We start from the raw sequence: 229,224 nt of genomic DNA, 5'->3' as shown, positions 1-229,224 counted from the left end.
CACCGTCTACCGCGACGCCCGCCATGTCATGACCGCCCCGGTGGCCGACGTCACGAAGACGGAACTGGTGGCGGCCATGACAGGCGAGAAGACCATCGGTGCCACCGCCTGGCACGCGGCCGGCACCGCCACTCCACCCGATGCTTCGGCGGAGCCCGTCCTGCGTACCGAAGGGCTCACCCTGGAGGGCCGGTTCGAACCGCTGGACCTCCAGGTGCACCCCGGTGAGGTGCTCGGGCTCGCGGGCTCCGCGGCCAGCGGCAACACAGCGCTGGGCGAGGTGCTGGCGGGCATGCGCAAGGCGGGCGGCGGTACGGTCCGGGTGCGCGGACAGGCCGTCCGCTCGGGCAGCGTGCCGCACGCCCTGGCGGCCGGGGTCGGTTACATCCCCGAGGACCGGCACGACCAAGGGCTGGTCCTGGAGCGCAGCGTCGCCGAGAACGCCACGCTCACGGTCACCGACCAGCTCGGCCCGTGGGGAACCGTACTGCCCTCCCGTACGCGGGAGTTCGCCCGGGGCATGATCGAATCGCTGGACATCAAGACCCAGGGACCCGAGCAGCCCGTCTCCGGCCTCTCGGGCGGCAACCAGCAGAAGGTGGTGGTCGCCCGCGCGCTGGCCCGCAATCCCAGTGTGCTGGTGGCGGTCCGGCCCACCGCGGGCGTGGACGTCAAGTCCAAGGACTCCCTGCTCGGGGTCGTCCGGCGGGTCGCCGACGAGGGCAACGCCGCAGTCGTCGTCTCGGACGAGCTGGACGATCTGCGGGTCTGCGACCGGGTCCTCGCCCTGTTCCACGGCCGGGTCGTCGCAACGTTCGCAAGCGGGTGGTCCGACGGGGAACTCGTCGCCGCCATGGAAGGTGTGGGGGAAAGGGAATGACCGGCACGATACGGCCGTCGACGGCCGACGACATCAACGGGGCACTGAAGGGCGGTGCGGGCGAAGACAGCCCGCTGAGCCGGCTCAAGCTGATCCGGTGGAGCGACTTCTCCCTGGTGCCGGTGATCCTGGTGCTGATGCTGATCGGCTTCATCGTCTCGCCGGTCTTCCTCACCTCCGACAACCTGATCAGCGTCGTCCAGCAGTCCTCCGAGCTGAGCCTGCTGGTCCTGGGCCAGGCGCTGATCCTCATCTGCGGCCGGATGGACCTCTCGCTGGAGTCGACGATCGGCATCGCGCCCGTTGTCGCCATGTGGCTGGTGCTGGACTCCGAGGGCGGCCGCTTCGCCGGCCTCGGATTGTTTCCCAGTTGGTCGGCGATCCCGCTCTGTCTGCTGGTCGGACTTGTCATCGGAGCCATCAACGGCTTCCTGATGCTGAAACTGCGGGTCAACGGCTTCATCGCCACACTCGGCATGCTGACGATGCTGCGCGGCCTCCACATCGGCATCACCGAGGGCAAGTCCATCACCGATGTGCCGGAGTCCTTCCGCTACCTCGGGAAGGCCTCGTGGCTCGGTGCCCCGGCCGCCGTCTGGATCTGCCTGTTTCTCTTCGCGATCGGCGGCGCGGCCCTGGCCTGGCTCCGCCACGGACGCTCGCTGTATGCGATCGGCGGAAACCCGGAAGCGGCACGCTCCGCGGGCATCCGGGTCGACCGGATCACCTGGATCGTGCTCGCCATCGGCGGTCTGCTGGCAGCGTTCGCGGGCATCCTCTACACCGGCCACTACGGGGCGGTGGCCGCGACCCAGGGCAACGGCTGGATCTTCCAGGTGTTCGCCGCAGCCGTGATCGGCGGCATCAGCCTCAAGGGCGGCCGCGGCACGCTGTTCGGTGCGCTGACAGGCGTACTGACACTGCAGCTGGTGGTCAACGTGATGACGCTCGGCGGCGTCCCGGCGCTGTGGAACCAGTTCCTCAACGGCGCCATCATCATCGTCGCCCTGGTCATCTCCCGCTTCGCGAGCGGCGAGAAGCAGGACTGAACCTCTCGGCTCACTCACGCCGGACGGGCCACTCCAGCCCGTCCGGCGTTTGAGGACCGGGGGCCGGGGCGGAGCCCCGGCAGGCCCCGGCCCGGGGCTACAACGTCGACCGCAACCACTGCTCGACGCTGGCGACATGCACCGTCGCCCACGCCCGCGCAGCCTCCGCGTCGCGGTCCCGCAGCGCCGAGAGGATCGCCCGGTGCTCGTGGAGCGTGCGGCTCACCGCGTCCTCCTGGGTCAGACCGCGCCACACCCGCGCCCGGGTCGTCGGCCCCGAGAGCCCGTCGAGCAGCGAGCAGAGCACCGAGTTGCCGGACGACTGCACGATGCCGCGGTGGAACTCCAGGTCGCAGGCCACCAGCTCCTCGACCGAGGGGCGCTCGCCCAGCGCGTCCAGCTGGGCGCTCAGCACGTCCAGCTGCTCCTCACTGATCCGGGTCGCCGCCATGCCGGTCGCGGCCGGTTCCAGGATCCGGCGGACCGCCAGGAACTCCAGCACCGTGTCGTCGCGGTGGAAGTCCACCACGAAGCTCAGGGCCTCCAGCAGCAGCTGGGGGTCGAGACTGGTGACGTAGGTACCGTCGCCCTGCCGCACGTCGAGAATGCGGATGAGCGACAGGGCGCGCACCGCCTCCCGCAGCGAGTTGCGGGACAGGCCGAGCTCCGCGGCGAGTTCGCTCTCCTTGGGGAGACGATCGCCGGGCCGTAGCGCACCCGAGACGATCATTCCCTTGATCTTCTCGATGGCCTCGTCAGTGACAGCCATGGGCGACCTCCAGACATCCGATGTATCGACCCATTATGCGTCCCCGGGGAGGACCGGTGTACCCATCGGAGGAATCGGCGCACACGAACGGGGGCGGCGCCCCCCGGACGCCGCCCCCGTTCGACCGTTTCAGCTCTTCCGCTCGCCCAGCACCGACTCGACGCCGGCCCGGATCTCGTCCGTCGCCAGACCCCGGATCGTCAGCGTCGTCCGGCGCCGCAGCACGTCGTCCGCGGTCTCGGCCCACTCGTGGTCCCGCGCGTAGGCGACCTGCGCCCAGATCTCCGGTGCGTCGGGGTGGATGCGCTTCGCGAGCTCCGGGTTCTCGTTGGCCAGCCGGGCGATGTCGAAGGACAGCGAACCGTAGTGCGTGGCCAGGTGCCGTGCCGTGTCCGCGGACATCCGCGGACCGGGCGTACCGCCGTCGACCAGCAGCCGGTGCGCCACCGCGTTCGGGTTGGCGATGCCGGGCAGCGGGAGCTTCCTCGGCAGCCGCGAGACCGGCTCCATGTCCTCACCGAGCGGATGCCCGGGGAGCGCGGCCAGCTTGTTCATCACGGTGCGGCCGATGTGGCGGAACGTCGTCCACTTGCCGCCCGCCACCGACAGCATCCCGCCGCGGCCCTCGGTCACGACCGTCTCGCGCTTGGCCTTGGAGGTGTCACCGGGACCGCCCGGCAGCACCCGAAGCCCCGCGAAGGAGTAGGTGATCAGGTCGCGCGACAGCTGCTGGTCCCGGATCGAGAAGGCCGCCTCGTCCAGGATCTGCGCGGTGTCCTTCTCGGTCACCGCGACGTCCGCCGGATCGCCCTCGTACTCCTCGTCCGTCGTGCCGAGCAGCAGCATGTCCTCCCACGGCAGGGCGAACGTGATGCGGTACTTGTCGATCGGGGTGGCCAGCGCGGCCTTCCAGGGGCGGGTGCGCTTGAGGACCAGGTGCGCGCCCTTGGACAGACGTATCGAGGGTGCGGCGTCCGGGTCCTCCAGCTTCCGCAGGTGGTCGACCCACGGACCGGTGGCGTTCAGCACCAGCCGGGCGGTGACGCCGAACTCCGTGCCGTCCGTACGGTCCTCCAGGTCCGCGCCCGTCACCCGGCCCCTGGTGAACCGCAGCCCGGTCACCGCCGCGTGGTTGAGGACGGTCGCCCCCGCCTCGACGGCCGCGCGGACCGTCATCAGCGCCATCCGCGCGTCGTTCATCTGGTCGTCGCCGTACACCGCGACGGCCTTCAGATTGTCCGTACGCAGCTCCGGCACATCGCGCTGCGCCTTCGCCGGGCTGATCACATGGCCGACGCCGTCACCGAAGGCGGACAGCGCCGAGTACGCGAACACGCCCGCGCCGAGCTTCGCCGCGCCGTGCGGTCCGCCCTTGTACACGGGGAGGTAGAAGGTGAGCGGGTTGGCCAGGTGCGGTGCCACCTGACGCGATACCGCACGGCGCTCGAAGTGGTTCTCCGCGACCAGTTTCACCGCGCCGGTCTGCAGGTAGCGCAGACCGCCGTGGAGCAGCTTGGAGGAGGCGGAGGAGGTGGCGCCGGCGAAGTCGCCGGCGTCCACCAGGGCCACCCGCAGCCCGGACTGCGCGGCGTGCCAGGCGGTGGAGATGCCCAGAATGCCGCCACCGATCACCAGGAGGTCGTACGTCGCCTTGGAGAGCTGCTCCCGTGTCTCGGCGCGGCTCGGAAGGGAGCCGGAGGCCGGGTGCGTCCCGAGGGCGGGGACGCTCTGCAGGGTGGTCATGTTGTCTACTCCTCGTCGTCCAGCCAGCCCATGGTCCGTTCCACGGCCTTGAGCCAGCTCTTGTACTCGCGGTCGCGGGTGTCCGCGTCCATGCGGGGGGTCCACTCGGCGGCCCGGCGCCAGTTGGCGCGCAGCGCGTCGGTGTCGGGCCAGAAGCCGACGGCCAGGCCGGCGGCGTAGGCGGCGCCGAGACAGGTGGTCTCGGCGACCATGGGCCGCACCACGGGGGCGTCCAGGAAGTCGGCGAGCGTCTGCATCAGCAGGTTGTTGGAGGTCATTCCGCCGTCGACCTTGAGCGCGGTCAGCTCGACTCCGGAGTCCTTGGTCATGGCGTCGCTGATCTCGCGGGTCTGCCAGGCGGTCGCCTCCAGCACGGCACGGGCGATGTGCGCCTTGGTGACGTAGCGGGTGAGACCGGCGATGACACCGCGGGCGTCGGGGCGCCAGTACGGGGCGAACAGGCCGGAGAACGCCGGGACGAAGTACGCGCCGCCGTTGTCCTCGACCGACGAGGCCAGGGTCTCGATCTCGGCCGCGGACTGGATCAGGCCCATCTGGTCGCGCATCCACTGCACCAGCGAACCGGTGACGGCGATCGAGCCCTCCAGGGCGTAGACCGGCTTCTGGTCGCCGATCTGGTAGCCGACCGTGGTCAGCAGCCCGTTGTAGGAGTTGACGGGCGTCTCGCCGGTGTTCAGCAGCATGAAGGTGCCGGTGCCGTACGTGGACTTGGCCTCGCCCTCGGCGAAGCACGTCTGGCCGAAGAGCGCGGCCTGCTGGTCACCCAGCGCGGAGGCGACCGGCACGCCGTCGAGCACGCCGCCCTTGGCGTTGCCGTACACCTCGGCCGAGGACCGGATCTCGGGCAGCAGGGCCGCCGGGATGTCCATGGAGGCGAGGATCTTGTCGTCCCACTCCATGCGGTGCAGGTTCATCAGCAGCGTGCGCGAGGCGTTGGTGACGTCGGTGACGTGGACGCCGCCGTCGGTGCCGCCGGTCAGGTTCCAGATGACCCAGGAGTCCATGGTGCCGAAGAGGATGTCGCCGCGCTCGGCGCGCTCGCGCAGCCCCTCGACGTTGTCGAGCAGCCAGCGGACCTTGGGACCGGCGAAGTACGAGGCGAGCGGCAGGCCGGTCTCGCGGCGGAAGCGGTCCTGGCCCACGTTGCGGCCGAGCTCCTTGCAGAGCGCGTCGGTGCGGGTGTCCTGCCAGACCAGGGCGTTGTGGACGGGCTCACCGGTGTGCTTGTCCCAGAGCAGCGTGGTCTCGCGCTGGTTGGTGATGCCGATCGCCTTCACGTCGGCGGCGGTGATGCCGGCCTTGACGATGGCGCTCGCCACGACCTCCTGGACGTTCTCCCAGATCTCGGTCGCGTCGTGCTCGACCCAGCCCGGCTTCGGGAAGATCTGCTCGTGCTCCTTCTGGTCGACGGAGACGATCCGGCCGTCCTTGTCGAAGACGATGCAGCGGCTGGAGGTGGTGCCCTGGTCGATGGCCGCGATGAACGGCCCGGTTCCGTGGGTGCCGGTGGTGTGTGCGTCGGTCACGGTGTACTCCCGGAGGTCTGTGTGGTCGTGGGGGTGACGGCTGTGGGCCCTGTGGCTCACGCGAAGGCGAGGTTGTAGAGCCCGCCCGCGAGTGCGCCGCCGACGAGCGGTCCGACGACGGGGATCCAGGCGTAGCCCCAGTCGGATCCGCCCTTGTTCGGCAGCGGAAGCAGCGCGTGCACGATACGCGGACCGAGGTCGCGAACCGGGTTGATCGCGTAACCCGTCGGGCCGCCGAGCGAGAGACCGATGGAGACGACCACCAGGGCGGTGATCAGGGCGCCGAGCGTGCCGATCCCGTTGCCGTCGTTGTTGAGGCCCTGCGTGAGGATCGCCAGGACCAGCACGATCGTGGCGATGATCTCGGTGACGACGTTCTGCACGGCGTTACGGATCTCGGGGCCCGTGGAGAAGATGCCGAGCACCGGTCCGGCCTTGGGGGCCGCGGCCTTGTCGACCATGCCCTCCTCACCCGAATGGGCGCTCAGGACCTCCGGATCGGTGAGATGGGCCCGGAACTGTCCGTAGTAGACCAGCCAGACCAGCACCGCGCCGATCATCGCGCCGAACAGTTCGGAGACGAGATAGAGCGGTACGTCGCTCCACTTGGTGCCGCCCTCGATCGCCAGGCCGATGGTGACCGCCGGGTTGAGGTGCGCACCGGATACACCGCCGACCATGTAGGCGCCGGTCAGCACCGCGAAACCCCACCCGAAGGTGACGGCGAGCCAGCCGGCGTTCTGCGCCTTCGAGCGCTTGAGCGTGACGGCGGCACAGACACCGCCGCCGAGCAGGATGAGTACGGCGGTACCGATGGTCTCGCCGATGAAGATGTCGGAGCTGGACACCCGCGACTCCTTTGTCCTTCGTCCAGGGAAGCCGAACCCCGGGTCCCTCCGGTGGTCCGCGCCCTCATGTGAGGGCGTTGCCGGCCTTGGCTCTGCCACACCCTAACGCGTATTTCCGTTAGGCGTTCGACAATGCCGACCGGTGAACGGCAGTGTTTCCCCCAGGTGAATGAGGCGTCAAGGGTTGTGTGTTCTATAACTCGATCGTTACCGGTGCTCGCAATGGTCCCGCACGGAGCTCAGAAGCGCCTGGCGCCCAGATCCCGGGAGACCGCGCGGGCGCAGTCGCGTACGGCGGCCACCAGCTCCGGCCGCAGCTCGCCGTCCGTGCACACCCGCTCCACCGCGCCGGTCACGGCCACGGCTCCGACCGGCATCCGGCGCCGGTCGTGGATGGGTGCGGCCACCGCGGCCACGCCCTCCCAGGTCTCCTCCACGTCGGCCGCCCAGCCCCGCGCGCGGATCAGGTCGAGCATCGACTCGAACGCCTCCGGATCGGTGACCGTACGGGGCGTGAACGTCTGCCGCTCCGCCTCCAGGGCCTCCGTGTGGGCCACCGGGTCGTAGGCCGCCAGGACCTTGCCCAGGGCCGTGGAGTGCAGCGGCTGCATGGCCCCGACCTCCAGCACCTGACGGCTGTCGTCGGGCCGGAAGACGTGGTGGACGATCAGGACGCCCTGCTGGTGCAGCACGCCGAGGTGGGCGCTCTCGCCGCTGGAGCGGGCCAGGTCGTCCGTCCAGACCAGTGCGCGGGCCCGCAGTTCGTGGACGTCCAGATAGCTGTTGCCCAGGCGCAGCAGCTCGGCCCCCAGCTGGTAGCGCCCGGACGCCGCGTCCTGCTCGACGAAACCCTCGTGCTGGAGCGTGCGCAGGATTCCGTGTGCGGTGCCCTTGGCCAGGCCCAGGGAGGAGGCGATGTCGGACAGCCCCAGCCGCCGCTCGCCGCCCGCCAGCAGTCGCAGCATCGCCGCCGCCCGCTCCAGCGACTGGATGTTCTTGGCCATCGCGCCGTACTCCTCCACCTCGTTCGACAATGCTGAACACTATCGGTCGATGCCGACCGATGCTCGATCGCGCAGGAATTCTGCGGCACCCCGACACCCCGGAAGACCGCCTGAACAGCATGCAGTCCGATTCGTGGGACAGAGTGACGGCCCGGGACGCCGCCCGGCTACCCTGGCCGGGTGCGCCTTCCGCCGAAGCCGCAAAGCCGACAGCCGTCGCATCCCAGGGAGTACATCCATGGCCTCGTCGCCGACCCCTTCCGCCGACAGCCGGAACCGAGCCGCAGCCCTCCGTGAGGCGCTCGCCACCCGAGTCGTGGTGGCCGACGGTGCCATGGGCACCATGCTCCAGGCACAGGACCCCACGCTCGAGGACTTCGAGAACCTCGAAGGCTGCAACGAGATCCTCAACCTCACGCGCCCCGACATCGTGCGCTCGGTGCACGAGGAGTACTTCGCCGTCGGCGTGGACTGCGTGGAGACGAACACCTTCGGTGCGAACCTGGCAGCCCTCGGCGAGTACGACATCCCCGAGCGGGTGTACGAGCTCTCCGAGTCCGGGGCGCGTATCGCCCGTGAGGTCGCCGACGAGTTCACCGCGTCCACCGGACAGCAGCGCTGGGTGCTGGGCTCGATGGGCCCGGGCACGAAACTGCCGACCCTCGGCCACGCCCCGTACGACAAGCTCCGCGACGCCTACCAGCAGAACGCCGAGGGCATGATCGCCGGCGGCGCCGACGCCCTTCTGGTGGAGACGACGCAGGACCTGCTGCAGACCAAGGCGTCCGTCATCGGCGCCCGTCGTGCCCTGGAGGCCACCGGCGCCGATCTGCCGGTGATCTGCTCCGTCACCGTCGAGACGACCGGCACCATGCTGCTCGGCTCCGAGATCGGCGCCGCGCTCACCGCCCTGGAACCGCTCGGCGTCGACCTCATCGGCCTGAACTGCGCCACCGGCCCCGCCGAGATGAGCGAGCACCTGCGCTACCTCGCCCGCCACTCGCGCATCCCGATCTCCTGCATGCCCAACGCCGGTCTCCCCGTGCTCGGCAAGGACGGCGCGCACTACCCCTTGTCGCCCGAGGAGCTCGCCGACGCGCAGGAGACGTTCGTGCGCGAGTACGGCCTGTCGCTGGTCGGGGGGTGCTGCGGTACGACGCCCGAGCACCTGCGGCAGGTGGTCGAGCGTGTCCGCGGTGTCGCTCTCGCTCCGCGAGACCCGCGCCCCGAGCCCGGCGCCGCCTCGCTCTACCAGACCGTGCCGTTCCGCCAGGACACCTCGTACCTCGCGATCGGTGAGCGTACGAACGCCAACGGCTCGAAGAAGTTCCGCGAGGCCATGCTGGAGGCCCGCTGGGACGACTGTGTGGAGATGGCCCGCGACCAGATCCGCGAGGGCGCGCACATGCTCGACCTCTGCGTCGACTACGTCGGCCGCGACGGTGTCGCCGACATGAAGGAACTGGCCGGACGGTTCGCCACGGCCTCCACCCTGCCGATCGTGCTGGACTCCACGGAGCTGCCCGTACTGCGGGCCGGCCTGGAGAAGCTCGGCGGACGCGCGGTCCTGAACTCGGTGAACTACGAGGACGGCGACGGCCCCGAGTCGCGCTTCGTCCAGGTCACCCGGCTCGCCGCCGAGCACGGTGCCGCGCTCATCGCGCTGACCATCGACGAGGAGGGCCAGGCCCGCACCGCCGAGCACAAGGTCGCCATCGCGGAGCGGCTCATCGAGGACCTCACCGCCAACTGGGGCATCCACGAGTCGGACATCCTCATCGACTGCCTCACCTTCACCATCTGCACCGGGCAGGAGGAGTCCCGCAAGGACGGCATCGCCACCATCGAGGCCATTCGCGAGCTGAAGAAGCGCCACCCCGACGTCCAGACGACGCTGGGCCTGTCGAACATCTCCTTCGGCCTCAACCCGGCCGCCCGCGTCGTCCTGAACTCCGTCTTCCTCGACGAGTGCGTCAAGGCGGGTCTCGACTCCGCGATCGTGCACGCCTCGAAGATCCTTCCGATCGCCCGCCTGGACGAGGAGCAGGTCAAGGTCGCCCACGACCTGGTCTACGACCGCCGTTCCGAGGGTTACGACCCGCTGCAGCGGCTCATGGAGCTGTTCGAGGGCGTCAACATGAAGTCGATGAAGGAGGGCAAGGCCGAGGAACTCCTCGCCCTGCCGCTCGACGAGCGCCTCCAGCGCCGGATCATCGACGGCGAGAAGAAGGGACTGGAGGCCGACCTCGACGAGGCCCTGCAGACCCGGCCGGCTCTGGACATCGTCAACGACACCCTGCTGGCAGGCATGAAGGTCGTCGGCGAGCTCTTCGGCTCCGGCCAGATGCAGCTGCCGTTCGTGCTCCAGTCCGCCGAGGTCATGAAGACCGCGGTGGCCCACCTGGAACCGCACATGGAGAAGTCCGACGCCGAGGGCAAGGGCACCATCGTGCTGGCCACCGTCCGCGGCGACGTCCATGACATCGGCAAGAACCTCGTCGACATCATCCTGTCCAACAACGGCTACAACGTCGTCAACATCGGCATCAAGCAGCCCGTCTCCGCGATCCTGGAAGCCGCCGACGAGCACAAGGCCGACGTCATCGGCATGTCCGGTCTCCTGGTCAAGTCCACCGTGATCATGAAGGAGAACCTCCAGGAGCTCAACCAGCGCAAGCTGGCCGCGGACTACCCGGTCATCCTGGGCGGCGCCGCCCTGACCCGCGCCTACGTCGAGCAGGACCTCCACGAGATCTACGAGGGCGAGGTCCGCTACGCCCGCGACGCCTTCGAGGGCCTGCGCCTGATGGACGCCCTGATCGCGGTCAAGCGCGGCGTCCCCGGCGCGACTCTCCCCGAGCTCAAGCAGCGCCGTGTGCCCAAGCGCGACACGGCCGTGCTGGAGGTCGAGGAGCCGGAGGAGGGCGTGCGCTCCGACGTCGCCGTCGACAACCCCGTCCCCACCCCGCCGTTCTGGGGCAGCCGCGTCGTCAAGGGCATCCAGCTCAAGGAGTACGCCTCCTGGCTCGACGAGGGCGCGCTCTTCAAGGGCCAGTGGGGCCTCAAGCAGGCCAGGGCCGGTGACGGACCGACGTACGAGGAACTGGTCGAGACCGAGGGACGTCCGCACCTGCGCGGCTGGCTCGACAAGCTCCACACCGAGAACCTCCTCGAGGCCGCCGTCGTCTACGGCTACTACCCCTGCGTCTCCAAGGGCGACGACCTGATCCTGCTCCACGAGGACGGCTCCGAGCGCACCCGCTTCACCTTCCCGCGCCAGCGCCGCGGCCGCCGACTGTGCCTCGCGGACTTCTTCCGCCCCGAGGAGTCCGGCGAGACGGACGTCATCGGCCTCCAGGTCGTCACCGTCGGTTCGAAGATCGGCGGCGAGACCGCCAAGCTCTTCGAAGCCAACTCCTACCGCGACTACCTGGAGCTGCACGGCCTGTCCGTCCAGCTCGCGGAGGCCCTCGCCGAGTACTGGCACGCCCGGGTCCGCTCCGAGCTCGGCTTCGCGGGCGACGACCCGGCCGATGTCGAGGACATGTTCGCGCTCAAGTACCGCGGTGCGCGCTTCTCCCTCGGTTACGGTGCGTGCCCGGACCTGGAGGACCGGGCGAAGATCGCCGACCTGCTCCAGCCCGAGCGGATCGGGGTCCACCTGTCGGAGGAGTTCCAGCTCCACCCCGAGCAGTCCACCGACGCGATCGTCATCCACCACCCCGAAGCGAAGTACTTCAACGCGCGGTAAGGCTCCGTTCGACGCGCGGTAGCAGCACGAGTCGTACACTGGTCGGTCCAGTGCAGGCCGGTCGCCCTCCTCCGGGAAAGGCGGCCGGCCTTCTCGTCCCTCATGGAAGGTGTGCCGGATGACCAGTACGATCCCCGCGTCCCCGACCCGTACGGCCGAGGGCGCCGCCCTGCAGGCCGTCCTCCTCGACATGGACGGCACCCTGGTCGACACCGAGGGCTTCTGGTGGGACGCAGAGGTGTCGGTCTTCGCCGATCTGGGGTACCGGCTGGACGAGGCGTGGAAGGACGTCGTCGTCGGCGGTCCGATGACCCGCAGCGCCGGATACCTGATGGACGTCACGGGGGCGGACGTCACCCTCGACGAGCTGACCGTGCTGCTCAACGACCGCTTCGAGAAGCGCATCGCCGACGGTGTGCCGTTGATGCCGGGAGCGGCCCGGCTGCTTGCCGAGCTCGCGAGACACGAGGTGCCCACGGCGCTCGTCTCCGCCTCGCACCGCCGGATCATCGACCGGGTCCTGGACTCGGTGGGCCGTCACCACTTCGCGCTCACCGTCGCGGGTGATGAGGTCACCCGCACGAAGCCCCACCCGGAGCCCTACCTCACGGCCGCGAGCGGCTTCGGGGCCGACCCCCGGCTCTGCGCCGTCATCGAGGACACCGCGACCGGCGTGGCCGCCGCGGAGGCCGCGGGGTGCCGAGTGGTCGCCGTACCGTCCGTATCGCCGATCGCACCGGCCGCCGGCCGGGTCGTCGTCGGGTCGCTCGAAGAAGTCGATCTCGCGTTTCTCCGGGGACTGGTCACCGGAATGCGGTGATCCGCACACCGAGAGTATTTCTGTGAATGAATGGAAAATCTCTCGCGAAAAGGCGTGCGTTTTGTGTCGCACCATGGTGTCGACAAGGCGGGGACATGCCAAAGCGCAAGGAGGTCCATCGCGTGACGTTCGTCACTCTTCACGCGATCGAGGGATGGCGGAAATCTGTCCGGCCACCCGGGGCACGTACCCAAGTGTCCCGATTGGTGAATCCGTGTACGAATCATTCCGGGAGATTCCGGGAGCGGGAAATTTACTCGCCGTTGACTTCCCGGTCTTTCTGAATACCCGGGGCGCGGAACCGGTCCGGGCCCACCGGCGGCGGCTACTAATGTCGTTTTCTCCATGACCGCATGAGGGAGAACGTCCACGATGAACCGCAAGACTCTGGTGCTGCCGGCCGTCGTCGGCCTGCTCGCGCCCGTACTCGCCGCCTGCGGCGCATCGGGCGGCGGGAGCGATGGCAGTGGCGCCATCGTTGTCGGCACTACGGACCAGTTCGTCGCCTCCGAGGAGGCCCCGGCACCCCTCGACCCCGCCATCGGCTACGAGGCGGGCGTCTGGAACGTGCTGCGGCAGACGGTCCAGACCCTCATGCACGTCCCCCGGGGTGGCGGCCTGCCCGTGCCCGAGGCGGCCGAGAGCTGCACCTTCACGGACACGGCGAACGAGAGCTACCGCTGCAAACTGCGCGCGGGACTCGAATTCGCCGACGGCAGCGCGGTCACCGCCGAGGACGTCAAGTACTCCATCGACCGCGTCATCCGGATCAAGTCCACCAACGGACCGGTGTCCCTGCTCAACAACATCGACACCGTCGAGACCAAGGGCGATCGCGAAGTCATATTCCACCTCCGGACCTCGGACGCGACCTTCCCCTACAAGCTCTCCACGCCGCCCGCCGGAATTGTCCAGAAGGCCAAATATCCGGCGACCTCCGCGCGCAGCGGATTCCAGGTGGACGGTTCCGGCCCGTACACCATGAAGCCCGAAGTGAAGAACGACCAGGTCGTGAAAGTCGTCTTCACCAAGAACCCCCGTTACAAGGGGGACCTGAAGGTGATGAACGAAAAGGTCGAGCTCGATCTCTTCCCCGACGCCACTGCCATGGGCAAGGCGCTCGACGAGAAGAAGATCGACATGATGACCCGGACCATGTCGCCGGAGCAGGCCCAGCAGATGCTGGAAAAGCCCAGGGACGACGTCAAGCTCACCGAGATGCCCGGCCTCGCGATCAGTTACCTCGGCTTCGACACCGAGGACCCCGCCGTGAAGAACAAGGCGGTCCGCCAGGCCATGGCCCAGATCATCGACCGCGGTCAGATCGCGAGCGAGGTCTACGGGACGACGGCCGAGCCGCTCTACTCACTGATCCCGTCCAGCATCACCGGGCACACCAACTCGTTCTTCAACAAGTACGGCGAGCCCAGCGCCACCAAGGCCGCTGCCATCCTGAAGGCCGCCGGGATCCACACACCGGTGAAGTTCACCCTGCACTACACGACCGACCACTACGGCGAGGCCACCGCCGCAGAGTTCCGGACGCTGAAGAAGCAGTTCAACGACACCGGGCTGTTCGACATCTCCGTCGAAGGCACCCCCTGGGCGAAGTACCGCCCGGCCGAGGTACGCGGCGACTACGCCGCCTACGGCATGGGCTGGTTCCCCGACTTCCCGGACCCGGACAACTACACGGCGCCGTTCCTCGACAAGGACAACTTCCTCAACTCGCCCTACCGGTCGACCCTGGCTCAGGAGACCCTCATCCCGCAGTCCCGCCGCGAGGACGACCGCAGCGCCGCCACCAGGACCTTCCAGCAGCTCCAGGACATCGTCGCCGAGGACGTCCCCGTCCTCCCGGTCTGGCAGGGCAAGCAGTACGTCGCCTCCCGCGAGGGACTCACCGGCGTCGAATGGGCGGTCACCTCCTCCGCCGACCTCCAGCTGTGGGAGCTCGGCCGAAGCTGACACACGATGCCGCCCCGGCCCCGGCCCCCCCGAAGGGTCACTGGGCGCCGGGGCGCACCAGTCCGCTCTCGTACGCGTACACCGCGGCCTGCACCCGGTCGCGCAGGCCCAGTTTCGTCAGCACATGACCCACATGCGTCTTGACCGTGGTCTCACTGACGAACAGATCGGCGGCGATCTCCGCGTTCGACAGGCCGCGTGCCACCAGCTTCAGGACCTCCACCTCACGGTCCGTGAGCGTGTGCAGGGTGTCCGGGACCGGCTCCTCGCCGGACGGCAGGTGGTCCGCGTACTTGTCGAGCAGCCGGCGCGTGATGCTCGGCGCGAGCATCGCCTCGCCACCCGCGACCACCCGGATCGCCTGTACCAGCTCATTGGCCGGGGCGTCCTTCAGCAGGAAGCCGCTGGCGCCGGCGCGCAGCGCCTCCACCACGTACTCGTCGAGGTCGAACGTCGTCAGCACCAGCACCTTCGCCGGGCCGTCCCGGCCCGGGCCGGTGATCTGACGCGTCGCCTCGACGCCGTCCATCCGCGGCATCCGGATGTCCATCAGCACCACATCGGGCTGCAGTGCCCGCACCTGGTCGAGCGCCTGGAGACCGTCACCGGCCTCGCCCACCACCGCGAGGTCGCCCTCCGCCTCCAGAATCATCCGGAAGCCGGTGCGCAGCAGCGGTTGGTCGTCGACCAGTAGGACGCGGATTGCCACGGGATCTCCTCAATGTCCTTCAAGGGCACCGGGCAGGCCGGTCTCAGCCCGGACCGGGTCCATTCTGCCCTGGACATCCTGCGTCGATTCCGCCGGGCGCACCGACAGCGGATACACCGGGGGAGTCCCACCGAATTCGGGACAGAGCGCCTGATGATCGCACCAGCCGCACAGCTTCGTCGGCCGCGGCCGCCACTCACCGGTCTCCGTCGCCAGCGAGATCGCATCCCAGAGCGCCAGCAGCTTGCGCTCCACCCGCTCCAGGTCCGCGACCACCGGGTCGTACGTCATCACGTCGCCGCTGCCCAGATAGACCAGCTGGAGCCGGCGCGGCACCACGCCCTTGAGCCGCCAGATCACCAGCGCGTAGAACTTCATCTGGAAGAGCGCGCCCTCCGCGTACTCCGGACGCGGCGCCTTCCCCGTCTTGTAGTCCACGATCCGGACCTCGCCCGTCGGCGCCACGTCGATCCGGTCGATCACCCCGCGCAGCCGCAGACCCGACTCCAGCTCCGTCTCGACGAACATCTCCCGCTCGGCCGGCTCCAGGCGCGTCGGATCCTCCAGTGAGAACCAGCGCTCCACCAGCCGCTCCGCCTCCGACAGCCACCGCGCGAGCCGCTCGCCCTCCGGGTCCTCGGCGAACAGCTCCGCCAGCTCCGGCTTCGACTCCAGCAGCCGGTCCCACTGGGCCGGGATCAACGACGTGGCCCGGCCCGGTGTGCGCTCCGGCGCGGGATTGTCGAACAGCCGCTCCAGCACCGCATGCACCAGCGTGCCCCGGGTAGCCGCCTCACTGGGCTTCTGCGGCAGCTTGTCGATGACCCGGAACCGGTACAGCAGGGGGCACTGCATGAAATCGCTCGCCCGCGACGGCGAAAGGGACGAGGGCGGCTGGGGCGGCCGCGGTACTGAGGTCATGACGAAGACCCTACGACCCGCCACTGACATCAATCGGCATACCATCGACCACAGACCCTCGAACACTGCATGATCGTGCCGAAACGGCACCGACCGAAGGGACCTCGTGGACGAGAGCGGCAACAGCGGGCAGCCGCAGCCCGGCCCAGGGGGTACGGGCCCCGGCGACGGCCCCGACAAGGGCGCACCGGGACGCAAGGAGGATCCCGGAGGCGGCATCCTCATGGGCCGCCCCTTCGGCGTGCCCGTCTACGTCGCGCCCAGCTGGTTCGTCGTGGCAGCCCTGATCACCTGGGTCTTCGGCGGCCAGCTCGACCGTGTCCTGCCCGACCTCGGCGCGGCGCGCTACCTGGTCGCCCTCTTCTTCGCGATCGCCTTCTACGCCTCCGTGCTCGTCCACGAACTCGCCCACACGGTCGCCGCCCTGCGCTACAAGCTCCCGGTCCGCCGGATCCAGCTCCAGTTCTTCGGCGGTGTCTCCGAGATCGAGAAGGAGTCCGAGACCCCCGGCCGCGAATTCGTCCTCGCCTTCGTCGGCCCGCTGCTCTCCCTCGTCCTGGCAGGCGTCTTCTACGTCCCGATGAAGTTCGTCGAGGCCGGCACCGTGCCCGGCGTGCTGCTCGGCGGACTGATGATCTCCAACCTCATCGTCGCCGCGTTCAACCTCCTGCCCGGCCTCCCGCTCGACGGAGGCCGGATGCTCCGCGCCATCGTCTGGAAGATCACCGGCCGGCCGATGAGCGGCACCGTCGCCGCCGCGTGGGTCGGCCGCGCCCTCGCCGTCGTCACCCTCATCGGCCTGCCCCTCCTCACCCACACCGACGTCCTCGGGAGCGGCGACCGCGAGATCAGCGGCATGGACACCGTCACCGACGCCCTGCTCGCCGCGATCCTCGCCGCCATCATCTGGACCGGCGCGGGCAACAGCCTGCGCATGGCCCGGCTCCGCGAACACCTCCCCGACCTGCAGGCCCGCACCCTCACCCGGCGCGCCGTCCCCGTAGAGGCGAGCACCCCGCTCTCCGAGGCCCTGCGGCGGGCCAACGAGGCGGGCGCCCGCGCCCTCGTCGTCGTCGACGGGACCGGTGAGCCCCGGGCCGTCGTCCGGGAGGCCGCCATCGTCGCCGTCCCCGAACACCGCCGCCCCTGGGTCGCCGTCAGCGGCCTCGCCCAGGACCTCACCGACGGCATGAAGGTCTCCGCCGAACTGGCCGGCGAGGCCCTCCTGGACCGCCTCAAGGCCAGCCCCGCCACCGAGTACCTCGTCGTCGAGGACACTGGCGAGATCTACGGAGTGCTCTCCACCGCCGACGTCGAGCGTGCGTTCGTCGCCGCCATGGCCCGCCCCGCGGCCTGACGGCCGTAGCCCTGCCAGGGCGGGCGGTCGGAGGCCCCGGAAACACCGGTACGCTGGTCACATGTCTGAACCGACCGGTGCCGCCCGCCGACGTGGGCCCTTCAAGGTCGGGGACCAGGTCCAGCTCACGGATCCCAAGGGACGCCACTACACCTTCACGCTCGAAGCCGGAAAGAACTTCCACACCCACAAGGGTTCTTTCTCGCACGACGAGCTGATCGGTGCTCCCGAGGGCAGTGTTGTCCGTACCACGGGAAACGTCGTCTACCTGGCGCTGCGCCCCCTGCTCCCCGACTACGTCCTGTCCATGCCCCGCGGCGCCGCCGTGGTCTACCCCAAGGACGCGGGTCAGATCCTGGCCTTCGGCGACATCTTCCCCGGCGCCCGCGTCGTGGAAGCCGGCGTCGGATCCGGCGCACTGTCCACCTTCCTGCTCCGCGCCATCGGCGAGCAGGGCATGCTGCACTCCTACGAGCGCCGCGAGGACTTCGCCGAGATCGCCCAGCAGAACGTCGAGCGCTACTTCGGCAGCCCGCACCCCGCATGGCAGCTCACGGTCGGCGACCTCCAGGACAACCTGTCGGAGACCGACGTGGACCGCGTCGTCCTGGACATGCTCGCGCCCTGGGAGTGCCTGGACGTCGTCTCCAAGGCGCTCGTCCCCGGCGGCATCCTCTGCGCGTACGTAGCGACCACCACCCAGCTCTCGCGGACGGTCGAGTCCATCCGTGAGATCGGCTGCTTCGCCGAACCGCAGCCCTGGGAGTCGATGATCCGCAACTGGCACGTCGAGGGCCTCGCCGTGCGCCCGGACCACCGCATGATCGGCCACACCGGATTCCTGGTCACCGCCCGCCGGCTGGCCGACGGAGTCCAGCCGCCGCCGCGCCGCCGCCGCCCCTCCAAGGGCGCCTACGGCGAGGACTACACGGGCCCGGGCAGCCAGAGCGGCTCCGCAGCCCGCGACTGAGACCGCCCGCCGGCCTGAACCAGGGGTGCCGCCTTCGCCGCGCACCCCGACCTACCGGCGCCGCCGCCGAGTTCCCGGACCGACCCGGGAACTCGGCGGCGGCGCCTTTTCGTTGCCCATGAGTGCGCGGTGCACGCCGGGTGGGATCCGTAGCGACCCCACCGTTCCACTGCCGTGTGAGGTGTGGCACGATGCTGGCCACCCCCACCCCGCCGCCGACGTCCCGCCGACGGCACTGCCTTTCCGGCATTCCGCACCACAGGAACCACAGGAGACCTCCCGCGTGCAGACCTCCGCGCTCCCGGACCTCGCGCACACCGACACCACGCCGATGCACTGGCTCGCCACGGCGGCAGCCATGGCCGCCGTCGTGGCGGCAGCCGGTCTGCTCCAGCCCGACGAGAGCGCCTCGGCCTCCATCCCCCACCGGACCGTGGCACAGCACGGCGCGTCCCCTGCCGTCGCGCCCGACCCGGCCCGTGCGGACTTCCCCCTCGAATGCGGCGGAGCAGGCCACACCGTGGCCAAACAGGTCCCCGACGATCTCGACGGCGACGGCCGCCCGGAAACCGTCGCGGTGGTCCACTGCGCGGCCGGATCCGGCACCCCGCCCAGCGGCGTCTACGTCCTCACACAGGGGAACGGGGCCGCACCACGGATCGTCGCGACCCTGGTGGACCCCGTCCAGAAGATGAGCGTCGGTGACTTCGCGGTGCGGGACGGCGTCGTCTCCGCCACCCTCCTCGGCTACTCCTCGGCCTCGGTGCCCTCCTGCTGTCCGGACGAGCAGGAGCAGGTCACCTGGCAGTGGCGGAACGGTGCCTTCGTACGCGGCAGCGGACCGGAGAACCCCGCAGGCACCGGCGTCTGACCGCCACCCGGCGAGTTCGCCGTCCGGGCCCGCGGACGGGCGGCCGGCACCGCCCGGTCAGGCCGCCTCGGGACCGAAGACCTCGACCCTGTCCGAAACGCGCCGTACATGAATGCAGTCGCCCGGGCACTCCTTGGCCGAGTCGACCACGTCCTGGAGGATCGGCAGCGGAACCCGCGTGGTCGCGCCCTTGTCCTGGAGCAGCTCGTCCTGATCGCTCTTCACATACGCGAGCCCGTCGATGTCCAGCTCGAACACCTCCGGCGCGTACTGCACGCAGATGCCGTCCCCCGTGCAGAGGTCCTGGTCGATCCAGACCTCCAGATCCTGAGTCCCGCTACCGGTCGGAGCGTCCTGCTGCACGGTCATTTCTCCTGCCGTTCCTGCGTATTCGAACCAAAAAAAGCCAGCCCTGACGGGTGTTGAACACTTCGACGATACAACCGGCCGCTTTCGGAGGTTGAAGGGTGGGTATTCACCTGACACGAGGGAGAGGGCGCAAGGGTGAAGATCGGACACGCCCCACAGTCTTTGTGATCTAGGGGTTTCAATCATCACCCACCCAGGTAGGGTCAGGAAGCGTCCAGCTCCCCTTGGAGGAGGTGAGGACCGTGGCAGCCCACGACGACGACATCAACCGCGGCATCCGGCCCGGGCGGGGGTCCGATGACCCAGCCGGCCAGGTCGCCTATCTTGAGCAGGAAATCGCCGTCCTGCGACGTAAGCTCGCCGACTCTCCGCGTCATACGAGGATTCTCGAAGAGCGGATCGTCGAGTTGCAGACCAACCTCGCAGGCGTGTCCGCACAGAACGAGCGGCTCGCCGGCACACTCCGCGAGGCCCGCGACCAGATCGTGGCCCTCAAGGAAGAGGTCGACCGGCTCGCACAGCCGCCGGCCGGCTTCGGTGTGTTCCTGCATGCGAACGAGGACGGCACCTGCGACATCTTCACCGGGGGCCGCAAGCTCCGGGTGAACGTCAGTCCCAGCGTTGAGCTCGAAGACCTCCGGCGCGGCCAGGAAGTCATGCTCAACGAAGCGCTCAACGTGGTCGACGCCATGGAATTCGAGCGGGCCGGGGACATCGTCACCCTCAAGGAGATCCTTGAGGACGGCGAACGAGCCCTGGTGGTCGGGCACACCGACGAGGAACGGGTGGTGCGGCTCGCCGAGCCGTTGCTGGACATCACCATCCGCCCCGGCGACGCCCTGCTGCTCGAACCCAGGTCCGGCTACGTCTACGAAGTCGTCCCCAAGAGCGAGGTCGAAGAGCTCGTCCTCGAAGAAGTCCCGGACATCGACTACAACAAGATCGGTGGCCTGGGCGACCAGATCGAGCTGATCCGCGACGCGGTCGAGCTCCCCTACCTGCACCCCGACCTCTTCAAGGAACACGAGCTCCGGCCGCCGAAGGGCATCCTGCTCTACGGCCCGCCCGGCTGCGGCAAGACCCTCATTGCCAAGGCGGTCGCCAACTCCCTCGCCAAGAAGGTCGCCGAAGTCACCGGCCAGCCGGCCGGGAAGAGCTACTTCCTCAACATCAAGGGTCCGGAGCTCCTCAACAAGTACGTCGGCGAGACCGAGCGCCACATCCGCCTGGTCTTCCAGCGTGCCCGCGAGAAGGCGAGTGAGGGTACCCCCGTCATCGTCTTCTTCGACGAGATGGAGTCCCTCTTCCGCACCCGCGGATCCGGCGTCAGCTCGGACGTGGAGAACACCATCGTCCCCCAGCTGCTCGCCGAGATCGACGGCGTCGAGGGCCTGGAGAACGTCATCGTCATCGGCGCCTCCAACCGCGAGGACATGATCGACCCCGCGATCCTGCGTCCCGGCCGCCTCGATGTGAAGATCAAGATCGAGCGTCCCGACGCAGAGGCCGCGAAGGACATCTTCGCGAAGTACCTCACGCCCTCGCTGCCCCTGCACGCGGACGACCTGGCCGAGCACACGGGCTCCAAGGAGGCCGCGGCTCACGCGATGATCCAGTCGGTCGTCGAGCGGATGTACACCGAGTCCGAGGAGAACCGCTTCCTCGAGGTCACGTACGCCAACGGCGACAAGGAAGTCCTGTACTTCAAGGACTTCAACTCCGGCGCGATGATCCAGAACATCGTCGACCGGGCCAAGAAGATGGCCATCAAGGCATTCCTCGAGCAGGGCCAGAAGGGCCTGCGCGTCTCCCATCTCCTCCAGGCCTGCGTGGACGAGTTCAAGGAGAACGAGGACCTGCCGAACACCACCAACCCGGACGACTGGGCCAGGATCTCCGGCAAGAAGGGTGAGCGGATCGTCTTCATCCGCACACTCGTCACCGGAAAGCAGGGCGCGGACACCGGTCGCTCCATCGACACGGTGGCGAATACCGGGCAGTACCTCTAGAACGCAGACCGGCTGCGGATGCCCGGCCGGGCATCCGCAGCCGGTTGCTTTCCGGACAGCTCCCACGACACCGCAGTAATGACGTAATTGATCTCCCCACCGGCACAGAGGCGCTCTAGGCTCTGGCGTACCGCCCGGTCGCGCAGTGCGGGAACGGGCAAACCGCGCACGCACCGGAAAAGCAGCGGTACTTGAGCGCCGCCCCGGAAGGGAGCGTCGCCGGGCAAGGAGGGCCGCATGACCGTACGGCGAGTAATGGGCATCGAGACCGAGTACGGGATCTCCGTGCCAGGTCACCCCAACGCCAATGCCATGCTCACCTCGTCCCAGATCGTCAACGCCTACGCGGCGGCGATGCACCGGGCGCGCCGCGCCCGCTGGGACTTCGAGGAGGAGAACCCGCTGCGCGACGCGCGAGGCTTCGACCTCGCCCGCGAGACCGCCGACTCCAGCCAGCTCACCGATGAGGACATCGGCCTGGCCAACGTCATCCTCACCAACGGCGCACGGCTCTACGTCGACCACGCGCACCCCGAGTACAGCTCGCCGGAGATCACCAATCCCAGGGACGCGGTCCTGTGGGACAAGGCCGGCGAGCGGATCATGGCCGAGGCCGCCGAGCGTGCTGCCCAGCTCCCGGGCGCCCAGCCGATCCATCTGTACAAGAACAACACCGACAACAAGGGCGCCTCGTACGGCACCCACGAGAACTACCTGATGAAGCGCGAGACGCCGTTCTCCGACATCGTGCGCCATCTGACGCCGTTCTTCGTCTCGCGCCAGGTCGTCACCGGTGCGGGCCGGGTCGGAATCGGCCAGGACGGCCACGAGCACGGGTTCCAGATCAGTCAGCGCGCCGACTACTTCGAGGTCGAGGTCGGTCTGGAGACCACCCTCAAGCGGCCGATCATCAACACCCGCGACGAGCCCCACTCCGACGCCGAGAAGTACCGCAGGCTCCACGTGATCATCGGGGACGCGAACCTCTCGGAGATCTCCACCTACCTCAAGCTGGGCACCACCTCGCTGGTCCTCTCCATGATCGAGGACGGCTTCATCAATGTCGACCTGGCCGTCGACCAGCCCGTGCGCACCCTCCACCAGGTCTCCCACGACCCGGACCTCCAGCAGCTGATCACGCTGCGCAGCGGCCGGACACTCACCGCTGTCCAGCTCCAGATGGAGTACTTCGAGCTGGGCCGCAAGTACGTCGAGGAGCGGTACGGGGCGGACGCCGACGAGCAGACCAAGGACATCCTGATCCGCTGGGAGGACACGCTCAACCGGCTGGAGAACGATCCGATGAGCCTGTCCCGCGAGCTGGACTGGATCGCCAAGCGGGAGCTCATGGAGGGCTACCGCCGCCGCGACAGCCTGGACTGGGACGCGCCCCGCCTGCACCTGGTGGACCTGCAGTACGCCGACGTACGGCCCGAGAAGGGCCTCTACAACCGCCTGGTGGCCCGGGGCAGGATGAAACGCCTGCTGGACGAGAACGAGGTCGAGAAGGCCCGTACAGCGCCTCCGGAGGACACCAGGGCGTATTTCCGCGGTCGCTGCCTGGAGCAGTACGCGGACGACGTGGCCGCGGCCTCCTGGGACTCGGTCATCTTCGACCTGCCGGGCCATGACTCCCTGCAGCGGGTACCCACCATGGAGCCGCTGCGGGGCACCCGCGACCACGTCAAGGCGCTCCTGGACCGCTGCCGTACGGCGGAAGAGCTGGTCCGGGTGCTGCAGGGCGGCTGAAAGGGCCGCCGACGGGGAATCATTCCGATGACCTCCGGACGTTGAGACAAGTACCGGGCCAATGTCGGACCCCGTAGGTAGGGTCTGATCAAGTGCTTCGAACCGAGCGGGGTGAGCTATATGGCGACCAAGGACACCGGCGGCGGACAGCAGAAGGCGACGCGCTCCACCGAGGAGGTCGAGGAGCAGGCCCAGGAGGCGCAGGGCTCCGAGGACCTCAAGGAGCGACAGGAGAAGCTCAGCGACGACGTGGACGACGTCCTCGACGAGATCGACGACGTGCTCGAGGCCAATGCCGAGGACTTCGTTCGCTCGTTCGTCCAAAAGGGCGGGGAGTAACCGGCCCGGCGCCCTCACCGGTGACCGGCGTGCGGCACGGGCTTCGGCCTGTGCCGCACGGCCGCCGGCCTCATCCGCGGGCTCGGACCGCGATCGGTCCGAATGCCTCCGCCACACATGTGGATCACCGCCGTCGGACGGGTAGGGTCCGTGGCATACGGTGCTTCAACTGCAATTCGGCCGTAGGCAAGTTGGGAGATGATCCTGACACCTTGCGCAGGGCCATCGCTTACCTGGAGGGAAACGCGTGGAAGCCAACACTCGTAGCACCGGGCGTCTACCAGCTGCCTTCCTGACGCCCGGGTCCTCTTCGTTCATGGACTTCCTGTCCGACCAGTCGCCCGGGATGCTCCCGGGCAACCGGCAGCTGCCGCCCATGAAGGGGGCCATCGAGGCGCCGCACGGCACCACGATCGTCGCGGCCTCCTTCCCCGGCGGTGTCGTCCTGGCCGGTGACCGGCGGGCGACCATGGGCAACATGATCGCGCAGCGCGACATCGAGAAGGTCTTCCCGGCCGACGAGTACTCGGCGGTGGGTATCGCCGGCACGGCCGGTCTGGCCGTGGAGATGGTCAAGCTCTTCCAGCTGGAGCTGGAGCACTTCGAGAAGGTCGAGGGGGCCCAGCTCTCCCTGGAGGGCAAGGCGAACCGGCTCTCCACGATGATCCGGAGCAACCTCGCGATGGCCATGCAGGGCCTCGCCGTGGTGCCGCTCTTCGCCGGCTACGACGTCGACCGCGAGCGGGGCCGGATCTTCAGCTACGACGTCACCGGCGGCCGTTCCGAGGAGCACGGGTACGCGTCCACCGGATCCGGTTCGATCTTCGCCCGCAACTCGATGAAGAAGCTCTACCGCGAGGACCTGACGGAGGAGCAGACGCTCACGCTGGTCGTACAGGCGTTGTACGACGCGGCGGACGACGACTCGGCGACCGGTGGTCCGGACGTGGGCCGTCGTATCTATCCGATCCTCACCGTCATCACCGACGAGGGCTTCCGGAAGCTGACCGAGACGGAATCCTCCGAGATCGCCCGCTCGATTCTGGAACGCCGGCTGGAACAGCCCGACGGCCCGCGCGCCGCGCTGCTCTGACCGCCCGTTCCGAGGCTTCTTCGATGCTCCTGCCACTGACAGAAAGGGACGGATAGCCGGTGTCGACGCCGTTCTATGTCTCACCTCAGCAGGCCATGGCCGACCGGGCGGAATACGCCCGGAAGGGCATCGCCCGTGGTCGCAGCCTGGTTGTGCTGCAGTACGCCGACGGCATTGTGTTCGTCGGCGAGAACCCGTCCCGTGCGCTGCACAAGTTCAGCGAGATCTATGACCGGATCGGTTTCGCCGCCGCCGGCAAGTACAACGAGTACGAGAATCTCCGCATCGGCGGAGTGCGCTACGCCGATCTGCGCGGATACACCTATGACCGCGACGATGTGACGGCGCGTGGACTGGCGAACGTCTACGCGCAGACGCTCGGCACCATTTTCTCCAGTGCTGCCGAGAAACCGTACGAGGTGGAACTGGTGGTCGCCGAGGTCGGCGACGGGCCCGAGGGCGACCAGATCTACCGGCTGCCGCACGACGGATCGATCGTCGACGAGCACGGCTCGGTCGCGGTCGGCGGCAATGCGGAACAGATCAGCACCTTCCTCGACCAGCGCCACCGTGACGGGATGTCGCTCGCCGAGGCGCTGAAGCTGGCGGTGCAGGCGCTGTCCCGCGATCCCAACGGCAGCGAGCGGGAGATCCCCGCGGAACGGCTGGAGGTCGCGGTCCTGGACCGTACGAGGCCGCAGCAGCGCAAGTTCAAGCGGATCGTCGGCCGGCAGCTCGCGCGGCTGCTGGAGGCCGACGGCGCCGGTGCGACGCCGACGGACGCCCCTTCGGACACCGAGGAAGCCGACGGCGCGGACACCTCCGCCGCCACGACGGACGCGGGCAAGCCGGGCGGGAAGAAGGCAGCCCCGGACTCCTCCGGCGCCGGTGACTCCACCGACTCCGGCGGCGACGTCGAGTAGCCGGTTCCGTGTGATCCTCCTGTGCCCCGGTTCGCCTCTCCGGCGGGCCGGGGCACAGTCATGCGGTGGGGCCGGCGGGCGGCGGCGCGCTGGAGCCCCGTACGACGAGGTGTACGGGCAGGCTGCCGGGCTCGGCCTGCCGGCCTTCGAGCACGGCCAGGAGGGCGCTCATGCCGCGCTCACCGACCTGCTCGGCGGGCAGCCGCACCGTGGTGAGTTCCGGCTCGACCGCCGTGGCCAGGGCCAGGTCGTCGAAGCCGGTGACCGAGAGGTCGTCCGGAACACGCAGCCCGAGCCGGCGGGCGGCCTTGCAGGCACCCGCGGCCAGGATGTCGTCGTCGCAGACGACGGCGGTGGGGCGGGGCCCGGGGAGGACCAGCGCGCGTTCCGCCGCGTCGCGGCCGGCCCGTACGTCCAGCGCGGCGGGCACGGTCCGCACGTCGCTGCCGGGGACGCCGCTCAGGGCCTCGTGGAGGGCGCGGGCGCGGACCGCGAAGGTCCAGGAGTCGACGGCCGAGGCGAGGTGGAGGAAGCGGCGGTGGCCGAGGGAGAGCAGGTGACCGGCCACCTGACGCATCCCGTCGGCGATGTCGAGGTTGACCCTGGCCGCGGGGCCCGGCGCCGCGGGGTCGCTGTCGAGCATGACCAGGGGGAGTCCGGCGCCGCGCAGGGCGCCCAGGGCGTCGGCGGCCATCGAGGAGGCGATCACCCCGTCCAGGGCCGCGCGTGCCGAGGCGAAGGGGTCCCGGGCCGGTCCCGTGCCGTCGGGTGACGGGTACAGGACGACGCCGAAGCCGTGCTCCGCGGCGACCGCGGCGGCGCCGGTGTAGACCCGGGCGAAGAACTCGTTGGTCAGGGCGGGGACGACCAGCAGTGCGGTCCTGGTGTGGCCGAGGCGCAGGTTGCGGGCGGCCAGGTTGGGCCGGTAGCCGAGGTCGCGGGCGGCGTCGCGCACCCGGCCGGCGGTGCTCTCGGAGACCCGGCCGCGCCATTTGTCACCGAGGACCAGGGAGACGGTGGCCTGGGAGACGCCTGCGGCCCGTGCCACGTCGCGGCTGGTGGGCCGGGGCGGGCCGGGTGGTGCGGGTCTGGTCACGCGGGCCTCCGGGCCGATCGGGCAGGCGCGACGATGTGGACCTGCGGACTGCGCTCATGGTACGTATGAGCTTGGAAGTTATACGTAAAACCTCGGGTGGCCGCAACGGCGCTCCAACGAGAGGGGCGGGACATGGCCGCGGGATATCTGGACATCCTCCGGGCGCGGCATGCCGCCCGGCTGCTGACGGGCACCCTGGTGGGGCGACTGCCGAACGGCACCGCGCACATCGCGATCGTGCTGTTCACCCGCGCGGAGGGCGGCAGCTACACCCTCGCCGGCGCGCTCGCCGCCGTGTACGGGCTTGCCACGGCGGTCGGACAGCCGCTGCTGGGCCGCGCGGTCGACCTCTACGGCCAGCCCCGGGTCCAGCTCCCCGCCTCCGTCCTCTCGGCCCTCGGCATGGCCCTGCTCGCCGTGGCGGGTTTCGGTTCCCTGCCGTTGGCCTACGCGGCGGTGGTCGTGGCCGGAGTGTTCACACCGCCCCTGGAGGGCGGCCTGCGGGCCCTGTGGCCGAGCGTGCTCGGGAGTGAGGACCGGGTGCACCGGGCCTATGCCATGGATGCGGTGGCCCAGGAGGTCATGTTCACGATCGGACCGCTGCTGGTGACCCTGCTGGTGTCCCTCTGGTCGCCGGCCGCCGCGTTGCTCGTCATCAACGCGATCGGGGTCCTGGGGGCGCTCTCCGTCGTCCTGTCCGAGCCGTCCAGGACCTGGCGCTCCGCCCCGCGCGAGGCGCACTGGCTGGGTGCGCTGCGCTCGCGCGGGCTGCTGGCGCTGCTCGGCTCGTTCTTCTTCGTCGGGATGGCGCTGGGCTCCATCACCGTGGCCGGTGTGGCGTACGCCGACGACCACGGCCGGGAGTCCGTCTACGGCTGGCTGATGGCGGCCCTGGGCCTGGGCGCGCTGATCGGCGGAGCGGTGTACGGGGCCCGGCAGTGGTCCGGGCCGCCCGAGCGCAGGCTCCGGGTGATCGTGGCGCTGCTGGCCCTCGGGTATCTGCCGCTGATGCTGACGCCGGGTGTGGTGGCCATGACCGTGCTGGCAGCCGTCGCCGGGGTGTTCCTGGCCCCGGCCATCGCCTGCTCGTTCATCGTCGTCGACCGGCACGCCCCGCGGGGCACGGTGACGGAGGCGTTCTCCTGGCTGGTGACGACGTTCGGTGTGGGCGCCGCGGTGGGAACGGCGGTGGCGGGCCCGGCCGTGGAGCTCGGCGGGACGGCGTGGAGCTTCGCCGTGGCGGGGGCCGGCGGCGTGGCCGCGCTGATCGTGCTGCTGTCCACCGGAAGGGTCCTCGCGGTCCCCGGGCACAGCGCCGTCGCGGTCCGCGGTCCGGGAGGCGACCGGACGGGCGCCGTCGAAACCGGCTTGAGCCAGGGCCCCCAGGCGTGACGGGGGTCCGGCCCCGCCGCGACCTGGCGTCGCGACGACGCACCCGCGAGGGCCGCTGGAGTGGTGGCGCCACCTGCCTCGCGGGCCACCGGAAAGGTCCTCGCAGCTCCCGGGCGTAGTGCTGTTGTGGTGCGAGGATCGGAAAATGATCGAAACGGTGCCGTCGAACCCGGTTTCAGCTCGGTCCATCAGGCGTAATGTTCAGTCATGGACCGCCGCATTTTCGGGCTGGAGAACGAGTACGGCGTCACGTGCACGTTCAGGGGACAGCGCCGACTGTCTCCTGATGAAGTGGCGCGCTACCTCTTCCGCCGTGTTGTGTCATGGGGCCGCAGCAGCAATGTCTTTCTGCGGAACGGCGCCCGCCTCTACCTCGACGTGGGATCGCATCCGGAATATGCAACCCCCGAATGCGACAACCTGACCGAACTGGTCACCCACGACAAGGCCGGCGAGCGCATTCTCGAAGGCCTGCTTGTCGACGCCGAACGCCGCCTGCACGAGGAGGGAATCGCAGGCGACGTCTATCTCTTCAAGAACAACACCGACTCGGCGGGAAACTCCTACGGATGTCATGAGAACTACCTCGTGGCCCGGCACGGAGAATTCTCCCGGCTCGCGGACATCCTCATTCCCTTCCTCGTCACGAGGCAGCTGATCTGCGGCGCCGGCAAGGTGCTGCAGACCCCGCGGGGCGCCGTCTACTGCGTCAGCCAGCGTGCCGAGCACATCTGGGAGGGCGTCAGCTCCGCGACGACGCGTTCCCGGCCGATCATCAACACCCGCGACGAACCGCACGCGGACGCGGAGCGCTACCGGCGCCTCCACGTCATCGTCGGTGACTCCAACATGTCCGAGACGACGATGCTCCTCAAGGTCGGCGCGACCGACCTGGTGCTCCGCATGATCGAGGCGGGCACGGTGATGCGGGATCTGACGCTGGAGAACCCGATCCGGGCGATCCGTGAGGTCAGCCACGACATCACGGGACAGCGCAAGGTACGACTCGCCAGCGGCCGCGAGGCATCCGCCATAGAGGTGCAGCGCGAGTACTACGAGAAGGCCGTGGACTTCGTGGACCGCCGCGGGATCCGTACGGGCAACGTCGCGAAGGTCCTCGAACTGTGGGGCCGTACCCTCGACGCGATCGAGGCCGAGGACCTCGACCGGATCGGCACCGAGATCGACTGGGTCATGAAGTACAAGCTCATCGAGCGGTACCGGGCCAAGCACAACATGACCATGTCGAATCCGCGGGTCGCCCAGATAGACCTCGCCTACCACGACATCCACCGCCGCCGGGGCCTGTACTACCTGCTGGAACGCAAGGGGCAGGCCGCCCGTATCTGCAACGACCTGAAGATCTTCGAGGGCAAGTCGGTGCCTCCGCAGACGACCAGGGCGCGGCTGCGGGGCGACTTCATCCGGCGGGCCCAGGAACAGCGGCGGGACTTCACCGTCGACTGGGTCCATCTCAAGCTCAACGACCAGGCGCAGCGCACGGTGTTGTGCAAGGACCCGTTCCGATCCGTCGACGACCGAGTGGAGAAGCTGATCGCGGGTATGTGAGCCGGCGCAGGACACGCCTCGGCTCTTGTGCGACTCGGGCCCCGTACGTTCCTCGTACGGGGCCCTGCGCACGCCCTAGAGTGTCGGGGACCCCCTGGGCTGTGCCCAACACATGTGTCGTCTGAGATCTGAGGAACCAGTGCGCCGAATTGCCGGCCTTCTCGTCGTCCCCCTGCTGCTGGTGTCAGCGGCCTGCGGCAGCGACGACAAGGGCTCCGACTCCGCTTCCGCCTCCGCGTCCGCGTCCACCCCCACGAAGGGCGGGTTCCCCGCCATCACCGCGGGCGCGAAGTTCGGCGAGAAGCCCACCCTGGCCAAGGGCACGGGAACGCCGCCCAAGGAGCTGAAGACCAAGGTCGTCAGTGAGGGCGACGGCGCGACGCTCAAGAACGGCGACGCGATCCAGGTCAACTACCTGGGGCAGGCCTGGGACTCCGACAAGCCGTTCGACAACAGTTTCGACCGCAAGCAGCCGTTCGATCTCACGCTCGGCGCCGGCATGGTCATCCAGGGCTGGGACAAGGGCCTGGTCGGGCAGAAGGTCGGCAGCAGGGTCGAACTCGTCATCCCGCCGGACCTCGGATACGGCGCGAACGGCCAGGGCGACATCAAGCCGAACGCCACCCTCGTCTTCGTCGTCGACGTCCTGAAGGCGAAGCAGATCCCGGCGTCGGCCAAGGGCACCCCGGTCGCCCAGGACAACACCGACCTGCCGAAGGTGGGCACGAACACCGACGGCAAGGCACCGACCCTCACGATCCCCAGCAAGGTCGCCCCGCCCAAGAAGCTGGTCTCCAACTACGTGCTGGAGTCCAAGGGCGAGGTCGTGAAGGAGACCGACACGGTCGTCGTGAACTACGTGGCCAAGCTGTGGAAGGACGGCAAGGAGTTCGACAACACGTACAAAACGGGCAAGACGGCCTCCTTCCCGCTCGCCCAGGTCACCCTCAAGGGCCTCAAGGACGGCATGATCGGCAAGAAGATCGGCAGCCGCGTGCTGCTGGTCATCCCGCCGGACCAGGGCCTCGGTGACAAGGCGCAGCAGTCCATCCCCGCGAACTCCACGCTCGTCTTCGCCGTGGACATCCTCGCAAAGATGTAAGACTGTCCCGGTTGCCCAGTTCATCATTTAGAGGAGCAAGTCAGTGAGCATCGAGAAGCCCGAGATCGACTTCCCGGGTGGCGAGCCGCCGGCCGACCTGGAGATCAAGGAGATCTGGGAAGGCGAAGGTGCCGAGGCCAAGGCCGGCCAGACCGTCTCCGTCCACTACGTGGGCGTGTCCTTCTCCACCGGCGAGGAGTTCGACGCCTCCTGGAACCGCGGTACGCCGCTCCAGTTCCAGCTCGGTGCCGGCCAGGTCATCAAGGGCTGGGACCAGGGCGTGCAGGGCATGAAGGTCGGCGGCCGTCGCCAGCTGACCATCCCCGCGCACCTCGCGTACGGTGACCGCGGCGCCGGCGGCAAGATCGCCCCGGGCGAGACGCTGATCTTCGTCTGCGACCTGGTCGCCGTCTGATCCGGCGCCCCCCGCGCTCCGAGGGCCCGTGCCGCAAGGCACGGGCCCTCGCTTTTGTCCGGACACCCCGGAGCGGTACGGTCGAGGGTCGTAGAGCTAAACAGAAAGGGCGTCGATGGCGATTGCCAAGGCCGAGCGGCTGATGAACCTGGCACTGTGTCTGCTGGGGACCCGGCGCCCGCTCAGCAAGCGCGAACTGCGCGGTTCCATCGAGGCCTACCTCGAAGCGGGATCCGACGACGCCTTCAACCGGATGTTCGAGCGCGACAAGGACGATCTGCGCGAGCTCGGTCTGGTCATCGAGACCGTGGAGAACCTGGACGGCGACACGGGCTACCTCGCCCGCCGTGACAGCAACCGGCTGCCCCCCATCACGCTGGACGCCGAGGAGGCCGCTGCCCTCGGGCTGGCCGCCAAGGTCTGGCAGCAGGCCCGGCTGGCCGGTGCGGCCAGCGGAGCCCTGCAGAAGCTGCGGGCCGCGGGCATGCCGGAGGCGGAGGACGCCTACGAGGTGCACAGTGCCCTCGAACCCCGTATCCCCGTCCACGAGGCCGCGTTCGAGCCGCTGATGCTGGCGTGCCGCGACCGCCGGCCGGTGACCTTCGACTACCGCAAGGCCAACGCCGCCCGTCCCGAGCAGCGCCAGGTCGAGCCGTGGACGCTGGAGTGCTGGCGCGGGCACTGGTACCTGGCCGGCTGGGACCGGGAGCGAGGTGCGGAGCGGGTGTTCCGGCTCTCCCGGATCACGGGCAAGGTGCGCTCGCGCGCCGGTGCCTTCACCGCCGAGGTCCCTGATGTGGTCACCGTCCGCGAGACCGTCGAGAGCTGGGCGGGGGAGACGGCGACCCGTACAGCGCTGATCAGGCTGAGGGCCGACTCCGGCTACCCGCTCCGGGCCCGGGCGATATCGGTCCGGGAACTCGGGGACGGGTGGGAGGAGTTGGAGATTCCGTACGGACACGGCCTGGACGCCTGGCTCGTCGAGTTCGGCCCGGACGTCGTCGTGACCGAACCTGCGGATCTGCGGGCCGGCGTGGTGGACCGGCTGCGCGCCGTGGCCAAGGACTGAGGGGACCGTATTCATGGCCACGAACGCCATCGACCAGACCCGCCGGATGCTCTCCCTGGTGACGTATCTGCGTGAGCGCCCCGGCGCCCACGTACAGGACGTCGCGCGGGCCTTCGGGATCACCGAGGACGAGCTGATCTCGGACCTCGACGTCCTGCCCATGTGCGGGACGAGCTTCCGCGGCGGGGATCTGCTCGACATCGACACCGACGGCGACCGCATCTGGTGGCACAACCCGGACGACGTCGCGGAGCCGCTGCGGCTCGCGGCCGACGAGGCGACGGCCCTGCTCGTCGCCGCCCGCGCTGTCGCGACGCTGCCCGGCCTGCGCGAGAGCGACCGTCAGGCCCTGCTGCGGGCCACCGCCAAGCTGGAGGCAGCCGCCGGTGAGGTGGGGGCAGCCAGCTCCCGGCTCTCGGTCACCTTCGAGTCCGAGGGCGGCGTCTTCGCCGATGTGGACCGGGCGATCTCCGAGCGCCGCCGCCTCTGGCTGCGCTACTACTCGCCCGCGCGCGACGAGCTCACCGAGCGCGAGGTGGACCCGATCCGGCTGTTCGCCGTCGGGCACACCTATATGGAGGCCTGGTGCCGGTCCTCCGAGGACAGGCGTACCTTCCGCCTCGACAGGGTCGCCGAGATCCGGCTGCTCGACGAACCGGCCGCGCCGCCGGAGCTGGAGCTCCGGGACCTGTCGGAGGGCCTGGTCCAGCCCGCCGCGGAGGACCCCGAGGTCGTGGTCGAGGTCGGTCCCGGCGGACGCTGGGTCGCCGAGTACTACCCGCACGACAGCGCCGAGGAACTGCCCGACGGCGGCCTGCGGATCACCCTGCGCACACCGGACCCGGCATCGCTCCGAAGGCTGGCGCTCCGGCTCGGCGGGGAGGGCCGCATCGTCTCGCCGCCGGAACTGGCGCGCAGCGCACGGACTGCGGCCCGTGCGGCGCTCGCCGCGTACGACGGCCTGGCCTGAGGGGATACCTGAGGAGATATGGGCAATATTTCTGTGGTGTCCGGTGTTTCCGATGTGCCGACCGTTGTCGTTCCCGATTCGGTGCGGTTCAAGGTCGCCTGTCCGGACTGCCGTGCGCGGTTCGAACTGGCGGCGGCGGAGTTCCGGCTGGCGATCGGCGCGAGCAGCCGGACCACGTTCTACTCGTTCACCTGCCCCGCGTGCAGCGTGTCCGTCCGCCGGCCGGCGGGGGAGCGGATAGTGGAACTCCTCACCGGCGGCGGCGTGCGGACGCTCCGCCTGCACACCGGCGCCTGAGGCGTCACTCCGGACATTCGGGACCGTCGGAACCTTCGGACACGAGAAACATCGAGGCACTGCGCATGTTCTGGCCCATGCTCGCCATCGCCCTGGGATTCCTCGGGATCGCCGTCCTGGGCGTGCTGGCCGTCAAGGTCTTCATCGAGGCCCAGCGTCTCGGTCACCAGGTGACAAGCACCACTCAACGCATCAACCGGGCAGCCGAGGACCTGGAGCGGGCGGCCACGAATCTCGCGGCCACCGGTGAAACCCTGCGCTAGGGCCGCCGTTTGATCCGTAGGCGCGGCCTCCTCTTTCACAGGCCCGGGGGGTACGCTGCTGGTGACGGCCCTGGCAGGAGGTGCGGGCCGCAGCGAAAGTATGCATAGGCATTGCCTCGCGTTTACTCCCGCGGGTTACGATCGCTCCCAGCGAAATGGTCGGACGTGTGTCCGGTCCAAGGGCAGCGGTCCCACCTCCAGCCGCCTCAGCGAGAAGGAAGCACATCATGGGCAATCTGAAGCCTCTCGAGATCGTTCTGATCATCGCTGTCATCCTGCTGTTGTTCGGTGCCAAGAAGCTTCCCGACATGGCGCGTTCGCTCGGCAAGTCGGCCCGCATCCTCAAGAGCGAGGCCAAGGCCATGAAGAAGGACGACGAGCCCGCGGCCACGACGGACACGGTCGCCGACCAGGCTCCCCAGCAGCCCGCCGCCGCGCGCACGATCCAGGCCGCTCCCGGTGACGTGACGAGCTCCCGCCCGGTGAACGAAGCGAAGCCCACCACCCAGAGCTGACAGCTGACGGATCTCACCGACAGCTGCCGCACGAGACGAGGGAAGTGGGTTGCTCAAGTCTGCCCGCAAGCAGGAGAAGGACGGCGAGGGGCGGATGCCTCTCGCTGATCACCTGCGCGAGTTGCGTAACCGACTGCTGATCGCGGTCGTGGCGGTCATCGTGATCACGTCGATCACGGCCTTCTTCTACCAGGATCTGATCGACTTCCTGATCCGCCCGATCCTGGAGTCGGTCGGGTGCACCGACGGCCAGAAGAAGCAGGCGAACGGCCGTCCCTGCGCCGAGATGACGGTGAACGGTCTGGTCGCACCGTTCTCCATCGCCCTCAAGGTCTCCCTCATGGCGGGCGTGCTGTTCTCCACTCCCGTCTGGCTCTACCAGCTCTGGGCGTTCCTGGCCCCGGGTCTCCACAGGAACGAGAAGAAGTACGCGCTGAGCTTCGTCGGCGCCGGAGTGCCGCTGTTCTGCGTGGGTGCCGCTCTCGCGTACATCCTGATGCCCCAGACCGCGGCGGTGCTGCTCGACTTCACACCGGACAACACGACGAACCTGCTGCCCGTCGACGACTACCTCGACATCGTCACGCGCATGGTGATCGTGTTCGGCCTCGCCTTCGAGCTGCCGCTCCTGCTCGTCCTGCTGAACTTCACCGGTGTCCTCACGGCCAAGCGGCTCGGGTCCTGGTGGCGCGCGATGATCATGGGCATCACGGTCTTCGCCGCCGTCGCCACCCCCACCGGTGACCCGCTGACCATGGTGGTACTGGCCGCGCCGATCGTGCTGCTCTACTTCCTCGCGCTCGGCATCTGCCTCGTCAACGACCGGCGGAGGCGTCGCGAGAACCCCGACGCCGACCTCGACGACGACGAGGCCTCGGACCTGGACCTCACGCCCCAGGACATCGGCGAGATGGAGAACGTGTCGGCTTCGCTGCCCGCGCAGGCGGACGGGGAACATGACGGCGGACGATCGTCCGGGCGAGACGGTTACGACGACATCACCTGACCTTGTAAGGTCCCCCGGGTGACCAGCGAGATCACCCTTTTCGTCAATCCCACCGCAGGACGCGGCCGGGGCGCGCACGCCGCGCAGCCGGCCGCTTCCGCGTTGCGGGACGCCGGATTCTCCGTCCGTACGGTGCTCGGCGAGGACGCCGATGACGCGTTGCGGCGGGCCCGCGAGGCGGTCGCCGGGGGAACGGGCGCGCTCATAGCCGTCGGCGGCGACGGGATGATGTCCCTCGCCCTCCAGGCGGTCGCCGGAACCCTGACCCCGCTCGGTGTCGTCGCCGTCGGCACGGGCAACGACTTCGCCCGCGCCCTCGGTATGCCGATACGGGATCCGGCCGCGGCGGGACGGCTGGCCGCCGAGGCGCTCAAGGGCGGCGCTGTCCGCGAGATCGACCTCGGCCGGGTCGGTGAGCGCTGGTTCGGATCCGTGCTCGCCTCCGGCTTCGACTCCCGCGTCAACGACCGCGGCAACCGGATGCGCTGGGGCGGCCGGTTCAAGTACGACCTGGCGATCCTCGCCGAACTCGCGGCCTTCGAGCCCATCACGTACCGCATGAGTCTGGACGGCGGACCGTTCCGCGAGATCGAGGCGACGCTCATCGCGGTCGGTAACGGCTCGACCTACGGCGGCGGCATGCGGATCTGCGCGGACGCCGTCATGGACGACGGCCTCTTCGACGTGACCGTCGTCGGCGACTGCAGCCGCGCCACGCTCCTCAAGGTGTTCCCCAAGGTCTACAGGGGAACGCACCTCGGCCACCCCGCCGTCACCGTGCACCGGGTCTCCTCCATTGCGCTGGAAGCGGTCGGTGTCACCGCGTACGCGGACGGTGAACCCCTCGGCGCGCTTCCGCTGACCGCCACCTGTGTACCGGGTGCCGCCCGGGTGCTGGGGGCTCGTTCCACCACGGGCGATTAAAGATCGAGTGACTGTCAGAGGCGGCGGGTAGGCTCGTGGACAAGATGACAGAGGACCTCTCACCAGCTGAGCGATACCAGGCTTCCCGGATCCGAGCCGCCGAGCAGGCGACCGCGCTCGGACCGTTCCGCGAGATGTACGAGTTCGATCTGGACCCCTATCAGATCGAGGCCTGCAAGGCGCTGGAGGCCGGCAAGGGCGTGCTCGTCGCGGCCCCGACGGGTTCGGGCAAGACGATCGTCGGCGAGTTCGCCGTGCACCTCGCCCTGGCCCAGGGCCGCAAGTGCTTCTACACCACGCCGATCAAGGCCCTCTCGAACCAGAAGTTCGCCGACCTGGTCAAGCGTTACGGCGCGGACAAGGTCGGCCTGCTGACCGGGGACAACAGCGTCAACGCCGACGCACCGGTGGTCGTCATGACCACCGAGGTGCTGCGCAACATGCTGTACGCGGGCTCCCAGGCGCTGACCGGCCTCGGTTACGTGGTCATGGACGAGGTGCACTACCTCTCCGACCGCTTCCGGGGCGCCGTCTGGGAGGAAGTGATCATTCACCTCCCCGAATCCGTCACGCTGGTTTCGCTGTCGGCGACCGTGTCCAACGCCGAGGAGTTCGGCGACTGGCTGGACACCGTCCGCGGTGACACGCAGGTGATCGTCTCCGAGCACCGGCCGGTGCCGCTCTGGCAGCACGTGCTGGCCGGCCGCCGGATGTACGACCTCTTCGAGGAGGAGAGCGACCACGGCGGCCGCGGGTCCGGACGCCGTGAGGTCAACCCCGACCTGGTCCGGCTCGCCCGCATGGAGAACCAGCGCGGATACAACCCGCGCGAGCGCCGCCGCGGGAAGATGGTGCGCGAGGCGGACCGGGAGCGCGAGCGGCGCCAGCGCAGCCGGATCTGGACACCGTCGCGGGCCGAGGTCATCGACCGGCTCGACGCCGAGGGGCTGCTGCCCGCCATCACGTTCATCTTCAGCCGGGCCGGCTGCGAGGCCGCCGTGCAGCAGTGCCTGCACGCCGGACTGCGGCTCAACGACGAGGACAAGCGCCGGCTGGTCCGGGAGATCGTCGAGCAGCGCACGGCGTCCATCCCCACCGAGGACCTGCACGTCCTCGGGTACTACGAGTGGCTCGAAGGTCTGGAGCGGGGCATCGCCGCGCACCATGCCGGGATGCTGCCGACCTTCAAGGAGGTCGTCGAGGAGCTCTTCGTACGCGGGCTCGTCAAGGCGGTCTTCGCGACGGAGACCCTCGCGCTCGGCATCAACATGCCCGCACGCTCGGTGGTCCTGGAGAAGCTCGTCAAGTGGAACGGCGAGCAGCATGCCGACATCACCCCGGGCGAGTACACCCAGCTGACCGGCCGGGCCGGCCGGCGCGGCATCGATGTCGAGGGCCACGCGGTCGTGCTCTGGCAGCGCGGCATGGACCCGGGCGCACTGGCCGGACTCGCGGGCACCCGTACGTATCCGCTGCGCTCCAGCTTCCGGCCCTCGTACAACATGGCCGTCAATCTGGTGCAGCAGTTCGGGCGGCACCGTTCACGTGAGCTGCTGGAGACCTCCTTCGCCCAGTTCCAGGCGGACCGCTCGGTCGTCGGGATCTCCCGCCAGGTCCAGAAGAACGAGGAGGGTCTGGAGGGCTACAAGGAGGGAATGACCTGCCACCTCGGTGACTTCGAGGAGTACGCGCGGCTGCGCCGCGACCTCAAGGACCGGGAGACGGAGCTCGCCAAGCAGGGCGCCTCGCAACGGCGAGCGGCGGCGGCGGCGTCCCTGGAGAAGCTCAAGCCCGGCGATGTCATCCATGTGCCCACCGGCAAGTTCGCCGGGCTGGCGCTCGTCCTGGATCCCGGGCTGCCCGCCGGGCGGACCAACGGGCACGGGCATCGGGGCATGGAGTACCACGACGGGCCGCGGCCCCTGGTGCTGACGGCCGAGCGTCAGGTGAAGCGGCTGGCCTCGATCGACTTCCCGGTTCCGGTGGAGGCGCTGGAGCGGATGCGCGTCCCGAAGTCGTTCAACGCGCGCTCGCCGCAGTCGCGTCGGGACCTGGCGTCCGCGCTGCGGACCAAGGCCGGGCACATCGTGCCGGACCGGCACCGCAGGGAGCGTGCCGCGGCCGCCGACGACCGCGAGATCGCGCGCTACCGGGCCGAGCTGCGCGCCCACCCGTGCCACGGGTGCGACGAGCGCGAGGACCATGCGCGCTGGGCCGAGCGGTATCACCGGCTGCAGCGGGACACGCAGCAGCTGGAGCGGCGGATCGAGGGGCGGACGAACACGATCGCCCGCACCTTCGACCGGATCGTGGCCCTGCTCACCGAGCTCGACTACCTCCGGGGCAGCGAGGTCACGGAGCACGGGCGTCGGCTGGCCCGGCTGTACGGCGAACTGGACCTGCTGGCGAGCGAGTGCCTGCGGGCCGGCGTGTGGGAGGGCCTCAACCCGGCCGAACTCGCCGCGTGTGTCTCGGCGTTGGTGTACGAGGCGCGGCAGTCGGACGATGCGGTGGCACCGAAGCTGCCGTCCGGGCCGGCGAAGACCGCGATGGGTGAAATGGTCCGGATCTGGGGGCGGCTCGATGCCCTGGAAGAGGACTTCAAGATCAACCAGGCGGAGGGGGTCGGACAGCGCGAGCCCGATCTCGGATTCGCCTGGGCGGTGTACATGTGGGCGTCCGGCCGGACGCTGGACGAGGTGCTGCGCGAGGCGGAGATGCCGGCGGGGGACTTCGTGCGGTGGTGCAAGCAGGTGATCGACGTGCTGGGGCAGGTGGCTGCTGCGGCTCCTCGTGAGGGGAGTTCTGTGGGGCGGAATGCGCGGAAGGCGGTTGATGAGGTGTTGCGGGGCGTGGTGGCTTACAGCTCTGTGGGGTGAGGTTCCTGCGGTGAGCGGGGCGTTGGTGGGGGGTTGAGTGCGGGTGCGGTGTGGGGTGCGGGTGGGGTGCGCCTGCGGCGGGCCTGTTCCCCTACCCGCCCCTTCCCGTAACCGGGGGCTCCGCCCCCGGACCCCCGCTCCTCAAACGCCGGAGGGGCTGGGGCAGTCCGCCGGAGGGGCTGGGACAGTCCGCCGGAGGCGCAGGGTAGGTCGGCGGAAGGGCTGGATAGTCCGCCGGAGGGGCAGGGTAGGCCGGCGGAGGGCTGGAAGGGCCGAGGGGCTGGGGGTCCGGCTCAAGGGCTGGGGCGTGGGGGTGCGGTCCTGTATGCGCGCCAGCCGCCGTACTCCGTGATGTCCTTCGATCCCTCCACCGCGTACGGCTCGCACAGGAAGCCCGCCGCCGTCGTGCCGTCCGACAGGTCCACCCGGCCCAGCACCATGGGGTGGGGGAGGGCTGCGGTGAGGGTGCCCAGGCCCTCGGCGGGGAGTTCCCAGAGTTCCGTCTCGATCGCGGCGCCCCCCTCGTCCGTGCGGACCAGGCCCGGCTTGGGCGGTGTGGTCGCCAGGGCGTGCAGGCGGTAGACGGGGGCCGTGGTCGTCGTGCGGATCAGGCGGGCGCCCAGTGACAGGAGTTGGGGGTTCAGCGGCTCGCCCGTCAGATGGGCGCCCGCCACCGCGAGGTGGACGGGCGGGGTCAGCAGGGCGGCGATGCGGGCCAGGCGTTCGTCCGTGTGGGCGGGGCCGATCAGCATCACGCCGAACGGCAGGCCCGACACCCCGCCCGCCGGGACGGCCACCGCGCACAGGTCGAACAGGTTGGTGGAGTTGGTGAACCGGCCGAGGCGCGCGTTCGCGCCCAGCGGGTCCGCCGCCACCTCGGCGAGCGTGGGGTGGCCGGGCGCGGTCGGGAGCAGCAGGCTGTCCGCGTCGCCCAGCGCGGCCTCGGCCGCGCCCCGGAGCTCCGCCAGCCGGTCCCGGTCCGCGAACAGGCGATGGGCCGGGATGTCCCGGGCCGCGGTGATGATGCCCGCCACCGTGGGGTCCAGGTCCGCCGGGCCGCTGTCGACGAACGTGCCCACCGCCGTGTAGCGCTCCGCCACGAACGCCCCCGCGTACAGCATCGCCGCCGCCTCGGTGAACGGCGAGAGGTCGAGGGGGCGCAGGACGGCACCCGTCGCGCGGAGGCGCTCCGCCGCGGCCGCGTAGGCCTCTGCCCAGCCGGGGTCCAGTTCGCCCAGCTGGTCCGTCGGCGGTACCGCGATCCGCCACGGGCCCGGGACGCGGGCGGGTGCGGGGGTGAGGGTGGGAGTCGTGATCAGGGCGAGCGCCTGTTCCGCCTCGGGGAGCGTACGGGCGAAGACGGTGACGCAGTCCAGGCTCGCGCAGGCCGGGACCACGCCGTCGGTGGGGACGAGGCCGCGGGTCGGCTTCAGGCCCACGATGCCGTTGAACGCGGCCGGGATCCGGCCGGAGCCCGCCGTGTCCGTGCCGAGGGCGAGGTCCGCGATACCGAGGGCCACGGCCACCGCCGAACCGGAGCTGGAACCACCGCTGACGCGGTCCGGGGCGTGGGCATTGCGGACCGCGCCGTAGGGAGAGCGGGTGCCGACCAGGCCCGTGGCGAACTGGTCCAGGTTCGTCGTGCCGATCACCAGCGCTCCGGCGGCCCGGAGGCGGGCCACGGCGGGGGCGTCCGCAGCCGGTTCGTACGCGTAGGAGGGACAGCCCGCCGTGGTGGGCAGGCCGGCCACGTCGATGTTGCCCTTGACGGCGAGCAGACGGCCCGCCAACGGGAGGAATTCACCGGTGGCGAGGCGGGTTTCGAGGGTGTGGGCCTCCTCCTCCAGGTCGTCCTGCGGGCGCAGGCCGATCCAGATCTCCGGGCGGTCCACCGCCTCGATCCGGGCGTACGCGGCGCGGATCCGGGCGAGGACGGGGGTCGGCATCAGGGTGCTCCTCGGTTCGTACGGGCGAGTGGGGCCAGGGTGACCAGGGCTGTGCCGGCCTCCACCTGAGCACCGGGGCGGGTGAGGATCCTGTCCACCACGCCGTCCGCCGGGGCATGCACCCGGGACTCCATCTTCATCGCCTCCAGCGCCAGCAGCGGCTGACCGGCCGTCACCGTGTCGCCCTCGGCCACGTTGAGCTGCCATACCGAGGCCGCGAACTCGGCCTCCACCAGCCGGCCGCCCTGCGGCACCGTCACCTCCTCGGCCGGCGGGGCCGGAGCGTCGGCGGCCTCGGCCCGGGCGAACTCGCCCGCGGCTTCCCAGGCGTCCCGCTCGGCGGCGAAGGCCGTGCCCTGGCGGCTGCGGAACGCGGCGATCGACTCCGCGTTCCCGGCCAGGAACTCCTCGTACCGGGCGAGCGAGAACTCGCCCTCCTCGATCCGCGGGACGAACCGGCCGGAGATGATGTCGGCGCGCAGGTCGAGGAGTTCGTCGGCCTCCACCGGATACCACTTGATGCGGTCGAAGAAGCGGAGCAGCCACGGGGAACCCGGCTCGAAGGCGCCGCGCTGCTGCCAGCCGGACCAGACCTGGGTGGTCCGGCCGACGAACTGGTAGCCGCCCGGACCCTCCATGCCGTAGACGCAGAGGTAGGCGCCGCCGATACCGACGGAGTTCTCCGCGGTCCAGGTGCGGGCCGGGTTGTACTTGGTGGTGACGAGGCGGTGGCGCGGGTCCAGCGGGGTGGCCACCGGGGCGCCGAGGTACACGTCGCCGAGGCCCATTACCAGGTACTCGGCGTCGAACACCGTGCGGTAGACGTCGTCGACCGAGTCCAGGCCGTTGACCCGGCGGATGAACTCGATGTTCCACGGGCACCACGGCGCGTCGTCGCGGACCCCCGCCATGTAGCGGGCGATCGCCTCGCGGGTCGCCGGATCGTCCCAGGAGAGGGGGAGATGCACGGTGCGGGAGGGGACGGTCAGGGCGTCGGTGGGCGGGAGCGCCGCCTCGGTGCGGTGGAGGAGGTCGAGGAGTTCGGGCTGGGCGAGGACGGCGGGGTCCGTCTGGATCTGGAGGGAGCGGATGCCCGGGGTCAGGCCGGTGATGCCGGGGACGTCCGCCGCCGTCAGGGCCTCCATGAGGGCGTGGACGCGCATGCGCAGGGCCAGGTCCAGCTGCATCGGGCCGTACTCGACCAGGACGTTGTCGTCTCCGCTGCGGCGGTAGGTGAGGACGTCGTCGCGGTACAGGATGCCGCCGTCGGTGATCTCGGGTCGGGGCTCACCGGTGACGGTCACGGGCAGGAAGCGGACCGTGTCGCCCGGACGCAGCTGGCCCAGCTTCCAGCGTTCGGACGTCACCACCGTCGCCGGACAGACGAAACCGCCGAGCGAGGGGCCGTCCGGGCCCAGCAGCACGGGCATGTCGCCGGTGTAGTCGACCGCGCCCACGGAGTACGGCGTGTCATGGATGTTGGACGGGTGCAGACCCGCCTCGCCGCCGTCCGCCCGGGCCCAGCGCGGTTTCGGACCGATGAGGCGGACGCCGGTCCGGGCGGAGTTGAAGTGGACCTTCCAGTCGGCCGCGTAGAAGTCGTGGATGTCCTCCTCGGTGAAGAACTCCGGTGCCGCGTGCGGGCCTTCGGCCGCCCCGATCCGCCAGGTGGCCGTGGGAGCGGGGCGCTCGCCCTCCGGCACGGGGGTGCCGTCCGGCACGTACGCCCCGCCGTGCAGCACGTCGCCCGTGCGCAGGGCGCGGCCGCCGTGCCCGCCGAAGCGGCCGAGCGTGAACGTGGCCGCGCTGCCCAGGAACTCCGGGACGTCCAGGCCGCCGCCGGCGAACAGGAGGTACGTCCGCAGTCCGTGCTCCTGCGGGGCGCCGAGCGCGAGGGTGGCGCCGGCCGGGACGGTCAGCGGCTCCCACTGGGGGACCGGTACGCCGTCGACCGTCACCGGGGCCGCCGCGCCCGTGACGCACACGGTCGTGGGGTGGCTGAAGCGCAGCGCGGGTCCCTGGAGGGTGCACTCCAGGCCGGGCGCGCCCGGGGCGTTGCCGAGCGCGGTGTTGCCGAGCCGGAACGACAGATCGTCCATGGGGCCCGACGGCGGGACACCGACCTGCCAGTAGCCGGTGCGGCCGGGCCAGTCCTGCACGGTGGTCAGGGTGCCGCCGGAGACCACTTCGATACGGGGCGTCGGGTCGTCGGTCGTGGCGAGCGTCGCCGTGGAGTGGGTCGCGTCACGCACCCGCTCGTCTGCCAGGGCGGCCCGCACCAGCCCGAGGTTGGTCTCGATGCCGTCGATCCGGGTGGCGGCGAGCGCCGCGTCCAGCCGCGCCAGGGCCTCGGCGCGGTCGGTGCCGTACGCGATGATCTTGGCGAGCATCGGGTCGTACGCCGTCGTCACCTCCGTTCCCGTCTCGATCCAGCCGTCCACACGCAGGCCCTCGCCCCGGGGGAAGTCGACCCGGGTCAGCAGACCGGCGCCCGGGCGGTGGTCGCGGCTCGGGTCCTCGGCGTAGACCCGCGCCTCCACGGCATGGCCGAGCGGTGCGTCCGGCTGCCGTACGACGGAGGTCTCGCCCTGCGCCAGGCGCAGCATCCACTCGACGAGGTCGACGCCGTGGATCTCCTCGGTGACCGGATGCTCGACCTGGAGCCGGGTGTTGACCTCCAGGAAGTACGCCTCGGCGCGTGCGGCGTCGTACACGAACTCGACCGTTCCGGCAGAGCGGTAGCCGACCGAGGCGCACAGCTCCCGTGCGGAGTCGGTCAGTCGTGCGCGGACGCGGTCGGGGAGACCGGGGGCCGGGGCCTCCTCCAGGACCTTCTGGTTGCGGCGCTGCAGGGAGCAGTCGCGGTCGCCGAACGTCACCACCCGGCCGCGCCCGTCGCCGAACACCTGGACCTCGACATGGCGGGCGTCCTCCACCAGCCGTTCCAGGAAGACCCCCGCCGAGGAGAACGACGCGGCGGCCACCCGCTGCACCCGCTCCCAGGCGCCCGCGAGCTCCTCGGCCGACCGGCAGGCCGACATGCCGATCCCGCCGCCGCCGCCCGTGGCCTTCAGCATCACGGGATAGCCGATGTGCTCGGCGGCTGCCAGCGCCGACCGGAGATCCGGGAGGAGTCCGGTGCCGGGGGCGAGCGGGACGCCCGCCGCCTCGGCGGCCGCGCGGGCGGTGTGCTTGGCGCCGAAGAGGTCCAGCTGGGCGGCGGTCGGTCCGACGAAGACGATGCCCGCCTCCTCGCAGCGCCGGGCGAACTCCGCGTCCTCGGACAGGAATCCGTAGCCGGGGTGGATCGCCCCGGCCCCGGTGTCCTTCGCCGCGCGCAGTACCAGATCGGCGTCCAGATAGGACTCCTTGGCGGGCGCGGGGCCCAGCCGCACCGCCGTGTCCGCGAGCCGGACGTGCGGGGCCGACCGGTCCGGGTCGGAGAAGACGGCGACCGTGCGCAGGCCGAGGCGGCGGGCCGTACGGATGATGCGCACGGCGATCTCGCCACGGTTGGCGATCAGCAGCGTGTCGAAGGTCATCGGTGTCTCGGAGGTCATCGGCTCGTCCCGGTGAGCGTGGCCTCTACCGCTGTCGGGTCGAAACCGTTGCAGGGGTTGTTGATCTGGGGGCAGTTGGAGATGAGCACCAGCACGTCCGTCTCCGCCCGCAGGGTGAGGGCCTTACCGGGCGCGGAGAGGCCGTCGACGATGCCGAGCGTGCCGTCCTGCTCCACGGGCACGTTCATGTACCAGTTGATGTTGGACACCAGATCGCGTTTGCCGAGCCCGTACCGGGCACCCTCCGCGAGGAAGTTGTCCACGCAGGCGTGCTGCGACCAGGTGTGGTGGCCGTAGCGCAGGGTGTTGGACTCCTTCGAGCACGCGCCGCCCACGGTGTCGTGGCGGCCGCAGGTGTCCGCGGTGACCGTCATCAGCGGGGTGTGCTCGTTCGACATCAGCACGCTGCCGGTGGTCAGGAAGATGCCGACCCCGGCCTGGATCGTGTCGGGTGCGCTGTAGCGGACCGCCGTGTCATGGGCGTCGTACACCAGGAAGTCCACCGCCTGGTTGCCGTGCAGATCGGTGAGGGTGAGCTGTTCGCCGGCCCGGACGGTCGCTGACCAGGCCGCGCGGGCGGGAATGACGGTCGTCGTGAGGACGGTGGCGGACGTGGTCATGCGAGCCCCCGGGCGGTGAGGAAGTCGACGGTGTTGAGGAAGGCGCGGCGGCCCTCCGGCGTGGCGTCCCACAGGGCATCGCCCGGTGACGTCGGCAGGGCACGCCAGGCCAGCACCTCCAGCGGGGTGCTCGTGTAGGCGGGGCGGGGGTCCAGGGGATGCGGGACGTTCGCGATCAGCACGGTCAGGTCCTGCTCGGCGCGCAGCGTCACCGCGGTGCCCGCTCCGGCCGAACCGGTGAACTCGGTGGTGCCGTCCTCGCGGATCCGGATCCCCTGGAAGAAGGAGAGCGACGGTGGCAGGTCGCGCGGTTCGAGGCCGTTCTTCGAGGCGGCCAGCTTCAGCAGTTCGCGGCCGGCGGGGGAGGCGGACTGGGGGGTGCCGTCGCCGTACCGTTCGGTGTTCCTCCGCAGGGTGGAGGTGCCGCACAGGGCGTCGTGACGGCCCGAGGAGTCGGCGGTCACCGAGGCGAGCACCCGTCCCTGGTCGGAGAGGAGCAGCCGGCCCGCGCCCAGGTAGGCGTTCCACTGGACCTTCACGGTGTCCGCCGTGTTCAGCCGCTCCCACGGCCGCCCGTCCGCGTAGAGCAGCAGATGCGCGCAGGCGTCGCCGGCGAGGTCGGTGAGGCGCAGTTCGGTGCCCCGGGCCAGGACGCGGTGCGTGTAGTTGCCGCCCGCGACCGTCTCGGCCCAGACCGGGGTGCCGGGGGCGGCATCCGGCCAGTCGCTCGCGGGAACCACCGGCATGGCCCCGCTCCGGGTGCCGTGCTGGGCGCGGGCGTGGTCCCGGGCTCCGTGTGTCGTCGCTGTCGCCATGGCTGAACCTCCGGCTCGACGTGTTGCCGATGCTTGTTTCTGTCGCGCGACAGAAATTAGGGGGCCGGGGAGTCATGGCCATTGCCCGTTGGTTGCGCGGGAGTTACCGACTGCTCACCAAGATCGCGAGGGACGGGGATGTGCGACGATCGGCCCATGCCCAGTACCTCAGGAACCGGCGGCCGGCGGGTCGGCAGGCCGCGCGCCACCCAGCGCCCGGACAGCGGACTGTCCGCGCGGGACGAACTTCTGGCCGCGGCAGCGGAGTTGTTCACCACGCGTGGGTACGCGGCGACCACCACCCGGGCCGTCGCCGAACGGGCGGGCATGCGGCAGGCGACGATGTACCACTACGTGGCGGGCAAGGAGGATCTGCTGGCGGCACTCCTGGAGTCGACCGTGGCCCCCTCGCTCGCCCTTGCCGAGAAGCTGCTCGCGGACGGGGGCCGGCCGGCCGAGGACCGCCTGTGGGAGCTGTGCCGGGCGGACGTGGCCCTGTTGTGCGGGGGTCCGTACAACCTGGGCGCGCTGTACGTGCTGCCGGAGGTGCGGGCCGAGCGGTTCGCGGACTTCCGCCGGGTGCGGGCGGCGCTGCGCTCGGCTTACGGGGAACTGCTGGTCGCCACCGAGGTGGGCGCGGCGCTCGACGCGGACGAGGCGCGGCTCCGGGCGGACCTGGTCTTCGGGCTCATCGAGGGCGTGATCCTCGTGCACCTGTCGGAGCCCGAGCGGGAGGCGGAGGCGTTCGCGACGGCGACGGCGGACGCGGCGCTGCGGATCGTGGGGCCGGGGCGGGAAGCCGGGAGCGGAGCGGGGCGCGAGGGCTGAGCCGGGGCCGGGATGCCCGGGTGGCCGGGTGCCCGCACGGCTGTCGGCCGGCCCCTGTCCCGCGGGCCGGCCGGCAACGGTGGCTGATCCTTTCTCCGGGGCGGACGCAATGAGCTGACGGAGCGGGAGGCGGGGGCGGGGGCTTCAGGCCCGGGCGCCGCCGCGGCCGCTTCTCATCGACGCGCCTGCGCAGACCAGTCCCAGCAGGACGGTCAGACCGCCGATGATGACGTTGTTGAGCACGACGCCCATGTCCGGGCTGCTGCCCACCACCCAGGGCGAGATGATCATCCAGGCGCCCATGGCGCAGATGGCCCAGCTCAGGCCGTACATCCGCTGCGGCATCACGGTGAATCCCAGCCCCAGCACGGCGATCGCGATACCCATGATCAGGTTGTGCGTCACGAGCGGGGCCTGCGAGGTGGTGAAGTGCAGCACCCAGGGCGACACGGCGCAGTACAGACCGACCAGGAACACCGGCCCGTCGACGAGCGCCACGTCGCGGCCGCCCATCATCCGGTCGTAGCGGTCGCGCATTTCGGAGACGTCGGGGTGTCCGGTCATGTCGTGACCGGCGTGCGAGACGTTTGACATGGTTCGTCTCCTTTGGTCCTGCAGGCCGGGCCGCCGCTGTGTGCGGCAGCGGCCTGTCCTGCCATTGTGCTCTTATATGCCCCTTATGTGTAGATTCAAGGCGACGGAATCTCCGCAGGATCCGCATCCGTGCACCGGTCGTCCAGCCGCCGGGCCAGTGAGATCAGCTCCGGGGTACGCAGCACCCGGGCGCCGTATCCCGGCAGCGGGACGTGCAGCGGATCCGTCCAGCGCGACGGGATCGACCCGAGTCCGTGCACCGCACCCGCCAGCGCCCCGGTCACCGCCGCCACGGTGTCGGTGTCGCCGCCCACGTCGATGGCCGAGGCCAGCGCGGCCTCGTACGAACGTGTCGTGCGCAGCGCCCACAGCGCGGTGCCCAGACAGGGCCACACCGCTCCGTTGAACTCCGTCGCCCGGTCCGGGTGCCAGTCCGGCACCAGGACGGCCGCCCAGCGCTCCCGGTGATCCGCGTGCACGGCGGCCAGCGCCTCCGGGACGGCGGCGAGCGGGTCGGCCCCGTTCAGCGCGACCCGGATCAGTTCGTGCAGGACGGCGGTGCCCTCCCAGGCCGCGCGGTCGCCGTGCGTCAGGGCGGCGATCCGGCGGGCCGCGTCCATGGTCGTGGCCCGTGCGTCCGCGTCCGCCTGCTGCGGCCAGGCGAAGTACACGGCGGACGTGGCGGCGCGCATCAGTGAACCGTTGCCCGCCGCGCGGCCGTTGACCTGGAAGTGCAGTGCCGCCGCGGTGTCCCACGGATCACCGCTGGTCAGGACGGACTCGGTCTGGAGGCCGATGTCCTTCGGATCGCCGGCGGCCCACCGCCGGAACCGGTCGAAGAGGTCGGGCAGGTCGAGACCCCCGCGCTCCAGCAGCGACTCCGCGACGAGCACGGCCATCTGCGTGTCGTCCGTCGCCTCACCGGGGTCCCAGCCGCCACCGCCGCACATCGTGCCGGTGCCGTCCGGGAAACGGGCGGTGTAGACGCCGGCCGGTCCGAACTCGAACGGCGCGCCCAGGGCGTCGCCGACCGCCGATCCGACCACCGCACCCGCCGCCCGGTCCTGCCTGCTCAGGGAGTTCATCCCGTCAGCGTACGGAGGGCGACCGCTTGGCGTACACGCGATAAGCCGCGCCGAGCAGCATGGTGACGGCCAGGAAGAGCACCGTGAACCACTGGAAGTACCAGTGCCCGCCCGCCGGGTCGTACACCGCAGCCCGCGGCCAGGCCAGGTTGACCGTCATCACCGCTCCGTACGCGAAGGCCAGCGCGTTGACCGGGAGTCCCCAACGGCCCAGCGAGAAGAGGGGCCTGCCTTCCTCGTCGTGGACCGGGCCGGTGGCGGGGGAGAGCGGGAGGCGGCGCAGCCTGCGCAGCAGCATCGGGCCCGTGACCATCGCGTACGCCAGGTACAGCATCGCGATGCACGTGGTGCCGATCGCCAGGAACGCCTCCGGTGAGGCCAGGTTCAGCAGTCCGAGCGCCGCGGCCGCCGCGCCGACGAACAGGGCGGGTGCGGCGGGCATCCCGGTGCGCGGGGAGACCTTGGCGAGCCGGGACGAGCAGGGCAGCACCCCGTCGCGCGCCATCGAGAACAGCATCCGTGAACCGGCCGTCTGGATGGCGAGCGTGGCCACCGCGACGGCGACCGCCACATCGGCGAGCAGCACCCGGCCCACGCCGTCCCCGAGGCTGCTGGTCAGCACGTACGACAGGCCTTCCGTGGCCAGCCGGCCGTTGGTCAGGTCCGGTGCGGCCAGGATGCCCGCGAGGACCAGCAGCCCGCCGAGCACCCCCGCCGAGGCCAGCGCGAGCAGGATCGTGCGCGGGGCGGTGCGGCGCGGGGAGCGGGTCTCCTCGCTCATCTCGCCGGCGCTGTCGAAGCCGATCAGGACGTAGGCCGCGGTGAACGAACCGACGAGCAGCGCCCCGAGGGCGCCGCCCTGGCCGCCCGTGTGCAGGGTGACGCCGGGGGTGCGCTCGGTGTGGGTGAACAGGAGGACCAGGATGAGCACCGCGCCGATGATCTCGGCCGTCACCCCGATGCGGTTGACCGCCGACATGACCTTGTTGTCGAGCAGGTTCACCGTCGTCGTGAGGGCCAGGAGCGCCACGGCCAGCAGCGCGGCGTTGGCCGCGCCCGTCGCCGTGGTGGGCGCCGGGTCACCGCCCACCAGCTGGAAACCGGACCAGATGGCCGGCAGGACCACCTGGAGGGCCAGCGCCGCGGCGGCGACCACGACGATCTGCCCGATCACCATGATCCACCCGGCGTACCAGCCGAACGCGGGAGTGCTGAGCCGGGTCGACCACTGGTAGATGGCGCCGGACAGCGGGTAGCGGGCGGCGAGTTCGGCGAAGCAGGCGGCGACCAGCAACTGGCCGACGAGCACGGCCGGCCAGGTCCAGAAGAAGGCGGCGCCGCCGAAGGAGAAGCCGAACGCGAAGAACTGGAAGACGGTGGTCAGGACGGAGATGAAGGAGAAGCCGGCCGCGAACGAGGCGTACCGGCCCATGGACCGGTGCAGTTCCTGGCGGTAGCCGAAACCGGCCAGGGAGGCGTGGTCGCCCTGGCCGGTTCCGGCGGGATCCGGTCGTACGTCCGTTGGTGCGGTGGCGGTCATGTCAGCCCCTGTCGCCGATTTCCTGTCGGGCGACAGAAATTAGGGACGCGCTGTTTCCGGGGCGTGACGAGGCCGTGTCCGCGCGGGGCCGAAGTGCTCACGTCCTGCGGCGGGTTGCCGAGGGCGGTGGCGGTGGCTCCCGCGCGGGAGGGCCGCTACTTGGCCGGCATCAGGACCGTGTCGACGATGTAGACCGTCGCGTTGGCCGTCTGGACGTTGCCGCAGACGACCTTCGAGGAGTCGTTCACGGTGTACGCCATGTCCGAACCGGACGTCGTCAGCTCGCTCTTCTCCAGCGTGTCGAAGGATCCCTTCTCCAGCTGCTTCGGCGTCAGCTTCTGGCCCACCACGTGGTAGGTGAGGACCTTGGTGAGCGCGGCCTTGTCGGCGAGCAGCTTGTCCAGGTCGGCCTTCGGGACCTTGGCGAACGCGTCGTTGGTCGGGGCGAACACCGTGATGTTCTCCGCGTTGTTCAGGGTGTCGACCAGGCCGGCCTTCTTCACCGCGGTGACGAGGGTGGAGAGCGCCGGGTTGTTCGAGGCGGCCGTGGCGACCGGGTCCTTCGCCATGCCGTCGAAGGAGCCGGCGCCGTCCTTCGGCACCGTCGAACAGGCCGGACCGAAGGGCTCGTTCATGGGCGTCGTGTCGCCGGCGGGCTCCGATGCCTTGTCCGAGGCCTTCGCCGAGCTCGCCGAGGAGCCGGACGCGCTGCTGTCGTCGGAGTCGCTGGAGCAGGCCGTCAGGGCCAGTGGCAGGACGATCGCGGCGGAGAGTGCGACGGCGGCGCGACGGGCGTGGATGACCTTCATGATGTTCTCCTGATGTGGATGTGTGACTGTTCTGTCACGTTCGGTGATCGGTATGGGGTGTGTGGAGGGGCGTGTGAGGTAAGCCCGGGGTGGCGTGAACGCGCTGGGAACGCCCGTTCAGGACACGTCGACCACCACGGAGTGCCAGCCGGTAGCACCGTTGGGTACGGTGCCGACGCGTTCCTCGGTCTGGGTGGCGCCGGTGCGGTCCGTCGCGCGGACCTCCAGGGTGTGACTGCCGGAGGTGGCCGGCCATTCCCACACCCACTGGCGCCAGGTGTCCCGGCTGTCCTCGGCAGCCAGCCGTGCGGTGTTCCACGGTCCGCCGTCGACCCGGACCTCGACCCGCTGGATACCGCGGTGCTGGGCCCAGGCGACCCCGGCGACCGGGACGGTGCCGGTCTTCGGGGAGGCGAAGGGGCGGGGGGTGTCGATGCGGGACTCCGTCTTGATGGGCGCCTGCCGGGACCAGGACCGCTTGACCCAGTAGGCGTCGTAGTCGTCGAACGTGGTGAGCTCGATGTCCTTCAGCCACTTGCAGGCCGACACGTATCCGTACAGGCCGGGGACGACCATCCGGACCGGGAAGCCGTGCTCGAAGGGCAGCGGCTCACCGTTCATGCCGAGGGCGAGCATCGCGTCGCGGCCGTCCATGACGTCCTCGACCGGAGTGCCGATCGTCATGCCGTCCACCGAACGCGCCACGATCTGGTCGGCGGCTCCGCCCCGGGACGGGGGTTTCACCCCGGCCTCCCGCAGCAGACCGGCCAGCCGCACGCCGATCCACCGGGCGTTCCCGACGTACGGTCCGCCCACCTCGTTGGAGACACAGGCCAGGGTGATGTCGCGCTCGATGATCTCCCGGCGCAGCAGGTCCTGGAAGCTGAGCGTCAAGGGCCTCTTCACGCCCTTGCCGTGGATCCTCAGCCGCCACTCGCCGGCATCGACGCGCGGCACGACCAGTGCCGTGTCCACCCGGTAGAAGCTCTTGTTCGGGGTGACGAACGAGCTCAGCCCGCGGATCCCCAGATCGGCCCCCGCGGGTACGGCGGGCGCCGCCGAGGCGGGCACGGGCAGGACCAGGTCCCGCCGTGAGGCGGCGGCCCCGGCCTGCACGGCCGAGGTGAGCCGCCGTCCCAGCAGTCCGGCGCCCGCCGAGGCCGCCGCCGCGGCGCTCGCCGCGATGACGAAGCGCCGCCGGTCGAAGGTGCCGTGGTCCGGCTCCGCGTCCCTCCCGCCAGCCGCGGGGGAGGGGCCCGGGACCGGGGCCAGCCGTCCGGCCAGGAGATAGAGGACTCCCGCGGCCACCACGGCACCCACCACCGAGGGCAGCGCGTCGGACACCCGGCCCTCGGGCCGGCCGACCGCCGCGACCGCCCCGACCACCCCGAAGACCAGGACGGCCGCCGAGCCGAGCAGCCGGCGGTGCAGCGCCAGCACCCCGACCGCCATGGCGAAGACCGCCAGCAGGGCCAGGATGCCGAGTTGGAGCACCAGCTTGTCGTTCGTGCCGAAGTTCCGTACGGCGAAGTCCTTGAGCGCCGGGGGAGTGCGGTCGATCACCGCACCGCCCACCGCCGCGACCGGACCCGCCTCGGGACGTACGACCGCCGCGACGAGCTCGGCGACGGCCAGGGCACAGAACCCGGCGATCACACCGCTGAGCGCGGCGAAGGCCGCACGTGCCCAGCGGGACCGCCGGGACCACTGGGCCCCGTTCCGCATGTCGTTCTGATCTTCACTCACAACCGGCATTCGTTCCCCGAAGCCGGGCGGATTGGTCTGTCACTCGACCGAATGAGAATCGGCCCGCGCCAATCCGCGGCGCGACCGGTGACGAACCACAGCCGAAAGGCATCGCCGCTCCTTCGTGACGGTACGAGGAGCGGCCTGCGCCGGTGAGCCGAGGAGGGCGTGATGACAGACAGGCGGCGACGCACAGCCGTCGTGGGGAGCGGGGTGGCGGGACTGACCGCCGCCCACATCCTGCGCAGGGCGCACGACGTGACGTTGTTCGAGGCGGACGACCGGGTGGGGGGTCACGCGCACACCCACGACCTGCCCGCGTCCGACGGCCGGGTCCACCGCGTGGACTCCGGCTTCATCGTGCACAACCGGCGCACCTATCCGCATCTGCTGCGGCTCTTCGCGGAACTCGCCGTCCCGACACAGGAGTCGGAGATGAGCATGTCCGTACGGTGCGAGGGATGCGGCCTGGAGTACGCGGGTGCCCGTGGTCCGGCCGGTCTCCTCGCCCGGCCGGCAACGGTCCGCGACCCCGCCTATCTGCGGATGCTGGCCGCCGTGCCCCGCTTCCACCGGGCCGCCCGGCGCCTGCTGGCGGACGGCGGCCCGGACGCGGACACGATGACGCTCGGCGACTTCGCGGCACGCGGCCGGTTCTCCCCGTACTTCACCGCCCACTTCCTGACCCCCGTGGTCTCCGCGGTCTGGTCCTGCGACCCGGTGACCGCGATGCGCTACCCCGCCCGTTACCTCTTCCGCTTCCTCGACCACCACGGGATGCTCACCATCGGCGGCTCCCCGGCGTGGCGGACCGTCACCGGCGGATCGGCGGCCTACGTCGACCGGGTCACCAAGCAACTCGGCGCCGTCCGCACCTCGACCCCGGTCCGTACCGTGCGCCGTCACACGGACGGCGTCGACCTCGTCACCGCCGACGACACCACCGAGCCGTTCGACTCCGTCGTCATCGCCACCCACCCCGACCAGGCACTGCGCATCCTCGCCGACCCGACCGACGAGGAGACCCGCACCCTGGGCGCCTTCCGCTACTCCCGCAATCCCACCCTGCTGCACACCGACACCCGGCTGCTGCCCGCCGCCCGCGGTGCCCGTGCCTCCTGGAACTACCTGATGCCGTCCTGCTCCGCCGACGCCGCGCACGTCACCGTCAGCTACGACATGAACCGGCTCCAACGCCTCGACGCACCCGAGACCTTCGTCGTCACCCTGAACGGGGCCGACCGCGTCGCCCCCGGCCTGGTCCGCGCCCGCATGGAGTACGAGCACCCCGTCTACACCCCCGAATCGGTCGCCGCGCAGGCCCGGCTGCCCGCCCTCTCCGGCCCCGTCACCGCCTACGCGGGGGCGTATCACGGCTGGGGCTTCCACGAGGACGGCTGCCGCTCGGGGGCCGAGGCGGCCGCCGCACTGGGGGTGGACTGGTGAACGCCCTCTACCCCTGCACGATCACGCACGTACGGACGGCGCCCACCAGGTACGCCCTCCGGCACCGCACCTACCTGTGGCTGATCGACCCGGACGAGCCGCCGCGGCTGCCCCGCGCCCTGCGCCCGCTGGCGGGCTTCGACCCGCGCGACCACTTCGGCGGTACGGCCCCGACCATCAGGGCCGGCCTCGACCGCTACCTGGCCGCCCACGGCATCGACATCGCCGACGGATCCGTGCGGATGCTCACTCAGGCCCGGGTGCTGGGCCACGTCTTCAACCCGCTGACCGTCTACTGGTGCCGCCGCGCCGACGGCACCCCGCTCTGCACGGTCGCCGAGGTCCACAACACGTACGGCGAACGCCACTGCTATCTGTTGCGTCCGGACGGCTCCGGACAGGCGGACACCGGCAAGGAGTTCTACGTGTCGCCGTTCTTCGGCACCGACGGCGACTACCGGATGAGACTGCCCGAACCCGGCCCCCGGCTCACCCTGACGGTCCAGCTGGAACGGGCCGGCACCCGGCCCTTCACCGCCACCGTCCGGGGCGTACGGAGGCCCGCCGGCCCGGCCGAGCTGCTCCGCCTCGCCGTCCGCCACCCCTGGTCCACGGCCGTCGTGTCGGCCGCCATCCGGCTGCACGGCATCCGCCTCCTGCTCCGCGGACTGCCCGTACAGCCCCGCCCCCACCACCGCACCCAGGAAGGAATGCAGTGAGCGTGTCCACCACCACAACCCACTCCCCGTCCCCGTCCTCCCCCTCGGCCCCGGCTTCCGTCGACACCACCGCCGACGTCGATCCCGGCCGCTGGCCCGACGTCGTGCGGCCGACCCGTGCCTCCCGGCTGCGGACCGCCGTCGCCGAACGGCTCGTCCGCCGCGCCCTGGCCCGCCTCCCACTGCGGGTCCGCCTCGCGGGACGCGAGGAACTCGGTCTCGGCGGCCCGCTGATGGACGTGACGGACCCCGCCACGTTCTTCCGCCGCATCGGGGCCGACGGCCTGATCGGCTTCGGGGAGTCGTACATGGCGGGCGAGTGGGACACGCCCGACCCGGTGGGCGTCCTGACCGTCCTCGCCGACCAGGTCGCCACCCTGATCCCGCCGCCCCTCCAGCGGCTGCGCGGACTCTGGGCCCGCCGCCGCCCCGCCGGGCAGCTCGGCACGCAGGAAGGCGCCCGCGACAACATCAGCCACCACTACGACCTGTCCAACGAACTCTTCGCGCTCTTCCTCGACGAAACGCTCAGCTACTCCGCCGCCCTCTTCCGCGGCTTCCCCGCCGAGCCCGCTCTGCTGCCCGCCGCCCAGCACCGCAAGATCGACCGGCTGCTCGACCTGGCCGCGGTCGGCCCCGGCACCGAACTCCTGGAGATCGGCACCGGATGGGGCGAACTGGCCATCCGTGCCGCGGCCCGGGGCGCCCGCGTCGTCTCCGTCACGCTCTCCCGGGAGCAGCGGGATCTGGCGCGCCGCCGGATCAGGGACGCCGGATTCGAGGACCGTGTCGACGTCCGGCTCTGCGACTACCGGGACGTCGACGGGGTGTACGACGCCGTCGTCAGCGTCGAGATGATCGAGGCGGTCGGCGCGGACTTCTGGCCCGTCTACTTCCGCACACTGGACCGGCGCCTGGCCCCCGGTGGACGGATCGCCCTCCAGGCCATCACCATGCCCGACGACCGGATGCGGGCCGGCCGCAACACCTACACCTGGATCCAGAAGTACATCTTCCCCGGTGGACTCCTCCCCTCCGTCGAGGCCATCGGCGAGGTCACGGCCGCACACACCGCCCTGCGCGTCGAGCGCTGCGACGACTTCGGCACGCACTACGCCGAGACCCTGCGCCTGTGGCGTGAACGGTTCACCGAACGGGCCGCCGATGTCGACGCCCTCGGCTTCGACGCCACCTTCCGTCGCATGTGGACCTTCTATCTGGCCTACTCCGAAGCGGGATTCCGTTCCGGTTACCTCCATGTGCAGCAGATGCTGCTGACCCGTCAGGAAACGGCGCGATGACACTCACCGGCAAGCGGGCGGCCACCGGCGCCGCCCAGCGGCTCGAACCCCTCGCCGAGCACCTGCTCGGCGGCGAACTCCCGGTCAGGGTACGGATGTGGGACGGCAGCGAGACGGGGGCCGCCGACGGCCCCCTGGTCCACGTCCGCTCCCGCCGGGCGCTGCGCCGGCTGCTCTGGGCACCGGGCGAACTCGGTCTCGCCGAGGCGTACATCACCGGGGACATCGACATCGAGGGGGACCTCGCCGACGGGCTGCGGGCGATGCGCCACGCGGTGCGCGAGCGCGGCCTGCGCCCGCCGCGCCCCGGGGCCGGCGAACGGCTGCGGGCCGTCGGCACCGCACTGCGCCTGGGAGCCGTCGGCCCCAGGCCACCGGTCCCCGCCGCCCGGGCAGGACTCCACGGCGTCCTGCACAGCAAGGCCCGCGACCGGGCCGCCATCAGCCACCACTACGACCTTTCCAACGCGTTCTACGCGCTGCTCCTCGACGAGACCATGGCCTACTCGTGCGGCTACTGGACGAGCGACGCACCTGGTTACGGTCCCGCCGACGCCCAGCGCGACAAACTGGAGCTGATCTGCCGCAAGCTGGACCTGCGCCCGGGCGCGCGGCTGCTGGACATCGGCTGCGGCTGGGGGTCTCTGACGCTGTACGCCGCGCGCCGGCACGGCGTCCGCGTCACCGCCGTCACCCTGGCCCGGGAGCAGGCGGCGTACGTCCGGCAGCGGGTGGCCGAACAGCACCTGGAGGACCTGGTCGAGGTCCGCTGCTGCGACTACCGGGACATCGGCCGCGCACCCGGCCATGAGGCCGGTTATGACGCGGTGTCCACCGTCGAGATGGGCGAGCACGTCGGCGACGCGCAGTACCCGGGCTTCGCCGGGACGCTGCACGGAATGGTGCGGCCGCGGGGCCGGGTGCTCGTCCAGCAGATGTCGCGGGGGCGTCAGGCCCCGGGCGGCGGGGCGTTCATCGAGTCGTACATCGCGCCCGACATGCACATGCGGCCCCTCGGCGAGACCGTGGGGCTGCTGGAGGGGGCGGGGCTCGAAGTGCGGGACGTGGACGGGCTGCGCGAGCACTACGTCCGCACCGTCGACGCGTGGCGGCGCACCCTGGAGGAGCGTTGGGCGGAGTTCGCCGCGCTCGTCGGCGAGGAGACCGTGCGGGTGTGGCGGCTGTATCTGGCGGGCGGCTCCCTCGCCTTCGAGGAACGGCGCATGGGCGTGGACCAGATCCTCGCCGTGCGGCCGGACGCGACCGGCTCGGCCGGGATGCCCGTCACCCGGGCCGGCTGGTACCCGGGCGCCGCCGAGGTCCCTGCCGCCCGTCACGGGGAGACGGCCGGAGCCACCGGATGAGCGGCTTCTCCTGGGCGGCGTTCGCACAGGGCCTCGCACCGTGTGCCGGTGCCGCACTGGCCGTCATGCTCGCCACCTTCGCGGTCGGCCTGTACAAGGGCGTGCACCGGGTCGTCGACATCGCCTGGGGGATTGCTTTCACCATCGTCGCCCTCGTCTCGTACGTCCTGTCGGCGGGTGAGGGCGACGACGGCCGCCGGTTGCTGGTCGCGGTGCTCACGGCCGTCTGGGGGCTGCGGCTGGCAGTGCACATCGCCCGCCGTGGCCGGGGCCACGGGGAGGATCCGCGCTACGCGTCGATGCTCGCCGAGGCGCCGGGCAACCCGGATCTGTACGCCCTGCGGAAGGTCTACCTGCTCCAGGGCGCGCTGGTCTGGGTGATCTCGCTCCCGGTGCAGGCGGCCGGATACCTCACGGGGCCGGTCGCGGGATGGGGCTGGGCCGGGGCGGGACTGTGGGCCGTCGGGCTGCTGTTCGAGGGTGTCGGCGACCACCAGCTCGCCCGGTTCAGGGCCGACCCGGCCAACCACGGCAAGATCATGGACCGGGGACTGTGGGCGTGGACCCGGCACCCGAACTACTTCGGCGACTTCTGCGTGTGGTGGGGCCTGTTCCTGATCGTGTGCCAGGCGCCCGGTCCGGCCGCCGCCACGCTGGTCTCGCCCGTCCTGATGAGCTTTCTGCTCATCGGCGGCAGCGGGAAGGCGCTCCTGGAACGGCACATGGCCGAGCGGCCCGGGTTCGCCGCCTACCGGTCCAGGACGAGCGGCTTCCTGCCTCGCCCGCCGCGCCGCTGAGCAGTCCGTGCCGGTCCAGGGGCGAGTGGCTTCGTGCGCCGTCCGCCGTGCGGCTGAGCAGTTCGTGCCGGTCCAGGGGTGAGTGGCTTCGTGCGCCGTCCGCCGTGCGGCTGAGCGGTCCGTGCCGGTCCAGGGGCGAGTGGTTTCGTGCGCCGTCCGCCGTGCGGCTGAGCAGTTCGTGCCGGTCCAGGGACGAGTGGCTTCGTGCCCTGCCCGCCGCGCCGCTGAGCAGTCCGTGCCGGTCCAGGACGAGCGACTTACTGCTCCGCTCCGCCTGGCGCTCCGCTGAGCAGTCCCTGCCCGGCCTCGTCCCCGGAGGCCGGGCATCCGCTCAGGCCGGCAGGCTCATCAGGGCCAGCGGGGCCGACGTCGGCTGCGTCGAGCCGCCCGCGGGTTCGACGGTGACCCCCATGCCCGTGGCGCCGTCCACCGGCCCGTCGAGCAGGGTCGCGTACGTCGTGGGGGAGTCTCCCGACGCCCGCATCAGGCCCGCCGAGCGCATCGTGCCGCCGTCGTCGAACCACAGCTGGTAGACCTTGCCGCCTGGAGCCTCGGCCAGTCCCGAGGCCAGGAACACGGCACGGTCCTGGCTCTCGGAGACCACCACCGTGCCCGTCGCGCCGTCCTTCAGCGTGCCGGACCGTGACTGCGCGTCGGGTGCGGCGAGGACCTGGACGAGCTGTGCGTTCTCGTCCTGCGCGGCGCGGGCCTCCTGCCGGGCGTCCTGCGCCACCTGGTTCTGCCAGACGGCCACGCCGCCGAAGCCCGCCGCCGCGGCCAGGCTCGCGGCGAGCGCGAACGCCGGCCAGCGCCGGGTCCGGCCCGCGCCACTGCGGCCGGTGGCCCCGTTGCGTGCCCGGCGGCCGCCGGACGGTGGCTCCTGGCGTACGGTCGCGATTTCCCGGAGCACCCGCTCGCGCAGCTCCCGCGGGGGCGCGGCGGACACGGCGAGCCCGAGCCGGGTCGCGGTCTCCGAGAGCTCGTGCACCTCGACGGAGCAGGCCTCGCAGTCGCCCAGATGCCTCTCGAACTCCCGGCGTTCGGGCTCCGGAAGAGCGTGCAGGGCGTAGGCCCCGGTCAGTGTGTGAAGTCCGGCGTCGCTCATCCGCTCACCCCGAGGCAGTCGCGCAGCCGGATCAGCCCGTCGCGCAGTCGAGTCTTGATCGTTCCGAGTGGGGCCGCGAGCAGCTCCGCCACCTCGCGGTAGGTCAGGCCGCGGTAGTACGCCAGGGTCACGGACTCCCGTTGCAGCTCGGAGAGCGTCCGCATGCAGCGGCGTACCTGCTCCCGCTCCAGCCGGGTCTCCACCTGCTCGGTGACGTCGTCGAACGCGGGGGTGCGGTCGAGCAGCGCGGCCTTGTGCTCACGGGCCGTCGTGGCCTCCACCGAACGGACCCGGTCCACCGCCCGGTGATGGGCCATCGTCAGCACCCAGTTCATGGCGCTCCCGCGGGCGGCCTGGAAGCGCGGCGCCGTACGCCACACCTCGACCAGGACCTCCTGCGCGACCTCCTCGGACTGGGCCGGATCACGCAGCACGCTGCGTACCAGACCGAGTACGGGGCCGCACACCGCCTCGTACACCTGGGAGAAGGCGTCCTGATCCCCCCGGGCGACTCTCCCCAGGAGTTCCTGGAGATCAGGCCCCGCCGAGGCCAGTCCGCTGATGTGCACGGCTTCTTTCACGCGGGCGTCCTCCCAGGATGCTCATCGGTCTCGTGGGGTGATTCGGAGCCGGTGGCAGCGCGGATTGGTCAGAGGGCCAGATCTTTCCACGCATCTTCCGATTCGCGATATATCGTGGTTGACGAGTCCCGGGGCTCGCGATATGTTCGTCGGCGAGTATTCGACAACGGGTGAGGGGTGAGGGCGGTGGCCAAGCGGCGCAAGCTCGGCAATCCGCTGGCGCTCACGGTGATGGTGCTGCTCGCCGAGCGGTCCATGCATCCCTATGAGATCGCCCAGACCCTGCGTCGGCGCGGCAAGGAACACAGTGTCAAGATCAACTTCGGCTCGCTCTACACCGTGGTCCAGAACCTGGAGAAGCACGGCTATGTGGAGGTCACGGACGTGCAGCGGCAGGGCAACCGCCCGGAGCGCACGCTGTACGGCATCACCGAGGCCGGGCGCGCCGAGATGCTGGACTGGCTGTCCGACCTGATCGCTGTACCGGCGGCGGAGTTCCCCGTGTTCGACACGGCCCTGTCGCTGCTTCCGGTGCTGCCGCCGGACGAGGTGGCGGAGCTGCTGCTGGACCGGGAGCAGGCGCAGGTCATCCGGGCCGCGGCGCTGCGGGGGGTACTCACTCAGCTGAGTGACGTCCTGCCCCGGATCTTCGTCGTGGAGACCGAATACCAGCTCCACATGATCGAGGCGCAACTGGAGTGGATCAAGGGTTTCCGCAAGGAAGTCGCCGAATCCACCGTCGGTGGAATCGAGGAATGGAAGTCGTTCCACGAGACCGGCGAGGTGCCTCAGGACTGGCAGGAGCTGGACGAGCAGGACATCGTCCTCGACCCCGAACGCACGGTGTGACGGGAGGGACGGACCAAGGGCGTGTTTCGGAAGTAGCGCCGTCCGCCCGGAGGGCGGGCTCGGCGGCGTCTGGTGCGTGCGATCGCAAGGCGGAGGGTCGCCCCGATACTGGTTGTATCGGGGTGATCCCGACAACGCGGCGAGCGTGCGTGCCAGGCGTCGCCGAGCAGGCGGGACTTTCGAAACACGCCCTAGAGGAAAAGACCCCGGCAGGGACTGTTGGAGCAGCACCTGCCGGGGTCTCGAACCCCGGACCGGACAAGCCGTGAAGGCACGCCAGGCGATCGAGGTGCGGCACACCCAGGATAGCCCGGCACTCCACGCGCGGACCGGCTCGGCCCATCGGGAACACCAGTGCCCCGCCGACCACAGGAGAGCTCCGTCATGAGCACCCGTGCGCCCGCCGTCCTGGCGCGGCAGCTGATCAAGACCTATCCGGGGGACGTCACCGCGTTGAGCGGGATGGATCTCACCGTCGCCCCCGGCACCGTCTTCGGGCTTCTCGGGCCCAACGGTGCGGGCAAGTCCACCACCGTCAAGATCCTCACCACCCTCGCCCGCCCGGACTCCGGCACCGCGTCCGTCGCCGGCCACGACGTGCTGCGCCACCCCGACCGGGTGCGCCGGGCCATCGGTGTGGTCGCCCAGAAGTCCGGCGCCGACCCGGTCGCCACGGGCCGCGAGAACCTGGTGCTCCAGGGCCGGCTGTACGGCATGCGGGGCGTCGCCGTCCAGCGCCGGGCCGATGAGCTGCTGGACCGCTTCGACCTCGCGGATGCAGGGAAGCGCCAGGTCAAGGGGTACTCCGGTGGTATGCAGCGCCGACTCGACGTGGCGCTCGGGCTGGTGCACCGCCCCGAGGTGCTGTTCCTCGACGAGCCGACGACGGGCCTCGATCCGGAGGCCCGCACGGCGATGTGGGAGGAGATCTCCCGGCTGGCGGCCGAGGAGGGCCTGACCATCGTGCTCACCACGCACTATCTGGAGGAGGCCGACCGGCTCGCCGAGCGCATCGCGATCGTCGACCGTGGCCGCATCGTCGTCGAGGGCACCCCCGACGACCTCAAGGGCGAGCTGAGGGGCGACGCCGTCCACATGGAGCTGCGCGCCGAAGGCGACCACGAGGCCGCGACCGCCGCACTGGCGGGACTGCCCGGCGTGTACGAGGTGCTGGTGGACGGCCGACGGGTCAGCGTGCGCGCAGAGGACGGTGCGGCCGCCGTTCCCGTGCTGCTCACCGCCCTGGAGCGGGCCGGAGCGGCGGTGGCAGCCGCCACCGTCGCCCGCCCCTCGCTCGACGACGTCTATCTGCGATACGCCGGCCGCCGCTTCTCCGAGGCGGAGGCCGCAGGCCCGCACGGCGCCCCTGCACCGGCCGCCGCGGGAGGCTCCCGATGAAAAGTCAGGTATTCGCCCAGACCTGGTACATGACCCAGCGCCAGCTGATGGCGATCCTCAGGCAGCCGGTCTTCCTGGTGATCTCGCTGATCCAGCCGGTGATCTGGCTGTTCCTGTTCGGCAACCTCTTCAAGAAGGTCGTCGAACTCGGCGGCTTCGGCACCACGTCCTACCTGGACTACCTGATCCCCGGCATCGTCGTGATGAGCGCTCTGGGTTCGAGCATGTGGGCCGGAATGGGCACCTTGGAGGAGATCGAGCGCGGCACGCTCAACCGTTTCCTGACGACACCCGTCAGCCGCAACGCGCTGATGAACGCCAACGTCGTGCAGAACGGCATCAGTACGGCGGTGCAGTCCGCGATCATCGTCCTGCTCGGCCGGGCCGCGGGCGCCGGCTACCCCGGCGGGGCGGCCGGGCTGCTGATCCTGGTCCTCGCCTCGATCCTGCTCGGTACGGTCTTCGGCGCCCTCTCCAACGCCCTGGGCATGCTGGTCCGCCAGCGGGAGTCGATCATCGGCATCAACACGTTCCTGCTCCTGCCGCTGACCTTCCTCTCCACGTCCTTCATGGCGCCGAGCCAGATGCCGTCCTGGATGCGTGACATCGCCGACTTCAACCCGGTCAACTGGGCGATGGTGGCGGGCCGCTCCGCGCTGACGGCGGATCCGGACTGGGGCCTGGTGCTCAGTCGCGGGGGAGCGCTGCTGGTGCTCGCCGTGATCGCGGTGTGGCTGTCGACCCGCACTTTCCGCTCGTACCAGAAGTCCGTCTGACGGCCGGTTCCTCAACGGTCCGCCACCACATCGTCCGCCCGGTCCGGGAGCCCGCTCCCGGACCGGGTCCCGCGTGTCCGGACCGCGCGCAGCGCCAGGAAGAGCAGCAGTCCGAACGGCGAGAGCAGGATCGTCAGCACCAGCAGCGGGCCCATCACCAACGGTGAGATGCCCAGTCGGCGGCCCTCCAGGAACATCCACTGCCCCAGCAGCAGGTCCCAGGCGATGACTTGGGCCCACACGGCTCCCGCCCCGTTCGCCAGCGCGGTCAGATCACGGAACGTGTCGATGTCCGGGCTGCTCACCGCCGTCCAGAGCTCGGGGAACACCGGAAGGGCCATCGCGAGGTAGACGGCGAGCACCGGCAGAACGGTCAGGGGTGAGGCGGCGACCCGGGCCGTGACCGCACGGCCCGGCAGGAAGATCATGAGCAGCCAGAACGGCGCGGCCAGCACGAACGAGATCTCGAACAGTGCACCGGTCATGACGTGAGCTCCTTCGTGGCGGAGGGGGAGGGGTGCGCTCCGGAGCGCACCCGCAGTGCGCCGTACGTACCGGCGGCGGTGGCGGCCAGGACGAGCGCGGCCGCGGTGAGGGTCGCACCGTCCGGGTGAATCAGCGGCTGGCCGCGCAGTGCCTGCCAGGCGACCAGGGCGGTGACCGCGGCATAGGCGCCGGAGGCGACCCGCACCAGGCGCAGCCGGACCCGCGGGTCACGCAACCGGGCGAAGCGCGGCGCCAGAGTGATCAGCACCAGCAGGAACAGGGGGAGGAGCTGGAGCGCGTGCATCCCCACGAAATGCGGGATGCGCAGATCGCCGCCGGTCGTCGACCAGCCGGTCAGCGGCATCGAGGGCCCGCCGTCCGGTACGCCCACGGCGTGCGCCCCCACCACATCGGCCGTGTCGAGGTTTCCGGCCGCCCGCTGCTCCGCCGAGGGCTGTGTCATGAGGAAGCCGATGGCGGCGCCCGCCAGGGCCAGGAAGACGCCCGAGCGGATGGCCCAGGCCGAGGCGCGGTCCGCGATCCGGGCGCGCAGCAGCAGGATCGCGATGACCAGCGTGGCGGCCCACAGGATGACGATGGTGGCGCCCATCACGGCGAACAGCGAAGCGTCGAACGGGGTGGCGTTGTTGAAGTGGCTGCGCTTCCCGCGGACGACCTGCCCGACGATGATCACCATCTCGACGAAGCTGGCGAGCGCGACCACGGTCCCGGCCCACCAGCCGATGCGCCGGCCCCGGGTGAGCAGCGTCAGCATCCAGGCGAGAGCGAGGGCGTACATCACGAACGAGGCCGCGAACTTGAAGGGTTTGAACCAGATCGCCGAGCCCGCCAGGACGCGGTCGTCGACCAGCAGGCCCACGCCGGAGACGACGGTCGTCACGGCCATGGCGGCGGCGAAGAGAACTAATGGACGGTGCCAGGTGCGCCAGTGCTGCATGAGATCCCCCAGAGATGATTATGGATAGTGGCACTGCCTGCTATCCGATAGTGGAACTATCTAGGATGGGAGGCGGGTTGGCAAGCGGATAAGGGAGAACGCGCGGTGCGCATCGGTGAGTTGAGCCGCAGGTCCGGGGTTCCGGTACCGACGATCAAGTTCTACGTACGGGAGGGGCTGCTGCCGGCCGGGCGGCTGACCAGCCCGAACCAGGCGAGCTACGACGACGGGCACGAGCGCAGGCTCCGGCTGGTCCGCGCGCTGCTGGACGTCGGAGGGCTCCCGTTGGCGGCCATCGGGGAGGTGCTCCGGGTGATGGAGGACCCGGAGCAGCCGTTGTTCGACGTGCTGGGCGCGGCGGCGAAGAGCATCGCGCCGTCGCGGGGCGGCGACCCCGGGCCCGAACTGGAGGACGCCCGCGAGGACGTGGCGGAACTCCTGAAGCGCAAGGGCTGGCGGTGCGACGCGGACGGCCCTGGCGGGGAGTCCCTGGCCGAGGTGCTGGTGGCGCTGCGCCGGGCCGGTCACGGCAGCTTCGTGGAACTGCTCGACGACTACGCGGCCGCCGCCGAACAGGTCGCGCGCGTCGACCTCGACTACGTCGGGCGCCGCCTGGCGCGGGAGGACCTGGTGGAGGGTGTGGTCGTCGGTACGGTGCTCGGTGAGGCGATGTTCGCCGCCCTGCGCCGGCTCGCGCATGTCGACGCGTCGGCGCGGGCGTTCGGCGAGGAGGCGCGCGACTGAGTCCGCGGCGCGGTGGTGGTGTGGCGGGGGTGTGCGCGACCGGGTCTGCGTGACTGTGGTGCTCGGCGGGGGCGTGCGCGACCTGGCCGGCGGCGTCGCGGCGCGGTGGTGGCGGAGGCGTGCGCGACCGGTCCGCGTGGCCGTGGTGCTCGGCGGGGTGTGTGCGACCGGGTCCGCGGCGCGGGTGTTCGGCCGGGGGCCGGCGACCGGATCCGCGGCGCCGTGATGCGGTCACGGGGGCGGGCGCGACTGCGCCCCGGTCCGCATGGGGCCGGGGCACAGTACCGTTCGTCGTCAGACGCTACGCGGCGCTCTCCTGCTCGCGCTCCACCTGGGCGTTCCACTCGCGCTTGACGGAGCGCCAGGCGTCGTCGTTCTGGCCCAGCCGCCAGTAGCCGGAGATCGACAGCTGCGGCAGCGGGATCCCGCGGTCGAGCCGCAGGTGGCGGCGGATCTCCTTGACGAAGCCGGCCTCGCCGTGGACGAAGGCCTGGACGTCGCCGGCGGGGAACTCCAGCTCCTTCACCGCGGCGGTGAGCGCCTCGCCCACCGGTCGCTCGCCCCGGTGCAGCCAGGTGACCTCGACGCCGTCCGGCGACGCGATCTTCTGCTCCTCCGAGGCGTCCGAGACCTCGATGAACGCGTGCACCACCGCACCGGCGGGCATCTGCTCCAAGGTGGCCGCCACGGCCGGCAGCGCGCTCTCGTCGCCCACCAGTAGGTGCCAGTCGGCCGAGGCGTCGGGGCCGTAACCGCCGCCGGGGCCCAGGAAGGTCACCTGGTCGCCCGCTGCCGCGCGAGCCGCCCACGGACCTGCGAGGCCCTCGTCGCCGTGCACCACGAAGTCGATCGCGAGCTCCCGGCTGTCGGGGTCCCAGGAGCGCACCGTGTACGTACGCGTCGTGGGCCAGAGTTCGCGCGGGTACTCCTCGCGGATGCGGGCCATGTCGAAGGGGTGCGCGTAATCGGCGCCCTCGGGGGCGAAGCACAGTTTGACGTAGTGGTCGGTGAAGCCGGACAGCGCGAAGTCGGCGAGACCGTCACCGCCGAGCACCACCCGGATCATGTGCGGGGTGATCTGCTCGGTGCGCAGGACCTGCGCACCCTGCGCGGTGGGTGCCTGCCGCGCCGGTCGTTCTGCCACGAGGTTGTCTCCCTGCTCCGGATGCCGGACCGATGGCCCATACATGCGACCATGGGTCTTAGGGTTACCTAACCTAACACCTCGGGCGGGAGGTGTGGAGACGATTGACCGCTCAGGCGGCGAGGACGGAGAGCAGGCGCTGAAGAGCCCCGCCCAGTCCCCACTGGTCCGCAAGCGCTTCAAGCGTCGCGGGGTCCCGGGGTTCGGTGGGCAGTGCGGGGTCGAACTCCGGCAGGGGTACGTCACCGGCGACCCGGACCACGGTCGGCGCGACGGCCACGTAGTCGCGGGCCTCGTCGAGCCGCTTGCGCTGCGAGGGCGTCAGCTTGGCGGCCGGATCGTCGACCGCTGCCATGATCCCGGCCAGATCGCCGAACGCGTCCAGCAGCTTCGCCGCGGTCTTCTCGCCGATACCGGGAACACCCGGCAGTCCGTCGCTCGGGTCGCCGCGCAGCAGTGCCAGGTCGACGTAGCCGGAGCCGGCCACCCCGTACTTCTCGCGGAGCCACGCCTCGTCCGTCATCTGGAGGGTGCCCACACCCTTCAACGGGTAGAGCACCCGCACCCCGCGGGCGTCGTCCACCAGCTGGTAGAGGTCCCGGTCGCCGGTGACGATGTCGACCGGGCCGGTCGCCTGCCCGGTCAGCGTGCCGATCACGTCGTCGGCCTCGTATCCCGCGACGCCGACCCGGGCGATGCCCAGGGCGTCCAGGACGTCCGCGATGACCGGCACCTGCGGCGCCAGCGTGTCGGGCGTCTCCTCCTCGTCGGGCAGCCCCGCGCCCGTCTCCACGGCGACGCGGTGCGCCTTGTACGAGGGGATCAGGTCGACCCGCCACTGCGGCCGCCAGTCCGCGTCCCAGCAGGCGACCAGATCGTCAGGCCGGTGGTCCTGCACGAGGCGGCCGATGAAATCCAGCAGTCCGCGCACGGCGTTGACGGGTGTCCCGTCCGGCGCGCGCACCGAGTCGGGCACCCCGAAGTAGGCGCGGAAGTAGAGGGAGGCGGTGTCGAGGAGCATCAGGCGTCGCGTCACACCCCGATGATGCCGCACCCCACTGACACCTGATGCCTCACCGCACGGACACCGGCCGCCGCGGACGCGGTTCCCGAACTCGCGCCGCTCTTTTGTGACCTGGCTCACTCTTGTGTTTGTCCTGCGTAAGCGGGGGCAGGCGCGGCATCGGAGCGGACCACGTCGCATTTTCAACTAGTGCACGTGCCATGCGGACCGAATCCGCACCGCTCCACGGTCTGCCGGAGGGGGTGGCAGACCGTTTTCGGTTCAACGCGTGAGGTGTATGTGTCAAGGCTGCAAGCCGAACACTTGTACAAAGTTTTCGGCAGACGACCCGATCAAGCCGTGCAGAAGCTGAAGAGCGGCACGGACCGCGAAGCGCTGCGCGCCGACGGAACGACCGCAGCGGTGATCGACGCATCGTTCACCGTGGAACCGGGCCAGATCTTCGTCGTGATGGGTCTGTCCGGGTCCGGCAAGTCCACCTTGCTGCGCATGCTCAACGGACTGCTGGAGCCCACCGCCGGTCAGGTGCTCTTCGACGGCCAGGACCTGACCGCCCTGAGCCCCGCCGAGCTGCGGCATGTCCGCTCCACCAAGATCAGCATGGTGTTCCAGCACTTCGCGCTCTTCCCCCACCGGAGCGTCCTGGAGAACGCCGCCTACGGCCTCGAAGTGCAGGGTGTGCCGCGCGCCGAGCGCAACCGCCGCGCCACCGAGGCACTGGAGATGACCGGCCTCGCCGGCTGGGAGAAGTCCTGGCCCGACGAGCTCTCCGGCGGCATGCAGCAGCGCGTCGGCCTCGCCCGCGCGCTCGCCACCGACGCCGACCTGCTCCTGATGGACGAGTCGTTCAGCGCGCTCGACCCGCTGATCCGTCGCGACATGCAGGACCAGCTCCTGGAACTGCAGAAGCGGCTGAAGAAGACCATCGTCTTCATCACCCACGACCTCAACGAGGCCATGCGCCTCGGCGACCGCATCGCGGTGATGCGCGACGGCGAGATAGTCCAGCTCGGGACCGCCGAGGACATCCTCGTCACCCCGGCCAACGACTACGTGGCCTCCTTCACCCAGGACGTCGACCGCTCCCGGGTGCTGACCGCGGGCGCCATCATGGCCGAACCGCACACGGTGATGGGCACCAGGACGGACGACGGCAAGGAACTGCGTACGCCCGCCGACGTGCTGCGGGAGGCACCGGCCACCGTGGCCGAGTCCACCCCGATCATCGAGTTGTTCACCCCCTGCTCGCAGAGCGGGGTCGCGGTCGCCGTGACCGACGACAAGGGCAAGCTCGTCGGCGTCGTGCCGAGGGCCCGGCTGCTCGCCGTGCTCGGTGAGCCGATGACCCCCACCGAGGCTCCCCAGGACGCCGCGGCCTCGCTGAAGAAGGTGGCCAGTGTTTAGGCTCCACCTCGGCGACTGGGTCGACTCCGCCGTCGACTGGCTCCAGACCCACCTGGCCTGGCTCTTCGACGCCATCAGCTCCATCGTGAGCGGCATGTTCGACGGCATCGCCGCCGTGCTCTCCGCCCCCGCCCCCCTGCTCTTCGCGGGCATCGTCGCCGTCATCGCCTGGTGGCTGCGCGGCCTGCTCGCCGGTGTGCTCGCGTTCGTCGGCTTCGCCCTCATCGACTCGGTCGAGTTGTGGGACGAAGCGATGGACACCCTCACCCTGGTGCTCGTCGCGACCATCGTGACGCTGGTCCTGGCCATCCCTCTCGGTATCTGGGCGTCCCGCTCGAAGACCGTCAGCGCGGTGACCCGGCCGGTCCTCGACTTCATGCAGACCATGCCCGCCATGGTCTACCTGATTCCGGGCGTCATCTTCTTCGGTGTCGGTGTCGTCCCCGGGATCATCGCCACCATCATCTTCGCGCTGCCCCCGGGCGTCCGGATGACCGAGCTCGGCATCCGCCAGGTCGACGGTGAACTCGTCGAGGCGGCCGAGGCCTTCGGCACCACGTCGCGCAACACCCTGATCCGGGTGCAGCTGCCGCTCGCGCTGCCCACGATCATGGCGGGCATCAACCAGGTCATCATGCTGGGCCTGTCCATGGTGGTCATCGCCGGCATGGTCGGCGGCGGCGGCCTCGGTGGCGCCGTCTACCGCGCCATCGGCAACGTCGACGTGGGCCTCGGCTTCGAAGCCGGCGTCTCCATCGTCGTCCTGGCGATGTACCTGGACCGGATGACCAGCGCCCTGGGCCGCGAGGTCTCCCCGCTCGCCCGCCGCGCGCTCGCCAAGGCGCAGGCGGCGACCGGTGGGCTGAAGGTGTGGAACTACCGCCCGCAGCCCGTCGTCGCCCTGGTCGGCATCGTGGTCCTCGCCCTCGTCGCCGGCGGCATGGGCATGTTCGGTTCCTCGGGCAAGGACAGCACCGCGAGCTCCGACCCCAAGAACATCGGGGCCGGCAAGAAGATCAGCATGGGCTACATCCCGTGGGACGAAGGCATCGCCTCCACCTTCCTGTGGAAGGAGATGCTGGAGCAGCGCGGCTTCGAGGTCGACGTCAAGCAGTACGAGGCCGGCGCGCTGTACACCGGTATGGCGGGCGGTCAGATCGACTTCGAGACCGACTCCTGGCTGCCGGTCACCCACGCCGCGTACTGGAAGAAGTACAAGGACCGCCTGGAGGACATGGGCTCCTGGTACGGCCCCACCTCCCTGGAGCTGGCCGTCCCCTCGTACGTGAAGGGCGTCGACTCGCTCGACGACCTGAAGGGCAAGGGATCGGACTTCAAGGGCCGGATCGTCGGCATCGAGCCGAGCGCCGGTGAGACGGGCCTGCTCAAGGACAAGATCCTGCCGGGCTACGGCCTGGACAAGGAGTACAAGGTCGTCGACGGCTCCACGCCGTCCATGCTGGCCGAGCTGAAGCGCGCGTACGCCAAGAAGGAACCGATCGTCGTTCCCCTCTGGTCGCCGCACTGGGCCTACAACCAGTACGAGCTCACCAAGCTCAAGGACCCCAAGAACCTCTGGGGCCAGGGCGACGGGATCCACACGCTGAGCCGCAAGGGTTTCGCGGCCGACAACCCCGAGGTCGGCACCTGGCTCAAGAACTTCAAGATGACCGAGGACCAGCTCACCAGTCTTGAGGCGCAGATCCAGAAGAGCGGCTCCGGCAAGGAGCAGGAGGCCGTTCGGACCTGGCTGAAGGCCAACCCGGGCGTCGCCGACAAGTGGACCCCCGTCAAGCAGGCCACCACCTCCAAGGGCGCCGGCGGCAAGGACGAGCGCGACCGCGCCGTCGAGATGGCCTGGTTCCCCTGGGAGGAGGACATCGCCGCCACGTACCTGTGGAAGGCCGTCCTGGAGGACCGCGGTTACAAGATCAACCTCAAGCAGTTCGAGGTCGGACCGATGTACGCCGCGATGTCCCGCGGCCAGATCGACGTCCAGTTCGACGGCTGGCTGCCGTACACCCAGAAGAACTACTGGGACAAGTACGGCTCCAAGCTGACCGACATCGGTTCGTGGTACGGCCCGACCTCCATCGAGATCGCGGTGCCCGACTACGTCAAGGACGTGAAGTCCCTGGCGGACCTGAAGGGCAAGGGCTCGCAGTTCAACGGCCGGATCATCGGCATCGAACCGGGCACCGCCACGATGGAGAACCTCAAGAAGAACGTGCTGCCGGGCTACGGCCTGGACAAGGAGTACAAGGTCGTCGACGGCTCCACTCCGGCGATGCTGGCCGAGCTGAAGCGCGCGTACGCCAAGAAGGAGCCCATCGCCGTCGTGCTGTGGACCCCGCACTGGGCGTACAGCGAGTACAAGATGACCAAGCTCCAGGACCCGAAGAAGGCGTTCGGTGACGGCGACCGGCTGCACACCATCGCCTCCAAGGAGTTCCCGCGGAACTACCCGCAGCTGACCAAGTGGTTCAAGGACTTCAAGCTGAGCGAGGACCAGCTCGCCGGCCTGGAGAACCAGATCCAGAAGCACGGCGCGGGGCACGAGGAGGAGGCCGTGAAGGCCTGGATGGACAAGAATCCGGGCATCGCGGACAAGATGGCTCCCCAGCAGTAGCCGCAGACGAGGCCCCGGCAGGGGCGCGGCACGGAAAGGGGTGGACACCGCCAGCGGAGGTGCCCACCCCTTTCGGGCTGTCGTAGCGTCTCTTTACCGGCCTTCCTCGCCCAACGGTGTGCGTAAGGTGCTCGCAGCCGGAAGGATGGCGAGTCGGGAGGGAGCCGGACAATGGACGACAAGGAAACACTCCGGGTGGGTGCCGCGGTCCGCCGACAGCGCAGATCCCTGGGACTCACCCTGGCCGCGGTCGCCGCGCGCAGCGGCCTGTCCGTGCCGTTCCTCAGCCAGATCGAGAACGAGCGGGCCAGGCCCAGTGCCCGTTCCCTGGACCGGGTCGCCGAAGCCCTGGAGACGACCACCGCGCGCCTGCGCGCGGCGGCGGACTCGGCGCGCGCGGTCGATGTGGTGCGCGGCGGGCAGGAGGACGGCGTGCGCCGGGTGGTGCGCGGCCGCCACCAGCTCAGTGCCCTCGAATTCACCGGGGAACTGGACCTCGGGCGCGAGTTCCAGCACCGCAACGACGAGGTGCTGTACGTCGCGGAGGGCGCCGCCGAGGTCGAGGCCGAGGGCCAGGCCTACCGGCTGGAGCGCGGCGACACCCTGTTCCTCTCGGGCGGGGTGCGCCACCGCTGGCGGGCCACCGTTCCCGGTACCCGGCTGCTGTTCGTCGCCGTCGCCGAGCACATCGACGCCACCTTCGACCCGCGGCGCTGAGAGCCCGGGCCCTGGTCACACAGTCCCGGCCGTCACCGGCGCGGCGCCCCGCGGCGCCGCGAGCAGCGCCCCGCTGAGCAGCCCGCGCACGGTCCGCACCCCGGCCACCGCCCAGGCCGTCACCAGGAGCACGTACAGGGCCACGGCCAGCCAGGTGAACGCCGCCAGACCGGTGTGGCGGGCCAGGCCGGCTGCCCCCGTCACACACGTACCGACGGGGAAGGTGAAGCCCCACCACGTCATCGCGAACGTCATGCCGCCCCGCACCGCCCGCACCACGAGGGCGCCGGACAGGGCCAGCCACAGCAGTGCGAACCCCATGACCGGCACCCCGTACAGCACCGCGAACGCACCGAGCGCGGAGGCGTACGGTGCCTGGATCGCACCCGGCGCCACATCGGCCAGCGCGTTGACCGCGGTCGTCGACTGGCCCAGCGGGCCGAGCACCAGGAACAGCGTGGGCGTCAGCACGAGCGGCAGCGGTCCCTGGTGGACGAGCCGGGCGAAGACCAGCGGCAGCATCACCAGCGTGGCCAGCAGGCTCATCCCGAACATCGCGTAGCAGGCGAGGAGCAGCGCCTCCCGCCACTGGCCCTCCGGAAGCTCCGGCACCAGCAGCGGCCCGAGCGCGGCGGACACCATGGGGGCCACCACCGGCAGCAGCCACACCGGGGACGCGGTGCCCGGCTCCGTCCGGTGGCGCACGATCATCAGATACGGGATCGCCACGGCGGCGGCCAGCCCGGTCAGCGTGCCCGCGGTGTACAGCAGCACATCCAGGGCGAGCGCCGCCCGATGCCCGATCACGTCCTTGCCGACCACCATCCCGGACCCGCCGACGGCCAGCAGCGCCATCGAGAGGCAGCCGTAGAACGGCGCGACCGCCGGGTCCAGGAGATGGGCCCGGGCCTGGTCGCGGTGGGCCGCCCAGTGTCCGGCGCGGGCGGCGAGCACGGCGGCGAGCAGGACCGCGGAGAGCACCCACACCGTCGCGCAGGCCGCCCGCAGCCCGGGGACGTGCACGGGCAGGGCGACGCCCGCACTCGCCACGATCGCGGTGCCCATGACGGTCGCGTACCAGTTGGGGCCGAAGTGCCGCAGGGCCGGCCGCCGGGCGGCGGCGGAGTTCGGGGGAGCGGTGCGGGTCTGCGGATAGATGGCCATGCCATGATTCTCGGCAACCGGGCCGTCCCCCACCAGGGAGTCCCGGCCTATGAGGTCATAAGGTGGGCTTATGACCAGCGACGCACCCGCACTCCTCTCCCACCGGGTACCCGATCTCGGCGCCCTGGAGCTGCTCCTGGCCGTCGCCCGGCACGGCAGCCTGGGACGGGCCGCCCGGGACGTCGGCATCACCCAGCCCGCCGCCAGCAGCCGCATGCGCTCGATGGAACGACAGTTGGGCCTCGCCCTCCTCGACCGTTCGCCCCGCGGCTCCCGTCTCACCGATGCGGGAGCGCTCGTCACCGACTGGGCGCGCCGGGTCGTCGAGGCCGCCGAGGCGTTCGACGCGGGCGCCCAGGCGCTGCGGGACCGCCGCGACTCCCGGCTGCGGGTCGCCGCGTCCATGACCATCGCCGAATACCTGCTCCCGGGCTGGCTGATCGCGCTGCGCGGTGCACGGCCCGACACCGCGGTCTCGCTGCTCGCGGGCAACTCCGCGGTGGTCGCCCAGCGTCTGCTGACCGGCGAGGCGGATCTCGGCTTCGTCGAAGGCCTGTCCGTGCCGGAGGGGCTCGACGGCACGGTCATCGCGCACGACCGCCTCGTCGTCGTGGTCGCCCCCTCGCACGCCTGGGCCCGCCGCCGCACCCCGCTGACCCCGCGCGAGCTGGCCGGAACACCGCTGATCCTGCGCGAGCGCGGCTCCGGTACCCGCCAGGTCCTGGACGCCGCCCTCGCCGTGCACGGGGGACTGGCCCAGCCGCTCCTGGAGCTCTCGTCCACCACGGCGGTGAAGGGGGCGGCGGAGAGCGGCGCCGGGCCCTGCGTCCTGAGCGAACTGGCCCTCGGCGAGGAACTCTCGGCCCGGCGGCTGGTCAAGGTCCCGATCGCCGGGGTCCGCCTGCGCCGCCAGCTCCGTGCCGTCTGGCCCGCGGGCCACCGCCCCACGGGCCCGGCCCGTGACCTGCTCTCCCTGACACGGTCGGGCCCCGCCGCCGACTGAACCGCGCGGTCGCAGCCGCCGGAAATCCGCTGGCCCGCCCACCGTCCACGCCGGAAGGATGGGCGCATGACCGTAACCGCACCGCCCGCCACCGGCGTCCGCCACCACTGGGCCGACCTGCCCGACACCGTACGGAACGCCGTCCAGGACATCCTCGGGGCGCCGGTCGTCGAGGCCCGCAGTCAGAGCGGCGGCTTCTCGCCCGGGGTCGCCGCCCGGGTCCGGCTCGCGGACGGGAGCCGCGCCTTCGTGAAGGCCGTGAGCGCCGAGGTCAACCCCGACAGCCCGGACCATCACCGTGCCGAGGCCCGGAACACCGCGGCACTCCCGCCGCACGCCCCCGTACCGAAACTGCTCGGCTCGTACGACGACGGCACCTGCGTCGCCCTCGTCCTGGAAAACATCGACGGCCGGCAGCCCCGCGTCCCCTGGGACCCGGCCGAGCTGGAACGCGTCCTGGTGGCAGTCGGCGACCTGTCGCGCACCCTCGCCCCGGCCCAGGTGGACGCGCCCCCGGCCGCCGCCGGCAAGACCGCGTTGTTCACCGGCTGGCGGACCCTGCACGCGGTGGGTGACACCACACGGCTGGACCCCTGGGCGGCCCGCCGGCCCGGCGCGCTCGCGGAACTGGAGTCCGGCTGGGAGGAGCCCGCCACCGGCGACAGCCTCGCCCACGGCGATCTGCGCGCCGACAACATCCTGCTCACCGAGGACCGTGTCGTCTTCGTCGACTGGCCCCATGCGATGCGCGCGGCGCCCTGGTTCGACCTGCTGACGATGCTGCCGTGCGTGGCGGCCCAGGGCGGCCCCGACCCGGAGGCCGTCTTCACGGCCCACCCGCTCGGCCGGGACGCCGACCCCGCCGGGGTCACCGCGGTACTTGCCGCGCTGGCCGGCTACTTCGTCGCGCATTCCTTGCGCCCCGACCTGCCGGGCCTGCCGACGCTCAGGGCGTTCCAGGCGGCCCAGGGTGCGGCCGCGCTGGACTGGCTGCGACGCCGGCCCGACCACCGGCTCGGCGACTGACCGCGGCGACACCACTCAGCGCCGCGCCACGTAATACACGTTCAGGATGTCGCCCTCGACCCGCTGGGTGTCGATCCGGCCGAAACCCGCCTCGCCCAGCATCTTCCGGGCGGTCTGCTCACCCCATACGGTGCCCAGACCCTCACCGCCCTCGCCCAGCGAGACGCTCATGCAGTAGAACACCGAGAACGTGTACAGCGCGGGGCCCAGCGGGTGGTCGATGTTCTCCTCCAGGCGGCTGGACGCCGCGATGTCCCCCATCAGGAACACACCGCCCTCGGCCAGCGCGGCGGCGACACAGGCCAGCGCGCGGGCCGGCCGGGCCAGGTCGTGGATGACGTCGAACGCCGTGATCAGGTCGTACGAGCCCGACACCTCGGCGCAGTCGCCGATGTCGAAAGCGGTGTTGGCCAGCCCCAGCGCGGCGGCCTCGGCACGCGCGGCGGCGATGCCCTCCTCGGACATGTCGAGCCCCTGGAAACGGCTCGCCGGGAAGGCCCGGGCCAGGACGTTGACCGCGTGACCGTGACCGGTACCGATGTCCAGCACCTCGATGCCGGAGCGCAGCCGCTCCGTGAGACCGGGCACCAGCGGCACGATCCCGTTCACGAGCGCCAGGTCGAAGACCTCGGCGGACTCCTCCGCCTGGAGGCCCTGGAACCGCGGATACGCCGAATACGGCAGCCCGGCCCCGGTACGGAAGGCCTCCAGGACCTGCTGCTCGACCTCGCCCATCATGCCGAAGTCCTGCGCGATCCTGGCCAGATTGTCCGGCCCGGCCGCCCGTGTCAGCGAGGCGGCGTGCTCGGGCGGCAGCGCGTACGTGCCCTGCTCGGGCTCGTAGTCCACGAAGCCTCCGACGACCATCGCGCCCAGCCACTCCCGGACATAACGCTCGTTCAGACCGGCGGCCCGCGCGATCTCCGCACTCGTGGCAGGCGCCATCGTGGCCATCCGGTCGAACAGACCGCTCTGGTGACCCAGACCCGCCATCAGACCCAGGCAGGTGTCGTTCACCACTTGGACCATGCGGCCCGCGAACGCTTCCTGCTTCACCGCATCCGGCGTTGTGACGGACATCGTTCCTCCTCTCGGGACCGCGCCACGAGAAGGAGGCGGAACGGACAGCCGCACTCACGGTGGGCGGCTCGACGAGACGGCGACGAACACTCTTCTCCTCACCACGCTACGCCGCGCGGATGCCGGTGGCCGCCCGGGCCCGCGGCCGTTCCCGCGAGGACCACCGGACATCTCAGCCCGCAGCCGAGGCCGCCGCCACCAACGCCCCCATCACCCGCACGTCGTCGCCCATCTCCGGATGCCACTGCACCCCGAGCACCCACCCCTGCCCGGGCAGCTCGACCGCCTCCACCGTGCCGTCCGCCGCGTGCGCCGAGGCCACCAGACCCGCGCCGAGCCGGTCCACGGCCTGGTGGTGGTAGGTCGGTACGTCGCACGGGCCGGGCGCCACCGAGGCGTACAGCGTCCCCGCGACCGGCGTCACCCGGTGCGTACCGAACACGCCTGTCGCCCCGTCAGGCCCCGTGTGCCCGTCCAGATGCTGCGTCAGCGTGCCGCCGAGCGCCACGTTCAGCACCTGCATCCCGCGGCAGATCCCGAGCAGCGGCGTGCCCGATCCCAGCGCCGCCCCCGTCAGCGCCGCCTCCCAGCCGTCCCGCTCGGGCGCGGGCGGCCCGGTCCGCGGGTCGCGCTCCGCTCCGTACCGCGCGGGATCCACATCCGGCCCGCCCGCCACCACCACCCCGTCGAGCCGGGCCACCACCGACGCCGCGCACTCCGGCTCGTCCGGCGGCAGCAGCACTGCCACCCCGCCCGCCTCCCGGACCAGCCGGGCGTAACCGGCGGGCAGGAGCGTGGCCGGAAGGTCCCAGACGCCCCAGCGCGCCGAAGCCACCAGATAGGTGCTGATCCCGATCACAGGACGGTTCATCGGACGCCTCACTTCACTCGCACGGCACGCGGAACGAACCGGCACCGTATCCAAATCCCTTGCCCCGCCCGTAGATTTGGATCATCTGTCGGCCCGCGAGGAGAGGATCCATCCGTGTCCGACCGAACAGCCCCGCTCGCCGTCGAGGAACTCCGCCTCCTCGTCGACAGCGGTGAGATCGACACCGTGGTCCTGGCCTTCCCCGACATGCAGGGACGCCTCCAGGGCAAACGCTTCGCCGCCGCCTTCTTCCTCGACGAGGTCGTCCGGCACGGCACCGAGGGCTGCAACTACCTCCTCGCCGTCGACACCGACATGAACACCGTCGACGGGTACGCCATGTCCTCCTGGGACCGCGGCTACGGCGACTTCGCCATGCACCCCGATCTCGGCACCCTGCGCATGGTGCCGTGGAACGAGGCCACCGCGATGGTCACCGCCGACCTCGCCTGGGCCGACGGCTCACCCGTCACCGCCGCGCCCCGCCAGATCCTGCGCCGCCAGCTGGAACGCCTCGCAGCGCACGGCTACACGGCCCACGCCGGCACCGAGCTCGAGTTCATCGTCTTCAAGGACACCTACGAACAGGCCTGGGACCGCGGCTACCGCGACCTGACCCCGGTCAACCAGTACAACGTCGACTACTCCGTCCTCGGCACCGGCCGCATCGAACCGCTGCTGCGCCGCATCCGCAACGAGATGGCGGGCGCGGGACTCACCGTCGAGTCCGCCAAGGGCGAGTGCAACCCCGGCCAGCACGAGATCGTGTTCCGGTACGACGAGGCCCTGGTCACCTGCGACCAGCACGCCGTCTACAAGACGGGCGCCAAGGAGATCGCCGCACAGGAGGGCGTCGCGCTCACCTTCATGGCCAAGTTCAACGAGCGCGAAGGCAACTCGTGCCACATCCACCTCTCGCTCCGGTCCACCGGCGCGCCCGGACACAGCGTCATGGCGGACACCGACGGCACCATGTCCCCGGTGATGCGCCACTTCCTGGCCGGCCAGCTCGCCGCCCTGCGCGACTTCTCCCTCCTGTACGCGCCGAACATCAACTCGTACAAACGCTTCCAGCCAGGTTCCTTCGCCCCGACCGCCGTCGCCTGGGGCCATGACAACCGCACCTGCGCCCTGCGCGTCGTGGGCCACGGCCCGTCCCTGCGCCTGGAGAACCGCCTCCCGGGCGGCGACGTCAACCCGTACCTCGCCGTCGCCGGACTCGTCGCCGCGGGCCTGTACGGCATCGAGCACGCACTGGAACTCCCCGAACCGTGCGAGGGCAACGCCTACGCCGCCGCGTACGACCACGTCCCCACCAGCCTGCGCGAGGCGGCCGGACTCTGGGAGCACAGCGAGATCGCCCGGGAAGCCTTCGGTGAGGAAGTCGTCGCGCACTACCGGAACATGGCACGCGTCGAGCTCGACGCCTTCGACGCAGCGGTGACCGACTGGGAGCTCCGACGCTCCTTCGAACGCCTGTGAGGACCCTCTTGATCCGCGAGCACCAGGTACTGAACCCGGCGACGGAGGAACTCCTCGCCACCGTCCCCGCCACCACGGCGGCCGAGGTGCACACCGCCGTCGGCCGCGCCGCCGCCGCCCAGCAGGTCTGGGCCGCGCTCGCCCCCGCCGACCGGGCCCGGCTGCTGCGCCGGTTCGCGGTCGCCGTCGACTCCCACACCGAGGAGCTGGCCCGGCTGGAGGTCCTGGAGGCCGGGCACACGATCGGCAACGCGCGCTGGGAGGCGGGCAACGTCCGCGATCTGCTCGACTTCGCCGCCGGGGGAGTGGAACGGCTCAGCGGCCGGCAGATCCCCGTCCCCGGCGGCATCGACCTCACGCTGCTCGAACCCCTCGGCGTCATCGGGGTGATCGCCCCGTGGAACTTCCCCATGCCGATCGCCGCGTGGGGGACGGCCCCCGCCCTCGCGGCGGGCAACGCCGTGATCCTCAAACCCGCCGAGACCACCCCGCTGACCGCGCTGCGGCTCGCGGAACTCGCCCGGGAGGCAGGCCTTCCCGAACACCTCCTCCAGGTACTGCCGGGCGCCGGCGACGAGGCCGGCGACGCGCTGGTCGAACACCCCGGAGTCGCCAAGATCGTCTTCACCGGCTCCACCCGGGTCGGCAAACAGATCATGGCCAAGTGCGCCGGACACGTGAAACGGCTCACCCTCGAACTCGGCGGCAAGAGCCCCAACATCGTCTTCGCGGACGCCGACCTCGAAGCCGCCGCTGCCGCCGCCCCGCTGTCCTTCCTGGACAACGCCGGCCAGGACTGCTGCGCCCGCACCCGGATCCTCGTCCAGCGCTCCGTGTACGACCGCTTCCTGGAACTCCTCGCCCCTGCCCTCGCCGCGGTCGTCGTCGGCGACCCCGCCGACGAGAAGACGCAGATGGGCCCGCTCATCTCACGTACCCAACTGGAACGGGTACGGGGCTACGTCCCCGAGGACGCCGCCGCGCTCCGCGGCAGCGCGCCCGAGGGCCCCGGGTTCTGGTTCCCGCCGACCGTCCTCACCGGCGTACCCGCACACGCGCCCGTCGCCACCGAGGAGGTCTTCGGACCGGTCGCCGTCGTCCTGCCCTTCGAGGACGAGGCGGACGCCGTCCGGCTCGCCAACGCCACCGAGTACGGCCTCGCGGGCTCTCTGTGGACCCGCGACGTGGGACGCGCACTGCGCGTCGCGCAGGCCGTCCGGGCGGGCAACCTCTCCGTCAACTCCCACTCCGCGGTCCGCTACTGGACCCCGTTCGGCGGGTTCAAGCAGTCGGGCCTCGGCCGGGAACTGGGCCCGGACGCCCTCACCGCCTTCACCGAAACCAAGAACGTCTTCCTCAGCACGGAGGCCTGAACGGTATGACCACGGACAACGAGAACATCTGCCGTCGCCTCGTAGGCCGCACCGCCGTCATCACCGGCGCCGGCAGCGGCATCGGCCTCGCCACCGCCCACCGGCTCGCCACCGAGGGGGCGCACGTGGTCTGCGGCGACATCGACGAGACCGCGGGCAAGGCGGCCGCCGAAGCGGTCGGCGGCCTCTTCGTACGCGTGGACGTCACCGACCCCGAACAGGTCGAGGCCCTGTTCAAGGCGGCGTACGACACCTACGGCTCCGTCGACATCGCCTTCAACAACGCGGGCATCTCACCGCCCGACGACGACTCCATCCTCACCACCGGACTGGAGGCGTGGAAGCGCGTCCAGGACGTCAACCTCACTTCCGTCTACCTGTGCTGCAAGGCGGCCCTGCCGTACATGCGGCGCCAGGGCCGGGGCTCGATCATCAACACCGCGTCCTTCGTCGCCAGGATGGGGGCGGCGACCTCCCAGATCTCGTACACCGCCTCCAAGGGCGGCGTGCTGGCGATGTCGCGCGAACTGGGGATCCAGTTCGCCCGCGAGGGCATCCGGGTCAACGCCCTGTGCCCGGGGCCCGTGAACACCCCGCTGCTCCAGGAACTCTTCGCCAAGGACCCGGAGCGCGCGGCCCGCCGGCTCGTGCACATTCCGCTCGGCCGGTTCGCCGAGGCGACGGAGATCGCGGCCGCCGTCGCGTTCCTGGCGAGCGACGACTCCTCGTTCGTCAACGCCACCGACTTCCTCGTCGACGGCGGGATCTCCGGGGCGTACGTCACACCGCTGTAGGAGGCCCCGGGTCCGGAACCTAGAGTGAGGCCATGAGCAGTCCCACCCCGCCCGGCTGGTACCCGGACACGGCCGCCCCCGGCTGTGAGCGGTGGTGGGACGGGGCGGCCTGGACCGCCCACACCCGCACCGCCGCCACCGTGATCCAGCAGTCCGGGCCCGGCCGGGGAGGCGGCGGCTCCCCGGCTGCCAGGATCATCGCGCTCGTGGCCACGGGTATGGCCGTCGTCGTCGTGGCCGTGACGGGTGCGATGCTGCTCGGCCGGGGCGACGGGCCCGAACCCACCGCGACCCGGTCGGACCGTTCCTCCGCCCCGAGCCCTGCGGACACCGGTGACGGAGCCCCCGGCGACGACAGCCCGTCGCCGGACCCCTCGGCGGCCGGCGAGGACCCCGACGTGCTCGTCGACCAGCTCAACGGCATCACGCTGCCGATCCCGGACGGCTGGGAGCGGCCCGAGAACACCGTCGAGCAGCTGCTCACGATGCGCACCACCGGCTCCTACGACTGCCCCGGTGCCTCCTCGGCGTTCTGTTACCACGGCACGGTGACCACCCGCACCCCGAGCGGCACCGACGTCACCACCCCCGAGGCGCTCGCCCGGCAGGACATCGGAGCCGCCGCGGACCGGGCGTACGACGAGGACGTCGTCGGCCGGCGGATCCACGGCGGGATCGTCTCCCACCGTCAGATCGCCGCCGGCCCGGTCAGCGTCGCCGGACGCACCGGCTACCAGGTGCGCTGGCGGGTCGTCACGGGCAAGGGGCGGGGCGGCTATGTGCAGTCGCTCGCCTTCCCCTCGCCCGTCGGCAGTGAGTCGCCCGTCGTCGTCCGGTACGCCTTCGACGCCGGGCCCGACGGTGTGCCGCTCGCCCTCATGGACACCCTGACCAAGGGCATCCGGCCCCTCGGCGACAGCGGGACCGGCGGGGGCGTCGGCAGCTCCGTCGCCCCCTGAGAGGCCGGCGGGCGGCTCAGAGGAACGTGCGGCCCTCGCCCCGGTACGTCGGCACGGTCGCCGTCACGCGGTCCCCCTCGATGAGCTGGAGCTCGTCGAACCGCTCGCACAGCTCACCGGCCTTCGCGTGCCGGAACCACACCTTGTCGCCGATCAGCAGATCGTCGGCCGCGGCGCCGAGCAGCGGGGTCTGCACCTCGCCGGGGCCCTCCTGCGGGTCGTACCGCAGCCCCTCCGGCAGATACGGGACCGGCAGCCGGTCCGCCCCCGCGGCCCCGGACGCCGGATAACCGCCACCGAGCACCGTCACCACACCCACCCCGGGCCGGCGCACCACGGGCTGGGCGAACAGGGCCGCCGGGCGCGCCGTGAACGAGGTGTAGTTGTCGAACAGCCGCGGCACGTAGAGGCCGGAACCGGCCGCGATCTCCGTGACCGCGGCCTCCGCCGCGGTGTGCTGCACGCTCCCGGTGCCACCGCCGTTCACGAACTCCAGGTCCGGTGCCACGGCCCGTACCGCCCGCACCACCTCGGCCCGCCGGACAGCCAGCTCCCGGCGGCCGGTGGCCTGCATCAGCCGGATCGCCCGGGAGCGCAGCGGCCGTCCCGCGAGCGAGTCGCCGACCCCGGCGATGTGACCCTCGTACGCCATCAGCCCCACCAGCCGGAAACCGGGCCGGCGGGCGACCGACCTGGCCAGTTCCGCCAGCTGGGCCGGGGAGCGCAGGGGCGAACGCAGTGCCCCGATCCTGACCCGGCCGCCGAGCATCCGCAGTGAGGTGTCGAGCTCCAGACAGACCCGGATCTCCTCCGTGCCCCCCGCCCGCGCCGCGTCGATCAGTTCCAACTGGGAGTGGTCGTCCACCATCACGGTCACGGCGGCGGCCAGTTTCGGATCGGCGGCCAGCTCCGCGAAGGCCGAGCGGTCGGCCGAGGGATAGGCGAGCAGGACGTCCTCGAACCCGGCCCGCGCCAGCCACAGGGACTCGGCGAGGGTGAACGACATGATCCCGGCGAACCCGGGCCGCGCCAGCACCCGCTCCAGCAGCGCCCGGCAGCGCACCGACTTGCTCGCCACCCGGATCGGCTTCCCCGCCGCACGCCGGACGAGATCGTCGGCATTGGCGTCGAACGCCTCCAGATCGACGACGGCGATCGGGGCGTCGAGATGGGCGGTGGCCCGGTTGTAACGGGTCCGGTCAGCGGCGCGGGCAGTCATGGCCGCAGCTTGCCAGACGGCTGTACCGCTGGGTAGGGGGACGTTCTGCGCAGATCGCTCGCCGGCCCGGCGGCCTGCTCCCACCACGGCCTCCGCAGCCCGTAGAGTGACGGACACGCGGCGAGCAACAGGCCTGCCGGTGCAGCCGATCCGCGTGCGGTACGGAACGGACCAGGGGGGCGGATGAGTACCGAGGCGCAGCGCGCTCCCGTCCCGCCACGCCCGACCACCCCGCCGCCGTCCCCTCCGGAGCCCGCCGGCCCCGCCGCGGACACCCCCGCCCGCCCCGACACCCCGCCCGGGGACGACCGCGCACCCGCGCCCGCGACGAGCGCCCCGGCCCCGGCCGGACCCCCGGCCCCGGTCCCGCCCGTCCCGCCACGGCCCCCGGCCATCACCGAACCCCCGGCCACCACGGAACCCCCGGCCGCGCCGCCCCCCGTGGAGACGACCGCCCGCCTGCGCCCCGTCCCCCCGGCACGGCCCGACCTGGCGCCCGCGCCCTCCACCACCCCGGCGTTCCCACCGCGCCCGCCCGCCGCACCTCCCGCGGCGACCCGGCGGCGGCCCGTGGGCGCCGTGGAACTCGGCGGCCCGCCGGCCCGGCCCGGGGCAGCGGCCCCGTACCCGTACCGGCCCCCGCACACCCACCCGCCGGCCGAGACACCCGCCGAGACCACCACCCGGCTCCGGCCCGTGCGCACCCGGCACCCCTTCAGGACGGCGGCGGCCGCGGTCTGCGTCGTGCTCGGACTCGGGCTGATCGGCGGGGCCGCCACCGGCAGTTGGCTCATCAGCGACTCCTCGGCCGATCCCGCCGCCCACAGCGCCTACACCGTGGGCCGCGAGGCCTGGCACAGCATCCCGGTCGACACGCTCTTCCCCCGGACGCTCAACGGCGACGGCGCGGGCCCCGGCGGCGCCGACCGGGTCTGGACCAGGATCGCCGTGGCCCCGGACAGCGGCTGCACGGGCGCACTCGACCCGCTGCTGCTCAAGACCCTCCGGCCGGTCGGCTGCGCCCGGCTGCTCCGCGCCACGTACAGCGACGCGACGAGCAGCAGCGTCACCACGGTCGGAATGGTCTTCACCGAGGGCGACACCGACGCGATGCGCGCGCTCGGTTCCCGGTACGCCGGGGAGCACCTCGACGCCCGCACCGACCTGATGCCGCGCGCCTACGCGGTGAGGAACAGCCCCGCCGCCGGATTCGGCGACCGGCAGCGTGCCAGCTGGACCGTGCACGTACTGACCGAGGTTCCCGTCGTGGTGTTCGCCGTCTCCGGGTTCGCCGACGGACGCAAGGTCGCCGACCCGCAGCCGGCCGGGAAGGCCATGGCGGTGAACGCGACCACGGCGGCCGCCCAGGCCGGACTCGGGCACGAGGCCAAGGGTGTGGCCGACCGCGTCGAGCGGGGACTGCGCAGGACCGTCGCCGATCTCACGGAGAAGCCCGAATGACCCGCCGCGTCCGCCCCCGCAGACTCCTCGGCGCGGTCTGCGCCGCCACCGCGTTCGCGCTCCTGCCCGCCGCCCCGGCCGGGGCGGACACCATCCGGGCCCAGCAGTGGGGCCTGGACGCCCTCCACACGGACCGGGCCTGGCAGACCACCCGCGGCAAGGGCGTCACCGTCGCCGTCGTCGACACCGGGGTCGACGGCAGCCTGCCCGACCTGACGGGCCAGGTGCTCCCCGGCAAGGACATGATCGGGTTCGGCGCCGGACGCGGCGACCGCTCATGGGCCAGGCACGGCACCGCGATGGCCGGGATCATCGCAGGCCGGGGCCACGGCAGCGGAGACGGCGAGGGGGTCATCGGCATCGCGCCCGAGGCGCGGATCCTCCCCGTCCGGGTCATCCTCGAAGCGAGCGACCCGGCCCGTGCCAAGGCCCGCAAGACCCGCGGCACCGCCCTCGCCGACGGCATCCGCTGGGCCGCCGACCACGGCGCCGACGTCATCAACCTCTCCCTCGGCGACGACAGCGAGTCCGCGCACCCCGAACCCGGCGAGGACGCCGCCATCCAGTACGCGCTGAAGAAGGGCGCGGTCGTCGTCGCCTCGTCCGGCAACGGGGGCGAGAAGGGCGACCACATCTCGTACCCGGCCGCCTACCCGGGCGTGATCGCGGTCGCCGCGGTCGACAGGTACGGCACCCACGCCTCGTTCTCCACCCGCCGCTGGTACGCCACCGTGAGCGCGCCCGGGGTCGACATCGTCGTCCCCGCACCCGACCGCAAGTACTACGTGGAGTGGGGCACCTCCGCGGCCTCGGCGTTCGTCTCCGGCGCGGTCGCGCTGGTGCGGGCCGCGCACCCGGGCCTGACGCCCGCCCAGATCAAGAAGCTCCTCACGGACACCGCCCGCGACTCCCCGTCCGCCGGCCGCGACGACGCCCGGGGCTACGGCATCGTCGACCCGGCCGCGGCCATCGAGGCGGGCGGCTCCCTGAGCCCCGCCGGGCTGCGTACCGACTCCGCCGCGGGCGGTTACCGCAAGCAGTACTTCGGCTCCGGCCCCACCCCGCCCCGCGCGGACGACGGCCCCGCCGGCTGGTTCGCCCCGGCGGCCGGCGGCCTCGGCGCGGTCCTGCTGGCCCTGGCCGTCGTCCTGTGGCGTGGCCGGGGCGGCCGCTCCGCCCTCCGCCGCTGACCGCGCCTCACCCGGCGGAGCCGCCCCGTACGACCTCCACGGCCGCCTTCGCCACCGCCTCCACGAGCGCGACGCCCGCCTCCTTGGTCGGCTGGCCGGCGGACAGCACCGCCACCAGACAGGTCCGCCCGTCCGACGCCACCTGCCCGATGCTGTTGATGTTCCACAGCCCGGTGGCGGTGCGCGGCATCCAGCCGTTCTTGAGCGCCCAGGTACTGCCCGCCGCCGACACCCCCCACTGCTGGTCGGCCTCGACCTGTGCCATCAGGCCGCGCAGATACGTCCGGGACGCCTGAGTCAGCTCCGTGTCCGTGCCGGTGCCGAACACCGCCTCCAGCAGCGTCAGCTGGTCGGCCGCGGTGGTCCGGGTCAGCCCCCAGGCCTGCGCGGCCGTCGTCGCGGTGAGACCGAGCCGCTCGTTGGCCGCGTCCAGGGCGGACGCCCCGCCCACGGCCGCCAGCAGCGCGGTGGCGGCCTCGTTGTCGCTCCGCTCGATCATCGCGACCGCGTGAGCGCGTTCGCCCGCCGTCAGCACACGGTCCTCGTCCTGGGCCCGGAGCAGCAGCGCCGCGAGAATGTCGACCTTGACGATGCTGGCGGTGTCGTACGTCGCGTCCTCGCCCCCGTACACCGCCCGCGTTCCGCCGGCATCGTCCAGGACGGCCACCGAGACGGTCGCCGTGCCCGAACCGGCCAGCAGCGGCACGACGGCCGCGGCCAGTTCCGCGTCGAGTTCCACCACCGGCTCCTCGCTCTCCGCCGCGACCGGAGCGGTCGCGGCCGATGGGACGGACGATACGGAAGCCGCGGCGGCGGGCGCGTGATCCGGCGGCCGGCCGGCCGGATACGCGCCTGCGACGGCCGGACAGGCCAGCGCGGCCGCGGCCGCCACGGTCGCGGACAGCGCGGATCTGCGGCTTCTGTGTCGGGGCATGACCCCGACGCCAGGAACCGCGGCTGAGAGACGGCTGAGTCCGACCTGTCGGCGGGATGAGAATGCCCAGGCACTACGCTCGCCCTGTGGCGCAGAAGAACATTCCGGACTCCGGATACTCCGACGACGACGGCACGGCCGACCCCGCCCTCACCGCGGCGCTCGCCGCCTGGGCCGAGGACCGCAAGGCCGTGGGCCCGGTGCTCGAAGCACTCAAGGGGGCCCGCCTCCTCGTTCCCGTGGTGGCCGTCCTCGGCGAGGTGGAGGAGGACGAGAAGGGGCTGCGCCGGGAGAAGACCAGCGACATGGCGGTCCCCACCCTCCAGGCCGGTGACCGCCGCGCCCTGCCCGCCTTCACCTCCACCGCCTCACTGGCCCGCTGGGACCCGCAGGCCCGCCCCGTCGCCGTACCCCTGCACCAGGCACTCCAGGCGGCCGCGCACGAGAAGGCCGACACGGTGGTGCTCGACCTCGCCGGGCCGGTGGCCTTCGAGCTGGCCGGCTCCGCCCTGCGCGCCCTCGCCGAGGGCCGTACCAGCGCCGACCCGCTCGACGACCCCGCCGTCACGGCGGCGGTGCGGGACGCCGTCGCCGCCGAGCCCGCCGTGCTCCGGGCCCATCTGGGACCGGGCCGCGCCGACGGCACCCTCGCCCTGGTGCTGGCGGCGGACGCCGATCCCGCGGAGGCGGCCGGGCGGGTCGCGCGGTCGCTGGCGGCGAACGAGGTGCTGCGTGCCCGGCTGGTCCGTGGCCTGGACCTCGCGCTGCTCCCGGCCGACACGCACACGCCCGGTGAGGCCCTGTTCACGCGCTGATCACCCGAACGGCCCAACGCGCGCAAAGCGGCCACACGCCGGAGATCTGCGGGGAAATCTGACGATTCTCCCGATCGTCGCACGGTAGTCGTATGCAGACGCGGACGGCTGTGCCGGAGTTTCTCGGCACGCTGCCGCTGGTGTTCTTCGGAGTCGGATCAGCGGTGCTCGGCGCCGAGTACCCAGGGACGGCCGGCATCGCCCTGTCCTTCGGATTCGTGCTGCTCGCCCTCGCCTGCGCGCTGGGTCCGATATCCGGCTGCCCTCTCACTTCGGTGGTGACGCCGGGGATGCTGACCGCCCGGCGGATCGACGTGCGGACGGCGGACCCGCCCCGTCCCGGGCCGGCAGCCGCAGCGCGTCCGCATCTGATCCTGTCGCGGACGCCGTGAGCCCCCTGCCGGGTCGGGCAGGGGGCTCACGGTGTGGAAGAGGCGGAGCGGAGCAGGATCAGCCGAAGACCGGGCCGGTGTACTTCTCGCCGGGGCCGTGGCCGGGCTCGTCCGGTACGAGCGAGGCCTCGCGGAACGCGAGCTGCAGGGACTTCAGGCCGTCCCGCAGCGGTGCCGCGTGGAAGGAGCTGATCTCCGTCGTGCTGGCGTCCAGCAGACCGGCCAGCGCGTGGACCAGCTTGCGGGCCTCGTCGAGGTCCTTGTGCTCGTCGCCGTCCTCGGTCAGTCCGAGCTTCACGGCGGCGGCGCTCATCAGATTGACCGCGACCGTCACGATCACCTCGACCGCCGGCACCTCCGCGATGTCGCGGGCCATCTCGTCGAAGCCGGGGGAATCACTGGTGGGGGTCGCGTCACTCATGCGCCATACGATAGGCCCACGGCAGACCCGTTCCGTCCGCGGGAGTGCCGTACCACCACTGGTTAGCGCACGCCCGGGGGAGCTGCTAACCTTGTGTAACGACCGGCTGGGCATCTATGTGCCCGGCCCACAAGTGGAGGCTCCGATCTCCCACCTGACCGTCCCCAGGACGGCGGGTCATCCGGTCAGGTGGCGCCCATCGTTCCGTACGGACGATGGAGCCGCCCGATGCGCCCCGCGGTTGACCGCGGCGGTGTTCCGGTTGTTCTGGAGCCCCGCCTGTGTCCCGGTGGGGCTTTTTTCATGGTCCTGCACGGTTGGTCTGTCGAAACAGACGTTACGTGGCTGTCCGCCAGGCGGCCGCGTGGTGCTACCGAGGAGGATCCATCAGCGCCGAGCCCCGCATCAACGACCGGATTCGCGTACCCGAGGTGCGACTTGTCGGTCCCAGCGGCGAGCAGGTCGGGATTGTTCCGCTTGCCAAGGCCCTGGAACTCGCACAGGAGTACGACCTCGACCTGGTCGAGGTGGCGGCTACCGCCCGTCCGCCCGTGTGCAAGCTCATGGACTACGGGAAGTTCAAGTACGAGTCGGCCATGAAGGCCCGTGAGGCGCGCAAGAACCAGGCGCACACGGTCATCAAGGAGATGAAGCTCCGGCCGAAGATCGACCCGCACGACTATGACACCAAGAAGGGTCACGTCGTCCGGTTCCTCAAGCAGGGCGACAAGGTCAAGATCACGATCATGTTCCGTGGTCGTGAGCAGTCCCGCCCCGAGCTGGGTTTCCGACTGCTTCAGCGTCTCGCTTCGGACGTGGAGGAACTCGGCTTCATCGAGTCCAACCCGAAGCAGGACGGCCGGAACATGATCATGGTTCTGGGCCCGCACAAGAAGAAGACCGAAGCCATGGCCGAGGCCCGCGAGGCCCAGGCCGCCCGCAAGGCGGAGCGTCAGGGACACACCCCCGACGCCGAGGCTGCGGACGAGGCTGCCGAGGCTCCCGCCGAGGCGACCTCCGAGGCTCCGGCCGAGACACCTTCCGAGGCGTGACCTTCGGGGGCTGCCATCCAGGCGCCCCCGGGTCCCCCCGGAATCCCACCAAGATCTGACGCCCCTGCAGTCCGGTGCCCGCACCGAGAGGGGCGCCACTGACGAGGAGAGAACGGCGCGATGCCGAAGAACAAGACGCACAGCGGTGCCAGCAAGCGCTTCAAGATCACCGGCTCCGGCAAGGTGCTCCGCGAGAGGGCCGGCAAGCGCCACCTTCTCGAGCACAAGTCGTCCAAGAAGACCCGCTCGCTGACCGGCACGGTCGTCGTGGCTCCGGCCGACGCCAAGAAGATCAAGAAGCTTCTCGGCAAGTGAGGCCGTCGTCCCCGGTGACACCGGGGACGCGCCCTCGATCCGACCGGGACCAATTCGTTTCCGGGCCGTGTGAGTACGACCACGGCCCCGCTACAAGGAGTTAACAAGTGGCACGCGTCAAGCGGGCAGTCAACGCCCACAAGAAGCGCCGGGCAATTCTCGAGGCCGCCAGCGGTTACCGCGGTCAGCGCTCGCGCCTGTACCGCAAGGCCAAGGAGCAGGTCACCCACTCCCTGGTCTACAACTACAACGACCGCAAGAAGCGCAAGGGCGACTTCCGTCAGCTGTGGATCCAGCGCATCAACGCCGCTGCCCGCCAGAACGGCATGACGTACAACCGCCTCATCCAGGGTCTGAAGGCCGCCAACATCGAGGTGGACCGCAAGATCCTGGCCGAGCTCGCGGTCAACGACGCCAACGCGTTCGCCGCTCTCGTCGAGGTTGCCCAGAAGGCCCTCCCGAGCGACGTCAACGCCCCGAAGGCCGCCTGATCCAGGCTGTACTTCCTGGCTTTCGACCCGGACCCGCAGGCGCACGCCGTCTGCGGGTCCGGTGCGTTGCAGACCCCGCACCTTCGTCACCAGAGAGGCTTGCCGCCGACATGGGCACCCCCGAACTGATCTCCCCGCGATCGCCACGGGTCGCCGCCGCCCGGCGGCTGGCCAGGCGCAACTTCCGCGGCAAGGAGCGCAGGTTCATCGCCGAGGGGCCGCAGGCCGTACGTGAGGCCGCGGACCACCGCGGCAGCGACGGCGAGCCGACCCTCATCGAGCTGTTCGTCACCGTCGAGGCCGCCGAGCGGTACGAAGCCATCGTCGTGGCCGCCCACGCGGCGGGCGCCCGGGTGCACCTCGCCGACAGCGAGGTCCTGGCCGACGTGTCCCAGACCGTCACCCCGCAGGGCCTGATCGGCGTCTGCCGCTTCCTGGACACGCCCTTCGAGGCCGTCATCGCCGCCCGGCCGAAGCTGGTCGCCGTCCTGGCGAACGTCCGCGACCCCGGGAACGCCGGTACGGTGCTGCGCTGCGCCGACGCCGCGGGCGCCGACGCGGTCGTCCTCACCGACGCCTCCGTGGACCTGTACAACCCCAAGTCGGTGCGCGCGTCCGTCGGCTCGCTCTTCCATCTGCCGGTCGCCGTGGGCGTGCCCGTCGAGCAGGCCGTGCAAGGGCTGCGGGACGCCGGGGTACGGATCCTCGCCGCCGACGGCGCGGGCGAGGACGACCTCGACGACGAGCTCGACGCCGGCACCATGGGCGGGCCCACCGCCTGGGTCTTCGGCAACGAGGCCTGGGGGCTGCCCGAGGAGACCCGGGCGCTGGCCGACGCCGTCGTACGCGTACCGATCCACGGCAAGGCGGAGAGCCTCAACCTCGCCACCGCCGCCGCCGTCTGCCTGTACGCCTCCGCACGCGCCCAGCGCGTCCGCCCCGGCGCCGTCTGAACCGTCCCGCGCCCCCGCCACCGGGCCACGGGCCCCCGCAGGGTGTCGCTCCGTCACCGGCGACTAGTAGGGTGACGAACTCGGGGGCCCACTGCACCGGTTCGAGAGGTGGGGTACGGGAATATGGCTGTCGGCATGAGCGGGCCGAGGGCGCGCGCGGAGGCCGTCGTGCGCCCTGCCGAGGAGCCGGACGGGGAGACCGTCGCGGGCATCGGATCCGGTGGCCGGGCCCTGGATCCGGACGACCTGCCCGACGGACTCGTCGTCGCGGACGAGACCGGCCGGGTCATCTGCTTCAACGCCGCCGCCGCGCGGATCACCGCCGTGCCCAGAGCCGCCGCACTCGGCCGCCCGCTGGAACACGCGCTGCCGCTGGAGGACCTCAAAGGCCGCCGCTGGTGGGAGCTGACCGACCCCTACGGCGGCCTCGCCACCCGCGTCGGTCAGCCCGAACGCAACCTGCTGCTGCCCGGCGGCCGTGAGGTCCTCGTCTCCGCCCGCTACGTACGCGAGAGCCCGACCGGCCCCGTACGGCGGCTGGTGGTCAGCCTGCGCGGCACCGAGGCCCGCCGCCGCAACGAACGCAGCGACGCCGAACTCATCGCGACCGTCGCCCATGAACTGCGCTCGCCCCTGACGTCCGTGAAGGGCTTCACCGCCACGCTGCTGGCCAAGTGGGAGCGGTTCACCGACGACCAGAAGCGCCTGATGCTGGAGACCGTCTACGCCGACGCCAACCGGGTCACCCGCCTGATCACCGAGCTCCTGGACATCTCCCGCATCGACTCGGGACGCCTGGAGCTGCGCCGCCAGCCCGTGGACCTCTCCGCCGCCGTGGAACGCCACGTCCAGGCGCTCACCGCCGCCGGCCAGGACCCCGGCCGGTTCCTCGTCCGTACCTGCCAGCCGCTGCCCGTCGTGTGGGCGGACCCGGACAAGGTCGACCAGGTCCTCGGCAACCTGCTGGAAAACGCGGTGCGCCACGGCGAGGGAACCGTCACCATCGAAGTGGCACCCGCACCGGCCAAGAGCGACGAGAAGGGAACGGCGGTCACCGTGAGCGACGAAGGCCCCGGCATCCCCGAGGAGTCGATGGCCCGTGTCTTCACCCGTTTCTGGCGGGGGAGCAAGCGCGGCGGCACCGGCCTGGGCCTCTACATCGTCAAGGGCATCGTCGAGGCGCACGGCGGCACCATCACGGTCGGCCGCGGCCCCGGGGGCGGCGCCGAGTTCCGATTTATCCTGCCCGTGAGCACGCCGGCCTACATGAAGTAGCGAGGCCTGAGCGGACCACGGGCGGCCCACACATCCTGTGGCCCTTAGACTCGACCTTTGGCACCTTTGCGTCCTCCAGTCGTCGAGCGGGGCCGCGCCACCAGCCAATCGGAAGTACGGGAAGAGATGTCGGCACCGAACAAGTCGTACGACCCAGTCGAGGTCGAGGCACTGAAACCGGAAGAGATCGAGCGCATCCGGGACGAGGCGTTCGCCGCCTTCGCCGCCGCGGGCGACCTCGACGCGCTCGCCCAGGCGAAGACCGCGCACACCGGTGGAACCTCGCCCCTGTCACTCGCCAACCGCGAGATCGGCGCGCTGCCGCCGCAGGCCAAGGCCGAGGCCGGCAAGCGCGTGGGCCAGGCCCGCGCCGCCGTGGGCAGGGCGCTCGCCGCCCGCCAGACGGAGCTGGAGGCCGAGCGGGACGCCCGGGTCCTGGTCGAGGAGGCGGTGGATGTCACGCTGCCCTACGACCGCACCCCGGCCGGCGCACGCCACCCGCTGACGACGATCATGGAGCGCGTCGCCGACGTCTTCGTGGCCATGGGCTACGAGGTCGCCGAGGGCCCCGAGGCCGAGGCCGAGTGGTTCAACTTCGACGCCCTGAACTTCGTGCCCGACCACCCGGCCCGGCAGATGCAGGACACCTTCTTCGTCGAGGGCGCCGACGGCGCGAAGAACGACGAGTCCGGTGTCGTGCTGCGCACGCACACCTCGCCGGTCCAGGCCCGCACCCTGCTCGACCGCGAGCCCCCCGTCTACGTCGTCTGCCCCGGCCGCGTCTACCGGACCGACGAGCTCGACGCCACGCACACCCCGGTCTTCCACCAGATCGAGCTGCTCGCCGTCGACGAGGGCCTCACCATGGCCGATCTGAAGGGCACCCTCGACCACATGGTCCAGGCGCTCTTCGGCCCGGACATGAAGACCCGGCTGCGGCCGAACTTCTTCCCGTTCACCGAGCCGTCCGCCGAGATGGACATGGTCTGCTACGTCTGCCGCGGCGAGTCCGTCGGCAACCCGGACCGCCCCTGCCGCACCTGCGGCAGTGAGGGCTGGATCGAGCTCGGCGGCTGCGGCATGGTCAACCCCAAGGTGCTCATCGCCTGCGGTGTCGACCCCCAGAAGTACAGCGGATTCGCCTTCGGGTTCGGCATCGAGCGGATGCTGATGTTCCGCCACAACGTAGAAGACATGCGAGACATGGTCGAAGGCGACGTCCGGTTCACCCGGCCCTTCGGGATGGAGATCTGATGCGCGTCCCGCTTTCCTGGCTGCGGGAGTACGTCGACCTGCCGCCCACCGAGACCGGCCGTGACGTACAGGCCAAGCTCGTCGCCGTCGGCCTGGAGGTCGAGACCGTCGAGCAGATCGGCGCCGGCCTCAAGGGCCCGCTGGTCGTCGGCAAGGTGCTGACCATCGAGGAGCTGGAGGGCTTCAAGAAGCCCATCCGCTTCTGCACGGTCGACGTCGGCTCCGCCAACGGCACCGGCGAGCCGCAGGAGATCGTCTGCGGCGCCCGTAACTTCGCCGTCGGCGACAAGGTCGTCGTGGTCCTGCCCGGCGCCGTACTGCCCGGCGACTTCGCGATCGCCGCACGCAAGACGTACGGCAAGACCTCGCACGGCATGATCTGCTCCACCGACGAACTCGGCATGGGCGACGACGGTACGCACGGCATCATCGTGCTGCCGCCGGAGCACGAGGTCGGCACCGACGCGATCGAGCTGCTCGAGCTCGTCGACGAGGTCCTCGACATCGCCGTCACGCCCGACCGCGGCTACTGCCTGTCGATGCGCGGCGTCGCCCGCGAGACCGCCATCGCCTACGGCCTGCCGCTGCGCGACCCCGCGCTCCTGGACGTGCCCGCGCCCAACGCGTACGGCCACCCGGTCAAGATCTCCGACCCGATCGGCTGCGACCGCTTCACCGCGCGCACCGTCGTCGGCCTGCAGCCCGAGGCCCGGTCCCCGATCTGGATGCAGCGCCGGCTCCAGAAGGCCGGGATGCGGCCGATCTCGCTCGCCGTCGACGTCACCAACTACGTGATGCTCGAACTGGGCCAGCCGCTGCACGCCTACGACCGGACCCGGATCGACGGTCCGATCGGGGTGCGCCGCGCCGAGCAGGGCGAGAAGCTCACCACGCTCGACGGCACCGTCCGTGTCCTGGACGCCGCGGACCTCGTCATCACCGACAACCGCGGGCCGATCGGCCTCGCGGGCGTCATGGGCGGTGCCAACACGGAGATCGCCGACGCCTCCGAGGACGCGCACACCACCGAGGTCGTCATCGAGGCCGCGCACTTCGACGCGATCTCGATCGCCCGGACCGCGCGCCGCCACAAGCTGGCCTCCGAGGCGTCCAAGCGCTTCGAGCGCGGCGTCGACCCGCAGGCCGCCGCCGCTGCCGCGCAGCGCACCGTCGACCTGCTGGTGCTGCTCGCCGGCGGCACCGCCGAGGCGGGCGTCACCGAGGTGAGCGCCCCGTCCGGCCCCCGCACCATCACGATGGCGGCCGACCACCCGGACAAGGTGGCCGGCGTCGCCTACGGCCGCGAGACCGTCGTACGCCGCCTCCAGGAGGTCGGCTGTGACGTCTACGGGCAGGACGAGCTCCTCGTCACGGCCCCGTCCTGGCGGCCCGACCTCAACGAGCCGAACGACCTCGCCGAAGAGGTCATCCGGCTGGAGGGTTACGAGAACCTCCCGTCCACGCTCCCGACCCCGCCGTCGGGCCGCGGGCTCACCGACCGCCAGCGGCTGCACCGCCGCGTCGGCCGGGCCCTCGCGGGCGCGGGCTACGTCGAGGCGCTGAACTACCCGTTCACCGGCGAGGCGGTCCTGGACCAGCTGGGCCTGGAGGCGGACGACGCCCGCCGCCGCACGGTCAAGCTCGTCAACCCGCTCTCCGACGAGGAGCCCTCGCTGCGCACCACGCTGCTGCCGGGCCTCCTCGGCGCACTGCGGCGCAACGACGGCCGCGGCAGCCACGACCTCGCGCTCTTCGAGACCGGTCTCGTCTTCCGGCCGACCGGCCAGGAGACGAAGCCCGTCCGGCTGCCCGTCGACCGGCGTCCCTCCGACGAGGAGATCGCCACGCTCGACGCCGCGCTGCCGCGTCAGCCGCGCCGCGCCGCCGTCGTCCTCGCGGGCGCCCGCGAGCAGGCCGGCTGGTGGGGCAAGGGCCGCCCGGCCGACTGGGCGGACTCCGTCGAGGCCGCCCGGACCATCGCCCGTGAGGCCGGTGTCGACCTCACGGTCCGCGCCGACCAGCACGCGCCCTGGCACCCCGGCCGCTGCGCCGCGCTGTATGTGACGGTCAACGGCGAGGAGACCCTCTTCGGGCACGCCGGCGAGCTGCACCCGCGCGTCATCAAGGAGCTCCACCTGCCCGAGCGGACCTGCGCCATGGAGGTCGAGCTCGACGTCCTGGAGCAGGCCGTCGACGGCGCTCTCCGGGCGCCGCGGATCTCCACCTTCCCGGTGGCGACCCAGGACGTCGCCCTGGTCGTGGGCCAGGACGTGCCCGCCGCCGACGTGGAGCGGGCGCTGCGCGAAGGGGCGGGCGAACTCCTGGAGTCGCTGCGCCTGTTCGACGTGTTCACCGGCGAGCAGATCGGCGAGGGCCGCAAGTCCCTGGCGTACGCGCTGCGGTTCCGTGCCACGGACCGCACGCTGACCGTCGACGAGGCGAGCGCCGCCCGTGACGCGGCGGTGGCTCTGGCCGCCGAGCGTACGGGCGCGGTGCTGCGCGGCGCGTAACGGCGCATCCGCACACTGAGGAGGGGCGTATCCGGCCACCGGATACGCCCCTCCTGTGTGCTCGCGCAGGGGCGGTGGACCGCACGCGGGCTCCGGCCCGGCCCGGGGAACCCGGTCCCGGCCGGCCCCGCAACAACCCTCCGATCCGTGGGCAGTGGGTCGTGCGATCCGGCGCCGTCCGTTCTGCCACGGAGTGTCGGGCAGGTCGGCAGAGCGGACGGCGCGGGAGCGGGTCGTCGTGCTGTACGAGGGGGAGCAGACGACCCGGCCGCCTCTTGCGAGGGACTCATTCAAGCGATTCGCGGACCGGTGCGGCAGGGTGCGCAGCGGGACGGTTCGGGCATTCCGTTCACACCCCGTGTGAATCGTGCTCCACTGGGGCGACACGTCGTGACGTGTCGAACCGTCGGAGGGGGCAATGGGGGCAATGGAGCCCAACACGCTGCTGGAGGCTCTGATCGACGAGGCGGGCGTCTCCCGGGCCGGGCTCGCCGCGCATGTGAACCAGGCCGGCCGTGCCCGGGGGCTGTGCCTGCGGTACGAACACACCGCCGTCGCCCGCTGGCTGAAGGGCCAGCGGCCGCGCGGCCAGGTGCCCGACCTGATCTGTGAGGTGCTGGGGAACCGGCTGCGCAGGGCGCTCTCGCTCCACGACATCGGCATGGCGGCCCTCGGCGCCCACCCGACCGTGCCGAGCTCCTCGCTCACCGGATTCGTGGAGCGGGCCACCGCTCTGTGGCGCTCCGACGAACAGCAGCGCCCCCATGTCGTCGCCGCCCCGGCCGTGACGGGCACCACCGCGGTGATGCCCGTCTGGGAGTGGGAGAACCCGCCGGAGGACACCGACGTGTCCCGTACCGGACCGCAACGCGTCGGCCCGGCCGACATAGCAACTCTGCGGGCCGCCCGCGCCCACTACGAACTGATGTATCGCCGAGCGGGCGGAATCGCGACGCGTTCGCGCATCGTCGGCTTCCTCAACGCGGAGACGGCCCCGCTGCTGCGCGGCGGCTACAGCGACGCGATGGGGCGTCAACTGCACCGCGCCACGGGCGGTCTGGTGGCCGTGGCCGGTATCTGCGCGTACGACTCCGACGCGCACGGCCTCGCCCAGCGCTACTTCCACCAGGCGCTGCGGCTGGCCAAGGCGAGCGGGGACCGGGGCCTCGGGGGCTATGTGATCGCCCTGCTGGTGAACCAGTCGCTCTTCCTCGCCGACTTCCGGCAGTCCGTCGCCTTCGCCGAAGCGGCGCTGCGGGCCGCGGGCCGCGACATCACCCCCGCGCTCGCGGCCGACCTCCATGCGATGCAGGCCAAGGCGTACGCCCATCTCGGCGACGTACCGAGCGCCCTGCGGTGCATCCGGCGGGCCGAGTCCGAGGCGGAACGGATCCGGCCCGGTCAGGAGCCGGACGAGACGGGGTACGTCCAGCCCGGTCTGGTCAACGTCCAGGTGGCGGAGGCGCTGCTCCGTCTCGGGGATCTGCCGGCCGCCAGGGAGCACGCGGCGGCGGCGGTGCGGACCCCCGCGCACGACCGGGGCCGGGTGCACCGGCTGGCGATGCTGACCACGATCGAGCTGCGGCAGGGCGAGGCCGACCGGGCAGCGGCCTGGGCGGCGGAGATGGCGGACCGCGCCCGGGGGATGGAGTCGCAGCGTCTGCGCGACCGGCTGCGGACCGTGCGCGAACACCTGGTCGCCAGCGGCAGCGCGGAGGCGGCGCGGGCCGCGGATCTCGTCGACGGGGCTCTGCGCGTACCGCTGTGAGCCCAGGTCTGCTGCGATATGGCCACCTACTAGCCAGAAGGTGGCAGAACCGTGCAGTGGACGAACCTGAACGAACAAACTGTGTACGAGAACCGCTGGTTCCAGGTCAATCTGGCGGATGTCGTCCTCCCGGACGGCCACCACCTCGACCACTTCGTGATCCGGCTCCGTGCCGTCGCGGCGGCCACCGTGGTCAACGAGGCGAACGAGGTCCTGCTGCTGTGGCGGCACCGGTTCATCACGGACAGCTGGGGCTGGGAGATCGCCGCGGGAGTGGTCGAGGACGGGGAGCAGCCGGCGGCCGCGGCCGCCCGGGAGATGGAGGAGGAGACCGGCTGGCGTCCCGGCCCGCTGCGGCCGTTGCTGACCGTGGAGCCGTCGAACGGCCTCACCGATGCCCGGCACCACTTCTACTGGGGCGAGGAGGCCGACTGGACCGGTGACCCGGTCGACGGCTTCGAGTCCTCGCGCCGTGAATGGATACCGCTGAAGCTGGTCCCCGACATGATCGCCCGCGGTGAGGTCCCGGCCGCCGGGATGGCCGCCGGGCTGATGATGCTGCACCACTTACGACTGGGCTGAAACCGGCCCGCCCAGGTGCGAGGAGCCGCGGGCCCCTCGCACCTGCGGGTGAGCGGATCAGGCGTACGGGTAGAACCCCGACCCCGTCTTGCGGCCCAGCCGGCCCGCGTCCACCATCCGCTGGAGCAGCGGGGGAGCGGCGTACAGCGGCTCCTTGTACTCGGCGTACATCGAGTCCGCGACCGAGGCCACCGTGTCGAGACCGATCAGGTCGGCGAGCTTGAGCGGGCCCATCGGGTGGGCGCAGCCCATCTCCATGCCGTTGTCGATGTCCTCGCGGCTGGCGATACCCGACTCGAACATCCGGATCGCGGAGAGCAGGTACGGGATCAGCAGCGCGTTGACGACGAAGCCGGAACGGTCCTGGGCGCGGATCGGGTGCTTGCCGAGTATGTCCTGCACCATCGCCTCGGCACGCTTGACCGTCTCGTCCGAGGTGGTCAGCGCGGGGATCAGCTCGACGAGCTTCTGCACCGGGGCCGGGTTGAAGAAGTGGATGCCGATGACCTGGTCGGGCCGGGACGTCGCGACGGCCAGCTTCACCAGCGGGATCGAGGAGGTGTTGGAGGCCAGGATCGCGTCCTGCCGGGTCACCACCTGGTCCAGCACCTGGAAGATCTCGGTCTTGACCTGCTCGTTCTCCACGACGGCCTCGATGACGAGGTCGCGGTCGGCGAACTCGCCGAGGTCGGTGGTGAAGCTGAGGCGGCCGAGGGTCTCGTCGCGCTCCTCCTCGGTGATCTTGCCGCGTTCGGCGGCCTTCGAGAGCGAGTTGTGGAGCCGGGTGCGGCCGATCTCCAGCGCCTCGCCGGTGGTCTCGGCCACCTTGACGTCGAGGCCGCTGCGGGCGCACACCTCCGCGATGCCTGCGCCCATCTGGCCACAGCCCACCACTCCGACGCGTGCAATGTCGGCCATAGAGTCCGTCACCTCGTGCCTTTCACTGTTCTCCGTTCGGCGGCTTCCGTCTGATTCCGGGCTCCACCACGACCCCACGACGTTACTCCGCGCCTCAGGGCGACCGGCAAATGGGGGGCGGCGTCGCGGGGCCGGGCACGCGACGCCGCCCCCCATTTGCCGGTCGGCCCTACCGGGGATCGTGGGCCGGGGCGGGCATGCTCGGTCTAACGCCCGGAATTCCGGGGCTGCGGACACGCACGGAAACGGCAGGTACGGCGAAATGCGGCAAATGGACCGACGGAAGTTCGTGACGGGTGCGGCCGGGACGGTCGCGGGGGTGATGGCCTCGGCGGCCGTGGCGGGTGACGCCGCCGCGGCCCCGCGGGGTGGTGGCGGTCCGGGGCGGCCGGGGGGACCCCGCGATGTGCTGCGGCGCGAACTGCGGGGCATGTGGGTCGCCACCGTCCAGAACATCGACTGGCCGTCGAAGCCGGGTCTGCCGGCTGCCGAGCAGCGGGCCGGGCTGATCGCGTACCTCGACGAGGCCGTCGCCCGGCGCCTGAACGCGGTGATCCTCCAGGTCCGTCCCAGCGCCGACGCGTTGTGGCCCTCACCGTACGAACCGTGGGCCCAGTACCTCACCGGCGTCCAGGGCAAGGACCCCGGCTGGGACCCGCTGGGCACGGCCGTCCAGGAGGCCCACGACCGCGGCCTGGAGCTGCACGCCTGGTTCAACCCGTACCGGGTCGCCAACCACACCGACCCCTCCCGGCTGTCGGCCGGCCATCCGGCGCGGCTGCACCCCGAGTGGGTCCTGCCGTACGGCGGGAAGCTGTACTACAACCCGGGACTGCCCGAGGTCCGCACGTTCGTCCAGGACGCGATGCTCGACGCGGTGCGCCGCTACGACATCGACGCCGTCCACTGGGACGACTACTTCTATCCGTACCCGGTGGCCGGCCAGACCTTCGCCGACGGCGCCGCGTACGCGAAGTACGGAGCGGGCTTCCCCGACCGGGCCGCCTGGCGTCGCTCCAACACCGACAAACTGGTGCGGGAGATGTCCGAGCGGATCAAGGCGCTCAAGCCGGGCGTCCGGTTCGGTATCAGCCCGTTCGGCGTGTGGCGCAACGCCGCCACCGACCCGCTCGGCTCACGGACCGAAGCCGGTGTGCAGACGTACGACGATCTGTACGCGGACACTCGTGGCTGGGTCAAGAAGGGCTGGATCGATCACATCTGCCCGCAGTTGTACTGGCACATCGGCTTCGCACCCGCCGACTATGCGGCGCTGGTGCCCTGGTGGGACGACGTGGTCCGGGGCACGGGCGTCGACCTGTTCATCGGCGAGGCCCTCTACAAATCCGGCGACCCCGCCCAGCCCGCCGCCTGGCAGGACCCGGTGGAGCTGTCCCGGCACATCGACTTCGCCGCCGGATACGACCAGGTCCGCGGCCACGCCTACTTCTCGGGGAAGAGCGTGGTCACGGACCGGATCGGTGCCATGGACCGGGTGGTGGCCGACCACTACCGGTCGCGGGCGCGCCCGCCCCGCTGACCGGCGGCTGTCACCGGGGTCCCGGGTCCCGGCCGGTGGTGTGCTGGACGACGCTGTCGGGGCCGGGTGCGATCAGGTGTTCGTGTCCGTCCTCGAAGCGGACGCGGTACGGGGGGGTGCCCCCGTCCCCGAGCACTTCGACGATCTCTGCGACCCGGTCGTGCTGCCCCACGGTCCTGCCGTGCGTCAGCAGCCGGTCGCCCGTGTGTGCCTCCATCGGGAGTGACCTCCTCACGGGTGGCGTTCCATGTCGACAAGTCTATGACCGGCCGGCTTCGGCGCGCTGGGTGACGACGATGCAGAGCAGGACGGCGACCGCCGCCACCGGGGCCGCGGGAGCGACCTCCTCGCCGAGCAGCAGGAACGACCAGACGAGCGTCAGCAGGGGCTGGGCGAGCTGAAGCTGACTGGCCCGGGCGACACCGATCTCGGCCATGCCGCGGTACCACACGTACAGCCCGAAGAAGGTCGACACCACGGACACCCAGACCAGTCCGATCGCCCCGTGCGCGGTCCACCGCACCGGTTCGAACGGCAACGCGAGGGCCGCGCCCGCCACCGCGAGCGGCACGGTGAGGAGCAGGGCCCAGCCGGTCACCTGCCAGCCCGGCATCACCTTCGCCAGCCTGCCGCCCTCGGTGTACCCCGCCGCACAGACCAGCAGTGCGCAGAACAGATAGGCGTCCCCGGCCGACAGGCCGCCGCCGCTCTGCGTCACGGTGAAGGCGATCACCACCGCGGCCCCGGCGAGGGCGGCGGCCCAGAAGGCGCGGGGCGGCCGCGAGCCGGTGCGGAGCGAGGAGAACACCGCGGTCGTCAGCGGCAGGAGGCCGACCACCACGGCCGCGTGCGAGGTCGTCGACGTCCGCAGGGCCAGGGTGGTCAGCAGCGGGAAGCCCACCACCACTCCGCCCGCCACCACCGCGAGCCCGGCCCAGTGCTGCCGCTCGGGCACCCGCACCCGGGCCGCGAGCAGCACGGCGCCCGCGATCGCGGCCGCCAGCAGGGTGCGCAGGGCCACCAGCGACCAGGGGCCGAAGCCCTCCAGGCCCCAGGCGGTGGAGGGGAAGGTCAGCGAGAAGGAGACGACTCCGAGCAGGGCGAGCAGCGTGCCGTTCCGGCCTGCCGGGACTGAGGCGGGGGAACCGGGGGACGTGGAGGGCGCGGGCCCGTTCGCCGTCGAGCCGACCGCTATCGTGGGCCCGGTAGTAGCGCTATCCTGTGCTGTCATGCAAGAGCGTAGCAGTGTCGCCGAGTTGGCCGAAGTACTCCGGAGTGAACTCAACCGCTACTCATCGGGTGAGAAGCTGCCGTCGAGTCGCGCTCTCGTCGAACGGTTCAGGGCCAGCCCCGTGACCGTCTCGCGGGCCGTCGCCCAGCTCGCCGCCGAAGGGCTCGTCGTCACCCGCCCCGGATCCGGCGCGTTCCGGGCGCATCCCCGCACCGGGGCCCGGCCGCCCGCCGACACCTCCTGGCAGGAGGTCTCGCTCAACGGCGACGGCGGCCCCGAAGTGGTGCCCCGCACGGTCGACGCCTCCGGGCTGCTGGTCACCCTGACGCCTCCGCCCACGGGCGTCGTCGAGTTCAACGGCGGCTATCTGCACAGCTCGCTCCAGCCCGAGCGGGCCATGGCGGCGGCCCTCGCCCGGGCGGGCCGCCGCCCCGGAGCGTGGAGCCGTCCGCCCACCGACGGGCTCACCGAACTGCGGGCCTGGTTCGCCCGGGAGATCGGGCCCACGTTCACCGCGGCCGATGTGCTCATCACCGCGGGCGGCCAGAGCGCCCTGGCCACCGCGCTGCGGGCGCTCGCCCAGCCCGGCGCGCCCGTGCTCGTCGAATCGCCCACCTACCCCGGCATGCTGGCGGCCGCACGGGCTGCCGGCCTGCGGCCCGTACCCGTACCCATGGACGCCGACGGTGTGCGGCCCGACCTGCTGGCCGCGGCCTTCGCGGCCACCGGAGCCCGCGTCCTGGTGTGCCAGCCCCTCTTCCACAACCCGACGGGCACGGTCCTCGCCGAGGCCCGGCGCGGTGAGGTCGTCCGGATCGCCCGGGAGGCGGGGGCGTTCGTCGTCGAGGACGACTTCGCCCGCCATCTCGTCCACGACGACGCGGGACCGCTCCCCGCGGCCCTCGCGGCCGACGATCCCGATGGGGTCGTCGTCCACGTCTGCTCACTGACCAAGGCCACCTCGCCCAGCTTCCGGGTGGGTGCCCTCGCCGCCAGGGGGCCGGTCCTGGAAAGGCTGCGGGCCATCCAGGTCGTGGACAGCCTCTTCGTTCCCAGGCCGCTCCAGGAGGCCGCGCTGGAACTCGTCGGCTCTCCCGCCTGGGGCCGCCATCTGCGTTCTGTCTCGGCGGAGTTGCGTATCCGCCGCACCGCCATGGTCGCCGAGCTGCGCCGCGAGCTGCCCGGCCTCGCGCTGCCCCGCATTCCCGCCGGCGGCGGATACCTCTGGGTGCGGCTGCCCGATGCGGGTGCCGGTGCGGACGAGGCCGCCATGGTCGCGGCGGCGCTGCGGGCCGGCGTCGCCATCGCGCCGGGCCGGCCCTACTTCTGCGCCGAATCCCCCTCGCCCCAGGTCCGGTTGAGCTTCGTCGCGGTCGCGGGCCTCGCCGAGATCACCGAAGGGGTGCGACGTCTGTGCACTGCCTGGGAAGGCCTGCTCGACGCCTCGCCGGTTAGTCTCCGCCCATGACCGAAACGCCTCAGGAACGTTACGAGATCTCGTCCGACCCCGCCCGTCTGGACGCCGCCCGGATCCACGACTGGCTCTCCAATGACGCCTACTGGGCCAAGGGGCGCACCCGGGAGCACCAGGACCGGGCCATCGCCGGGTCGCTCAACTTCGGCGCCTACGACCTCGCCTCCGGCGAACAGGCCGGGTACGCCCGCGTGGTGACCGATCTGGCTACCTTCGCCTGGCTCTGCGACGTGTACGTCGACCCCGCGGCCCGCGGGCACGGCCTGGGCGGTCGGCTCGTCGCGGCGGCGCGCGACCACCTCGCCCCGACCGGTGTGCGCAGGTTCCTGCTCGCCACGGCCGATGCGCACGGTGTGTACGAGAAGGCCGGTTTCCAGCCGCTCGACAACCCGGAGTGGTGGATGGGCCTGCGGTTCCACTGAACCGGAACCGCCCGCGGCGGCGCTCTTGACCTGCGCGGCAATCGGCTCCACGATCGCGGCCATGAGTGTTCGAGTCTCGCTCGTCGCCGCGGCACGCAGTTCCTCCCTGCTCGGCGAGCGTTTCGACGACGACCGGCCGCTCGACGAGGCCGGCTGGCACGAGGTACGGTTCGCCGCTCCTGCCCTGGTGCCCCTGGGCGCGGCCGAACTGCGCTACTGCTCGCCGACCGCCCGCAGCCGTGCCACGGGGGAGGCGCTCGGCTTCGCGCCGCTGGTCCAGCCCGCCCTGCGCGACTGCGACATGGGGCGCTGGCGGGGCTGCACCCTCTCCGACGTCACGGCGCGCGAACCGGCCGCCGTGGACGTCTGGCTGGCGGACCCGCGCTCGGCGCCGCACGGGGGCGAACCCCTGCTCGCGTTCATCTCCCGGATCGGCAACTGGCTGGACACCCGCCCCGCCTGCGACGGCTCCATCGTCGCCGTCGCCGAGCCCGCCGTCGTCCGGGCCGCCCTCGTCTACGCGCTGAAGGCCCCGCCGTCGACGTACTGGAACGTCGACGTCCGCCCGCTCTCCACCGTCACCCTCACCGGTCTGCCGCGCCGCTGGAGTTTCCGTCCGGAGACCGGGATCCGCTGACCGGGCCGTCCCGGAAGAACGGTCGGGGCGTGCCACGTCTTCCCGCCGGTCCGACCAGTCGGTATGTTGACCTGGGTCCGAGTCCGACCAGGCATGTCCCAGGCGAGGGAGGCCATCGTGCCGCAGATCCACGGCCACTGCGACGAACGTTTCGCCGCGGTGCGCAGCGCGTTCGAGGCGAATTTCCGCGAGCGTGACGAACTGGGTGCGGCGGTCACCGTCCTGGTCGACGGGCAGCCCGTCGCCGACCTCTGGGGAGGCTGGGCGGACGGCGCCCGCACCCGCCCCTGGGAACAGGACACGCTGGTCAACGTCTGGTCCACCAGCAAGGGGCCGGTCGCGCTCTGCGCGCACATCCTCGTGGACCGCGGCCTCCTCGACCTCGACGCCCCGGTCGCCGCGTACTGGCCGGAATTCGCCGCAGCGGGCAAGGCGGACGTACGCGTACGGCATCTGCTCTCCCACCGCGCCGGCCTCGCGGGCCTGCGCGCACCGCACACCCTGGCGGAGCTCTACGACTGGGAGCTGACGACCGCCCGGCTCGCCGCGACCGAGCCGTGGTGGGAGCCCGGCACCCGGTCCGGCTACCACGCCCTGACGTACGGCTTCCTGGTCGGCGAGGTCATCCGACGGGTCAGCGGGCTGCTGCCGGGGGAGTTCCTCCGGCAGGAGGTGACCGGCCCCCTCGGCATCGACTTCACCGTCGGACTGCCGGAGAAGGAGGCGGCGCGCGTCGCCGAACTCGTCGTCCCCAAGGCGGACCGGGCCCAGCAGGCAGCGCTCTTCGCGCAGATGGAGCCGGTCGCCGTCGCCTCGCTCCTGAACCCGCCCACGGGAGCGGCCGCCGCCAACACCCCCCAGTGGCGGGAGGCGGAGATCCCCGCCGCCAACGGCCACGGCACGGCCCGCGCGGTCGCGTCGCTGTACGGCATCCTCGCGGGGCGCGGCAGCTCCGGCGGGCTGCGGATCCTGTCCGAAGAGGCGGCCGAACGCGTCCGCGAGGGCCAGGGCAGCTGTCGCGACCTGGTGCTGGGCGCCGGGTTCGCCCACGAGACGGAGATCGCGCTCGGCCTGTGGCTGAGTGGACCCGACGCCAGTTACGGGCCCAACCCGCGGGCCTTCGGCCACGACGGCGCGGGCGGCTCCTGCGGCCTCGCCGACCCGGAGAACGGGGTGGCCCTCGGCTACGTGATGAACCGGATGGGCCCCCACATCGCGAACGACCCGCGCAAGACGGCGTTGGTCGAGGCGGTGTACGCGTCGCTGTGACCGGCCCGCATCGCGACGGGCCGTGGCACGGGGCCGGCGGCGGGACCGGCTCGCGCTGGGTGTCGATGCGGGGGAGCACCCGGGTCCACGTCAGTGACGCGGTGGCCCGTGCGGACGCCCTCGGCCCTCGACACGTCCCACGGCGTGTCCGTTCCGCCGCGCGGCCGGTAGCCGCCGCAGGGGGCGGTTCGCAGCCCGTCGCGAACCGCCCCGCCGCGAACGGCCCCCCAGGCCGGTCAGCCCTGCTTCTGCGCGTCGACGACGAGGGTGAGCGCCTCGATGATGGCCGTCTCCGCGGCCGCCTTGTCGATGCCGAGGCCGGTCAGCAGGCCCGCGCCGTCCTCGTGCTCCAGCAGGGCCAGCAGGATGTGCTCCGTGCCGATGTAGTTGTGCCCCATGCGCAAAGCCTCCCGGAAGGTGAGCTCCAGGGCCTTGCGCGCATCGGCGTTGTACGGGATGAGCTCGGGCGCCTCGCCCTCCGCGGCCGCCGGGAGCGCCTGCTCGGCGGCCTGGCGCACGGTGTCCAGGGCGATGCCCTGTGCCTTGATGAACGCCCCCGCGAGCGCCTCGGGCTCGCTGAGCAGCCCCAGCACGATGTGCTCGGTGCCGATCTCGGCGTTGCCCGCGGCGCGCGCCTCGTTCTGCGCGGCCATCACCACGTTCTTCGCGCGCACCGTGAAGCGGCTGAACCCCTGGCTGGGGTCGAGCTCGGAGAGCTCCCCGGGGTCCTTGGCCACGAACCGCTTCTGGGCGGCCTGCCGGGTCACGCCCATGCTCTTGCCGATCTCCGACCAGGAGGCACCGGATCGCCGGGCCTGGTCCACGAAGTGGCCGATCAGGTGGTCGGCGACGTCACCGAGGTGGTCCGCCGCGATGACGGCGTCCTGGAGCTGGTCGAGGGCGTCGGGGTGGACCTTCTTGATGGCTGCGATGAGGTCGTCCAGACGGACGGGCTGCGTCATGCCTACGGGATTCGTCATGTGTCAACGGTAGGTTGACAGTGCAGGACTGTCAACCTTCGGTTGACACTCGTGCGCGGTACATGGACGCGCGTGCGACGGCGCCCCGGAGCGGCCCCGTAACGACGCGACGCGCCGTCCGACGAAGTTCGTCGGACGGCGCGTCGCGGTGAGCTGTTCTGCGAGCGGACCGGGTCAGAGCGTCCCGGAGTCGGCGATGGTGACCTTCGCCTTGGTGCGGCCGCTCTGCGAACCGAGACCCTCGATCTTCGTGACCAGGTCCATGCTCTGCTGGTCGGCGACCTCGCCGAAGACCACGTGCTTGCCGTCCAGCCAGGAGGTCACGATGGTCGTGATGAAGAACTGCGAGCCGTTGGAGTTCGGGCCGCTGTTCGCCATCGAGAGGAGGCCGGGCTTGGTGTGCGCCAGCTTGAAGTTCTCGTCGTCGAACTTCGCGCCGTAGATGCTCTTGCCGCCGGTGCCGTCACCGCGGGTGAAGTCGCCGCCCTGCAGCATGAACTCGGGGATGACGCGGTGGAAGGAGGAACCCTTGTAGCCGTAGCCGTGCTCGCCGGTGGCCAGCTGGCGGAAGTTCTCCGCGGTCTTGGGGACCACGTCGTCGTACAGGTTGAAGACGATCCGCCCGGCGGGCTCGTCGTTGATGGTGATGTCGAAGTAAACCTTGCTCGTCATGGGAACCATCCTGACATCCGCCCGCCCGGCGCCGACGGGCGGGCGCGTCCAAACACTGCTCACGGGTGAGGGGGCCGGGGCATGTGGTCGATGCCCTGCCGGAGCCGCCCGCCCTGCCGCGCCGGGCACCGTCACACCCCGGTGGCGCCGTCGATCCGCTCCCGCAGCAGGTCGGCGTGGCCGCTGTGGCGGGCGTACTCGCCGATCATGTGGGTGTAGATCCACCGCAGATTCACCTCGGCGCCCAGGAACGGGGCGGTGTCCTCCAGCGACCGTGCGGCGCAGTTGGCCCGGGACACGGCGATCTCCTCCTGCCAGCGCGCGCAGGCTTCCGCGAAGGTCTCGTCCCCGGAGAGCTCGAACCCTCCGTCGTGGCCCTCGGTTTTGGCCGGTCCCCCGGGTGAGGGCGGGACGTCCTCGCCGGTCAGCACCCGGCGGAACCAGTTCCGCTCGACCTCCGTGAGGTGCTGGACGAGTCCCATCAAGGTCAGCGCCGAAGGTGCCACGGAGGTCTCACGCACCTGCTCGTCGGCGAGACCTTCGCACTTCACCGCCACGGTGGCCCGGTAGAAGTCGAGCCAGGAGGCCAGGTTGGTGCGTTCGTCGGTGTTCAGGGGTGGCATCGGGCGTTCGGTGAGCGTCATGATCACCGATGTTGCCAGGAGGGTCTGACACCGAGCCCTCGAGACCCGTCGCCGCGCCCCGCCCTACGGCCGCCGTCGGGGCTTGCCGCGCTTCGCGCCGGCGGCCCCCTTGGCACCGCGGGCGCCCTTCGCCCCCTTGGCTCCGCCCGAACCGCCACGGGAGTTCTTGCCCGCCGGCGAACCGGCCGCAGCCTTGCGCCCGGCGCCGCGCCCATCGGTGCGCTTCGCCTTCGCCTTCGGCTGTTCCGCGGGCGCCGTACCGCGGCCCCGGGAGCTGTTCACGGTCCGTCCGCGGACGATCCCGATGAAGTCCTCCACCAGGTCGGTGGTCCTGTCCTCGGGCCAGGACAGGGCGATCCGTGATTCCGGGGCGTCCGACAGCGGACGGTAGGTGAGGTCCTTGCGGTGGTGCAGGCGGGCGAGCGACTGCGGGACGGCGAGGACTCCCACCCCGGCGGCCACCAGCTCCACGGCATCGGCCGTCGTGGCCGGGCGCGCGATCGCGGGCTTTCCGGGGAGCTCGTCCCAGCCCAGGGTGTCGTCGAGCGGATGCAGCACGATGTCGTCGGCCAGCTCCGCGAGCGAGACCTCCTCGACCGCCGCCGCCACGTGGTCCTTGGGGATCACGACGACGGTCTGCTCGGTGTAGAGCGGGATCGCGCTGAGGTCCGCCCCGTCGACCGGCAGCCGTACGAAGCCCGCGTCGGCCCCGCCGGCGCGCAGCAGGGCCGACGCATCGGCGGCGGGCACCGCGACGAGCGTCAGGGGGATGTCCGGCAGGCGCTCGTTCCAGATCCGCACCCACTTGGTGGGTGTCACCCCGGGGACGTACGCGAGCCGGAATGAAGGGGATGCTTCCGAGCCTGTCACCCCGCCAGGTTACCGGTCGTGGTCAGAGGTGGCGCACACGCTCGATACTCTTGACCTCATGACGTCGCACCAGACCACCCAGACCATGAAGCCCGCAACCGCGGCGAAGAAACTGGGTGTGTACCTCGAGGCCACCCCCACCGAGTTCCAGGAGGGTGTCGTCTCGCGCGCCGAGCTGGCGGCCCTCCAGGCCGATCCGCCCGAGTGGCTGCAGGAACTGCGGCGCAACGGCCCGCACCCGCGGCCGGTGGTCGCGTCCAAGCTGGGCGTCTCCATCTCCGGCCTCGCCCGCGGGGGAGTCACGGACGCCCTCACCACGGAGCAGATCGACGCACTGAAGCAGGACAACCCCGAGTGGCTGCAGAAGGAGCGCGCCACGCAGGCGGAGGTCCGCAAGGAAACCGTACGCATCAAGGAGCGGAACGCGGAGCGCAAGGACGCGTCCTAGCGTTCGCTTCCCACCCCGAAGCCCGCCGTGGGCGGTCTCCGTCCCCTCGCAGTCCGGGACGGGGGCCGCCCACGTGTCGTTCCCGCGAAGGTGCCGGCGGCCCGGAAAACCGGATGACGGCCCATCGGGCCCCGCGTAGCCTGGTCCGTATGGGAACGCTGTGATCGCCCCGCCCACGACCGCGTAGAGCTCCGCTCCGCCGTCGTGGTGCCGATTCGTCCACGAATCCGTTCTGTCGGCATGGCCGGGAACAGGGGCTCATTCATGCACCCATCACACTCCGCACAACTCTCTCTGCACGGCGTCACCAAGCGTTACGGTGGGCGCACCGTGCTGCACCGGATCTCGCTCGGCCTCGCCCCCGGTGAGAAGGCCGGCGTCATCGGCGACAACGGGGCCGGCAAGTCCACCCTGCTCCGTCTCCTCGCCGGTGAGGAGACGCCCGACGAGGGCGAGGTGTCCGTCGTCTCACCCGGCGGTACGGGGTATCTCGCCCAGGCCATCGGGCTGACCCCGCACGCCACCGTCCAGGACGCCGTGGACGTGGCACTGGGTGAACTGCGCACGCTCGAAGCAGAGCTGCGCCGGGCCGAGTCCGCGCTGGCCGGAGCATCGGCCGGACCGGAACTCGACGCGGCCCTCACCACGTACGCACGCCTGACCGAGCAGTACGAAGCACGCGACGGTTACGGTGCCGACACCCGGGTGGACACCGCCATGTACGGGCTCGGCCTGCCCCGGCTGTCCAGGGACCGGCCGCTGGGGACGCTCTCCGGCGGCGAGCGTTCACGGCTGGCCCTGGCCGCGACGCTCGCGTCCCGCCCGGAACTGCTGCTGCTGGACGAGCCGACCAACGATCTAGACGACCGGGCGGTCGGCTGGCTGGAGGACCATCTGCGGACCCACCGCGGAACGGTCGTCGCGGTCACCCACGACCGCGTCTTCCTGGAGCGGATCACCAGCACGGTCCTGGAGGTCGAGGGCGGCCGGGTCTCCCGTCACGGCAACGGCTACGCCGGGTACCTCACGGCCAAGGCCACGGAACGGCGCCGCAGGCAGGAGCGGTACGACGCATGGCGGGCCGAACTCGACCGCGGGCGCCGGCTGACGGAGACCAACGCCCTCCGACTGGACGCCATCCCGCGCAAGCTGTCCAAGCCCGGCTCCGGGGCCGGGGCGTTCCGTGCGCGCGGGCGCGCCCACGGTGCGATGAGCCGCATCCGCAACGCGAAGGAGCGCGTCGAGCGGCTCACCGCGAACCCGGTGACACCGCCGCCCGACCCGCTGTCCTTCACGGCCCGCATCGCCACCGCGGCCGGCCCCGGCGAGGCACCCGCCGCGGCCCTGGAGAACGTGGTCGTCGAGGGCCGGCTGACGGTGCCGGAACTGCGCGTCGGTCCGGCCGAACGCGTGCTGGTGACCGGCCCCAACGGCGCCGGCAAGAGCACCCTGCTGCGGGTCATGGCCGGGGAACTCAGGCCCGACGCGGGCGCGGTGGGCGTCACCGGGCGGGTGGGGCACCTGCGGCAGGAGGAGACGCCGTGGCCGCCGGGCCTGAGCGTGCTGGCGGCCTTCGCCCACGGCCGTCCCGGCGGCCGGGACGAGCACGCCGACCGGCTGCTGTCGCTGGGCCTGTTCGAGCCGGACGCCCTGCGGCTGCGCGTCGGGGACCTCTCGTACGGCCAGCGGCGCCGCATCGAACTGGCCCGGCTGGTCAGCGAACCGGTGGACCTGCTCCTGCTGGACGAGCCGACCAACCACCTCTCGCCCGCGCTCGTCGAGGAACTGGAGACGGCACTGACCGGTTACGCGGGGGCGCTGGTGCTGGTCACTCACGACCGCCGGATGCGGGCGCGGTTCAGCGGCACCCGGCTGGAGCTGAGGGAGGGCGCCGTCACCGGCGCCGCCTGAGAAAGACAAATGGCAAGGAGTGCAACGCCTCCCTGCCGGTTTCAAGATATAGCGCACCGGGGGCCTTGCGGCAAGGCCCCCGGTGCGCCGCAGAATGACCGGCCACGGCCGAAGTCCGCTGATCTCTTGAACGGGTGTTTCGATGATTGATGTGATCGTGGTCGGCGGCGGACCGACCGGATTGATGCTGGCCGCCGAGCTGCGGCTGCACGACGTGCGTGTCGTCGTGCTGGAGAAGCTGACCGGACCGACGGGGGAGTCCCGCGGGCAGGGTCTGCACGCGCGCAGCGTCGAGGTGATGGACCAGCGCGGCCTGCTGGAGCGGTTCACGGCGGTGAGCGAGAGGTTCCAGGTCGGCGGCCTCTTCGGCGGAATCGCCACGGCATGGCCGGACGGGCTGGACACGGCCCATCCGTACGGCCTCGCCACCCCGCAGCCGGTCACCGAGCGGCTTCTCGAGGAGCGGGCGGTCGAACTCGGTACGGAGATCCGGCGCGGGTGCGAAGTGGTCGCGCTCAGCCGGTCCGCAGAGGGGGACGAAGCCGGTGTGACCGTCGGACTGGCGGACGGCACACGGCTGCGCTCGCGCTACCTCGTCGGCTGCGACGGCGGCCGCAGCGCGGTGCGCAAGCTGGCCGGGATCGGTTTCCCCGGCGAGGCGGCCACGGTCGAGACGCTGCTGGGGGAGATGGAGGTGACCGAGGACCCCGAGAAGATCGCCGCCGTCGTCGCGGACGTCCGCAGGACCCAGTTGCGGTTCGGGGTCAGTCCCGGGAAGGACGGGGTGTGCCGCGTCGTCGTACCCGCGGACGGCGTCCGCGAGGACCGTACGTCCCCGCCGACGCTGGAGGACTTCAAGGAGCGGCTCCGGGCGGTCGCGGGCACCGACTTCGGCGTGCACTCGCCGCGCTGGATGTCCCGGTTCGGCGACGCCACCCGGCAGGCCGAGCACTACCGCGCCGGCCGGGTGCTGCTGGCCGGAGACGCGGCGCACATCCATCCGCCGACCGGCGGGCAGGGGCTCAACCTCGGCGTCCAGGACGCCTTCAACCTCGGCTGGAAGCTGGCCGCGGAGATCCACGGCTGGGCGCCGGAGGGCCTGCTGGACAGCTATCACTCCGAACGGCACCCGGTGGGCGCCGCCGTGCTGGACAACACCCGTGCGCAGATCACGCTCCTGGGGACCGACCCGGGCGCGACCGCGTTGCGGGCGCTGTACACGAAGCTGATGGGTTTCGAGGAGGTGAACCGCTACATGACCGGGATGATCACCGCGCTCGACATCCGTTACGACGTAGGCGAGGGCCACGCGCTGCTCGGCCGCCGGATGCCGGACGTGGAGCTGAAGGACGGGCGGCGCCTCTACTCCCTGATGCACCGAGGGCGCGGGCTGCTCGTCGACCGGACGGGCCGGCTCTCGGTGGCGGGCTGGGCGGACCGGGTCGACCACGTGGTGGACGGCAGCGAGGACCTGGACGTGCCCGCGGTCCTGCTGCGTCCGGACGGCCACGTGGTGTGGGCCGGTGAGGACCAGCAGGAACTGCTCGACCGGCTGCCCCGGTGGTTCGGCGCCCCGGTCGGCTGAGAGGCTGTCGGGCCGCGGACGGCCGGTGCCCCGCCCCCGGCGCCCGGCGGGGGCGGGGGCGGGGTATGCCCGGCCCGTTCAGGCTCGTGCGGCGAGTCAGGAGGCGACGAAGCGCGCGATCTGGCCCAGCACGATCGTGTCCGCCAGGTACCCGATGTGGGTCTGGCAGAGCACGTTGTTGTTCGTCGCGCCGCTCAGCCGGGTGCTGGTGTACGGGAGGATGATGCCGTCGCACGCGGAGTACCAGGTGGCGTACCTGGTGTCGCCCGGGGTCTCGTCACCGGAGGAGATCTGGGAGATGAACGACGAGCCCGGGTACATCTGCTGACAGGTCGTGTAGATCAGGCAGGCACTGGCGAAGGTCGTTCCGTGGTTCGCGCCCGCGATGGAGGCCAGGTGGCTGACGCTGCTGTGGCCGCCCAGGACCTTCAGGTAGTACTGGCTGACGAGGCCGCCCATCGAGTGGTTGACGATGGCGACCTTGCTCGCGCCGGTCTGGGACTTGACGTTGTTGACGAAGGCGGCCAGGCCCTGGGCGTTGGTGATGTTGTTGCCGTACGAGTTGTACTCGTAGGCGAAGAGCTTGGAACTGGACCAGCCGTTCAGCTGGAAGACGCTCTTGGCGGTCACCCAGTTGGAGGCGTTGCCGGTGTACCCGTGGACGAAGACGACCGGGGTGCTGGTCGACAGGGGCGTCACGGCCGCCGCTGCGGTCGTCGCGGCGGGCGCACGGTCGGCCGCGCCGGCCGCCGACGTCGAACCGAACAGGGTGAACGCGACCGTGACGGCCGCGAGGACGCCGAGAAGCCGGCGGGGTGAACGACGACGCATGGGAGCACTCCTGACAGGGGTGTGGGGAGGCGGGGATGCGGATGCCTGCATGGATCAGGGTCGGGGCGCGGGTCACGGGCGGCATCGGTGATTTCACCGGTGTTCGCGAGCGACCGGGGCCGCACACCGGGGCGGGGCCACTGCCACGACGTGCCGGTGGGCCCGGCCGCGCCCGGCCCGTATGGCGCCGGATGATCGCAAGTCTTTGCATAAAAGTGCAGGCTTGCGTATAGTCATGCCATCGACGAGGAGGATTTCGATGGTGGTACGTGCAGCGGTGGCAGGGGCGAGCGGATACGCCGGCGGGGAGCTGCTCCGCCTTCTGCTGGTCCACCCCGAGGTCGAGATCGGGGCCCTCACAGCGAACTCCAACGCGGGCCAGCCGCTCGGCGCCCTGCAGCCGCACCTGCGGCCGCTGGCCGGCCGGGTGCTCCGGCCGACCACCGCCGAGGTGCTCGCCGGGCACGACGTGGTCTTCCTCGCCCTGCCCCACGGGCAGTCCGCCGCCGTCGCGGAGCAGCTCGGTGACGAGGTGCTCGTGGTCGACATGGGGGCCGACTTCCGGCTCAAGGACGCCGCGGACTGGGAGAAGTTCTACGGCTCGCCGCACGCCGGAACCTGGCCCTACGGTCTGCCCGAACTGCCCGGCGGACGGGCGGCGCTGGCGGGGAGCAAGCGCATCGCGGTGCCCGGCTGCTACCCGACGGCCGTCTCGCTCGCGCTCTTCCCGGCGTACGCGGCCCAGCTCGCCGAGCCCGAGGCCGTCATCGTCGCCGCCTCCGGAACCTCCGGCGCGGGCAAGGCGGCCAAGCCGCATCTGCTCGGCTCCGAGGTCATGGGCAACATGTCGCCGTACGGCGTCGGCGGTGTCCACCGGCACACGCCCGAGATGATCCAGAACCTCAGCGCCGCCGCGGCCGAACCGGTCACCGTGTCCTTCACCCCGACCCTCGCCCCGATGCCCCGCGGCATCCTCGCCACGTGCAGCGCGAAGGCGAAGCCCGGCGTCAGCGCCGAGTCCCTGCGCGCCGCGTACGAGAAGGCCTACGCGGACGAGCCGTTCGTCGACCTGCTCCCCGAGGGGCAGTGGCCCGCGACTGCCGCCGTGTACGGCTCCAACGCCGTCCAGATCCAGGTCGCGTACGACGAGGCGGCCGGCCGGATCATCGTGATCAGCGCCATCGACAACCTCGCCAAGGGCACCGCGGGCGGGGCCCTGCAGAGCATGAACATCGCCCTCGGACTCCCCGAGGACACCGGACTTTCCACGATCGGAGTGGCACCGTGAGCGTCACGGCAGCACAGGGATTCTCCGCAGCGGGCATCGCCGCGGGAATCAAGGAGAGCGGCAACCCGGACCTGGCCCTCGTGGTCAACAACGGTCCGCGTCGCGCCGCCGCGGGCGTCTTCACCTCCAACCGTGTCAAGGCCGCTCCCGTCCTCTGGTCGGAGCAGGTGCTCAAGGGCGGCGAGGTCTCCGCCGTCGTCCTCAACTCCGGCGGAGCCAACGCCTGTACGGGACCGCAGGGCTTCCAGGACACCCACGCCACCGCCGAGAAGGCCGCCGAGGTTCTCGAAGGCCACAGTGCCGGTGAGATCGCCGTCGCCTCGACCGGCCTCATCGGCCTGCTGCTCCCCATGGACAAGCTGCTGCCCGGCATCGAGAAGGCCGCGGCCGCCCTGAGCGAGCACGGCGGCGAGAAGGCCGCCATCGCCATCAAGACCACCGACACCGTCCACAAGACGGCCGTCGCCGGCGGCGAGGGCTGGACCGTCGGCGGCATGGCCAAGGGCGCGGGCATGCTCGCCCCCGGCCTGGCCACGATGCTCGTCGTCCTCACGACCGACGCCGACGTCGCCGCCCCCGGACTCGACGCCGCGCTGCGCGACGCCACCCGGACCACGTTCGACCGGGTCGACTCCGACGGCTGCATGTCCACCAACGACACCGTGCTCCTGCTGGCCTCCGGGGCGAGCGGCATCACCCCGGAGCAGGGAGAGTTCGCCGAGGCCGTACGGGCCGTCTGCGACGACCTCGCCCGGCAGCTGATCGGTGACGCCGAGGGCGCCTCCAAGGACATCCGGATCGAGGTCGTGAACGCCGCGACCGAGGACGACGCCGTCGAGGTGGGCCGCTCCATCGCCCGTAACAACCTCCTCAAGTGCGCCATCCACGGCGAGGACCCCAACTGGGGCCGGGTGCTGTCCGCCATCGGCACCACGAAGGCGGCCTTCGAGCCGGACGAGCTGAACGTCGCCATCAACGGCGTCTGGGTCTGCAAGAACGGGGGAGTGGGCGAGGACCGCGACCTCGTGGACATGCGCTACCGGGAGGTCAAGATCACCGCCGACCTCGCCGCGGGCACCGAGTCGGCCGTCATCTGGGCCAACGACCTCACCGCGGACTACGTCCACGAGAACAGCGCGTACAGCTCATGACCACCGCGCGGAAGCACACCGCACTCCCGAAGGCGCAGATCCTCATCGAGGCGCTGCCCTGGCTGACCCGGCACAACGGCAAGACCGTCGTCATCAAGTTCGGCGGCAACGCCATGATCGACGAGGAGCTGAAGGCCGCCTTCGCGCAGGACGTCGTCTTCCTGCGGCACGCCGGCCTCAAGCCCGTCGTCGTGCACGGCGGCGGGCCGCAGATCAGCGCCCAGCTCGACAAGCAGGGCCTGGTCAGCGAGTTCAAGGCCGGTCTGCGCGTCACCACGCCCGAGGCGATGGACGTCGTACGGATGGTGCTCGCCGGACAGGTCCAGCGCGAGCTCGTCGGTCTGCTGAACCAGCACGGGCCGCTGGCCGTGGGCATGACCGGTGAGGACGCCCACACCATCACCGCGATCCAGCACCGCCCCGTGATCGACGGCGAGGCCGTGGACATCGGCCGGGTCGGCGAGATCACCGCGATCGACACCGGGGCCATCCAGGCACTGCTGGACGACGGCCGCATCCCGGTCATCTCCTCCATCGCCCGCTCGGCGGAGGACAACCACGTCTACAACGTCAACGCCGACACCGCGGCCGCCGCCCTGGCCGCCGCGCTGAACGCCGAGACGCTGATGGTCCTCACCGACGTCGAGGGCCTGTACGAGGACTGGCCCAACAGCGACGACGTGATCAGCCGCCTCACCGCCACCGAGCTGGAGAAGCTCCTGCCGGAACTCTCCAGCGGCATGGTGCCCAAGATGCAGGGCTGCCTGCACGCCGTGCGCAACGGCGTGGAGACGGCCCGCGTCATCGACGGCCGGGTCCAGCACTCGATCCTGCTGGAGATCTTCACCGACGAAGGAATCGGCACGATGGTCGTGCCCGACGCACAGGGGGAAGCATGACCAACGCCGAGCTCTCGCAGCGGTGGCAGCACGCGCTGATGGACAACTACGGCACCCCGAAGCTGTCGCTCGTCCGCGGCGAAGGCGCCCATGTGTGGGACGCCGACGGCACCCGGTACCTCGACTTCGTCGGCGGCATCGCGGTGAACGCCCTGGGCCACGCCCACCCCGCGGTCGTCGAGGCGGTCTCCACCCAGATCGCCTCCCTCGGCCACGTCTCCAACCTCTTCATCGCCGAGCCGCCCGTCGCGCTCGCCGAACGGCTGCTCCAGCTCTTCGGACGCACCGGCAAGGTCTACTTCTGCAACTCGGGCGCCGAGGCCAACGAGGCCGCGTTCAAGATCGGTCGGCTGACCGGACGTACCCACATGGTGGCCACCGACGGCGGCTTCCACGGCCGGACCATGGGCGCCCTCGCGCTCACCGGCCAGCCGAAGAAGCGCGATCCGTTCGTCCCGCTGCCCGGTGATGTCACGCACGTCCCGTACGGGGACGTCGAGGCGCTGCGGGCCGCGGTGACCACCGACACCGCGCTGCTGATCATCGAGCCGATCCAGGGCGAGAACGGCGTGGTCGTGCCGCCCAAGGGCTATCTGGAGGCGGCCCGGGAGATCACCCGCGCCACCGGCACCCTGCTGGTCCTCGACGAGGTCCAGACCGGCATCGGCCGGTGCGGTACCTGGTTCGAGTACCAGCAGCACCAGGGCGTGGAGCCCGACCTCGTCACGCTCGCCAAGGGGCTGGGCGGCGGACTGCCGATCGGCGCCACGGTGGCGTTCGGCGAAACCGCCGAGCTGCTCGCGCCCGGCCATCACGGCACGACGTTCGGCGGCAACCCCGTCGCCTGCGCCGCCGGTCTCGCGGTCCTGGACACCCTGGCCGCCGACGGTGCGCTGGACAACGTGAAGCGGCTCGGCGAGAGGATCCGCGACGGTGTGGAGGGCCTGGGGCACCCCCTGGTCTCCCACGTCCGGGGCTCCGGCCTGCTGCTGGGTATCGTGCTCACCGAGCCCCTCGCACCCCAGGTGCAGCAGGCGGCTCAGGGAGCCGGACTCCTGGTGAACGCACCCGCCCCCGATGTCGTACGGCTGATGCCGCCGCTGATCATCGGTGAGGCGGACGTGGACGCGTTCCTCCAGGCACTGCCCGGCGCTCTCGACGCGGCTTACGGGGACGGACGATCCGGAGAGGGACACACCGGAGAATGAGGCGACGACGATGACCGAGGCGCAGGAATCCGAGCACGGCGGGCCGTCCGTGCCGCAGACCCGCACCGCACGCCACCGCCGGATCGTGGACATCCTGAACCGGCAGCCGGTGCGTTCGCAGAGCCAGCTGGCCAAGCTCCTCAGCGATGACGGGCTGAGCGTCACCCAGGCGACGCTCTCCCGGGACCTGGACGAGCTGGGCGCGGTGAAGATCCGCAACACCGGCGGCGAGCTGATCTACGCGGTGCCGAGCGAGGGCGGATTCCGTACCCCGCACGCACCGCTGGGCGGCTCCGCCAAGGAGGAGCGGATGCGCCGTCTCTCCGCCGAACTGCTGATCTCGGCGGAGGCCTCTGCCAACCTCGTCGTGCTGCGTACGCCTCCGGGCGCGGCCCAGTTCCTCGCCTCGGCGATCGACCAGGCCGAACTGCACGACATCCTCGGCACCATCGCGGGTGACGACACCCTCATGCTGATCAGCCGCGACCCGGCCGGCGGACAGGCGCTCGCCGACCACCTGCTGCGGCTCGCCCAGAACGACCGCTGACGAGCGGTCAGTACCGGGTGATCGCGGTCGGACCCGAGCGGGTCCCGATCGCGATGTGCGGACGGCGGGCCGGATCGGCCCAGGTCAGGATCCGGTCCATCGCGGCCGCCGGCACGGAGACACAGCCGGCGGTCGCGCCGCGTCCGTTGACATGCAGAAAGATCCCGGCGCCCCGGCCCCGTACCGGCCGGACGTAGTTGAAGCCGATGACGAGGGCCCGCGCGTACTGCGTCGGGTACGTGATCAGGTGCTCGGCCTCGTCCGCCCGGCAGTCGGCGGGACGCGGCTCCACCCACCGGTTGTAGGCGCGCGCCGCGTTGTCCTGGCACCACCACGACCGGTCGCCGACCCGGCGGTACGGATAGCGCGTCCCGGGCCGGGCCGCCTCGACCCCGAACGCGTACGGCAGTTCGTACAGCCCCGTAGGCGTCGTGTTCGTGCCCTGCTTGCGCGAAGCCCCCTCCGCCAGCCCGTTGGCCCCGAACCGCGCGGGCGCCGACCCGGCCGCCACCCAGCGGCCGCCCCGCAGACTCCACCAGGTGACCGTGCCCGTGGTGGAGGCGGTACCGGGCGCCTCGGCCGTGATCAGCTGGCTGCCGCCGCCCGTGTCGGCCAGCCGCCACGGCAAGGGCGCCGCCACCGGGGGACGGGCCCCGACGAGGCCGGCGAGAGCGAGCAGGACCGAACCGGTGACCAGGACCGACCGGCACATGGGGGGTGGGCGAAGGAGCGGGGCCGGGTGCGTGCAGCTGCAAGGCGGAGGATTGAGGCATGGCGGAGCCATGGTGATTGACGACAACGCGGCAGATGCGCGTGCCCAGCCCCGCGACGCCACCCCCCATGTGCCGGTCGGTCCAAGTCTGCGCATGCCCGGACCGTAGACCGGCCGCCCCCCGGCCACCTGCCGGCCTGCTCCGTACGGCCCAGCCGCTCAGGGTTCCAGCCGGTGGGACGCCTACCCCGCTGCCCGGAGCAGCCGCTGCGCCGCCACCCGCACCGCCCGCGACCGGTCCGGCGCGTTCCGCTCGGACAGCCATTCCCGGGAGAGGCCGGCCGCGTGGGGCAGCAGGGCCCGGGTGGCCGCCCTGACCACCGCTGATGACGGGTCGTCGATCAGCGGGGCCAGCCCGGCCCGCGTCACGGCATCGAGGGCCCGCAATCCGGTGACCGCGTGGACGCGCACGGCCGCGGCGGGATGGTGCACCAGGGCCCACAGCGTCTCCGCGTCCGAACGGTCACCGCATTCGCCGAGTCCCGCGGCGGCACCCGGCTCGGTGACCTCGCCGGTGCACATCGCCCGGTACAACGGCAGCGGTTCGGTCCCGCCCTGTCGCAGTACGTACCGGGCGCAGGCCCGTACGACTCCCGAACGGTCCGTGAGCCAGGCCCGCGCCTCGTCGTGCCGCCCGGTGCGCCGCAGCGCGGTGACACCCGCCGCCCGCACGCGCCCGTTCCTGGCCGTCAGCAGGACGCCGAGCACGTCGTCGTGGTCCTCGTCCCGCATCGACGCGATGGCCGCGTCCGCGCAGAGGTCCTGCAAGGACGCGTCGCCGGAACCCGCGGCCAGGCGGGCCAGCCGGCCCGGCGCGAGGAGCCCGCGGTCGAGCGCGATGCGGTGGGCGAGCCGGCGGGTGGCGCGGTCCTCGCTCGTCAGCAGGGCCTCCGCCTGGGCGGCGGGCCCTTCACGCAGTCCCCGGTCGAGCAGGTCCACCGTGAACCGGCCCTGCTCGCGCCGGGCCAGCAGCAGGACCAGTTCGGCGCACGCCGCGAGTGCGGGCGCCGGCACCTCCGACAGCAGCGCCCGGGCCCGATCGCGTACCGGAGCCGCCCAGTCCGTGCACCGCACGATCAGGAGCGGCAGCAGGGCGGGGGAGTCGGGCGTCAGGTCGAGGGCCGCCGCACGGACCCACCCGTCGTGGTGGCACAGGGCGATGACGGTCGCCGATTCCGATTCGGCCCAGCGGTTGCCGCTCCGCCGCAGGGACGGCATCGGTGCGTTCCAGTGCCACTGCAACCACCGGCCGGCCGGTGCGACGTAGCTTCCGAGGTCCTGGGGCGGCAGATCACGTATCGCGCGGTCGAGCGCCGGCCAGCATTCCGCTGCGGAGTGTCCGAGCGCCTCGTTCAGGGACGCGCCGCCGGCCAGTTGCCGCGCCGCGGTCGAGGCGTCGTTCATGGTCCCCCCCTGGGTGTGCCGAAGATGCAGACCGTAGCGGGGACGGCGCAGCGGCGCCCGCGTTTTATCCGGCGGCGGCGCTGTCCCGGCCCGCCAGCTTTGACAAAACATACAGAGGACCACATAGTTATGCCTGATAGTGATTGCGGCAGTGGCTGCACCGTGGGCCGCGCCGTGAGCAGGCATCCGTGACCGGGTGGGTCGCACTCGCGCGGGCCGGCGGTCGCCCGTCCAACCCCCTGGTTCTTCCGAGGAGCACGCAGTGAGCAACGGCAACGGCAACGGCGACGTACGTCTCTGGGGCGCCCGCTTCGCGGACGGTCCGGCCGAGGCGCTGGCCAGGCTGTCCGCGTCCGTCCACTTCGACTGGCGGCTCGCGCCGTACGACATCGCCGGCTCCCGCGCCCACGCGCGCGTCCTCAACAAGGCGGGCCTGCTCACCGAGGACGAGCTGCAGCGGATGACCGCCGGGCTCGACCAGCTGGAAGCCGACGTCGCGGACGGCTCCTTCACCGGCACCATCGCCGACGAGGACGTGCACACCGCTCTGGAGCGCGGGCTCCTGGAGCGGCTCGGCCCCGACCTCGGCGGCAAGCTGCGTGCCGGACGGTCCCGCAACGACCAGATCGCCACGCTCTTCCGGATGTACCTGCGTGACCACGCCCGCATCATCGGCGGTCTGATCGCCGAGCTCCAGGACGCCCTGGTCGGCCTCGCCGAGGCCCACCCGGATGTGGCCATGCCCGGCCGTACGCACCTCCAGCACGCCCAGCCGGTCCTCTTCGCCCACCACGTCCTGGCGCATGTGCAGTCCCTGTCCCGGGACGCTGAGCGGCTGCGGCAGTGGGACGAGCGGACCGCGGTGTCCCCGTACGGCTCCGGAGCCCTCGCCGGTTCCTCGCTCGGGCTCGACCCCGAGGCGGTCGCGGCCGACCTCGGCTTCGAGCACGGTTCGGTGGGCAACTCCATCGACGGAACGGCCTCGCGGGACTTCGTCGCCGAGTTCGCCTTCATCACCGCGATGATCGGCGTCAACCTCTCTCGGATCGCCGAGGAGATCATCATCTGGAACACGAAGGAGTTCTCCTTCGTCACCCTCCACGACGCCTTCTCCACCGGCTCCTCGATCATGCCGCAGAAGAAGAACCCGGACATCGCCGAACTGGCGCGGGGCAAGTCCGGGCGGCTCATCGGCAACCTGACCGGCCTCATGGCCACGCTCAAGGCCCTGCCGCTCGCGTACAACCGTGACCTCCAGGAGGACAAGGAGCCGGTCTTCGACTCCTGCGACCAGCTCGAGGTCCTGCTCCCCGCCTTCACCGGCATGATGGCCACCCTCACCGTCAACCGCGCGCGCATGGAGGAGCTGGCCCCGGCCGGGTTCTCGCTCGCCACCGACATCGCCGAGTGGCTGGTCAAGAAGGGCGTGCCGTTCCGGGTCGCCCACGAGGTCGCCGGTGAGTGCGTCAAGGAGTGCGAGAGCCATGGCATCGAGCTCGACGAGCTGACCGACGAGCAGTTCGCGAAGATCTCCGAGCACCTCACCCCCGAGGTCCGCACGGTCCTCAACGTGGCCGGTGCGCTCGCCTCCCGCAACGGGCGCGGCGGTACGGCTCCCTCGGCCGTCGCCGTCCAGCTGGCCGAGCTCAAGGCGGACCTGGCGGCCCAGCACGCCTGGGCGGCCGCCGGCAAGTAGCCGCGGGTGCATCGCGGGCTACGTTGGGGGTAGGGGAGATTCCTGCCGACGACGAGGAGCCCGCGATGCCGTTCGCCCGACTGACCACAGCGACCACCCCGACCGCTCACATCGGGCTCGGCCTGGCAGCGGTCGGCAGGCCCGGCTACATCAATCTCCATCGCGACCGCGACCTGCCCGGCGAGCGGACCGTCGACGAGCTGCGCGCCCGGACGCACGAACTCCTGGACGCGGCCTACGCGCAGGGCGTCCGGTACTTCGACGCCGCCCGTTCCTACGGCCGCTCCGAGGAGTTCCTCGGCGACTGGCTGACCGCGCGGCCCGAGGTCGGTGACGTCGTCATCGGGAGCAAGTGGGGCTACACCTACACCGCCGACTGGAGCGTCGACGCCGAGGCGCACGAGGTCAAGGACCACACCCTCGCCACGTATCTGCGCCAGCGCGCCGAGACCCGCGAGTTGCTCGGCGACCGGCTCGACCTCTACCAGATCCACTCGGTGACCCCCGACAGCCCGGCGCTCACCGACAAGGAACTGCACGCCCGGCTCGCCGCGCTCGCCGCCGAAGGGGTCAGCGTCGGCCTCTCCACCAGCGGACCGGCCCAGGCCGAGGCGATCCGCGCCGCCCTCGCCGTCACGGTGGACGGCGAACCCCTCTTCCGTACCGTCCAGGCCACCTACAACGCACTGGAGACCTCGGCCGGACCGGCGCTCGCCGAGGCCCATGCCGCCGGGCTCACCGTCATCGTCAAGGAAGCCATGGCCAACGGCCGCCTCGCGGGGACGGAGGCGCCCGCCGTGATGCGGGAGATCGCCGCCGAGGAAGGGCTGGGCAGTGACGCGGTCGCCCTGGCGCTGGTGCTGCACCAGCCGTGGGCCGGGGTCGTGCTCTCCGGAGCGGCGACCGTCACCCAGCTCGCCGGCAACCTCCACGCGGCCGTCCTCGACCTCGACGAGGAACGCAGGGCGCGCCTGGACGCGCTGGTCGAGGAGCCGGAGGCGTACTGGCGGCACCGTGCGTCGCTCCCGTGGAGCTGAGCCCTCCCCGCACTTCTGTCACATCGGACGGATCCCGTACGTCAGTGTGGTGACGGCACACGACGCAGGAGGACGGCTGTGGACGGAAACGATTTCCTGGCGGCACGCTTCGAGGAGAACCGGGCCCGCCTCAAGGCTGTGGCCTACCGGATGCTCGGCTCCGACAGCGAGGCGGAGGACGCCGTCCAGGAGGCATGGATCCGTCTCGGCCGTTCCGACAGCGCGGCGATCGGCAACCTGGGCGGCTGGCTGACCACCGTGGTCGGCCGGGTCTGCCTGGACATCCTGCGCTCGCGCCGCTCCCGCCGCGAGGAACCCCTGGAGACCGGCGCGCCGGAGGCCGACGTGCCCGGCCGTACCCTGGGCCCGCAGTCCGGCGCCGACCCGGAGCAGCAGGCGCTGATGGCCGACTCGGTGGGCCTCGCCCTGCTCGTCGTGCTCGAGACGCTGGAACCGGCCGAGCGCCTGGCCTTCGTGCTGCACGACATGTTCGCGGTGCCCTTCGACGAGATCGCCCGGATCGTGGACCGCACCCCGGCCGCCGCCCGCCAGCTCGCCAGCCGGGCCCGCCGCCGGGTCCAGGGCGCGGACCCGGTTCCCGACCCGGACGCGGCGCGCCGGCGGGAGGTCGTCGACGCGTTCCTCGCCGCCGCCCGCAGCGGTGACTTCGACGCGCTCGTCGCCGTGCTCGACCCGGATGTAGTGGCCCGGTCCGAAGGGGCGGCCGGAGCGGCCTCGCTCGTGCGCGGGGCCGCGAACGTGGCCAGGCAGGCCATCATGTTCGCCCCGTACGGCCGGTCGGCGCGGTTCGCCCTGCTCGACGGCGCCCCGGCGGTCGTCTCGGAGGTGGAGGGACAGCGCTTCTCGGTCATGCGGTTCACGATCGAACGCGGAAGGGTCGTCGAGCTGTTCGTGATCAACGACCCGGCGCGGCTGCCCGGGCTCGACCTGGTCCTCCTCGGCGACTGAGCGCAGGGCGGCGGGGGGCGGTCAGCCGGCCGTTCCCCGGCCGTCCGCCCACGCGGCCAGCGCGTCGAAGTCGGCCCGCACCAGGCCGATCCGCGGATCCGTCGTCAGCAGCAGGCTCTCGCCGCCCGCCCCCTGCTCGGCGACCCAGGCCCGGTCCCGGTCGGTGATCTCGTCGTCGACCCAGGCGAACGGCCGCCCGGCCGCGTACTCCACGACGTACTGCGTCTTCCAGTACGTCCCGGCCGGTGCGGCGCCGTGCATGTCCGGCCAGTCGATGTACGGCAGCCGAGGCAGCCCCAGACGCGGCCCGATCCACTCGTTCGCCTCGTCCTTCCAGGTGGTCGCCCAGATCAGCTCGTAGCGGCCGGCCAGCGCGAGCAGCTCCCCGCCGTGCTCCGGGTTGAGCAGAACGGGCAGGGCCGGGCCGTCGGTCCACCCTGTCGGCCGCATGCGGTGCCTGGTGTATCCCTCCGGCGTGCGGCGGCGGGAGAGCGCTGCGTACGGATTGAGCGGGCCGTCGATGTCGATCAGCAGCAGCGGCTTCATGCGGACATGGTCCTCCGCGCACGGCGAGCGGCGCGAGCCCCTTTCCAGTGAGACATTTACGTCTCATGTGGGTTAGTGTCGTCTCATGACTCTTGATCGTGAGCAGGTGCTGCGCAGCGCCGCCGCCCTGCTGACCCGCAAATCGACGGCCACCATGGACGAGGTGGCCAGAGCGGCCGGAATCGGCCGCGCCACCCTGCACCGGCACTTCGCCGGACGGGACGCCCTGGTCAGGGCGTTGGAGGAGCTGGGGATCCAGGAGTTCGAAGCCGCCCTCGACGCCGCGGTGCTGGACGAGGGCACCTCGCAGGAGGCGCTGCGCAGGTTCGTCGACGCGATCGAGCCCAGCGCCGGGCTCCTCTCCTTCCTCGTGACCGAGAATCAGCTCTTCGAGGGCGACGGACAGAACGACGGCTGGGACCGGCTGGACGCCCGGGTCGCCGCGTTCTTCCGGCGCGGCCAGGAGCGCGGCGAGATCCGCATCGACCTGACCCCGGCCTGGCTGACCGAAGCGCTCTACGGGCTCATCAGCAGCGCCGCATGGGCCGTTCAGGCGGGCCGGGTGGCCGGACAGGACTTCGCGTACATGATCGTCGAGTTGCTGCTCGGCGGCGCACGCCGGAGCGTGGAGCAATGAGCAGCATGGAACAGCAACCGGAGCCCGCGCCCGAGCTCTACCGCCCCGGGCGGTGGATCGCGCTGGCCGTGCTCGTGCTCGCCGTGCTCCTGGTGGCCGTCGATGCGACCGTGCTGGGCCTCGCGACCCCGTTCCTCAGCGAGGACCTCGAACCGACCGGCACCCAACTGCTCTGGATCGGCGACGTCTACTCCTTCGTCATCGCCGGGCTCCTGGTCTCGATGGGCAGCCTCGGTGACCGCATCGGCCGCAAGAAGCTGCTGCTGTGCGGTGCCACCGCCTTCGGCGCGGTCTCGGTGCTCAACGCGTACGCGCACACGCCCGAGATGATGATCCTGGCGCGGGCCCTGCTGGGCGTGGCGGGAGCCACCCTGATGCCGTCCACCCTCGCCCTGATCCGCAACCTCTTCCACGACGCACGGGAGCGCAGCCTCGCCATCGGCATCTGGGGCGCGATGGCCTCGGCGGGCGCGGCCGTCGGTCCCGTCGTCGGAGGATTCCTGCTGGAGCACTTCTGGTGGGGATCGGTCTTCCTGATCAACCTGCCGGTCATGGCGGTGCTCGTCGTCGTCGGCATCAAGATGATCCCCGAATCGAAGAACCCCGCACCCGGGCCCTGGGACCTGCTGAGCGTGGCCCTCTCCCTGGTCGGCATGATCGGGGTCGTCTACGCCATCAAGGAACTCGCCGCCCACGGCGGAAGCTGGGAGGTCGCCCTCTCGGGCCTCGGCGGCCTGGCGCTGCTCATCTGGTTCGTACGCCGGCAGTTCCGGCTGCCCGCCCCGCTGCTCGACATGCGGCTCTTCCACCACCGGGGATTCTCCGGCGCGGTGCTCGCCGACCTGCTGACCATCCTCGGCCTCTCCGGCCTCGTCTTCTTCCTCTCCCAGTTCCTGCAACTGGTCCAGGGGCGCGGCCCGCTGGAGGCCGGGCTCGCCGAGCTTCCCGCCGCGGTCGGCGCGGTCACGGCGGGTCTGCTGGCAGGGACCACCGCCCGCCGCTTCTCCGTACGCGTCGTGGTGACCGGCGGCCTCGCCGGGATCGGCCTGTCACTGGCCGCCGTCTCCGCCGTCCACAAGGACACCGCCTATCCGCTGATCGGCGCGCTCCTGCTGGTCGTCGGCGTGGGGGCGGGCTTCGCCTTCACGGTCACCTCCGACGTGATCCTCTCCAGCGTCCCGAAGGAGCACGCCGGCTCCGCGTCCGCGGTCTCCGAGACGGCGTACGAGCTGGGAGCAGCCCTCGGCATCGCGCTGCTCGGCTCCATCGTCACCGGGGTGTACCAGGACTTCAACGCCCCTGCCGGAACCCCGCCCGACATCGCGGCGGCCGCCCACGAGTCGCTGGGCGGCGCGGTCGAGGCGGCCGAGGCGCTGCCCGAACAGCAGGCGACGACCCTGGTCTCCGCCGCTCAGGAGGCCTTCGTCGACGGGCTGGGGGCCGCCTCCGCCATCGGCGCGGTGGTGCTGATGGCGACGGCGGTCGCCGCCTGGTTCCTGCTGCGCGGCCAGGAGCTGGAGGAAGGCATCGTGCACGACTGACGCGGGCACACGGAAGGGCCCGTACCGCCGACCGGGGTACGGGCCCTTCCTGTGTTCTCGTGTGCCGTGCCGTCGGGCTTCGGGCTCAGGCGGCCTTGGCCTTCGTGGCATACATGTCGACGTACTCCTGGCCGGACAGCCGCATCACCTCGGCCATCACGGAGTCGGTCACCGCCCGCAGCACATAGCGGTCGCGGTCCATGCCCTCGTAGCGCGAGAACTCCATCGGCTCACCGAAGCGGACCGTGACCTTGCCCGGCCGCGGCAGACCGGAGCCGCCCGGCTGCAGCTTGTCCGTACCGATCATCGCGAACGGCACCACCGGAGCCCCCGTCATCAGCGTCAGGCGCGCGATGCCCGTACGGCCCCGGTAGAGGCGGCCGTCGGGGGAGCGGGTGCCCTCGGGGTAGATCGCGAAGGCGTTGCCCTCCTCCAGGATCCGGCGGCCCGTCATCAGCGCCGCGACACCGCCGCGGCCGCCGTCCCGGTCCACCGGGATCATGCCGACACCCGTGAAGAACCAGGCCATCAGCCGGCCCTTGATCCCCTTGCCCGTGACGTACTCGTCCTTGCCGATGAAGAACACCGGACGGTCGCAGCAGATCGGCATGATCATCGAGTCGATGAACGTCAGGTGGTTGCCCGCCAGGATCACCGGCCCGGAACCCGGAATGTTCTCGATGCCCTCCATCCGCGGACGGAACATCAGACGCAGGATCGGTCCGAGCACTGCCTTGATGAGTGCGAGTCGGGACAACGGTTCCTCCGGTGTAGTGGCCGGGCCGGCCGAGGCGACGGATGGTGAGGGTCCATGCAGGTGAGGACGATACTCGCGGGTACTCGCTGATCGCACATCGGGTTCACTCAGTGGATACGCAGTGTTGACGTGTGTTTGCGCCATGTTCGCCCGGATGGCGCCGTCCGGACCGCGCCGCTGCCTACGCTCGGTCATCGCCCGACAGGTGCCGGACATCACATGCGAGGAGCATTCATGACAGAGCGTGCGCAGGCCAGTCCCGGACGACGGACCGTCATGGGCGTGGGGGCCGCCGTACTCGGCACCGCCGCCCTCGGCGTCACCGGAACGGCGCAGGCGGCAGGCAGGTCCGAGGCGAAGTCCGGCGGCCACGGCGGCCGCCGCCTCGACCTGCCGGTGCCCACCGTCATCGGACACCGCGGCACCAGCGGATACCGTCCCGAGCACACGCTCGGCTCCTACCAGCTGGCCCTCGACATGGGCGCGCACATCATCGAGCAGGACCTGGTGCCGACCAGGGACGGCCATCTCGTATGCCGCCACGAGAACGACATCACTGCCACGACCGATGTCGCCGCCCACCCCGAGTTCGCGAGCCGCCGGACGACGAAGAAGGTCGACGGCGTCTCCCTGACCGGCTGGTTCACCGAGGACTTCACCCTCGCCGAGCTGAAGACGCTGCGGGCCAAGGAGCGCATCCCCGGCAACCGGCAGAAGAACACGCTGTACGACGGCCGCTGGGAGGTCCCCACCTTCGATGAGGTCCTGCGCTGGGCCGACCGTGAGGGCCGCAAGCGCGGAAAGCCCGTCTGGCTGTACGTCGAGACCAAGCACCCCACCTACTTCCGCGGCCTGGGCCTCGGCCTGGAGGAGCCGCTCGCCAAGTTGCTGCGCCGCTACAACCGGCACCGTGCCCAGTCACCGCTCATCCTCCAGTCCTTCGAACCCGGCAGCGTCCAGCGGCTGTCGAAGCTCGTCGCCACTCCGCGCGTCGTACTGCTCTCCGGCGCCGGCTCCAAGCCCTGGGACTTCGTGGCGTCCGGCGACCCGCGCACCACCGACGACCTGGTGAAGCCCGCAGGCCTGAAGTGGATGGCGTCCTTCGCGCAGGGCATCGGCCCCACCCTGGACCTGATCATCCCCAAGGACGCCTCCGGCCGGCTCACCACGCCCACCGCCCTGGTGCGGGACGCGCACGCGCAGGGCCTGATCCTGCACCCGTACACGATGCGCAACGAGAACACCTTCCTGCCCGCCGACTTCCGCCGGGGCACGGACCCCAACGCCTACGGGGACGCCTTCGGCGCCTTCGCGGCGTACTTCGCCACGGGAATCGACGGGATCTTCTCCGACAACCCGGACACGGCCCTGCTCGCGGCGGCGGACTTCGCCGGCAAGTAGCGCCCCTCCGGGAGCCGCGTCGTCAGCACCCGGCCGGGGCGTGCCCCGGTCGGGTGGTCCCGGCAGGTTCGGCGGCCGGCCGGCGGTATTGCCGATCGGGTGGGGGCATGACGCTTCTCGATCTTCCGCACACCCTGCCCGCGCAGGGCGCCGCGACCCTCGTCCGTACCTTGTATCCCCTGGTCAGAGCCGAGGCGAGGGCGGAAGCGGCGGCCTCCGCCACCGGCGCGGCCGTCGACCCCGCCGACCTCGAACAGGCCGTCTGGCTGCGGCTGCTGGAGCGGCCGGCCGGTCAGGGACCGCCCCCGGACACCGCCCGCTGGGTGCGGGACACCGTCAGGGCGGAGGCCCGCCGGGCCCGCCGCACCGCCCGGCGCGAGCGCCCCTACCGCGACGAGAGGACCGCCGACCTCTCCGGCGGCCCGGAGCGCGCCGCCCTCGGAGCCGACCAGCGCCGGATGCTGCACGCCGCGGTGGACCGGCTCCCCGGCCCCTGCGCCCGCTTACTGCGCGCGCTCCTTGCCCCGTCCGATCCCACCTACCGGGAAATCGCAGGGGAGTTGGGTATGTCACAGGGGAGTTTGGGCCCGATCCGTTCCCGATGCCTTGGATGTCTGCGCAGAATGCTGGCGGCGGAGGTTGTAGCTCCTGAACTGCGGGGAAAGGAGCGGTAGACAACCGGCGGATCAGGTGAGCGAGAGGCATGCGCAGATGGGCATGAGCGTGATCATCTCGGCGGCGAAGGCACAGGACGCCGAACAGGTCTTGAAACTCCAGTACCTCTGTTTTCAGAGTGAGGCGGAGCTGTACGGGAACTACCGGATCGACCCCCTCGTCCAGACCCTCGACTCGGTACGCGCCGAAATCGCCACGAACCTCGTGTTCGTGGCACGGCTCGGCGAGGAAGTCGTCGGTTCGGTACGCGGGTCGGCGGACCAGGAAGGTACCGGGCAGATCGGAAAGCTCTGCGTCCACCCCCGGCTCCAGGGGCACGGTCTCGGCGCCCGTCTGCTGGGCGCTGCGGAGGCCGGACTGGCCGACCAGCGGTCGGCCACCCGCTTCCGGCTGCACACCGGGCACCGGAGCGAAGGCAATCTGCGGCTCTACCGGCGCGCGGGCTACGCCCCCGTCGGCGACGCCACCGGTCAGGACGGCGTCCGGATGATCCTCCTGGAGAAGGAGGCATCGGCGCCCGCCTATGTGAAGAGCGCTTAGGGGCTGTCCGGCGGATCACGGCCGGGGCCGCGCCCGATCCGCCGGAAAACCCCAGGAGTTACGCGGTCCGGGCGCGGCGCAGCCACATCATCCCGGTGACCGGCAGGATCACCGGGATGAACAGGTAGTCCCGGCCGAAGTACGACCAGACCGTGGCGTCCGAGAACGCCGAAGGCTCGACCAGCGTCCACGTACCCACGATCAGCACTCCGACGAGCTCGGCGGCGCAGCACACCAGCGCCGTCCGTCGCGCCTTCTCGCCCCCGCGCACCAGCGAGTAGGTGATGAAGCCGTAGACCGCCGCCGCGGCGGCCGACAGCACGTAGGACAGCGGGGCCTTCCCGAAGTCCAGGATCATCTGGACGATCGCCCGGGAGGCCGCCGCCACGGTGAACACGCCGTAGAACCAGACCAGTACCCGCCCGGGACCCGTGCCCAGGTCGAAAGGCGGCTTCTCTCCGGCTGCCGCTGCGGGGGTGCGATCGGTGTCGGTCACGGTCAGTTTCCCCAGATGTCGTAGAGCCGTACTTCGAGAACGGCCAGCACGACCGCGCCCGCCGCCACCGTCACCGAACCCCACCGGGTCCGCTCGCTCAGCGACAGGAAGCCCGCCGCCGGTACGGCGAGGAAGGCCCCGATCAGGTACGCGATGAAGATCGTCATGCCCTGTTCCGGCCGCTCACCGCGGGCCAGCTGCACGATCCCCACCACCAGCTGGGACAGCGCCAGCAGGGTGACCACGGCCATCCCGATGAAGTGCCAGTCCTTGGTCGGCTGGTCCCGGTAGGCGGCGAATCCGCACCAGGCGGCGAGGGCGAGGGCGGCCACGCCGACCGCGATCGTCAGGGCGTCAAGCATGAGCCGAGGGTATTACGGTCCGCCGGGGCCGTTGCGTGCGCCCCCGTGCCCGCCCGCCGCTGCCGGCCGGAGTGGTGAGGGGTACGGCGGTCCCGTACGGAGCCGTACCGGGCCCCGCACGGCTCCGTACCGGGCCCCGCGCAGGTCCGGACGGCCGGGGCCGAGGTCGTGGCCTTGGCCACACCTCCTCGTGGCCCGGGCCGCCGAGGGCCGGTACCGGTACCCACTCACCCCCAGCATCGGTGCAGGTCACAGCGTTGCGGGCGGAGGTCGTCCGGGCCCGCCGGGCGACGACACCGCACCATCCACGGCCGTCCGCTATTCGGACAGCCGGTTCGGCGTGAACCTCACGTCTGTTTTACTTGGCCCATGACCACGACGAGCAGCCGCATCCTTGCGACCGAGGCGATCACGACGCCCGGTGCTCGTTGTATGTGTCGAATGCGCGCCTTCTGAGGGCCCACACCTGAGCCTCGCGCCCCGAAGCGAGACCGAGCCGGAGCCGTCCGCACCCAGCGGAACGCGCCCTTCCAGCACGTTGCCCCGCGGCCACCGCCGTGCCCGGCCGTGCCGGGATCCCGCTCGCCACGTCCGATCGAAACGTCCGGACAGCCTCATCGGACGACTTCCCCGTGCCCGGCGGACACCGCGCCGCGCACTCGACAGTGACGGAAACCCTGTGATCACCACTACGGGCCTCACGAAGGTCTACCAGTCGCGCGGCCGTGAGGTCACCGCCCTGGACGGCGTCGACCTGCACGTCCGCGAGGGCGAGGTGTACGGCGTCATCGGGCAGAGCGGCGCCGGAAAATCGTCCCTCATCCGCTGCGTCAACCTGCTGGAGCGCCCCACTTCCGGCACCGTGACCGTCGCGGGCCAGGACCTCACCGCGCTCGCCGGCCGCGGCCGCCGCGCCGGCAAGGAACTGCGCGAGGCGCGCAGCCGCATCGGCATGGTCTTCCAGCACTTCAACCTGCTGGCCTCCCGCACCGTCCAGGGCAATGTGGAGCTCCCGCTGGAGATCCTCGGAGTCACCGGCCGCGAACGGTCCCGCAAGGCGCTCGAACTCCTCGACCTGGTCGGCCTCGCCGACAAGGCCAAGGCCTACCCGGGCCAGCTCTCCGGCGGCCAGAAGCAGCGCGTCGGCATCGCCCGCGCACTCGCCGGCGACCCCAAGGTGCTGCTCTCCGACGAGGCGACCTCGGCCCTGGACCCCGAGACCACCCGCTCCATCCTCCAGCTGCTGCGCGACCTCAACCAGCAGCTCGGTCTCACGGTCCTGCTCATCACGCACGAGATGGACGTCGTCAAGACGATCTGCGACTCCGCCGCGCTGATGCAGAAGGGGCGCATCGTCGAGTCCGGAACCGTCGGCGACCTGCTCGCCACCCCCGGCTCCGCCCTCGCCCACGAGCTGTTCCCGGTCGGCGGCACCGCCTCCGGCCCCGACCGCACGGTCGTCGACGTCACCTTCCACGGCGACGCGGCCGGCCGGCCGGTGATCTCGCAGCTCTCCCGTACGTACAACATCGACATCTCGATCCTGGGTGCCGCGATGGACACCGTAGGCGGCAAGCAGATCGGCCGGATGCGCATCGAGCTGCCCGGCCGGTTCGAGGAGAACGTCGTCCCGATCGGCTTCCTGCGCGAGCAGGGACTGCAGGCCGAGGTCGTCGACGGCCCCGAGGCAGAACCCGTCATCATCCCCGCACCGCTCACCAAGGAGGTGGCGAAGTGACCTGGTCCGAAATGCAGCCGCTGCTGACCCAGGGCACCGTCGACACCCTGTACATGGTCCTGTGGTCCGCCGTCGTCACCGTCCTGGTCGGACTGCCGCTCGGGGTTCTGCTCGTCCTCACCGACAAGGGCGGACTGCTGCAGAACACCCCGGTGAACAAGGTCATCGGCGTGATCGTGAACATCGGCCGCTCGCTGCCGTTCATCATCCTGCTGATCGCCCTGATCCCCTTCACCACCTGGGTCGTGGGTACGTTCATCGGTCCGACCGCGATGATCGTGCCACTCGCCGTCGGTGCCGTCCCGTTCTTCGCCCGGCTCGTCGAGACGGCGGTCCGCGAGGTCGACCACGGGCTCGTCGAAGCGGTCCAGTCCATGGGCGGCTCCATCCCGACGATCGTCCGCAAGGTCCTCCTCCCGCAGGCCCTGCCGTCCCTCGTCTCCGGCGTCACCACCACCGTCATCGTGCTCATCGGCTACTCCGCGATGGCCGGAGCGGTCGGCGGCGAAGGACTCGGCTCCAAGGCCGTCACCTACGGATTCCAGCGCTTCGACAACCAGTTCATGCTCATCACCGTCGTGCTGCTGGTCGTCATCGTCACGGTGATCCAGCTGATCGGCGACGGAGCCGTACGCCTGCTGGCCCGCCGCGGCCGCACCACCTCCTGAGACTTCTCTCCTCCACGAGCCCGCACTCCTTGTCCGGGCGTACCACCATCACCACCTGAAAGAGGCACTCTTCGTGCGTAAGAACATCAAGATCACCGCTGCTGCCGCCGCCACCGCCGCTCTCGCCTTCGGCCTCACCGCCTGCGGTACGGACTCCGACCCGGCGTCCAAGTCCGGCACCGGCGCCAATGCCGACACATCCAAGGCCCTCGTCGTCGCCGCGTCCCCGACGCCGCACGCCGACATCCTGGGCTTCGTCAAGAAGAACCTGGCGGCGAAGGCCGGCCTCAAGCTGGAGGTCAAGGAGTTCACGGACTACGTCCTGCCGAACACCGCCACCGAGACCGGTCAGGTCGACGCCAACTTCTTCCAGCACCAGCCCTACCTGGACGACTTCAACAAGAAGAACGACACGCACCTGGTCTCCGTCGGCACCGTGCACCTGGAGCCCCTCGGCCTCTACTCCAAGAAGGTCAAGGACCTGGGTGACATCAAGTCCGGCCAGACCGTCGCCGTGCCGAACGACACCACCAACGAGGGCCGCGCGCTCCAGCTCCTCGCCGAGAACGGCCTGATCACCCTCAAGGACGGCGTCGGCACCAGCGCCAAGCTGAGCGACATCACCGACAAGAAGGGCCTGGAGTTCAAGGAACTGGAGGCCGCAACCGTCCCCCGCGCCCTGAACGACGTGGACGCCGCCGTCATCAACGGCAACTACGCCATCGAGGCCGACCTCAAGCCCGCCACGGACGCCCTGGTGCTGGAGAAGGCCGACGGCAACCCGTACGCCAACATCATCGCCGTGAAGAAGGGCAACGAGAAGGACGCCCGCGTCGAGAAGCTCGTGAAGCTCCTGCACTCCGACGAGGTCAAGAAGTTCATCGAGGACACCTACCAGGGCTCGGTCATCCCGGCCTTCGGGGCCGCAGCCAAGTCCTGACCCCGGCACGGCACTTGCCCACGGAGCCCCGCACACCCCGCCCGGGTGCGCGGGGCTCAGCCGTGCCGACCCGGCCATGCACAAGGTCCGTCCGATGCTGCATGCTGTGCCTTTACACGGTCTTCGGCATGGAGCTGCGCATGACTTCCACCTTTCCGGACATCTCCATCAGCACGGACCGGTTGGTGCTGCGCCCGTTCGACATGGCGGACGTCCCCGCGTACATCGAGATGATGAACGACGAACTCGTCGTCGCCTGGACCGAGGCGCCCTACCCCTACACCCAGGTCGACGCCGAACGCTGGGTCCGCAGGATCGCTCCCGCACAGCGCACCAAGGGCGACGGCATCGTGCTCGCCGTCACCGAGTTCCTCACCCAACGCCTGGTCGGTTCGGTCCGGCTGCGCAACACCGACTGGCGCACCCGCGCCACCGAGGCCGCCTACATCACCGCCCCGTGGGCGCGGGGCGAGGGCTACGCCACCGAGTCGGTCCTGGCCCTGGCCCAGTGGCTCTTCCGCGACCAGGCCTTCGAGCGCATCGAACTGCGTACCGCCGCCGACAACACCGCCTCCCAGCAGGTCGCGCAGAAGCTCGGCTGCATCAGCGAGGGCGTCCTGCGCAACGCCCGCATAGCCCGCTCACAGACCGAGGACGGAGGATGGACCGACATCAGGACCGATCTGATCGTCTGGGGCCTGCTCCCCGAGGACCTCGAAGGGGTGGCCGAAGAGCTCGCCGACGCGGGTGGCTACGGCACCTACAACGACTGGAACTGAGAGCGGCCGGGCAGACGCCCCCGGGGCACCGACACCGCACTGGTCCGGACCAGGTAGCCTCACCCTGCCCCACCCCGGGCAACCAGCCCCACCTGCGACAACTCCAGGAGACTGACGACAGATGGCCGACCGGGTCACAGTGATCGGCTGGGACGGCTCACCACTGACCAGAGCGGCCACGGCCGCGCTCTCGGCCGCCACCCTCGTCGCCGGAGCCGCCCACCACCTCGCGCTGCCCGAAGTCCCGCACGGCGCGGAGCGGATCCGCCTCGGCTCGGTCGACCTCGCGGCCCGCCGGATCGCCGGCCACCGCGGCAGCGCCGTCGTGCTCGCCGACGGAGACCCCGGATTCTTCGGCGTCGTCCGCACCCTGCGCGCCCCCGAGCACGGCCTCGAAGTCGAAGTGGTGCCCGCCGTCTCCTCCGTCGCCACCGCCTTCGCCCGCGCCGGCATGCCGTGGGAGGACGCCCAGACCGTCGTCGCCCACCCCCGCACCCTGCGCCGCGCGGTGAACGTGTGCCGCGCCCACCACAAGGTCGCCGTCCTCACCTCGCCCGGTGCGGGACCCGCCGAACTCGCCCTGCTGCTCGAAGGCGTCCACCGCACCTTCGTCATCTGCGAGGAACTCGGCACCGATCGCGAACAGGTCACCGTCGTCACCTCGGACGCCGCCGCCGACCACGTCTGGCGCGACCCCAACGTGGTCATCGTCATCGGGGGAGGCCCCGAACAGCGGGCCGAAGGAGCCTGGATCGCGGGCCGCCACCCGGCCTATCCCCAGGGCGTACGAGGCTGGGCGCTGCCCGCCGACGCCTACCGCGGCGCGGGAACGGACGCCCACGGCGGGAGCGGCGAGGGCGAGGGCCCCGGACTGCGCGCCGCCCAACTCGCCCATCTCGGACCCCGGACCGGCGACCTGCTCTGGGACATCGGTTCCGGCAGCGGCGCCCTGGCCGTGGAAGCGGCCCGCTTCGGCGCCGCCGTCCTGGCCGTCGACAGCGACCCCGACGCCTGCGCCCGCACGACCGCGGCCGCCCGGGCCTTCGGAGTCCAGCTCCAGGTCGTCGAGGGCAGGGCTCCGCATGTGCTGGAACGGCTTCCCGAGCCCGACGTCGTGCGGATCGGGGGCGGCGGAGCCCCCGTCGTCACCGCCGTCGCCGCCCGCAGGCCCGAGCGGATCGTGACGCACGCGTCGACCCGGGACGAGGCCGAGGCCCTGGGCGCGGCTCTCACCGGGAACGGCTACACGGTCGCCTGCTCGCTGCTCCAGTCCGTCGAACTCGACACGGCCGCATGGGCGGAGCGCGAACGCACGGTCGTCTTTCTGCTTTCCGCACTGCGTTCGGACCTTGCCCCCTGACCCGGTCGGCATGCGGTGCGAGGTAGGCTGGCCGATTGTTGCACCGCGCCCGGATGTTCGTCGCTTCGTTCGTCAATGTCCGGAAAAGGGGACCGTTTTGGCCCCCGTTGTGGTACGGCAGAACCGGGGGACGCGCAACGTGGCGCAGTCCACAACGAGCCGTGGCGAAATGACCTGCCGCGGCGGCGAACGGCCGCGAGAATGCAGTATGTCCGCGACCGACTCGTGCCGCGCGGCGCGCCCGCTCGTTCCATGGGACGAGCATCGGCGTGCCGTGTCGGGGCGTCCCGGGCGAAGGGCCGAAGGAGCACTGACGATGGGCGAGGGGTACGCATGAGTGACACCGGCCAGATCCCGGGCGAGGGACTGCCGGAGAACGCAGGCATGGTGGAGCAGCCGGGCGCCCCCGCCCCGGGTGCCTACACCTTCCTCGACCCCTCCGAGCACGCGTCCGAGGACGACGATCTCCTGCTGATGCCGAGCCCCCAGGGTGCCTGGAGCGAAGCTCAGACGGGCCAGACACCGCTGCCCGAGCAGGGCGGGTACCGCACCGCTCCTCCCGCCCCGCAGCCGCAGACGGTGCCCCAGGGCGACGGCGGCGCGCAGGGCCCTGTCCAGTTCCAGGAGCAGGCCCAGGTCCCGGCGTACGCCATGCAGCAGGCCTCCGCGGCGGTCCAGGGGACCGGTCAGGGCACCCATGAGACCGGCGGCCGGGACTCCGGCCATGTCGACCTCAGCGGCGTGCGCATCCCGTCGCCCGTCCCGGCACCGGCGCAGGCCCAGACGCCCGTGCGCCGCCCGCTGCACCGCGGCCCGGCTTCCCCGGATTCCGGTCCCTCCTACGGGGGTACGTCCGGCGGCGGCGTGGTCCGTTCCCTGGCCGACCGCGGTCCGGCGGGTACGCCGCAGCCGCAGGGCCGGCCGCAGACGCAGCCAGCCGCGCAGGCGCCGGCACGGCACGCCGGCCCGGCGACCGCCGAACCCGAGTACTTCGAGCTGCCCGCTGACGAGGTGGCCGCACTCCCGGGCCCGCAGCTCGGCGAGATCCCGCCGCAGGGCGTCGGCCAGTGGGCGGCCCAGGCGCCGCAGCAGTCCGCCCCGCCGGCGGAGGCGGAGCCCGCGGCCCCGGAGGCGCCGGCAGCAGAAACGGTCGTCCCGGACGCCGCTGTTCCGGAGGCCGTCGTTCCGGAGCCGGTCGCCGGAGAGCCCGTGGCCGAACCTGCGGCCGAACCCGTGGCCGAGACGCAGGCGGAGGCGGAGATTTCCGCGATTTCCGCGCCGCTCGCGCAGCCGCTCGTGCCGGTGCCCGCACCCGCAGCGGTCGAGGTACCGGCCGAGGAGGCCGCTCAGCCCGAGGTGCCGGCGGAAGCCGCACCCGCGCACGCGGCAGCGGTTCCGGTCGTGGCCCCGCCTGCGGAAGCCGTCGCCCCCGCGGAACCGGCCGGCCCCGCCGAGGTCGTAGTTCCCGCCGAGGCCGAACCCGCCGCACAGCAGGTTGCCGAGGCCGTAGCTGCCGAGGCCGTAGTCGTCGAGGCGCCGCCGGCCCAGATCGTGCCCGCCGGGACCGCACCCGCCGCGGACGTCCCGGCGCAGGAGGTCCTGGCCGAGGCCGCGGAAGCGGAAGCCGTGCGGCCGCCCGAGGAGCCGGTTCCCGACGGATCGGCCCCGGGCCCGTTCGTACCCGTCGTGAGTACGCTCCCCGTGGCCGAGCAGCCGGTGGAGCCGGTGGAGCCGGCTCCGGAGGCGGTGGCAGAGCCTGCCCCCTTCGTCGCGGAACCCGGACCGGCCGGGACGGTGGAGGCCGCGCCGGTCGTCGAGACCGTCGCACCGGAAGCTGTCGTCGCACCGGAACCTGTCGTCGACCCGACGCCCGAGCCCGAGACGGGTCCCGAGGTCATCGAGACCCCGGACCTGACAGCCGGCCCGCCGGAGCACGTACAGGCCGAGGCCACCGAGCCGGAGCCCGTCAGCCCTCAGACCACCGAGCCGGAGCCCGTCCGCCTTCAGGCCACCGAGCCGGAACCGGCGACGCAGGCCACCGAGCCCGAGCCCGAGCCGGCGGCCCCGGCCGCCGAGCCCGCGGTGACCGCCGAGGCTCCCGCTCCCGCGACGGCCGACGGGCCCGCAGCCCCGCAGGACATCGACACCCGGGCCCCCGAGGCCGAAGAGGCGCAGCCCGTCGCGCCCCCCGCACCCGGCTACGACGACGCCGAACGCGAGGCTGTGCTGCGTGTCATGCGCGAGCGCCGCGACATCCGCAACGGCTTCCGCAGCGACCCCATCCCGCACGAGGTCCTCCTGCGGGTCCTGGAGGCCGCCCACACGGCGCCCAGCGTCGGGCACTCCCAGCCCTGGGACTTCGTCGTCATCCGTTCCGCGGAGACCCGCCGTTCCATGCACGAACTGGCGCAGCGCCAGCGCGAGGCGTACGCGAAGTCGCTTCCCAAGGCGCGGGCGAAGCAGTTCAAGGAACTGAAGATCGAGGCGATCGTCGACACCCCGGTCAACATCGTCGTCACGGCCGATCCCACCCGCGGCGGCCGCCACACGCTCGGCCGGCACACCCAGCCGCAGATGGCCCCGTACTCCTCGGCGCTCGCCGTCGAGAACCTGTGGCTCGCGGCCCGCGCCGAAGGCCTCGGTGTCGGCTGGGTCAGCTTCTTCGACGAGCGCGAGATGGTCCGTGAACTGGGTCTGCCCGAGCACCTCGAAGTCGTGGCGTACCTCTGTGTCGGTTACGTCGACGAGTTCCCGGAGGAGCCCGAACTGATGCAGGCGGGCTGGTCCAAGCGCCGCCCGCTGTCCTGGGTCGTCCACGAGGAGACGTACGGCCGCCGCGCCCTGCCCGGCGAGGAGCCGCACGACCTGCTCCAGGAGACCATCTCCAGCATCCGGCCGCTGGACGCCAAGGCGCTCGGCGAGGCTTGGGAGCGCCAGAAGCGGATGACCAAGCCGGCCGGTGCGCTCGGCATGCTGGAGATCATCTCGGCGCAGCTCTCCGGGCTCTCCCGGATGTGCCCGCCGCCGATCCCGGAGCCCGCGGCCGTAGCGATCTTCGCCGGTGACCACGGAGTGCACGCCCAGGGCGTCACGGCCTGGCCGCAGGAGGTCACCGGCCAGATGGTCGCCAACTTCCTCGGCGGTGGCGCGGTCTGCAACGCCTTCGCGAACCAGGTCGGTGCCGAGGTGTGCGTGGTCGACGTCGGCGTGGCCTCGGAGCTGCCCGCGCAGCCCGGTCTGCTGCCCCGCAAGGTGCGCGCCGGAACCGCGGACTTCACGACCGGCCCCGCGCTCACCCGCGAGGAGGTCCTCGCCGCGATCGAGGTCGGCATCGAGACCGCCCGCGACCTGGTGGCCGCAGGCAACAAGGGCCTGCTCACCGGCGAGATGGGCATCGCCAACACCACGGCGTCGGCCGCCCTGATCTGTGTCTACACGGGGATGGACCCGGCCGAGGTCACCGGCCGTGGCACCGGAATCAACGACGAGATGCACGCCCGGAAGGTCGACGTGGTGCGCCGCGCCCTCGACCTGCACCAGCCGGACCCGGCCGACCCGATCGGCGTCCTGGCGGCCGTGGGCGGCCTGGAGCACGCCGCGATGGCCGGGTTCCTGCTCGGCGGGGCGTCGCTCCGCACGCCGGTCATCCTCGACGGCGTGAGCGCGGGCGCCGCGGCCCTGGTCGCACGCGCCATCGCGCCGGAGGCCCTGGCCGCCTGCATCGCCGGCCACCGCAGCGCCGAGCCCGGCCACGTCGCCGCGCTCAACAAGCTGGGCCTGCGCCCGCTGGTCGACCTGGACCTCCGCCTCGGCGAGGGCACGGGCGCGCTGCTGGCGCTGCCGATCGTGCAGAGCGCCGCCCGCGCGATGCACGAGGTGGCCACGTTCGACTCGGCGGGCGTCACGGAGAAGTAGTCCACGGCCGCGGGGGTTTCGGGGGCGCTGCCCCCGTACCCCCGCTCCTCAATCGCCGGAGGGGCTTGATTCTGGGTCCGGGGCGGAGCCCCGCCCACCCCCGCGCCCCACCCCGTATCGTGAACCCCGTCCCACAACACCGCACGTCACAGCCGCTCCACCGCCGCAGCGGCCCGCAGCCCCCGCATCGCACGAGGAGCCCGCACCGCCATGGCCGAGCACGCCGATCACCCCGCCTACCCCGTCGGACTGCGCCTGAGCGGGCGCCGCGTAGTCGTCGTCGGCGGCGGCCAGGTCGCGCAGCGCCGTCTGCCCGCCCTCATCGCGGCCGGCGCCGACATCGTTCTCGTGTCCCCGTCCGCCACCCCGTCCGTCGAGGCGATGGCGGACGCCGGCGAGATCCGCTGGGAGCGCCGCCCGTACGCCGACGGCGACCTCGCCGACACCTGGTACGCCCTCATCGCGTCCGACGACACGGCGGCCAACGACGCCGCCTCCGCCGAGGCCGAGCGCACCCGGACCTGGTGCGTCCGCAGCGACAACGCGGACGCCGCCACCGCCTGGACCCCCGCCACCGGCCGCAGCGAGGGTGTGACGGTCGCCGTCCTCACCACCGACGCGCACGGCCGCGACCCGCGCCACTCCGCCGCCGTCCGCGACGCCATCGTCGAGGGCCTGCGCGACGGCACCCTCGCCGCCCCCCACCACCGCACCCGCGCCCCCGGCGTCGCCCTGGTCGGCGGCGGCCCCGGCGACCCCGACCTGATCACCGTCCGGGGCCGCCGCCTCCTCGCCGAGGCGGACGTCGTCATCGCGGACCGGCTCGGCCCGCGCGACCTGCTGGACGAACTGCCGCCGCACGTCGAGGTGATCGACGCGGCCAAGATCCCGTACGGCCGCTACATGGCGCAGGAGGCGATCAACAACGCGCTGATCGAGCACGCCAAGGCGGGCAAGGCCGTGGTCCGGCTCAAGGGCGGCGACCCGTTCGTCTTCGGGCGGGGCATGGAAGAGGCACAGGCGCTCGCGGCCGAAGGCATTCCCTGCACCGTCGTGCCCGGCATCTCCAGCTCGATCTCGGTCCCCGGCGCGGCCGGCATCCCCGTCACCCACCGCGGTGTCGCCCACGAGTTCACCGTGGTCAGCGGCCATGTCGCCCCCGACGACGAGCGCTCGCTGGTCGACTGGGAGGCCCTGGCCCGGTTGCGCGGCACCCTCGTGCTCCTGATGGCCGTCGACAAGATCGGCGCCATCGCCCGTACGCTCATCGCCCACGGCAAGTCCCCCGAGACGCCGGTCGCACTGGTCCAGGAAGGGACCACGGCCGCCCAGCGCCGCGTCGACGCGACGCTCGCCACGGTCGGTGCACGGGCCGTGGCCGAGGACGTCCGGCCGCCCGCCGTCATCGTCATCGGCGACGTCGTCGCGGTCGGCCCGGAAGCAGCCGCGCGAACCGCAGAGTAACCAGCGGTAACGGATCTTCCTCCAGACCGTTGGCACCACACACCGGACAAGGCAGTATCAAACCGTGGCTGATCTCATCACCGTCGACGACCCCGACGACCCCCGCCTGAGCGACTACATCGGTCTGACCGACGTCGAGCTCCGGCGCAGGCGAGAGCCCGAGGAGGGCCTCTTCATCGCCGAGGGGGAGAAGGTGATCAGACGCGCCAGGCACGCCGGGTACGAGATGCGCTCCATGCTGCTCTCGGCGAAGTGGGTCGACCTGATGCGCGACGTCATCGACGAGGTCCCGGCGCCCGTGTACGCGGTCAGTCCCGAGCTCGCCGAACGCGTCACCGGTTACCACGTGCACCGCGGCGCGCTCGCCTCCATGCAGCGCAAGCCCCTGCCGACGGCCGACGAACTGCTCCGCACCACCCGTCGCGTTGTCGTCATGGAAGCCGTCAACGACCACACCAACATCGGCGCGATCTTCCGCAGCGCCGCCGCGCTCGGCATGGACGCGGTCCTGCTCTCCCCGGACTGCGCGGATCCGCTCTACCGGCGCTCCGTCAAGGTCTCGATGGGCGCCGTCTTCTCCGTGCCCTACGCCCGCCTCGACACCTGGCCCAAGGCGCTGGAGACCGTACGCGAAGCGGGCTTCAAGCTGCTCGCGCTGACGCCCGACGAGAAGGCGAGCAGCATCGAGGAGGCCGCGCCGCACCGGATGGACCAGGTGGCCCTGATGCTCGGGGCCGAGGGCGACGGACTGTCCACGCAGGCCCTCGTCGCCGCAGACGAATGGGTGCGCATCCCGATGGCCCACGGGGTCGACTCGCTGAATGTCGGCGCCGCCGCAGCGGTCGCCTTCTACGCGGTGGCGACCGGTCGCCCGGAGAGTTAGAAGGGGGCCTCGGCCCTCTCGCTCGGATCATGCCGGGCACGGGGGCCGGCCCGATCCGAACGAAAGGCCCTGACCGGCCTACTGCTCGCTCTGCCCCTGGCTCTGACCCGCTCCGAGCCCGCGGGCCGGACCCTGGCAGCCCTGAGCCGCCGCGATGCCCAGCGCCACCAGCAGTGTCACCACGACGAAGACCACCAGCCGCTGGCGCAGCAGCCGCGGATTGGCGGGACGCCGGCCGGTCGAGGTCGAGCGCGTGCCGGGCCGGGTACCCGGCCGGCCGTTCGTCCCTGCCGCGCCCTGCGGCCTCTTGCCCGAACGCGTCGTGTTGCGCGGCTGCTGCTGCGCGGGGCGCGAACCCCCGGTGCGGGGTGACGCCGGCCGCGGTGACGCCGCCTGCCGGTTCTGCGGCCGCGACGCCGGAGCGGGGCCGGGGGCGCGACGCGTCTGCTGCTCGGTGTACGGACCGTCCAGACGCCCGGTCGGCCGGTCCGCCTCCTGCGCCGAACGCTGGGCGGGCGGGCGGCTCTCGTGCAGCCCCTGTGCCTCCCGCGCCGCGATCTCCTTGAGCCGCATGGAGAGTTGCAGCGTGCTGGGCCGCTCCTCCGGGTCCTTCGCCAGGCAGGCGCTCACCAGCGGTGCGAGCGCGTCGTGCACGTCGTGCAGCTGAGGCTCCTCGTGCACCACGCGGTAGAGCATCACCTCGGAACTTCCGTGGCCGAACGGCGAATCGGCCATGGCCGCGTACGCCAGCGTGGCCCCGAGGGAGAAGACGTCCGTCGCGGGGGTCACCGCCGCGCCCCGCACCTGCTCGGGCGCGAGGAAGCCGGGTGATCCGACCGCCGTACCCACGTGCGTGAGCGTGGAGGCGCCGGTCGCCCAGGCGATTCCGAAGTCGATGATCCGCGGGCCCTTGGGGGACAGCAGGATGTTGGAGGGCTTCAGGTCCCGGTGGACGACACCTGCCTCGTGCACCGCCACCAGACCCTCGGAGAGCGCGGCCCCGATCGACGCCACCTCGGCAGCCGACAACGGACCCTCCTCGGCCACCTTGTCGTGCAGCGAGGGTCCGGGAACGTACTGCGTGGCGAACCACGGACGGTCCGCCTCCAGGTCGGCGGCGACCAGCCGTGCCGTACAGCCGCCGCGGATCCGCCGGGCGGCGGACACCTCGCGCGCGAACCGCGAGCGGAACTCCTGATCCTCCGCCAGGTCGGGGCGGATCACCTTCAGCGCCACCCGCTGGCCCCGCCGGTCCGAGCCCAGGTAGACGACGCCCATGCCGCCCGCCCCGAGCCGCCGGTGCAGCCTGAACGAGCCGACGACACGCGGGTCCTCGCGCCGGAGCCGCATCATCGCCATGTCTGCCCATCCCCGCTGCCTGGTCCGCCTGACGAGGCACAGCTTACGTACCCGCCGCCCGGGGCGCTCAGAGGCCGCGCCCTCGCCCGGGAATCGATTGTCAGTGCCGGGTGGGAAACTTGAGGAGTGGTCAGGGGGCCGCGGATCCAGGCTCCCCGGCCCGTGCGAGATCTCAATGGTCCGTCGCAGAAGGGGGATTGGATCAATGAAGGGCGATCGAGTCGAGATAGTCGTGGACGCCGGAGACACGACCCGAACCTACGAAATGGTGGCCTCCAGAGCAGGGCGCAGGGTGGAGACTGCGGTCCGCCGAGGGGTGGTCGAAGTGAGTGAAGTCACGAGGAACGGCTCCGTGGTGCGCACCGCCCGCTTCATGGCGACCAGGGTCCTCGCCCTGGTCGAACAGCCGGTTCCCAGGGAGGACGTCTCCGAGCGTCCCCTCGGGGATGACCCCAACGTCCGGTAGGCCCGTCTCCACCCAGGGGAGTACGCCGACCACCCACGGCTCATCCTCCGGGAGGCCCGGCATTCGGTACGCGGGCATGACGCCGCCCGCTTCCCGGATCCCTAATGTTGAACTCAAGCGGTGGGTGCCGCACTCGTCCCCCGAGGTCAAGCACCCACCGCCCCACATCAGGTCAGGAGAGGAACCATGGCGGACACGGCAGCGCGGACGATGGTCCGTACGCAGGGACGCAAGGCCTATGCCTCGTTCGGCAGCCGCCCGTCGTCCGGCACACGCCACCCCTTGGTGGCGACGGCCATGGTTCTTCCTCTGGCGGCCCTGCTCGTAGTCGTCTTCGGCGGCTGGGAAGCGGTGGTCACACAGGCGTCGTCCGTGGGCGTGATGCTGGGGCGCTGAGCGGCGCCCCGGGTCCGGAAGAGCGGTCCGGACCGGGACATCCGGCCAACAACCCCGTGGGGACGGGGGTGCGGCGGACGGCAGCGTTTGTCCGGTCAGCTGGGGAGCTGACCGGACATCGCGCTGTCCGGGGCCGTGCGCGCCCCCTCGCACCGGCCGGCCGGCACGACCCGCGTACGCTCTCCGGCGGGTGCGGCGCCGGCCGGGCCCGCCGAGCCCGCGCCACCCGGGGGAGTCCGTGACCACCGCTGTCGTACGTGCGCTGGGCGACCTCGCCCACGAAGCGGCCCACGTCCGTCCCGGGCCCCGCTGCGCCTGCCCGGCGCCGGTCGTCCTCGCGGACCGCGCGGACGGCACCGTCGTCCGCTGCGGCCCCGTCGTCGCCAAGGCCCACGCCGCCGGAACGGACACCGCCGGGCTCTCCGCCCGCCTGGGCCTGGCCGTCGGCGCCGGGCTCGCGGGTGTCCTGCTCGCGCCCCTTCCCGTACGGCCCGCCGAGGTCCGGGCAGGGCACGGCGACGCCTCGCCGTACCTCACGGAGCTGCACGGCCGCCCGGTCACCCTGTGGCCGTACGGGGAGCCCGTGGACCCCGGGGACCCGGACCAGGCGCCCTGGGAGGCGACAGCCGTCCTGCTGGCCCGCCTCCACCGTGCGGGGGCCGGGACGGGCCGCTCCATGCCGGGAGAGCGGTCCGGGCCACCCAGGGCGCCCGCTTTCCGCGCACCCGGCACGGGCGCACCCGTCGTCCGCGCACCCGGGACGGGCGTGACCGCGGTGCCCGCCATGCGCGGTCCGGCGAAGGCCGCGCTCGCCGTGGCCCGGATGCGTGCGGCCCGGCCCGGCGAGCAGGCCACGGCCCCCGTGCTGGCGGCCTGGCGCGGGCTGCCGCCCTGGGCGAGGGACGAGGCCCCCGCTCCCGCGCACCTTCTCTGCCACGGAGACCTGCACCTGGGCCAGCTGGTCCGGCACCCCGCGCCGCACGGCCCGTGGCTGCTCATCGACGTCGACGACGCCGGGTGGGGCGATCCCACGTGGGACCTCGCGCGGCCCGCCGCCTGGTACGCGGCCGGCCTGCTGCCCCCCGAGGTCTGGTTCCGCTTCCTGGCCGCCTACCGGGCCGCAGGCGGCCCCGCGGTACGCGCCGACGGTGACCCGTGGCCCGAGCTGGACGTCGCGGCCCGCGCGCTGACCGTACAGACGGCCGCGCTGGCTCTCGCCAAGTCGGCTGCGGAGCACAGGGCTCCGGACGAGGTGGAACAGGTGATGATCGACGCCTGTGTCCGAATTGCCGCTCTCCCGCCCGAGTTGAGCGCCGAACACTCGTCGTAGGGTGAACCGACCGCCGTCGGGCATGCATTCCGGCGACGGCTAACCGACGGCGAGGAGTGAGCCCGCAGATGCAGTGTCCCAAGTGCCACGCACAGATGCAGACGTACAACCGCAACGGCATTCAGATCGAGCAGTGCAGCGGCTGCCGGGGGATATTCCTGGACTACGGCGAGCTGGAGTCCCTGACCCGCGTGGAGGCGCAGTGGACGCAGCAGGCCCCGCCGGCGCCGCCCGCCCCGCAGGCCTACCCCGCGGCCCCGGCGCCCGCCTGGGGCGCCCCGCAGCACCACGGTGGACACCACCAGGGTCACTACCGGCAGAAGAGCTTCGGCCGGATGCTGTTCTCGTCCTGACCCGGCACTCCCGTCTCCGTGGCCCGGACGGAACACGTCCGGGCCACGGAGACGGCTTGCGGGACAACGACGAAGCCCCGGTCGTCGAGACGACCGGGGCTTCGGACGGTGCGCGATACTGGGATTGAACCAGTGACCTCTTCCGTGTCAGGGAAGCGCTCTCCCGCTGAGCTAATCGCGCAGGGTGAACCTGCGTGTACTGCGTGCGCGATACTGGGATTGAACCAGTGACCTCTTCCGTGTCAGGGAAGCGCTCTCCCGCTGAGCTAATCGCGCGGGGATCCTTGCGGATCAGTGGACGATACTGGGATTGAACCAGTGACCCCTTCCGTGTCAGGGAAGTGCTCTCCCGCTGAGCTAATCGTCCTTGGAGGTGGAGACGGGATTTGAACCCGTGTAGACGGCTTTGCAGGCCGTTGCCTCGCCTCTCGGCCACTCCACCAGGGGTGGGGGTTCGGGAAAAATCCCCCACCTTCTGCGAGCGGACGACCAGGTTCGAACTGGCGACCTCAACCTTGGCAAGGTTGCGCTCTACCAACTGAGCTACGTCCGCTTGTCGGTTCCGGTTCGCTTGCGCGTCCCGGCGACGTGTTGAACTCTAGCGGATTCCGGGGCCAGTACAAAAACGCGTTTGTGCAGCGTGCTGAGGTGCGCTCGCCCCGGCGCGGGTCACCGCGCGCCGTCCTAGACTCACCGACGTGCACGACCTTGCTCCAATGGCCCGCTTCGGCGGCCTCGTCGCCTCCGATCTGCAGGATGTGACCAGTGATCCCGCAGCCCTCGACTCGTCCGGATTCTGGGCGGTTTCAGCGGATTTCGAGGGCCGGCTCGTCTGTGCCCGCTTCGCCACCGTGCGTACCGCGGCCGTGCCCGCGCCCGTGCGCGGCGCATGGCGCGGTCCGGCCGCCGGTGACTGGACCTCGTCCCTCGACCGCGCCGCGTACACGGAGGGCGTACGGCGCATTCGCGCGTACATCGCGACCGGCGAGGTCTACCAGGCCAATCTCTGCCGTGTGATGACCGCGCCGCTGCCCGATCCGGCCGGGGCGGACGTGGACGCCCTCACCGCGCTGCTTGCGCGCGGCAACCCGGCCCCGTACGCAGGAACGATTCGGCTTCCCGGTCACGGGGTGGAGATCGCCACCGCCTCGCCGGAGCTGTTCCTGCGCAGGGACGGCCGCACGGTCGAGTCCGGACCGATCAAGGGCACCGGGCGCACGGAGGCCGATCTCCTGGAGAAGGACCACGCCGAGAACGTGATGATCGTCGACCTGGTCCGCAACGACCTGGGCCGCGTATGCGCCACCGGATCGGTCACCGTCCCCGACCTCTGTGCCGTCGAGAAGCACCCCGGTCTCGTCCACCTCGTCTCCACCGTGCGGGGCCGGCTCGCCGACGGCACCGGCTGGCCGGAACTGCTCGCCGCGGCCTTCCCGCCCGGGTCCGTGACCGGGGCACCCAAGTCCAGCGCGCTGAGGATCATCGAGGAACTGGAGACCGCCCCGCGCGGCCCGTACTGCGGAGGCATCGGCTGGGTGGACGCCGACCGGGCCACCGCCTCCCTCGCCGTGGGGATCCGCACCTTCTGGACCGACCGCACGGGCGGCGCTCCGGTGCTGCGGTTCGGCACCGGAGCCGGCATCACCTGGGGATCCGATCCGGAACGTGAGTGGGCCGAGACCGAACTGAAGGCGTCCAGGCTGCTCGCGATAGCGTCGGGCGCATACGAAGCAACCGGAAGGACCGCACCATGAAGATCTGGGTCAACGGGGGACTGCGGGCCGCCGATGACGCCCGGGTGTCCGTGCTCGACCACGGGCTCACCGTCGGCGACGGCATCTTCGAGACGGTGAGGACCACCGACGGCAGGCCCTTCGCACTCACCCGCCACCTCGACCGGCTGACCCGCTCCGCCCAGGGCCTCGGACTGCCCGCGCCCGACCTGGACGAGGTGCGCCGCGCCTGCGCCGCCGTCATCGAGGCGAATCCGGCCGCGCTCGGCAGGCTGCGCATCACCTACACCGGCGGGATCTCTCCGCTCGGCTCCGACCGCGGCACCGCGGGCCCCGGCCTCGTGGTCGCCCTCGGAGAGGTGAAGCGCCGCCCGGACACCACGGCGGTCATCACCGTTCCGTGGACGCGCAACGAACGCGGCGCGCTCACCGGGCTCAAGACCACCTCGTACGCCGAGAACGTCGTCGCCCTCGCCCGCGCCCACGAGAAAGGCGCCTCCGAGGCGCTGTTCGCCAACACCGTCGGCCGCCTGTGCGAAGGCACCGGCTCCAACGTCTTCGTCGTCCTCGACGGACAGCTGCACACGCCGCCGGTCGCCTCCGGCTGTCTCGCCGGGATCACCCGCGCACTGGCGGTGGAATGGACCGGGGCGCAGGAGACGGACCTGCCGTTCGACGTCCTGGACCGGGCCGATGAGATCTTCCTGACCTCCACCCTCCGCGACATCCAGGCCGTCCACCGCGTCGACGGCCGGGAGCTGCCCGGCGGCCCGGGGCCGGTGACAGCCAAGGCCATGCGGGTCTTCGACGAGCGGGCCGGCGACGACCTGGACCCGTGACACGTGAGCGCCCGGCGGGTCCGTCGCCGCAAAAGCGGATGACGCGCACCCGGGCAGGGGATAGAAATCCTCTGATGACCACGACACTCCGGCCGTCCGGGCCGATCCAGCCAGGCGCCGACGGCGCACAGAGCCGCGCGTACGACGTGTGCGACAACGGGCGCCCCGTCGGGGCGGTCGAGATCGGCACCGAGCCGGGTTCGGACGGCGCGACAGGAGCCCTGCGGTCCTTGCGGATCGACGAACCGGTGCGGCGACGCGGCCGCGGCACCATCGCGGCACTGGCGGCCGAGGAGGTGCTGCGGGGCTGGGGCTGCACGCAGGTACGGGCCAGTGTCGGCGCCGACAACCTTGCGGGGCAGCGGCTGACCGCCGCACTCGGCTACACCGAACGCAGCCGGAACATGATCAAGCAGCTGCCCGCCGACCCTCCGGAGCTGCCTGCCGGGCTGACCGCACGGCCGATGACGCCCGAGGAGTACGCGGCCTGGGAGGACGGTGCGATCGCCGGGTACGCGGAGAGCCTGGTGAGCCGCGGCACCCCGCCGGAGTCGGCGCTGCGGGCGGCCCGTGTCTCGCACGCCCGACACCTGCCGCAGGGCCTCGCCACCGAGGGCGCGCAACTGCACCACTTCATCCACGAGAGGGAGAAGGCCGGGTTCCTCTGGGTGGCACGGTTCGAGATGCAGCCCGGTGCGGTGGTCGGCTACGTGTTCGACGTCGAGGTGGACGAGCGCTTCCGGGGGCGCGGATACGGCCGTGCGCTGATGCTCCAGGCCGAACGCCTCGCGCTCGCGGCGGGGGAGACGCGGCTGGGCCTGCACGTTGTCACGGCCAACACGCCCGCACTCCGGCTGTACGAGTCACTGGGCTACGAGCCGACGCGGTACAACCTGGCCAAGCCGCTCTGACCCGGCGTACGGCTGCCACCGAGCTGTGGGAGCAGCCCGCCCGTGCGGGCGAGCTGCTCCGGGGGCTCGTCGGCGGCTTCGGCCCCCGCCGGCCGGGGCCCGGCTTCAATAGCAGCTCGGCTTCCGGCCTCGGCTCGGCTTCCGGCTTCGGCTCGGTTCCCGGCCTCAGCCCTGTTCGGCGAGCAGCCGGTCGGCGATCGCCTCGATCCGTTCGCGGAGCCCTTCCTGGCTCTTGCCGCCGTCCAGCCGCTCGCCGCCGATCATGTAGGTGGGCGTGCCGGTGACCCCGATCGCCTTGCCCTCGGCCTGATCGGCGTCGACGATCAGCATGTGCCGGCCGTCGATCAGGGCGGTGTCGAACTCCTCTGCGTCCAGACCGAGTTCCCGCGCCACCTCGATCAGCAGAGGCTCGCCGGCGCGGTCGAGCTCGGCGGTGCGGTCGAGCACCGCCTCGATGTACGGCCAGTCCTTGCCCTGCGCCGCGGCCTCCTCGGCTGCCTGCGCGGCGGCGAAGGCGTGCTTGTGCTTCTCCAGCGGGAAGTGCCGGAACCGGATCTCGACCCGGTCGCCGTAGCGGGCGCGCAGGGCGCGCACATCGGTGAGGGCGTGGCGGCAGTCGGGGCACTGGAGCTCGCACCAGACGTCGAGGACGACCGGCGCTGCGGGGGTGGAATCGCTCATGGGACCAGTCTCCCAGGGTGTGCGCAGGCACCACGACGGGCATCGGGCGGGAGCGGACGGCACGCGGTCCGGTCGTGGGTCTGGCGCACCTCGGGAAGCTTGACGGCACACGGTCCGGTCGTGGGTCTGGCGTACCTCGGGAAGCTGACGCCACGCGGTCCGGTCGTGGGTCTGGCGTACCTCGGGAAGCTGACGCCACGCGGTCCGGTCGTGGGTCTGGCGTACCTCGGGAAGCTGACGCCACGCGGTCCGGTCGTGGGCTGTGCGGCACCTGGGGAGGATCCCGGCCCTGAAATGTCCCTGATGTGGGCTCGTGGCATGGCCGCCCGTCCGGTCGTCGGTGCAGGATGGAAGGGACGTTTCCCCTGCGCCTGGAGGCACCGATGCTTGCCGAGACCATTTGCTCCGCGGTGTCCGCGGCGGGCCTGGGCATCGCCGCCGTCACCGCGTACCGGAAGCGGTTCCTCGCGGCGACCCGGATCGCCGCGTACTCGCTGGTCCCGATCGGCCTGGTGCTGACCGGCGTCGTCGAGTGGGTGTCGGACATCGCCTTCAAGCCGAGTGTCTGGCTGGGCTTCGGGGTGCTGGGAGTGGCCTGGCTGCTGTTCATGACCACCCGCGCGATCGAACGCCGCGGCGGGGGCACCCGCAAGGAGCGCAAGGCGGCGGCCCGCGCCGCCCGCGCCGACGCGGTGGCACCCGCGGCCTCGGCGCCCTCGTTGGGGGCAGGTGTACCCGCCGCCGAGCCGCGGCAGAAGCCGAAGAAGCAGTCCGCCGACGCAGGGCCCGGCGACGACTTCAGCGACATCGAGGCCATCCTGAAGAAGCACGGCATCTGACCGGAGCCGTTCCGCCCCGCCCCCCCGCCCCGCCGCCCCGCCGCCCCGCCGCCCCGCCGGCTTCGGTGCCCGCTGCCGGGTCCGCCTGCGACACCGCAGGGACAGCGCTCCCATGAATCGATTCAGCCATGATCCTTGACGGCGTTCGGCGAGCGGGTTAGCGTCCCACCCGGATTGAAACAATTCATTCACCACCGTCCGTACGATGGGGTGACGCCGCTGGACGAGCGCGGCCAAGGGCAGTGGGGCAGGACTAGTGGCGCGTGTGGCAGGCATCAAGGATGTGGCCCGGCAGGCCGGGGTCTCCGTGGGGACGGTCTCCAATGTGATCAACCGCCCCGAGGCCGTGCTGCCCGAGACCCGGGCCCGGGTGCTGGCCGCGATCGAGGAGCTCGGATACGTCCGCAGCGAGTCGGCCCGCCAGCTCAGGGCCGGCCGCAGCCGGATCATGGCGCTCCTCGTCCTGGACATGGGCAACCCCTTCTTCGTGGACGTGGCCCGTGGCGCCGAACGCGCCGCCCGTCAGGCAGGTCTCGGCGTCATGGTCTGCAACAGCGGCCAGAGTCCCGCCGAGGAGGCCGAATACCTCGGTATGTTCGCGGAACAGCGCGTCTGCGGCGTACTGGTCACCCCGGCCGACGCCACCGGCCGCAACCTCGACTCCTTCAGCCGTCACCGGATTCCCTACGTCCTGGTGGACCGGGTCGCCTCCGGCACGGGCAGCTGCGCGGTCTCCGTCGACGACGTGCGCGGCGGCGCCCTGGCCGTCGGCCATCTGGTCTCGGCCGGGCACCACTCGGTGGCGTACGTCAGCGGACCCGGCGACCTGCACCAGATCAGGGACCGTCGCGAGGGCGCGCTGTCCGCGCTCGCCGAGGCCGGGCTGCCGCCCGGGGCGCTCGTCGAGATCCCCTCCGACCGCCTCGACGTCGCGGCGGGCCGGGACGCCGGAGCCCGGCTGCTCGGGCTCGTCCCCCGCCCCACCGCCGTGTTCTGCGCCAACGACCTGCTCGCCCTGGGCGTGCTCCAGGCCCTGTACGCGGCAGGGGTGCGGGTCCCGCAGGACATCGCCATCGTCGGGTACGACGACATCGAGTTCGCCGCCGCCGCTGCCGTGCCGCTCACCTCGGTCCGCCAGCCGGCGGTCGTGATGGGCCGGATGGCCGCCGAGCTCCTGCTGGAGGAGGCGGACGACGAGGGTGGCACCCACGAGCACCGCAGCGTCGTGCTCCAGCCGGAACTCGTCGTGCGCGCATCCAGCTCCACCCCGCGCTGAGCCCCGCCGCCCGCCTCTCCCCACTCGCACTCTCCCGTCCTGTCACCCTCCGCCGTTCCCTTCCGCATGCCTGAAATGGAGACGCCGTGTCCCTGTTCGACCTCCCCCTGGACCAACTCCGCACCTACCGGCCGGAGTCCACTGAGCCCGAGGACTTCGACGCCTTCTGGCGCCGCACCCTGGACGAGGCCGCCGAGTACCCGCTGGATGCCGAATTCAGCACTTACGACGCCGCGTTGAGCAACGTCGACGTGCACGACGTGTCGTTCGCCGGCTGGGGCGGTCACCGCATACGCGCCTGGCTGAACGTGCCCGCCGGGGCCGAGGGTCCGCTGCCCGCCGTCGTGCACTACCTCGGCTACGGCAGCGGGCGCGGACTGCCTCTCGACCACCTGGTCTGGCCCGCGGCGGGCTGGGCCACCCTGGTCGTGGACACCCGCGGCCAGGGCGCCGTCAACACTCACTCGGCGGGCTCCACCGCCGACCCGCACGGCGGCGCCGGACCGCAGTCGCCGGGCTTCATGACCCGCGGCATCCTCGACCCCGACGACTACTACTACCGGCGGGTGTTCACCGACGCGGTGCGTGCCGTCGAGGTGGCCCGCGCCCACCCGTCCGTCGACCCGGACAGGATCGTCGTGCACGGCGGCAGTCAGGGCGGCGGCATCGCCCAGGCCGTCGCGGGGCTCAGCCCCCACGTCAAGGCGGCGCTCGTCGACGTACCGTTCCTGACGCACTACCGGCGGGCCGTCGAGATCACCGACAAGGATCCGTACCAGGAGATCGTGCGCTTCCTGGCCACCCAGCACGGCCACGCCGAGCAGGTGTTCCGGACCCTCTCCTACTTCGACGGAATCAGCTTCGCGGCCCGCGCGGAGATGCCGGCGCTGTACTCGGTGGCCCTGATGGACCCCATCTGTCCGCCGTCCACGGTCTTCGCCGCCTACAACAACTGGGCCGGCCCCAAGGAGATCGAGGTGTACCCCTGGAACGGCCACGAGGGCGGCACCTCGGTCCACCGCGCCGCACAGCTGCGGATGCTGCGCGACCTGGGCTGACCGGGCTCAAGCCTGGGGACGCGGGGGAGCGGATCTCCGGCCGTCCGAGGGGGCGGCGGAGCTCCGCGAGCCGGCGGCGGGGCGGAACTCCGAAAGCCTGACGGGCGATCGGACGCCGGAGCGATTCGGCTCGCCGCGTCAGGGGTGAACTCCCGTCACGAAAAGATGCGTTGACCGTCAACCGGTGCCGGTCTGCGTCATGATCGTCCCGAGATGGTGGACACCTCCCGGGGCGATGCCCCCGCACCCCCAGCCGAAGAGCCGCGTGGCTGCCTCTTCGCGCTTTCCCAGCCCCCTCTGATGATCTTCCTCACGGTGATCGGCGGCCTGCTGCTGATGGCCGCGTTGCACGATCTCTTCGTGCTGTGAGCCGTCAGCCGGCCGCTTCCCTGCGGCGCGCCCGGTACGCGGCCACGTGCAAGCGGTTACCGCACGTACGGCTGGAGCAGTAGCGGCGGGAACGGTTGCGTGAGAGGTCGACGAAGGCGTGCCGGCAGTCCGGCGCCTCGCAGCGCCGCAGCCGCTCCGTCTCGCCCGCCACGATGATGAACGCGAGGGCCATCCCGCAGTCGGCCGCCAGGTGGTCGGCGAGCGAGGCGTCCGGTGCGAAGTAGTGCACGTGCCAGTCGTAGCCGTCGTGGTTGCTGAGCTGGGGCGTGGTGCCCGCGGCGGCCACGAGCGCGTTGACGAGAGAGGCGGCGACGTGTGCGTCGGCCGCGGCGAAGACCTCGGCGAACCGTGCCCGTACGTCGTGGACGGCTTGCAGGTCCTTCTCGCCGAGTTCGTTCACCCCGCTCACCCGGTGGCGTCCGGCGAACGCGTACAGCGCCTCGGTGTCGGCGAGCCCGTCGACGGGCTCGCCGACACCGGGATCGGACCGCTCGCTCTCCGGCGCGGTGTTCACCAGATCGACCACCGTTTCGAGGGCGATCCGGGTGTCGTGGGGGATCAGCACGCTTCCGCTCCCTGGCTCCGGCGGGACGGGACACCCGCCGATGCCGGCTGACTCTACTGGCTCACCCGCGGTGCGCCGGGGCGCGAGGGGCCTGTGGGACCCCCGGGACAGGCCTGGCGACCCCGAAGGGGGAGGGGGGAGGCGTTGGCGCGCCTGGCGGGCGCCTGAGGACCTTGACGGGCGTCACGAGAGGGCTGAGGAGAGTGCGGGAGGACGGCGGAACGCGGACCGGCGCCGTCCTCACGGTGGATTCCGTGAGGACGGCGCCGGTGTCAGCCGTATGAGGTTGTCCGCGCGGTGCCGTCTCCCCGAGTCGGACGGCACCGTGCGGCTCTCGGCCTGGCTCAGCTCTCGGCCAGGATGTGTGAGAGCTCCGTATCGAGATCGAAGTGACGATGCTCGGTCCCGGGCGGAACCGCGGCGTCGGTCCTTTTCAGGAACGACTCCAGGGCCCGCGCGGGGGCCTCCAGCAGGGCTTCGCCCTCTGGAGAACTCAGCGCGATGCAGACGACGCCCTGGCCGTGACTTCGGGATGGCCAGACGCGGACGTCTCCGGTGCCGGTGGGCCTGTGCAGCCCCTCGGCAAGGAGGTCACGGGCGAAAACCCACTCGACCGTCTCCTCCGCTCCGGTGTGGAAGGTGGCGTGCACGGCATACGGATCGGCCGTGTCATACCGCAGGCCCGCGGGTACAGGCAGTGAGGACTCGCTCGACACAACGAGGCGCAGGTGCAGCTCGCAGCTGACCGTGGTGTTCATAAGCGCCAGGGCCTTTCGCTCAGTGTGCGCTCGGGGATTCGCACGTCGGCGAAATCGACATGCCACCTACGGTGGCGTTGTAAACCCCTCTGACCGTTTTGTGATCCTTCAGGTAGCTCGTACTGGGGTGTGTAACTTTGAGTCATGCGGCCATTCCGGTGACGAGGAGCGTTCGGGTAGGTTGACCCCCATGAATGCGGAGAGTGACGAGCGGGACGGGGCTGCCGCACCGGCGGAACCGGCGCCCGCGGCGGGGGAAGAGCGCGAGAGCGTGACGGGGGACGTCACGGAGGGTGTGACCAAGGAGGACCGGGAGCTCGGCTCCCGGGCGCCCGGGTTCATCAAGGCGTCCAGGACGTTGCACCTGAGCTGGCAGGTCGGTGTGTTCGTGGTCGGCCTGGCCGTCGTGGCGGCGGGCATCGTCATGCTGCCGCTGCCGGGTCCCGGCTGGCTGGTGATCTTCGGCGGCATGGCGATCTGGGCGACCGAGTTCGTCTGGGCTCAGCTCGTGCTGCGCTGGACGCGCCGGAAGGTCACCGAGGCCGCCCAGCGTGCGCTCGATCCCAAGGTGCGGCGGCGCAACATCGCCCTCACGGCGGTCGGGCTCGTGATCATCGCGGTGCTGGTGGGGATCTATGTGTGGAAGTTCGGAATCGCCATGCCGTGGAAGATCGACGAGTGACCCGGGGATGGTCGGGGAGCGCCGCTGACATGGGGTAATGTTTGGCGTGCGCCCGGGCGATTAGCTCAGTGGGAGAGCGCTTCGTTCACACCGAAGAGGTCACTGGTTCGAACCCAGTATCGCCCACCCCGGACCGACGGCCCGGAAGCTTCCAGAAGCTTCCGGGCCGTCGGCGTTTTCGGACGTGTCCGCGGGTGCCCCGTTCAAGCGCTTCGATCGATTTTCGTCCCAGCCATTGACGTCGTCGGTGCCGCTCCTTACTTTGACCCGGCAAGCGCTTTCTAAAACGATTCAATCAAGCGTAGGGGCGAACTATGTCTCGGAACCAGGGCATGGACCGGCGGCAGATGCTGAAGCTCGCGGGCTTCTCGGCTGCGGGTCTCGGGCTGACCGCGGCCGGCTGCGGCTCGGGCGGCGGCTCGAACGGGCCGGTCACCATCCGGCACGCCTGGTGGGGCGCCGACGACCGGGCGAAGAAGGTCCAGGAGTGCGTCAAGCTCTTCGAGAAGAAGCACCCCAAGATCAAGGTGAAGACGGACTTCCAGCAGTACCCGGACTTCTGGAAGAAGTTCAACACCCAGGCCGCCGGCGGCAACCCGCCGGACGTCATCCAGAACGCGGTGACGTTCCTGCGCAAGTACGAGGCGAAGAACGTCCTGCTCGACCTCAACCCGCAGGCGAAGAAGGGCAACCTCCAGCTGGAGGGCTTCCGCGCGGGGCTCGAGAAGTTCGCCGAGATCGACGGCAAGCTGCTCGGTGTCCCGGTCGGCAGCAACTCGATGTCCCTCGTCATCGACGAGAAGGTCTTCGAGAAGGCGGGCGTCGACCACAGCCTCGGCTGGACCTGGGACGACTGGTACGCGGGCCTGCAGAAGATCAAGTCCGGCCAGGGCATAGCGGGCGACTCCGGTCCCCACGGAGTCATGTACCTGTACGACCTGGTGCTGCGGCAGAACGGCAAGGCGTTCTTCACCGAGGAGGGCATGGGCTTCGGCGAGAACGAACTGCTGCCCTACTGGACCGAGGCGCTCGCCCGGGTCAAGTCCGGCATCTACGCCGACCAGAAGAAGGTCGAGCAGATCAAGCCGGCCTCCGCGCTCGCCAAGGGCCTCTCGGCCGGCGAGTTCACCTGGGACAACTTCTCCGTCCGCTACAGCGCGGAGGGCAAGAGCAGCTACAGCCTCGCGCCCATCCCGACCACCGACGGCAAGAAGACCGGCCAGTACCTCGGCTCGCTGATGCTGAGCGGCACGGCCCGCACCAAGCACCCCGCCGAGGTCGCCACCTTCATCAGCTTCATGACCCACGACCCCGCGGTCGCCCGCATCATGGGCTACGACCGCGGAGTCCCCGCCACCACCGCGCAGTTCGAGGCCTTCCAGCCCACCGACGCCCCGAGCAAGGCGATCGGGGCCTACGAGACCGAGATCGCCAAGGCCGGCGTGCTGGAGCCCATCACCCCGCACCCGGCCGGTGCCGACGTCGTCGAGGCGGCGTTCCTGCGCATCGCGGGCGACATGTCCCTGGGCAAGGCCTCGCCGGAGGACTCCGTCAAGCAGTTCTTCTCCGAGGCGAAGACCGCCCTCGCCTCGAACTGAGAGGAATGACGCGGTGACTCACATCCAGACCTCCACGAGCGGCCCGGTCCTCGGCAAGGACCTCGCCGACGTGGGGCGGAGCGGCCCGGGACGCAAGACCCGCCCCGCTCCGCGACCGCGGGGCCACCGCGAGAATCTGACCGGCTATCTCTTCATGTCGCCCTGGATCGCGGGCTTCCTGTTCCTGATCGCCGGGCCCATGGTCTTCTCGCTGTACCTCGCGTTCACGGACTACAACCTCTTCGACGCCCCGAAGTGGGTCGGCCTGAAGAACTTCACCGACATGTTCGCCGACCCCCGCTGGCGCCAGTCGGTCAAGGTGACCTCCTGGTACGTGGTGATCGGCACCCCGATCAAGCTGGCTGCCGCGCTCGCCGTGGCCATGCTGCTGGCCCAGAAGCGGTGGGGCCAGTCCTTCTACCGGGCCGCGTTCTACGCACCGTCGCTGATCGGCGCGAGCGTCTCGGCCGCCATCGTCTGGCGCGCCCTGTTCTCCGACGACGCCGTCGTCGACCGGGGGCAGCAGCTGTTCGGCATCGACGCGGGCGGCTGGATCGGCGATCCGAACATGATCATCTATGCGCTGGTGGGCCTCACGGTCTGGCAGTTCGGCGCCCCGATGGTGATCTTCCTGGCCGGTCTCAAGCAGGTCCCCAGGGAGCTGTACGAAGCGGCGAACGTGGACGGGGCCGGCGCCTGGCGGAAGTTCTGGAGCATCACCCTGCCGATGATCTCGCCGGTGCTGTTCTTCAACGTCCTGCTGGAGACCATCCACTCCTTCCAGATCTTCGGATCGGCCTACATCGTCAGCAACGGCAGCTGCGGCCCGGCCGACGCGACACTCGTCTACACCTGTTACCTGTACGACCAGGGCTTCGCGAACAGCCGCATGGGCTTCGCCTCCGCCATGGCATGGCTGCTGCTCGTCGCCGTGGGCCTGGTCACCGCCGTGCTGTTCTGGTCCCAGAAGCGCTGGGTGCACTACGAGGAGGGGGGCCGATGACCCCGATGGACACCACTGCCGTACGACGCCGGCTCCCCGGCTCCCTCGCCTGGCACATCGGCGCCCTCGCCATCCTCGCGGTGGTCCTCTACCCGGTCGTGTGGACGATCGGCGCCTCGTTCAAGCCGAGCGAGGACATCGTCGGCGCGCTGAACCTCCTGCCGACCGACCCGATCACCGACAACTACCGGCGGCTCGCCGACGGCATCGCCGACATCCCGATCTGGAAGTTCTTCCTGAACTCGGCCTACATCTCGGTCGGTTCCGTGATCGGTGTCGTCATCTCCTGCTCGCTCACGGCCTACGCCTTCACCAAGGTCCGCTTCGCCGGGCGCAACGCGATGTTCGCCATCATGATCGGGACGCTGCTGCTCCCGTACCACGTACTGATCATTCCGCAGTACGTGATGTTCCAGAAGCTGGAGCTGATCAACACCTTCACTCCGCTGCTGATCGGCAAGTACCTCGCCACCGACGCGTTCTTCGTCTTCCTCATGGTCCAGTTCATGCGCGGGCTGCCCAAGGAACTCGACGAGGCCGCGCGGCTGGACGGCTGCGGGCACCTGCGGATCTACTGGTCGATCGTGATGCCGCTGTGCCGGCCCGCGCTCATCACCAGCGCCATCTTCACCTTCATCCAGGCCTGGAACGACTTCATGGGCCCCCTGCTGTACCTCAACGAGCCGGACAAGTACACCGTCTCCATGGGGCTGCGGATGTTCATCGACCAGGACGCCGTCGCCGACTACGGCGGCATGATCGCGATGTCACTGGTGGCCCTGCTGCCGGTCCTCGCCTTCTTCCTGGCCTTCCAGCGCTACCTCATCGACGGCATGGCCACCTCCGGCCTGAAGGGCTGAGCATCCCGTGGCGACGAAATCCCCCGCCGCACCCAGGACCTCCTTCGTCCGGGAGCGGTTCAGCGTCTTCTCCGAATGCCTGCTCACCGGCGTGTGGATCACCGTCGCCGCCCTGCCGCTCGTCACGTTCCCCGCGGCCTTCGCCGCGGGGAGCCGGCACCTGCGCCGCTACCTGGCCGGGGAGGCGGGCGGGGTGCGGGAGTTCGCCGCCGATGTACGGGAGGCGTTCCGTACCGGCTGGCGGATCTCCCTGCTGTGGTGGGGGGCGCTCGCGCTGCTCGCCTTCGACTGGCAGGTCGCCCGGTCGGGCCTGCTCCCGGGCGGCCGTCCGCTCATCGCCGTGAGCCTGCTCGGACTGCCGGCCGTGGCCGTCTGGGGACTGCGTACGGCTGCCGCCTGGCACCCCGGCACACCCTGGACGGCCACCGCGCGGGCCGCGGGCCGCCGGACCCTCACCGACCCGGCGGGATCACTGCTGCTCGTCGGGGGGTTCGTCGCCCTCGCCCTCACCGCCTGGCAGATCCCGCCCCTGGCCGCGCCCGCCCTCGGCTGCCTCGCCGCAGCGGCGGTCGCTGCCGACCGCCGCTGACCCGACGGTCGGCCCCACCTGCCGCACCACGTCCCACCACGCGTCAGCGTGCGATCAGTCATGCCCATTTTCGCCACGAATTGGAGTCGTGATGTCCCCGATCCCCCGCCGTACCGTCCTCAAGGCAGCCGCCGTCGCCGGTGCGGCCACCACCTTCTCATGGGTGCTGAACGACACCGCCCAGCAGGCAGCCGCCGCCACCGGCAAGGCCGACGAAGGGCCCGTCGAGATCAACTGGCTGGAGGAGGAAGGCCTCGGTGCCGCGCCCGGGTCCACCTTCGGCGTCCCCTGGGCCAAGGGGCGCTACCCGGCCGACCAGAAGTTCGCCCTGGCCACCGCCGACGGCAAGGACGTCCCCGTCCAGACCTGGGCCACCGCCAAATGGCCCGACGGCTCCCTGAAGTGGACCGCGCACGCGGTCGGCCCCGAGGCCGGCGGCGCCAAGAAGTTCACCCTCACCACCGGCGAGCCCGCCACCGCCGCCCACAAGGTCACGGTCAAGAACAGCGGCGGGTCGATCACCGTCTCCACCGGAGTCATCACCGCGAAGATCGGCAAGACCGGCTCCTCGCTCGTCACCTCCCTCACCCGGGGCTCCACCGAGATCGCGAAGGACGGCCGCCTCGTCCTCATCCGTCAGGGCGAGATCGAGGACGGCGACCAGGGGCAGGAGAAGTACGAACGCTTCGAGAGCGCCATCAGCAAGACCGAGGTGGAGCAGAGCGGCCCCGTCCGCGCCGTCGTCCGCATCGACGGCAAGCACCGCCACGGCAACCGCTCCTGGCTCCCGTTCTCCGTCCGGCTCTACTTCTACGCGGGCGCCGAATCGTTCCGCATGATGCACACCATCACCTTCGACGGCATCCAGGAACCCGGCAAGGCGAGCGGCGACTTCATCCGCGGCCTCGGCGTCCGCTTCACCGTCCCCATGCGTGACGAGACGTACGACCGCCACATCCGCATCGGCGGCGACGAGACCGGCATGCTCCGCGAAGCCGTCAAGGGCATCACCGGACTGCGCCGGGACCCCGGAGCCGCTGTCCAGGCCGCCCAGTTCGAGGGAACCAAACTGCCCGACCCCGCCACCTGGGACCAGCGCGTCACCACCCGCCTCCCGCTCATCCCCACCTGGGGCGACTACACTCTCAGCCAGCTCTCCGCCGACGGCTTCTCGCTGCGCAAGCGCACCAAGAAGGGGCACGGCTGGATCGCGGCGGGCGGCGGACGACGCGCCTCCGGCTTCGGTTACGTCGGCGGCGCGAGCGGCGGACTCTCCTTCGGACTGCGCGACTTCTGGGAGAAGTTCCCCGCCCAGCTCGACATCCGCGGCGCCGACACCGACGCCGCCGAAGTCACCCTCTGGCTCTGGTCGCCCGAGTCCGAGCCGATGGACCTGCGCTTCTACCACGACGGCCTCGGCCAGGACACCTATGCCGAACAGCTCGAAGGCCTCAACATCACCTACGAGGACTACGAGCCCGGCTTCGGCACCCCGTACGGCATCGCCCGCACCAGCGAACTCGTCTTCTGGGCCAACGAGTCCACCCCCAGCGCCGAGGCCCTCGCCCAGCAGACCCGCACCGTGCGCACCCTCCCGCAGCTCGTCGCCCCGCCTTCCCAGCTCGTCGCTGCGGGTGTGTTCGGCGGCCTCTTCTCCCCGGTCGACCGCTCCACGCCCGCCAAGGCGAAGATCGAGGACCACCTGGACTTCCTGTTCACGTACTACAAGGACCAGGTCGAGATGCGCCGCTGGTACGGCTTCTGGGACTACGGCGACATCATGCACTCGTACGACCCCGCCCGGCACCAGTGGCGCTACGACGTCGGCGGCTACGCCTGGGACAACTCCGAACTCTCGCCCGACCTCTGGCTCTGGTACGCCTACCTGCGTTCCGGACGCGCCGACATCTTCCGCTTCGCCGAGGCCATGACCCGCCACACCGGCGAGGTCGACGTCTACCACCTCGGCGACTGGGCCGGCCTCGGCACCCGCCACGGTGTCCAGCACTACGCGGACAGCGCCAAGCAACAGCGCATCGCCAACACCACCTACCGGCGCTTCTACTACTTCCTCACCGCGGACGAACGCGTCGGCGACCTGATGCGCGCCAACGTCGACTCCGACGAGACCTTCCTCGGCCTGGACCCGCTCCGCAAGATCCGTACCGAGCCCTACACCCCGGACCGGCACGCCCTGTCCGTCGGCTTCGGCACCGACTGGAGCGGACTCGTCTCCGCCTGGCTCACCGAATGGGAGCGCGGCGGTCCGCAGGCCGAGAAGGCCAAGGCCCGGGTGCTCGGCACCATGGAGACGATCGCCGCCCAGCCCAACGGATTCGTCCAGGGCAGCGGCCTGTACGACCTGGACACCGGGAGGTTCGCCGTCGCCACCGAACCCGTCGTCAGCGTCTCCCACCTGTCCGGGGTCTTCGGCCTCAACGAGCTGTGCGCCGAACTCATCGGTCTGATCGACATGCCGAAGTTCAAGGAGGCGTACCTCGACTACTGCCGCTACTTCAACGCGAGCAAGACCGAGCAGGCCGCCCGCTACGGCTCCCACTTCGGCAGCCTGCTCCTCTTCCAGGGCCACTCCAGGATGGACGCCTACGCGGCCGTGCAGACGGGCGACGAGAAGCTCGCCGCCCGTGCCTGGCAGAAGTTCTACAACAGCGACGGCTACAAGGAATCCGCGCCCTGGAAGACCGAGAAGGTGAGCGGCCCGGTCACCACCGTCCCGGGCAGCGAGGCCAACTGGGTCTACACCAACGACACCGCGCTGTACGGACTCGCCGCCATCGAGAACCTCGCACTGGTCGGCGACCGCATGCCGGCCTGAGGCGTGTGAGGGCGCCCGGGGCCGGCTCGCGTGTCAGCGCATCCGGCCCAGGGCGTCCCGCAGCCGCCGGGCGTCGCGCAACCTCTTCTCGTACGTCGCCCCCACCGCCAGCAGCAGCACCCCGGCCAGCGCCGGCGCCACCCAGCGCGGCATCGCACCCACCACCTGCACCACATACGGCGCCAGCTCGTGCAGCGCGTCCAGCGCCAGCACCGCACCGCCCAGCACCAGCAGCGCCTGGAGCCGCAGCCGCGCCCCCAGCAGCGTGATCACCAGCGCCGCCACCCCCAGCAACAGCGGCCGCAGCCAGTGCGGATCGCCCCAGGCGGCGAAGAGCGCCGGCACCAGCGTCACCGCCAGGCCCGCCCCGTACGCCGTCCACGACGACGCCGCAGGATCACGACGCCGGCGCAGCACACCGATCACCAGCGCCGGCACGGTCACCGGCAGCGTGTACGCCTCCGGGGACGACACCCCGGACGCCGACAGCCGCACCCAGGACGCCAGGACGAACAGCGCCGTCGCCAGATACCCGGCCACCTCCCGCCGCTCCGGACGCAGCGCCGTCGCCGCGGCCAGCACCCCGCACAGAGCCAGCACCAGAGCCAGGAACGGCGGGTCCTCCAGAGCCGCCACGACCGCGGCCAGGCCGACCGCGCCGCCGGTCAGTTCGAGCGGCAGCGCCACCGCGTGCCCCCTCAGCCGCGCACCCAGACCGGCCGTCACCGCGGGAACGACGAGCATCACGGGCGCCGCCTCGTACGACGCGAGCCCCACCGACGCACCGAACGCGAGGGCGAGAACTCCGGCGCACACCACCGCCGCGCACGTCACCACCGCCTGCACGGTCACCAGCACCGGCGCACGCGACGGGTCGTCGGGCGCGTCCAGCGCCGTCGCAGCACCCGCGAACATCAGCAGCAGCGCACCGAACACCGCATAGGTGGCCGGCTCCGAGCCCAGCGACAGCAACGCGACCCCCACCGCGCCGACCGAGCCACACACCCCCGCGGTCAGCGCCGGCCCCGTCGTTCCGCGGCGCAACGCAGCGACGGCAACGACCAGAACCCCCGCGACCAGCACCGACTGCAACGCGACAGCCGCCGTGAAGGAGGCGTCCAGCGCGGGCGGCAGCACGGTGAGCCCCGCCCAGCCGAGCACCACGGCAGACGCACCGACGGCCGTCCGCCACCCGGGGCGGGGCGACAGCGCCGGCCCGGCCCACCGCAGCACGCCCTCCCACGACCGGTACGCCGCCCCGAGCGCCACGGCCACGGTCAGCAGCACCACCGGAGCCGCCGCCATGTCCTGCCACGGCAGGTCCGTGGCCCCGACCGCTCCCCGGATCCCGCCCTCCGGCGCGCCCTCCCACAGCCGGCCCAGCTGAGCCACCGGACCCACCAGCACCACCGCCACCGGGGCGGCCGAGAACAGCACGGACAGGGCCGCCACCGCACCCGCGGCCCACACCAGCCCCTGCCCGGCCGGACGCCCCAGCGGAGCCCGTACGCCCAGCAGGACCAGGCCGCCGCACACCAGATACACCTGCACCGCCCAGCCACTGTGGACCCCGGCCGCCGCGACCCCGCCCACCGCGGCGACCGCCGCCAGTCCGGCCACCGCGCCCGCGGCCACCGCGACCGGCACGGGCGCCCGGCGGGCCCCCGCGAGAGCGATCGCCGCACCGGCCAGCAGCAGTACCCCGGGCACCACCGCAGCGGCCGGACCACCGGCCGACAGCGACTTCACCAGAGCCACCAGCAGGCCCGCACCGCCGGTGACGCAGAGGCCGGCACAGGCCGTGACCCGCACCGCAACTCCCTTGAACCACACCGCGATCGCGCAGTCCAGCGCCGCCGTCGCCAGCAGCGCGACGGAGAACACCAGAGCGTCCGCCTCCGCGGCCCACGCCCACAGCACCAGCGGCAGCTGCGCACTGACCACGGCCAGCGGCAGCGGGAGCCGCAGCCGGTCCAGCAGCAGACCGTAGGCAGCCCAGAGCACCGCGAGCACGGCCGAGGCCACGGCCGCGTACCCGAGCCCGCCGGTGTCCGGAACCGCGACCAGGTACAGGGCGACGGCGTCCAGCACCATCAGCACCGAGGCCAGCGCCCCGAGCGCCTCCGCCGTCGAGGACAGACCCCGTCGCAGCAGCACCGCGGGTGCGGACAGCGCCGCCACCGTGACGGCGGTCAGGACCGCCGAGCGTCCGCCGATCCCCATCTGACCCCAGCTCACCAGGGTGAACGCGATCGCGGCGATCGCCAGCAGCAGACCGCCGAGGGTGAGCAGCACGTTCTGCGCACTGCGGGTACGGACCGGGGGAGCGGACGGCGCGGACGGTGAACCGGAGGAGGCCGGAGTCCCGATCCAGCCCGCACCCCAGGCCGCGGTAGCCGCCTCCGGCGGCGGCGGGAACTGCGGTGTGTGCGCAGCGGCCGCGCGGGGGCCGGGCGTCTGCAGCACGCTCAGCAGCCAGGTACGGCGGGTCAGCAGCTCGGACCGGCGCAGATCGAGCCGGGCGAGCTCACGGTCGAGGATGACCAGTTCCTCGGCGGGTGGCGGCACATGTTCCATGGACGCGAGTGTGGTGCGGGCCACGCGACCGGGCATGCGCACAGGTACTCAGATCCCCGGCTGAGTACGCGGGTCCCGGAAGCATGGAGCGGAACCACTGCCCATTTGTCAGCATATGGGCAGCGGTCGCCCCGCTCGGACGCCGGCACGGTCCGGCGGCTCGGCCGGAAGCGGTTTGAACCACACCCGCCGAGCCCTGTATGGTTCAACCCGTTCCCGGGCGATTAGCTCAGTGGGAGAGCGCTTCGTTCACACCGAAGAGGTCACTGGTTCGAACCCAGTATCGCCCACCCCGGGAGAGGCCGGTCCGTCAGCAACACCGACGGACCGGCCTCTGCATGTCCGGGGGCCGGGAGCCGGGAGTTGGGACCCGCACCGCTCACGCCGCGGCCCGGAACTCCGGACGCAGCGGCCAGGCCGGATCCACCGTCTCCGGCGTCCCGCTCCTGGCGAACCATGCCTGCAGGCCCCGTGCCTGGGCCGCGTGCCACACCGCCTGGAGCGTGTGCAGCTCCGCCGGGGTCAGCCGCTCCAGACGGGTGGCGAACCGCCGCCCCACCGCCCGGACCAGCTCCAGCGACGCCGCCGCGTCCGCCGCCGCATCATGGGCCCCGTCCAGCACCACCCCGTACAGCTCGCAGAGATCCGTGAGCGTACGACGGCCCTTGCGGTAGCGGTCCAGATGCTTGTCCAGCACCCGCGGATCCAGCACGCACAGCGAGGCGTTCTCCAGATAGCCGCCGAGCGACGACGCCCGGTGCCGCCTCAGCTCACGGTCCAGCAGTGTCAGATCGAACGGCGCGTTCATCACGACCAGCGGCCGGCCCGCCGCGCTCTGCTCGGCCAGCGCCCTGGCGATCTCCTCCACCACCGGCGCGGGCCACCGCCCGTTGCGCTGGAGATGGTCGTCGGTCAGGCCGTGGATCTCCGTCGCCCCCACGGGCACCGGAATCCCCGGATTCACCAGCCAGCGGGTGACGCGCGTCCGCCCGCCGGAACTGTCCTGGACGACGAGCGCGGCCGAAACGATCCGGTCCTGCTCGACGTCCACTCCCGTCGTCTCGGTGTCGAAAGCGGCCAGCGGCCCCTCGTACCAATGAGTCATCCCCGAACTCCTCGCGCCCGAGCGGCAGATGGTGTGATTTCTCTGCCCGGTTCGGTGATACCCGCACCCTTTGCCTGATACGCCGTTTGAGGGCGGTCCTGTGCGGTGACAACACAGGTGACGGGGCCGGAAGTTGGAAACCGCCGCGTCTCCCACACCCATCGGCACAGCCCGGAAGGCATACGGAGCCATGGCGCTCGCGCAGCCCGAACCGAGTGGGCTGCTGCCCCAGCGGACCGCACCGCTGCGCGGCGCACTCGCCACCACCGCCTGCATGGAGACCCTTCAGGTGGGCTACCTGCACGCGGTCGCGGCCGCGGCGGGGTGCTCCCTGTCGCAGCCCTTCCCCGACAACGGCATCGACTGGCACGTCAGCCACGGAGCCCCCGGTCACCTCGTCGACGACGAGGTGACCATCAAGGTCCAGCTCAAGTGCACCTACCAGATACCGCCCCGGCCACCCGGCCCGACCTTCGCCTTCACGCTCGACAACGCCCACCTCGTCAAGCTCGCCCGGACCCCCGTGTCCGTGCACAAGATCCTCGTCGTGATGCTCGTGCCCCGCAGCCAGGACGACTGGCTGCGCGCCGGACACGACCGCCTCGACCTGCGGCACTGCTGCTACTGGACCAACCTGGCCGGTCACGCCGTGACCGGCCGGCACCGGACGACCGTGCGGATCCCGACCTCGCGCATCTTCGACGACCGGGCGCTCTGCGAGATCATGACCCGTGTCGGGGCGGGAGGGAGACCCTGATGCACCGGCCGATGGACGAGCCCGTCCACGAAGTGTTCCCGTCAGCCGTCCGACCCCACCCCGCCGAACAGCCGGGTCCCTGGCCCACCGCCTCACCGCCCGGCGGCCTCCCCGACCCCGCACGGGTCGACCCCGCGGTCCTCGCCGTCCTGCTCGCCCGCCACGGCTGGCAGCGGCGCGGCGGCGCGCCCGGCCGGTACAGCCGCTGGACCCCGCCCGGGCCGCCCGGCCGCTCCACCAGCCTGCTCGTGCCCGACACCACCGCGTTCCCCGACAGCGAGGACCTGCTGGCGGAGGTCCTGACCGCCCTCGCCCGCAGCGCCGCGCCCTCCGCCCGCGAGGTCCTGGTCTCCCTCGCCGTCCCCAGTGACGAGATCCGCTGGTGGCGCGAAGTGCCCGATCCCCTGACCGGAGCAGCCGGAACCGCGGGAGCGGCCGGCTGGACCGGGGCGGAGCAGCTGCACGGCGCCGCCCGCCAGATCCTGCTGGCCGGCGCACTCGCCGTCCGCGGCCGGGCCGGCTACCACGGTGCCCGCCACCGCCGCCGCGCCCTGGCGACGCTCGGCTCCATCCTCATCGGCCCCGCACCCGGCGGCCGCGACCTCACGGCGTTCGTCCCCGTGGAGGCGGGCCGCCCCCTCGCCGTACGGCTCTACCACGCCCTGCACGCCGCCCGGGAGGCCGTCGACTACCAACGGGCCACCGGCGGCATGGAGGCCTTCGACACCGCGGTCGAGGCGGGCGTCAGCCGGGAGCTGACCGAGGCCGTCATCGCGCTCGTCCGGGGCTCGGAGGGGGCGGGCATCGCCCTGGACTGGGCGCCGGCGGCGGGAACCCCCGACGGCTGTCCGGCACGTCCCGAACCGGTCGAGTTCTCCCCGGGCGACCTGCCGGCCCTGCGCCGGGCGGGCGCCCGCTACCTCCGGGACGAGCCCGCGGTGACCGTACGGATCACCGGCGCGGTCGTGCGCCTGCGCCGCTCGGGCCCGCGCGGCGCAGGAATCGTACGGCTGCGGGTACTGGCGGGCGCCGAGGTGTCGCACGTACGGCTGGAGCTCGACGAGGAGGCGTACCGGATCGCGGGCCAGGCCCACCTGGTGGGGCTTCCCGTCCGGGTCGAGGGCAGGCTGGAGAGCCGGGGCGGCTTCCGGCGGCTGACCAGGACCTCGCAGGTGGTTCCGGTGCAGGTCGACGAGGAGGAACGGGACCGGCTGATGAAGTCGCTCCAGGAGAACGTCGACTATTTCGAGGAGGCGTGCACGGGGGATGAGGGCCCCTCGTCCGGAGCATGCCGGGCTCGCGGGGTCCGGCACGATCCGAACGAGAGGCCCCAGCAGGGCGGAGGCGGCCCATTTCGCTAAGGGGGCATGCGGCTCGGTACGATTCCCCTAGCGTCCGCCACGGGAATGCGGGTGCGCCCCCTCAGTCAGGAGAGACCGGTGTCAGACGTCCGTGTGACCATCCAACGCGATTCCGAGCGGGAAGAGCGCGTGGTGACGACGGGCACTACGGCAGCCGAGCTCTTCCCCGGCGAGCGCACCGTCGTCGCCGCCCGCGTCGCCGGTGAACTGAAGGACCTCGCGTACGTGGTCTCCGACGGCGAGACCGTCGAGCCCGTACTGATCTCGTCCGAGGACGGCCTCAACATCCTGCGGCACTCCACCGCGCACGTGATGGCGCAGGCCGTGCAGGAGCTCCACCCCGAGGCCAAGCTGGGCATCGGCCCGCCGGTCAAGGACGGCTTCTACTACGACTTCGACGTCGAGACGCCGTTCACGCCCGAGGACCTCAAGGCCATCGAGAAGAAGATGCAGGAGATCCAGAAGCGGGGCCAGAAGTTCTCCCGCCGGGTCGTGACGGACGAGGCGGCCCGCGAGGAGCTCGCCGACGAGCCGTACAAGCTGGAGCTCATCGGAATCAAGGGCGCCGCCTCCACGGACGACGGCGCGGACGTCGAGGTGGGCGGCGGCGAGCTGACCATCTACGACAACCTCGACCCGAAGACCGGCGAACTGTGCTGGAAGGACCTCTGCCGGGGTCCCCACCTGCCGACCACCCGGTTCATCCCCGCGTTCAAGCTGATGCGCAACGCCGCGGCGTACTGGCGCGGCAGCGAGAAGAACCCGATGCTCCAGCGCATCTACGGGACCGCCTGGCCGACCAAGGACGAGCTCAAGGCGCACCTGGAGTTCCTGGAGGAGGCCGCCAAGCGCGACCACCGCAAGCTCGGCAACGAGCTGGACCTCTTCTCCTTCCCCGACGAGATCGGCCCGGGCCTCGCCGTCTTCCACCCCAAGGGCGGCGTCATCCGCCGGGCCATGGAGGACTACTCGCGGCGCCGCCACGAGGAGGAGGGCTACGAGTTCGTCTACTCGCCGCACGCCACCAAGGGCAAGCTCTTCGAGAAGTCCGGCCACCTGGACTGGTACGCCGACGGCATGTACCCGCCCATGCAGCTCGACGACGGGGTGGACTACTACCTCAAGCCGATGAACTGCCCGATGCACAACCTGATCTTCGACGCGCGCGGCCGCTCCTACCGTGAACTTCCCCTGCGCCTCTTCGAGTTCGGCACCGTGTACCGGTACGAGAAGTCGGGCGTCGTGCACGGCCTGACCCGCTCGCGCGGCTTCACGCAGGACGACGCGCACATCTACTGCACCAAGGAGCAGATGGCGGAGGAGCTGGACCGGACGCTCACCTTCGTCCTGAACCTGCTCCGCGACTACGGCCTGACCGACTTCTACCTGGAGCTGTCCACCAAGGACCCGGAGAAGTTCGTCGGCAGCGACGAGGTATGGGAAGAGGCCACCGAGACACTGCGTCTGGTCGCCGAGAAGCAGGGCCTGCCGCTGGTCCCGGACCCGGGCGGTGCCGCGTTCTACGGCCCGAAGATCTCGGTGCAGGCGCGGGACGCCATCGGCCGGACCTGGCAGATGTCGACCGTGCAGCTCGACTTCAACCTGCCGGAGCGCTTCGACCTGGAGTACACCGGCCCCGACGGCACCAAGCAGCGCCCGGTCATGATCCACCGTGCCCTGTTCGGCTCCATCGAGCGCTTCTTCGCCGTGCTCCTCGAGCACTACGCGGGTGCGTTCCCGGTGTGGCTGGCGCCCGTCCAGGCGGTCGGCATCCCGATCGGCGACGCGCACATCCCGTACCTCCAGGAGTTCGCCGCCAAGGCCCGCAAGCAGGGGCTGCGGGTGGACGTGGACGCCTCGTCGGACCGGATGCAGAAGAAGATCCGCAACCAGCAGAAGGCCAAGGTGCCCTTCATGATCATCGCTGGTGACGAGGACATGGCCAACGGCGCCGTGTCCTTCCGCTACCGCGACGGTTCGCAGGAGAACGGCATCCCGGTCGAGGACGCCATCGCCAAGATCGCCAAGGCCGTGGAGGACCGCGTCCAGGTCTGATCCGTGCCCTGAAGGGGCCCCCGGCGAGCTACCCGCTCGCCGGGGGCCCCTTCTCGTCCTCCCGCCGGAACACCTGGATCAGCCACGACGAGAACGAACCAGTCACCGCCCCCAGCAGCGCCAGCCCGCAGGCCATCAGCCCCGCCGCGACCACCCGGCCCCACGGAGTCACCGGCACGACATCCCCGTACCCCACCGTCGTGAGCGTCGCGCACGCCCACCAGGCCGCGTCGCCGAAGGTCCGGATCGAGGCGGCCGGCGCATCGTGTTCCTGGTGGTAGACCGCGAGAGCCGCCGAGAAGCCGAGCAGCAGGGCCGTCAGGCCGGCGTACGACATCACCCGTGCGTACAGGCTGAGACGCGGTTCGTCGTGCCGCTTCTGGATGGCCGTGTAGACCTTGACCAGGCGCAGCGGACGCAGCAGCGGCAGCAGGAGCACGAGCGTGTCGAGCCAGCGGACCCGGACGAACCGGCGGCCCAGGCCGCTGAGGCGGATCCGTACGGCGTAGTCGACGACGAAGAGCAGCCAGGTGGCGGCGACCAGGGCGAGGGCGAGGTCGTGCCACGGCTCGGCGTCGTCCGGGGCGAGGACGCGCACCGCGTAGCCGAGGAGGAAGAGCAGGGAGGCGGCGAAGAGCGGTACCTCGGTGCGCTGCTCCCAGAGGGCGAGAGCGGGTGAGGGCCGGGCCGGGGTGCGGTCGCGCATCGGGCCAGCATCGCGCCGAGCGGACGGGATCGGCCCCGGCGACACGCTTCGCGCGGGGTACGCAATATGCTGATCGGCATGACGAGTGAGCCGGAGCAGCAGATCGGAGTGGGGACGCCCGATGCGTTCCAGCGCCTGTGGACGCCCCACCGGATGGCGTACATCCAGGGCGAGAACAAGCCGACCGGCCCGGAGGCCGGCGACGGCTGTCCGTTCTGCGAGATCCCCTCGAAGTCGGACGAGGACGGGCTCGTCGTCGCGCGCGGCGAGAAGGTCTACGCGGTGCTCAACCTGTATCCGTACAACGGCGGGCATCTGATGGTGGTGCCGTACCGCCATGTCGCGGACTACACCGAGCTGGACGGTCCCGAGACGCTGGAGCTCGCCGATTTCACCAAGCGTGCGATGACGGCGCTGCGTGCGGCGTCGGGGGCGCACGGTTTCAACATCGGGATGAACCAGGGCGCTGTGGCCGGTGCGGGTATTGCCGCGCATCTGCACCAGCATCTGGTGCCGCGATGGGGCGGTGACACCAACTTCATGCCGGTGGTGGGGCACACCAAGGTGCTGCCGCAGCTGCTGGCGGACACGCGCGCGATGCTGGCCGACGCCTGGCCGCGCGGCGTCTGATTCCGGCTCTTTCCTCTGCACCGTGTGGGGCGCCCCGGACTTCCGGGGCGCCCCACACGCACTGTCTAGGCGTCGTAGAGGTCGGCCTTGCGCGGGGTGGGGTCCTGGACGAGTCCGCTCAGTATCGACGAGCGGTTGTCGAAGCGGTCCGTGTCGACGCCGTTCTCCTCCAGGACCTTCATGGCCGCACTGTGCACGACGCGCAGGACGGGTGTGGCGGCCCGCATCGCGTCGTCGGCCATGAAGCGGTGACGCCACGGCTTCTCGGCCCAGGCGTGCCGCAGCCCGAAGGGTTCCGGCAGGGCGATCTTGCCGCCGAGGTAGTCGAGGAGCGGCGGGTACCAGGTGAAGGGGGCGCGCAGGGCGAGGCGGACGACCTCCTTCGACTCCACCAGGGCCAGCGCGATGTCGCGGGTCTCCCAGAACTTGACGGTCTTGTTGACCGTCTTCTTCTTGGCGGCGGGCTTGCTGGTGAACAGGGAGTGGACGGGGCCGAGGGCGTGCCCGGTCACCTCGATGCGCAGGGTCTCGAAGAGCACGGTGACGGTGATCATCATGGTGATGACCAGCTGGCCGTCCCAGAGGGTGAACTGGACGCCCAGGTAGTGACGGTCGCCGCCGCCGAACTGCTGGTGGTTGCAGATCCGCTGTATCTCGTGCGGCTTGACCTGGAAGGTGGCGACGTCCTCGCCCTCGGGGCGGGACACCTCGTCGGTGTTCTCCCCGACGGGCGACACGATCCAGTGGGTGACGGACGGCGTGGGGAATCCGCCGGTGTTCAGCGGGCCGCGCTCCAGCATCTTGAGCTGGTCGTGGATGACGCGTATCAGGTCCCAGCTGCGGAACTGGTGGAACTCCTTGGCGGGTTCCTTGGCGACGAGGTCCTCGGCGAGCTGCCAGCTTCCCCAGCGGGTGCCCATGCCGAGGATGCCCTTGGGGCCGGCGTAGAAGACGGAGTTGGACTGCTGTTCGGCGGAGAGCTTCTCCAGGCCCTGGCGGAGCGCCTCGCGGGCGGTCTCGTTGGGGTTCTTCGGCACGGCTTCGGGGATCTTCGCGATGACCCCGCCGCCGGAGAGGAGCCCTTCCCAGCGGGCACGCATGTCCTGGGCGGACTTCTCGGCGATCCGTTTGGCGATCAGCCAGCCGATGACGGGCGCCACGATCATCGCGCGGAGGTACAGCGCCAGGAGCCCGTTGAGAGGCATGGCGACCAGGAGGACCAGGGCTCCGATGCCGACGATGGGCAGCAGCGCGTTGCCGAGGGCGGCCAGGCCCTTGTCCTTGGTGTTGGCGAGGCCGTCGCGCAGGCGGAACGCGATGACCCACAGCAGCATTCCGGGCAGGAAGACGAAGCCGAACAGGGCGGTGACCGCGGTGAGTTTGGTGTCGCGGGCCTTGCGCAGGCGGGTCGCGGAGAGGCAGTGCTCGACGACGGTCTGGGGGTCGCTGCCGAAGGACTGGATGAGGGCCTTCCGTGCGCCGCCCAGCGTGCGTTCCTGGACGGCGCGGGAGAAGGCCTCGCCGAGGTTGGGTTTGAAGTAGTCGGACTTGAAGAGCTTGGAACGCCCTGCCTTGACTTCCGACTTGTGCCATTCGCTGTTGGCTTTGAGGATGTCCTCCACCGGGCTGTCCCGGTACGCGGCAGAGGCGAGGGCGTTGGTCGCCACCGCCGCTCCTGCCGCCCCCTGGAGCGGAATCTGCGCTCCGGGAGAGAAATCGAATCCGTTGCTGGCCACTGTCGCCCCCACTCGCCGCCGAGGAACCGCTCCTGCGGCTGTTTCCCAACTGCCGGGCCCGGCACACTTTCTGACCTGGCAGCACAGCGTATCGTCCGGATCGGTACCCCGTCCGGCCCTGTGGACAACGCTGGGGACGACAGCGGGAAGCCAGTGGGCTTATGTTCCTTTGGTGCCGTTCTCCTACTGTTCGTGAAGGCGGTCGGCGAGCTGTGGGGGCATGGCCTCGTGGCGGGCGTAGGAGCGGTCGAACCGGCCGGTCCCGTGGGACAGGGAGCGCAGGTCGACCGCGTAGCGTCCGATCTCCAGCTCCGGGACCTCGGCCCGTACGAGGGTCCGTCCGGTACCGGACTGCTCGGTGCCGGTCACCCGGCCGCGGCGGCCGGAGAGGTCGCTCATCACCGGGCCGACGTAGTCGTCGGGGATCAGGACGCGGACCTCGGCGACGGGTTCCAGGAGCTGGATGCGGGCGTCGCCCGCTGCCTCGCGCAGGGCCAGGGCGCCCGCGGTCTGGAACGCGGCGTCGGAGGAGTCCACGGAGTGCGACTTGCCGTCCCGCAGGGTGACGCGGACGTCGACCAGGGGATGTCCGGTGGTCAGACCGCGGGCGGCCTGGGCGCGGACGCCCTTCTCGACGGAGGGGATGAACTGGCGGGGTACCGATCCGCCGACCACCTTGTCGACGAATTCGATGCCGGAGCCGGGCGGCAGCGGCTCGACGTCGATCTCGCAGACGGCGAACTGGCCGTGGCCGCCGGACTGTTTGACGTGGCGGCCGCGTCCGGTGGACGGCCCGGCGAACGTCTCGCGCAGGGCGACGCGGTGGGGGACGGCGTCGACCTGGACGCCGTAGCGGGTGCGCAGCCGGTCCAGTGCCACGTCCAGGTGGGCTTCCCCGAGGCACCACAGGACGACCTGATGGGTGTCCTGGTTCTGCTCCAGGCGCATGGTCGGGTCCTCGGCGACCAGGCGTGCGAGGCCCTGGGAGAGCTTGTCCTCGTCGGCCTTGCCGTGTGCCTCGATGGCGAGCGGCAGCAGGGGGTCGGGCATCGTCCACGGCCGCATCAGCAGAGGATGGCCGGGGGCGGACAGGGTGTCGCCGGTCTCCGCGGTGTCCAGCCGGGCGACGCAGACGAGATCACCGGCGATGCAGGCGGTGACGGGCCGCTGCTGTTTGCCGAAGGGCGAGGAGAGGGCGCCGACGCGGGTCTCGGTCTCGTGGAGCGGCCGGGCCTCGTGGGCCGGGTCGTCGAGTCCATGGCCGGAAACGTGCACCGTGTCGTCGGGGCGCAGGGTGCCGGAGAAGACGCGTACGAGCGAGAGCCGGCCGATGTAGGGGTCGGAGTCCGTCTTGACGACCTCGGCGGCCAGAGGGCCCTGCGGGTCGCAGTCCAGGGCGGGGAGCGCGGCGCCGTGCAGGGTGGTGACGGCGGGCAGCCGGCGTTCGAGCGGGGTGGGGAAGCCGCCGGTGATCAGGTCGAGGAGTTCGACGGTGCCGATGCCCTGGCGGGCACCGTCGGCGGCGGGGGCGACGGTGAGGACCGGATGGAAGGTGCCGCGCGCGACAGCGCGTTCGAGGTCGTCGACGAGTGTCCTGATGTCGATGCCGGCGCCGCCGAGGTAGCGGTCCATCAGGGTCTCGTCCTCGCTCTCGGCGATGATCCCTTCGATCAGCCGGTTGCGGGCATCCGCCAGGGGCGCCTGCTGCGACTCGGCCGGAGGATGCTCCTGCCGTTCCCCGCCCGAGTAGTCGAAGATCCGCTGCGACAGCAGGCCCGTGAGCCCGGTCAGCGGTGCGTGTCCGTCCGCGGCCTCGGGTCCGTGCACCGGCAGGTAGAGCGGCAGTACGGCATCGGGGTCGTCACCGCCGAAGATCTCGCCGCAGATCCGGGTCATCGCGTCGAAGGAGGTGCGGGCGGTGTCCAGGTGGGTGACCACGATGGCGCGCGGCATGCCGACCGCGGCGCACTCCTCCCACACGGCGCGGGTGGTGCCGGCGACGGCATCGGCCTCCTGGGCGGCCGAGACGACGAAGAGGGCCGCGTCCGCCGCGCGCAGACCGGCCCTGAGCTCCCCGACGAAGTCGGCGTATCCGGGAGTGTCCAGCAGATTGATCCTGATGCCGTCCCATTCGACGGGGACGAGGGTGAGCGATACCGAGCGTTGTCGGCGCTGCTCGATCCCGTCGTGGTCCGAGACCGTGGTGCCGTCCTCGACCCGGCCGGCCCGGTTGACCGCGCCCGCGGTCTGTGCAAGGGCCTCGACGAGGGTGGTCTTGCCCGAGCCGCTGTGGCCGACCAGCACCACGTTCCTGATGGCGGAGGGGTGGCCGGCCGTGGCTGCTCCTCCGGCGGCTCCGGTGTGCGTGTGTGCCTTGTCGCCCATGACACGTGCCTCCCGGGTGGTGGCGCCGGGCGGGGGGACCGCCGGCGCGGGATGGGAAGTGGCCGCACGGGCACGGGGGAGCCGCCGCGGCGGCTACGACGACGCCCGCGGTAGTTCCGAGCTTGGCACTGTGTCCGGGTCGCGTCCATACGCCGTACACCGCCGCACGGGACCGGGAGCCGCGTCCGCGGCGGGTCGACGACGTCTCCCAGGGTGCCCGGACAGTGGATCCCCGCGGTCGTGACTACGATGGGCCAGCCGGTGGCCGATGGGGCCATGCGGCCCACCGACCCTCGGGAAGGCCATGCTGAACAAGTACGCGCGTGCATTTTTTACGCGTGTCCTCACGCCGTTCGCCGCACTGCTGCTGCGTCTGGGCGTGAGCCCTGACGCGGTCACTCTGATCGGCACGGCCGGGGTGATGGCAGGTGCGCTGGTCTTCTTCCCGATGGGGGAGTTCTTCTGGGGCACGATCGTCATCACGATCTTCGTCTTCTCCGACCTCGTCGACGGCAACATGGCGCGGCAGGCGGGCATCTCCAGCCGCTGGGGCGCGTTCCTCGACTCGACGCTCGACCGCGTCGCCGACGGGGCGATCTTCGCGGGCTTCGCGCTCTGGTACGCGGGCAGCGGCGACGACAACGTCCTGTGCGCGGTCGCGATCTTCTGTCTGGCGAGCGGCCAGGTGGTCTCGTACACCAAGGCACGCGGTGAGTCGATCGGGCTGCCGGTGGCGGTCAACGGACTCGTGGAGCGTGCCGAGCGCCTGGTGATCTCGCTGGTCGCCGCAGGTCTGGCGGGGCTGCACGCGTTCGGTGTGCCGGGGATCGACATCCTGCTCCCGATCGCCCTGTGGATCGTCGCCGTCGGCAGCCTGGTGACGCTGGTGCAGCGGGTGGTGACCGTGCGCCGCGAGTCCGCCGAGGCCGACGCGGCGGCCGCGGTGTCGGCTGCGGGGGACCGGGGGAGCGAGGCGGCGCAGTGAGCGGCGCGCCCGGGGACACGAAGCCCGGTGCCGGTGAGCGGCTGAGCGACGGCTTGTACGGCCTGGGCTGGACCGCGGTCAAGAAGCTGCCCGAACCGGTCGCGCGGGCGCTGTTCCGCACCATCGCCGACCAGGTCTGGAAGCGGCGCGGCAAGAGCGTGCTGCGCCTGGAGTCGAACCTGGCGCGGGTCGTGCCGGACGCGAGCCCGGCCCGGCTCGCGGCACTCTCCAAGGCCGGCATGCGCTCGTACATGCGCTACTGGATGGAGTCGTTCCGGCTGCCCACCTGGACGCCGGAGCGGATCAAGGCGTCCATCGACGTGACGGACGCACACCGGCTGACCGAAGGGCTCGACGCCGGGCGCGGGGTCGTCCTCGCCCTGCCGCACCTGGGGAACTGGGACCTGGCGGGCGCGTGGGTCACCACGGACCTGAAGGTTCCGTTCACCACGGTCGCCGAGCGGCTCAAGCCCGAGTCGCTGTACGACCGGTTCGTGGCGTACCGCGAGGGCCTGGGCATGGAGGTGCTCGCGCACAACGGCGGGACCGCGTTCGGCACGCTGGCGCGCCGGCTGCGCGAGGGCGGGCTCGTCTGCCTGGTGGCCGACCGCGACCTGTCCGCCTCGGGCGTCGAGGTGACGTTCTTCGGCGACACGGCCCGGATGCCCGCAGGCCCGGCGCTGCTCGCCCAGCAGACCGGTGCCCTGCTGCTGCCGGTCACGCTCTCGTACGACGACACGCCGGTGATGAAGGCGCGGATCCATCCGCCCGTCGAGGTACCCGGCTCAGGTGACCGCGCCGAGAAGACGTCCTTGATGACACAGGCCCTGGCCGACGCGTTCGCCCTGGGTATCGCCGAGCACCCGGAGGACTGGCACATGCTGCAACGGCTCTGGCTCTCCGACCTCGAACCCCGCGGAGACTAGTGCTGCGCCAGTCAAGGTTTGCCCGTGAGGGAGCGGCGTCGGGTGTGTGCTCCCGGCATGCCGGCCACAAGCCCTCGTACCGGACGGACTCGGGCGTTCGGCCGATGCGGCGAGAGTGCGTGCACGGCGTCGCGACGGGGCGAACCTTGGCTGACGCGGCACTGGGTCCTTCCGTCCGGGTCATGCCGGGCTCGTGGGGTCCGGCATCCCATCTGCGGCGTTGTCGTCGGTCGCCCGTCCTCCGCAGCGACTCCCACCCCGCCTCGCAGCGGTACGCACAGGACCCCGCTCCCCGATCCGGACCGACCCGAACGAAAGGCCCCGGCAGTGAAGATCGGCATCGTCTGCCCGTACTCCTGGGACGTTCCGGGCGGCGTGCAGTTCCACATCCGCGATCTGGCCGAGCATCTGATCCGGCTCGGCCACCAGGTCTCCGTGCTGGCCCCGGCCGACGACGAGACGCCGCTGCCGCCGTACGTGGTGTCCGCGGGCCGGGCCGTGCCCGTCCCGTACAACGGCTCCGTCGCCCGGCTGAACTTCGGCTTCCTGTCCGCCGCCCGGGTGCGGCGGTGGCTGCACGACGGCACGTTCGACGTGATCCACATCCATGAGCCGACCTCGCCCTCCCTGGGGCTCCTGGCCTGCTGGGCGGCGCAGGGCCCGATCGTCGCCACGTTCCACACCTCCAATCCGCGCTCGCGGGCGATGATCGCCGCCTATCCGATCCTCCAGCCGGCGCTGGAGAAGATCAGTGCGCGCATCGCGGTCAGCGAGTACGCGCGGCGGACCCTTGTCGAGCACCTGGGCGGCGACGCGGTCGTCATCCCCAACGGGGTCGACGTCGGGTTCTTCGCCGCGGCCGAGCCCAGGCCCGAGTGGCAGGGCGGCACGATCGGCTTCATCGGGCGCATCGACGAGCCCCGCAAGGGCCTGCCCGTCCTGATGCGTGCGCTGCCCGCGATCCTCGCGGCACGCCCGGACACCCGGCTGCTCGTGGCGGGCCGGGGCGACGAGGAGGAGGCCGTGGCCTCGCTCCCGGAGGAGATGCGCGCACGCGTCGAGTTCCTCGGCATGGTGAGCGACGAGGACAAGGCGCGGCTGCTGCGCAGCGTCGACGTGTACGTCGCGCCCAACACGGGCGGCGAGAGCTTCGGCATCATCCTCGTCGAGGCCATGTCGGCGGGCGCACCGGTCCTGGCCAGCGACCTCGACGCGTTCGCCCAGGTCCTGGACCTGGGAGCGGCGGGGGAACTGTTCACCAACGAGGACGCGGACGCCCTGGCCGCTGCGGCGATCCGGCTGCTGGGCGACCCGGAACGGCGTGCGGAGCTGCGCGAGCGGGGCAGCGCGCACGTGCGGCGCTTCGACTGGTCGACGGTCGGGGCGGACATCCTCGCGGTGTACGAGACGGTGGCCGACGGCGCGGCGTCGGTGGCGACGGACGAACGTACGGGGCTGCGGGCCCGGTTCGGGCTGGCCCGGGACTGACCATGTCCCGGGGCGGTGCCTGCGCCTGCCGGGACGGCGCTCGCGCCTGCCGGGGCGGTGCCTGCGCCTGCCGGGACAGCATCCGAGGCTCCCGGGGCGGCTGTCCGGCGCCCGCTCACCGGTAGCCTTTGCGCCCGTGACCGAAACCCTCATCTGGACCGCCGTCGTGCTCATCGCGATCGGCCTGTACCTCAGCTGGACCGCGGGCCGTCTCGACCGGCTGCACACCCGGATCGACGCGGCCCGGGCCGCCCTCGACGCCCAACTCCTGCGCCGCGCCTCGGTCACCCAGGAACTCGCCACGTCCGGTGTCCTCGACCCGGCGGCCTCCATCGTGCTGTACGAGGCCGCGCACGCCGCCCGGCAGTCGGAGGAGGAGCACCGTGAGGTCGCCGAGAGCGAGCTCAGCACCGCCCTGCGCGCGGTGTTCGGCGAGCGGGCACAGGTCGACGCGGTGAAGGAGATCCCGGGCGGCGAGGAGGCCGCCTCCGAGCTGGCCGCGGCCGTGCGCCGGGTCCCGATGGCGCGCAGGTTCCACAACGACGCGGTGCGGGCGGCGCGGGCGCTGCGCCGTCACCGCACCGTGCGCTGGTTCCGGCTGGCCGGACACGCCCCGTTCCCGCTGGCCTTCGAGATGGACGACGAGCCGCCGGTCGCCCTCGCGGACCGCCCGGTCAGCTGACGGCGGCAGGCGCGGCGCAGGCACGCCCGCTGCCGCCACCACGCCGGACCGAACCGATCCAGCAGGCCAAAAACCGATTCCCCGTGCCCAAAAACGATCCACCGGGCCAAAACGATCCACCGGCCTCCCATTGGCCCTTGCTGTGGACTGGTGCCGGAGCGTTTGCTCAGCAGTGCATCAGCCCTGCACTTCCAGCAGCTCTTTCTCCCCAGTGAGGTCGATCCGTGTCCACGAATCCCGCCACCCCGCAGTCCGCCGACGCCCCCGCCACCGGCACCGCCCGCGTCAAGCGCGGCATGGCCGAGCAGCTCAAGGGCGGCGTGATCATGGACGTCGTCAACGCCGAGCAGGCGAAGATCGCCGAGGACGCGGGCGCCGTGGCCGTCATGGCCCTGGAGCGGGTTCCGGCCGACATCCGCAAGGACGGCGGCGTTGCCCGGATGTCGGACCCGACCATGATCGAGGAGATCATCGAGTCCGTCTCCATCCCGGTGATGGCGAAGTCCCGCATCGGACACTTCGTCGAGGCCCAGGTCCTGCAGTCCCTCGGCGTCGACTACATCGACGAGTCCGAGGTCCTCACCCCGGCCGACGAGGTCAACCACAGCGACAAGTTCGCGTTCACCACCCCGTTCGTGTGCGGTGCCACCAACCTGGGCGAGGCCCTGCGCCGCATCGCCGAGGGCGCGGCCATGATCCGCTCCAAGGGCGAGGCCGGCACCGGCAACGTCGTCGAGGCCGTCCGCCACCTGCGCCAGATCAAGAACGAGATCGCCCGCCTGCGCGGCTACGACAACAACGAGCTGTACGCCGCCGCCAAGGACCTCCGTGCCCCGTACGAGCTGGTCAAGGAGGTCGCCGAGCTCGGCAAGCTGCCCGTCGTCCTCTTCTCCGCGGGTGGCGTCGCCACGCCGGCCGACGCCGCGCTGATGCGCCAGCTCGGCGCCGAGGGCGTCTTCGTCGGCTCCGGCATCTTCAAGTCCGGCGACCCGGCCAAGCGTGCCGCCGCCATCGTGAAGGCCACCACCTTCTACGACGACCCGAAGATCATCGCGGACGCCTCCCGCAACCTGGGCGAGGCCATGGTCGGCATCAACTGCGACACGCTGCCCGAGGCCGAGCGCTACGCCAACCGCGGCTGGTAGTCACTGATGAGCGACACCCCTGTGATCGGAGTCCTGGCTCTCCAGGGCGACGTACGGGAACACCTGATCGCCCTGGCCTCGGCGGACGCCCTGGCCAGGCCGGTCCGGCGTCCCGAGGAACTCGCCGAGGTCGACGGCCTGGTCATCCCGGGCGGCGAGTCCACCACGATGTCCAAACTGGCGGCCCTGTTCGGCATGCTGGAACCGCTCCGCGAGCGGGTGCGGGCCGGCATGCCGGTCTACGGCACCTGCGCCGGGATGATCCTGCTCGCCGACAAGATCCTCGACCCGCGCTCGGGCCAGGAGACCCTCGGCGGCATCGACATGATCGTGCGGCGTAACGCTTTCGGGCGGCAGAACGAGTCGTTCGAGGCGGCCGTCGAGGTCGCCGGGATCGACGGCGGCCCCGTCGAGGGCGTCTTCATCCGGGCCCCGTGGGTCGAGTCCGTGGGCGCGCAGGCCAAGGTGGTGGCCGAGCACGGCGGGCACATCGTGGCGGTTCGGCAGGGAAACGCCCTTGCCACGTCATTCCACCCGGAACTGACCGGGGACCACCGGGTTCACGCGTACTTCGTCGACATGGTGCGCGCAGTCAGCTGACTCGACCCCGGTAGGATCTCTCGGGTTCGTACGGAATTTGGTGACGCGAAGGAGAAGGCAGATGTCCGGCCACTCTAAATGGGCTACGACGAAGCACAAGAAGGCCGTGATTGACGCCAAGCGCGGCAAGCTCTTCGCGAAGATGATCAAGAACATCGAGGTCGCGGCCCGCACCGGCGGTGCCGATGTGTCCGGCAACCCGACCCTTTTCGACGCCATCCAGAAGGCCAAGAAGAGCTCGGTCCCGAACAAGAACATCGACTCGGCGGTCAAGCGTGGTGCCGGTCTCGAAGCCGGTGGCGCCGACTACGAGACGATCATGTACGAGGGTTACGGCCCGAACGGTGTCGCGGTGCTCATCGAGTGCCTCACCGACAACCGCAACCGAGCCGCGTCCGACGTCCGCGTCGCCATGACCCGCAACGGCGGTTCGATGGCCGACCCGGGCTCGGTCTCGTACCTGTTCAACCGCAAGGGCGTCGTGATCGTCCCCAAGGGCGAACTCTCCGAGGACGACGTGCTCGGTGCTGTTCTCGACGCCGGCGCCGAGGAGGTCAACGACCTCGGTGACACGTTCGAGGTCCTCAGCGAGGCCACCGACATGGTCGCGGTACGCACCGCGCTGCAGGAGGCCGGCATCGACTACGACTCGGCCGAGGCCAACTTCGTCCCGACCATGCAGGTCGAGCTGGAGGAAGAGGGCGCGCGCAAGATCTTCAAACTGATCGACGCGCTGGAGGACAGCGACGACGTGCAGAACGTCTTCGCCAACTTCGACGTCTCGGACGAGGTCATGGAGAAGATCGACGCCTGACAGGCTGTCGACTGACCTGCGCAGCTTCTGCGGACGGGCCGACGGGGACACACCCCGTCGGCCCGTCGCATTGTCAGTGCGAGCCGATAGCCTGCGGGAACAGTTGACCGATCAGCAGGGAGGGGGCGAATCGTGCGGGTACTCGGCGTGGACCCCGGGCTCACCCGGTGCGGCGTCGGAGTCGTCGAGGGCGTCGCCGGCCGGCCCCTGACGATGATCGGGGTGGGCGTCGTGCGCACCGCGGCCGACGCGGAGCTCGGCCACCGGCTGGTGGCCATCGAGCGCGGCATCGAGGAGTGGCTCGACGAGCACCGGCCCGAATACGTCGCCGTGGAGCGGGTGTTCGCCCAGCACAACGTCCGTACGGTGATGGGCACCGCCCAGGCCAGCGCGGTCGCCATGCTCTGCGCGTCCCGTCGCGGCATCCCGGTCGCCCTGCACACGCCCAGCGAGGTAAAGGCCGCCGTCACCGGCAGCGGGCGCGCGGACAAGGCGCAGGTCGGCGCCATGGTCACCCGGCTCCTGCGCCTGGACGCCCCGCCGAAACCGGCGGACGCCGCCGACGCCCTCGCCCTCGCCATCTGCCACATCTGGCGCGCCCCCGCGCTGAACCGCCTCCAGCAGGCGCACGCGGCGGCCGCAGCGGCTGCCCGCACCCCGCGCGTCCCGCGCACCACAGCAGCCCCCGTCCGGAAGGTCCCCCGATGATCGCCTTCGTCAGCGGCCCCGTCGCCGCGCTCTCCCCGACCACGGCCGTGATCGAGGTCGGCGGCATCGGCATGGCCGTCCAGTGCGCACCGAACACCCTCGCCGGCCTCCGCACCGGCAAGGAGGCCAGGCTCGCCACCTCCCTCGTCGTCCGGGAGGACTCGCTGACGCTCTACGGCTTCGCCGACGACGACGAACGGCAGGTCTTCGAGCTCCTCCAGACCGCCAGCGGAGTCGGGCCCCGGCTCGCCCAGGCCATGCTCGCCACACACAGTCCGGACGCCCTGCGCATCGCCGTGGCCACCGGCGACGAGAAGGCGCTCACCGCCGTCTCCGGCATCGGCAAGAAGGGCGCCCAGAAACTCCTGCTCGAACTGAAGGACAGACTCGGCGAGCCCGTCGGCGCCCACATCGGCCAGCAGGGCATCGGCACCGCGGTCACCTCCTCCTGGCGCGACCAGCTCCAGGCCGCCCTGATCGGTCTCGGCTACGCCACCCGCGAGGCGGACGAAGCGGTGTCCGCCGTCGCACCGCAGGCGGAGGCGGCCCTCGCGGAAGGCGCCCAGCCGCCCGTGCCGCAGCTGTTGCGCGCCGCCCTGCAGACCCTCAACCGCGCGCGCTGAGCGGACCCGGGCACCACCCCTGACGCCCGGCCTGGCATCCCACGGCACGGCACCGAAACACCCGAGGCGGGACTGACGAGATGAACTGGGACGAGACCGGACCCGACACCGACGAGCTCCTCGACGAGCGGCTCGTCGACGCCGGAGCGGACGGCGAGGACACCGCGGTCGAGGCGGCACTGCGCCCCAAGGACCTCGACGAGTTCGTCGGCCAGGAGAAGGTACGCGAACAGCTCGACCTGGTCCTCAAGGCGGCCCGCGCCCGCGGCGCCACCGCCGACCACGTCCTGCTCTCCGGCGCCCCCGGCCTGGGCAAGACCACCCTCTCCATGATCATCGCAGCGGAGATGAACGCACCGATCCGGATCACCTCCGGCCCCGCCATCCAGCACGCGGGGGACCTGGCCGCGATCCTGTCCTCGCTCCAGGAGGGCGAGGTGCTCTTCCTCGACGAGATCCACCGCATGTCCCGGCCTGCTGAGGAGATGCTCTACATGGCCATGGAGGACTTCCGGGTCGACGTGATCGTCGGCAAGGGGCCCGGGGCCACCGCCATCCCGCTGGAGCTGCCGCCCTTCACCCTGGTCGGCGCGACCACCCGGGCCGGGCTGCTGCCGCCCCCGCTGCGCGACCGCTTCGGCTTCACCGGGCACATGGAGTTCTACGCCCCCACCGAACTGGAACGGGTGATTCACCGCTCGGCGGGCCTCCTGGACGTCGCGATAGACGTCGAGGGCGCCGCCGAGATCGCCGGGCGCTCCCGCGGCACGCCCCGCATCGCCAACCGGCTGCTGCGCCGCGTCCGGGACTACGCCCAGGTCAAGGCCGAAGGCAGGATCGACCGCGAGATCGCCGCCGCGGCCCTCAAGGTGTACGAGGTCGACGCCAGGGGTCTGGACCGGCTGGACCGGGCGGTGCTCGGCGCCCTGCTGAAGCTCTTCGGCGGCGGCCCGGTGGGCCTGTCCACCCTCGCGGTCGCCGTGGGTGAGGAGCGCGAGACGGTCGAGGAGGTCGCTGAGCCCTTCCTCGTACGGGAAGGACTGCTGGCCAGGACGCCGCGGGGGCGCGTCGCCACCCCGGCCGCCTGGGCTCATCTCGGGCTGGTTCCTCCGCAGCACGGCGGAAAGGGACAACAGGGCCTGTTCGGGGCGTGATGCATCACAGGTTGACCCACAGAGGAACCACGGTGCCATGCTGGGCGTTGTTCCATCGATGCGGACTCGCTTAGACTCCGCCGATGCCGCCCTTAAAGGTCGGTGTACCCACCCCCGTAGACCAGGCCGCCTTCCAGCGCGGTCGTGCGAAGGAAAATCGTCCCGTGAATCCCGTGACTCTCCTCCCCTTCATCGTGCTCATCGGGGCCATGTTCCTGATGACGCGGTCCGCCAAGAAGAAGCAGGCGGCGGCTGCGAACATGCGCAATGAAATGCAGCCCGGCACCGGCGTCCGGACGATCGGGGGCATGTACGCCACCGTCAAGGAGCTTCACGACGACACGGTCCTCCTTGAGGTCGCCCCCGGCGTCCACGCCATCTACGCGAAGAACGCCATCGGTGCCGTCCTCGACGACGCGGAGTACAACCGCATCGTCCACGGCGACACCGAGGAGCTCGACGTCGACGGCGCGGTCGTGCCGGACGACGCCTCCTCGCTGACCGAGGCCGACGAGGCCGCCGACGACGACGCGAAGACCGACCTGGTCAAGAAGACCGAGTCGGACGACGCGGAGCCGGCCGACGACAAGAAGTCCGACGGCAAGGCCGACGGCGAGGCCGACGCGAAGTAGCACACGACCCGGGGATGCCGTGAGCCCACAGGCATCCGGCCATCCCCGGACCGTGCGGTCTTCTGCGGGGGCGGGTCCCCACTAATACTTCGTGGCCGCTCGGGCGCGTACCCGGCGCGGGGCGGTTGGACAGGGAGAAACGAGAAGGTGGCAGCACCGAAGAAGGGCCGAGGACCGGCCGGCGGTCAGGGCAGGCCGGGGCGTTCCCTGGCTCTGATCCTGATCGCCATGGTCGCTCTCACCGGCGGGATGTTCCTGGCCGACCAGCCGACGCCGCGACTCGGCATCGACCTGGCCGGCGGCACGTCCATCACGCTGGAGGCGAAGGCCGAGCCCGGCCAGGAGTCGGCGATCAACAAGACCAACATGGACACGGCGGTCCAGATCATGGAACGCCGCGTCAACGGTCTTGGCGTCTCCGAGGCCGAGGTTCAGACCCAGGGCGAGCGCAACATCATCGTCAACATCCCCAAGGGCACGAACTCCGCCCAGGCCCGTGAGCAGGTCGGTACGACCGCCAAGCTCTACTTCCGGCCGGTGCTGACCGTCGCCCAGGGAACGCCGACGCCCGCGCCGAGCGCCTCGTCCACGGACAAGGCCAGCCCCTCCGCCGCGCCGACCACCTCGGCCTCGGACAAGGCGAGCCCGTCCGCGAAGCCCAGCACCAGCGCCACCACCCAGGGCCGCGCGGTCACCGGCGCCCTTAAGGTGGACCCCACGCCCTCGCCGAAGGTCAGCACCACGCCGAAGGCCGACGCCACGCCGACCGCCTCCGCCGAGGAGCAGGCGGCCGCCGCCGATCTGCAGAAGAAGTTCGAGGCGCTGGACTGCTCCAGCAAGGCATCCCGCTCCAAGGCGAGCCAGGGCGCCAAGGCCACCGACACGGTCGTCGCCTGTGAGCAGGACGGCAGCGCCAAGTACGTCCTCGGCCCGGCCGAGGTCGACGGCACGGACGTCGACAGCGCCAAGGCCGCGATCAACCAGCAGACCGGTCAGTGGATCGTCCAGATGGAGTTCACCGACGGCGGCGCAAAGAAGTTCAAGAAGACCACCGGCAAGCTCGCCCAGCAGCAGCAGCCGCAGAACCAGTTCGCCATCGCGCTCGACGGCGAAGTCGTCTCGGCGCCTTCCGTGAGCCAGGCGCTGAGCGCCAACGCCGAGATCTCCGGCAGCTTCACCCAGCAGTCCGCCGAGGAACTGGCCAACGTGCTCTCCTACGGTGCGCTGCCGCTCTCCTTCCAGGAGCAGAGCGTCACCACCGTCACCGCCGCCCTCGGTGGCGAGCAGCTCCGCGCGGGCCTCATCGCCGGTGCCATCGGCCTCGCCCTGGTGGTCATCTACCTGGTGGCCTACTACCGCGGACTGGCGTTCATCGCACTGCTCAGCCTGCTGGTCTCCGGCATCCTGACCTACACGATCATGTCGCTCCTCGGCCCGGCCATCGGCTTCGCGCTGAACCTGCCCGCGGTCTGTGGCGCCATCGTGGCGATCGGTATCACCGCGGACTCGTTCATCGTGTACTTCGAACGCATCCGGGACGAGATCCGCGAGGGCCGCACACTCCGCCCGGCCGTCGAGCGGGCCTGGCCGCGTGCCCGGCGCACCATCCTCGTCTCCGACTTCGTGTCGTTCCTGGCGGCGGCGGTCCTGTTCGTGGTCACCGTCGGCAAGGTCCAGGGCTTCGCGTTCACGCTGGGTCTCACCACCCTGCTGGACGTGGTCGTGGTCTTCCTCTTCACCAAGCCCGTCATGACGATCATGGCCCGCACGAAGTTCTTCGCGAGTGGTCACCCGTGGTCCGGACTGGACCCGAAGCGGCTCGGCGCCAAGCCTCCGCTTCGCCGTTCGCGCCGTGTCAACGCCCCCACCGACCCGAAGGAGGCGTGAGATGTCGCGACTCGGCAATCTCGGCGCCCGTCTCTACCGCGGCGAGGTCGGCTACGACTTCATCGGCAACCGCAAGATCTGGTACGGCATCTCGATCCTGATCACCATCACGGCCATCGTCGGCCTGGCGGTCAGCGGCCTGAACATGGGCATCGAGTTCAAGGGCGGTGCCGTCTTCACCACCCCGAAGACGAGCGTGTCCGTCTCCGAGGCGGAGGACGTGGCGACCGAGGCCTCGGGTCACCAGGCCATCGTCCAGAAGCTGGGCAACGGCGGTCTGCGCATCCAGATCACCGAGGTCGACACCGGGAAGTCCGACCAGATCAAGGGCGAGCTCTCCAAGAGCCTCGACGTTCCGGAAGAGAAGATCGCCGCCGATCTGGTCGGCCCCAGCTGGGGTGAGCAGATCGCCAACAAGGCCTGGACCGGCCTCGGCGTCTTCATGGTGCTCGTCGTGATCTACCTGGCGATCGCCTTCGAATGGCGCATGGCCATCGCGGCCCTCGTCGCGCTGATCCACGACATCACCATCACGGTCGGTGTCTACGCGCTGGTCGGCTTCGAGGTCACCCCGGGCACGGTCATCGGTCTGCTGACGATCCTCGGTTACTCCCTCTACGACACGGTCGTCGTCTTCGACAGCCTCAAGGAGGGCACGAAGGGGATCACCAAGCAGACCCGGTGGACGTACAGCGAGATCGCCAACCGTTCCATCAACGGCACGCTGGTCCGCTCGATCAACACCACGGTCGTCGCCCTGCTGCCGGTCGCCGGTCTGCTGTTCATCGGTGGCGGTGTCCTCGGTGCCGGCATGCTGAACGACATCTCGCTGGCCCTCTTCGTCGGCCTCGCCGCCGGCGCGTACTCCTCGATCTTCATCGCCACTCCGCTCGTCGCCGACCTCAAGGAACGCGAACCGCAGATGAAGGCGCTGAAGAAGCGGATCCTCGCCAAGCGTGCCGCGGCCGCGGCCAAGGGCGAGCTCAACGAGGCCGAGCAGGAGGACGAGCGGACCGCCGAGGACGCCGCGCCCGCCGGAGCAGTCGTCGGACAGCGCCAGGAGCCCCCGAGGGGCCACGGACGGACTCCGGGGAAGCGTCGATGACCAGCACCACCGAGAGCACCAGGGAACTGCTGCTCAGCCGGATCCGCGATGTGGCGGACTACCCGAAGCCGGGCGTGATGTTCAAGGACATCACCCCGCTGCTGGCGGACCCGGTCGCGTTCACGGCGCTCACTGACGTCCTCGCGGAGCTGTGCGTGAAGCACGGCGCCACGAAGATCGTCGGCCTGGAGGCCCGCGGCTTCATCCTGGCCGCACCGGTCGCGGTACGGGCCGGTCTCGGCTTCATCCCCGTCCGCAAGGCCGGGAAGCTGCCGGGAGCCACGCTCGGCCAGGCGTACGAGCTCGAGTACGGCACCGCGGAGATCGAGGTCCACGCGGAAGACCTGTCGGCCGAGGACCGTGTCATGGTCATCGACGACGTCCTGGCCACCGGCGGTACCGCCGGTGCCTCCCTGGAGCTGATCCGGCGGGCCGGAGCCTCGGTCGCCGGCGTCTGCGTCCTCATGGAGCTGGGCTTCCTGTCCGGCCGGGAAGCCCTGGCACCGCACCTGCGGGGCGCCCCGCTGGAGGCCCTGATCACGGTCTGAGCGGCCGCCGGACGGCAGTCCGCACAGCCGATCGCAGCACGCGACGGGCACCTGGGAACAACCGGGTGCCCGTTCCGCGTTGTGAGGGCTCTCACCGTCCCCGGGGGAGCTCCGGCCGCAGGGTCGATACGATGGCCTTTCCGGGTGTCCGGATCCGCACGAGGAGCGCTCTTGCCAGACGAGGCCCAGCCAGTCGCCGCCCCGCAGCCCGACAAGCCCGCGGCGGCCCCCGCCACGCCCGCGAAGCAGCAGCCCGCGGAGAAGCCGAAGCCCCCGGCGCCCGAGCCCGGCACGGGCCCGGCTCCCGCCGAGGCGAACGGCCCCGCGCCCGCTTCCCCCGCGCAGCCGGCCGTCCCCGCCTCCCCGGCCCCCACCGCGCCGAAGCCGCCCGCCAAGCCGGCGACGACGCCGGCCGGCCCCGCGGGCCCGGTGGCCCGCACCGGCGGCGGCTCGTCCAACCGGGTCCGGGCCAGGCTGGCCCGCCTCGGCGTACAGCGCTCCAGCCCGTACAACCCGGTCCTGGAACCGTTGCTGCGTACCGTCCGCAGCAACGACCCCAAGATCGAGAGCGCCACGCTGCGGCAGATCGAGAAGGCCTACCAGGTCGCCGAGCGCTGGCACCGGGGCCAGAAGCGCAAGAGCGGCGACCCGTACATCACGCATCCGCTCGCCGTGACGACGATCCTCGCCGAGCTGGGTATGGATCCGGCCACGCTGATGGCGGGGCTGCTGCACGACACGGTCGAGGACACCGAGTACGGCCTGGACACCCTGCGCCGTGACTTCGGCGACCAGGTCGCCCTGCTGGTCGACGGCGTCACCAAGCTGGACAAGGTCAAGTTCGGTGAGGCCGCGCAGGCCGAGACCGTACGCAAGATGGTCGTCGCCATGGCCAAGGACCCCAGGGTCCTCGTCATCAAGCTCGCCGACCGGCTGCACAACATGCGCACCATGCGGTATCTCAAGCGGGAGAAGCAGGAGAAGAAGGCCCGCGAGACGCTGGAGATCTACGCACCCCTGGCCCACCGCCTGGGCATGAACACCATCAAGTGGGAGCTGGAGGACCTCGCCTTCGCGATCCTCTACCCCAAGATGTACGACGAGATCGTCCGCCTCGTCGCCGAGCGGGCCCCCAAGCGCGACGAATACCTTGCCATAGTGACCGACGAGGTCCAGTCCGACCTGCGCGCCGCCCGGATCAAGGCCACCGTCACCGGACGGCCGAAGCACTACTACAGCGTCTACCAGAAGATGATCGTGCGGGGCAGGGACTTCGCCGAGATCTACGACCTGGTGGGTATTCGTGTACTTGTCGACACGGTCCGCGACTGTTATGCGGCCCTCGGCACCGTGCACGCGCGATGGAATCCGGTCCCCGGCCGGTTCAAGGACTACATCGCGATGCCGAAGTTCAACATGTACCAGTCGCTGCACACCACGGTGATCGGCCCCAGCGGCAAGCCCGTCGAGCTGCAGATCCGTACGTTCGACATGCACCGCCGTGCCGAGTACGGAATCGCCGCGCACTGGAAGTACAAGCAGGAAGCCGTCGCGGGCGCCTCCAAGGTGCGCACCGACGTCCCCAAGAACACCGGCCGCGGCCAGGACACCGTCAACGACATGGCGTGGCTGCGCCAGCTCCTGGACTGGCAGAAGGAGACCGAGGACCCCAGCGAGTTCCTGGAGTCCCTGCGCTTCGACCTCTCCCGCAACGAGGTCTTCGTCTTCACGCCCAAGGGCGACGTCATAGCGCTTCCCGCGGGGGCGACACCGGTCGACTTCGCGTACGCCGTCCACACGGAGGTCGGCCACCGGACCATAGGGGCACGGGTCAACGGACGGCTCGTGCCGCTGGAGTCGACGCTCGACAACGGCGACCTGGTGGAGGTCTTCACCTCCAAGGCGGCCGGCGCCGGGCCCTCCCGCGACTGGCTCGGCTTCGTCAAGTCACCGCGTGCCCGCAACAAGATCCGTGCCTGGTTCTCCAAGGAGCGCCGCGACGAGGCGATCGAGCAGGGCAAGGACTCCATCGCCCGGGCCATGCGCAAGCAGAACCTGCCGATCCAGCGGATCCTGACGGGCGACTCCCTGGTCACGCTCGCCCACGAGATGCGCTACCCCGACATCTCGTCCCTGTACGCCGCGATCGGCGAGGGACATGTGGCGGCGGCCGGCGTCGTACAGAAACTGGTGCAGGCGCTCGGCGGCGAGGACGCGGCCAACGAGGACCTGGCGGAGAGCTCCCCGCCCTCGCACGGACGCAACAAGCGCCGCGCCAAGGCGGATCCGGGCGTGGTCGTCAAGGGTGTCGAGGACGTCTGGGTCAAGCTGGCCCGCTGTTGCACGCCCGTACCCGGCGACCCGATCATCGGCTTCGTCACCCGCGGCAGCGGCGTCTCGGTGCACCGCGCCGACTGCGTCAACGTGGACTCGCTCTCGCAGCAGCCGGAACGGATCCTCGACGTCGAGTGGGCGCCCACCCAGTCCTCGGTCTTCCTGGTCGCCATCCAGGTCGAGGCGCTGGACCGGTCCCGGCTGCTCTCCGACGTCACCCGGATCCTGTCCGACCAGCACGTGAACATCCTGTCCGCGGCCGTGCAGACGTCCCGCGACCGGGTGGCCACCTCGCGCTTCACCTTCGAGATGGGCGACCCCAAGCACCTGGGACACGTCCTGAAGGCCGTACGCGGCGTGGAGGGCGTCTACGACGTCTACCGGGTCACCTCGGCCCGCCGGCCGTAGCCGACGACGAGGAGGGCCCCGGTACGCGCCGCGTACCGGGGCCCTCCTTTCGTGCCGGCGGACGGCGTCAGCCGCCGAACTCCTCCAGGCCCTTGAGCGCCTGGTCCAGGAGCGCCTGACGGCCCTCCAGTTCACGGGCCAGCTTGTCGGCACGGGCGTTGTTGCCCGAGGCGCGCGCACTGTCGATCTGCGTACGCAGCTTGTCGACGGCCGCCTGGAGCTGCCCGGTCAGACCCGCGGCACGGGCCCGTGCCTCCGGGTTGGTCCGGCGCCACTCCGACTCCTCGGCCTCCTGGAGCGCCCGCTCCACCGCCTGCATCCGGCCCTCGACCTTCGGGCGGGCGTCACGCGGTACGTGGCCGATGGCCTCCCAGCGCTCGTTGAGGGACCGGAACGCGGCCCTGGACGCCTTCAGGTCCTTCACCGGCACCAGCTTCTCGGCCTCCAGCGCGAGCTCCTCCTTGAGCTTGAGGTTCTCGCCCTGCTCCGCGTCACGCTCCGCGAAGACCCCGCTGCGAGCGGCGAAGAAGACGTCCTGGGCGCCGCGGAAGCGTTCCCACAGGTCGTCCTCGGCCTCGCGCTGGGCGCGGCCCGCCGCCTTCCAGTCGGTCATCAGGTCGCGGTAGCGGGCCGCGGTCGCGCCCCAGTCCGTGGACCCGGAGAGCGCCTCGGCCTCGACGACCAGCTTCTCCTTGACCTTGCGGGCCTCCTCGCGCTGGGCGTCCAGCGAGGCGAAGTGGGCCTTGCGGCGCTTGGAGAACGCCGAGCGCGCGTGCGAGAAGCGGTGCCACAGCTCGTCGTCCGACTTGCGGTCGAGCCGCGGGAGGCCCTTCCACGTGTCGACGAGTGCGCGCAGCCGCTCACCCGCGGAGCGCCACTGCTCGCTCTGCGCCAGTTCCTCGGCCTCGACGACCAGCGCCTCCTTGGCGTGCTTCGCCTCGTCGGTCTGCTTCGCCTTCTGGGCCTTGCGCTCCTCGCGCCGCGCGTCGACCGTCGCGACGAGCGCGTCCAGCCGCTTGCGCAGCGCGTCCAGGTCGCCGACGGCGTGGTGCTCGTCGACCTGCCCGCGCAGATGCTCGATGGCGGTCGTCGCGTCCTTCGCCGACAGGTCGGTGGTCTTCACCCGCCGTTCGAGGAGGCCGATCTCGACCACAATGCCCTCGTACTTGCGCTCGAAATAAGCCAGGGCCTCCTCCGGAGAACCGGCCTGCCACGATCCGACGACCTGCTCGCCATCGGCTGTACGCACGTACACGGTGCCTGTCTCGTCGACACGGCCCCACGGGTCGCTGCTCACAGCGCCTCCTCCACCTGATGCCCGTGAGGGGGTTCGCCCCCCTGGCATCGTCCACAGTTTCCTGGGGCGGGCTGCGCCCGCCCTGCACAACGCCAATCTAGGCGACAGGCCGCCCGGCTGTCCGCACTCAGCACGGCCGAAATTGGACCGACGGGTCCTGTCCGGCCGCACCGGACGACTGCCGGGCGGATCCTGCCGGGTCCGCCGGGGCTCAGGCCTTGTCCACGGCCGCCTTCGAGATGTTCACGGCCTTCGTCGGCGCACCGTCGGCACCGCCGCCGGTCACACCCGCCTTGCCGATGGCCTCGACGGCCTTCAGGGAGTCCTTGTCCATCGTGCCGAACGGCGTGTAACTGGGCGGCAGCTTGCTGTCCTTGTAGACGAGGAAGAACTGGCTGCCGCCGGTGTGCGCCTGACCGGTGTTGGCCATCGCCACCGTGCCGGCCGGATACGTCACCGTGCCGTCGGCACCCGCCTTGCCCAGCGCGGTCAGGTTCTCGTCGGGGATCGTGTAGCCGGGACCACCGGTACCGTCACCCTTCGGGTCGCCGCACTGCAGGACGAAGATGCCGTCCGTGGTCAGCCGGTGACACTTCGTACCGTCGAAGAACTTCTTGTCCGCCAGGGACTTGAAGGAATTCGTGGTGTGCGGGGTCTTCGCCGCGTCCATCTCGAACGCTATGTCGCCCTGGCTCGTCTTGAGCGACATCGTGTACTTCGACTTCTTGTCGATCTTCATCGCGGGCTCGGGCGCCGTCTTCTCGCTCGCCGAGGGCGAAGGAGCGGCCGACGGGCTCTGGCTCGCGGCCGCGTCCGCCTTGCTGTCCTTGTCGTCGTCGCCGCTCGTGGCGAAGTACGTGGCACCGCCGATGACCGCCACCACGGCCACCGCGGACGCGATGACGACGGTCAGCCGCCTCGTCCTCCGACGGGCGTCCTCCCGGCGCTGCTGCTGCCGCTCGAACTTCTCCCTGGCGAGCTGCCGCCGCCGCTGATCGCTGCTGACCACCGGGTGATCTCCTTGTACGTCGTGTGATCGGGCCTGGGTTGCCCCGTACCGTATATGGGTTAGCTGTGGAATGAGGAGCGCCGGTAGGCTCTGAACTGCTGCGACCTCGCAGCCGACCTCCCTCGTCGGACGACCATTAAGGACGATCGTGCTCATTGCCGGGTTCCCCGCCGGGGCCTGGGGGACCAACTGTTACCTGGTCGCCCCCGCCGCAGGTGAGGAGTGCGTGATCATCGACCCGGGCCACCAGGCCGCTCCCGGGGTCGAGGAAGCGCTGAAGAAGCATCGGCTGAAGCCCGTCGCCGTCGTCCTCACCCATGGCCACATCGACCATGTCGCCTCGGTCGTTCCGGTGTGCGGCGCGCACGACGTCCCTGCCTGGATCCACCCCGAGGACCGCTACATGATGAGTGACCCGGAGAAGGCCCTCGGCCGCTCCATCGGGATGCCGCTCATGGGCGAACTGACGGTGGGGGAGCCGGACGACGTCAAGGAGCTCAGCGACGGCGCGCAGCTGCTGCTGGCCGGTATGGAGTTCGGCGTCTCGCATGCGCCCGGCCATACCAAGGGGTCGGTGACGTTCAGGATGCCCGAGGCCGCGGACGTACCGCAGGTCCTCTTCTCGGGCGACCTGCTCTTCGCCGGCTCCGTCGGACGCACCGACCTGCCCGGCGGCGACCACGCCGAGCTCCTCGAGTCGCTGGCCCGTGTGTGCCTGCCGCTCGACGACTCGACCGTGGTGCTGTCCGGCCACGGCCCCCAGACGACCATCGGCCGCGAGCGCGCCACCAATCCGTATCTGAGCGGTATGGACGCGCCCCGACGAGGAATGTGACGAGAGCGACATCGTGAGCACCTTCAAGGCCCCCAAGGGCACGTACGACCTGACCCCGCCCGACTCCGCGAAGTACCTCGCCGTGCGCGAGGCGATCTCCGCACCGCTGAAGAACTCCGGCTACGGCTACATCGAGACACCCGGCTTCGAGGACGTGGGCCTCTTCGCGCGCGGCGTCGGTGAGTCCACCGACATCGTGAGCAAGGAGATGTACACCCTCACCACCAAGGGTGGGTCCGAGCTCGCGCTGCGCCCCGAGGGCACCGCGTCGGTACTGCGCGCCACCCTGGAGGCCAACCTCCACAAGCTCGGCAACCTGCCGGTCAAGCTCTGGTACTCCGGCTCGTACTACCGCTACGAGCGCCCGCAGAAGGGCCGTTACCGGCACTTCTCGCAGGTCGGTGCCGAGGCGATCGGTGCCGAGGACCCGGCGCTGGACGCCGAGCTGATCATCCTGGCCGACCAGGCGTACCGCACCCTCGGGCTGCGTGAGTTCCGCATCCTGCTGAACTCGCTGGGCGACAAGGAGTGCCGGCCCGTCTACCGCGACGTGCTCCAGGGCTTCCTGCGCGAGCTCGACCTCGACGAGGAGACCCGCCGGCGCATCGAGATCAACCCGCTCCGGGTGCTCGACGACAAGCGCCCCGAGGTCCAGAAGCAGCTGACCGGCGCACCGGTGCTGCGCGACTACCTGTGCGACGCCTGCAAGGCGTACCACGAGGAGGTCCGCGACCTGCTCAACGCGGCAGGTGTCGTGTACGAGGACGACGAGAAGCTCGTCCGCGGCCTCGACTACTACACCCGCACCACCTTCGAGTTCGTCCACGACGGTCTGGGATCGCAGTCGGCCGTCGGTGGCGGCGGCCGGTACGACGGCCTGTCCGAGATGATCGGCGGCCCCGCGCTGCCTTCGGTCGGCTGGGCGCTCGGCGTGGACCGCACCGTGCTCGCGCTGGAAGCCGAGGGCATCGAGCTCGAACTGCCCTCCACCACCAGTGTCTTCGCCGTACCGCTCGGCGAGGAGGCGCGGCGGGTGCTGTTCGGTGTCGTCACGCAGCTGCGACGCGAGGGCGTGGCCGCGGACTTCGCGTTCGGGGGCCGCGGCCTCAAGGGAGCGATGAAGAGCGCCAACCGCTCGGGCGCACGCTTCACCATCGTGGCCGGCGAGCGTGATCTGGCCGAGGGGAACGTCCAGCTCAAGGACATGGAGTCCGGCGAGCAGACGGCCGTACCCCTGGCCGAGGTGACCGAGGCGGTCCGTAGCCGCCTCGCGTGAACCACCCGTCGTGGGCGGACCGCCGGGTCCGCCCACGACGAGGGAGCGCCGGGCAGCCTCGTCAACGGCGGGCTGCGGGCGCCCCGTTCCTCCGGTCGTCAACCTGACGGCGGCCGGTTCATCCTGCCGGGCGATTCCGGTTCGGCGGCGGACGTGACACCAACGGGTGGGCCGTACCCCGCCCGACAGCGTGCGCAGAGCCCCGGGTCACGGTGGTGGCAGCGTTGTACCCCCTCGTTCCGGGGCCTTGTGCGCCCGCGTCCGTGCGCGCATCTTTATGTCCATCGAACGGAAGGACGGTGCGGCCGTGCGGCACAATGACCGTGCCCCAGCAGGCCACTCACTGACGGAACGGCGATATGACGACTGCAGCGGTTGACCATCCCTCCTCCGACCAGGACGAGGACGGCGGGAAGAGGACCATCGGCGGCAGTCGCGCGCTGGCACTGCTGCTGGTCATCACGGGCGCTGCCGGACTCCTCGCCGCCTGGGTCATCACCATCGACAAGCTCAAGCTGATGGAGGATCCCAACTTCGTCCCGGGCTGCAGTCTCAACCCGGTGGTGGCCTGCGGCAACATCATGAAGAGCGAGCAGGCGTCGGCCTTCGGCTTCCCGAACCCCATGCTCGGTATGGCGACCTACCCCGTGATCATCGGGATCGGTCTGGCGCTGCTCGCCGGGGCGCGCTTCCGCAACTGGTACTGGCTGGGGATGAACGCGGGCACGCTGTTCGGTGTCGGCTTCTGCACCTGGCTCCAGTACCAGTCGCTGTACAACATCAACTCGCTCTGCCTGTGGTGCTGCCTGGCCTGGGTCGCCACGATCCTCATGTTCTGCTACGTCACCACGCACAACATCAAGCACCGGATCATTCCCGTGCCGAGCTGGCTGCGCAACGGGCTCACCGAGTTCCACTGGGTGCCCCCGATCCTGTGGATCGGGATCATCGGGATGCTGATCCTCACCCGCTGGTGGGACTTCTGGACCAGCTGACCGGTCCGTCCGTCGCTGCCGGCCCGGCTGCCGGCCCGGCCGGGATGTCAGTGCGGTGACATAGGCTTCAAAACGTGGAGCCCGACCTCTTTACCGCAGCTGCCGAAGACCGCCAGGAGAAGGACCCGTCCAGCAGCCCTCTCGCTGTCCGGATGCGTCCGCGTACCCTTGACGAGGTCGTGGGCCAGCAGCATCTGCTGAAGCCGGGCTCGCCATTGCGCCGCCTCGTCGGCGAGGGCAGCGGGGGACCGGCCGGCCCGTCGTCGGTGATTCTCTGGGGCCCGCCCGGCATCGGGAAGACGACCCTGGCGTACGTGGTCAGCAAGGCCACGAACAAACGATTCGTCGAGCTCTCCGCGATCACCGCGGGCGTCAAGGAAGTGCGCGCCGTGATCGAGGGCGCCCGCCGCGCCACCGGTGGCTACGGCAAGGAGACCGTCCTCTTCCTGGACGAGATCCACCGCTTCTCCAAGGCGCAGCAGGACTCGCTGCTCCCGGCCGTGGAGAACCGCTGGGTCACCCTGATCGCCGCGACCACCGAGAATCCCTACTTCTCGATCATCTCCCCGCTGCTGTCGCGCTCGCTCCTGCTGACGCTCGAGTCACTGACCGACGACGATCTTCGCGCCCTGCTGCACCGGGCCCTGACCGACGAGCGCGGACTCGGCGGCGCGGTGACGCTGCCGGGGGACGCGGAGGAGCATCTCCTGCGCATCGCCGGGGGCGACGCGCGCCGGGCGCTGACGGCGCTGGAGGCGGCGGCCGGCGCCGCGCTGTCCAAGCAGGAGGCGGAGATCACCCTCGTCACCCTGGAGGAGACCGTCGACCGGGCGGCGGTCACGTACGACCGGGACGGGGACCAGCACTACGACGTGGCGAGTGCGCTGATCAAGTCGATCCGCGGTTCCGACGTGGACGCGGCGCTGCACTATCTGGCCCGGATGATCGAGGCGGGGGAGGACCCCCGGTTCATCGCCCGGCGGCTGATGATCTCGGCCAGCGAGGACATCGGTCTCGCCGACCCCACGGCGCTGCCCACCGCGGTCGCGGCAGCCCAGGCGGTGGCGATGATCGGCTTCCCGGAGGCGGCGCTCACCCTCAGCCACGCGACCATCGCGCTGGCGCTCGCCCCGAAGTCCAACGCGGCGACGCTGGCGATCTTCGCGGCTCAGGACGATGTACGGAAGGGGCTGGCGGGTCCGGTCCCGGCCCATCTGCGCGACGGCCACTACAAGGGCGCCGCCAAGCTGGGCCACGCGCAGGGCTACGTCTATCCGCACGACGTCCCCGGTGGCATCGCCGCCCAGCAGTACGCCCCGGACGCCGTCCGCGACAAGCGCTACTACCGGCCGACGCGCTACGGGGCCGAGGCGCGCTACGCGGATGTGGCGGACCGGGTCCGCGAACGTCTGGGCCGTTCGGACACCGACGGCGGCGCGAGCGCGCCGGACGGCTCGTAGCGGCCGGGTCCCGGGGGCCCCGCCGCGCCGACGACGGTCCTGACGGGCGGGTCTCAGTGGGCGGCCGCATCGAAGAGGGTGCGCATGGCGTGGCGCAGCTCCGTCATGTCGCGCACCGGCTCGGGGAACTCGAAGCGGGCATCGAAGCAGGGTCCGTTCCGCTCGAAGAAGCGGACCCGCAGTCCGAGACGGTCCAGCGCGACCGGGACGACGGAGGGCCGGCTGCCCGTCCCGGCCGGGACGGTCCGTTCACCGAGGAGTTCGCACAGCGTCCCCAGCCGTTCGCCGTGGGCCGCGTGCAGATGCTGCAGCAGCTCCGCCTCGTGGGCGGCGAGCGGGTCGGCGGCCGCGTCCCGCAGCTCCTCCGGCTCGACCGCCTCCGCACCCCACAGGTCCTCGACGTGGGCCTCGCCCGTCTCCAGCCGCAGCAGCGTCCGGCCGGGACCCGCCATTCCGGGTACGGACGTGAGCCATCCGCAGACGCGGGCCCGGCCGCGGATGCGGTGGGGGACGGAGACCGGGGCGACGTCCGTGATCTCCAGCACGGCCGTCAGCTCGTCGTCCTGGGCGTGCGTCGCGGCCCGCACAGCCGGGGAATCAGCGGGGAATTCGAGGAAGAGGTCGCCGTCCGGACCCACGGTCCGGGACAGCGGCATCAGCTGGTCCGAGCCCGCGGTCTCGAGCCCGGGGATGAGCAGCACCGCGGAGCAGGTACTCTGTACGAGAGTTCGTGTGCGCTCGGCTGCTGACGGCATCCGAGTGTTTTCAAGCCCGCTGGGACGCGGCTGACCACGATCAGATCGGCCTTCCGTCGTAGCAGCACCTTTGTGTGTGCTGCCACTGTCTGCGCTGTCCGTGACGTGTGTGGTGTTCCCAGGGCGAGACATGCGATCTCCTTGAGTAAGGTGAGCCTAACCTAACCTACAACGGAGGTCTGGAGAACGTGCCTAATCAGTCGCGTCCCAAGGTCAAGAAGAGCCGCGCGCTCGGCATTGCGCTGACGCCGAAGGCCGTCAAGTACTTCGAGGCCCGCCCCTACCCGCCGGGCGAGCACGGCCGTGGCCGCAAGCAGAACTCGGACTACAAGGTCCGTCTGCTCGAGAAGCAGCGTCTGCGCGCCCAGTACGACATCAGCGAGCGCCAGATGGCGCGTGCCTACGACCGCGCCAAGAAGGCCGAAGGCAAGACGGGCGAGGCGCTGGTCGTCGAGCTCGAGCGCCGCCTCGACGCGCTGGTCCTGCGTTCCGGTATCGCCAAGACGATCTACCAGGCGCGCCAGATGGTCGTTCACGGCCACATCGAGGTCAACGGTGGCAAGGTCGACAAGCCGTCGTTCCGTGTCCGTCCGGACGACATCGTGATGGTTCGCGAGCGCAGCCGCGAGAAGTACCCCTTCCAGGTGGCCCGCGAGGGTGGTTACGACACCGACGGTGAGACCCCGCGCTACCTGCAGGTGAACCTGAAGGCCCTGGCCTTCCGCCTTGACCGGGACCCGAACCGCAAGGAAATCCCCGTGATCTGCGACGAGCAGCTCGTCGTCGAGTACTACGCCCGCTGATTCAGGCGTAGCCGCTCAACGCCGGCGCTCAGGCCCGCCCCTCTCCGATCGGGGAGGCGGCGGGCTTTCGCGTTGCCCCGGCCGGGGACGCCGGCCCCGGCGGCATGGGCCGCCGCTCGGCGGGCCTGCCCGACAGGGCCCTGGCCACCACCGCGTCCATGCCCAGCCCGGCGCCCGCGCTCCGCTCCGACGCGTACAGCGCCTCGCCCAGCTCATGGCGGGCCAGCTCCTCGCACCGGGCCCGGGGCCCGCCATAGTGCGCCGAGCCGAACAGCGGCAGCCCGACCGACGGCCAGATCCGGTCGGCGGCCCCCTGCAGCAGAGCCGCCTCCGCCGCGTCTCCCTCGACCACCGTCACGAGCGCCAGCAGCTCCAGGGTGAGCACGGTGCCCAGGCGGTCATGGAACGTGTGGCTGATGGCCAGCGACTCCCCGAGCAGCTCACGGGCCCGTGCGGGGCGGCCCCGCTGCAGCGCCGCGAAGCCCAGGACGTACAGCGCATAACTGAGCGCCCACCGCTCCCCGTGGTCCTCGCAGATCTCCCGTACCTCTTCGCAGATCACGACCGCGCCGTCCAGGTCGCCCTGGAATCCGACCGTCATGGCCAGTTCGACCTGGGCCATCAGCACGTTGCTGTTCAGCTCGCCGAGCTCCCGGTAGCGGCCGAGCGCCTCCTGCAGCAGTTCGTGGGCGCGCTCCATGTCGTCCGTGACCAGGGCCAGACAGCCCGTGCGGTGCAACGCGTACGCCGACGCCACGGGGTCCCCCGCCAGATCCGCCTCCTCCCGGCACTCCGTCAGCGCCGAGATCGCGCCCACCGGATCGCCCTGGAGAACCGCGACGTACCCGAGCACCCACAGCGCCTTCAGCCGCGAGGTGTCGTACGGCGTCTCCTCCTCCCGTACGTGCTCCAGCCAGTGCCGGCCCTCCGAGAGGCGTCCGCAGCCGACCCACAGGAACCAGAGCGTGCCCGCCAGGTACTGCGCGAGGTGGGCTTCCTCGGGGCTCTCCAGCGAACACTCCATGGCCCGCCGCAGGTTCGGCAGCTCGCTCTCCACCCGGGCGGCCACCTCCGCCTGCCGCGGGCTGAACCAGTCGAGCTCGCACCAGGTCGCCAGCCCGAGGAACCAGTCGCGGTGGCGGCGGCGCAGCCGGTCCGTGTCGCCCGTGGCCGCGAGCCACTCGGCGCCGTACTCCCGCACCGTGTCCAGCATCCGGTACCGGGCGCCCACGGCCGACTCCTCGCGCAGGACCACGGACTGCGCCAGCAGCCCGGACAGCACGTCCAGCACCGAGTCGGCCGGCAGATCGGGACCGCTGCAGATGTACTCGGCCGCCTCCAGGTCGAACTGCCCCGCGAAGACGGACAGCCGGGCCCACAGCAGCCGCTGCTCGGGCGCGCAGAGCTCATGACTCCAGCCGATGGCCGTACGGAGCGTCTGGTGGCGGCCGAGCGCACTGCGGCTGCCGCCGGTCAGCAGCCGGAAACGGTCGTCCAGCCGCTGCAGCACCTGCTCCGTCGACAGCGCCCGCAGCCGGCCGGCGGCCAGCTCCAGTGCGAGCGGGATGCCGTCGAGGCGCCGGCACAGCTCCAGGGCGGTGCTCCGGCTGTGCTCGGACAGCCGGAAATCGGGCCGCACCGAGGAGGCCCGGTCGGCGAAGAGCAGCAACGCGTCCTCGTCGCACATCGTCGCGAGCGGATAGCCGCTCTCGCCGTCGAGGTCCAGCGGCAGCCGGCCCGCGGCCAGCACCCGCAGCCCCGGTGCGCGGCGCAGCAGATCCCGTACCAACTCCGCACAGGCGTCGACCAGATGCTCGAAACCGTCGATCACCAGCAGGAGCCGGCGCTCGGCACAGTGTTCGAGAAGTATCGAGCGGGGCGGCCTGCTCGTATGGTCCGTGAGGCCCAGCGCGTCGACCAGGGCGTGCTCCAGCAGCGCCGCGTCGTGGACCGCCGACAGCTCCACCAGCCAGACGCCGTCGCAGTACCGTTTCTCCAGGAGCGCCGCCACCCTGATGACCAGCCGGGACTTGCCGACCCCGCCCACCCCGACGACGGTGACGAGCCGCGACTCCTCCAGCAGCCCGGCGACATCGGCCAGTTCTCTGTCGCGACCCACGAATCTGTTCAGCTCCGCCGGCAGATTGCCCGGGTGGCGGGGCGTCGGTGCCCCGGGGGAGGCGGCCGGGGGGCCGGGATCGTCGGAGGACGGAAAGGGGCGCTGAGTGCGTCGCATGAAACACGCAGAGTACTGGGCCGAAAGCGCTCCGTACAATCTCGTTGCCGGAACTCCCGCCGGGCCGACCGGTCATGCGGTACGGGGCGCGAGCCCCGGCGCGATAGGCTCGGGGCACGGCGACCGGCCGCCGCGACGGCCCCGCCGAACAGCAGGAAACAAGACAGACTGACGACAAGCCAGAGAGCGGTGCACTGTGTCCGGTGGTGAGGTGGCCGGGATCCTGGTGGCCGTCTTCTGGGCGATCCTGGTTTCGTTCCTCGCCGTCGTACTGGTGAGGCTCGCCCAGACGCTCAGGGCGACCACGAAACTCGTGGCGGACGTGACCGAACAGGCCGTCCCGCTGCTCGCCGACGCCTCCGCGACCGTACGCTCCGCGCAGACCCAGCTCGACAAGGTCGACGCGATCGCGACGGACGTCCAGGAAGTCACCTCCAACGCCTCGGCGCTCTCCACCACCGTCGCCTCCACGTTCGGCGGCCCGCTGGTCAAGGTCGCGGCGTTCGGCTACGGGGTCCGGCAGGCCATCGGCCGCAAGGCGAGCCCCGAACCGGAGACGCGGTCCCGGCGCTCGGTGATCGTCGGCCGGACCGTGCCGTCCGCGCGTGGCAGGAAGCGCAACGGCAGAAACTCCCGCGGATCGAAGGACTGACGCAGCGATGTTCCGCCGTACGTTCTGGTTCACCGCCGGCGCAGCCGCCGGCGTCTGGGCCACCGCCAAGGTCAACCGGAAGATCAAGCAGCTGACCCCCGAGAGCCTCGCGGCGCAGGCCGCCGACAAGGCGCTCGTGGCCGGTCACAAGCTCAAGGACTTCGCCCTGGACGTCCGCGAGTCCATGGCCAGACGCGAGGCCGAACTGGGCGAGGCGCTCGGGCTCGAAGCGCCCGTCGACCCCGATCTCCCCGTGCAGCGCCACTTCGCCGTCGAGGCGGCCGAGCCCGAGGCGCCCCGCAGACTTCCCCCCACGTCACGCACCTACAACTCGTACAACCGGAATGAGGACCACTGATGGAGTCGGCAGAAATCCGCCGCCGCTGGCTGAGCTTCTACGAGGAGCGCGGTCACACCGTCGTCCCTTCGGCGTCGCTCATCGCGGACGACCCGACTCTGCTGCTGGTCCCGGCCGGCATGGTGCCCTTCAAGCCGTACTTCCTGGGCGAGGTCAAGCCGCCCGCCCCGCGCGTCACCAGCGTGCAGAAGTGCGTCCGTACACCGGACATCGAAGAGGTCGGCAAGACCACCCGGCACGGCACGTTCTTCCAGATGTGCGGGAACTTCTCCTTCGGTGACTACTTCAAGGAAGGCGCCATCGAGTACGCCTGGGAGCTGCTGACCAGCTCCGTGGCGGACGGCGGCTTCGGTCTCGACCCCGAGCGCCTGTGGATCACGGTCTACCTCGACGACGACGAGGCCGAGCAGATCTGGCGCGACAAGATCGGTGTCCCCGCCGAGCGCATCCAGCGCCTGGGCAAGAAGGACAACTTCTGGTCCATGGGCGTCCCCGGCCCCTGCGGCCCCTGTTCCGAGATCAACTACGACCGCGGCCCCGAGTTCGGCGTCGAGGGTGGCCCGGCCGTCAACGACGAGCGGTACGTGGAGATCTGGAACCTGGTCTTCATGCAGTACGAGCGCGGCGCCGGCGACGGCAAGGACGACTTCCCGATCCTCGGCGACCTGCCCTCCAAGAACATCGACACCGGCCTCGGCCTCGAACGCCTCGCGATGATCCTGCAGGGCGTGCAGAACATGTACGAGACCGACACCCTGCGCGTCGTCATGGACAAGGCCACCGAGCTCACCGGGGTCCGCTACGGCGCCGCCGTCGGCACGGACGTCTCGCTGCGCGTGGTCGCCGACCACATCCGTACCTCCGTCATGCTCATCGGAGACGGCGTCACCCCCGGCAACGAGGGCCGCGGCTACGTGCTGCGCCGCATCATGCGCCGGGCCATCCGCAACATGCGGCTGATGGGTGCCACCGGTTCCGTCGTCAACGAGCTGGTCGACGTCGTGATCAACACCATGGGGCTGCAGTACCCCGAGCTGATCACCGACCGCAAGCGCATCGAGACCGTCGCGCTCGCCGAGGAAGCCGCCTTCCTCAAGGCCCTCAAGGGCGGCACCAACATCCTGGAGACCGCCGTCACCGAGACCAAGGCCGCCGGCGGCCGGGTCATCGCCGGCGACAAGGCGTTCCTGCTCCACGACACCTGGGGCTTCCCGATCGACCTGACCCTGGAGATGGCCGCCGAACAGGGCCTGTCCGTGGACGAGGACGGCTTCCGCCGCCTCATGCAGGAGCAGCGGGACAAGGCCAAGGCCGACGCCAGGGCCAAGAAGACCGGTCACGCCGACCTGTCCGCCTACCGTGAGGTCGCGGACAACTCCGGCGTCACCGAGTTCACCGGGTACACCTCCACCGAGGGTGAGTCGACGATCGTCGGTCTCCTCGTGGACGGCGTCTCCTCACCCGCCGCCTCCGAGGGCGACGAGGTCGAGGTCGTCCTGGACCGCACCCCGTTCTACGCCGAGGGCGGCGGCCAGCTCGCCGACCAGGGCCGGATCCGGCTCCACAACGGCGCCGTCATCCAGGTGCGCGACGTCCAGCAGCCGGTCCCCGGCGTCTCCGTCCACAAGGGCTCGGTCCAGGTCGGTGAGGTGACCGTCGGCGCCTCCGCCCTCGCCACCATCGACAACACCCGCCGTCGCGCCATCGCCCGCGCCCACAGCGCCACGCACCTCACGCACCAGGCGCTGCGCGACGCGCTCGGCCCGACGGCGGCCCAGGCCGGCTCGGAGAACTCCCCGGGCCGCTTCCGCTTCGACTTCGGTTCGCCCGCCGCCGTACCCGGCACGGTCCTCGTCGACGTCGAGCAGAAGATCAACGAGGTCCTGTCGCGGGAGCTCGACGTCCAGGCCGAGGTCATGTCGATCGACGAGGCGAAGAAGCAGGGCGCCATCGCCGAGTTCGGCGAGAAGTACGGCGAGCGGGTCCGCGTCGTCACCATCGGCGACTTCTCCAAGGAGCTGTGCGGCGGCACGCACGTCGGCAACACCGCCCAGCTCGGTCTGGTGAAGCTGCTCGGAGAGTCGTCCATCGGCTCCGGTGTGCGCCGTATCGAGGCCCTCGTCGGCGTCGACGCGTACAACTTCCTCGCCAAGGAGCACACGGTCGTCGCCCAGCTCCAGGAGCTGGTCAAGGGCCGCCCCGAGGAGCTCCCGGAGAAGATCGCCTCCATGCTCGGCAAGCTGAAGGACGCCGAGAAGGAGATCGAGAAGTTCCGTGCGGAGAAGGTCCTGGCGGCCGCCGCGGGCCTCGTCGACTCCGCCAAGGACGTCCGGGGCGTCGCCCTGGTCACCGGTCAGGTGCCGGACGGCACCTCGGCCGACGACCTGCGCAAGCTCGTCCTCGACGTCCGTGGGCGCATCCAGGGCGGCCGGCCGGCCGTCGTGGCCCTGTTCACCACGGCCAACGGCCGCCCGCTGACCGTCATCGCCACCAACGAGGCCGCCCGCGAGCGCGGTCTCAAGGCCGGTGACCTGGTCCGTACCGCCGCCAAGACGCTCGGCGGCGGTGGCGGCGGCAAGCCGGACGTCGCCCAGGGCGGCGGCCAGAACCCGGACGCCATCGGCGACGCCGTCGCCGCTGTCGAACGCCTCGTCACCGAGACGGCGTGACGCCGGACATGACGATGCGCCGCGGTCGCCGGCTGGCGATCGACGTCGGGGACGCCCGCATCGGGGTCGCCTCGTGCGACCCCGACGGGATCCTTGCCACGCCGGTGGAGACCGTGCCGGGACGCGACGTCCCGGCCGCCCACCGGCGGCTCGGGCAGATCGTCGCGGAGTACGAGCCGATCGAGGTCATCGTCGGCCTGCCCCGCTCCCTGGGCGGAGGTGAAGGGCCGGCCGCGGCCAAGGTCCGCGCCTTCACCGATGTGCTCGCCCGTGCGGTTGCACCCATTCCGGTGCGATTGGTGGACGAGAGGATGACCACAGTGACGGCCACTCAGGGGCTGCGCGCATCAGGCGTGAAGTCCAAAAAAGGCCGATCCGTCATCGATCAGGCTGCCGCTGTGGTGATCCTCCAGAACGCTCTGGAGTCCGAACGGGCTTCGGGCAATCCACCCGGCGAGGGCGTCGAAGTGGTTGTCTGATCGCGATACGGTAACGTTCCGCGCGATGCGGCGGTGTTCGAACAAACACCGCACAGCAAAGAGACGGAACCTCGTCTCGCGGCTCAAGGGGATCGATGACTGAGTATGGCCGGGGCCCCGGCTCCGAACCGTGGCATCCCGAGGATCCCCTGTACGGGGACCAGGGATGGGGAGGCCAGCAGCCTGCCCACGGCCAGAGCCAGTACGGCGGCCAGCAGCAGGACCCGTATGCCCAGCAGCAGCCGCACGACCCGTACGCCCAGCAGTCGCAGTACCAGCAGCAGTCACAGGACCCTTTCGCGCAGCAGCAGCAGCACCAGCAGCAGCACGAGCAGGATCCGTACGCTCAGCAGCAGCAGTACCAGCAGGATCCGTACGCGCAGCAGCAGCAGCAGTACCAGCAGCAGCCGTCGTACGGTCAGCAGCAGGACCCGTACGCCCAGCAGCCTGCTTACAACGGCGGCTGGGACACCGGTCAGCAGCCCGCCGCGATGCCGTACGAGGGCGAGCCCGGCGCCTCGTACGGCTACGGCGAGACGAATGACTACTACGGCACCCCCGAGGCGTACCCGCCGCCGCAGCCCCCGGGCCGCCGGGAGGCCGAACCGGCACCGGCCCCGGCGCAGAACCCGGACTGGGACCCCGAGGTCCAGCCGGAGGAGACCCACCCGTTCTTCACGGGCGCGGACGACGGCGAAGCCAAGGACGACGACGAGTACGACGATGACCCGCGCGATTCCCGCCGCGGGGGCGGCGACGGCGAGCGCCGCGGCAAGGGCAAGAAGAAGAAAGGGCGCAGTGGCTGCGCCTGCCTGGTCGTCTCCCTCGTCCTGGCCGGCGGTCTCGGAGGAGTGGGTTACGTCGGTTACTCCTTCTACAAGGACAAGTTCGGCGCGGCGCCCGACTACGCGGGTAGCGGCTCGGGGTCGGTCGAGGTGGAGATCCCGAAGGGCTCGTACGGTTACGACATCGGCAACATCCTGAAGAAGGCCGGTGTCGTCAAGAGCGTCGACGCGTTCGTCTCCGCCCAGAACGAGAACCCCAAGGGGAAGTCGATCCAGGCCGGGGTCTATCTCCTCCACGAGGAGATGTCGGCGTCCGAGGCCGTGAAGATGATGGTCGACCCGAAGAGCCAGAACCTTCTGGTGATTCCCGAGGGAACCCGCAATGTGGCCGTCTACGCGATGGTCGACAAGAAGCTGGGCCTCAAGAAGGGCACGACGCAGGCCGTCGCCAAATCCAAGAAGTCCGACCTGGGCCTGCCCGACTGGGCCGGCGGGAACAAGGACATCAAGGACCCGCTGGAAGGATTCCTCTACCCGGCCGCGTACCCGGTGACGAAGGAGACCAAGCCGGAGGCGATTCTGAAGAAGATGGTCTCCAGGTCGAACGAGGAGTACAAGGACCTCGGCCTCGAAGCGGCTGCCAAGAAGTACAAGCTGGACGGTCCGTGGCAGGTGCTCACCGTGGCCAGCCTGGTCCAGGCGGAAGGCCTCACGCACGACGACTTCCGCAAGATGGCCGAGGTCGTCTACAACCGCCTGAAGCCTGACAACGTGGCCACCAACCGCAAGCTCGAATTCGACTCGGCGTTCAATTACCTCAAGAAGCAGAGCGAGATCAAGATCAGGTCGAACGAGATCCGGACCAACCCGGATCCCTACAACACCTACTACCACGCCGGTCTTCCGCCCGGGCCCATCGGCAACCCCGGGGACGAAGCCCTGCGCGCGACGATCAGTCCCACTGCCGACGGGTGGATGTTCTTCATCTCGCTGGACGGCAAGAAGACCCAGTTCACCAAGACGGTCGCCGAGCACGAGAAGCTCAACGAGAAGTTCAAGGAACTGCATGACCTCGACTGACCGGCGCCACCGGGCAGCCGTCCTCGGCTCGCCCATCGCCCATTCCCTCTCCCCGGTCCTGCACCGCGCCGCGTACGCCGAACTGGGCCTCGACGACTGGTCGTACGACCGGTTCGACGTGGACGAGGCGGCGCTTCCCTGCTTCGTCGAGGGGCTGGACTCCGCCTGGGCCGGGCTCTCCCTCACCATGCCGCTGAAGCGGGCGATCATTCCGCTGCTGGACTCCGTCAGCGAGATCGCGGCCTCCGTCGAGGCCGTGAACACGGTCGTTCTCACCGATGACGGCCGACGTACTGGCGACAACACGGACATCCCCGGCATGATCGCCGCCCTGCGCGAGCGTGGTGTCGAGAAGACCGAGTCCGCCGCCGTCCTCGGCGCGGGAGCCACGGCTTCGTCCGCTCTCGCCGCGCTCTCGCAGATCTGTACGGGACCGGTCACGGCCTACGTCCGGAGCCGGGAGCGCGGTGACGAGATGCGCGGCTGGGGCGAGCGGCTCGGGGTCGATGTGCACATCGCGGACTGGGTCGAGGCCGAGCAGGCGCTGCACGCACCCCTGATCATCGCGACCACCCCGGCCGGTGCCACGGAAGGGCTGATGGACGCCGTACCGGAGCATCCCGGCACGCTGTTCGACGTGCTGTACGAGCCCTGGCCCACCGGCCTGGCCTCCGCCTGGGAGGGCCACGGTGGCGCAGTCATCGGAGGTCTCGACCTCCTGGTGCACCAGGCCGTCCTCCAGGTCGAACAGATGACGGGCCGTTCGCCCGCGCCGCTGGCCGCCATGCGCCAGGCCGGCGAACAGGCTCTGGCCGCCCGCTGAGGGCACTCCCGGCCCGCCGTCCGTCCGTCTGCTGGACCGGCGGCGGGGTGCGGGGCCCGGTCGTGGGAGGATCGAGGGCGGCGGGCCAGGGCCGCGCACCCGGTCGCGCCGTTGGAGTTAACAGGCGCGAGCATGAGGAGCACCGTTGAGCAGGTTGCGCTGGCTGACCGCCGGAGAGTCGCACGGCCCCGCACTGGTGGCGACGCTGGAGGGTCTTCCCGCCGGCATCCCCGTCACCACGGAGATGGTGGCCGACGCGCTCGCCAGGCGACGGCTCGGATACGGGCGCGGCGCCCGGATGAAGTTCGAGAAGGACGAGGTCACCTTCCTCGGCGGGGTCCGGCACGGCCTGACCATGGGCTCGCCCGTCGCCGTGATGGTGGGCAACACCGAGTGGCCCAAGTGGGAGCAGGTCATGTCGGCCGACCCGGTCGACCCCGAGGTGCTGGCCGCCCAGGCCCGTAACGCCCCGCTGACCCGCCCCCGGCCCGGCCACGCCGACCTCGCCGGCATGCAGAAGTACGGCTTCGACGAGGCACGGCCGATCCTGGAGCGCGCCAGCGCCCGGGAGACCGCGGCCCGCGTCGCCCTCGGCGCCGTCGCCCGGTCGTACCTCAAGGAGACGGCCGGCATCGAGATCGTCAGCCACGTCGTGGAACTGGCGGCGGCCAAGGCGCCGTACGGGGTCTACCCGGTGCCGGCCGACGTCGAGAAGCTGGACGCCGACCCGGTGCGCTGCCTCGACGCCGACGCGAGCAAGCAGATGATCGCCGAGATCGACCAGGCCCACAAGGACGGTGACACGCTCGGCGGTGTGGTCGAGGTGCTGGCGTACGGAGTGCCGGTAGGCCTCGGTTCGCACGTGCACTGGGACCGGCGCCTCGACGCCCGCCTCGCGGCCGCGCTCATGGGCATCCAGGCCATCAAGGGAGTCGAGGTCGGCGACGGCTTCGACCTCGCCCGGGTGCCGGGTTCGCAGGCGCACGACGAGATCCTGGTGACCGACGACGGGATCAAGCGCGCCTCCGGCCGCTCCGGCGGAACCGAGGGCGGACTGACCACCGGCGAGCTGCTGCGTGTCCGGGCCGCGATGAAGCCGATCGCGACCGTGCCGCGCGCGCTCGCCACCGTCGACGTGCAGACCGGTGAGCCGGCCAAGGCCCACCACCAGCGCTCCGATGTCTGTGCCGTTCCGGCCGCCGGCATCGTCGCTGAGGCGATGGTCGCACTCGTCCTCGCGGACGCGGTCGCGGAGAAGTTCGGCGGCGACAGCGTCGCCGAGACCCACCGCAACGTCCAGTCGTACCTCGACAACCTCCAGATCCGATGAGCGATCCGACAAGCGGATCGGCGAGCGGTCCGCTGATCGTCCTGGTCGGGCCGATGGGCGTCGGCAAGTCCACGGTCGGCGAGCTGCTCGCCGCCCGGCTGGGCACCGGCTACCGGGATACCGACGCCGATGTCGTCAGGGCCGCCGGCAAGCCCATCTCGGAGATCTTCTACGACGAGGGCGAGGAGCACTTCCGCGCCCTGGAGCGGCAGGCCGTCCGGGCCGCGGTCGCCGAACACGGGGGAGTCCTCTCGCTCGGCGGCGGCGCCGTCCTCGACGAGACGACGCGCGCCCTGCTCGCCGATCACGCCGTCGTCTACCTCTCGATGGACGTCGACGAGGCGGTGAAGCGGGTCGGGCTCAACACCGCGCGCCCGCTGCTCGCCGTGAACCCGCGCCGGCAGTGGCGCGAGCTCATGGAGGCCCGCCGCCACCTCTACACGGAGGTGGCCCGCGCGGTCGTCGCGACCGACGAGCGCACACCGGAAGAGGTCGCCCAGGCCATCCTCGACGCACTGGAGCTGCCGGACGCACCGTCCGGCCGGGAGAAACCAACGATGACCGAGCAGGTACCCACCCGCATCCAGATCGCCGGCAGCGCGGGCACCGACCCGTACGAGGTGCTGATCGGCCGGCAACTCCTCGCGGAGCTGCCCACGCTCATCGGTGAGCACGCCCAGCGCGTCGCGGTCCTGCACCCGGAGGCGCTCGCCGAGACCGGCGAGGCGGTCCGCCAGGACCTTGCGGACCAGGGCTACGAGGCCATCGCGATCCAGCTGCCCAACGCCGAGGAGGCCAAGACCGTCGAGGTCGCCGCCTACTGCTGGAAGGCGCTCGGCCAGACCGGCTTCACCCGTACCGACGTCATCGTCGGCATCGGTGGCGGCGCGACCACGGACGTCGCCGGCTTCGTCGCCGCCTCCTGGCTGCGCGGGGTGCGCTGGATCGCCGTACCCACGACCGTGCTCGGCATGGTCGACGCGGCCGTGGGCGGGAAGACCGGCATCAACACCGCCGAGGGCAAGAACCTCGTCGGCGCCTTCCACCCGCCGGCCGGTGTGCTCTGCGACCTGGCCGCGCTGGACTCGCTGCCGGTCCACGACTACGTCTCCGGCATGGCGGAGATCATCAAGGCCGGCTTCATCGCCGACCCGGTGATCCTCGACCTCGTCGAGGCGGACCCGCAGGGCGCGCGCAGCCCGGCAGGACCGCACACCTCCGAGCTCATCGAGCGGGCCATCCGGGTCAAGGCCGAGGTCGTCTCCAGCGACCTCAAGGAGTCCGGGCTCCGCGAGATCCTCAACTACGGGCACACGCTGGCCCACGCGATCGAGAAGAACGAACGCTACAAGTGGCGCCACGGCGCAGCCGTCTCGGTCGGCATGGTCTTCGCCGCCGAACTCGGCCGCCTCGCCGGACGCCTGGACGACGTCACCGCCGACCGGCACCGCACCGTCCTGGAGTCCGTCGGACTGCCGCTCACCTACCGCGGCGACCAGTGGCCCAAGCTGCTGGAGAACATGAAGGTCGACAAGAAGTCCCGCGGCAACCTGCTGCGCTTCATCGTCCTGGACGGCCTCGGCAAGCCGACCGTCCTGGAGGGCCCCGACCCGGCCGTGCTGCTCGCCGCCTACGGCGAGGTCTCGGCGTGACCCGCCGGGTGTTCGTCCTCAACGGCCCCAACCTCGGCCGGCTCGGCTCCCGGGAGCCCGACGTCTACGGAGCCACGTCGTACGCCGGCCTCGTCGAAACGTGCCGCACCCTCGGCAAGGAGCTCGGCTTCGACGTCGACGTCCGCGAGACGAACGACGAGGGGGAGCTGATCCGCTGGCTCCACGAGGCAGCGGACGGTTCAATTCCGGTCGTTCTCAACCCGGGTGCCTTCACGCACTATTCGTACGGGATGCGGGACGCGGCGGCCCAGCGCACCGCCCCGCTGATCGAGGTCCACATCTCGAACCCGTACGCGCGGGAGGAATTCCGCCACACCTCCGTGGTCGCGCCCGTGGCCACCGGGACCGTGGCCGGATTCGGCATCGGCTCCTACCGGCTCGCGCTGCGCGCGCTGGCGGACGAGCTGACGGACTGACGCACCTCCGCACCGGAAGGCCGACTGGCCGACGGGGCACTGTGGACCCTCCCCGGTCGTTGCCTCCATGGCGGCCGGGGAAGGTACGGTTGCCGTTCCACCAGCGCCAGTTGCCTGTACGAGACGGAGTGCCACCGGATGCAGCACGCAGTGGGGGCCCCGCTGCCGCCGCCCCAGGGACCCGGAAACGGGCCCGTCGGCTGGTCGCACCAGGCCCAGCACCCCGGCCACCCGGGCCCGCCCGTTCCCGGGCCCGCCCGCCCGCCGGCCCAGCCTCCGGCCGGCCCGCCCGTCCAGCCCCCCGGCGGTCACCCGGGTCCGCCGCCTCAGGTACCGCCCGCCCCGCAGGGGCCGGGCGGCCAGGGCTGGACCGGACCCGCCCCGCACCACGCCCCCGCCCCGGTCTCCAGGGAGACCACCGGGCACATCCAGCTGCCGCCCGGCGGACCCGTACCGCTGCCCGTGCCGCCCGCCGGGCCCGGCACCGGCACCGCGACCCTCGCCGTCCTCCTGATCGGCCCGGCAGGCGCCGGGAAGACCACGGTGGCCAAGCTCTGGGCCGCCCGCCGCCGCGTCCCCACCGCCCACGTCAGCCTCGACGACGTCCGTGAGTGGGTCTGCTCCGGCTTCGCCGATCCGCAGGCGGGGTGGAACGACCAGTCCGAGGCCCAGTACCGGCTGGCCCGCCGCACCTGCGGCTTCGCGGCCCGCAACTTCCTCGCCAACGGCATCTCCTGCATTCTCGACGACGCGGTCTTCCCGGACCGCCCCGTCGTCGGCCTCGGCGGCTGGAAGCGCCACGTCGGCCCCGGCCTGCTCCCCGTCGTCCTGCTGCCCGGCCTGGAGGTCGTCCTGGAGCGCAACGCCGCCCGCAGCGGCAACCGCCGCCTCTCCGACGAGGAGGTCGCCCGGATCCACGGCCGGATGGCCGGATGGTACGGCTCCGGTCTGCCGATCATCGACAACTCCACGTACGACGTGGAGACCACTGCCCGCGTCCTGGACGACATACTCGCCCGCTCCCTCGCGAGCCCTCCGGCCTGGTGAACCGGCGGCCGGCGGGCTCGCCGGTCCGCTGAGGCCCCGCCCCCCCGGTCGGGTGCGCTGACCGCGCGGGCCCGGGCCCGCGCTCGTACGCTCGACGCATGTCAGAGGTGTACGCCGTCCGCCGCGGGCTGCTCCGCGACCGGTGCGCCGCAGTCGGATCCGCGGCCGCCCTGGTCTCCCGCCCCGCCAATGTCCGCTACCTGGCGGGCGGAGCGCCCCCGGGGGCCGTGCTGCTGCTCGGCCCCGACGAGGACGTCCTGCTCTGCCCCCGCCCCCCGACCGGAGATCCGGCCGACGGGCGCACCGACGAACAGCTGCGTGTCGACCTCCTGTCCGTGACCGGCGGTGATCCCGTGGTCGCCGCCGCGGACCTGGCCACCGCGGGCGGGGCGGAGTCCCTGGCCGTCGAGGAGCACGATCTGACCGTCGCCCGGCACCGGGCCATGGCCTCGGTCGCCCCGAAGCTCCGGCTGGCCGACCTCGGTGCCAACGTCGAGCAGTTGCGCATCGTCAAGGACGAGGAGGAGATCGGCTGCCTGCGGATCGCCGCCGAGATCACCGACCAGGCGCTGGGCGAACTTCTCGAATCGATTCTCGTCGGCCGCACGGAGCGGCATCTCGCGCTCGAACTGGAACGCCGGCTGGTGGACCACGGAGCCGACGGGCCCGCCTTCGCGACATCCGTCGCCACCGGCCCCAACTCCGGCCGGGGCCGTCACCGCCCCTCTGACCGACGGGTCGAGGAAGGAGATTTTCTCTCCGTCTGCCTCGGCGCCAACTACCGCGGCTACCGGGTCGAGATCGGCCGCACCTTCGTCATCGGAACGGCTCCGGCCGACTGGCAGATCGAGCTCTACGACCTGGTTTTCGCCGCTCAGCGGGCCGGACGCGAGGCTCTTGTACCCGGCGCCGCCTACCGTGACGTGGACCGTGCGGCCCGCCAGGTACTGGACTCGGCGGGGCACGGTGAGGGCCTCGTACCCTGGACCGGGCACGGGGTGGGGCTCGAAATCGACGAGGACCCGCAGCTGGCACCCGCTGCCATGGGTAAACTGGACGCTTGTGTGCCGGTCACCGTCGAACCGGGGGTCCACCTCCCGGGCCGGGGCGGAGTCCGGATCGATGACACGCTCGTCGTGCGCCCCGAGGCGGACGGCGGACCCGAGCTACTCACCATTACGACCAAGGAGCTGCTCGCGCTCTAGGGAACTCCTCGCGGAGACCCCGGCGCGCATCCTTGGCCGTTCCACCAGCTTCAGTCCAGGAGATTCCGCAACCGTGGCTTCCACGAACGACCTCAAGAACGGCCTGGTGCTCAAGCTCGACGGAGGCCAGCTCTGGTCCGTCGTCGAGTTCCAGCACGTCAAGCCCGGCAAGGGCCCGGCCTTCGTGCGCACCAAGCTCAAGAACGTGCTGTCCGGCAAGGTCGTCGACAAGACGTTCAACGCCGGCGTGAAGGTCGAGACGGCCACCATTGACCGGCGCGACATGCAGTTCTCGTACATGGACGGCGAGTACTTCGTCTTCATGGACATGGACACGTACGACCAGCTGATGGTCGACCGCAAGTCCGTCGGCGACGCCGCCAACTTCCTGATCGAGGGCTTCACCGCCTCCGTCGCCCAGCACGAGGGCGAGGTGCTCTACGTCGAGCTGCCGGCCGCCGTCGAGCTGACCATCCAGCACACGGACCCGGGCGTCCAGGGCGACCGGTCCACCGGTGGCACCAAGCCCGCCACGCTGGAGACCGGCTACGAGATCGGTGTTCCGCTCTTCATCACCACCGGTGAGAAGATCAAGGTCGACACCCGCTCGGGCGATTACCTCGGCCGGGTGAACAGCTAACCGTGGCTGCCCGGAATACGGCCCGCAAGCGAGCCTTCCAGATCCTCTTCGAGGCCGACCAGCGCGGTGAGTCCGTGCAGACGGTCCTCGCGGACTGGGTCCGGCACTCGCGGTCCGACACCCGTCAGCCGCCGGTCACCGAGTACACGATGGAGCTCGTCGAGGGGTACGCGCAGTACGCGGACCGGATCGACGACCTCATCGTCACCTACGCCGTGGACTGGGAGATCGACCGCATGCCGGTCGTCGACCGGAACATCCTGCGGCTCGGTGCGTACGAGCTGATCTGGGTGGACGCGACACCCGACGCGGTGGTGATCGACGAGGCGGTGCAGATCGCCAAGGAGTTCTCCACCGATGACTCCCCGTCCTTCGTGAACGGCCTGCTGGCCCGTTTCAAGGACCTCAAGCCGAACCTGCGCCGGGAGCAGTAGCCCCCGGCGGCGTTCTGCCGACGAAGGGCCCACGGTCATCCGGCCGTGGGCCCTTCGGCATGTCGGGGGGCCGCCCCGTGCGGGCTGCCCCGGAAAACGGAAACGCCGGGTCCGGCGGGGCGCCCGGAAAGGGCCCCGCCGACCCGGCGGTACGTTTCTGCTGGGGTGGTCAGCCCTCGTCGTGAGCGACCGCGCGGCGCGCGTCGGCGTCCAGGACGCCCCAGCTGATCAGCTGCTCCGTGAGCACGGACGGCGACTGGTCGTAGATCACGGCCAGCGTGCGCAGGTCGTCCTGGCGGATCGAGAGCACCTTGCCGTTGTAGTCGCCGCGCTGGCTCTGGATCGTCGCCGCGTAGCGCTGCAGGGGTCCGGCCTTCTCCGGCGGGACGTGGGCGAGGCGCTCGAGCTGGAGCACGAGCTTCGGCGGCGGCTCGGCGGCCCCGCCGGGCGTCGTGCCGGGCAGGAGCTCCTGCACGGGGACCCCGTAGAAGTCCGCCAGCTCGGCCAGGCGCTGGACGGTGACGGCGCGGTCGCCGCGCTCGTACGAGCCGACCACGACGGCCTTCCAGCGGCCCTGCGACTTCTCCTCCACGCCGTGGAGGGAGAGGCCCTGCTGGGTGCGGATGGCGCGGAGCTTGGCCCCGAGCTGTTTTGCGTATTCGCTGGACATAAGGCTCCCCGGACGCTGGAACATTGTGCGGCTCCGCCGCGTGGCTGGTAACTCACTGTGAGGTTACGCAGCGTTACTTGGGTGCGTCAAGCTGAATGGTCCGGACCGGCACCTCCCGGGGGTGGGGCAGGGGCCCTGCTCAGGCCCTGGTAACGTGGATGACGCAATTTCGACGTCCTTTAAGATCCGTCCAGTGAGGCGGAGAAGGAGGTCCGTTTCTTATGGACGCACAGCACGACGCCACCGGCAATGCGGCACGCCCCGTTCTCGAGGCTCCCGACATCGCCCGAGTACTGACCCGCATCGCCCACGAGATCGTCGAACGCGCCAAGGGCGCCGACGACGTGGTGCTCCTCGGCATCCCGACCCGGGGCGTCTTCCTCGCCCGCCGGCTCGCCGACAAGCTCGAAGAGATCACCGGCCGGAAGATGCCGGTCGGCTCGCTCGACATCACGATGTACCGCGACGACCTGCGGATGCGCCCGGCGCGCGCCCTGGCCCGCACCGAGATCCCCGGCGAGGGCATCGAGGGCCGCCTGGTCGTCCTCGTCGACGACGTCCTCTTCTCCGGCCGCACGATCCGCGCCGCCCTCGACGCGCTCGGCGACATCGGCCGGCCCCGTGCGGTGCAGCTCGCGGTCCTCGTCGACCGCGGACACCGCGAACTCCCGATCCGTGCCGACTACGTCGGCAAGAACCTCCCCACGTCGCTGCGGGAGACGGTCAAGGTCCAGCTCGCCGAGGAGGACGGCCGCGACGCCGTGCTGCTCGGGGTCGAGCAGGCCGCCCCGGCGGTCGAGCAGTAGCTGCCCTTCCCGTACGGCCTGCCTGCCGTACGGCGGCTTCCGCGCGCCCGCATGCCTGAACCCTCCAGCCACCCGGAGAACACCCAGATGAAGCGCCACCTCATCTCGGCCGCCGACCTCACCCGCGACGACGCCGTCCTGATCCTCGACACCGCCGAGGAAATGGCCAGGGTCGCGGACCGGCCGATCAAGAAGCTCCCGACCCTGCGCGGCCGTACCGTCGTCAACCTCTTCTTCGAGGACTCGACGCGTACCCGCATCTCCTTCGAGGCAGCCGCCAAGCGGCTGTCCGCCGACGTCATCAACTTCTCCGCCAAGGGCTCCTCGGTCTCCAAGGGAGAGTCCCTCAAGGACACCGCCCTGACCCTGGAGGCGATGGGCGCCGACGCCGTCGTCATCCGGCACGGCGCCTCCGGTGCCCCGTACCGCCTGGCCACCTCCGGGTGGATCGACGGCGCGGTCGTCAACGCGGGCGACGGGACGCACGAGCACCCCACCCAGGCGCTCCTGGACGCCTTCACCATGCGCCGCAGGCTGGTCGGGCCCGACACCGGGCTCGGCAAGGACCTCGACGGCCGCCGGATCACGATCGTCGGCGACATCCTGCACAGCCGTGTCGCCCGCTCCAACGTCCACCTGCTGACCACCCTCGGCGCCCACGTCACCCTGGTGGCCCCGCCGACCCTCGTCCCGGTAGGTGTCGAGAAGTGGCCCTGCGACATCAGCTACAGCCTCGACGAGGTGCTGCCGAAGTCGGACGCTGTGATGATGCTTCGTGTGCAGCGTGAGCGGATGAACGCCGCGTACTTCCCGACCGAGCGCGAGTACTCCCGCCGCTACGGACTGGACGGCGAGCGGATGGCGAAGATGCCCGAGCACGCCATCGTCATGCACCCCGGCCCGATGGTCCGCGGCATGGAGATCACCGCCGAGGTGGCCGACTCCGACCGGTGCACGGTCGTCGAGCAGGTCGCCAACGGCGTCTCGATCCGCATGGCCGTGCTCTACCTGCTGCTCGGCGGCTCCGAGCCGGCCGCCCCCACCACAGCCCCCGCCGCCGCCCGTACCGAGGAGAACAAGTAACCATGAGCAAGATCCTTATCCGCGGCGCGAAGGTCCTCGGCGGCGAACCCCAGGACGTCCTCATCGACGGCGAGACCATCGCCGCGGTCGGCACCGGGCTGGACGCCGGCGACGCCACCGTGATCGAGGCGGCGGGCCAGGTCCTGCTGCCCGGCCTGGTCGACCTCCACACCCACCTGCGCGAGCCCGGCCGCGAGGACTCCGAGACCGTCCTGACCGGCACCAAGGCCGCTGCGGTCGGCGGCTTCACCGCCGTCCACGCCATGGCCAACACCTTCCCGGTCGCCGACACCGCCGGCGTCGTCGAGCAGGTCTGGCGGCTCGGCAAGGAGTCCGGCTACTGCGACGTGCAGCCCATCGGCGCCGTCACCGTCGGCCTGGAGGGCAAGCAGCTCGCCGAACTCGGCGCCATGCACGATTCGGCCGCCGGAGTGAAGGTCTTCTCCGACGACGGCAAGTGCGTCGACGACGCGGTGATCATGCGCCGCGCCCTGGAGTACGTGAAGGCGTTCGACGGAGTCGTCGCCCAGCACGCCCAGGAGCCCCGCCTCACCGAGGGTGCCCAGATGAACGAGGGCATCGTCTCCGCGGAGCTCGGCCTCGGCGGCTGGCCCGCCGTCGCCGAGGAGTCGATCATCGCCCGCGACGTGCTGCTCGCCGCGCACGTCGGCTCCCGGGTCCACATCTGCCACCTGTCGACCGCCGGCTCCGTGGAGATCGTCCGCTGGGCCAAGTCCAAGGGCTGGAACGTCACCGCCGAGGTCACCCCGCACCACCTGCTCCTCACCGACGAGCTCGTCCGGTCCTACAACCCGGTCTACAAGGTGAACCCGCCGCTGCGCACCGAGGCCGATGTCATGGCCCTGCGCGAGGCGCTTGCCGACGGCACCATCGACTGCGTCGCCACCGACCACGCCCCGCACCCGCACGAGGACAAGGACTGCGAGTGGGCCGCGGCCGCCATGGGCATGGTGGGCCTGGAGACCGCGCTCTCCGTCGTCCAGCAGACGATGGTCGACACCGGACTCATCGACTGGGCCGGCGTCGCCGACCGCATGTCGTTCCGCCCCGCAGCCATCGGCCGCCTCGACGGACACGGCCGGCCCGTCTCGGAGGGCGAGCCCGCCAACCTCACCCTGGTCGATCCGGCATACCGTGGAGTCGTGGACCCCGCGGGCTTCGCCTCCCGCAGCCGCAACACCCCCTACGAGGGGCGCGAGCTGCCGGGCCGAGTGACCCACACCTTCCTGCGGGGCCGTGCCACGGTCGTCGACGGGAAACTCGCGTGACAACACTCAGCCCCACCCACCAGCTGTACCGACTGGCCGCCGAGCAGAAGTCGGCGGAGGTCACCGACTGGTCCGCCCGCATCAGCTGGGTGATCGGACTGGCCGTCTTCATCGCCTTCATCTACTGGCTCATGCGCCAGGGATGGAAGTGGCGCGGCAGCCTCCAGTCCGGTCTCTCCGACCTCGCGACCACCCCGGACGGCTTCTCGGACGGCGAGAAGCTGCTCACGCTGACCGGGCGCTACCACGCCTCGACGACGGCCGGGCAGTGGCTCGACCGCATCGTCGCCCACGGCCTCGGCACCCGCAGCCGCGTCGAGCTCACCCTCACCGCGCAGGGCCTCGACGTCGTACGGCCCGGCGCGACGGACTTCTTCGTCCCCGCCGCCGACCTGCGCGAGGCCAGGACCGACAAGGCACTCGCCGGCAAGGTCCTGCCCGAAGGCGGACTCCTGGTCATCACCTGGGCGCTCGGCGACCAGCTGATCGACTCCGGATTCCGCTCCGACCACTCGGCCGAGCACGCCGCCTGGGTCGAAGCCGTCAACCACCTCACCAGCACTACGGAAGGCACCGCACGATGACGATCTCCACCCGGGGAGCCGCCAAAGCTCCCGCCGTACTCGTCCTGGAGGACGGCCGCGCCTTCCGCGGCCGCGCCTACGGGGCTGTGGGGGAGACCTTCGGCGAGGCCGTCTTCTCCACCGGCATGACCGGCTACCAGGAAACGCTGACCGACCCCTCGTACCACCGCCAGGTCGTCGTGATGACCGCCCCGCACGTCGGGAACACCGGTGTGAACGACGAGGACCCCGAGTCCAAGCAGATCTGGGTGGCCGGCTACGTAGTCCGCGACCCCGCCCGGGTGCCTTCCAACTGGCGCTCCCGCCGGTCCCTGGACGAGGAGCTCGCCGGCCAGGGAGTCGTCGGCATCAGCGGCATCGACACCCGCGCCCTCACCCGCCACCTGCGCGAGCGCGGCGCGATGCGCGTCGGCATCTTCTCCGGCGACGCGATCGCCGACGAGGGCGCGCTGCTCGACCGGGTGCGCCAGGCCCCCGAGATGAAGGGCGCCGACCTCTCCGCCGAGGTCGCCACCAAGGAGACCTACGTCGTCCCGGCCATCGGCACCAAGAAGTTCACCGTCGCCGCGATCGACCTCGGTATCAAGGGCATGACCCCGCACCGGATGGCCGAACGCGGCATCGAGGTGCACGTCCTGCCCGCCACCGCCACCCTGGAGGAGGTGTACGCGGTGCAGCCCGACGGGGTCTTCTTCTCCAACGGCCCGGGCGACCCGTCCACCGCCGACCACCCCGTCTCCCTCATGCAGGGCGTCCTGGAGCGGCAGACCCCGCTCTTCGGCATCTGCTTCGGCAACCAGATCCTGGGCCGCGCGCTCGGCTTCGGCACGTACAAGCTGAAGTACGGCCACCGCGGCATCAACCAGCCGGTGCAGGACCGCTCGACCGGCAAGGTCGAGGTCACCGCGCACAACCACGGCTTCGCCGTCGACGCTCCGCTCGACAAGGTCTCCGACACCGCCTACGGGCGCGCCGAGGTCTCCCACGTCTGCCTGAACGACCAGGTCGTCGAGGGCCTCCGGCTCCTCGACCGGCCGGCCTTCAGCGTCCAGTACCACCCCGAAGCAGCTGCCGGCCCGCACGACGCCGCGTACCTCTTCGACCGCTTCGTTTCCCTGATGGAGGACCAGCGTGCCTAAGCGCTCCGATATCCAGTCCGTCCTGGTCATCGGCTCCGGTCCGATCGTCATCGGCCAGGCCGCCGAGTTCGACTACTCCGGCACCCAGGCCTGCCGCGTCCTCAAGGCCGAGGGCCTGCGCGTCATCCTGGTGAACTCCAACCCGGCGACGATCATGACCGACCCGGAGATCGCCGACGCCACGTACGTCGAGCCGATCACCCCCGAGTTCGTCGAGAAGATCATCGCCAAGGAGCGCCCGGACGCGCTGCTCCCGACCCTGGGCGGCCAGACCGCGCTCAACACGGCGATCTCCATGCACGAGAACGGTGTCCTGGAGAAGTACGGCGTCGAGCTCATCGGCGCCAATGTCGAGGCCATCAACAAGGGCGAGGACCGCGAGCTCTTCAAGGGCGTCGTCGAGGCCGTCAAGGCGAAGATCGGCTACGGCGAGTCCGCCCGGTCCGTCATCTGCCACTCCATGGACGACATCATGAAGGGCGTCGACACCCTCGGCGGCTACCCCGTCGTCGTCCGCCCCTCCTTCACCATGGGCGGTGCCGGTTCCGGCTTCGCCCACGACGAGGAGGAGCTGCGCCGCATCGCCGGACAGGGCCTCACGCTCTCCCCGACCACCGAGGTGCTCCTGGAGGAGTCCATCCTCGGCTGGAAGGAGTACGAGCTGGAGCTGATGCGCGACAAGAACGACAACGTCGTGGTCGTCTGCTCCATCGAGAACTTCGACCCGATGGGCGTCCACACGGGTGACTCGATCACCGTCGCCCCGGCGATGACGCTCACCGACCGCGAGTACCAGCGGCTGCGCGACATCGGCATCGCGATCATCCGCGAGGTCGGCGTCGACACCGGCGGCTGCAACATCCAGTTCGCCATCGACCCGGCCGACGGCCGCGTCATCGTGATCGAGATGAACCCCCGCGTCTCCCGCTCCTCGGCGCTCGCCTCCAAGGCCACCGGCTTCCCGATCGCCAAGATCGCCGCCAAGCTGGCCGTCGGCTACACGCTCGACGAGATCCCCAACGACATCACCGAGAAGACGCCGGCCTCCTTCGAGCCGACCCTCGACTACGTCGTGGTCAAGGCCCCGCGCTTCGCCTTCGAGAAGTTCCCCTCCGCCGACTCCACCCTCACCACCACCATGAAGTCGGTGGGCGAGGCCATGGCGATCGGCCGCAACTTCACCGAGGCGCTGCAGAAGGCGCTGCGCTCCCTGGAGAAGAAGGGCTCGCAGTTCGCCTTCACCGGCGAGCCCGGCGACAAGGCGGAGCTGCTCGCCGAGGCGGTCCGCCCGACCGACGGCCGGATCAACACCGTCATGCAGGCGATCCGGGCCGGCGCCACCCAGGAAGAGGTCTTCGACGCCACGAAGATCGACCCCTGGTTCGTCGACCAGCTCTTCCTCATCAAGGAGATCGCCGACGAGCTGGCCGCCGCCGACAAGCTCGTCCCCGAGCTGCTGGCCGACGCCAAGCGGCACGGCTTCTCCGACGTCCAGATCGCCGAGATCCGCGGCCTGCGCGAGGACGTCGTCCGCGAGGTACGGCACGCGCTCGGCATCCGCCCGGTCTACAAGACGGTCGACACCTGCGCGGCCGAGTTCGCGGCGAAGACGCCGTACTTCTACTCCTCCTACGACGAGGAGAGCGAGGTCGCACCCCGCACCAAGCCCGCGGTGATCATCCTCGGCTCCGGCCCCAACCGCATCGGCCAGGGCATCGAGTTCGACTACTCCTGCGTCCACGCCTCCTTCGCGCTGAGCGACGCGGGCTACGAGACCGTGATGGTCAACTGCAACCCGGAGACGGTCTCCACGGACTACGACACCTCCGACCGCCTGTACTTCGAGCCGCTGACGCTGGAAGACGTGCTGGAGATCGTGCACGCCGAGTCCCTCGCGGGCCCGATCGCGGGCGTCATCGTCCAGCTCGGCGGCCAGACCCCGCTGGGCCTGGCGCAGGCGCTCAAGGACAACGGCGTGCCCGTCGTCGGGACCTCCCCGGAGGCCATCCACGCCGCCGAGGACCGCGGCGCCTTCGGCCGCGTGCTCGCAGAGGCCGGCCTGCCCGCCCCGAAGCACGGCACCGCCACCACCTTCTCCGAGGCCAAGGCCATCGCCGACGAGATCGGCTACCCCGTCCTCGTACGCCCGTCCTACGTGCTCGGCGGCCGCGGCATGGAGATCGTGTACGACGAGACCCGGCTCTCCTCGTACATCGCCGAGTCCACCGAGATCAGCCCCACCCGGCCGGTCCTGGTCGACCGCTTCCTCGACGACGCCATCGAGATCGACGTCGACGCCCTCTACGACGGCACCGAGCTCTACCTCGGCGGCGTCATGGAGCACATCGAGGAGGCCGGTATCCACTCCGGGGACTCCGCCTGCGCCCTGCCCCCGATCACGCTCGGCGGCTACGACATCAAGCGGCTGCGCGCCTCCACCGAGTCCATCGCCAAGGGCGTCGGCGTCCGCGGACTGATCAACATCCAGTTCGCGCTCTCCGGTGACATCCTCTACGTCCTCGAAGCCAACCCGCGCGCCTCCCGCACCGTCCCCTTCACCTCGAAGGCGACCGCGGTACCGCTCGCGAAGGCCGCCGCCCGCATCTCGCTGGGCGCGACCGTCGCGGAGCTGCGTGCGGAGGGCCTGCTGCCCAGGCACGGCGACGGCGGCACCCTGCCGCTCGACGCGCCGATCTCCGTCAAGGAGGCCGTCATGCCGTGGTCGCGCTTCCGCGACGTCCACGGGCGCGGCGTCGACACGGTCCTCGGCCCGGAGATGCGCTCCACCGGAGAGGTCATGGGCATCGACTCGGTCTTCGGCACGGCGTACGCCAAGTCGCAGGCGGGCGCCTACGGCCCGCTGCCCACCAAGGGCCGCGCCTTCATCTCGGTCGCCAACCGCGACAAGCGCACGATGATCTTCCCGGCCCGCGAGCTGGTCGCCCACGGTTTCGAGCTGATGGCCACCTCCGGCACCGCCGAGGTGCTCAAGCGCAACGGCATCAACGCGACCGTCGTGCGCAAGCTGTCCGAGGGCGAGGGCCCGAACGGCGAGAAGACGATCGTCCAGCTCATCCACGACGGCGAGGTCGACCTCATCGTCAACACGCCGTACGGAACCGGCGGCCGGCTCGACGGCTACGAGATCCGCACCGCGGCCGTCGCCCGGTCCGTGCCGTGCCTCACCACGGTCCAGGCGCTCGCCGCAGCCGTCCAGGGCATCGACGCCCTCAACCACGGAGACGTGGGCGTCCGGTCACTCCAGGAACACGCGGAACATCTGACCGCGGCACGCGACTAGAGAAGCCAGCAGGGGGACACCGGAAACGGTGTCCCCCTCTTCATGAGGACACCGTGATGTACAAACTCTTCTTCCAGCTGGTCTTCAAGCGCATGGACCCGGAGCGCGCCCACTACGCCGCGTTCCGCTGGATCCGCCTGGCCGCCCGTATCCCCGTCCTGCGCACCTTCGTCGCCGCCGCGCTCGCCCCCCGCCACGAGGAGCTGCGCACCGAGGCCCTCGGCCTGCGGATGCACGGCCCCTTCGGCCTCGCGGCCGGCTTCGACAAGAACGCCATCGCGATCGACGGCATGGCGATGCTCGGCTTCGACCACGTCGAGATCGGCACCGTGACCGGCGAACCGCAGCCCGGCAACCCCAAGCAGCGGCTCTTCCGCCTCGTCGCCGACCGCGCGCTGATCAACCGCATGGGCTTCAACAACGAGGGCTCCGCCGCCGTCGCCGAGCGGCTGGCCGCCCGCAACCCCGTCTTCCGGACCACCGTCGGCGTCAACATCGGCAAGACCAAGGTCGTCCCCGAGGCCGACGCCGCCGCCGACTACGTGAAGTCCACCGAGCGGCTCGCCGCACACGCCGACTACCTCGTCGTCAACGTCTCCTCGCCCAACACGCCCGGACTGCGCAACCTCCAGGCCACCGAGTCGCTGCGCCCGCTGCTGACCGCGGTCCGCGAGGCGGCCGACCGCACCGTCACCACCCGCCGGGTCCCGCTGCTCGTCAAGATCGCCCCCGACCTCGCGGACGAGGACGTCGACGCCGTCGCCGACCTCGCCCTCGAACTGGGCCTGGACGGCATCATCGCCACCAACACCACCATCGCCCGCGAGGGCCTCGGACTGAAGTCCCCGGCCTCCTTGGTCAAGGAGACCGGCGGACTGTCCGGCGCGCCCCTCAAGGAGCGCTCCCTGGAGGTCCTGGGGCGCCTGTACGCGCGTGTGGGGACCCGGATCACCCTGGTCGGCGTCGGAGGCATCGAGAACGCCGAGGACGCCTGGCAGCGCATCCTCGCCGGCGCCACGCTCGTCCAGGGCTACAGCGCCTTCATCTACGAGGGCCCGTTCTACGCCCGTGCGATCCACAAGGGCCTGGCCGCGCGCCTGGCCGCCTCCCCGTACGCCACCCTCGCCGACGCGGTCGGCGCGGAAACCAGGAAGGCCGCGAAATGACCCAGGAACCCTTCGGCGCACGTCTGCGCCACGCCATGGACACCCGTGGACAGCTCTGCGTCGGCATCGACCCGCACGCGTCCCTGCTGAGCTCCTGGGGGCTCGGCGACGACGTCGCGGGCCTGGAGCGCTTCACCCGTACGGTCGTCGAGGCGCTGGCCGACCGGGTCGCCGTGCTCAAGCCGCAGTCCGCGTTCTTCGAGCGGTTCGGATCGCGTGGCGTCGCCGTACTGGAGAAGGCCGTCGAGGAGGCCAGGGCGGCCGGCGCCCTGGTCCTGATGGACGCCAAGCGCGGAGACATCGGCTCCACCATGGGCGCCTACGCCGCGACCTACCTGGACAAGGACTCACCGCTGTACTCCGACGCGGTGACCGTCTCGCCGTACCTCGGGTTCGGTTCGCTGCGGCCCGCGCTCGACGCGGCCGCCGTCTCCGGCTCGGGTGTCTTCGTGCTCGCCCTCACCTCCAACCCGGAGGGCGCCGAGGTGCAGCGCGCCACCGCGGCCGACGGCCGTTCACTCGCCCAGGTGATGCTCGACCACATGGCCGCCGAGAACCGGGGCGTCACCCCGCTCGGCTCGGTCGGCGCGGTGGTCGGTGCGACGCTCGGGGACGCGCGGGCGGATCTGGCGATCAACGGCCCGCTGCTCGCGCCCGGCATCGGCGCCCAGGGCGCCACGCCCGCGGATCTGCCGGGTGTCTTCGGCGACGCGGTCCGCAACGTGGTGCCCAGCGTGAGCCGGGGCGTGCTGCGCCACGGTCCGGACGCGTCAGGGCTGCGCGAAGCCGCCGAACGGTTCGCGGACGAGGTCCGCGCGGCCGTCTCGGACGGCTGACACTGCCACGTAACAGCCTGTTGACGGAATCCTGACCAAAAATCTCGGTACTTATGCCAGGAATGTCCTGGTCAGCCAAGGCTGACCAGGACTTTTAGTCCGTTCTCGCTGACTCGGGCGGCCTTGGCCGCTAGTCTCCGTCGAGAGCCAACGAGCACAGGTTGTTCGCGGCTCACCAGGTGAGGGGCGATCCAGTCGCCTCACCGGTCCGTATCCGACAGATCGACATCCGAGGTGACGTAGGCGTGGCTCTTCCGCCCCTTACCCCTGAACAGCGCGCAGCCGCGCTCGAAAAGGCCGCCGCGGCTCGCCGGGAGCGGGCCGAGGTCAAGAATCGACTCAAGCACTCCGGCGCCTCCCTCCACGAGGTCATCAAGTCGGGCCAGGAGAACGACGTCATCGGCAAGATGAAGGTCTCCGCCCTGCTGGAGTCCCTGCCCGGCGTGGGCAAGGTCCGCGCCAAGCAGATCATGGAGCGGCTCGGCATCTCCGAGAGCCGCCGGGTCCGGGGTCTCGGCTCCAACCAGATCGCATCCCTGGAGCGTGAGTTCGGCGGCAGC

General features: G+C 71.1%; 205 protein-coding genes, 7 tRNA genes and 3 pseudogenes (2 of these 215 cut by a window edge). 152 read left to right on the top strand and 63 right to left on the bottom strand.

Annotation, left to right across the window (positions count from 1 at the left end):
- Together OG446_RS06020 and OG446_RS06015 are read left to right on the top strand one after the other, a co-directional pair.
- Positions 1-880 carry the 3' portion of a sugar ABC transporter ATP-binding protein gene (locus OG446_RS06020; RefSeq protein WP_328893039.1) on the top strand. 641 nt of this gene lie to the left of the window's left edge, so the window shows 880 of its 1,521 coding nt (coding positions 642-1,521); the start codon falls outside the window, past its left edge; the stop codon is at positions 878-880.
- The gene (locus OG446_RS06015) at positions 877-1,929 is read left to right on the top strand and encodes an ABC transporter permease (RefSeq protein WP_328893038.1); all 1,053 of its coding nucleotides are present in this window, start codon (positions 877-879) and stop codon (positions 1,927-1,929) included. The genes OG446_RS06020 and OG446_RS06015 overlap by 4 nt, the downstream gene beginning before the upstream one ends.
- Before the next feature lie 97 nt (positions 1,930-2,026).
- Here OG446_RS06015 and OG446_RS06010 read toward each other — a convergent pair whose 3' ends face one another.
- The 5 genes from OG446_RS06010 to OG446_RS05990 all read right to left on the bottom strand — a co-directional run bounded on the left by OG446_RS06010 (position 2,027) and on the right by OG446_RS05990 (position 7,840).
- On the bottom strand, positions 2,027-2,698 hold the full coding sequence (locus OG446_RS06010) for a FadR/GntR family transcriptional regulator (protein ID WP_328893037.1): 672 nt from the start codon (positions 2,696-2,698) through the stop codon (positions 2,027-2,029).
- Between the two features lie 129 nt (positions 2,699-2,827).
- On the bottom strand, positions 2,828-4,441 hold the full coding sequence (locus tag OG446_RS06005; RefSeq protein WP_328893036.1) for a glycerol-3-phosphate dehydrogenase/oxidase: 1,614 nt from the start codon (positions 4,439-4,441) through the stop codon (positions 2,828-2,830).
- 5 nt (positions 4,442-4,446) lie between these two features.
- Entirely contained in the window at positions 4,447-5,988 is a 1,542-nt protein-coding gene (gene glpK / locus OG446_RS06000) for a glycerol kinase GlpK (protein ID WP_328893035.1), read from the bottom strand.
- Between the two features lie 56 nt (positions 5,989-6,044).
- On the bottom strand, positions 6,045-6,836 hold the full coding sequence (locus tag OG446_RS05995; protein ID WP_328893034.1) for an MIP/aquaporin family protein: 792 nt from the start codon (positions 6,834-6,836) through the stop codon (positions 6,045-6,047).
- 239 nt (positions 6,837-7,075) lie between these two features.
- Positions 7,076-7,840 carry an IclR family transcriptional regulator gene (locus OG446_RS05990; RefSeq protein ID WP_389260037.1) on the bottom strand — a complete coding sequence of 255 codons (765 nt, stop codon included), beginning with the start codon at positions 7,838-7,840 and terminating at the stop codon, positions 7,076-7,078.
- Between the two features lie 238 nt (positions 7,841-8,078).
- Between OG446_RS05990 and metH the strand changes: the two genes are divergently transcribed.
- The 3 genes from metH to OG446_RS05975 all read left to right on the top strand — a co-directional run bounded on the left by metH (position 8,079) and on the right by OG446_RS05975 (position 14,379).
- The gene (metH, locus tag OG446_RS05985) at positions 8,079-11,591 is read left to right on the top strand and encodes a methionine synthase (protein WP_328893033.1); all 3,513 of its coding nucleotides are present in this window, start codon (positions 8,079-8,081) and stop codon (positions 11,589-11,591) included.
- A 118-nt stretch (positions 11,592-11,709) separates the two neighbouring features.
- Positions 11,710-12,411, top strand: coding sequence for an HAD family hydrolase (locus tag OG446_RS05980; RefSeq protein ID WP_328893032.1), 702 nt, complete (start codon positions 11,710-11,712; stop codon positions 12,409-12,411).
- 372 nt (positions 12,412-12,783) lie between these two features.
- Positions 12,784-14,379, top strand: coding sequence for an ABC transporter substrate-binding protein (locus OG446_RS05975; protein WP_328893031.1), 1,596 nt, complete (start codon positions 12,784-12,786; stop codon positions 14,377-14,379).
- Positions 14,380-14,416: 37 nt separating this feature from the next.
- Here OG446_RS05975 and OG446_RS05970 read toward each other — a convergent pair whose 3' ends face one another.
- Together OG446_RS05970 and OG446_RS05965 are read right to left on the bottom strand one after the other, a co-directional pair.
- Positions 14,417-15,088 (bottom strand): response regulator, encoded by a 672-nt coding sequence (locus tag OG446_RS05970; protein WP_148016141.1) that lies wholly within the window; start codon positions 15,086-15,088, stop codon positions 14,417-14,419.
- Between the two features lie 9 nt (positions 15,089-15,097).
- Positions 15,098-15,943 carry a RecB family exonuclease gene (locus tag OG446_RS05965; protein ID WP_328898208.1) on the bottom strand — a complete coding sequence of 282 codons (846 nt, stop codon included), beginning with the start codon at positions 15,941-15,943 and terminating at the stop codon, positions 15,098-15,100.
- A gap of 172 nt (positions 15,944-16,115) precedes the next feature.
- Here OG446_RS05965 and OG446_RS05960 point away from each other — a divergent pair, with 172 nt between their 5' ends.
- The 3 genes from OG446_RS05960 (at position 16,116) to OG446_RS05950 (ending at position 19,207) form a co-directional block, all read left to right on the top strand.
- Positions 16,116-17,366, top strand: a complete 1,251-nt coding sequence (locus tag OG446_RS05960; protein WP_328893030.1) for a site-2 protease family protein — start codon at positions 16,116-16,118, stop codon at positions 17,364-17,366.
- Positions 17,367-17,427: 61 nt separating this feature from the next.
- A complete protein-coding gene (locus OG446_RS05955; RefSeq protein WP_148016143.1) occupies positions 17,428-18,336 on the top strand; it encodes a tRNA (adenine-N1)-methyltransferase in 909 nt (302 codons plus the stop codon).
- 283 nt (positions 18,337-18,619) lie between these two features.
- A complete protein-coding gene (locus OG446_RS05950) occupies positions 18,620-19,207 on the top strand; it encodes a hypothetical protein (RefSeq protein ID WP_328893029.1) in 588 nt (195 codons plus the stop codon).
- 57 nt (positions 19,208-19,264) lie between these two features.
- On the opposite strand, the gene OG446_RS05945 is transcribed toward OG446_RS05950, so the two are convergent.
- Positions 19,265-19,576: a ferredoxin gene (locus OG446_RS05945; protein ID WP_326664057.1), complete on the bottom strand. Its 312-nt coding sequence runs from the start codon at positions 19,574-19,576 to the stop codon at positions 19,265-19,267.
- A gap of 242 nt (positions 19,577-19,818) precedes the next feature.
- Between OG446_RS05945 and arc the strand changes: the two genes are divergently transcribed.
- From arc to prcA, 6 genes and pseudogenes are all read left to right on the top strand, one after another.
- On the top strand, positions 19,819-21,585 hold the full coding sequence (arc, locus tag OG446_RS05940; protein ID WP_219568970.1) for a proteasome ATPase: 1,767 nt from the start codon (positions 19,819-19,821) through the stop codon (positions 21,583-21,585).
- A 237-nt stretch (positions 21,586-21,822) separates the two neighbouring features.
- A complete protein-coding gene (gene dop, locus OG446_RS05935) occupies positions 21,823-23,334 on the top strand; it encodes a depupylase/deamidase Dop (protein WP_328893028.1) in 1,512 nt (503 codons plus the stop codon).
- Positions 23,335-23,454: 120 nt separating this feature from the next.
- A complete protein-coding gene (locus OG446_RS05930) occupies positions 23,455-23,673 on the top strand; it encodes a ubiquitin-like protein Pup (RefSeq protein WP_326664060.1) in 219 nt (72 codons plus the stop codon).
- A gap of 104 nt (positions 23,674-23,777) precedes the next feature.
- Positions 23,778-23,969: pseudogene (locus OG446_RS05925) on the top strand (endonuclease domain-containing protein); the annotation flags it as partial.
- Positions 23,921-24,766 carry a proteasome subunit beta gene (gene prcB, locus OG446_RS05920; RefSeq protein ID WP_328893027.1) on the top strand — a complete coding sequence of 282 codons (846 nt, stop codon included), beginning with the start codon at positions 23,921-23,923 and terminating at the stop codon, positions 24,764-24,766. The pseudogene OG446_RS05925 and the gene prcB, both read left to right, overlap by 49 nt.
- 59 nt (positions 24,767-24,825) lie before the next feature.
- On the top strand, positions 24,826-25,689 hold the full coding sequence (gene prcA / locus OG446_RS05915; protein WP_328893026.1) for a proteasome subunit alpha: 864 nt from the start codon (positions 24,826-24,828) through the stop codon (positions 25,687-25,689).
- 58 nt (positions 25,690-25,747) lie between these two features.
- Here the strand turns inward: prcA and OG446_RS05910 are convergent, their stop codons facing one another.
- Positions 25,748-26,785 carry a LacI family DNA-binding transcriptional regulator gene (locus OG446_RS05910; RefSeq protein WP_328893025.1) on the bottom strand — a complete coding sequence of 346 codons (1,038 nt, stop codon included), beginning with the start codon at positions 26,783-26,785 and terminating at the stop codon, positions 25,748-25,750.
- 132 nt (positions 26,786-26,917) lie between these two features.
- Between OG446_RS05910 and OG446_RS05905 the strand changes: the two genes are divergently transcribed.
- The 12 genes from OG446_RS05905 (at position 26,918) to OG446_RS05850 (ending at position 39,186) form a co-directional block, all read left to right on the top strand.
- Entirely contained in the window at positions 26,918-28,177 is a 1,260-nt protein-coding gene (locus tag OG446_RS05905) for an MFS transporter (protein ID WP_328893024.1), read from the top strand.
- Between the two features lie 207 nt (positions 28,178-28,384).
- Positions 28,385-29,746: a Pup--protein ligase gene (gene pafA, locus OG446_RS05900; protein ID WP_148016152.1), complete on the top strand. Its 1,362-nt coding sequence runs from the start codon at positions 28,385-28,387 to the stop codon at positions 29,744-29,746.
- Between the two features lie 139 nt (positions 29,747-29,885).
- Complete coding sequence (locus OG446_RS05895) at positions 29,886-30,848, top strand: FKBP-type peptidyl-prolyl cis-trans isomerase (RefSeq protein ID WP_328893023.1); 963 nt, start codon at positions 29,886-29,888, stop codon at positions 30,846-30,848.
- Positions 30,849-30,891: 43 nt separating this feature from the next.
- On the top strand, positions 30,892-31,263 hold the full coding sequence (locus tag OG446_RS05890) for an FKBP-type peptidyl-prolyl cis-trans isomerase (RefSeq protein ID WP_328893022.1): 372 nt from the start codon (positions 30,892-30,894) through the stop codon (positions 31,261-31,263).
- Between the two features lie 115 nt (positions 31,264-31,378).
- The gene (locus OG446_RS05885; RefSeq protein WP_328893021.1) at positions 31,379-32,332 is read left to right on the top strand and encodes a helix-turn-helix transcriptional regulator; all 954 of its coding nucleotides are present in this window, start codon (positions 31,379-31,381) and stop codon (positions 32,330-32,332) included.
- 13 nt (positions 32,333-32,345) lie between these two features.
- Positions 32,346-33,302: a helix-turn-helix transcriptional regulator gene (locus tag OG446_RS05880; protein WP_326664073.1), complete on the top strand. Its 957-nt coding sequence runs from the start codon at positions 32,346-32,348 to the stop codon at positions 33,300-33,302.
- A gap of 18 nt (positions 33,303-33,320) precedes the next feature.
- Entirely contained in the window at positions 33,321-33,599 is a 279-nt protein-coding gene (locus OG446_RS05875; protein WP_328893020.1) for a hypothetical protein, read from the top strand.
- A gap of 65 nt (positions 33,600-33,664) precedes the next feature.
- A complete protein-coding gene (locus tag OG446_RS05870) occupies positions 33,665-33,862 on the top strand; it encodes a hypothetical protein (RefSeq protein WP_328893019.1) in 198 nt (65 codons plus the stop codon).
- Between the two features lie 224 nt (positions 33,863-34,086).
- Positions 34,087-34,377: a Sec-independent protein translocase subunit TatA gene (gene tatA / locus OG446_RS05865; protein ID WP_328898207.1), complete on the top strand. Its 291-nt coding sequence runs from the start codon at positions 34,087-34,089 to the stop codon at positions 34,375-34,377.
- A gap of 49 nt (positions 34,378-34,426) precedes the next feature.
- Positions 34,427-35,383: a twin-arginine translocase subunit TatC gene (gene tatC / locus OG446_RS05860; protein ID WP_328893018.1), complete on the top strand. Its 957-nt coding sequence runs from the start codon at positions 34,427-34,429 to the stop codon at positions 35,381-35,383.
- 18 nt (positions 35,384-35,401) lie between these two features.
- Positions 35,402-36,307: a diacylglycerol kinase family protein gene (locus OG446_RS05855; RefSeq protein WP_328893017.1), complete on the top strand. Its 906-nt coding sequence runs from the start codon at positions 35,402-35,404 to the stop codon at positions 36,305-36,307.
- Between the two features lie 44 nt (positions 36,308-36,351).
- Positions 36,352-39,186: a DEAD/DEAH box helicase gene (locus OG446_RS05850; protein ID WP_328893016.1), complete on the top strand. Its 2,835-nt coding sequence runs from the start codon at positions 36,352-36,354 to the stop codon at positions 39,184-39,186.
- Positions 39,187-39,479: 293 nt separating this feature from the next.
- Here OG446_RS05850 and atzF read toward each other — a convergent pair whose 3' ends face one another.
- From atzF to OG446_RS05830, 4 genes are read right to left on the bottom strand one after another with little or no spacing between them, the layout of a single operon-like run.
- A complete protein-coding gene (atzF, locus tag OG446_RS05845) occupies positions 39,480-41,132 on the bottom strand; it encodes an allophanate hydrolase (RefSeq protein ID WP_328893015.1) in 1,653 nt (550 codons plus the stop codon).
- Positions 41,132-44,674, bottom strand: coding sequence for a 5-oxoprolinase/urea amidolyase family protein (locus OG446_RS05840; RefSeq protein ID WP_328898206.1), 3,543 nt, complete (start codon positions 44,672-44,674; stop codon positions 41,132-41,134). The genes atzF and OG446_RS05840 overlap by 1 nt, the downstream gene beginning before the upstream one ends.
- 14 nt (positions 44,675-44,688) lie before the next feature.
- Entirely contained in the window at positions 44,689-45,312 is a 624-nt protein-coding gene (locus OG446_RS05835; protein ID WP_328893014.1) for an urea amidolyase associated protein UAAP2, read from the bottom strand.
- Positions 45,309-46,127, bottom strand: coding sequence for an urea amidolyase associated protein UAAP1 (locus OG446_RS05830; protein ID WP_328893013.1), 819 nt, complete (start codon positions 46,125-46,127; stop codon positions 45,309-45,311). Before OG446_RS05830 ends, OG446_RS05835 begins: the two co-directional genes overlap by 4 nt.
- A gap of 156 nt (positions 46,128-46,283) precedes the next feature.
- Here OG446_RS05830 and OG446_RS05825 point away from each other — a divergent pair, with 156 nt between their 5' ends.
- A complete protein-coding gene (locus OG446_RS05825) occupies positions 46,284-46,955 on the top strand; it encodes a TetR/AcrR family transcriptional regulator (RefSeq protein WP_328893012.1) in 672 nt (223 codons plus the stop codon).
- A 144-nt stretch (positions 46,956-47,099) separates the two neighbouring features.
- Here OG446_RS05825 and OG446_RS05820 read toward each other — a convergent pair whose 3' ends face one another.
- From OG446_RS05820 to OG446_RS05800, 5 genes are all read right to left on the bottom strand, one after another.
- Positions 47,100-47,549 (bottom strand): SPW repeat protein, encoded by a 450-nt coding sequence (locus OG446_RS05820; protein ID WP_328893011.1) that lies wholly within the window; start codon positions 47,547-47,549, stop codon positions 47,100-47,102.
- Positions 47,550-47,644: 95 nt separating this feature from the next.
- Complete coding sequence (locus tag OG446_RS05815; RefSeq protein WP_328893010.1) at positions 47,645-48,634, bottom strand: ADP-ribosylglycohydrolase family protein; 990 nt, start codon at positions 48,632-48,634, stop codon at positions 47,645-47,647.
- Positions 48,635-48,638: 4 nt separating this feature from the next.
- Entirely contained in the window at positions 48,639-50,174 is a 1,536-nt protein-coding gene (locus tag OG446_RS05810) for an amino acid permease (protein ID WP_328893009.1), read from the bottom strand.
- Positions 50,175-50,329: 155 nt separating this feature from the next.
- Positions 50,330-50,983 (bottom strand): fasciclin domain-containing protein, encoded by a 654-nt coding sequence (locus OG446_RS05805; RefSeq protein ID WP_328893008.1) that lies wholly within the window; start codon positions 50,981-50,983, stop codon positions 50,330-50,332.
- 117 nt (positions 50,984-51,100) lie between these two features.
- Positions 51,101-52,708: a molybdopterin-dependent oxidoreductase gene (locus OG446_RS05800; RefSeq protein WP_328898205.1), complete on the bottom strand. Its 1,608-nt coding sequence runs from the start codon at positions 52,706-52,708 to the stop codon at positions 51,101-51,103.
- 192 nt (positions 52,709-52,900) lie between these two features.
- Between OG446_RS05800 and OG446_RS05795 the strand changes: the two genes are divergently transcribed.
- Genes OG446_RS05795 through OG446_RS05775 form a run of 5 tightly spaced genes read left to right on the top strand, consistent with a single transcriptional unit; the run spans position 52,901 to position 58,356 of the window.
- The gene (locus tag OG446_RS05795) at positions 52,901-54,175 is read left to right on the top strand and encodes an NAD(P)/FAD-dependent oxidoreductase (RefSeq protein ID WP_328893007.1); all 1,275 of its coding nucleotides are present in this window, start codon (positions 52,901-52,903) and stop codon (positions 54,173-54,175) included.
- A complete protein-coding gene (locus OG446_RS05790) occupies positions 54,169-54,894 on the top strand; it encodes a DUF1365 domain-containing protein (RefSeq protein WP_328898204.1) in 726 nt (241 codons plus the stop codon). Before OG446_RS05795 ends, OG446_RS05790 begins: the two co-directional genes overlap by 7 nt.
- Positions 54,891-56,195, top strand: a complete 1,305-nt coding sequence (locus tag OG446_RS05785) for a class I SAM-dependent methyltransferase (protein WP_443050040.1) — start codon at positions 54,891-54,893, stop codon at positions 56,193-56,195. The genes OG446_RS05790 and OG446_RS05785 overlap by 4 nt, the downstream gene beginning before the upstream one ends.
- Positions 56,192-57,559 (top strand): cyclopropane-fatty-acyl-phospholipid synthase family protein, encoded by a 1,368-nt coding sequence (locus OG446_RS05780; RefSeq protein ID WP_328893005.1) that lies wholly within the window; start codon positions 56,192-56,194, stop codon positions 57,557-57,559. Before OG446_RS05785 ends, OG446_RS05780 begins: the two co-directional genes overlap by 4 nt.
- On the top strand, positions 57,556-58,356 hold the full coding sequence (locus tag OG446_RS05775; RefSeq protein WP_328893004.1) for a DUF1295 domain-containing protein: 801 nt from the start codon (positions 57,556-57,558) through the stop codon (positions 58,354-58,356). The genes OG446_RS05780 and OG446_RS05775 overlap by 4 nt, the downstream gene beginning before the upstream one ends.
- Before the next feature lie 331 nt (positions 58,357-58,687).
- Here the strand turns inward: OG446_RS05775 and OG446_RS05770 are convergent, their stop codons facing one another.
- On the bottom strand, positions 58,688-59,461 hold the full coding sequence (locus OG446_RS05770) for an anti-sigma factor (RefSeq protein WP_328893003.1): 774 nt from the start codon (positions 59,459-59,461) through the stop codon (positions 58,688-58,690).
- Positions 59,458-60,042: a sigma-70 family RNA polymerase sigma factor gene (locus OG446_RS05765; RefSeq protein ID WP_328893002.1), complete on the bottom strand. Its 585-nt coding sequence runs from the start codon at positions 60,040-60,042 to the stop codon at positions 59,458-59,460. Before OG446_RS05765 ends, OG446_RS05770 begins: the two co-directional genes overlap by 4 nt.
- Positions 60,043-60,228: 186 nt before the next feature.
- Here OG446_RS05765 and OG446_RS05760 point away from each other — a divergent pair, with 186 nt between their 5' ends.
- The 3 genes from OG446_RS05760 (at position 60,229) to OG446_RS05750 (ending at position 63,065) form a co-directional block, all read left to right on the top strand.
- Positions 60,229-60,891, top strand: coding sequence for a PadR family transcriptional regulator (locus OG446_RS05760; RefSeq protein ID WP_328893001.1), 663 nt, complete (start codon positions 60,229-60,231; stop codon positions 60,889-60,891).
- 384 nt (positions 60,892-61,275) lie between these two features.
- Positions 61,276-62,289 carry an ATP-binding cassette domain-containing protein gene (locus tag OG446_RS05755; protein ID WP_328893000.1) on the top strand — a complete coding sequence of 338 codons (1,014 nt, stop codon included), beginning with the start codon at positions 61,276-61,278 and terminating at the stop codon, positions 62,287-62,289.
- Positions 62,286-63,065, top strand: a complete 780-nt coding sequence (locus OG446_RS05750) for an ABC transporter permease (protein WP_328892999.1) — start codon at positions 62,286-62,288, stop codon at positions 63,063-63,065. Before OG446_RS05755 ends, OG446_RS05750 begins: the two co-directional genes overlap by 4 nt.
- An 11-nt stretch (positions 63,066-63,076) precedes the next feature.
- Here OG446_RS05750 and OG446_RS05745 read toward each other — a convergent pair whose 3' ends face one another.
- Positions 63,077-63,550, bottom strand: a complete 474-nt coding sequence (locus OG446_RS05745) for an ABA4-like family protein (RefSeq protein ID WP_328892998.1) — start codon at positions 63,548-63,550, stop codon at positions 63,077-63,079.
- Positions 63,547-64,509, bottom strand: coding sequence for a hypothetical protein (locus OG446_RS05740; RefSeq protein WP_328892997.1), 963 nt, complete (start codon positions 64,507-64,509; stop codon positions 63,547-63,549). Before OG446_RS05740 ends, OG446_RS05745 begins: the two co-directional genes overlap by 4 nt.
- 105 nt (positions 64,510-64,614) lie before the next feature.
- On the opposite strand from OG446_RS05740, the gene OG446_RS05735 reads away from it, so the two are divergent.
- Entirely contained in the window at positions 64,615-65,253 is a 639-nt protein-coding gene (locus OG446_RS05735; protein WP_328892996.1) for a MerR family transcriptional regulator, read from the top strand.
- 301 nt (positions 65,254-65,554) lie between these two features.
- Here the strand turns inward: OG446_RS05735 and OG446_RS05730 are convergent, their stop codons facing one another.
- Both OG446_RS05730 and OG446_RS05725 read right to left on the bottom strand, forming a co-directional pair.
- Entirely contained in the window at positions 65,555-66,397 is an 843-nt protein-coding gene (locus tag OG446_RS05730; RefSeq protein WP_328892995.1) for a siderophore-interacting protein, read from the bottom strand.
- Between the two features lie 112 nt (positions 66,398-66,509).
- Complete coding sequence (locus OG446_RS05725; protein WP_328898203.1) at positions 66,510-67,418, bottom strand: 5'-3' exonuclease; 909 nt, start codon at positions 67,416-67,418, stop codon at positions 66,510-66,512.
- Between the two features lie 342 nt (positions 67,419-67,760).
- Between OG446_RS05725 and OG446_RS05720 the strand changes: the two genes are divergently transcribed.
- The 3 genes from OG446_RS05720 (at position 67,761) to OG446_RS05710 (ending at position 72,171) form a co-directional block, all read left to right on the top strand.
- The gene (locus OG446_RS05720) at positions 67,761-68,825 is read left to right on the top strand and encodes a quaternary amine ABC transporter ATP-binding protein (RefSeq protein ID WP_328892994.1); all 1,065 of its coding nucleotides are present in this window, start codon (positions 67,761-67,763) and stop codon (positions 68,823-68,825) included.
- Positions 68,818-71,454, top strand: coding sequence for an ABC transporter permease/substrate binding protein (locus OG446_RS05715; RefSeq protein ID WP_328892993.1), 2,637 nt, complete (start codon positions 68,818-68,820; stop codon positions 71,452-71,454). Before OG446_RS05720 ends, OG446_RS05715 begins: the two co-directional genes overlap by 8 nt.
- 171 nt (positions 71,455-71,625) lie before the next feature.
- Positions 71,626-72,171 (top strand): helix-turn-helix transcriptional regulator, encoded by a 546-nt coding sequence (locus OG446_RS05710; RefSeq protein WP_148016174.1) that lies wholly within the window; start codon positions 71,626-71,628, stop codon positions 72,169-72,171.
- Positions 72,172-72,186: 15 nt separating this feature from the next.
- Here OG446_RS05710 and OG446_RS05705 read toward each other — a convergent pair whose 3' ends face one another.
- Positions 72,187-73,335: a TDT family transporter gene (locus OG446_RS05705; protein WP_328892992.1), complete on the bottom strand. Its 1,149-nt coding sequence runs from the start codon at positions 73,333-73,335 to the stop codon at positions 72,187-72,189.
- 70 nt (positions 73,336-73,405) lie between these two features.
- Here OG446_RS05705 and OG446_RS05700 point away from each other — a divergent pair, with 70 nt between their 5' ends.
- Positions 73,406-74,338, top strand: a complete 933-nt coding sequence (locus tag OG446_RS05700) for a LysR family transcriptional regulator (RefSeq protein WP_328892991.1) — start codon at positions 73,406-73,408, stop codon at positions 74,336-74,338.
- 66 nt (positions 74,339-74,404) lie between these two features.
- Positions 74,405-75,364 (top strand): phosphotransferase family protein, encoded by a 960-nt coding sequence (locus tag OG446_RS05695; RefSeq protein ID WP_328892990.1) that lies wholly within the window; start codon positions 74,405-74,407, stop codon positions 75,362-75,364.
- 15 nt (positions 75,365-75,379) lie between these two features.
- Here the strand turns inward: OG446_RS05695 and OG446_RS05690 are convergent, their stop codons facing one another.
- Positions 75,380-76,444 (bottom strand): methyltransferase domain-containing protein, encoded by a 1,065-nt coding sequence (locus tag OG446_RS05690; protein ID WP_328892989.1) that lies wholly within the window; start codon positions 76,442-76,444, stop codon positions 75,380-75,382.
- A gap of 172 nt (positions 76,445-76,616) precedes the next feature.
- Positions 76,617-77,315 (bottom strand): gamma-glutamyl-gamma-aminobutyrate hydrolase family protein, encoded by a 699-nt coding sequence (locus OG446_RS05685; protein WP_328892988.1) that lies wholly within the window; start codon positions 77,313-77,315, stop codon positions 76,617-76,619.
- Positions 77,316-77,429: 114 nt separating this feature from the next.
- Here OG446_RS05685 and OG446_RS05680 point away from each other — a divergent pair, with 114 nt between their 5' ends.
- The 4 genes from OG446_RS05680 to OG446_RS05665 are packed head-to-tail and all read left to right on the top strand — an operon-like array spanning position 77,430 to position 81,923.
- Positions 77,430-78,797, top strand: a complete 1,368-nt coding sequence (locus OG446_RS05680) for a glutamine synthetase family protein (RefSeq protein ID WP_328892987.1) — start codon at positions 77,430-77,432, stop codon at positions 78,795-78,797.
- Between the two features lie 8 nt (positions 78,798-78,805).
- Positions 78,806-80,170, top strand: coding sequence for an aldehyde dehydrogenase family protein (locus OG446_RS05675; protein WP_328898202.1), 1,365 nt, complete (start codon positions 78,806-78,808; stop codon positions 80,168-80,170).
- A 5-nt stretch (positions 80,171-80,175) separates the two neighbouring features.
- The gene (locus tag OG446_RS05670) at positions 80,176-80,964 is read left to right on the top strand and encodes a 3-oxoacyl-ACP reductase (protein WP_328892986.1); all 789 of its coding nucleotides are present in this window, start codon (positions 80,176-80,178) and stop codon (positions 80,962-80,964) included.
- A 32-nt stretch (positions 80,965-80,996) separates the two neighbouring features.
- Positions 80,997-81,923 carry a DUF2510 domain-containing protein gene (locus tag OG446_RS05665; protein ID WP_328892985.1) on the top strand — a complete coding sequence of 309 codons (927 nt, stop codon included), beginning with the start codon at positions 80,997-80,999 and terminating at the stop codon, positions 81,921-81,923.
- Positions 81,924-81,939: 16 nt separating this feature from the next.
- Here OG446_RS05665 and OG446_RS05660 read toward each other — a convergent pair whose 3' ends face one another.
- A complete protein-coding gene (locus tag OG446_RS05660) occupies positions 81,940-83,142 on the bottom strand; it encodes an amino acid deaminase/aldolase (RefSeq protein ID WP_328892984.1) in 1,203 nt (400 codons plus the stop codon).
- A gap of 696 nt (positions 83,143-83,838) precedes the next feature.
- On the opposite strand from OG446_RS05660, the gene OG446_RS05655 reads away from it, so the two are divergent.
- Both OG446_RS05655 and mycP read left to right on the top strand, forming a co-directional pair.
- A complete protein-coding gene (locus OG446_RS05655) occupies positions 83,839-84,603 on the top strand; it encodes a hypothetical protein (RefSeq protein ID WP_328898201.1) in 765 nt (254 codons plus the stop codon).
- Entirely contained in the window at positions 84,600-85,793 is a 1,194-nt protein-coding gene (gene mycP / locus OG446_RS05650) for a type VII secretion-associated serine protease mycosin (RefSeq protein ID WP_328892983.1), read from the top strand. The genes OG446_RS05655 and mycP overlap by 4 nt, the downstream gene beginning before the upstream one ends.
- Positions 85,794-85,800: 7 nt before the next feature.
- On the opposite strand, the gene OG446_RS05645 is transcribed toward mycP, so the two are convergent.
- On the bottom strand, positions 85,801-86,727 hold the full coding sequence (locus tag OG446_RS05645) for a serine hydrolase (RefSeq protein ID WP_328892982.1): 927 nt from the start codon (positions 86,725-86,727) through the stop codon (positions 85,801-85,803).
- Between the two features lie 86 nt (positions 86,728-86,813).
- Between OG446_RS05645 and OG446_RS05640 the strand changes: the two genes are divergently transcribed.
- Both OG446_RS05640 and OG446_RS05635 read left to right on the top strand, forming a co-directional pair.
- Complete coding sequence (locus tag OG446_RS05640; protein ID WP_328892981.1) at positions 86,814-87,542, top strand: SseB family protein; 729 nt, start codon at positions 86,814-86,816, stop codon at positions 87,540-87,542.
- 92 nt (positions 87,543-87,634) lie between these two features.
- Positions 87,635-87,868 (top strand): annotated as a pseudogene (locus tag OG446_RS05635) (aquaporin); the annotation flags it as partial.
- Positions 87,869-87,992: 124 nt separating this feature from the next.
- Here OG446_RS05635 and OG446_RS05630 read toward each other — a convergent pair.
- On the bottom strand, positions 87,993-88,355 hold the full coding sequence (locus tag OG446_RS05630) for a DUF1844 domain-containing protein (protein WP_219572976.1): 363 nt from the start codon (positions 88,353-88,355) through the stop codon (positions 87,993-87,995).
- 341 nt (positions 88,356-88,696) lie between these two features.
- On the opposite strand from OG446_RS05630, the gene infC reads away from it, so the two are divergent.
- From infC to OG446_RS05585, 9 genes are all read left to right on the top strand, one after another.
- Positions 88,697-89,407 carry a translation initiation factor IF-3 gene (infC, locus tag OG446_RS05625; RefSeq protein ID WP_328892980.1) on the top strand — a complete coding sequence of 237 codons (711 nt, stop codon included), beginning with the start codon at positions 88,697-88,699 and terminating at the stop codon, positions 89,405-89,407.
- A 120-nt stretch (positions 89,408-89,527) separates the two neighbouring features.
- A complete protein-coding gene (rpmI, locus tag OG446_RS05620; protein WP_003970213.1) occupies positions 89,528-89,722 on the top strand; it encodes a 50S ribosomal protein L35 in 195 nt (64 codons plus the stop codon).
- A gap of 107 nt (positions 89,723-89,829) precedes the next feature.
- A complete protein-coding gene (gene rplT, locus OG446_RS05615; protein ID WP_003970214.1) occupies positions 89,830-90,213 on the top strand; it encodes a 50S ribosomal protein L20 in 384 nt (127 codons plus the stop codon).
- Between the two features lie 110 nt (positions 90,214-90,323).
- Positions 90,324-91,166 carry a TrmH family RNA methyltransferase gene (locus OG446_RS05610; protein WP_328892979.1) on the top strand — a complete coding sequence of 281 codons (843 nt, stop codon included), beginning with the start codon at positions 90,324-90,326 and terminating at the stop codon, positions 91,164-91,166.
- Positions 91,167-91,289: 123 nt separating this feature from the next.
- Complete coding sequence (locus OG446_RS05605; protein ID WP_328892978.1) at positions 91,290-92,441, top strand: sensor histidine kinase; 1,152 nt, start codon at positions 91,290-91,292, stop codon at positions 92,439-92,441.
- Positions 92,442-92,567: 126 nt separating this feature from the next.
- The gene (gene pheS, locus OG446_RS05600; RefSeq protein ID WP_145762505.1) at positions 92,568-93,695 is read left to right on the top strand and encodes a phenylalanine--tRNA ligase subunit alpha; all 1,128 of its coding nucleotides are present in this window, start codon (positions 92,568-92,570) and stop codon (positions 93,693-93,695) included.
- A complete protein-coding gene (pheT, locus tag OG446_RS05595) occupies positions 93,695-96,205 on the top strand; it encodes a phenylalanine--tRNA ligase subunit beta (protein WP_328892977.1) in 2,511 nt (836 codons plus the stop codon). The genes pheS and pheT overlap by 1 nt, the downstream gene beginning before the upstream one ends.
- Before the next feature lie 427 nt (positions 96,206-96,632).
- Positions 96,633-97,973, top strand: coding sequence for a transcriptional regulator (locus OG446_RS05590; RefSeq protein ID WP_328892976.1), 1,341 nt, complete (start codon positions 96,633-96,635; stop codon positions 97,971-97,973).
- 51 nt (positions 97,974-98,024) lie between these two features.
- Entirely contained in the window at positions 98,025-98,555 is a 531-nt protein-coding gene (locus OG446_RS05585) for an NUDIX domain-containing protein (RefSeq protein ID WP_328892975.1), read from the top strand.
- Between the two features lie 57 nt (positions 98,556-98,612).
- Here the strand turns inward: OG446_RS05585 and OG446_RS05580 are convergent, their stop codons facing one another.
- Positions 98,613-99,473 carry a 3-hydroxybutyryl-CoA dehydrogenase gene (locus tag OG446_RS05580; RefSeq protein ID WP_219572983.1) on the bottom strand — a complete coding sequence of 287 codons (861 nt, stop codon included), beginning with the start codon at positions 99,471-99,473 and terminating at the stop codon, positions 98,613-98,615.
- Between the two features lie 262 nt (positions 99,474-99,735).
- Between OG446_RS05580 and OG446_RS05575 the strand changes: the two genes are divergently transcribed.
- Entirely contained in the window at positions 99,736-101,013 is a 1,278-nt protein-coding gene (locus OG446_RS05575; protein WP_328892974.1) for a glycoside hydrolase family 10 protein, read from the top strand.
- Between the two features lie 10 nt (positions 101,014-101,023).
- Here OG446_RS05575 and OG446_RS05570 read toward each other — a convergent pair whose 3' ends face one another.
- Together OG446_RS05570 and OG446_RS05565 are read right to left on the bottom strand one after the other, a co-directional pair.
- Complete coding sequence (locus tag OG446_RS05570) at positions 101,024-101,230, bottom strand: DUF1918 domain-containing protein (RefSeq protein WP_328892973.1); 207 nt, start codon at positions 101,228-101,230, stop codon at positions 101,024-101,026.
- A 42-nt stretch (positions 101,231-101,272) separates the two neighbouring features.
- Complete coding sequence (locus OG446_RS05565) at positions 101,273-102,244, bottom strand: DMT family transporter (protein ID WP_328892972.1); 972 nt, start codon at positions 102,242-102,244, stop codon at positions 101,273-101,275.
- Between OG446_RS05565 and OG446_RS05560 the strand changes: the two genes are divergently transcribed.
- From OG446_RS05560 to OG446_RS05545, 4 genes are all read left to right on the top strand, one after another.
- Entirely contained in the window at positions 102,243-103,712 is a 1,470-nt protein-coding gene (locus OG446_RS05560; RefSeq protein WP_328892971.1) for an aminotransferase-like domain-containing protein, read from the top strand. The two genes, OG446_RS05565 and OG446_RS05560, sit on opposite strands and share 2 nt — an antisense overlap.
- The gene (locus OG446_RS05555; RefSeq protein WP_328892970.1) at positions 103,709-104,140 is read left to right on the top strand and encodes a GNAT family N-acetyltransferase; all 432 of its coding nucleotides are present in this window, start codon (positions 103,709-103,711) and stop codon (positions 104,138-104,140) included. The genes OG446_RS05560 and OG446_RS05555 overlap by 4 nt, the downstream gene beginning before the upstream one ends.
- A 61-nt stretch (positions 104,141-104,201) precedes the next feature.
- Positions 104,202-104,777, top strand: coding sequence for a histidine phosphatase family protein (locus tag OG446_RS05550; RefSeq protein WP_328892969.1), 576 nt, complete (start codon positions 104,202-104,204; stop codon positions 104,775-104,777).
- A 93-nt stretch (positions 104,778-104,870) separates the two neighbouring features.
- Positions 104,871-106,046, top strand: a complete 1,176-nt coding sequence (locus tag OG446_RS05545) for a serine hydrolase domain-containing protein (RefSeq protein ID WP_328892968.1) — start codon at positions 104,871-104,873, stop codon at positions 106,044-106,046.
- A gap of 236 nt (positions 106,047-106,282) precedes the next feature.
- Here the strand turns inward: OG446_RS05545 and OG446_RS05540 are convergent, their stop codons facing one another.
- The 4 genes from OG446_RS05540 to OG446_RS05525 form a co-directional block, all read right to left on the bottom strand.
- Positions 106,283-107,026: a Clp protease N-terminal domain-containing protein gene (locus OG446_RS05540; protein WP_328892967.1), complete on the bottom strand. Its 744-nt coding sequence runs from the start codon at positions 107,024-107,026 to the stop codon at positions 106,283-106,285.
- Positions 107,027-107,200: 174 nt separating this feature from the next.
- Positions 107,201-107,698: a peptidylprolyl isomerase gene (locus OG446_RS05535; protein ID WP_148016202.1), complete on the bottom strand. Its 498-nt coding sequence runs from the start codon at positions 107,696-107,698 to the stop codon at positions 107,201-107,203.
- Positions 107,699-107,829: 131 nt separating this feature from the next.
- Positions 107,830-108,342 carry a DinB family protein gene (locus OG446_RS05530; protein WP_328892966.1) on the bottom strand — a complete coding sequence of 171 codons (513 nt, stop codon included), beginning with the start codon at positions 108,340-108,342 and terminating at the stop codon, positions 107,830-107,832.
- 63 nt (positions 108,343-108,405) lie between these two features.
- Positions 108,406-109,212 carry a LysR family substrate-binding domain-containing protein gene (locus tag OG446_RS05525; protein ID WP_328892965.1) on the bottom strand — a complete coding sequence of 269 codons (807 nt, stop codon included), beginning with the start codon at positions 109,210-109,212 and terminating at the stop codon, positions 108,406-108,408.
- A gap of 58 nt (positions 109,213-109,270) precedes the next feature.
- Here OG446_RS05525 and OG446_RS05520 point away from each other — a divergent pair, with 58 nt between their 5' ends.
- The 3 genes from OG446_RS05520 (at position 109,271) to rox (ending at position 113,156) form a co-directional block, all read left to right on the top strand.
- Positions 109,271-109,660, top strand: coding sequence for a DUF5997 family protein (locus OG446_RS05520; RefSeq protein WP_219567702.1), 390 nt, complete (start codon positions 109,271-109,273; stop codon positions 109,658-109,660).
- Positions 109,661-109,924: 264 nt separating this feature from the next.
- Entirely contained in the window at positions 109,925-111,571 is a 1,647-nt protein-coding gene (locus OG446_RS05515) for a TlrC/CarA/OleB/SrmB family ABC-F type ribosomal protection protein (protein WP_328892964.1), read from the top strand.
- Between the two features lie 142 nt (positions 111,572-111,713).
- On the top strand, positions 111,714-113,156 hold the full coding sequence (rox, locus tag OG446_RS05510) for a rifampin monooxygenase (RefSeq protein ID WP_328892963.1): 1,443 nt from the start codon (positions 111,714-111,716) through the stop codon (positions 113,154-113,156).
- A gap of 96 nt (positions 113,157-113,252) precedes the next feature.
- Here rox and OG446_RS05505 read toward each other — a convergent pair whose 3' ends face one another.
- Complete coding sequence (locus OG446_RS05505; protein WP_328892962.1) at positions 113,253-113,987, bottom strand: esterase/lipase family protein; 735 nt, start codon at positions 113,985-113,987, stop codon at positions 113,253-113,255.
- Positions 113,988-114,246: 259 nt separating this feature from the next.
- Between OG446_RS05505 and argC the strand changes: the two genes are divergently transcribed.
- The 5 genes from argC to OG446_RS05480 are packed head-to-tail and all read left to right on the top strand — an operon-like array spanning position 114,247 to position 119,080.
- On the top strand, positions 114,247-115,275 hold the full coding sequence (gene argC, locus OG446_RS05500; protein ID WP_328892961.1) for an N-acetyl-gamma-glutamyl-phosphate reductase: 1,029 nt from the start codon (positions 114,247-114,249) through the stop codon (positions 115,273-115,275).
- A complete protein-coding gene (gene argJ, locus OG446_RS05495) occupies positions 115,272-116,426 on the top strand; it encodes a bifunctional glutamate N-acetyltransferase/amino-acid acetyltransferase ArgJ (protein WP_328892960.1) in 1,155 nt (384 codons plus the stop codon). The genes argC and argJ overlap by 4 nt, the downstream gene beginning before the upstream one ends.
- Positions 116,423-117,325 carry an acetylglutamate kinase gene (argB, locus tag OG446_RS05490; protein ID WP_073737466.1) on the top strand — a complete coding sequence of 301 codons (903 nt, stop codon included), beginning with the start codon at positions 116,423-116,425 and terminating at the stop codon, positions 117,323-117,325. Before argJ ends, argB begins: the two co-directional genes overlap by 4 nt.
- Positions 117,322-118,533, top strand: coding sequence for an acetylornithine transaminase (locus OG446_RS05485; RefSeq protein ID WP_328892959.1), 1,212 nt, complete (start codon positions 117,322-117,324; stop codon positions 118,531-118,533). The genes argB and OG446_RS05485 overlap by 4 nt, the downstream gene beginning before the upstream one ends.
- A gap of 10 nt (positions 118,534-118,543) precedes the next feature.
- Positions 118,544-119,080, top strand: a complete 537-nt coding sequence (locus tag OG446_RS05480; protein WP_328892958.1) for an arginine repressor — start codon at positions 118,544-118,546, stop codon at positions 119,078-119,080.
- Between the two features lie 7 nt (positions 119,081-119,087).
- Here OG446_RS05480 and OG446_RS05475 read toward each other — a convergent pair whose 3' ends face one another.
- Both OG446_RS05475 and OG446_RS05470 read right to left on the bottom strand, forming a co-directional pair.
- Positions 119,088-119,792 (bottom strand): L,D-transpeptidase family protein, encoded by a 705-nt coding sequence (locus OG446_RS05475; RefSeq protein WP_328892957.1) that lies wholly within the window; start codon positions 119,790-119,792, stop codon positions 119,088-119,090.
- A gap of 243 nt (positions 119,793-120,035) precedes the next feature.
- Positions 120,036-121,256, bottom strand: coding sequence for a hypothetical protein (locus tag OG446_RS05470; RefSeq protein WP_328892956.1), 1,221 nt, complete (start codon positions 121,254-121,256; stop codon positions 120,036-120,038).
- A 262-nt stretch (positions 121,257-121,518) separates the two neighbouring features.
- Here OG446_RS05470 and argH point away from each other — a divergent pair, with 262 nt between their 5' ends.
- From argH to OG446_RS05455, 3 genes are all read left to right on the top strand, one after another.
- Positions 121,519-122,952, top strand: a complete 1,434-nt coding sequence (gene argH, locus OG446_RS05465; RefSeq protein WP_328892955.1) for an argininosuccinate lyase — start codon at positions 121,519-121,521, stop codon at positions 122,950-122,952.
- A 65-nt stretch (positions 122,953-123,017) separates the two neighbouring features.
- On the top strand, positions 123,018-123,989 hold the full coding sequence (locus tag OG446_RS05460; RefSeq protein WP_328892954.1) for an aldo/keto reductase: 972 nt from the start codon (positions 123,018-123,020) through the stop codon (positions 123,987-123,989).
- Between the two features lie 78 nt (positions 123,990-124,067).
- Positions 124,068-124,958 carry a sigma-70 family RNA polymerase sigma factor gene (locus tag OG446_RS05455; protein ID WP_328892953.1) on the top strand — a complete coding sequence of 297 codons (891 nt, stop codon included), beginning with the start codon at positions 124,068-124,070 and terminating at the stop codon, positions 124,956-124,958.
- Between the two features lie 21 nt (positions 124,959-124,979).
- On the opposite strand, the gene OG446_RS05450 is transcribed toward OG446_RS05455, so the two are convergent.
- Entirely contained in the window at positions 124,980-125,504 is a 525-nt protein-coding gene (locus tag OG446_RS05450) for an HAD domain-containing protein (protein WP_328892952.1), read from the bottom strand.
- Positions 125,505-125,589: 85 nt separating this feature from the next.
- Between OG446_RS05450 and OG446_RS05445 the strand changes: the two genes are divergently transcribed.
- Positions 125,590-126,141: a TetR/AcrR family transcriptional regulator gene (locus OG446_RS05445; protein WP_328892951.1), complete on the top strand. Its 552-nt coding sequence runs from the start codon at positions 125,590-125,592 to the stop codon at positions 126,139-126,141.
- Positions 126,138-127,682, top strand: coding sequence for an MFS transporter (locus OG446_RS05440; RefSeq protein WP_328892950.1), 1,545 nt, complete (start codon positions 126,138-126,140; stop codon positions 127,680-127,682). Before OG446_RS05445 ends, OG446_RS05440 begins: the two co-directional genes overlap by 4 nt.
- Before the next feature lie 85 nt (positions 127,683-127,767).
- Here the strand turns inward: OG446_RS05440 and OG446_RS05435 are convergent, their stop codons facing one another.
- Positions 127,768-128,439 (bottom strand): lysophospholipid acyltransferase family protein, encoded by a 672-nt coding sequence (locus tag OG446_RS05435; RefSeq protein ID WP_328892949.1) that lies wholly within the window; start codon positions 128,437-128,439, stop codon positions 127,768-127,770.
- 234 nt (positions 128,440-128,673) lie between these two features.
- Between OG446_RS05435 and OG446_RS05430 the strand changes: the two genes are divergently transcribed.
- The 3 genes from OG446_RS05430 to OG446_RS05420 all read left to right on the top strand — a co-directional run bounded on the left by OG446_RS05430 (position 128,674) and on the right by OG446_RS05420 (position 131,055).
- A complete protein-coding gene (locus OG446_RS05430; protein WP_328892948.1) occupies positions 128,674-129,840 on the top strand; it encodes a glycerophosphodiester phosphodiesterase in 1,167 nt (388 codons plus the stop codon).
- Positions 129,841-129,947: 107 nt separating this feature from the next.
- Entirely contained in the window at positions 129,948-130,514 is a 567-nt protein-coding gene (locus OG446_RS05425) for a sigma-70 family RNA polymerase sigma factor (protein WP_328892947.1), read from the top strand.
- Between the two features lie 37 nt (positions 130,515-130,551).
- Positions 130,552-131,055: a GNAT family N-acetyltransferase gene (locus OG446_RS05420; RefSeq protein WP_328898200.1), complete on the top strand. Its 504-nt coding sequence runs from the start codon at positions 130,552-130,554 to the stop codon at positions 131,053-131,055.
- Positions 131,056-131,113: 58 nt separating this feature from the next.
- Here OG446_RS05420 and OG446_RS05415 read toward each other — a convergent pair whose 3' ends face one another.
- Both OG446_RS05415 and OG446_RS05410 read right to left on the bottom strand, forming a co-directional pair.
- Complete coding sequence (locus tag OG446_RS05415; RefSeq protein ID WP_328892946.1) at positions 131,114-131,551, bottom strand: hypothetical protein; 438 nt, start codon at positions 131,549-131,551, stop codon at positions 131,114-131,116.
- 2 nt (positions 131,552-131,553) lie between these two features.
- The gene (locus OG446_RS05410; RefSeq protein WP_148016225.1) at positions 131,554-131,913 is read right to left on the bottom strand and encodes a hypothetical protein; all 360 of its coding nucleotides are present in this window, start codon (positions 131,911-131,913) and stop codon (positions 131,554-131,556) included.
- Between the two features lie 679 nt (positions 131,914-132,592).
- Here OG446_RS05410 and OG446_RS05405 point away from each other — a divergent pair.
- From OG446_RS05405 to OG446_RS05370, 8 genes are all read left to right on the top strand, one after another.
- Positions 132,593-133,651 carry a methionine ABC transporter ATP-binding protein gene (locus OG446_RS05405; RefSeq protein WP_328892945.1) on the top strand — a complete coding sequence of 353 codons (1,059 nt, stop codon included), beginning with the start codon at positions 132,593-132,595 and terminating at the stop codon, positions 133,649-133,651.
- The gene (locus tag OG446_RS05400) at positions 133,648-134,319 is read left to right on the top strand and encodes a methionine ABC transporter permease (protein ID WP_328892944.1); all 672 of its coding nucleotides are present in this window, start codon (positions 133,648-133,650) and stop codon (positions 134,317-134,319) included. Before OG446_RS05405 ends, OG446_RS05400 begins: the two co-directional genes overlap by 4 nt.
- A gap of 73 nt (positions 134,320-134,392) precedes the next feature.
- Positions 134,393-135,259, top strand: coding sequence for a MetQ/NlpA family ABC transporter substrate-binding protein (locus OG446_RS05395; protein WP_328892943.1), 867 nt, complete (start codon positions 134,393-134,395; stop codon positions 135,257-135,259).
- A 101-nt stretch (positions 135,260-135,360) separates the two neighbouring features.
- Complete coding sequence (locus OG446_RS05390; RefSeq protein ID WP_328892942.1) at positions 135,361-136,038, top strand: GNAT family N-acetyltransferase; 678 nt, start codon at positions 135,361-135,363, stop codon at positions 136,036-136,038.
- A gap of 121 nt (positions 136,039-136,159) precedes the next feature.
- Entirely contained in the window at positions 136,160-137,398 is a 1,239-nt protein-coding gene (cbiE, locus tag OG446_RS05385; protein WP_328892941.1) for a precorrin-6y C5,15-methyltransferase (decarboxylating) subunit CbiE, read from the top strand.
- Positions 137,399-137,731: 333 nt separating this feature from the next.
- Positions 137,732-141,313, top strand: a complete 3,582-nt coding sequence (cobT, locus tag OG446_RS05380; protein ID WP_328892940.1) for a nicotinate-nucleotide--dimethylbenzimidazole phosphoribosyltransferase — start codon at positions 137,732-137,734, stop codon at positions 141,311-141,313.
- A 210-nt stretch (positions 141,314-141,523) separates the two neighbouring features.
- Positions 141,524-142,777 (top strand): uroporphyrinogen-III C-methyltransferase, encoded by a 1,254-nt coding sequence (cobA, locus tag OG446_RS05375; protein WP_328892939.1) that lies wholly within the window; start codon positions 141,524-141,526, stop codon positions 142,775-142,777.
- A 64-nt stretch (positions 142,778-142,841) separates the two neighbouring features.
- Positions 142,842-143,660 (top strand): TrmH family RNA methyltransferase, encoded by an 819-nt coding sequence (locus OG446_RS05370; protein WP_328892938.1) that lies wholly within the window; start codon positions 142,842-142,844, stop codon positions 143,658-143,660.
- A 78-nt stretch (positions 143,661-143,738) separates the two neighbouring features.
- Here the strand turns inward: OG446_RS05370 and OG446_RS05365 are convergent, their stop codons facing one another.
- A complete protein-coding gene (locus OG446_RS05365) occupies positions 143,739-145,019 on the bottom strand; it encodes a serine/threonine-protein kinase (protein WP_328892937.1) in 1,281 nt (426 codons plus the stop codon).
- A gap of 205 nt (positions 145,020-145,224) precedes the next feature.
- Here OG446_RS05365 and OG446_RS05360 point away from each other — a divergent pair, with 205 nt between their 5' ends.
- The 4 genes from OG446_RS05360 to OG446_RS05345 all read left to right on the top strand — a co-directional run bounded on the left by OG446_RS05360 (position 145,225) and on the right by OG446_RS05345 (position 147,564).
- Complete coding sequence (locus tag OG446_RS05360; RefSeq protein ID WP_328892936.1) at positions 145,225-145,485, top strand: hypothetical protein; 261 nt, start codon at positions 145,225-145,227, stop codon at positions 145,483-145,485.
- A gap of 186 nt (positions 145,486-145,671) precedes the next feature.
- Positions 145,672-145,881, top strand: a complete 210-nt coding sequence (locus OG446_RS05355) for a hypothetical protein (RefSeq protein ID WP_219567733.1) — start codon at positions 145,672-145,674, stop codon at positions 145,879-145,881.
- Between the two features lie 238 nt (positions 145,882-146,119).
- Positions 146,120-147,211, top strand: a complete 1,092-nt coding sequence (locus tag OG446_RS05350; RefSeq protein WP_328892935.1) for a phosphotransferase — start codon at positions 146,120-146,122, stop codon at positions 147,209-147,211.
- Positions 147,212-147,279: 68 nt separating this feature from the next.
- On the top strand, positions 147,280-147,564 hold the full coding sequence (locus OG446_RS05345; RefSeq protein WP_148016266.1) for a TFIIB-type zinc ribbon-containing protein: 285 nt from the start codon (positions 147,280-147,282) through the stop codon (positions 147,562-147,564).
- Positions 147,565-147,673: 109 nt separating this feature from the next.
- Here the strand turns inward: OG446_RS05345 and OG446_RS05340 are convergent.
- The 5 genes from OG446_RS05340 to OG446_RS05320 all read right to left on the bottom strand — a co-directional run bounded on the left by OG446_RS05340 (position 147,674) and on the right by OG446_RS05320 (position 148,117).
- A tRNA-Val gene (locus OG446_RS05340) sits at positions 147,674-147,745 on the bottom strand.
- 23 nt (positions 147,746-147,768) lie between these two features.
- Positions 147,769-147,840 (bottom strand) — tRNA-Val (locus OG446_RS05335).
- Positions 147,841-147,859: 19 nt separating this feature from the next.
- Positions 147,860-147,931: transfer RNA gene (locus tag OG446_RS05330), tRNA-Val, on the bottom strand.
- Between the two features lies 1 nt (position 147,932).
- Positions 147,933-148,006, bottom strand: a tRNA-Cys gene (locus tag OG446_RS05325).
- A 38-nt stretch (positions 148,007-148,044) separates the two neighbouring features.
- Positions 148,045-148,117, bottom strand: a tRNA-Gly gene (locus OG446_RS05320).
- 163 nt (positions 148,118-148,280) lie between these two features.
- Between OG446_RS05320 and OG446_RS05315 the strand changes: the two genes are divergently transcribed.
- From OG446_RS05315 to OG446_RS05305, 3 genes are all read left to right on the top strand, one after another.
- Positions 148,281-149,318 carry a chorismate-binding protein gene (locus OG446_RS05315; RefSeq protein WP_328898199.1) on the top strand — a complete coding sequence of 346 codons (1,038 nt, stop codon included), beginning with the start codon at positions 148,281-148,283 and terminating at the stop codon, positions 149,316-149,318.
- On the top strand, positions 149,315-150,136 hold the full coding sequence (locus OG446_RS05310; RefSeq protein WP_328892934.1) for an aminotransferase class IV: 822 nt from the start codon (positions 149,315-149,317) through the stop codon (positions 150,134-150,136). The genes OG446_RS05315 and OG446_RS05310 overlap by 4 nt, the downstream gene beginning before the upstream one ends.
- A gap of 74 nt (positions 150,137-150,210) precedes the next feature.
- The gene (locus OG446_RS05305; RefSeq protein ID WP_328892933.1) at positions 150,211-151,047 is read left to right on the top strand and encodes a GNAT family N-acetyltransferase; all 837 of its coding nucleotides are present in this window, start codon (positions 150,211-150,213) and stop codon (positions 151,045-151,047) included.
- A 165-nt stretch (positions 151,048-151,212) separates the two neighbouring features.
- On the opposite strand, the gene OG446_RS05300 is transcribed toward OG446_RS05305, so the two are convergent.
- Positions 151,213-151,728 (bottom strand): DsbA family protein, encoded by a 516-nt coding sequence (locus OG446_RS05300; protein WP_328892932.1) that lies wholly within the window; start codon positions 151,726-151,728, stop codon positions 151,213-151,215.
- Positions 151,729-152,111: 383 nt separating this feature from the next.
- Here OG446_RS05300 and OG446_RS05295 point away from each other — a divergent pair, with 383 nt between their 5' ends.
- The 4 genes from OG446_RS05295 to OG446_RS05280 all read left to right on the top strand — a co-directional run bounded on the left by OG446_RS05295 (position 152,112) and on the right by OG446_RS05280 (position 155,270).
- On the top strand, positions 152,112-152,567 hold the full coding sequence (locus OG446_RS05295) for a hypothetical protein (RefSeq protein ID WP_328892931.1): 456 nt from the start codon (positions 152,112-152,114) through the stop codon (positions 152,565-152,567).
- 256 nt (positions 152,568-152,823) lie between these two features.
- Complete coding sequence (locus tag OG446_RS05290) at positions 152,824-153,843, top strand: LacI family DNA-binding transcriptional regulator (protein WP_328892930.1); 1,020 nt, start codon at positions 152,824-152,826, stop codon at positions 153,841-153,843.
- An 86-nt stretch (positions 153,844-153,929) separates the two neighbouring features.
- Entirely contained in the window at positions 153,930-154,901 is a 972-nt protein-coding gene (locus OG446_RS05285) for an acetylxylan esterase (RefSeq protein ID WP_328892929.1), read from the top strand.
- Positions 154,902-155,114: 213 nt separating this feature from the next.
- Positions 155,115-155,270: a hypothetical protein gene (locus OG446_RS05280; RefSeq protein WP_164494018.1), complete on the top strand. Its 156-nt coding sequence runs from the start codon at positions 155,115-155,117 to the stop codon at positions 155,268-155,270.
- A 4-nt stretch (positions 155,271-155,274) separates the two neighbouring features.
- Here the strand turns inward: OG446_RS05280 and OG446_RS05275 are convergent, their stop codons facing one another.
- Both OG446_RS05275 and OG446_RS05270 read right to left on the bottom strand, forming a co-directional pair.
- A complete protein-coding gene (locus OG446_RS05275) occupies positions 155,275-155,856 on the bottom strand; it encodes a CGNR zinc finger domain-containing protein (protein WP_328892928.1) in 582 nt (193 codons plus the stop codon).
- Positions 155,857-156,200: 344 nt separating this feature from the next.
- Positions 156,201-156,614, bottom strand: a complete 414-nt coding sequence (locus OG446_RS05270) for an SsgA family sporulation/cell division regulator (RefSeq protein ID WP_003959770.1) — start codon at positions 156,612-156,614, stop codon at positions 156,201-156,203.
- A gap of 190 nt (positions 156,615-156,804) precedes the next feature.
- On the opposite strand from OG446_RS05270, the gene OG446_RS05265 reads away from it, so the two are divergent.
- The 7 genes from OG446_RS05265 to OG446_RS05235 all read left to right on the top strand — a co-directional run bounded on the left by OG446_RS05265 (position 156,805) and on the right by OG446_RS05235 (position 164,182).
- A complete protein-coding gene (locus tag OG446_RS05265; protein ID WP_328892927.1) occupies positions 156,805-157,296 on the top strand; it encodes a TIGR02611 family protein in 492 nt (163 codons plus the stop codon).
- Between the two features lie 54 nt (positions 157,297-157,350).
- Positions 157,351-157,422, top strand: a tRNA-Val gene (locus OG446_RS05260).
- Positions 157,423-157,610: 188 nt separating this feature from the next.
- A complete protein-coding gene (locus OG446_RS05255) occupies positions 157,611-158,894 on the top strand; it encodes an ABC transporter substrate-binding protein (RefSeq protein ID WP_328892926.1) in 1,284 nt (427 codons plus the stop codon).
- A 70-nt stretch (positions 158,895-158,964) separates the two neighbouring features.
- A complete protein-coding gene (locus tag OG446_RS05250) occupies positions 158,965-159,897 on the top strand; it encodes a carbohydrate ABC transporter permease (protein WP_328898198.1) in 933 nt (310 codons plus the stop codon).
- Positions 159,894-160,757 carry a carbohydrate ABC transporter permease gene (locus tag OG446_RS05245; protein WP_219567744.1) on the top strand — a complete coding sequence of 288 codons (864 nt, stop codon included), beginning with the start codon at positions 159,894-159,896 and terminating at the stop codon, positions 160,755-160,757. The genes OG446_RS05250 and OG446_RS05245 overlap by 4 nt, the downstream gene beginning before the upstream one ends.
- Positions 160,758-160,764: 7 nt before the next feature.
- Positions 160,765-161,346 (top strand): hypothetical protein, encoded by a 582-nt coding sequence (locus tag OG446_RS05240; protein WP_328892925.1) that lies wholly within the window; start codon positions 160,765-160,767, stop codon positions 161,344-161,346.
- A 91-nt stretch (positions 161,347-161,437) separates the two neighbouring features.
- On the top strand, positions 161,438-164,182 hold the full coding sequence (locus tag OG446_RS05235; RefSeq protein ID WP_328892924.1) for an exo-rhamnogalacturonan lyase family protein: 2,745 nt from the start codon (positions 161,438-161,440) through the stop codon (positions 164,180-164,182).
- A gap of 33 nt (positions 164,183-164,215) precedes the next feature.
- Here OG446_RS05235 and OG446_RS05230 read toward each other — a convergent pair whose 3' ends face one another.
- The gene (locus tag OG446_RS05230) at positions 164,216-166,759 is read right to left on the bottom strand and encodes an SCO7613 C-terminal domain-containing membrane protein (protein WP_328892923.1); all 2,544 of its coding nucleotides are present in this window, start codon (positions 166,757-166,759) and stop codon (positions 164,216-164,218) included.
- 218 nt (positions 166,760-166,977) lie between these two features.
- On the opposite strand from OG446_RS05230, the gene OG446_RS05225 reads away from it, so the two are divergent.
- Positions 166,978-167,049 (top strand) — tRNA-Val (locus OG446_RS05225).
- A gap of 89 nt (positions 167,050-167,138) precedes the next feature.
- Here OG446_RS05225 and OG446_RS05220 read toward each other — a convergent pair.
- Positions 167,139-167,864, bottom strand: a complete 726-nt coding sequence (locus OG446_RS05220) for a 3'-5' exonuclease (RefSeq protein WP_328892922.1) — start codon at positions 167,862-167,864, stop codon at positions 167,139-167,141.
- A 190-nt stretch (positions 167,865-168,054) separates the two neighbouring features.
- On the opposite strand from OG446_RS05220, the gene OG446_RS05215 reads away from it, so the two are divergent.
- The 3 genes from OG446_RS05215 to thrS all read left to right on the top strand — a co-directional run bounded on the left by OG446_RS05215 (position 168,055) and on the right by thrS (position 172,037).
- Positions 168,055-168,621, top strand: coding sequence for a DUF4365 domain-containing protein (locus tag OG446_RS05215; protein WP_328892921.1), 567 nt, complete (start codon positions 168,055-168,057; stop codon positions 168,619-168,621).
- Positions 168,621-169,982, top strand: a complete 1,362-nt coding sequence (locus tag OG446_RS05210) for a hypothetical protein (protein WP_328892920.1) — start codon at positions 168,621-168,623, stop codon at positions 169,980-169,982. Before OG446_RS05215 ends, OG446_RS05210 begins: the two co-directional genes overlap by 1 nt.
- 78 nt (positions 169,983-170,060) lie before the next feature.
- Positions 170,061-172,037 carry a threonine--tRNA ligase gene (thrS, locus tag OG446_RS05205; protein WP_328892919.1) on the top strand — a complete coding sequence of 659 codons (1,977 nt, stop codon included), beginning with the start codon at positions 170,061-170,063 and terminating at the stop codon, positions 172,035-172,037.
- 28 nt (positions 172,038-172,065) lie between these two features.
- On the opposite strand, the gene OG446_RS05200 is transcribed toward thrS, so the two are convergent.
- Entirely contained in the window at positions 172,066-172,743 is a 678-nt protein-coding gene (locus tag OG446_RS05200; protein WP_328892918.1) for a potassium channel family protein, read from the bottom strand.
- 66 nt (positions 172,744-172,809) lie between these two features.
- On the opposite strand from OG446_RS05200, the gene OG446_RS05195 reads away from it, so the two are divergent.
- Positions 172,810-173,373, top strand: coding sequence for an HIT family protein (locus OG446_RS05195; protein WP_328892917.1), 564 nt, complete (start codon positions 172,810-172,812; stop codon positions 173,371-173,373).
- Between the two features lie 65 nt (positions 173,374-173,438).
- Here the strand turns inward: OG446_RS05195 and OG446_RS05190 are convergent, their stop codons facing one another.
- Complete coding sequence (locus OG446_RS05190; RefSeq protein WP_328892916.1) at positions 173,439-175,109, bottom strand: hypothetical protein; 1,671 nt, start codon at positions 175,107-175,109, stop codon at positions 173,439-173,441.
- A gap of 183 nt (positions 175,110-175,292) precedes the next feature.
- On the bottom strand, positions 175,293-177,494 hold the full coding sequence (locus OG446_RS05185; protein WP_328892915.1) for an elongation factor G-like protein EF-G2: 2,202 nt from the start codon (positions 177,492-177,494) through the stop codon (positions 175,293-175,295).
- A gap of 304 nt (positions 177,495-177,798) precedes the next feature.
- Between OG446_RS05185 and pgsA the strand changes: the two genes are divergently transcribed.
- The 15 genes from pgsA to OG446_RS05110 all read left to right on the top strand — a co-directional run bounded on the left by pgsA (position 177,799) and on the right by OG446_RS05110 (position 193,533).
- Positions 177,799-178,479 carry a phosphatidylinositol phosphate synthase gene (pgsA, locus tag OG446_RS05180; RefSeq protein WP_148016282.1) on the top strand — a complete coding sequence of 227 codons (681 nt, stop codon included), beginning with the start codon at positions 177,799-177,801 and terminating at the stop codon, positions 178,477-178,479.
- A complete protein-coding gene (locus tag OG446_RS05175) occupies positions 178,476-179,405 on the top strand; it encodes a phosphatidylinositol mannoside acyltransferase (RefSeq protein ID WP_328892914.1) in 930 nt (309 codons plus the stop codon). Before pgsA ends, OG446_RS05175 begins: the two co-directional genes overlap by 4 nt.
- Before the next feature lie 327 nt (positions 179,406-179,732).
- Positions 179,733-180,893 carry a glycosyltransferase family 4 protein gene (locus OG446_RS05170; protein WP_328892913.1) on the top strand — a complete coding sequence of 387 codons (1,161 nt, stop codon included), beginning with the start codon at positions 179,733-179,735 and terminating at the stop codon, positions 180,891-180,893.
- Positions 180,894-181,029: 136 nt separating this feature from the next.
- Positions 181,030-181,575: a hypothetical protein gene (locus OG446_RS05165; RefSeq protein ID WP_148016285.1), complete on the top strand. Its 546-nt coding sequence runs from the start codon at positions 181,030-181,032 to the stop codon at positions 181,573-181,575.
- Between the two features lie 224 nt (positions 181,576-181,799).
- Positions 181,800-182,720 carry a pyridoxal 5'-phosphate synthase lyase subunit PdxS gene (pdxS, locus tag OG446_RS05160; protein ID WP_148016286.1) on the top strand — a complete coding sequence of 307 codons (921 nt, stop codon included), beginning with the start codon at positions 181,800-181,802 and terminating at the stop codon, positions 182,718-182,720.
- 6 nt (positions 182,721-182,726) lie between these two features.
- Positions 182,727-183,320, top strand: coding sequence for a pyridoxal 5'-phosphate synthase glutaminase subunit PdxT (pdxT, locus tag OG446_RS05155; RefSeq protein WP_328892912.1), 594 nt, complete (start codon positions 182,727-182,729; stop codon positions 183,318-183,320).
- 61 nt (positions 183,321-183,381) lie between these two features.
- Entirely contained in the window at positions 183,382-184,134 is a 753-nt protein-coding gene (locus OG446_RS05150) for a YebC/PmpR family DNA-binding transcriptional regulator (protein ID WP_328892911.1), read from the top strand.
- 132 nt (positions 184,135-184,266) lie between these two features.
- On the top strand, positions 184,267-184,842 hold the full coding sequence (gene ruvC, locus OG446_RS05145) for a crossover junction endodeoxyribonuclease RuvC (protein WP_328892910.1): 576 nt from the start codon (positions 184,267-184,269) through the stop codon (positions 184,840-184,842).
- Positions 184,839-185,465 carry a Holliday junction branch migration protein RuvA gene (gene ruvA / locus OG446_RS05140; RefSeq protein ID WP_328892909.1) on the top strand — a complete coding sequence of 209 codons (627 nt, stop codon included), beginning with the start codon at positions 184,839-184,841 and terminating at the stop codon, positions 185,463-185,465. Before ruvC ends, ruvA begins: the two co-directional genes overlap by 4 nt.
- An 80-nt stretch (positions 185,466-185,545) precedes the next feature.
- Complete coding sequence (ruvB, locus tag OG446_RS05135; RefSeq protein ID WP_219570307.1) at positions 185,546-186,619, top strand: Holliday junction branch migration DNA helicase RuvB; 1,074 nt, start codon at positions 185,546-185,548, stop codon at positions 186,617-186,619.
- 164 nt (positions 186,620-186,783) lie between these two features.
- A complete protein-coding gene (gene yajC / locus OG446_RS05130) occupies positions 186,784-187,251 on the top strand; it encodes a preprotein translocase subunit YajC (RefSeq protein WP_328892908.1) in 468 nt (155 codons plus the stop codon).
- A 147-nt stretch (positions 187,252-187,398) separates the two neighbouring features.
- A complete protein-coding gene (gene secD, locus OG446_RS05125; protein ID WP_328892907.1) occupies positions 187,399-189,138 on the top strand; it encodes a protein translocase subunit SecD in 1,740 nt (579 codons plus the stop codon).
- 1 nt (position 189,139) lies between these two features.
- Positions 189,140-190,243, top strand: coding sequence for a protein translocase subunit SecF (secF, locus tag OG446_RS05120; protein WP_328892906.1), 1,104 nt, complete (start codon positions 189,140-189,142; stop codon positions 190,241-190,243).
- A complete protein-coding gene (locus OG446_RS05115) occupies positions 190,240-190,791 on the top strand; it encodes an adenine phosphoribosyltransferase (protein ID WP_328892905.1) in 552 nt (183 codons plus the stop codon). Before secF ends, OG446_RS05115 begins: the two co-directional genes overlap by 4 nt.
- Positions 190,792-190,962: 171 nt before the next feature.
- Positions 190,963-193,533 carry a RelA/SpoT family protein gene (locus OG446_RS05110; RefSeq protein WP_328892904.1) on the top strand — a complete coding sequence of 857 codons (2,571 nt, stop codon included), beginning with the start codon at positions 190,963-190,965 and terminating at the stop codon, positions 193,531-193,533.
- A gap of 67 nt (positions 193,534-193,600) precedes the next feature.
- On the opposite strand, the gene OG446_RS05105 is transcribed toward OG446_RS05110, so the two are convergent.
- Positions 193,601-194,830, bottom strand: coding sequence for a DUF349 domain-containing protein (locus OG446_RS05105; RefSeq protein ID WP_328892903.1), 1,230 nt, complete (start codon positions 194,828-194,830; stop codon positions 193,601-193,603).
- 211 nt (positions 194,831-195,041) lie between these two features.
- Positions 195,042-195,839: a peptidylprolyl isomerase gene (locus OG446_RS05100; protein WP_328892902.1), complete on the bottom strand. Its 798-nt coding sequence runs from the start codon at positions 195,837-195,839 to the stop codon at positions 195,042-195,044.
- A 148-nt stretch (positions 195,840-195,987) separates the two neighbouring features.
- Here OG446_RS05100 and OG446_RS05095 point away from each other — a divergent pair, with 148 nt between their 5' ends.
- The 4 genes from OG446_RS05095 (at position 195,988) to OG446_RS05080 (ending at position 200,405) form a co-directional block, all read left to right on the top strand.
- On the top strand, positions 195,988-196,674 hold the full coding sequence (locus tag OG446_RS05095; protein ID WP_219570683.1) for an MBL fold metallo-hydrolase: 687 nt from the start codon (positions 195,988-195,990) through the stop codon (positions 196,672-196,674).
- Between the two features lie 13 nt (positions 196,675-196,687).
- On the top strand, positions 196,688-197,950 hold the full coding sequence (gene hisS, locus OG446_RS05090) for a histidine--tRNA ligase (RefSeq protein WP_328892901.1): 1,263 nt from the start codon (positions 196,688-196,690) through the stop codon (positions 197,948-197,950).
- Between the two features lie 359 nt (positions 197,951-198,309).
- The gene (locus OG446_RS05085) at positions 198,310-198,945 is read left to right on the top strand and encodes a vitamin K epoxide reductase family protein (RefSeq protein WP_328892900.1); all 636 of its coding nucleotides are present in this window, start codon (positions 198,310-198,312) and stop codon (positions 198,943-198,945) included.
- 74 nt (positions 198,946-199,019) lie between these two features.
- Positions 199,020-200,405: a replication-associated recombination protein A gene (locus OG446_RS05080; RefSeq protein WP_328892899.1), complete on the top strand. Its 1,386-nt coding sequence runs from the start codon at positions 199,020-199,022 to the stop codon at positions 200,403-200,405.
- A gap of 53 nt (positions 200,406-200,458) precedes the next feature.
- Here the strand turns inward: OG446_RS05080 and OG446_RS05075 are convergent, their stop codons facing one another.
- Positions 200,459-201,160: a DUF2470 domain-containing protein gene (locus OG446_RS05075; protein ID WP_328892898.1), complete on the bottom strand. Its 702-nt coding sequence runs from the start codon at positions 201,158-201,160 to the stop codon at positions 200,459-200,461.
- Between the two features lie 188 nt (positions 201,161-201,348).
- Between OG446_RS05075 and rpsD the strand changes: the two genes are divergently transcribed.
- A complete protein-coding gene (rpsD, locus tag OG446_RS05070) occupies positions 201,349-201,963 on the top strand; it encodes a 30S ribosomal protein S4 (protein WP_136327444.1) in 615 nt (204 codons plus the stop codon).
- A 15-nt stretch (positions 201,964-201,978) separates the two neighbouring features.
- Here the strand turns inward: rpsD and OG446_RS05065 are convergent.
- Positions 201,979-204,199: pseudogene (locus OG446_RS05065) on the bottom strand (ATP-binding protein).
- A gap of 211 nt (positions 204,200-204,410) precedes the next feature.
- On the opposite strand from OG446_RS05065, the gene OG446_RS05060 reads away from it, so the two are divergent.
- The 13 genes from OG446_RS05060 to nusB all read left to right on the top strand — a co-directional run bounded on the left by OG446_RS05060 (position 204,411) and on the right by nusB (position 217,790).
- Positions 204,411-204,851, top strand: a complete 441-nt coding sequence (locus tag OG446_RS05060; protein WP_328898197.1) for a DUF948 domain-containing protein — start codon at positions 204,411-204,413, stop codon at positions 204,849-204,851.
- Between the two features lie 7 nt (positions 204,852-204,858).
- Positions 204,859-205,209 carry a DUF6167 family protein gene (locus OG446_RS05055; RefSeq protein ID WP_328892897.1) on the top strand — a complete coding sequence of 117 codons (351 nt, stop codon included), beginning with the start codon at positions 204,859-204,861 and terminating at the stop codon, positions 205,207-205,209.
- Positions 205,209-207,878 (top strand): alanine--tRNA ligase, encoded by a 2,670-nt coding sequence (gene alaS / locus OG446_RS05050; protein WP_328892896.1) that lies wholly within the window; start codon positions 205,209-205,211, stop codon positions 207,876-207,878. The genes OG446_RS05055 and alaS overlap by 1 nt, the downstream gene beginning before the upstream one ends.
- A 14-nt stretch (positions 207,879-207,892) precedes the next feature.
- The gene (gene ruvX, locus OG446_RS05045) at positions 207,893-208,357 is read left to right on the top strand and encodes a Holliday junction resolvase RuvX (protein ID WP_328898196.1); all 465 of its coding nucleotides are present in this window, start codon (positions 207,893-207,895) and stop codon (positions 208,355-208,357) included.
- 95 nt (positions 208,358-208,452) lie between these two features.
- Positions 208,453-210,222, top strand: a complete 1,770-nt coding sequence (gene mltG / locus OG446_RS05040; RefSeq protein ID WP_328892895.1) for an endolytic transglycosylase MltG — start codon at positions 208,453-208,455, stop codon at positions 210,220-210,222.
- Complete coding sequence (locus OG446_RS05035; RefSeq protein WP_328892894.1) at positions 210,209-211,045, top strand: shikimate dehydrogenase; 837 nt, start codon at positions 210,209-210,211, stop codon at positions 211,043-211,045. The genes mltG and OG446_RS05035 overlap by 14 nt, the downstream gene beginning before the upstream one ends.
- Positions 211,046-211,190: 145 nt before the next feature.
- Positions 211,191-212,375, top strand: a complete 1,185-nt coding sequence (gene aroC, locus OG446_RS05030) for a chorismate synthase (protein ID WP_328892893.1) — start codon at positions 211,191-211,193, stop codon at positions 212,373-212,375.
- A complete protein-coding gene (gene aroB / locus OG446_RS05025) occupies positions 212,372-214,027 on the top strand; it encodes a 3-dehydroquinate synthase (protein WP_328892892.1) in 1,656 nt (551 codons plus the stop codon). The genes aroC and aroB overlap by 4 nt, the downstream gene beginning before the upstream one ends.
- Positions 214,024-214,464 carry a type II 3-dehydroquinate dehydratase gene (gene aroQ, locus OG446_RS05020; protein WP_266987952.1) on the top strand — a complete coding sequence of 147 codons (441 nt, stop codon included), beginning with the start codon at positions 214,024-214,026 and terminating at the stop codon, positions 214,462-214,464. The genes aroB and aroQ overlap by 4 nt, the downstream gene beginning before the upstream one ends.
- A gap of 138 nt (positions 214,465-214,602) precedes the next feature.
- Complete coding sequence (locus tag OG446_RS05015; protein ID WP_328892891.1) at positions 214,603-215,511, top strand: Pro-rich N-terminal domain-containing protein; 909 nt, start codon at positions 214,603-214,605, stop codon at positions 215,509-215,511.
- A gap of 98 nt (positions 215,512-215,609) precedes the next feature.
- Positions 215,610-216,716: an aminopeptidase P family protein gene (locus tag OG446_RS05010; RefSeq protein ID WP_328892890.1), complete on the top strand. Its 1,107-nt coding sequence runs from the start codon at positions 215,610-215,612 to the stop codon at positions 216,714-216,716.
- A 73-nt stretch (positions 216,717-216,789) separates the two neighbouring features.
- Positions 216,790-217,356 carry an elongation factor P gene (gene efp, locus OG446_RS05005; protein WP_014157376.1) on the top strand — a complete coding sequence of 189 codons (567 nt, stop codon included), beginning with the start codon at positions 216,790-216,792 and terminating at the stop codon, positions 217,354-217,356.
- Between the two features lie 2 nt (positions 217,357-217,358).
- Positions 217,359-217,790 carry a transcription antitermination factor NusB gene (gene nusB / locus OG446_RS05000; protein WP_024490948.1) on the top strand — a complete coding sequence of 144 codons (432 nt, stop codon included), beginning with the start codon at positions 217,359-217,361 and terminating at the stop codon, positions 217,788-217,790.
- 169 nt (positions 217,791-217,959) lie between these two features.
- Here the strand turns inward: nusB and bldD are convergent, their stop codons facing one another.
- Positions 217,960-218,460, bottom strand: a complete 501-nt coding sequence (bldD, locus tag OG446_RS04995) for a transcriptional regulator BldD (RefSeq protein WP_018103903.1) — start codon at positions 218,458-218,460, stop codon at positions 217,960-217,962.
- Positions 218,461-218,681: 221 nt separating this feature from the next.
- On the opposite strand from bldD, the gene pyrR reads away from it, so the two are divergent.
- The 9 genes from pyrR to OG446_RS04950 all read left to right on the top strand — a co-directional run.
- Positions 218,682-219,266, top strand: coding sequence for a bifunctional pyr operon transcriptional regulator/uracil phosphoribosyltransferase PyrR (pyrR, locus tag OG446_RS04990; RefSeq protein ID WP_266776531.1), 585 nt, complete (start codon positions 218,682-218,684; stop codon positions 219,264-219,266).
- Between the two features lie 87 nt (positions 219,267-219,353).
- On the top strand, positions 219,354-220,349 hold the full coding sequence (locus tag OG446_RS04985; RefSeq protein WP_328898195.1) for an aspartate carbamoyltransferase catalytic subunit: 996 nt from the start codon (positions 219,354-219,356) through the stop codon (positions 220,347-220,349).
- A 2-nt stretch (positions 220,350-220,351) separates the two neighbouring features.
- Positions 220,352-221,638 carry a dihydroorotase gene (locus OG446_RS04980; protein WP_148016315.1) on the top strand — a complete coding sequence of 429 codons (1,287 nt, stop codon included), beginning with the start codon at positions 220,352-220,354 and terminating at the stop codon, positions 221,636-221,638.
- Positions 221,635-222,222: a PH-like domain-containing protein gene (locus OG446_RS04975; RefSeq protein WP_328892889.1), complete on the top strand. Its 588-nt coding sequence runs from the start codon at positions 221,635-221,637 to the stop codon at positions 222,220-222,222. Before OG446_RS04980 ends, OG446_RS04975 begins: the two co-directional genes overlap by 4 nt.
- Complete coding sequence (carA, locus tag OG446_RS04970; protein ID WP_328892888.1) at positions 222,219-223,361, top strand: glutamine-hydrolyzing carbamoyl-phosphate synthase small subunit; 1,143 nt, start codon at positions 222,219-222,221, stop codon at positions 223,359-223,361. Before OG446_RS04975 ends, carA begins: the two co-directional genes overlap by 4 nt.
- Positions 223,354-226,662: a carbamoyl-phosphate synthase large subunit gene (gene carB / locus OG446_RS04965; protein ID WP_328892887.1), complete on the top strand. Its 3,309-nt coding sequence runs from the start codon at positions 223,354-223,356 to the stop codon at positions 226,660-226,662. The genes carA and carB overlap by 8 nt, the downstream gene beginning before the upstream one ends.
- A gap of 56 nt (positions 226,663-226,718) precedes the next feature.
- On the top strand, positions 226,719-227,828 hold the full coding sequence (locus OG446_RS04960; RefSeq protein WP_328892886.1) for a quinone-dependent dihydroorotate dehydrogenase: 1,110 nt from the start codon (positions 226,719-226,721) through the stop codon (positions 227,826-227,828).
- A complete protein-coding gene (gene pyrF / locus OG446_RS04955) occupies positions 227,825-228,664 on the top strand; it encodes an orotidine-5'-phosphate decarboxylase (RefSeq protein WP_328892885.1) in 840 nt (279 codons plus the stop codon). Before OG446_RS04960 ends, pyrF begins: the two co-directional genes overlap by 4 nt.
- Positions 228,665-228,909: 245 nt before the next feature.
- Positions 228,910-229,224, top strand: the 5' portion of a protein-coding gene (locus OG446_RS04950) for an integration host factor (RefSeq protein WP_018524251.1). It continues 9 nt past the right edge of the window; 315 of the gene's 324 nt are visible here — the first part of the coding sequence; the start codon lies at positions 228,910-228,912; its stop codon lies off the right edge, out of view.

Source organism: Streptomyces sp. NBC_00236 (assembly GCF_036195045.1).
Lineage (GTDB): Bacteria > Actinomycetota > Actinomycetes > Streptomycetales > Streptomycetaceae > Streptomyces.
Note: the sequence above shows the minus strand (reverse complement) of the source record. Positions and strands in the feature narration are given on the sequence as shown.

Coding starts and splice junctions, on each gene's coding strand:
- OG446_RS06015 (WP_328893038.1), top strand. CDS start 877: ATGACCGGCACGATACGGCCGTCGACGGCCGACGACATCAACGGGGCA.
- OG446_RS06010 (WP_328893037.1), bottom strand. CDS start 2,698: ATGGCTGTCACTGACGAGGCCATCGAGAAGATCAAGGGAATGATCGTC.
- OG446_RS06005 (WP_328893036.1), bottom strand. CDS start 4,441: ATGACCACCCTGCAGAGCGTCCCCGCCCTCGGGACGCACCCGGCCTCC.
- OG446_RS05990 (WP_389260037.1), bottom strand. CDS start 7,840: ATGGCCAAGAACATCCAGTCGCTGGAGCGGGCGGCGGCGATGCTGCGA.
- metH (WP_328893033.1), top strand. CDS start 8,079: ATGGCCTCGTCGCCGACCCCTTCCGCCGACAGCCGGAACCGAGCCGCA.
- OG446_RS05980 (WP_328893032.1), top strand. CDS start 11,710: ATGACCAGTACGATCCCCGCGTCCCCGACCCGTACGGCCGAGGGCGCC.
- OG446_RS05975 (WP_328893031.1), top strand. CDS start 12,784: ATGAACCGCAAGACTCTGGTGCTGCCGGCCGTCGTCGGCCTGCTCGCG.
- OG446_RS05965 (WP_328898208.1), bottom strand. CDS start 15,943: ATGCAGTGCCCCCTGCTGTACCGGTTCCGGGTCATCGACAAGCTGCCG.
- OG446_RS05955 (WP_148016143.1), top strand. CDS start 17,428: ATGTCTGAACCGACCGGTGCCGCCCGCCGACGTGGGCCCTTCAAGGTC.
- OG446_RS05945 (WP_326664057.1), bottom strand. CDS start 19,576: ATGACCGTGCAGCAGGACGCTCCGACCGGTAGCGGGACTCAGGATCTG.
- dop (WP_328893028.1), top strand. CDS start 21,823: ATGACCGTACGGCGAGTAATGGGCATCGAGACCGAGTACGGGATCTCC.
- OG446_RS05930 (WP_326664060.1), top strand. CDS start 23,455: ATGGCGACCAAGGACACCGGCGGCGGACAGCAGAAGGCGACGCGCTCC.
- OG446_RS05905 (WP_328893024.1), top strand. CDS start 26,918: ATGGCCGCGGGATATCTGGACATCCTCCGGGCGCGGCATGCCGCCCGG.
- pafA (WP_148016152.1), top strand. CDS start 28,385: ATGGACCGCCGCATTTTCGGGCTGGAGAACGAGTACGGCGTCACGTGC.
- OG446_RS05885 (WP_328893021.1), top strand. CDS start 31,379: ATGGCGATTGCCAAGGCCGAGCGGCTGATGAACCTGGCACTGTGTCTG.
- OG446_RS05880 (WP_326664073.1), top strand. CDS start 32,346: ATGGCCACGAACGCCATCGACCAGACCCGCCGGATGCTCTCCCTGGTG.
- OG446_RS05875 (WP_328893020.1), top strand. CDS start 33,321: ATGGGCAATATTTCTGTGGTGTCCGGTGTTTCCGATGTGCCGACCGTT.
- OG446_RS05870 (WP_328893019.1), top strand. CDS start 33,665: ATGTTCTGGCCCATGCTCGCCATCGCCCTGGGATTCCTCGGGATCGCC.
- OG446_RS05850 (WP_328893016.1), top strand. CDS start 36,352: ATGACAGAGGACCTCTCACCAGCTGAGCGATACCAGGCTTCCCGGATC.
- atzF (WP_328893015.1), bottom strand. CDS start 41,132: ATGCCGACCCCCGTCCTCGCCCGGATCCGCGCCGCGTACGCCCGGATC.
- OG446_RS05840 (WP_328898206.1), bottom strand. CDS start 44,674: ATGACCTTCGACACGCTGCTGATCGCCAACCGTGGCGAGATCGCCGTG.
- OG446_RS05835 (WP_328893014.1), bottom strand. CDS start 45,312: ATGACCACGTCCGCCACCGTCCTCACGACGACCGTCATTCCCGCCCGC.
- OG446_RS05830 (WP_328893013.1), bottom strand. CDS start 46,127: ATGGCGACAGCGACGACACACGGAGCCCGGGACCACGCCCGCGCCCAG.
- OG446_RS05825 (WP_328893012.1), top strand. CDS start 46,284: ATGCCCAGTACCTCAGGAACCGGCGGCCGGCGGGTCGGCAGGCCGCGC.
- OG446_RS05820 (WP_328893011.1), bottom strand. CDS start 47,549: ATGTCAAACGTCTCGCACGCCGGTCACGACATGACCGGACACCCCGAC.
- OG446_RS05815 (WP_328893010.1), bottom strand. CDS start 48,634: ATGAACTCCCTGAGCAGGCAGGACCGGGCGGCGGGTGCGGTGGTCGGA.
- OG446_RS05810 (WP_328893009.1), bottom strand. CDS start 50,174: ATGACCGCCACCGCACCAACGGACGTACGACCGGATCCCGCCGGAACC.
- OG446_RS05805 (WP_328893008.1), bottom strand. CDS start 50,983: ATGAAGGTCATCCACGCCCGTCGCGCCGCCGTCGCACTCTCCGCCGCG.
- OG446_RS05800 (WP_328898205.1), bottom strand. CDS start 52,708: ATGCGGAACGGGGCCCAGTGGTCCCGGCGGTCCCGCTGGGCACGTGCG.
- OG446_RS05795 (WP_328893007.1), top strand. CDS start 52,901: ATGACAGACAGGCGGCGACGCACAGCCGTCGTGGGGAGCGGGGTGGCG.
- OG446_RS05780 (WP_328893005.1), top strand. CDS start 56,192: ATGACACTCACCGGCAAGCGGGCGGCCACCGGCGCCGCCCAGCGGCTC.
- OG446_RS05775 (WP_328893004.1), top strand. CDS start 57,556: ATGAGCGGCTTCTCCTGGGCGGCGTTCGCACAGGGCCTCGCACCGTGT.
- OG446_RS05770 (WP_328893003.1), bottom strand. CDS start 59,461: ATGAGCGACGCCGGACTTCACACACTGACCGGGGCCTACGCCCTGCAC.
- OG446_RS05755 (WP_328893000.1), top strand. CDS start 61,276: ATGAGCACCCGTGCGCCCGCCGTCCTGGCGCGGCAGCTGATCAAGACC.
- OG446_RS05750 (WP_328892999.1), top strand. CDS start 62,286: ATGAAAAGTCAGGTATTCGCCCAGACCTGGTACATGACCCAGCGCCAG.
- OG446_RS05745 (WP_328892998.1), bottom strand. CDS start 63,550: ATGACCGGTGCACTGTTCGAGATCTCGTTCGTGCTGGCCGCGCCGTTC.
- OG446_RS05740 (WP_328892997.1), bottom strand. CDS start 64,509: ATGCAGCACTGGCGCACCTGGCACCGTCCATTAGTTCTCTTCGCCGCC.
- OG446_RS05725 (WP_328898203.1), bottom strand. CDS start 67,418: ATGCTCCTCGACACCGCCTCCCTCTACTTCCGCGCCTACTTCGGGGTG.
- OG446_RS05710 (WP_148016174.1), top strand. CDS start 71,626: ATGGACGACAAGGAAACACTCCGGGTGGGTGCCGCGGTCCGCCGACAG.
- OG446_RS05705 (WP_328892992.1), bottom strand. CDS start 73,335: ATGGCCATCTATCCGCAGACCCGCACCGCTCCCCCGAACTCCGCCGCC.
- OG446_RS05700 (WP_328892991.1), top strand. CDS start 73,406: ATGACCAGCGACGCACCCGCACTCCTCTCCCACCGGGTACCCGATCTC.
- OG446_RS05695 (WP_328892990.1), top strand. CDS start 74,405: ATGACCGTAACCGCACCGCCCGCCACCGGCGTCCGCCACCACTGGGCC.
- OG446_RS05690 (WP_328892989.1), bottom strand. CDS start 76,444: ATGTCCGTCACAACGCCGGATGCGGTGAAGCAGGAAGCGTTCGCGGGC.
- OG446_RS05685 (WP_328892988.1), bottom strand. CDS start 77,315: ATGAACCGTCCTGTGATCGGGATCAGCACCTATCTGGTGGCTTCGGCG.
- OG446_RS05670 (WP_328892986.1), top strand. CDS start 80,176: ATGACCACGGACAACGAGAACATCTGCCGTCGCCTCGTAGGCCGCACC.
- OG446_RS05665 (WP_328892985.1), top strand. CDS start 80,997: ATGAGCAGTCCCACCCCGCCCGGCTGGTACCCGGACACGGCCGCCCCC.
- OG446_RS05660 (WP_328892984.1), bottom strand. CDS start 83,142: ATGACTGCCCGCGCCGCTGACCGGACCCGTTACAACCGGGCCACCGCC.
- mycP (WP_328892983.1), top strand. CDS start 84,600: ATGACCCGCCGCGTCCGCCCCCGCAGACTCCTCGGCGCGGTCTGCGCC.
- OG446_RS05645 (WP_328892982.1), bottom strand. CDS start 86,727: ATGCCCCGACACAGAAGCCGCAGATCCGCGCTGTCCGCGACCGTGGCG.
- OG446_RS05630 (WP_219572976.1), bottom strand. CDS start 88,355: ATGAGTGACGCGACCCCCACCAGTGATTCCCCCGGCTTCGACGAGATG.
- rpmI (WP_003970213.1), top strand. CDS start 89,528: ATGCCGAAGAACAAGACGCACAGCGGTGCCAGCAAGCGCTTCAAGATC.
- OG446_RS05610 (WP_328892979.1), top strand. CDS start 90,324: ATGGGCACCCCCGAACTGATCTCCCCGCGATCGCCACGGGTCGCCGCC.
- OG446_RS05605 (WP_328892978.1), top strand. CDS start 91,290: ATGGCTGTCGGCATGAGCGGGCCGAGGGCGCGCGCGGAGGCCGTCGTG.
- pheS (WP_145762505.1), top strand. CDS start 92,568: ATGTCGGCACCGAACAAGTCGTACGACCCAGTCGAGGTCGAGGCACTG.
- pheT (WP_328892977.1), top strand. CDS start 93,695: ATGCGCGTCCCGCTTTCCTGGCTGCGGGAGTACGTCGACCTGCCGCCC.
- OG446_RS05590 (WP_328892976.1), top strand. CDS start 96,633: ATGGAGCCCAACACGCTGCTGGAGGCTCTGATCGACGAGGCGGGCGTC.
- OG446_RS05580 (WP_219572983.1), bottom strand. CDS start 99,473: ATGGCCGACATTGCACGCGTCGGAGTGGTGGGCTGTGGCCAGATGGGC.
- OG446_RS05575 (WP_328892974.1), top strand. CDS start 99,736: ATGCGGCAAATGGACCGACGGAAGTTCGTGACGGGTGCGGCCGGGACG.
- OG446_RS05570 (WP_328892973.1), bottom strand. CDS start 101,230: ATGGAGGCACACACGGGCGACCGGCTGCTGACGCACGGCAGGACCGTG.
- OG446_RS05560 (WP_328892971.1), top strand. CDS start 102,243: ATGCAAGAGCGTAGCAGTGTCGCCGAGTTGGCCGAAGTACTCCGGAGT.
- OG446_RS05565 (WP_328892972.1), bottom strand. CDS start 102,244: ATGACAGCACAGGATAGCGCTACTACCGGGCCCACGATAGCGGTCGGC.
- OG446_RS05555 (WP_328892970.1), top strand. CDS start 103,709: ATGACCGAAACGCCTCAGGAACGTTACGAGATCTCGTCCGACCCCGCC.
- OG446_RS05550 (WP_328892969.1), top strand. CDS start 104,202: ATGAGTGTTCGAGTCTCGCTCGTCGCCGCGGCACGCAGTTCCTCCCTG.
- OG446_RS05545 (WP_328892968.1), top strand. CDS start 104,871: ATGTCCCAGGCGAGGGAGGCCATCGTGCCGCAGATCCACGGCCACTGC.
- OG446_RS05540 (WP_328892967.1), bottom strand. CDS start 107,026: ATGACGAATCCCGTAGGCATGACGCAGCCCGTCCGTCTGGACGACCTC.
- OG446_RS05535 (WP_148016202.1), bottom strand. CDS start 107,698: ATGACGAGCAAGGTTTACTTCGACATCACCATCAACGACGAGCCCGCC.
- OG446_RS05530 (WP_328892966.1), bottom strand. CDS start 108,342: ATGACGCTCACCGAACGCCCGATGCCACCCCTGAACACCGACGAACGC.
- OG446_RS05520 (WP_219567702.1), top strand. CDS start 109,271: ATGACGTCGCACCAGACCACCCAGACCATGAAGCCCGCAACCGCGGCG.
- OG446_RS05515 (WP_328892964.1), top strand. CDS start 109,925: ATGCACCCATCACACTCCGCACAACTCTCTCTGCACGGCGTCACCAAG.
- rox (WP_328892963.1), top strand. CDS start 111,714: ATGATTGATGTGATCGTGGTCGGCGGCGGACCGACCGGATTGATGCTG.
- OG446_RS05505 (WP_328892962.1), bottom strand. CDS start 113,987: ATGCGTCGTCGTTCACCCCGCCGGCTTCTCGGCGTCCTCGCGGCCGTC.
- argC (WP_328892961.1), top strand. CDS start 114,247: ATGGTGGTACGTGCAGCGGTGGCAGGGGCGAGCGGATACGCCGGCGGG.
- argB (WP_073737466.1), top strand. CDS start 116,423: ATGACCACCGCGCGGAAGCACACCGCACTCCCGAAGGCGCAGATCCTC.
- OG446_RS05485 (WP_328892959.1), top strand. CDS start 117,322: ATGACCAACGCCGAGCTCTCGCAGCGGTGGCAGCACGCGCTGATGGAC.
- OG446_RS05480 (WP_328892958.1), top strand. CDS start 118,544: ATGACCGAGGCGCAGGAATCCGAGCACGGCGGGCCGTCCGTGCCGCAG.
- OG446_RS05475 (WP_328892957.1), bottom strand. CDS start 119,792: ATGTGCCGGTCGGTCCTGGTCACCGGTTCGGTCCTGCTCGCTCTCGCC.
- OG446_RS05470 (WP_328892956.1), bottom strand. CDS start 121,256: ATGAACGACGCCTCGACCGCGGCGCGGCAACTGGCCGGCGGCGCGTCC.
- OG446_RS05460 (WP_328892954.1), top strand. CDS start 123,018: ATGCCGTTCGCCCGACTGACCACAGCGACCACCCCGACCGCTCACATC.
- OG446_RS05450 (WP_328892952.1), bottom strand. CDS start 125,504: ATGAAGCCGCTGCTGCTGATCGACATCGACGGCCCGCTCAATCCGTAC.
- OG446_RS05445 (WP_328892951.1), top strand. CDS start 125,590: ATGACTCTTGATCGTGAGCAGGTGCTGCGCAGCGCCGCCGCCCTGCTG.
- OG446_RS05440 (WP_328892950.1), top strand. CDS start 126,138: ATGAGCAGCATGGAACAGCAACCGGAGCCCGCGCCCGAGCTCTACCGC.
- OG446_RS05430 (WP_328892948.1), top strand. CDS start 128,674: ATGACAGAGCGTGCGCAGGCCAGTCCCGGACGACGGACCGTCATGGGC.
- OG446_RS05425 (WP_328892947.1), top strand. CDS start 129,948: ATGACGCTTCTCGATCTTCCGCACACCCTGCCCGCGCAGGGCGCCGCG.
- OG446_RS05420 (WP_328898200.1), top strand. CDS start 130,552: ATGGGCATGAGCGTGATCATCTCGGCGGCGAAGGCACAGGACGCCGAA.
- OG446_RS05410 (WP_148016225.1), bottom strand. CDS start 131,913: ATGCTTGACGCCCTGACGATCGCGGTCGGCGTGGCCGCCCTCGCCCTC.
- OG446_RS05390 (WP_328892942.1), top strand. CDS start 135,361: ATGCTGTGCCTTTACACGGTCTTCGGCATGGAGCTGCGCATGACTTCC.
- cbiE (WP_328892941.1), top strand. CDS start 136,160: ATGGCCGACCGGGTCACAGTGATCGGCTGGGACGGCTCACCACTGACC.
- cobT (WP_328892940.1), top strand. CDS start 137,732: ATGAGTGACACCGGCCAGATCCCGGGCGAGGGACTGCCGGAGAACGCA.
- cobA (WP_328892939.1), top strand. CDS start 141,524: ATGGCCGAGCACGCCGATCACCCCGCCTACCCCGTCGGACTGCGCCTG.
- OG446_RS05365 (WP_328892937.1), bottom strand. CDS start 145,019: ATGGCGATGATGCGGCTCCGGCGCGAGGACCCGCGTGTCGTCGGCTCG.
- OG446_RS05360 (WP_328892936.1), top strand. CDS start 145,225: ATGAAGGGCGATCGAGTCGAGATAGTCGTGGACGCCGGAGACACGACC.
- OG446_RS05355 (WP_219567733.1), top strand. CDS start 145,672: ATGGCGGACACGGCAGCGCGGACGATGGTCCGTACGCAGGGACGCAAG.
- OG446_RS05345 (WP_148016266.1), top strand. CDS start 147,280: ATGCAGTGTCCCAAGTGCCACGCACAGATGCAGACGTACAACCGCAAC.
- OG446_RS05315 (WP_328898199.1), top strand. CDS start 148,281: ATGGCCCGCTTCGGCGGCCTCGTCGCCTCCGATCTGCAGGATGTGACC.
- OG446_RS05310 (WP_328892934.1), top strand. CDS start 149,315: ATGAAGATCTGGGTCAACGGGGGACTGCGGGCCGCCGATGACGCCCGG.
- OG446_RS05305 (WP_328892933.1), top strand. CDS start 150,211: ATGACCACGACACTCCGGCCGTCCGGGCCGATCCAGCCAGGCGCCGAC.
- OG446_RS05300 (WP_328892932.1), bottom strand. CDS start 151,728: ATGAGCGATTCCACCCCCGCAGCGCCGGTCGTCCTCGACGTCTGGTGC.
- OG446_RS05295 (WP_328892931.1), top strand. CDS start 152,112: ATGCTTGCCGAGACCATTTGCTCCGCGGTGTCCGCGGCGGGCCTGGGC.
- OG446_RS05280 (WP_164494018.1), top strand. CDS start 155,115: ATGGTGGACACCTCCCGGGGCGATGCCCCCGCACCCCCAGCCGAAGAG.
- OG446_RS05270 (WP_003959770.1), bottom strand. CDS start 156,614: ATGAACACCACGGTCAGCTGCGAGCTGCACCTGCGCCTCGTTGTGTCG.
- OG446_RS05265 (WP_328892927.1), top strand. CDS start 156,805: ATGAATGCGGAGAGTGACGAGCGGGACGGGGCTGCCGCACCGGCGGAA.
- OG446_RS05255 (WP_328892926.1), top strand. CDS start 157,611: ATGTCTCGGAACCAGGGCATGGACCGGCGGCAGATGCTGAAGCTCGCG.
- OG446_RS05245 (WP_219567744.1), top strand. CDS start 159,894: ATGACCCCGATGGACACCACTGCCGTACGACGCCGGCTCCCCGGCTCC.
- OG446_RS05235 (WP_328892924.1), top strand. CDS start 161,438: ATGTCCCCGATCCCCCGCCGTACCGTCCTCAAGGCAGCCGCCGTCGCC.
- OG446_RS05230 (WP_328892923.1), bottom strand. CDS start 166,759: ATGGAACATGTGCCGCCACCCGCCGAGGAACTGGTCATCCTCGACCGT.
- OG446_RS05220 (WP_328892922.1), bottom strand. CDS start 167,864: ATGACTCATTGGTACGAGGGGCCGCTGGCCGCTTTCGACACCGAGACG.
- OG446_RS05215 (WP_328892921.1), top strand. CDS start 168,055: ATGGCGCTCGCGCAGCCCGAACCGAGTGGGCTGCTGCCCCAGCGGACC.
- OG446_RS05210 (WP_328892920.1), top strand. CDS start 168,621: ATGCACCGGCCGATGGACGAGCCCGTCCACGAAGTGTTCCCGTCAGCC.
- OG446_RS05200 (WP_328892918.1), bottom strand. CDS start 172,743: ATGCGCGACCGCACCCCGGCCCGGCCCTCACCCGCTCTCGCCCTCTGG.
- OG446_RS05195 (WP_328892917.1), top strand. CDS start 172,810: ATGCTGATCGGCATGACGAGTGAGCCGGAGCAGCAGATCGGAGTGGGG.
- OG446_RS05185 (WP_328892915.1), bottom strand. CDS start 177,494: ATGGGCGACAAGGCACACACGCACACCGGAGCCGCCGGAGGAGCAGCC.
- pgsA (WP_148016282.1), top strand. CDS start 177,799: ATGCTGAACAAGTACGCGCGTGCATTTTTTACGCGTGTCCTCACGCCG.
- pdxT (WP_328892912.1), top strand. CDS start 182,727: ATGAGCGACACCCCTGTGATCGGAGTCCTGGCTCTCCAGGGCGACGTA.
- OG446_RS05150 (WP_328892911.1), top strand. CDS start 183,382: ATGTCCGGCCACTCTAAATGGGCTACGACGAAGCACAAGAAGGCCGTG.
- ruvA (WP_328892909.1), top strand. CDS start 184,839: ATGATCGCCTTCGTCAGCGGCCCCGTCGCCGCGCTCTCCCCGACCACG.
- ruvB (WP_219570307.1), top strand. CDS start 185,546: ATGAACTGGGACGAGACCGGACCCGACACCGACGAGCTCCTCGACGAG.
- secF (WP_328892906.1), top strand. CDS start 189,140: ATGTCGCGACTCGGCAATCTCGGCGCCCGTCTCTACCGCGGCGAGGTC.
- OG446_RS05115 (WP_328892905.1), top strand. CDS start 190,240: ATGACCAGCACCACCGAGAGCACCAGGGAACTGCTGCTCAGCCGGATC.
- OG446_RS05085 (WP_328892900.1), top strand. CDS start 198,310: ATGACGACTGCAGCGGTTGACCATCCCTCCTCCGACCAGGACGAGGAC.
- OG446_RS05075 (WP_328892898.1), bottom strand. CDS start 201,160: ATGCCGTCAGCAGCCGAGCGCACACGAACTCTCGTACAGAGTACCTGC.
- OG446_RS05055 (WP_328892897.1), top strand. CDS start 204,859: ATGTTCCGCCGTACGTTCTGGTTCACCGCCGGCGCAGCCGCCGGCGTC.
- alaS (WP_328892896.1), top strand. CDS start 205,209: ATGGAGTCGGCAGAAATCCGCCGCCGCTGGCTGAGCTTCTACGAGGAG.
- ruvX (WP_328898196.1), top strand. CDS start 207,893: ATGCGCCGCGGTCGCCGGCTGGCGATCGACGTCGGGGACGCCCGCATC.
- mltG (WP_328892895.1), top strand. CDS start 208,453: ATGACTGAGTATGGCCGGGGCCCCGGCTCCGAACCGTGGCATCCCGAG.
- OG446_RS05035 (WP_328892894.1), top strand. CDS start 210,209: ATGACCTCGACTGACCGGCGCCACCGGGCAGCCGTCCTCGGCTCGCCC.
- aroB (WP_328892892.1), top strand. CDS start 212,372: ATGAGCGATCCGACAAGCGGATCGGCGAGCGGTCCGCTGATCGTCCTG.
- OG446_RS05015 (WP_328892891.1), top strand. CDS start 214,603: ATGCAGCACGCAGTGGGGGCCCCGCTGCCGCCGCCCCAGGGACCCGGA.
- OG446_RS05010 (WP_328892890.1), top strand. CDS start 215,610: ATGTCAGAGGTGTACGCCGTCCGCCGCGGGCTGCTCCGCGACCGGTGC.
- bldD (WP_018103903.1), bottom strand. CDS start 218,460: ATGTCCAGCGAATACGCAAAACAGCTCGGGGCCAAGCTCCGCGCCATC.
- pyrR (WP_266776531.1), top strand. CDS start 218,682: ATGGACGCACAGCACGACGCCACCGGCAATGCGGCACGCCCCGTTCTC.
- OG446_RS04985 (WP_328898195.1), top strand. CDS start 219,354: ATGAAGCGCCACCTCATCTCGGCCGCCGACCTCACCCGCGACGACGCC.
- OG446_RS04980 (WP_148016315.1), top strand. CDS start 220,352: ATGAGCAAGATCCTTATCCGCGGCGCGAAGGTCCTCGGCGGCGAACCC.
- carA (WP_328892888.1), top strand. CDS start 222,219: ATGACGATCTCCACCCGGGGAGCCGCCAAAGCTCCCGCCGTACTCGTC.
- OG446_RS04960 (WP_328892886.1), top strand. CDS start 226,719: ATGTACAAACTCTTCTTCCAGCTGGTCTTCAAGCGCATGGACCCGGAG.
- pyrF (WP_328892885.1), top strand. CDS start 227,825: ATGACCCAGGAACCCTTCGGCGCACGTCTGCGCCACGCCATGGACACC.